Genomic DNA, 230,686 nt, shown 5'->3' on the forward strand with positions numbered 1-230,686 from the left:
GCAATCCTAGTACCTGGTGGTTTTGGTGAGCGTGGTGTCGAAGTAAAATTGCTGCGGCCAAATACGCCCGTGAAAACAAAGTGCCATACTTAGGTATTTGTTTAGGTATGCAAGTTGCCTTAATCGAATTTGCCCGCAATGTTGCTGGGCTAGAAGGCGCTCATTCAACCGAGTTTAACCCTGAAACGCCATACCCTGTGGTTGGCTTAATTAACGAGTGGTTAGACGAAGAAGGCCAAGTAGAATACCGTGATGAATCATCGGATTTAGGCGGTACTATGCGCTTAGGTTCACAATTGTGCCACCTGGTGAAAGGTACAAAGCTTGCGACGTATACGGCAGTGAAACAATTTATGAAAGACACCGCACCGTTATGAGGTAAATAATACCTTAAGAGAAAAAATAGCAAACGCTGGCTTAGTTTTCTCTGGCTTATCGTCTGATAAGAAAATTGGTTGAGATGATAGAAATTCCAGATCACCCATGGTTTATTGCCGGACAGTTCCACCCTGAGTTCAACTCAACGCCTCGCGATGGACATCCGTTATTTGAAAGTTTTGTTGCCGCTTCATTTGAGTACAGCAAACAAGAATCAAACTAAGCAAAGAACCGTAGCCCAGCTACGGTTTTTTTATTAAAAATTAAGTTAATGCCCAAGCAAGGGCGACGTGTATGAGGAAAAACAATGTCGAAAATTGCTAAGATCATTGCTCGTGAAGTGATGGACTCTCGTGGTAACCCTACCGTTGAAGCTGACGTTTATCTTGAATCTGGTGCTTGGGGTCGTGCTGCTGCGCCATCAGGTGCATCAACAGGTTCTCGTGAAGCACTAGAATTGCGCGATGGCGACAAAGCTCGCTACTTAGGTAAAGGTGTTTTAAAAGCCGTTGACGCTGCGAACAATGCAATCGCACAAGCGTTAATTGGTCAAGACGCACTCGACCAAGCAAACATTGATAAAATCATGATTGATTTAGACGGTACTGAAAACAAAGAAAAATTCGGTGCTAACGCAATTTTAGCTGTGTCATTAGCAAACGCGAAAGCTGCGGCAATGGCAAAAGGCGTACAGTTATTCGAACACATTGCTGATCTTAACGGCACACCTGGTCAATACTCTTTACCACTGCCGATGATGAACATCTTAAACGGTGGTGAGCACGCTGATAACAACGTTGATATTCAAGAATTCATGATTCAACCAGTTGGCGCGCAAAGCTTTAAAGAAGCTTTGCGTATGGGTGCTGAAATCTTCCACGCATTAAAGAAAGTACTTTCTTCAAAAGGCATGAACACAGCTGTGGGTGACGAAGGTGGTTTTGCTCCTAACCTAGAATCAAATGCAGACGCTTTAGCTGTAATCAAAGAAGCGACACAAGCGATGACATCACATTAGCATTAGACTGTGCCGCTTCTGAGTTCTACAACAAAGAAGAAGGCATTTACGACTTAGCAGGTGAAGGCAAGAAATACACGTCTAACGAATTCTCTGACTTCTTAGCGTCATTATGTGAACAATACCCAATCATCTCAATTGAAGATGGTTTAGATGAATCTGACTGGGATGGCTTTAAGTACCAAACAGATTTAATTGGCGACAAAGTTCAAATCGTTGGTGATGACTTATTCGTAACTAACACTAAGATTTTAGCCCGTGGTATGAGCAAGGTATTGGTAATCAATCTTAATTAAGTTCAACCAAATTGGCTCATTAACCGAAACATTAGCGGCAATAAAATGGCCAAGATGCCGGTTATACGGCGGTTATTTCACACCGCAGTGGTGAAACAGAAGATGCAACAATTGCTGACTTAGCCGTTGGTAAGCGGCAGGTCAAATCAAACGGGTTCATTATGTCGTTCTGATCGCGTTTCTAAGTACAACCAATTATTACGTATCGAAGAGTTCTTAGGCGACAAAGCGGTATTTAACGGTTTAAAAGAAGTTAAAGGTCAGTAATTATGAAGGGGTCAGAGTCAAATGACTCTGACCCCAAATTGTTTTACTCTGACCCCGAAACAAAAAGCCCGTAATCGATGATTACGGGCTTTTTTAATGATTTAACACCTGAGGCAGGTTAGTGCTACATATTTGGGTAGTTTGGACCACCAGCGCCTTCTGGCGTAACCCAAGTAATGTTTTGGCTTGGATCTTTAATGTCACACGTTTTACAGTGAATACAGTTTTGCGAGTTAATCACAAACTTATCACCTTCTTCCGACGGTTGGATTTCATAAACACCAGCTGGGCAATAGCGTTGCGCAGGCTCTGCGTATTTCTCTAAGTTAACCGTCATCGGAATCGTTGCATCAGCAAGCTTTAAGTGGCAACGCTGATCTTCTTCGTGGTTGGTGTTGGATAAAAATACCGAAGATAAACGATCGAAACTCAACACGCCGTCAGGCTTAGCATACTGAATAACAGGTGCTTCACTTGCTAACATCAATTGCTCATGATCAAGTGATTCATCTTTGAAATTAAATGGTAATTTACCACCAAAGAAGTTCTGATCAATCGTGTTATACGCACCACCTAAGAAAGTACCAAACTTATGCATTGCTGGGCCAAAGTTACGCGTGTTGTATAACTCGTCATATAACCAAGATGCTTTGAAGTTTTCTTCGTAAGTGGTTAATCTTTACCGCCTTCATCACCAGCAACGAGCGCATCGACAATGGTTTCAGCCGCTAACATACCGGTTTTGATCGCGGTGTGATTACCTTTGATCTTGGCAAAGTTAATCGTACCAGCATCACAACCGACCATAATAGCGCCCGGCATCGATTGTTTAGGCAATGAGTTAAAGCCGCCTTTAGCCAAGGCACGCGCGCCGTATGAAACACGCTTACACCTTTTAGATACTGACTGATGGTTGGGTGATGTTTGTAACGTTGGAATTCTTCAAACGGGCTCAAATGTGGATTTGAGTAATTTAAATCGATGATCATACCAACAAACACTTGGTTATTCTCTGCGTGGTAAAGATAACCGCACCACCAGTTTTGCTATCTAGCGGCCAACCAGCAGTATGAACAACTAAACTTCTTGGTGCAGCTCAGGATCAATGTCCAAATTTCTTTAAAACCAATACCGTAGTGCTGTGGTGATTTACCTTCATCTAGGTTGAACTTTGCAATAAGCTCTTTACCTAAGTGACCGCGACAACCTTCGGCAAAGACAGTATATTTAGCACGTAATTCCATACCTGGCATGAACGAGTCTTTTTCATTACCGTTTTCGTCAACGCCCATATCGCCGGTTAAAATACCGGCAACAGAGCCATCTTCGTTGTAAATCACTTCTTGAGCAGCAAAACCAGGGAAAATTTCAACACCCATCTCTTCTGCTTGCTCGGCCAACCAACGACAAACGTTACCCATACTGACGATATAATTACCTTCGTTGTGCATGGTTTTCGGAACAGCGAAACCCGGTAACTTGGTCGCTTTGTCTTCGCCACTAAAGAAATAAATATCATCACCTTTCACCGGTGTATTTAACGGCGCGCCTTTTTCTTTCCAATCAGGGAATAGCTCATTTAATGAGCGAGGTTCAAAGACCGCACCCGATAAAATGTGTGCACCAACTTCCGAGCCCTTTTCGACTACACACACCATTAATTCTTGCTCTTTTTCTTGTGCTAATTGCATTAAGCGACAAGCCGTAGCCAAGCCTGATGGACCTGCGCCAACGATGACGACATCAAACTCCATCGATTCGCGTTCCATAGTTCACCTCTTTTTTATAATAATAGATAAATTCAAACGGTCGTTTGAATTTAAAACACTTGTTTGATAGTATCAAGTTATTATAAATAATTTGCTGATAAATTCTATCCTGTAAATAACTATTTACTTGATATCAGTCAATTGATACTAAATGTCATTAGGTTTGGCTGAGTTAACATTGACGTAAAGGCAAAGTACAGATAGGCTCTCATGCCATATAAAAATAACCACTAACCAGAAAACACACTGGAAAGTTTTCAAACACAGTTTTATACGAAACAAGCAGAGGCGATGATGAAAGTATTAGTCCCGATTAAACGTGTGATTGACTATAACGTCAAAGTACGCGTGAAACCTGACAACTCTGACGTTGATCTTACTAACGTTAAAATGGCAATTAACCCATTTTGTGAAATTGCAGTTGAAGAAGCCGTTCGCTTGAAAGAAGCTGGCACCGCAACAGAGATCGTTGCCGTATCAATTGGCGACAAAAAATGCCAAGAACAACTTCGTACAGCATTAGCACTAGGTGCTGATCGCGCCATTCAAATAGACACAGAAGAGAGCTTAGACTCACTAAACATTGCTAAACTTCTACAAAAAGTTGTTGAAGAAGAAGCACCTGGCTTAGTGATTTTAGGTAAGCAATCTATCGATAGTGACAACAACCAAACGGGTCAAATGCTCGCGGCTCTAACCGGTATGCCACAAGGTACGTTTGCTTCAGAAGTAAAAGTAGAAGGTGACAAAGTTAACGTTACTCGCGAAGTAGATGGTGGTTTACAAACGGTTGCTTTAAACCTTCCTGCAATCGTTACTACGGATTTACGTCTTAACGAGCCACGCTACGCAAAACTGCCAGATATCATGAAAGCTAAACGCAAGCCTTTAGATGTTAAAGCGGCAGCTGATTTCGGCATCGATTTATCACCTCGTGCTACGTTATTAAAAGTAACACCTCCTGCAGAGCGTCAAGCGGGTATTGTAGTAGAGAGCGTTGATGAGTTAGTTGAAAAGTTAAAAAATGAAGCGAAGGTGATCTCATAATGGCTATTTTAGTATACGTAGAACACGACAACAGCGAATTAAAAGCTGATACCTTAAAAACTGTTGCTGCAGCTCAAGCCATTGGTGGTGACATTGATTTATTAGTTGCCGGTGAAAACTGTCAAGCTGTTGCTGATGCTGCGGCTAAAGTAAACGGCGTTCGCAAAGTATTAGTTGCTGACAATGCAGCTTACAGCCATCAGCTAGCTGAAAACGTTAGTGCTTTAGTTGTTGAGCTTGCTGGTGATTACGATCACATTTTAGCGACTGCGCTAAGCGTTGGTAAAAACTTTATGCCACGCGTTGCCGCTTTATTAGATGTTGCCCAAGTATCTGACATCATTGGTGTTGAATCGGCTGACACATTTGTTCGCCCAATATACGCTGGTAACGCAATTGCAACAGTGCAAAGTTTAGATGCGAAGAAGGTGATTACCGTTCGCGCTACAGCATTCGATGCGGTTGCAACAGATGGTAGCGCTGAAGTTGTTGCACTTTCAAACGCAACAGACGCAGGTATTTCGAGCCACGTTAGTGATGAGTTAACTGAATCAGAGCGTCCTGACTTAGGTGCGGCATCTGTGGTTATCTCTGGTGGTCGCGGTATGCAAAACGGCGAAAACTTCAAGTTACTTGAAGGTATTGCTGACAAACTAGGTGCAGCGATTGGTGCATCTCGTGCAGCAGTAGATGCTGGTTTTGTGCCTAACGACATGCAAGTTGGTCAAACAGGTAAAATTGTTGCCCCTGACCTATACATCGCCGTTGGTATTTCTGGTGCCATCCAGCATTTAGCGGGTATGAAAGACTCGAAAGTTATTGTTGCGATCAACAAAGATCCTGAAGCACCAATCTTCCAAGTTGCTGATTACGGTTTAGTTGCCGACTTATTCGACACATTACCGGAATTAGAAAGCAAACTTTAAGATTTTTATCTTAAATTTAAAAGCCACCATTACGGTGGCTTTTTTATATCCTATACTTACAACTTATCAAGGTAAAACAATCGATTAACCTAGATTATTGACAATGTCATGAAAACCCTTCAAAGTGCGTCAAATTTTTACAGGTAGCTGCTTATGCATGAAGAAAATAATTTAGTATATTCCACTGATCTTGGTCGAATAAAAGAAGAAAAAAAGCCAACGGTGACTCCTAGTGATGGCATAGCAAAAGTACGCAGAGAAACAAAAGGCCGTAAAGGCAAAGGTGTAATGACTATCTCAGGTTTAGGCCTTGAGTCCAAGGCACTTAAAGATCTAGCCAGTAAACTCAAGAAAACATGTGGTTGTGGCGGAAGTGTTGTCGGCGAAACAATTGAAATTCAAGGCGACAAACGTGAACAGATCAAGGCTGTACTTGAAAAGAGCGGCTTTAAAGTAAAGTTTATTGGCGGTTAATATGGTGTCATCAGTAGAAGGCGTATCATTGTCAGACTTATCAATTTTATTGATTGAGCCCTCTGATACTCAGCGAAAAATTATCGTTAAGCAGTTAAAAGAACAAGGGATTATTGATTTGGCTGAGGCGAAAAGTAAGACGCAAGCACTAGAAATCATGAATACCCATCCACGTGACTTAATTGCTAGCTCAATGTACTTTGAAGACGGTAGCGCCATTGATTTACTCAATGAAATTCGCAATCACGATGCCTTATCCGACACGCCATTTATGTTGGTGAGTAGTGAAATCAAGCGTGAGAGTTTAGAGGCATATAAGCAAGCCGGTGTTGTTGCGATTTTGCCTAAACCGTTTGAATCTTCTCATCTTAAAGCGGCATTAAAAAATACCGTTGATATCTTAAACGTCGAAGAAATGGATTTAGAACTATTCGATGTTAATGATATTCGCGTACTACTGGTTGATGACAGTAATCTAGCGCGCAAACACATTAAAAAAGTGCTCAACAATTTAGGCTTAATTAAAGTCACTGAAGCGGCAGATGGCCAAGAAGCGATTAATATATTAAATGATCAGATGTTCGATCTTGTGGTGACTGATTATAACATGCCAGAAGTTGATGGCAGAGAATTAGCTCAGTTCATTCGCACTAGCTCCGGACAATCTCATTTGCCAATTTTAATGGTGACAAGTGAAAGCAATGACACCCATCTAGCCAATATTAAACAAGACGGTGTAGATGCGTTGTGTGACAAACCATTTGAAACGCAATACGTTAAAAAGCTGCTGTTTCAATTACTCGATCACGATTAGCTAAAATAAATTAATTGGGGGCCAGACCTGACCAACTCTGCCCCCAACATCTACTATTGATCAATATGACTTAGTTAGCTGTCTCACCATCAATTTTTACTTGCGATAAAATTTTATCGGTAAGCTTCTCAACAGACCAAGAATCTGAGCGCTGGCTGGGCGGGTATGGGATAAAGGTTTGCAGGAATTTAGCCGTCTCTGCAAGACCTAAATAAATATATGGCGCGCGATCAATCACCCACTCCCAGTACATGTTTGAATTATCATCGGCACGTTCGTATGGATCTCTGCGTAAATTAAACACTTTAGGCAAACGCAACATGACGAACGGCTCGGACCAAACCCCCATTTGCTTACCGCGGTTTTCAGCAAAGACAATTTTCCAATCACCAACACGAACACCGACAGGTAGTGCCTCGTCGTTTAAGTAGTGAAATACTTTACGTGGACCTTGGGGTTCTTTACCGGTTAAATAAGGTAAAAAGTTATAACCATCTAAATGTAGCTTTGCAATTTTGCCTTTGTAACGACGTTTACCTTCAAGCAGGTCTTGTTTCAAGCTTGTATCACCCGTTGCCGCGACAAGTGTAGGCATCCAATCTAGATGTGACATTATTTCATTAGAAACAACACCTGCAGGGATTTTACCTGGCCATCTAACCATTGCAGGGACACGGTAAGCACCTTCCCAGTTTGAGTTTTTCTCACTTCGAAAAGGAGTTACACCAGCATCAGGCCATGTATTAAAATGAACCCCATTGTCGGTTGAATACATGACAATAGTATTGTCAGCGATTTTTAACTCATCTAGCTTGTCTAGCATACGCCCTACTAACTCGTCATGAGCAACCATCACATCGTTGTAAAAACCTTGCCCTGACTTACCTAAATGTTTTTGCGCGGGATGAGTTCTAAAATGCATTCCGGTTGTATTTAACCAAACAAAAAACGGCTTGTTGGCTTTGTTTGCTTTTTCAATAAACTTAACGGCATGGCCTTCAAATTCTTCATCTGCAGTTTCCATACGTTTTTTCGTAAGCGGACCTGTATCCTCAATTCGCCCGTCCGCAAAAGAATGAATTACGCCACGAGGCCCAAAGCGTTCACGAAAAGCTGGATCTTTCGGGTAGTCTTCATGCTCAGGCTCTTCTTCAGCATTTAAGTGATATAAGTTGCCAAAGAATTCATCAAAGCCATGATTAGTGGGTAAATGTTTATCTTGATCGCCAAAATGGTTTTTACCAAACTGACCAGTGACATAACCTTTGTCTTTGAAGATAGTCGCCATGGTGATATCGCGTTCATGAATACCCATGTCGGCACCAGGCAAGCCTACTTTAGTCAAACCAGTACGAAGACCTGATTGACCTAATAAAAATGTTGAACGACCCGCTGTACAGCTTTGATCACCATAATAATCAGTAAAGCGCATACCTTCACGTGCTATGCGATCAATATTTGGTGTTTGATATCCCATAATACCATCACTGTAGGCACTAATATTACCGATACCAATATCATCGCCCCAAATAATTAAAATATTTGGGCGCGTGGTGTCACTTGTCGCTAACGCGTTAAATGCTAGCAATGACATAGCTAAGCATAGGGTGCTTTTCACCCACGAGTTGTTTGCCATTATATATATCTCCTGTTGCAATAGTTTTTTTAATCAAAATATTACAACAGGAGATAGGAGTAGAACATGACAATTAACGTTGTTTTAATGACCCATTAATGCCAATTAATAATCATTACAAAATAGCGTCTAAAAACACACCTCATAGTTAGGGCTAGTGTTTTTAGACGAATAAATTACTTAACGATTGCATCGAGTGCATTTAATAATTTCGCTTTGATATCTTGGGTTTGCTGAGTTGAATAATGGACAATTTCACTACGCCCCCAAACGGGGTGAGGCCAATCAATATCCTGCTCGAATCGAACAATGTGGTGAACATGTAACTGAGGGCAAATATTGCCAAGTGCAGCGACATTCATTTTCTTTCCGCCAAATAACTGCATCATCACTTCAGACAACATACTTGATTCATTTAGAAACTGTTGTTGGTCTTGCCAATCCATCTGGTAAATATCGACAACGTCTTCCACGCGAGGTATCAAAATGCACCATGGGTGATTAGCATTGTTCATCAAAACTAGACGGCAAAGTGGTAAATCTTTAATAAACACCGTATCGGCTTCAAGCATTTCATGTAACTTGAATGATTCAGTAGTACTCATGACTATTTCCTTTTATTCTTTCGACCACGACCACGCGCTTTTTTACGCGCTTCACGTTCAGCTATTTTTTGAGCTTCCAATTCATCAAAATAAACGATTTCTTGCTCTACCATATCAGGGGTTTCAAAAGAGATAGCACCTAAGGTTTTATCACGAATTTCATTGATTAAGATTTCAGAAGCTTTATGAAAATCAACCATGCCACCGCTTCGCACACAGCCGCGCTTGCGACCAATCTCTTCGATGAGTTCTATTTCCCTTACTGGCATATCTTCAAGCTTGTATCGTTCAGCGAGTCGCTCTGGGTAAGCTGCTAATAAATAATCAGCGGCAAAACAGGCAATATCTTCATGATCAAATGCGGTATCTTTTACCGCACTGGTTATTGCCAATCGATAACCGCTATTTTCATTAACAATCTTAGGCCAAAGCATACCTGGGGTATCGTATAAATACAGACCTTCTTCAAGACGAATGCGTTGCTGACCTTTAGTTACCGCAGGCTCATTACCTACTTTCGCCTTGGCCTTACCAACAAGTGTATTTAACAATGTTGATTTACCAACATTTGGGATCCCCATGATAACCGCGTTAATTTGTTTTCCTGCTTCGTCCTTATGTGGTACGAGCTTTCTAATTAAGCTTGGAATAGTTTTCGCGACACTCGGGTTATCTGTTGTCAATGCAATGGCTTGAACATTATGTTGGCTTGCTAAATAGTCGAGCCATAACTTGGTAATATTCTCATCAGCTAAATCAGACTTGTTCAAAATCTTAATGAGTGGCTTATCACCTCGTATTTCAGTGATCATTGGATTTTCGCTGCTAAAAGGTAACCTAGCATCGCAAACTTCAATAACCACATCGATTTGCGGAAGTATTTCTTTAATCTCTTTCTGAGCTTTATGCATGTGCCCAGGGAACCAGTTAATCGCCATTTTAAAACTTTTTACTCATTAGGTTGATACCGAAATTTTATCAACAATCACTTAGAAAGTCCGACAAAGTTTTCAGTTAAAAAATAATTAAATAAATGCTTAAATACTATGGCAACTATATGCTATATTTGACCGATGTATAAACATCCCATATAGTTAAACATCTTATACGAATAATTTCGTTTAACTAATAATTACAGGAACGAGAAATGTCGAGAAAAAATCGAAGTCATGACGTCGAAGAATCAGACGTAGATATGACGCCAATGCTTGATATTGTATTTATCTTGCTTATTTTCTTCATCGTAACGACTTCATTCGTTAAAGAAGAAGGCTTAATGATTTCAAAGCCAGAAAAGAATAACAATCCACCTGATAACCCATCTCCAACAATCGTTGTTAAGATTTCTGATCAAGGTTTAGTTAACTTTAACGGTAAAATGGTTGACATCGAACGTTTACCTGCACGTATTGAAAACTTCCTAGCGAAAAACGAAACAAGCACAGCTGTAGTGATCCCTGGTGATAACACACAATACGAACACGTAGTAAAAGTTATTGACCAAATCAAAACATTTAATCAACTTACTATCGCAATTGGTAAGTAGATAAAAAGAAATTCAAAAAAACCCGACCTCGTCGGGTTTTTTTATACCCATTATTCAGCTAATGTAACTTGCACCTATTACATTAGCCCTCACAACGTTAAAACATCTTTTCTTATCTAGATATTAAATAGCTAATTACCCGAATTTCTGAGACTGTTAAAGCACTCTTGATAACTACCTAATGAAGTAACTAGCTAATAATCAAAGGATGAGCGATTGTAATCTCCTAGCTAGCAAATTGCGTCTTCCTCTGATGACCTCATTACCCTCTGATGAACAAAATAAGTCATCCCTAATGGTTAATTACAGGGGTTCTCCAGCCTCTTCTCAGAGTATCTTGAATTAACCTTTAAAAGCTCACGTTGAATGCAGGAGGTTTCCGCATTCGCGAGAATGACATGTTTTGGCTATTAAATTTAGGGCAAGAAAAAAGCCCTGTTATTCTCTATGGAAGGTCGTGAGTCATCCCCTGATGTTGTTACAGGGGATCTCCAGCCGCTGCTCAGCGTTACCTTGAGTTAACTTTCAAAGCTTACGTTGAATCTAGGAGATTCCCGCATACGCGAGAATGACATGTTTTGGCTATTAAATTTAGGGCTAGAAAAAAGCCCTGAAATTCACTATGGAGGGTCGTGAGTCATCCCCTGATGTTGTTAAAGGGGATCTCCAGCCGCTGCTCAGCGGTTACTTGAGTTAACTTTCAAAGCTTACGTTGAATCTAGGAGATTCCCGCATTCGCGAGAATGACATGTTTTGGATATTAAATTTAGGGCTAGAAAAAAGCCCTGATATTCTCTATGGAGGGTAGTGAGTCATCCCCTGATGTTGTTACAGGGGATCTCCAGTCGCTGCTCAGCGGTACCTTGAGTTAACTTTCAAAGCTTACGTTGAATCTAGGAGATTCCCGCATTCGCGAGAATGACATGTTTTCTTAGGTGCCTAGCAATTGGCTGACAGTGCGCAGAGCTTTCGGGCTAGATAAGGGTCAGAGTCCACAGACTCTGACCCCAAACAGCTACAAAGAATTAAAAAACATAAACGAAAAAAACCAGCCGTAGCTGGGTTCTTTCCTTTAATAGGTGTCTAGCAATAAGCCACATGGATGTGGTTAATGCCGAAAACGCATGGACGCAGTTTTCGGTGACCTACTTTATTCCGTACGTCCTGTACTCCACCCTTTGGGTCGCTTTGCGTTCTAAATTGTTCCAGACAATTTAGTCACATGGGACCTCCCACACTACCATCGGCGCAGTTGCGTTTGACGTGCATGGATGCACTAATGCCGTGGAGCCAGGGATGGCAAGGAACGGCCACTTCTGCATTTCTGAGGTATGAGCGCATGGGATCAGGTGATATCACAACACTATTGTCGCTCACCTAAAAGTTCAAATCTCAATAACGAAAAAACCCGCTCATTAAGCGGGTTTTTGGAATGGGTGTCTAGCAATTGGCTAACAGTGCGCAGAGCTTACTGTGAAAAAACGGTACAAAGACAAATTGTTGTCTTTGATAATTTCCGTTTTTCCTCTACTCGAGAGTAGGTCATGTATATTCAATGCTGTTAAACGAAAAAACCCAGCCGTAGCTGGGTCCTTTCTTTTAATAGGTGTCTAGCAATGACCTACTCTCACATGGGACCTCCCACACTACCATCGGCGCAGTTGCGTTTCACTTCTGAGTTCGGCATGGGATCAGGTGGTACCACAACGCTATTGTCGCTAGACTAAAAACGTTACAATCTGGAAATCTGATATCTAATTCTATTCAAGTTCTGAGTACGTGACTTGTCTTCATACAACATGGTGTAAAACCACTTGGGTGTTGTATGGTTAAGCCTCACGGGCAATTAGTACTGGTTAGCTCAACGCCTCACAGCGCTTCCACACCCAGCCTATCAACGTTGTAGTCTCCAACGACCCTTTAGGGAGATTAAATCTCCAGTGAGAACTCATCTTAAAGCCTGCTTCCCGCTTAGATGCTTTCAGCGGTTATCAGTTCCGAACGTAGCTACCCGGCAATGCTATTGGCATAACAACCGGAACACCAGAGGTTCGTCCACTCCGGTCCTCTCGTACTAGGAGCAGCCCTCTTCAATTCTCAAACGCCCACGGCAGATAGGGACCGAACTGTCTCACGACGTTCTAAACCCAGCTCGCGTACCACTTTAAATGGCGAACAGCCATACCCTTGGGACCGACTTCAGCCCCAGGATGTGATGAGCCGACATCGAGGTGCCAAACACCGCCGTCGATATGAACTCTTGGGCGGTATCAGCCTGTTATCCCCGGAGTACCTTTTATCCGTTGAGCGATGGCCCTTCCATACAGAACCACCGGATCACTATGACCTGCTTTCGCACCTGCTCGACGTGTCTGTCTCGCAGTTAAGCTGGCTTATGCCATTGCACTAACCGTACGATGTCCGACCGTACTTAGCCAACCTTCGTGCTCCTCCGTTACGCTTTGGGAGGAGACCGCCCCAGTCAAACTACCCACCAGACAGTGTCCCCAAGCCCGCTAAGGGCCCTAGGTTAGAACATCACGCATACAAGGGTGGTATTTCAAGGATGGCTCCACACACACTGGCGTGCATGCTTCAAAGCCTCCCACCTATCCTACACATGTAGGAGCAATGTTCACTGTCAAGCTATAGTAAAGGTTCACGGGGTCTTTCCGTCTAGCCGCGGGTATACGGCATCTTAACCGCAATTTCAATTTCACTGAGTCTCGGGTGGAGACAGTGTGGCCATGATTACGCCATTCGTGCAGGTCGGAACTTACCCGACAAGGAATTTCGCTACCTTAGGACCGTTATAGTTACGGCCGCCGTTTACCGGGGCTTCGATCATGAGCTTCGCAAATGCTAACCCAATCAATTAACCTTCCGGCACCGGGCAGGCGTCACACCGTATACGTCATCTTTCGATTTTGCACAGTGCTGTGTTTTTAATAAACAGTTCCAGCCACCTGGTTACTTCGACTCTCCTATGCTTACTGAGCAAGTCATTCACATTAGAGAGCGTACCTTCTCCCGAAGTTACGGTACTATTTTGCCTAGTTCCTTCACCCGAGTTCTCTCAAGCGCCTTAGTATTCTCTACCTAACCACCTGTGTCGGTTTGGGGTACGGTTCCTATATAACTGAAGCTTAGAAGATTTTCCTGGAAGTATGGCATCAACAACTTCTGCTCCGTAGAGCATCGTCTCGTATCTCAGCCTTAAGAACCCGGATTTGCCTAAGTTCTCAGCCTACTTACTTTCACATGGACAACCAACGCCATGCTTGCCTAGCCTGCTCCGTCCCTCCATCGCATTATATAGAAGTACAGAAATATTAATCTGTTTCCCATCGATTACACCTTTCGGTCTCACCTTAGGGGCCGACTTACCCTGCCCTGATTAACATGGGACAGGAAACCTTGGTCTTTCGGCGAGGGGGTTTTTCACCCCCTTTATCGTTACTCATGTCAGCATTCGCACTTCTGATACCTCCAGCATGCTTTACAACACACCTTCAACGGCTTACAGAACGCTCCCCTACCACTCACACATAGTGTGAATCCGCAGCTTCGGTGACTAGTTTAGCCCCGTTACATCTTCCGCGCAGGCCGACTCGACTAGTGAGCTATTACGCTTTCTTTAAAGGGTGGCTGCTTCTAAGCCAACCTCCTAGCTGTCTAAGCCTTCCCACATCGTTTCCCACTTAACTAGTACTTTGGGACCTTAGCTGGCGGTCTGGGTTGTTTCCCTCTTCACTACGGACGTTAGCACCCATAGTGTGTCTCCCGGATATCACTCACTGGTATTCGGAGTTTGCAAAGGGTTGGTAAGTCGGGATGACCCCCTAGCCTTAACAGTGCTCTACCCCCAGTGGTGTTCGTCCGAGGCTCTACCTAAATAGATTTCGGGGAGAACCAGCTATCTCCCGGCTTGATTAGCCTTTCACTCCGACCCACAAGTCATCACCGCATTTTTCAACATACGTGTGTTCGGTCCTCCAGTTGATGTTACTCAACCTTCAACCTGCCCATGGGTAGATCGCCGGGTTTCGGGTCTATACCTAGCAACTGAACGCGCAGTTAACACTCGCTTTCGCTACGGCTCCCCTAATCGGTTAACCTTGCTACTAAATATAAGTCGCTGACCCATTATACAAAAGGTACGCAGTCACCCGAAGGCTTCCACTGCTTGTACGTATGCGGTTTCAGGTTCTATTTCACTCCCCTCACAGGGGTTCTTTTCGCCTTTCCCTCACGGTACTGGTTCACTATCGGTCAGTTAGGAGTATTTAGCCTTGGAGGATGGTCCCCCCATATTCAGTCAACATTTCACGTGTGCCGACCTACTCGATTTCACTTGTGTTTGTCTTCGTGTACGGGACTATCACCCTGTATCGTTGTCCTTTCCAGAACATTCCACTAACGCCCACAAGCTTAAGGGCTAATTCGCGTTCGCTCGCCGCTACTAACGAAATCTCGGTTGATTTCTTTTCCTCGGGGTACTTAGATGTTTCAGTTCTCCCGGTTCGCCTCTTTACCCTATGTATTCAGGTAAAGATAGTGCCTTATGGCACTGGGTTTCCCCATTCAGACATTCTAGGCTATAACGGTTTTTATCACCTCACCTAGACTTATCGCAGATTAACACGTCTTTCATCGCCTCTAACTGCCAAGGCATCCACCACATACGCTTAGTCACTTAACCATACAACCCCAAGAAGTCTTAAGCGTTAGGCCATAAGGCGTTAACGTAAAACACTTAACTACACCGCGTGACAAACTTGATGTAGCGTTATCGCCTTAAAGCTTTACAGCTTTTAAGCAACAACTAAGTTGTATCTGACATTTTCACGTACTCAATAGAGTATCTTGAATTAGAATTCTTAATTAAGCGCGACACTTAATTAAGAGGTTTTAAACAATTTCTTGTTTAAGGATATATATCAGCTTTCCAAATTGTTAAAGAGCAGTGTTTCTTTAGCAGAAACTAAACATAAAAGCTTACGCTTAAGTTTTTATGTTTAGTTTCTCAACGAAGTAAGTGGTGGAGCTAAGCAGGATCGAACTGCTGACCTCCTGCGTGCAAGGCAGGCGCTCTCCCAGCTGAGCTATAGCCCCAAAGGCTTCATCTTAAACACTTTCGTTATCAATGCAATTTGTGTGAACACTCAACACGATAAACTCTTCAAGATAAGGAGGTGATCCAACCCCAGGTTCCCCTAGGGTTACCTTGTTACGACTTCACCCCAGTCATGAATCACAAAGTGGTGACCGTCCTCCCGAAGGTTAAACTAGCCACTTCTTTTGCAACCCACTCCCATGGTGTGACGGGCGGTGTGTACAAGGCCCGGGAACGTATTCACCGTGACATTCTGATTCACGATTACTAGCGATTCCGACTTCATGGAGTCGAGTTGCAGACTCCAATCCGGACTACGACGTACTTTCTGGGATTCGCTCCACCTCGCGGTCTCGCTGCCCTCTGTATACGCCATTGTAGCACGTGTGTAGCCCATCCCGTAAGGGCCATGATGACTTGACGTCGTCCCCACCTTCCTCCGGTTTATCACCGGCAGTCTCCTTAAAGTTCCCGGCATCATCCGCTGGCAAGTAAGGATAGGGGTTGCGCTCGTTGCGGGACTTAACCCAACATTTCACAACACGAGCTGACGACAGCCATGCAGCACCTGTCTCAGAGTTCCCGAAGGCACTATTCTATCTCTAGAAAATTCTCTGGATGTCAAGGGATGGTAAGGTTCTTCGCGTTGCATCGAATTAAACCACATGCTCCACCGCTTGTGCGGGCCCCCGTCAATTCATTTGAGTTTTAACCTTGCGGCCGTACTCCCCAGGCGGTCAACTTAGCGCGTTAGCTACGCTACCCACGAATCAAGTTCACAGACAGCTAGTTGACATCGTTTACGGCGTGGACTACCAGGGTATCTAATCCTGTTCGCTCCCCACGCTTTCGTGCCTCAGCGTCAGTATTTGTCCAGGTGGCCGCCTTCGCCACTGATGTTCCTTCCAATCTCTACGCATTTCACCGCTACACTGGAAATTCCACCACCCTCTACAATACTCTAGACTGCCAGTTCGAAATGCAGTTCCGAGGTTGAGCCCCGGGATTTCACATCTCGCTTAACAATCCGCCTACGCACGCTTTACGCCCAGTAATTCCGATTAACGCTCGCACCCTCCGTATTACCGCGGCTGCTGGCACGGAGTTAGCCGGTGCTTCTTCTGTCGCTAACGTCACAGATAGCCGATATTAGCGACTACCCTTTCCTCACGACTGAAAGTGCTTTACAACCCGAAGGCCTTCTTCACACACGCGGCATGGCTGCATCAGGGTTTCCCCCATTGTGCAATATTCCCCACTGCTGCCTCCCGTAGGAGTCTGGGCCGTGTCTCAGTCCCAGTGTGGCTGATCATCCTCTCAAACCAGCTAGAGATCGTCGCCATGGTAGGCCTTTACCCCACCATCTAGCTAATCTCACTTGGGCTAATCTCTAGGCGAAAGGTCCGAAGATCCCCTCCTTTGGTCCGTAGACATTATGCGGTATTAGCAGTCGTTTCCAACTGTTGTCCCCCACCTAAAGGCATATTCCCAAGCATTACTCACCCGTCCGCCGCTCGACGCCGAAGTGCAAGCACTTCTCGTTTCCGCTCGACTTGCATGTGTTAAGCCTGCCGCCAGCGTTCAATCTGAGCCATGATCAAACTCTTCAATTAAAATCGTTTGTGTATCTCTCGATACGGCTCAATGAATTCTGTTGTACATTAAAACTATGTAAGTTTTTATGTGAACATCAACATTGATAAATTTGCCTAACGAAACGTTAGGTCTTTATATGAATTTATTAATGTGAGTGCCCACACAAATTGCATGATAACTATTTGTTAAAGAACGCTACTTGCTTAAAGTAGCTAACTTAAATCGCATTCGTTTAAGCTGTATGCTTCGTGGTTAGTGCCCCGAAGCGAGATGCGCATTCTACGCGTCTCAGTTTTGATGTCAACACTTTTTGAAAACTTTTTTCGTTATTTTTAGAAAACTGTTTTCATAAGTTTTGTTGGCTATTTAATTCTTCTTATGACGAATTAAACGTATCAAAACTAGGCTTTCATTATTGAATGAAAGGATAAGCTCCATTTGTAAAGCTTATCAGATTTCTTCAGTAGGTTGCCCCGTTGAAGTGGATGCGCATTCTAGGGATTTTATTTGTCACGTCAACAGTAAAATTGAAAAAAATATAAATTCTGGTTCAACCGTTCAGAAAGCAGACAATATATGTTCATTATTTCTCATTTATGCTAAAAAGCTTCCTGCAGACCAATATAAAACCCTTGGTTGTCGTCATTTCCTACTGCGACATCAAAACGCAAATGAACTTTGTCTTTTGGCTGCAGGGCATATCTCACCCCCAAGCCTGCACTATAGTATAGACCTTCTCGGTTACTTTCTTGCGCTGTGCCACCTTGAATATTTGCCATCCCGGCAAAGCCGACGAATTTCCACTTCTCAGATATGTGATAACGATACTCAGCTTGCACCGCACTTAATCGTTGCCCTGAGATTTCACCGACATTAAAACCACGCAGTGCACTTCTTCTACCTAAATAGGATTCCCCAGAGTAAGGTGTTTCATCACTAACATACCGCCCGTAATATCCCAATGCGACAACATCTTTATCTCGGACAGTAATATAATGGCTGTATTTCAGCTCTAGTGTATTATAGTCTTCATCTGAACCTAATGATTCTAAATAGGTAAGGGTGTTTGCTTCAAAGATACTACCTTGCATTGGGTAATAGAAATTATCTCTAGTGTCATACATTGCATTGAATCCGAATCCAAACACGCGATTATCTTCTGCGCCAGTGCGCGCGAGAAAGTCTCCGCCAGCTTGGTTATTTGCCGTATAGTTATTAAACATTCCTATACCCTGAATACCGGCAAACCAATTCTCTGCAACCTCCCAACTGTGACGGTGAAACAAACCATACATCTCACTGGTGAATTCCGCACCATTAAAGTCATTGTTAATATGTAACATCCACGCCGCGCTAACAGCTCGTTGTTTACCGTCATCGAAGTGCATCATATTGCGACCACCGATAGAAAAGCTGTCGGTATCAGTATATTGTGCAAAGCCCATTAATTGTGATGTTGGGTTATGCTCATCAGTTTTATACAAATATGAACTTGTCACCCCTAACCCCGTCCCCATATTGGGGCTCGAAGAAATAATAGGCGCTATCGCAAATGCTTTTTGTTCCTCTGCTTCTTCTGCTAATAAGAATGGAGATACAAATGCCGCCGCAATTGTTATGCAGGAAAAGAAATATTTGTTCATGTTATTTTTTTAACGAGATTGAAACAGATAATTAAATCATACCTAAAAGGCGTAATGACGGATGTAATTATTTTTACAAATTAAGATATAAAATGTAAAAAGCCAGCAGTTATGCTGGCTTAAAAACAAATAGGTTAGGCACTACTTTTTGTCATTATCAAAATCAGCATCGTGATCGTCACCAACAACGTGCTCTAATCGTAACCTTTTAACAGAGCGGATCGTTGTTACTGGTCCAGACAGAGCGTATAAGATAAATATCGCCATTAACAATTCAGCAGGGCTTGACGCAACCACCACAAAAACTAGTACGATAAATAGTACAACAAGGAAGTTGACTTTGCCTTTCCAGTCCACTTCTTTGAAGCTGTTATAACGAAAGTTACTCACCATAAGTAAGCCGGTGATAATAGTAACAATCCCCATAACTAGCCCGTAATCATGACCTGAAAGTTGGTACTCAGAACCGACCCAAACAATACTTGCAATAACACCAGCCGCCGCAGGGCTCGCCAAACCTTGGAAGTATCGCTTGTCTGCAACGCCAACTTGCGTATTAAAACGCGCTAAACGAAGCGCTGCTGCAGCAACAAAAACAAAAGCCGCCAACCAACCAAACTTCCCCATCCCCGAAAGAGCCCAGTTATAAGCGACCAATCCTGGGGCTATACCAAACGACACCATATCGGCCATAGAGTCATACTCGGCGCCGAACTCACTTTGTGTGTTGGTAATACGGGCAACACGACCATCGAGGCCGTCGAAGATCATCGCAATAAAAATCGCAACGGCTGCACTTACAAAATGACCATTCATTGATGAAACAACAGCGTAAAAGCCTGAGAACAAGCCCGCTGTAGTTAATAGATTAGGTAATAAATAAATTCCACGATTTGGCGTCGAATCATTTTCAGGTTGTGTCATAAAGGTGTTCAACTTATCTAAAATTGACAGTAATTTAGCATATTAGCGTGACGAGATGTAGCGTTTATGTTGCTAAATATTTGTCAACCGTGTGTTGAATTGTTATAAGTTAAAGCGAACTTGTAAAAAACTGCAGATAAAAAGCATAAAGATGGAGAAAATAAAGCCAATGAAAAAATACGTTTTAGGATTAGTTGTTTTTTCAAGCTTTTGTTTTGGACAAAATGTTGTGGTTTATCGTTGGGTCGATGATAACAATGTGGTTCATTTCAGCCAGCATCAACCAGCACATGATAACTACACGACTATTACTATGTCTTCCCGAGCCAAGAAATCTGCGGAACCTGTGCAAAACACAACGCCAGATACACCTGTTGCAGCAAACTTTTCAGGCAATGACACAGCAGCCTCCAGTTCTGTCGTATCAATGACGATAGAGCAGCGTTGCCAAGACGCACAGAACAATATCAAAACCCTCAGTGCTTTTGATCAAGTCCAGTACACCGATAGCCAAGGTCAAGTGCACGTTTTGAGTGACGATGAAAAGCAACAACAATTATTATTGAGCCAAAAGCAAGTCGAGATTTACTGCCAATAATAGCAGTAAATCTCTCACTTAATCTTTAGACCTATTGAATAACCAACTCACCTGACTGTTGATCAATCGAGATGGTATTTCTATTTTCAAAATCACCCGCGAGTAATTTTTGTGCCAGAGGATTCTCAATACCATTTTGTATTGCACGTTTTAATGGCCGCGCACCAAACAGTGGATCAAACCCTGCTTCGGCAATTAACGATATTGCCGCATCAGTGACGTCAAGTATTAAGCCATTATCAGCTAATCGTTTTTCTAAATTGCTCAACTGAATTCTTGCAATATGTTGGATCTGCTCCGCTTGCAGTGAGTGGAACACAACAGTTTCATCAATACGGTTGATAAACTCAGGTTTAAAGTGGTTGCTAAGTTCAGCCATAACACCCGCTTTCATCGCGTCGTAATTTTCATCACCACCGAAGGTTTGGATGATTTCAGAGCCAATATTTGAGGTCATAATAATCACAGTATTCTTAAAGTCGACTGTACGCCCTTGACCATCAGTAAGGCGCCCTTCATCCAAAACTTGCAGTAAAATATTAAAGACGTCAGGATGTGCTTTTTCAACCTCATCAAGTAATACCACTGAATAAGGTTTTCTGCGCACTGCTTCGGTTAAATAACCACCTTCTTCATAGCCAACATAACCTGGAGGCGCGCCAACTAACCGTGCAACTGAGTGTTTTTCCATAAACTCAGACATATCGACGCGAATTAAAGCCTCTTCGCTATCAAACATAAATGACGCTAGCGCTTTAGTTAGCTCCGTTTTACCAACCCCCGTCGGCCCTAAAAACAGGAATGAGCCGATCGGTTGGTTCGGATCAGCAAGGCCAGCACGTGAACGTCTGATCGCATTTGATACTGAAACAACCGCTTCGTCTTGACCTACTACGCGTTGATGTAGCTCATCTTCCATACGCAGCAGCTTTTCGCGCTCTTGCTCGAGCATTTTTGATACCGGAATACCCGTTGCTCGGCTCAACACATCGGCGATTTCAACGTCTGTCACCTTGTTTTTCAGCAAGTTCATATCTTGCATTTCAGCCTGACTTGCCAAATCGAGCTGCTTTTCTAGCTCAGGGATTTTACCGTACTGCAGTTCAGACATTTTATTCAAATCACCACTACGGCTCGCCATCTCAAGCTCAATACGGGCTTGTTCTAGCTCTTCTTTGATGGTTTGCGTACCGTGAATAGCCGCTTTTTCGGTTTTCCACACCTCTTCAAGTTCGTCGTATTGCGCCTGATTTTCATCGAGCTCTTGTGTTAACGCTGACAAACGCTGTTTCGAGGCACTATCGCTTTCTTTTTCTAACGCTTTTTGCTCAAGTTTTAATTGAATAATACGACGCTCTAAGCGATCTAGATTTTCCGGCTTCGAGTCCATTTGCAATCGAATACTCGACGCAGCTTCATCAATTAAATCAATGGCTTTATCAGGTAACTGACGGTCACTGATATAACGATGGCTCAAGGTTGCAGCTGCGACAATCGCCGGATCAGTAATCTCTACATTATGGTGAAGCTCATAACGCTCTTTTAAACCACGTAAAATGGCGACTGTATCTTCAACACTCGGCTCATCAATTAACACTTTTTGGAAGCGACGCTCTAACGCAGCATCTTTTTCAATGTACTGACGATATTCATCAAGAGTAGTCGCGCCTACACAGTGCAGCTCACCTCTGGCAAGCGCTGGCTTTAACATGTTACCAGCGTCCATTGCGCCATCAGTTTTACCTGCGCCAACCATAGTATGAAGCTCGTCGATAAATAAGATAACTTGCCCTTCTTCTTTAGCAAGTTCATTGAGCACTGACTTTAAACGCTCTTCAAATTCACCGCGATATTTTGCACCGGCAACTAGTGCGCCCATATCCAATGATAAGACTTTTTTATTTTTTAAGCCTTCAGGAATTTCTCCATTGACAATACGCTGTGCTAACCCTTCGGCAATGGCCGTTTTACCAACGCCGGGTTGACCAATTAACACCGGATTATTTTTGGTTCTTCGTTGGAGCACTTGAATAGTTCTGCGAATTTCATCGTCGCGGCCAATAACAGGGTCCAACTTCCCAGCTTCAGCGCGCTCAGTTAAATTGATGGTGAACTTATCGAGTGCTTGTCTTAAATCTTCAGCGTTCTGCTCATTCACATTTTCACCCTGACGAACATGATCAATCGCATCTTTAATGCGCTTCTCTGTCGCTCCTAAATTATTTAAGGTTTGACCCAACACACCTTTGTCGTGTACTGCGGCATAAACAAAGACTTCAGATGAAATATATTTATCACCTAATTTTTGCGCGTACTTGTCGCACAAATTAAGCAAGGTGATCATATTGGTTGAAAATTGAACTTCTCCGCCAACACCTTCTACTTGCGCAAAAGATTCGAGCGTTTTTTCAAGTTTGCCTCTTAAGGCGTTTACATTAATTCCGGCACTTTTTAATACAGTAACCGTGCTACCACCTTGCTGATTCAATAAAGCGAGCATTAAGTGGGTAGGTTCGATAAATTGGTGATCTTTCCCCAATGCCAATGACTGAGCATCAGAAATTGCTAGTTGAAAGGCTTGAGTGAGTTTATCTAATCGCATTCATTTTCTCCTTACGGCCATATTACTGGTCTTACGTTGCTTATGGATAAAAATGAGGGCAGTTGTTTAGAAATTCAACTCAGGAGTTTGATTTAGATTAAAAAAACATCATTTATCTTATGCAAATAATACTAACCATACGGCCTGTTTGACGATCGCGACGATAAGAGAAAAAGCGCTGTGGCTCAAGTAATGTGCAACTCGTATCACATTTAATATCATTAACGCCGGCTTCGATTAACTGATGCTTAGCGATGGCTTGTAAGTCAGCTAAATACTTGCCGCTAGCTTTATCACTAAACGCTTGTTCTAACGCTTTATTTTGGTTAACAAATATATCTTTAACGTCTTTACCTACTTCAAAAGAGGCTTTTGAAATACAAGGCCCAAGCCAGACAGATAGCGAATCTGGTGACGCCTTCATTTGCGCCAATGTGTTAGTAATAATGTACTGACTAAGTGGCCGCCATCCGGCGTGAATTGCCGCAACTTCCTTGCCCTGTTTATCGGCAATAAGTATAGGCAAACAATCTGCGGTCATAATAGCAAGCGCGACGCCCTTTTCACGGGTTATCGCTGCATCAGCGTGTGGCGGTATAGGAGAGACAGTTTTAATCACTTCAACACGCCCACCATGTACCTGATCTAACCATTGAATGGCGCAATGTGCTGGCAAAAATTGCGCTACAACCTTTCGGTTATCAGCAACTTGCTCAGGATCATCATCAACATGTAAAGCGATATTAAAGTCGTTGAAAGGAGGGGTACTAGAGTGGATGTTATCAGGCGTTTGCCGCGTTGTTGAAAAGGCCAATACTTGAGGTATTGGCCAATCAATTGAAATCAGCGCAGAATTAGTATTCGTCTTTTGCATTGAGTTGCGTGTCTTGTTTTAGTAAATCGACAAGCTTTTGGAAATCTTCAGGGATCGGCGCATGCCATGTCATTTGCTCACCGGTTATCGGGTGGAATAACGATAACATAGTCGCGTGTAATGCTTGACGCTTAAAGCTTCGCAAATACTCTAGTAACTCCGGCGTAGCATTTTTGGGTGGACGCGGTCTACCGCCATACACCGGATCGCCAACTAATGGGTGGGTGATATGCGCCATATGCACGCGGATTTGATGGGTACGGCCAGTTTCTAGGCGCAAACGCAATCGGGTATGCAAGCGATACTTTTCCATCACGCGGTAATGGGTTACCGACGGTCGGCCAAATGGCGATATCGCCATTTGTGTTCTTTTGGTGCCATGACGACCAATCGGCTCATCAACCGTGCCTCCTGCCGTCATGATTCCGTTGGCCACAGCTTCATATTCACGCGTTATTTCACGCGCTTGGAGTGCTTCAACGAGATTGGTTTGAGCCGCAATTGTTTTCGCCACAACCATCAACCCCGTGGTATCTTTGTCAAGGCGATGGACAATACCGGCACGAGGTACAACATCGAGCTGAGGGCAATGGTGTAACAAGGCGTTTAACACAGTGCCATCAGGGTTACCTGCGCCAGGGTGAACAACTAAATCTTTCGGCTTGTTGATCACTAAAATATCATCGTCTTCGTAAACAATGTTCAATGGGATATCTTGCGGTTCAAAGCGAATATCGGCTTCTACTTCGGCGTTTATTTCAATATTTTCTCCGCCGACAACTTTCTCACGCGCTTTGGTGATCACTTTGCCATTTAGCATCACATTACCCGCTAAAATCCAATCTTTTAATCGAGAACGTGAATAATCAGGAAACATTTGAGCTAAAGTTTGGTCCAAACGCTTACCTAAGCAAGATTCTGGGACGATATTTTGGTGTTGAATTTTTTCAGCCATTAAACTCTCATTAATTAGCACTGTGCAAGGCATGATTGCTAGGTTAGAATGCTTGCTAGTATTTTACCCCCTCGAGCCGGGGTTTCATAATTTATTTTAACAAAACCGTGTAGTGATACTGAAATATATGGAAAATTTGACAATAAAAGCGATGATTGTCGCGCTAACTATTAGCTTAGCCGGCTGTTCTTCATCAGATAATAATGACGCTGACGTGGTACCAGATAAATCTGCACAAGCCCTTTTCGTTGATGCACGAGACGCTCTTGAAAGCGGTCTATTCCAAAAAGCAATTCAAATTTTATCAGCGATTGATTCGCGCTTCCCTTTTGGCCCTATTTCACATCAAGTACAACTTGATTTGATTTACGCTTATTACAAAAGCGGTGATGCTGCGCAAGGTATCGCGCTAACAGATCGTTTTTTAAAGCTAAACCCTAACCATCCACAAGTTGATTATGTTTACTACATGCGAGCATTAATCAATATTGGTACCGAGGAAAATTTATTCCAAGATTTAGCGGGTATTGATCGCGATGACAGAGATCCAACAGCCTCACGTGAAGCATTTAAAGATTTAAAACACATCCTAACCAATTACCCTGAAAGTAAGTACGCAGCTGATGCACGCAAACGCATGGTTGCAATAAAGTCGCGCTTGGCTAAATATGAACTAGCGATAGCTCGCTATTACATCAAACGCGGTGCATTTGCTTCAGCAGCTAATCGCGGCCGTTATATTGTAGAAAACTTCGCACCCAGCCCAGAGCTTGAACCAGCGTTAGAAATTATGGTGAAAAGCTACGACGAACTAGGCCTAGAAGACTTACGTGTTAATGCACTGCAAGTGTTAGCAGCCAACTATCCAAATAATAAGCTAGTAGATTAATACAGGTTAACTAAATCAAACACAAAAAAGCCGACAAATTGTCGGCTTTTTTATTATCAGGCTCTAGCTATAGTCCTTTAGACTATATAGCGTCACCGTCTTCTTCACCTGTGCGAATGCGAATAACACGTTCAACATTGGTAACAAAAATCTTGCCATCACCAATTTTGCCTGTTTGAGCGGTTGACATAATAGCATCAATACAGCGCGGCGCGGTGTCATCATCGACGACAATTTCAATTTTCACTTTCGGTAAAAAATCGACCATATACTCTGCACCACGGTATAGCTCAGTATGACCTTTTTGACGACCAAAGCCTTTTACCTCTGAAACTGTCATCCCTGTAATGCCAATTTCACCGAGGGCTTCTCGAACGTCATCCATTTTGAATGGTTTAATTATCGCTTCAATTTTTTTCATTATTCAAATTAACTCAAGGCTGTTATAAATTAATCAATATACAGTTTACCCGACAAGGGTTATTTTTGTCTGTATAAATCTCAAATTGAATTAGGTAAACTGTTCGTAACTGATACCAATTGAAATAAATATTTGACCGACTCAGAGCTACGTCAGGGAAGTTAGAATAAAACAAATTTATGCAGGTGTAGTTATTCTACATCTAGTAAATTTGTGAAATTATCACTTTTCTGACGAGCTCCCAAGGGCAAGTTTAAAAGGCTTTTATACTTCGTTACTGATTTTGATAAGGGAATAACCATTATCGGCAATCAAAGCCTTGTCTAAAAGCCTTTTAAATCCCGCTGAGTGATCAAATATTTAATTCACTTGGTAGTAACTATTTAACGCAACTTTCACAAGGTAGAGTAATGGATCGAAAAACGATCATCGAAGAAATGCAAGTTCAAAGCGAAATAAGCCCAGCGTTTGAAATTAAACGTCGAGTAGACTTTATTAAAAAGCAATTGCGCCAGTCTGGCTTAAACCATCTTGTCCTAGGCATTAGTGGCGGTGTTGACTCTTCTACCTGCGGCCGGCTTGCTCAACTTGCAGTTAACGAGTTAAATGAAGAGCACAATGGCAATTATCGCTTTATCGCGGTTCGTTTACCTTATGACGTGCAAGCAGATGAAGATGACGCACAACTAGCGCTAAATTTTATCGAGCCTTCACACGTCGTTACCACTAACATTTTTGATGGTGCCCAAGGTATTCACAATGAAACATTGCGCGCACTAGATGAGGCCAGCTTACTTGTTGCCAATGACGGGCAAATTGACTTTTCAAAAGGCAACGTAAAAGCACGTACGCGTATGGTAACTCAATACCATATAGCCGGTATTCTTGGCGGCTTAGTCTTGGGTACCGACCACTCAGCAGAAAACATTACAGGGTTCTTCACAAAATGGGGCGACGGCGCCTGTGATTTAATTCCATTATTTGGTCTGTCAAAGCGTCAAGTAAGAATGCTTGCAAAAGAGCTTGGTGCGCCTGAAAAACTCATCACTAAAGCGCCGACAGCCGATCTCGAAGAGCTAGAGCCAGGCAAAAAAGATGAAGACGCTTTGGGCTTAAGTTACGATCAACTAGATGACTTCTTAGAGGGCAAAGCCATAGATAAAGACGTTGAACAACGCATTATCGATATCTACCTTAGAACCCAACACAAGCGTCAACCGATCCCAACGATTTACGATTAAGTTCGTCAAGGCGTACTTGCTAGCAGGAGTCATTTGCCATGAATACATTAGTCAAAGGTTTTACTATTATTGAGCTCATGGTTACTGTTGCCATTATCGGTATTATCACCGCGATGGCCATGCCCAATATGACAGAATTTATTGTTAGAATGCGGGTCGATAACGAAGTTACGCAAATTCACAGTTTAACGGTACTAGCAAAAAACTACGCGGTTAACAGTGAAGAAGTAGTGACGATATGCCCGCTAGGCTCCAACAATAGTTGCGACGGTGATTGGAAAAACGAGATTACTGTCTTTATTGATGTCGATGGTGATGCGGTTTACGAAGCAGCGGATCAAGATGCCATTATTAAGGTCAAAGAAGCAATCAAGGAAGGTGACGAACTCGACTTTCCTCGTTCAAGCATTCGCTACTCGCCCACAGGAAGGTTAACTAATGTCAGTAATGGCACCTTTGAATACTGCCCCAAAGGCTATCCAGATCTCTCACGCGGAGTAACTATTTCGCGTTCAGGCAGAGCTTATTTATCAAGCGATACGAACAATGACGGCAAAGAAGAAAACCGCAATGGTACTGCTATTAGTTGTAACTAGAATGGGATCTCCTCAATATTTTATCTGACGCTTAACAGCGCTTCGGTGCCAGTATGTGACTTTACCATACCCTACTACGGAGAGCCGTCATCCCCTGACGTTTTTACAGGGGATCTCCTGCCATTTAGCAGTGCGTTTTTTCATTAATGATTAAAAGCTCGCTTTGAATTTATGAGGTTCCCGCCTCGATAATTGCTCCTGCATTATTCTACTTACTTACATCCATGTAAGCATTCGCGGGAATGACGTTTTGCTATAGTGAAAAATTGAGTTAATTGCTTTATAGCAACAATTTTATAAAAAAAACTTACTTCCGCTTTTCGCTCAGATGTGTCGTTCAGAGAGCTTCCCCGTAATCATAAAACTGTACTAATAAAAAGCAGCGTTATCAAACTCTGTCCCAAAATCTATTTAATCAAGGATTTATTAGCGCAATGTTTGGCGATCAAGTTGACGTGCGATCACGTTGTCAAACTCGTCGGTTTCTTTAACGCATTCTACAACCTGTTCTATTCGCCGATTTTTCGCTAAGCCTTTGGTAAATTTCTTACCAACTAAGTCTGTTTTTAAATAAGGTATGCGCGCTTGTAAACTGTTGATCAAATAAATGCCATCAACACCTGTTGCATCTTTGACATAACATTTCATCTCTTGCTTTTGCGCAGCAAGTGCGTTGGTCGAGCAAAATAAAGCAGTAAGACAAATGAGTGTTCTAATAACCATTGATTACTCCCAACATTTGGCAGAGGTTGCTGATTTAGCACCCGTTTCAGTGATTTGCATATTCAAGCAAACCGCATCCGCTGATGCTTGCTGACCTAAGGCTGTCGCTTTAAGCACAAAGGTATCTTTCGCCGAGTTGACGGTAGCGTCAATCGAGTAATTGCCTGATTCGGTGATAAAAGGATCTGCGCCTAAGCCTAAGTCTTTCATATCATCGGTATACGCGCGATTATCAACGTAAAACATTTCTTGTAAATTGGCGATGCGCATGAGTTCGCGCTGTGGCTCTGCACGATTAGAACGAGTAACAAAGTCAACATAAGACGGATAGGCAACACCCGCTAATATACCAATGATTGCTACTGCAACCATCAGCTCGATAAGCGTTAAACCTCGATTTAATTTTTTCACTTGTTATCCTCTTCTATATACAGGTGGGTCCGCATCGTTTCTAAGGTAAAGCCATTTAGCACATCACAATTTGATGCTTCACATAAGGTTAATGTGCCGCTACCGCTGCCACCTTTGCCGTCACTACCGGCACCTACACCAACAAACATAATTTTACCTGAGCCCGTAACCCCCTCTTCTGGTGGCGGAATCACAACCGTTGGTGTATCAGGTACTCTATCGCCGACATCGAGATAATCTCTGCCAGTACCATCAGTATTTAACCAATTATAGATACTGGTACCTTGGGCTAAATCAACAGCATAAAGCTTGCCCGACCCCGTATTTAATGTACATTGCCCACCACTTACGCTTTCAGCGGGTGTAAAGGTATTGAAATAGGCAACGCCAGCTAAGGCCGTTGCCGATGACATGCTCTTCTCACCTTCTGCAGCAAAATCAATATACCAGCCATCTTTTGCTGACACGGCAATTTCGAGCTCGGTTTGCGCGGTCGCAGATAACGACTGACCAAATGGGTCATTGGTGTAGTCATACAAGTCGGCGAGTTGAATGGGTGCCGGTGCAGGATTTTCACCAACAAATGATCGGGTAATAATATTTTTGTCTTTGATCATAAAGAACATATCAGATGTGTCGATAGACGACGGCGCAGATCTATCACCACTACCAATAAGTAATGCGTCGTAAGGCGTATCTTGTCGAGTAACTTCGATATAGTCATCACCTAACTCATTGGTTTTGGTGGTTGAAATGGTATTGGTGATCAAAGCTCGGACAATTGACGGCTCATTAAAAAAGCGGCGATCGTTGCTTGAATTAGCTTGTTCGCCACCAAGCGCTGCGATTTTAAAAGCCGTCCACGGACTTTCACTATCAAAGGGTGAAGCGCTTGGCATATCAACCCTAAATACGTTGGCACCCGTATCACCAACGTATAACCTATCGGTTAACCCATCAGAATCACTATCTAAAATAGCGATACTGGAGGGAATACTGTCAGTGAGATCGGTAAATTTAGTGTTGGTTGACGAGGTTGCGTCTGGGGTTAAACTCCACTTTAAAACACCAGTTTGTGCGTCAACCATAAATATGGCATTGCCCACGGTATCGTGCTGACCGACGCCGGCAACATCTTTAGCTGTCGAGTAACCGCCACCAAAAATCACCACAGGTTTTGGCACGCCATTGACGATATTGTTCTTTGCGTAGGTTACTTTAGGCTTAGACCAAGATTGTGCTAATCGCTCAAAACCTTCGGTTGTTTCATCAATCTTCCAAAGCATTTTTGGCGTATCAGGATCGCTAATATCAATGCCATAGTACGAGCTACCACCTCGGCGCAGACCAAAATACAACCAAGCTTTATCACCAGAGGCTTCATCAATACTGCCATCACCATTTAAATCTTGTAAATGAACAGTGGCTGAACCATCAATACCATAAATTTTATCAGAACTGGTGTAGTTAGCACGCAATGGCGCAATGTTGGGGAAGAACTCTTTAAACATAATTGCCCAAGACTCTTCAACTGTATCGCCGTTGTCATCAAACATATGCAGAACACCAGCATTGGTGCCGACAATGATACGCACATCTTGTGATGAGGCACTACCACCGTAATTAACGACTAAAGGCTTTGAATGCAGAGGATCGGCAAAGACATCTTCGCGAATATCGGTTGTCGAGTTATCACGGTCAGAATCATCCTCATCAAATCCTATGAACCAGTTAAGGTAACTCTCTAGTTCCTCTTCAGGTACATTCATATAGGTAGCTAATTCTTCATCACCGCCATAAGCATTTGACACATTCGTTTTGTTAAAGCTAACTAACGCATTATTACTGCCAATATCACTATAAAGCTTACGGACGGTTTGAGAACGCAGCATTTCAGCAACACCACCAGAGGTAACGTCTTCGCCATCAGCTACTGGGCTAGTTGACCAAAAGGTTTTGGCAGTTGATTTGATATTGCCATTTTCGTCAATCGCAACATTGCCTTCTCGATCGACCTGCTTACCATCAGTGAGTTTGAGTTTTTTGATGTTTCCTTGCCAACGAGGACCTCGATCAGGTAAAAACATCGCGTAATACACTGAATCTAGGGTTTCTGTTCTATCAAAGTTGTTTGAAGCGATAGAGGGGGAAGTAAAGCTCGCATTAACTCGCAAAATCTCTACCAATGCCGATTGTAAAGCGGCAAGTAAACCGGCGGCATCTTGGGCGGGATAATATTGACCGCCGCCTAATTTTGCCGCCTCTTTAAGAATTGGCGCGGCGTCATCGGCGCCACTACTAAACCCAATCGTATAAGTTGTCGCCGTTTGAACACCTTCGATAGCGTTATTAATATCGTTATTCTTCATCCAACCAGCAAGCGCGGGTAAATAGTTACCACTAAATTTTGAACCAACACCAGGTAGTGCGCCAATCAAACCATCGGCGGCATTATCTTTAGTCGGCTTACCGTCGGTCATCATGATCACGTAAACTTCATTGCTACAGCCTTTATAAGGTGAGGTATAGGTCTTACTGTTGCCCGAACCCGTTTCAATGCTGTAGTCCCTATCTGGTTCATCTTTAGGAGTTCCGCTAGTTCTACTCTCTTTACCGTAGAGTACCGCTTGACCACCAAAGTATCGCATCGCCTCATAAAGTGATTCACACAATGGCGTATTAGTTTGAGGTAATATGCCATTATCAATAATATCGATAAGTTCAGCTGTTGCTGAATCTGTCATATCTTGAATACCAAACACCACACGACCACCATCGTGCTCGTACTCATCATATGCGTTGAAGTTAAACACCTGTAGGCCAAAGTCCACCGACGGTGCAGACTCAATTAAGTCGGTCATTACCGCTTTGGCAATATCCATACGAGAAATAGAGACATTGGTTAATGATGAATTTTGATAGTACCGCAAGTAATTATCGCTATAGAGTGTAACGACCTCACCCGTACCAAAAGCAGTATTACTGGCATTGACGTCATTTGTGTAATAGACAGGGTTACCTTTACTACCTAAGCCATCAACAGGGTAACCATCTGGAAGAGCTTCAATACTGCCATTCTTTTTCTCTATCCCGGCGTTTTTTGGGTTTTCTTCTCTAATGTCATCCCAGCAGTCGATGACTTCAATATTTGCGCCGTTATTGTCAGGAATTTCTTGCCAACTACCAGAATTACCTGAAAAAGCATATTCTCGAATATAGCCCGTATAAAAACCAACCGTTTCAAGTCGAACTCTCGCCTCTTCACAACTGTTAATCGCATCTAAAAACCGACGAGACTCACTCGGACTATCAGGTACAGGCATGCTGGCATTATCTACACCACTGCCTTTGGTAAAATAGATAAAATTTTCGCTAAGTGAGTTCAAGCCACCGACTGCTGGGTATACAGTATTGGGATCATAGAGCGGTTTAACCGTTTCATCGGTTGACATACTTCCGGAGTTGTCAAAGATAATTAACACTTGTGGTTTATTACCTGTACGTTGGGCTGTATTACCGACATACAGTTCTATGTCCTCAGCAATCAGTGATGTTGAAACTAAGGCTAATAAGGTACTGACTATAAACTTCTTCATCATTAATTCCCTATATTTAATAGCTGTTGAGCAACACCGGATTGAACAACGATATCTTGGTGTTTTTTACGGCCATACTGTCTTGTTACTTGAACATTGAGCACGTTGCACTTAAATACTTGTACAGACGAGCCAGAGCGAGAGTGAGGGCAATCTGACTCTAAATTATTCGGGTTAGCTACCGATAACACAGCAACAGTGTCGGCTGCAGAAACAACCTTCTCTTTGGGAAACGTTTCTATTTTGTCGGTAAAAGCATTAGTACCGGAAGTTTGTGTCACTTCGTTAAAAATGACTTCATCGGTGGCACTTAAGGTTTCTTGTACGGCAGTCGTTTTATCTTCAGTTGCACCAGACATTTTCATATCTGTGGTCGTTACTTGCATTAATGCGGAGGCGACAGCCGTGAGTGCGATCAGAAAAATTAGCGAGATTAAGAGAACTACCCCGTGCTGACGCTGTTTAGTTATTACCATGAGTCAGTCCTCGTGTTGTAAAGTGTTACGGTCGAAGAGAAGAGCAAACGCCGATAGTTATCGCCTTCACCGTTAGCATTCATAAAGTCGACGCTGATATCACCTAAAGTATAGGTGTTTTTGTTTTCATAATCGAAATCTGGGTATAAGTCGCGCACTAACACATACATAGTAACGGCAAGAATTTGATTATCACCTTCGTTATCCCACAGGGCTTGCGTCATATTATCTGCTGACACAAACGCGTTCACCACGCCGTCATTATCCGTATCAACACCGTAGGTAAAACGAATCATTTCAACACCGTCAATCACAGGATCAAATAAAATAGGCGGATTATCGTTTCTCAGTAAACCTTTTACTAAAACCGGAATTTTATTACCGCCCACGGTGTCTTCGCGCACATAGTATATATAGTGTTGGTATTCCCAGATACTGCCATTATCAATCGTTGGCACTGGTTCATCGCCTGCAAATATTGCCCCCTGATTCATATTGGTCATTAGGTAATATCTGTCTTCAGAAATATCAGCAGCGGCTAGTGTTGAAGATACGACTCGTTTGAGCTGCAAAACATCACTACCTTGCACTGCGTTAGTAATGCAGCCCAGTGCATTACTGGTGTTACTCGTTTCACCCCAAATTTCACGAAAGTGGCCAACATCTTGTGGAAACGATGTATTGTTTGCCCCTTCGCCGACACAATCAGCTGCATTTTGCGCGGGTACTTGTAGTACTTTGTTAGTGGTGAGCTCACCAGATAAGTCGCCCCAAAAGCCGACTCGGATCAGATCTTCAGTTAACAGCTGAACAGCAAAACGGCCATTTTCTTGTAATGAACCAAAACTCGTTGTTTCAGTTGTTGTTGTTCTCATCGATACAAACGCCGCTAGTACGCCGGCGACAAGTACAGTACCAACAGCAAGTGAGATAAATATTTCAATTAAACTAAAACCGAATTGCTGCTTTCTCATAGAACCCCTTAGAAAATAAACGCCGAAATTTGCACCTGGCGACGTTTATCAGATGCCGTGCCACAACCAAATGCTAATGTATCATTTGAGTCAGCTGAATCTTGCGTTTGAACCCGGCCTTGCCAACTGACCACTACGGTAACCGCTTGATTATTATGTTCAATACAGCCTTGTGCTCCAACCAATCCACCGAGTGATTTACTCCCCTGACTAACGTTACTACCGATTAATTTTTGTTCCCATTCATAAAGATCATTACTCACCATTTGCAACGAATTACAGGGGGTGTCGGGGTCGTCACAGCGATTGTCGGGAGCACTCAAGTTACCTGCGCCATAGCTGCCTTGGTAGTTCTCTAAATTAAGTGGATCTGAGTCATTAGCTCGCATACGCTCAATGATGTCTTGAGCAAGCGCACTCGCCATTGAACGTTGCATAGCATCAAAACTGCCTTTTTTTGCCGACGCTTGCATCGCCACGGCACCAATAATTCCAGTTGATAAAATGACCAGAGATACTAGTACTTCAATAAATGATATCCCGCGTTGATGGCGCATTAGACAATCCTATACGTTGTTTTTGTTGCTGAGTGGATTGAGTGAATGAATCGTGAGAAAAAACAGAATAATTTGAAAAGAAAAGATTGAGATAACAAGCCGTAACTTGCCTCTCTAAAAGTTGCCGAAAAGTGTATATCAGTTAATTTTACGGCGGAAAAAATCACATAGGTGAACATCATTAACCCCCTAAACATTATCCTTTGCCTATTGGCTCATACTTGAGCGTTCAATCTTAAACCGCAAAGATCGCGGTGAAATTAAGTACGATCCTGTGTACAAAATTCCACCAATGAGATTATCGCAATTCAGCAGGTACTGCAAATACTATATTTTCTTCGCGACCAGGGTGTTCGACAACCTCTTTACCACCGTGCTCTTTAAGCTTATCGATAACTTGTCTTACCAGAATATCTGGGGCTGATGCGCCGGCCGTGACACCCACTTTTTCGACACTTTCTAGCCAACTTAATTCAATATTGTCTGCAGTATCGATTAAGTATGACGTTGTTCCCATCTTTTGTGCTAATTCGCGTAAGCGGTTCGAATTGGAGCTATTCTTAGCACCAACAACTAACAACAAATCAACTTGGCTAGCAATGGCACGCACAGCATCTTGACGATTTTGTGTTGCGTAGCAGATGTCATCTTTACGAGGACCTTCAATTTTAGGGAATTTTGCCACTAACGCATCAATCACATCTGAAGTATCATCAACCGATAATGTTGTTTGGCTACAAAAGTAAAGCTCATCTGGGTTTTTGACTTCTAATTGAGCGACATCTTCTGGTGATTCAACTAAATAAATACCGCCTTCATCACTTTCGTATTGGCCCATCGTGCCTTCAACTTCAGGGTGACCCGCATGACCAATCAATACACACTCTACGCCTTTGCGGCTCGCGCGTGAAACTTCCATGTGAACTTTCGTCACTAGTGGACAGGTCGCATCAAACACTTTCAAACCGCGATCTTTGGCTTCTTGTCGAACAGCTTTTGAAACACCATGAGCACTAAAAATCACGGTATTGTTATCAGGAATTTCGTCGAGTTCATCGACAAAAATCGCGCCGCGATCTTTTAAACCGTTAACGACAAATTTATTGTGGACCACTTCGTGACGCACATATATTGGCGCATCGAATAAATCTAAAGCGCGATCAACAATGCTGATAGCGCGGTCAACACCTGCACAAAAACCCCGAGGATTAGCTAAAATAATTTCCATCTTGCCTACCAACTTTAATTCACTATTCAACGTCGACGACATCAATAACGAAGGTTACATCTTGCCCTGCCAAAGGGTGGTTAAAATCAACCGTTACCGATGCCCCGCTCACTTCGGTGATCATGCCCGGTAATTCAACGCCACCAGGTTGTTCAAAGGTAATAATATTACCTACTTCCGCTGGCGCGTCACCAGAGAACTTGGTTCTATCCATGTGATAAATATTATCGGGATTTGATTCACCAAAGGCATCTTTAGCAACCAAGGTAAATTCTTTTGATTCACCGGCAGCCAAGCCAATTAATTGCTGCTCAAAAGCAGGCGAAATAGAGCCGTCGCCCATAATAATTTTAGCGGGCTTATTGTTTACCTTTGTGCTATCTGCAGCACTGCCATCAGATAACTTCATCGTAATATGAGCGATGATGGTTGACTGTTGGTTAATTGTTTTACTCATTAAATACTCTCAACACTATGCGTTTTTAGACGACTGTTCTGCACTTTGTTCGCCGAATGAATCAATGATCATCAAGCCGGCACCAATAAAAATCACACTATCGGCAACGTTAAAAGCAGGCCAACGATAATTAATAATGGTGAAATCGAGAAAGTCGATAACATAACCTAGCATTACGCGGTCAATTAAATTGCCCAGTGCACCGCTTAATAGCAGCGCGAAGGCGGCACAAAGCCTTTTGTTACTCGCTGGTGTTTTATATAACCAAAAGGTAAAGACAACACTTGCTATGGTTGCAATACCAGCAAAAAACCACCGCTGCCAGCCTGATTGGTCGGCAAGAAAACTAAATGCCGCCCCGAGGTTATGTACGTATGTGATATTAAAAAACGGTAGGACTTCTATCGATTGATACAAGTCCATATTATTTGCCACATAATGCTTGGTTGCTTGGTCTACCACTAAAAAGATTAGCGTTAGCCAAAGCCATTTCAAACTGCTTGCACTATTTATCATAATGACTGCTTATGCGTATTGACGCACTTCACCTTCGCCATCAACATTGGTTACACAGCGGCCACAGAGGGTTTCGTGACCTTGGTGAGTACCAACATCTTCAGTGATGTGCCAACAGCGATCACATTTAGTTCCTTGGGCAGGTGCAACCGTTAACCACAAACCTTCAACCTCGGTTTGCGTTGCTTGGGCTGGTTTGTCAGCTAGCGCAACAACCTGAGCACCTGATGTGATTAACACGAAACGCAACTCGTCACCCAGTTTTGCTAACTGGTTAGCTAACTCGTCATTGGTATATAAAGTAACGCTTGTTTCTAAGGCTTTACCGACGACTTTTTCTTTACGGGCTAACTCTAGCGCTTTGTTTACTTCGGCACGTACTTTTAGCAATTGTGCCCAGTACTCATTATTTAGCTCAGCGTCTGCAGGCATAGCAGTTAAGCCATCAAACCACACATCGGTAAACACGAATTCATCGCGCTCGCCTTGCGCTGGTGCTGGTAATGCCGTCCAAATTTCTTGTGCGGTAAACGATAAAATTGGCGCCATCCAACGCGTCATCGCTTCGGCAATCAAGTACATCGCCGTTTGACAAGAGCGACGTGCCACTGAGCTGTCTTTGGCTGTGTATTGTCTATCTTTGATAATGTCTAAGTAGAAACCACCTAATTCATTAGTACAGAAGTTCATTAACTTGTGAACAACCAAGTGGAACTCGTACTCGTCATAAGCATTAACGATTTCTGCTTGTAATTGCGCTGCTTTACCAACAACCCAACGATCAAGCGCAACCATCTCATCAAACGCTACTGAATCCGTTTTTGGATCAAAACCGTTGATATTCGCTAATAAGAAACGTGAAGTATTGCGAATACGACGATAAGCATCGGCTTGGCGTTTGAAAATTTCTTTTGATACGGTAATTTCTTGCGTGTAGTTAACTGATGCAGTCCATAAACGCAGAATATCAGCGCCGTACAAATTAGTAATTTCGCTTGGTGTGATGACATTGCCTAATGACTTAGACATTTTATGGCCTTTTTCATCAACCGTGAAACCATGAGTCAATACTTGGCTATATGGCGCTTTGCCATTCATCGCAACTGAGGTCATCATTGATGACATAAACCAACCGCGGTGTTGATCTGAGCCTTCTAAGTATAAATCAGCACGAGAATCGAATTCTTCACGCGCATCAACCACTGAGTAGTGAGTGGTTCCTGAATCAAACCATACATCTAATGTGTCTGGTACTTTAATGTATTGCTGCGCATCATCACCAATAAGCTCTTGTGGCTCTAAATCAAACCAAGCTTGAATACCTGATTTTTCGACGCGTTGTGCAACTTCTTCAATCAGTTCAACACTGCGCGGATGAAGTGCACCAGTATCCTTATCGATAAATAAGGCAATGGGTACGCCCCAAGTGCGCTGACGTGAAATACACCAGTCAGGGCGACCTTCGACCATAGATTCGATACGTGATTCGCCCCACTCTGGGATCCACTGTGTCTTTTTAATTTCAGCTAGTGAATCTTTGCGAAGATTATTTTGATCCATGCTGATAAACCACTGTGGTGTTGCACGGAAAATAATTGGCGTTTTATGGCGCCAGCAATGCGGGTAAGAGTGCTCATAAGCGTGGTGGTGCATCAACGCACCGCGCTCTTTTAATAACTCAACAATACCGTCGTTTGCTTTAAATACGTGTTGGCCTTCAACAAATGCTGTGCCTTCTAAAAAGACACCGTTAGCGCCAACGGGGTTATAAATTTCTAAATCGTATTGTTTACTGACGTTAAAATCGTCAACACCGTGACCACCAGCGGTGTGAACACAACCGGTACCTGAGTCAGTCGTTACGTGCTCACCACAAATAACAGGCACAGTAATGTCGTTAAATGGATGTTGTACTTCGACTCTATCAAGCTCGCTACCTTTAGCAAAACCTAAGGCGTGGTATTTGTTAATACCAAAACGATCCATACAGTCTTTAACTAAATCAGTCGCTAAAATTAAACGGCCTTTGCCTTGTTCGCTTTCGTATTGCACCAGTGAATATTCAACGTTTGGATGAACTGATACCGCGCGGTTCGCAGGCAATGTCCACGGTGTAGTTGTCCAAATAACAATTGCGATTTGACCTTCGCCCGGATGTCCTTCTGGAATCGAGAATTTTCCAGCAACGCTTTCGTCAACTAGGTTAAACTTAACATCGATAGCAGGTGAAACTTTGTCTTTGTATTCGACTTCAGCTTCCGCTAACGCGCTGCCACAGTCAGTACACCAATGCACCGGCTTGAAGCCTTGCTGCAAGTGACCATTTTCTGCAATTTTACCTAATGAACGGATAATATTAGCTTCGGTTTCAAAATTCATCGTTAGGTATGGGTTTTCCCAATCACCGAACACACCTAAGCGTTTGAAGTCTTCACGCTGACCATCAACCTGCTTAATTGCGTACTCACGACATTTTTCACGAAATACCGCAGCAGAAACTTTATGGCCTGGTTTACCCACTTTTTTCTCAACCATCAACTCGATTGGCAAGCCGTGACAGTCCCAACCAGGTACGTAAGGCGAGTCAAAATCAGATAATGTTTTTGCTTTAACAATCACGTCTTTTAAAATTTTGTTTACCGCGTGGCCTAAGTGGATATTGCCGTTAGCGTACGGAGGGCCATCATGTAAAATGAACGACTTTTTACCTTTTTTCGCTGCACGAATTTTGCTGTAAAGACCTCTTTCATTCCAGTCTTTGAGCATGTTAGGTTCACGATTTGCCATATTCCCTTTCATCGGGAACGGTGTATCTGGCAAATTAAGCGTATGTTTATAATCAGTCATTTACTTTAATATCCGTTGTTATTAGACAAGCGCTGAAACAAAGTCTTTTGCTTGCTCACTATCAATTTTAATCTGCTGTGTTAAGGCGTCTAATGAATCAAACTTGCGCTCGGCGCGCAGCTTTTTCAACATGATCACCTCAATGTGTTGGCCATATATCATTTGGTTGAAATCAAAGATATGCACCTCGAGTTGCTGTCTAACACCTGCTAGTGTCGGTCGACAGCCGATGTTGGCAACACCAAAATATTCTTGTTCATTGTGTTTTACTCTCACTGCATATACTCCTGAAACGGGAGATACCCTGCGCTTGAGTGACACGTTTGCGGTCGGAAAGCCAAACTTCCGACCATTTTTTTCACCGTGAAATACTTTGCCTGAGATAGCGTAATCACGGCCAAGCATGCGAGCAGCTTCTGCTAGATGATCTTGCTCTAATGCTTGGCGAATTGCCGTAGAGCTAATACGGCAGTCTTCTAATTTAAAACTTGCGGTATCTGTAACACTAAAACCTAAACGCTCACCGTACACCTTGAGCATGTTGAAGTCGCCTTGACGCTGCTTACCAAAGCGAAAATCATCACCGATAATGAGGTGCTTAACGCCTAAGCGCTTTACCAACAACTCCTCAATAAAGGTTTGTGCCGTTTGGCTAGCAAACGCTTTGCTAAAGCTAACACACATTAGTCGCTCGACACCTAACTCAGCCAGATAGCGATACTTATCTCGCAATCGCGTTAACCTCGCAGGGGCTTTGTCACCGGCGAATAACTCTTGCGGTTGTGGCTCAAACACCATCACCGTAGGTACGGCATTGTGTTGCTTAGCTTTTTCAATTAAGGCCTCGATCACCCGTTGATGACCCAAATGCACACCATCGAAGTTACCGATGGTTAATACACAACCATGATCTTCAGGTTGAATATTATTAATACCTCTTATTAATTGCATTTAACTCAAAAACCTTAATTTACTATTTTAACTGGCTGCGAAAACCTTTAGAAACTGGCATTTTTCGCCCAGCACGTGTGTTACATCATAAAAACTGACGAATTATATATCAGTCAATCTTAAGAATCAGCACTTGCAAGCAAATTCAGACAATTAATTTTGGCATTTTTTCTAATTATCATTCGCGAGTTGGACATTGCTCGTCACCTTAAAGTGGCTTACTCGAATACCGAGAACAATAATCATGGCAAAATAACAAAGTACACCAACACCAATGTAAAAGGTTAGTTGACCAATTCTGTCGACAAAACTCAAGACTAACCATTGTTCAAAAGACGGTGATAAAGCATATACCACCGCCCCCATAGTCACGGCACTGACGACCATTTTCAGCATTAACGCCACAGAGGTTGAAGAGAGTTGATAAACGCCTTGAGTTTTCAAGCCGCGATAGAGTAAATAAGCGTTTAACGTAGCAGAAAGCGTTGTTGCTAAGGCTAAACCGACATAGCCGTAAAAAGGCGCTAACGCTAAGTTAAAGGCCATATTAGCCACCATCGCAATAACGCCTATTTTGACTGGTGTTTTAGTATCTTGGCGTGAATAATACCCCGGTGCGAGGATCTTGATGAACATAAAACTCAGCAAGCCAGAAAGGTACGCAAAGAGTGCCATAGATACTTGCATCACATCGTATTCGGTAAATTCGCCACGCATAAATAACACCATGATAATAGGCTGGGCCATCACCATTAATCCTGCCAAGGCTGGTAAGCCAAATAAGCAAATAACTCGAATTCCCCAATCGAGGGTATCGGAGAACTCTTGTGCATTTTTACGCGCTGCTAGCCCTGATAAACTCGGTAGAATAACCGTCGCAATACCGATGCCAAATAGCCCAAGTGGAAACTCTAATAACCTATCGGCATAATACAGCCAGCTAATCGAACCGGTGACCAGAAAACTGGCAATCACAGTATCGAGTAATAAATTAATTTGCGTTACCGACACACCAAACAAGGCTGGCACAATTAACTTGCGAATTTTAACAACACCTGGCTCGTTCCATGCCCATTTAGGTTTCACCAAAACGCCGGCGCGATAGAGGAAAGGAATTTGAAAGAGCAATTGTAAAACGCCGCCTAAAAACACACCCCATGCCAGGGCATATGCTGGCTCTTCAAAATATGGTGACAAGAAAATAGCACAGCTGATCACGGCAACATTGAGTAATACCGGCGTAAATGCCGAGGCACCAAACTTACCTAACGTATTGAGTACTGAGCCAGCTAATGCGACAAAACTGACAAACCACAGATAGGGAAACGTGATTTTTAACAGTGAATTGGCCAACTCAAATTTATCAGCGTGAGGGCCGCCATTGAGCCAATCTAGAAACCAACCAAAACCAAAAATAGCAACGATAACGGGCGATGCGATGACCCCGACTAAGGTAACGATCGTGACGATTGTGCCTAAAGTCCCCGATACCTGAGCAATCAGCTTTTTGGTGTGAACTTTATCTAAGCCCTCTTTTTCATCGAGTGCTTCAGCTTCACTTAATACTGGGACAAAGGCCTGAGCAAAAGCGCCCTCAGCAAATAGTCGGCGCAGGAAATTAGGAATTTTATTGGCGAATAAGAACACGTCAGCTGCGGCACTCGCTCCCATGATGTAAGCGATAACACTGTCTCGAACAAGACCTAGCACACGTGAAATCAGTGTCATAAAGCTGACGATAAAACCTGATTTAATTAACTTTTTACTCAAGGAAACTGTCTCAGAAAATTGACTACTGCGCATTAACGCAAAAAATGAATACTGCGCATAACGCGAAAAATGATTCATTATGCCTGTAAAAACTTACCAGAAACAATAGAAAACTTATTGCTTGCTCGGTAGAACGCTTTATAATACGGCACCAGGTGATTCAGGCGATAAATTAATCGTTAAAAGATTTGACATTCGCCACAAAAACAGGCATATTTCGTCGCCTTAAATTTAGGCTATATTTTTTATTATTTTTAGGAGTTCACCTTGGCTAACTCAAAGCAAGCTAAGAAGCGCGCGGTACAATCTGAAAAGCGCCGTCAACACAATGCAAGCCGTCGTTCAATGATGCGCACTTTAGTTAAAAAAGTAATCGCTGCAATTGAAGCCGGTGACAAAGAACTTGCAACTAAAGAACTTGCAGCAGCAACACCGATCTTAGATCGTTACGCAACTAAAGGTCTTATTCACAAAAACAAAGCTGCTCGTAGCAAGAGCCGTTTAAACGCTGCTATCCAAGCACTTTAATCTTTTTTGTTTTTATAAAATTTCAAAAAGCCGGCTTCTGCCGGTTTTTTTATCTCTGTTTAAAAGTGTTATTGTGAAGCTACAACACTTGAAGTTCTCGTGATAATTTTCTAGTCTCTACCCGTTAAACCCTTCGGAAAACGATAAAATGAAATTAAATAAAATTGCCGCCATGCTGATTGTGGCAGGCACCGCATTAACTGGCTGCGGTCAAGCAGACAACGCAGCGCAAAAAGCGCAGTATCAAATTGTTCCTGAGTACCAAAACCGTTTAGATATCTACGAACCGGTCACACTATCGGCGGATTTATCGCATTTAACGGATAATCAAAAGCAATTAATTAGCTTACTTATTGAAGCTTCTGACATCATGGACGACCTTTTCTGGCAACAAGCCTTCGGTCAAGACAAAGACAGCTTTTTAGCAGGTATTGCTGATGAGAAATTACGTCAGTTTGCTGCGATTAACTATGGTCCTTGGGATCGTTTAAATGGCGATAAACCTTTTTTGAAAGGTTTCAAAGCTAAGTCAGCAGGCGCTGAATTTTACCCACACGATATGACCAAAAAAGAGTTTGAGTCAGCTCAGTTTGACGATAAAGACGGCTTATATTCTCTCGTTCGTCGCGATCACGAAGGTCAGTTATCAACAATTGCATACTCAGAAGCTTATAGTGACGAAATCAATCGCGCCGCCGCTATTTTAGAAAAAGCCGCAGGTTTTGCAGAAGATGAAGAATTTGCCAACTATTTGAAAATGCGTGCAACAGCCATGCGCACAGACGACTATCAAGCGTCAGATTTTGCTTGGATGGACATGAAAAACAACATGATTGATGTTGTTATTGGGCCAATCGAAACCTACGAAGATCAGCTATATGGTTACCGTGCTGGTTTCGAATCTTATGTCCTAATTAAAGACTTAGCGTGGAGTGAAAAACTCGCCAAATACGCAGCGTTTTTACCTGAACTACAAAAAGAATTACCCGTCAACAAAAAGTATAAAGCTGAAGTACCTGGCTCTGATGCTGACTTAAACGCTTACGATGTTGTTTACTATGCAGGCCACTCAAATGCCGGCGGAAAAACAATCGCGATTAACCTACCAAACGACGAAGAAGTCCAGCTAGCTAAAGGTACCCGTCGCCTACAGCTAAAAAATGCAATGCAAGCAAAGTTTGATAGCATAATGAAGCCCATTGCGGCAACTTTAATAGCGCCAGAGCAACGTGAAAATGTGACCTTCACCGCCTTTTTCGCTAATACGATGTTCCACGAAGTAGCACATGGTTTAGGTATTAAAAATACCATTAATGGCAAAGGCACTGTCCGTCAGTCATTAAAAGAGCACGCTTCAGCTCTAGAAGAAGGTAAAGCAGATATTTTAGGCCTTTACATGGTGCGTCAGCTTTTAGCTAAAGGCGCCATTACAGAAGGTCAATTAGAAGATTACTACACTACTTTCATGGCGGGAATTTTCCGTTCGGTGCGCTTTGGTGCTAGCTCGGCACACGGCAAAGCCAACATGGTTCGCTTTAACTACTTCCAAGAGCACGGTGCATTTAGCCGCTCAGAAGATGGTTTGTACAGCGTAAATATGGAAAAGATGACGCAGGCAATCGATTCACTATCTGAGTTAATTTTAACCTTACAAGGTAATGGCGATTACGATGGCGTTGCTAAGTTGGTTGAAGAATCAGGTATGATCAAAGCCGATTTAGCTGCAGACTTAGCTCGTTTAGAAGCAGCTAACATCCCAGTTGATATTACCTTCAAGCAAGGTAAGAAAGTATTAGGACTGTAGGGCTAAAAGCTGTAACGCTAGAGCGCTATAAGACCATCAAGCCTTATAGCGTTCCAGCCTTTATTTTAATACATCAACGTATAAAGTTTTCGCCTAAACTTGGTGGTTAATGGATCGCCATCTGGCAGAGCATTCATCACATCAAGTAGTTTTTTCTTTGATTCTGCGTCATCGCGCACGCTTTGTACCCGTCTAAATAATAAATTCAATGCGTCCTCATGACGATTTGCCTGACTGTACTGCGCCGCTAATTGATGCATGAGCTCAACATCCTCTGGTGATTGCACCAATGCCTGTTCAAGCGCTTTAAGCTCAGGTGAATCGGATGCTTCTAACGCCAACTCCAGTTTAGAGACAAGCGCCTGATAGGTCGCATCTTGATCAACCATTTTAACGGTTTCCAATAGCGCCTTGGCATCGTCTAATTTACCAATCAATATGCAAGCTTCAATTAACACAAACTTAATATCTGCGCGATCAACATCTAATTCATATGCCTGCTTAGCTAAAGTAAAAGCTTGGTTAGCATCTTGGTTAGCTAGTGCGTCTTGCGCTTGTTGCAAAAGACCATCTTGCGGTTTAGGTAAATGTTTATCTAAAAACGCTTGAATGGTCTGATCGGTTTGTGGCCCAGCAATACCGTCAATAGGTTGGCCGTCTTTGATAATAACCGCGGTAGGCAGGCCTTGAATGCCAAATTGAGCGGCAATTTGTTGCTGACTCTGACAGTCGATTTCCGTCATCAGCAAACTCTCGCTAAAAGCGGCTGTTGCTTGTTCTAATTTAGCTTTTAACTCAACACTTTCTGGTACTTGTTCTGCCCAAAATGCCACTAGCACAAGCTTGGCTTTAGACTCTTCTAAAATAACCTGTTGGAAATTTTCTAGGGTGATAGGTAAAGCGGGTTTGATCATTGCACACTCAAGTTTTCAAATAATATTGATTATTATTTGGGGGCAATGCCTGATTTCACAAGCATTAGCCCCAATTTTTTTAAACTATGGGTTGAGGTTAAGCGATTTCTCTGAGTAACTCGCGGGCAATAATTATGCGTTGAACTTCACTCGTACCTTCGTAAATCGAGGTGATCCTAACATCTCTTGCCATGCGCTCAACTGGGTACTCTTTAATATAACCTGCTCCACCGAGCATCTGAAGCGCGTCATAACAAGCAATATTGGCTTTCTCAGACGCAAACAGCTTAGCCATAGACGCCGCTTTAGAGAAGTTTTTACCCGCATCTTTATCACACGCGGCTTGCATCAGTAGTAAACGAGCCGCTTCTAGATCTGTGTAGCGATCTGCCATCATCCACTGCAACCCTTGGAAGTTAGATAATGGCTGACCAAACTGCTCGCGCTCAGTGATAAATTGACGAGCATAATCCATCGCTGCCATGCCAATGCCCAGTGCCAAAGAGCCGACACCAATACGACCACCCGCTAATTCACCAACGGCAATAGCAAATCCTTTATTTTCCTGGCCCATTAAGTTACTGGCAGGAATACGACAATTATCAAAGTGCACTTCTGTAGTGTGCGAAGCTTTTTGTCCCATTTTGTCTTCAAGCTTGCCAATGTTTAAGCCTGGCGTATTTGCTTCGACTAAGAAACAAGAAATCCCCTTACCTTTTGGTGCGCTCGGATCGGTTACCGCCCACACCACAAATACACCAGCGTATGTCCCCGAAGTAATGTAAATTTTACTGCCATTAAGGATGTATTCATCGCCATCTTTAATCGCAGTTGCTTTCATGCCTGCCGGATCTGATCCCGCACTTGGCTCCGTTAAACAAAAACCGCCAGCTTTGTATTCTCCACTGCATATTTTAGTTAAGTGTTTTTCTTTTTGCTCTTCCGTACCGACGGCTTGAATAACTTCTGCTACCATATTCGTTACCGAAGTCGTAACGGCTGTTGAAGCACAAGCTTTAGCCAATTCAGTGATAACTAGGCTAAAAGCGACAGTACCAGATTCAACACCACCATATTCTGCCTTAACATTCATCCCCATAAAGCCCAACTCAGCCAGTTGAGTTAAGTTAGCTAAAAATTGATCGTGCTTCTTACCTTCGTCTAATGACGCAGCAATTGGCGCAAGCTCAGTTTCAGCAAACTTCTTGGCCATATCTTGGATCATCAATTGTTCTTCTGTTAATGAAAAATCCATTATTGTTCTCTACCTGTTGTCTTGTATTGGCTCAGTATCTCATGCTCGAGTGATGTTTTCAGGCTTCAGAAAGCAAAAACGCACCAATTGGTGCGCTTATTTTGTTTCGTTATTTGTACACTTAATTTATTGGTAAACAAACCATAGTAACACGCCACCTAAAGCAAGGCGGTAAATAACAAATGGCATCATACCGATTTTGTTCACCAAGATTAAAAAGTAGTGAATACACGCATACGCACTAATAAAGGCGACAATTGCCCCCATCCCCATTGCGCTCCAGTCGACCGCTTCATTACCCATAATAAGCTTTAGTGTCATATAACCACCGGCCATAGCTATCGCAGGAATTGACATTAAAAATGAAAATCTAGCGGCATTTTCACGACTTAAGCCAAGCATTAAACCCGCGGTCATGGTAATACCTGAACGCGATGTGCCCGGAATAATAGCAAGGGCTTGAGCAAAACCAATGATCATCGCTTTTTTGAAGGTGAACTCTTCTAATGGGACATTTTGTTGCGCTTTAATATCAACAAAACCCAATAATAAACCGAATACAATCGTGGTAATCGCGATCACTAATGCCGAGCGAAGATTGGCATCAATAAAATCAGCGCCTAAATAGCCAAAAGCACCGGCGGGGATCGTGGCAAAAATAATCCACCATGCCAGCCGACCATTGAGTTTCTCTTCAGCTGTTAATCGTGCATCATCTTCTTTATTTGGCGTTAGCGTTGCGTACCATGCAACTAAAATGTCACGGATTTCCTTGCGAAAATACAAACAAACAGCCACTAATGAGCCAACGTGAACCGCGACATCAAAGCCCATCCCTTGATCAACCCAGCCGAGTAGTTGTGAGGGCAATATAAGGTGCGCTGAGCTCGATATAGGTAAGAACTCTGTTAAGCCTTGGATTAATGCTAATAAAAATACTTCTAAAGTGGTCATAAAACTTATTGCCAATTAAGTGGCACTTTCCTTAGTTGTTGTGTTGTTTTGTCGTAGCCTTGCCAAAGTTGTTGGTAACTTTGCTTGAGCACTGGGTGTATTTCATCTGGCGCGAGTTCGGCGAGAGGCCAAAGAACAAAAGCATTTTTGGTTATTTCATCTCGTGGCAATTGAACGGGCTGTTCGACGACAAGATCATCGTAAAGCAGTAGGTCAAGATCAAGCGTTCTAGGGCTGTTTTTAATCGCATTGAAATCTCTACCATGGGCATATTCTATATCGCGCAACTTTTTGGCAAGCACATCAAGCGGTAAGTGAGTACTCGCACCTATAACCATATTATAAAAAACTGGACCGTCAAAACCAATCGACTCGCTTTCAAATAACGATGATAAAGTCAACGCACCAAAGGTCTTTTTAAGCGCCTCCAACCCCTTAATCAGATTGATTTCTTTATCAATGTTAGAGCCGATAGAAATATAAATCTGTGCCATTATGTAATTGAAGCCATTGTTCTTTCTATTTCTACCCCGACACTTTGTGCGTTGTGAACCGCATGAGGTTTGTGTAGCTTCATGCGCAACCATTCAATACCGTATTTATGCATTAAATGTTCAGCGGTGCGGTGCGCTAAGGTTTCTAATAAGTCGACGGGATTTTCATTAGCAAAGCGCTCAATTTCTATTGAAATTCCTGCGTAATCTAAGGTTTTATCCAACTCATCATTTTCCGCTGCTGGCTTAATATACCAACCGAGTTCAAGATCAAACACTAATGTTTGCTTGATTTCCTTTTCCCACTGATAAAAACCTATGGTTGTTTGAATTGATAACCCTGAAATAAAAACTTTATCCATTTACCCTTCTCAATACCGTTTTATGTACGGTTAATAGATTATCTTATTAGATATCACGAAAAATTTGCATCAGTTTACCATCAAGCCCTAGAAAAACTAGTGCAGGTAAGGATAGAATGACCAAGAGATTAGCAAACCACTATATTTGGCTAAGGGAGAGATAGACTTTATATGTTACTGATAACGATTATTATGTCTGTCCTCGCCTATTTACTCGCTTCGATCTCTAGTGCCATTCTGATCTGCCAAATGCTCAACCTACCTGATCCAAGAACGACAGGTTCAGAAAACCCAGGCGCGACCAACGTACTGCGAATAAGCAATAAGCCGACTGCAGCCATGGTGCTACTGTTTGATGTCCTTAAAGGAACAATCCCTGTATGGAGCGGTTACTTTATCGGATTAGAGCCGGTTTACCTCGGCGTGATCGCTGTTGCCGCGTGTTTGGGGCATATGTACCCGATATTTTTTGATTTCAAAGGTGGTAAAGCGGTAGCTACGGCCTTTGGTGTGCTATTACCCATTGGCTACGATTTAGCAGGCTTGCTAATTTTGACATGGTTCTTTGTTGTTAAACAAACCCGTTATTCAAGTTTAGCCGCTATTGTCACAGTAACACTCGCTCCGATTTATACCTATTTACTCAAGCCCATATATGTCTACCCTGTGTTAATGATTTCTGGCCTGATTATCTTTCGCCACAAAAGTAACATTATTAGGTTGATAAAAGGCACAGAGCCGAAAGTCGATAAATCACCAAAAGACGATGATTTAGGCGCAGGTTAAAGTGTAAGCAAGTAGGAAAGTTGGAAGGTAGGAAGGTAGGAAAGTTGGAAAGTATTAAAACCTTTAAACCTTCCTACATTTAAACCTTTGAACCTTTGAACCTTTGAACCTTTAAACCTTTAAACCTTCCTACATTTAAACCGGTGGTAAGGTATCTAATGGCCAACGCGGCGTTGCTTTAAAGGTTAAATCGGCAAACACACCGGCTTTTAAACGTTGCATACCTGCATAAGCGATCATGGCACCGTTATCGGTGCAAAACTCTGGTCGCGGATAAAACACTTTACCGCCAAGTTTAGCGGTCATCTGATCAAGCTTTTCACGAAGCGAAGTATTCGCACTTACACCGCCGGCTATAACTAATCGATTTAAACCACACTGTGTAAGTGCTCGCTTACACTTTATCGCTAATGTATCAACAACAGCCTCTTGGAATGCATAGGCAATATCAGCTTTGGTTTGTTCTGTTTGCTCTTCCTTAGCGATGGTATTGGCAGCGAAGGTTTTTAAGCCAGAAAAACTAAAATCAAGGCCGGGCCTGTCAGTCATCGGACGTGGAAATTTAAACCGCCCCGGTGTACCGTTTTGTGCCATTTTAGCAAGCACTGGACCGCCAGGGTAATCCAGACCTAGCAGTTTAGCCGTTTTGTCAAACGCTTCGCCTGCTGCATCATCAACCGATTCACCGAGTAGCTCATATTCACCAATACCATCAACCCGCACTAACATGGTATGGCCGCCTGAAACCAGCAAAGCGACAAACGGAAACTCTGGCACATCATCTTCTAACATCGGCGCTAGTAAATGCCCTTCCATATGATGAACAGGTACCGCAGGTAAATCCCAACCATAGGCTAAGCTGCGGCCAATAGAACAGCCGACTAATAACGCACCAACTAAACCCGGACCAGCTGTATAAGCTACGCCATCGAGATCTTTTGATGTTAAACCAGCTTCAGCCAACACTTCTTTAACAAGCGGAATAGTTTTGCGAACGTGATCACGCGATGCTAGTTCAGGTACAACACCACCATAATCGGCGTGTACTTTGATTTGACTATACAAGCGATGAGACAAAATGCCCTGCTCTTCGTCGTAAATAGCAATACCAGTTTCGTCACATGAAGTTTCGATACCCAAAATTCGCATTAACGTTGACCTTATAAGCTTGATTAACTCTTGATTGAGGCGGATTTTACCTGTGTTAAGACAATTTAACCAGAATAAAGATGAATTAACTTTACACAGCCAGAATAACGGAATAGAATGTGCCACCCATTTTTGATAGAGCGGGTGAGTATCAGGTTAACTAACCGAAGATAGTCGCCGAATTATATAGATATATTTCTAAGGTAGAAGGCAACATGCCAGTAATTAAAGTAAGAGAAAACGAACCATTTGACGTAGCATTACGTCGTTTCAAACGTTCATGTGAAAAAGCAGGTATTCTTTCAGAAGTACGCCGTCGCGAGTCATATGAAAAACCAACTTGGGAACGCAAGCGCAAGAAAGCAGCAGCTGTTAAGCGCCATGCTAAGAAAGTTTCAAGAGAAAACGCACGTCGCGTTCGTATGTACTAATTCACCTTAGTAATATAACGTTGAGAATTGCAGATGTCTCTGCTAGATAAGCTCAAAGACGAAATGAAAGTCGCTATGCGTGCCAAAGACAAAGACCGTCTTGGCGTTATTCGCATGGCGATTTCTGCTATTAAGCAGGCTGAAATCGATAACAAAACCGAACTTGATGATAACGGCATTATTGGCGTGTTAACCAAAATGGTTAAACAACGCAAAGACTCAATTGCTATGTATCTTGATGGTGGTCGTGAAGAACTGGCAGCAAAAGAAGCTGCTGAAGTGAAAGCACTAGAAGATTTCTTACCACAACCTTTAACTGATGACGAAATCGCCACAATGATTTCTGATGCAATTGCACAATCTGGCGCTGCCTCTATGGCAGACATGGGTAAAGTAATGGGTATACTTAAACCAGCAATGCAAGGCAAAGCAGATTTAGGCGCCGTAAGCGGTAAAGTCAGAGCAGCCTTAAACAACTAAGCTTAAATAGTAGAAACTAATTAACATAAAGCCGTATTGCCCAGTGGTAATACGGCTTTATTTTTTCTCACAGATTATTCAAAATTGTGCTCACATGCTCAGATTAAATGTGTAGAATAAGCACACTTTATAGTTTCACATTCAAGGTAAAGATCTTTCTTTATGGCCGGCTTGATCCCACGACAATTTATCGATGACTTATTAGCTAGAACAGATATTGTTGAACTTGTTGATGCTCGTGTGCCACTAAAAAAAGCTGGCAAAAACTACCAAGCGTGCTGCCCGTTTCACACAGAAAAATCTCCATCATTTACCGTTAGCCAAGACAAACAGTTCTATCACTGCTTCGGTTGTGGCGCACACGGTAACGCGATTTCTTTTATCATGGAATTTGATCGCCTTGAATTTGTTGACGCGATTGAAGAGTTAGCCGCTTTTCACGCGCTAGATGTACCGCGTGAAGAATCGCACAAATCACCAGAGCAACAGCGTAAGGAAATCCAAGCAGCGCAACAGCGTAAAGACGATTACGAATTAATGGCGCAAATTAGTCGTTTTTATCAACAGCAATTAAAAGTCGCCGAAGATAAAGATGTCGCTATAGATTATTTAAAAGGCCGTGGCTTAACCGGTGAAGTCGTTAAACAATTTGGCATTGGTTATATTTCTGATCAATGGGACGGCATGATGAAAGTCTTTGGACAATCGAAATCAGCAAGCCAACAACTCGTTGATTTAGGTATGGCCATTCAAGGCGATAAACAGCGGCCATACGACCGATTTCGCGGTCGTATCATGTTCCCAATTCGCGATAAACGTGGTCGACACATCGGCTTTGGTGGCCGAGTGTTAGGCGATGGCACACCGAAATACCTCAATTCGCCAGAAACCCGAATTTACCACAAAGGCCATGAGCTTTATGGTTTATACGAAGCCAAACTGGCGAATAAAAACCTCGAAAAACTGGTGGTGGTTGAAGGTTACATGGATGTTGTTGCACTTGCACAGCATGGTGTTGACTACGCAGTCGCCTCATTAGGTACAGCAACAACGTTCGAACAACTACAAACCATGTTTCGAACGGTGAAGGAAGTTATCTGTTGTTACGACGGTGACCGCGCTGGGCGCGATGCCGCTTGGCGCGCGATGGAAAACGCCCTGCCATTAATTCGCGATGGTTACACACTCAAATTTATCTTTTTACCTGATGGAGAAGATCCCGACACTATGGTCAGGGAAAAGGGCAAAGACGCCTTTGAACAACTACTATCACAAGCAACGCCTTTATCTAAGTTTCTATTTGAGCACCTCTTATCACGGGTCGATATCAACTCCTTAGAAGGTAAATCGGCACTTGTCGAAATGTTCCAACCGTATTTTGATAAATTGCCCGAAAGTGTCTTAAAAGATTCGATGATGACTGAGTTAGCCAATAAATTTGGCGCGGGTCACGAAAAACAACTACAGCGCTTAGCAAGCGCAAATCAATCACCGGCACAACAAGTCGCGCAACAAAAACCGACGAAAGCAACCCCTACTCGCTTAGCAATTGCCATACTACTTGAACAGCCAAGCTTAGCGAGCAAGATGCCAAACCCGCATTTGTTATCGCATATCAATATGCCGGGTATTCCACTGCTTAATGAAATGATCCATTTAGCGATTGAACGCCCACAAATGACTAGCGCACAATTGATCGAATACTTTCGAGGCCGTCCAGAAGAACAACAATTGGCTAAGCTAGCCTGTTGGCAACACGGCGTAATGAGCGAAAACGCCGAAGAATTTTTTCTAGATACCGTAGAAAAATTATTTAATAGCTTTATTGAACAGCGTACCGAAGCGCTCCTCCAAAAAGCCCGAATTGGCGAAATAAACTTACAAGAAAAACAAGAACTTCAGGCTTTACTTAATCAAGGTTAATGCTAAGCTATAACGCATAACAAGAATAAATAAATCGCCATCTTTTCTAATATCAACGATAATTAAAAAAGTTATTGTACTTATTGATACTTTGGGTTGTTTTTTTCAAACACGCCCCAATATCTGTGAGCAAGAGATATTGCCGTCAGTTTTTTAATTGAGCAACAGTTAAACACTGGCATTTTTATAGTCAGCTAACTATAATATACGGCTTTATTTGTTCTCAATTTGCAGCCAACAAGGTGGACACTCGTCAATGGATCAAGCCCCACAATCTAGACTTAAAGAGTTAATTACCAAAGGTAAAGAACAAGGTTATTTAACTTTTTCTGAAGTTAACGATCACCTGCCACAAGACATTATTGACTCAGATCAGGTTGAAGATATCATCCGTATGATCAACGACATGGGTATTCAAGTATTTGAAAATGCACCGGATACCGACACGTTAATGATGTCAGAAGCAAACACTGATGAAGACGCTGCAGAAGCAGCGGCACAAGCATTAGCAACCGTAGAAAGCGAAATTGGTCGCACGACTGACCCAGTGCGTATGTACATGCGTGAAATGGGAACCGTGGAACTTCTTACCCGCAAAGGCGAAATTGTTATCGCTAAGCGTATCGAAGAAGGTATCAAAGAAGTTCAACGCAGTGTTGCAGAGTACCCACCAGCAATCAACTTCTTACTTGAGCAATGGGATAACTTCGAAGCAGAAGAAGGCCGTTTAAGCGATATTATCGTAGGCTTTTTAGATCCAGATGCAGAAGAAGATGATGTAGCAGCTGCAGCCACTCACATTGGTTCAGAACTGTCAGACGAAGAGTTAGAGGACGAAGATTCAGATTTAGAATCAGACGATGACTCTGAAGACGAAGAAGCTGAAGACACCGGCCCAGACCCAGAAGTCGCACGTGAAAAGTTCACGCTATTACGTGAAAAGTATGAAGCGGCTAACAAAATCATTTCAGACAAAGGCCGTGATCATGCTGACGCACAAACAGCAATAGATGAACTAGCCGACGTTTTTAAAGAATTCCGCATTGTGCCAAAAGTGTTTGATCGCTTAGTGAAAAACATGCGTGAAGTGATGGACCGTTTACGTGTTCAAGAACGCTTAATCATGAAGCACTGTGTGGTTGGCGCAGGTATGCCAAAAGCAACCTTTATCAAAGTTTTCCCTGGCAATGAAACCAGCTTAGCATGGTTTGAAGCACAAAAAGCCTCGGGCGAACCTTATGCTAAAAAATTATCAGATGTTGAATTAGACGTAGAGCGTTGCGTACAAAAACTTTCAATGTTAGAAAAAGAAACTTTCTTAAATGTACACGGTATTAAAGACATTAACCGTCGTATGTCGATTGGTGAAGCAAAAGCCCGCCGTGCGAAGAAAGAAATGGTTGAAGCGAACTTACGTCTAGTAATTTCAATTGCCAAAAAATACACCAATCGTGGTTTGCAATTCTTGGACTTAATCCAAGAAGGTAACATCGGCTTAATGAAAGCGGTAGATAAGTTCGAATACCGCCGTGGTTACAAGTTCTCAACTTACGCAACATGGTGGATTCGCCAAGCGATCACCCGTTCAATTGCCGACCAAGCACGTACTATTCGTATCCCAGTACACATGATTGAGACGATTAACAAGCTTAACCGTATCTCTCGTCAAATGTTACAGGAAATGGGTCGTGAACCAACGCCTGAAGAATTAGCAGAGCGCATGGTAATGCCGGAAGATAAAATCCGTAAGGTATTGAAAATTGCTAAAGAGCCGATCTCAATGGAAACGCCAATTGGTGACGATGAAGATTCGCACTTAGGTGATTTCATTCAAGATGAAAGCGGTGAATTACCTGTTGATTCAGCGACATCTGAAAACCTTAAAAACGCTACTCACGAAGTATTAGCTGGCTTAACAGCTCGTGAAGCCAAAGTATTGCGCATGCGCTTTGGTATCGATATGAATACGGACCACACGTTAGAAGAAGTGGGTAAGCAGTTTGACGTTACCCGTGAGCGTATTCGTCAAATAGAAGCTAAAGCGTTGCGTAAATTACGCCACCCTTCTCGCTCAGAGCAACTTAAGAGCTTCCTAGATGGTGAGTAAGCAATAAGCTTTTTAAAGTGAAAAAAATCCAGCTTAGGCTGGATTTTTTGTTTTTTAATCTCAGAAAAATACTGAGCGTTTTAAGAAAAAACCAAATTGGATAAGTTTTAAGCTATCAAACATTTATCTCGTGATTTTTCAGATTGAACGCGTGACAACAAAATAAAAAATGCTTATACTCCCACGCAATCACATCTAGGTGTGACTTCTATAAATGGCCCTATAGCTCAGTTGGTTAGAGCACCCGACTCATAATCGGTAGGTCCCCTGTTCAAGTCAGGGTGGGGCCACCATTTTCTCCCAAAACTTTCACGCCATTAAAGAAAAAAAGCACCCGACTCGCTTTCAATAACCCGTACCAGCTCCCCTATTAAAGTCAGGGTGGGGCCACCATTTTCTCCCAAAACTTTCACGCCATTAAAGAAAAAAGCACCCGACTCGCTTTCAATAACCCGTACCAGTTCCCCTATTCAAGTCAGGGTGGGGCCACCATTTCTCCCAAAACTTTCACGCCATTAAAGAAAAAAAGCACCCGACTCGCTTTCAATAACCCGTACCAGTTCCCCTATTCAAGTCAGGGTGGGGCCACCATTTTCTCCCAAAACTTTCACGTCATTAAAGAAAAAAGCACCCGACTCGCTTTCAATAACCCGTACCAGTTCCCCTGTTCAAGTTAGGGGGAGGCCACCATTTCTCCCAAAACTTTCACGCCATTAAAGAAAAAAAGCACCCGACTCGGTTATTTAGTAACACTCAAAGTAACACTAATCAAAAGTAAAGAGTACATCCCGTTTTCAAGTAACATTGAATTCCCAAAACTTTTGCCAGATAAACAACCATGAGTTTTTCAACTCAGACTATTTAATATATCAAGTAATCGACAAAAAAATGCCCCAATACAAGGATTGAGGCATTTGCTATTAATTTGTGCAGCTCTTGTTAGTTGTAAATTTTACTATCAACTTCTTGCCCTTTAGTTGGTCTTGGGACTATCTCAAACTTTTCATCAAACTGGGTTGATACTTGCGTTAATGTTGTTAACACTGTCTTATCCCCCGTTAAACCAGCTTGACTTGACTCAAATAACTCCTGAAGCGTTGCTTGCTTTAAAATGATTTTATTGATGTCAGATTTATTGATATGTAAGGTTGCATCAGCCTTTTTCAGCTTATCTGTTTTAATGTTATTTAAGTTACCATTAGATAATTCAACGAAATATGTTTCATTAATATCAGGTACATTAATAGACAATGTAAAGTCTTTGCCGTCAGCTTCTTTCGCGATAACTTTTACAGCCATGTAATCTAACAAGTTTTCAATTGTCATTGCCGTAAGAACATCTGCCGAAGCCGTTTTTGGGCTACCTGGACGCGTGCCAATGCGGGCTTCTTGAGCACCAGTTAAGAATATATTTCTCCAGCCTGCACCCTCTGCTTGATAACCTTGTTGCTCCCAGTTATCTGCTAGTAATTTTCTTGCTTCAACATGAGTGTCACAAGCTCGAACAATATGGTCTAACATCACACCTGAAAAGCGGTACTCGCCTTTATCAAAAAACGTTTTTGCCGTTGTATAACCATTCTCACAACCGCCATAAGCAGTAACAAAACGCTCAGCTTCTTGCGCAACCGTCATGCGATCTAAGTTTGCCGGATTCATATCAAAATAACCCAAATACATGTTGTATACAGCTCTAGCATTGTGGCTGTATGTACCATGGTAACCATTGGTGTGCCAAAGTTGTTGTAAACTTTTAGGAAGCTCATCGTTTATCGTTGCACCAATATCCTGCAATACCAAGCCATTATTAGCCAAACGCAATGTTTGATTATGAACAAAGCCATAGTTATCTCGTTGCGCTTTCATAAATTCGTTAATACCTTCATTACCCCATACAGGTGCTGAGTGAGAGCCCATAAGCACTTCAATTTCACCGCCCCAAGCGTTGATCACTTCATTGATATCTTTTGACCACTTAAGTGAATCACGTACTTTTGCACCACGTAAGGTATAAATATTGTGCATGCCTTGATACAGCATTTCACCTGCCCAAATCGTTTTATGATCTGGTAAGTAGGCAACATTGCCAGCTGGTGCTTCCGTCCCAGCTGTATCCATAAAGACAAACTTCACACCGTCAATTTCGCGTGCGTGAAACTTTTCAGTATTTCCAGACGGGAAAGTTTCATCTGGCATTACAAGAGTGACCTGATAATTTGGACCTTGCGACCAACCATTGGAAAGCGCACCATCAACAACACCAGTTGTCGAAGCAGCGCCTAGTGTTGAGCCATATTGGTATGCTGCTCGGCGAGACATCGCATTACCGGCAAGTACGTTTTCATCGACTGTTTCTTTAACAAAGCCATGTGGTGCGTAAGTTTTCACGTCTGGAAAGCGATCTTGTACTGCACGTGAACCACCAAAGTGGTCCGCATGAGAATGAGAGTAGATCATTGCAACTACGGGCTCATCGCCACCTTCAGGTACATTTTTTAAGAAAAACTCTAGTGATGCCGCCATTGCTTTATCATGCATTAAAACATCATATACAATCCAGCCTGTGTCTGATTTGATAAATGTTGTTGACGCTAAATCAGTTCCTCTAACTTGGTATATCCCCTCGGTAACCTTGTAAAGACCGTTTGCTGAGAAGTTTGCCTGACTTTGGCGCCATAATGATGGATTAACCGTTTCAGGCGATGAATCATGTAGTGCTAATCCCTTGTGAATATCGATAAAACGATTGCGCAATGTTGCGTGAGTTTTTTCGTCAAGCTCAACAATTAAGCCACGGTCGTTATCTTGGAATACTTTAGTATCTTGATAATTAAGGGTGTTGGCAAATTCATTATTAGCGGAAATTGTGTGTACTGTCGCTGATTTACCTTGCGCTCCGGTAAGCGTTTTAGCATTGATATGTGAATGGTTGTGATCGTGATTGTGGTTGTGTTCATCCGCAACCGCACCTAGTGATAATGTTGATACCGCAATAGCTAGAATTGACTTTTTCATCATTGATACCTTGTATAAATTAATTTCAAATCTTGTGAAACGCTCTGCATTTCGTTTCGATGGAATTAATGTAACAAAACAGATATCACGAATTAACAAACCTAAAGTATACCTGATATTTATTTTTATGATATCTAAAACATAGGAATAGTCATTTAGATTGCCTTGATTATCATATCGCGTAGCCAGCGATTCGCTTCATTTGCTTTCATTTTTGTCAAAGAGATCATGTAAGAGTCAAACGTACGTTTAGCAAATGGAAAAGGCAATAATACTAAGTTAAAAGTAGATTGGTATCGCTTAGCAAGTGACATAGGTACAACACCAACGGCTTCGCTGTAAGATACCGCCTCTACTAACCCCAACAGTGACTTATGCTCGCTGTAGGCTTTGCGTTTAGGCAAAACTTCATCTGTTATCAAGTCGACAAACTTTAAATCAAATCGCGTTAAATCAAACAAGGCATGTTGCTCTTTCAAGTACGCAGATTTACTCATAGTGCCTTCATTCAACCTAGGATGCCCTTTCTTAACTACGCAACAAAGATCATCTTGCCTTATAACAGTCGATGTAAATAGGCTGCCTTTTGCAGGGATGATATCAATTAACAAGTCAACTTTTTCATTGATTAAATCGTCGTAAATACGGGTTTCATCTGATGGTATTTCTATTAAGAGTATTTCAATATTTGTGTTGGCCAATAAACAATCTAAATTTTGCCGTAACTGATGATGCACTGCTTCATGACAATAAACAGTAAAGCGATGTTGTTGCACTTCATCAAATTGATACAAGCTCTCAACTAAACTTTCTAGTTCCATTAAAGGTAATCGCAACCGCTCATAGAACTCTTGGCCAAATCGAGTAGGTTTTACCCCTCGACCAGTGCGATTAAATACCTCTTGCCCTGCTTCTTCTCTAAATCGCTTGAGACTATTACTTATGGCTGATTGGGTTAGGTTTAGTTGCTCAGCGGCCTTAGAAACTGATCCCTGCTCATAAACAACAGTAAAAATTCTCAATAAATTCAGATCAAACTTTTTCGTCATAAAGCTTGTAGCACCTTAATATTGCAGACTGCGTTTACCCTATCACATAATTGAGAAAAAGTGCGAACTCGCCAATCAATTCACTCACTGAATCAAAACCAAAATATCGACTAGTTTTTGAACATTACATACTGATTTTGTTGAGTTACAACTGACACTTTCTGTATACTAAACACACACAAAGTTCACTTGGTTTACTATGCGTTTTACGTCGTCAACACTTACTTTTTATTTAGCGATTACTTCTACCTTAAGCAGTAATGCATACGCCGATATTCAGTCAAAGCAAACAAAGTTAAATTTTTCTCAGCGGGCACTGACCTCGGATGCAAATCCGGCTAATACAGCTATCGTGGTGGATCAAGATCATAGCCATGTGATGACTGGCGGCATGATAAACACCACAGTGTCGTTAGAATACGGTGAATTAGACGAAATCTTTGAGGCCTATAACAAGCTTTCAGGTAACTTTGAGCCTTCCGTACCACCTGACACGCCTACCAACCCCATTGAAAAACCACCACTTGTTGACTGGGATAAAGTATTTGAAAGATTTCCAGCGCTAGAAGATCGGATAGATATCGTAAAAGATAAGGTGGTATCAATGGCTAGCTTGCTTGCCTTGATCGCCACCGAAGGTTACGGCAAAGCTGAAGTTTATGTCGAAGCACCGTTTATCATCAATACAGACTTTCATGGCGGAACATTGTTATTCGGCGCTAGTTATACAGGTTACGCCAAAGCCCTAGGTATACTTGAACAGGTTGAGTTTAACGCTGAACAAGCGGCCTCTGAGCTCAGGAGAATTCCAGATTTCGATCCAGATGACGGCATACAAGAGCTAGACTTAAGTGGCGGCGTTAAACTGTATTACAACCCAGAAAACCAAGCGATAAAAGTTGTTGTCAGTAATGATAGTTTATTATTGGTAAAATCGGCGCGCATTAGCAAAATCAACCTTTCCTATTCTCGCAAAGAGTTTTCAACAGATTACGGCGATTTCTACTGGGGTGTAAAACCGACCTTTTACAATGTTGGCATGACCAACCTAGGCGTAAGAATTGGCGATCTAGAAGATGCAGAGTCGATATTCAAAGATATTCGCAATGGTGATTATAGCTATGAAAACGGCCTAGATTTGGATTTTGGCGTATCGTTAGTCGCAGATAATTACTTGATTGCCGGCCACTTTAAAAATGTTTTTGAAAGTAGTTATGATTTTCCAGAAATCGACCGCAGAAGGTTTAACTCCCCCTATGTTCTTGGACAACTAGATAGAAATGAAGAATTTACGCTTGAGCGCCAACTTACCCTACAAGCAGCTATATTTACCGAAGATCACAAATGGAGCTTTAGCGCTGAACTCGACGCCAACTCAACCTATGACCCTATGCTCGACAAATATCAATGGTTAAATGTTAGTGCCGGTTATGCAACAGATAGCTGGTGGCTGCCTAGTGCTCGCATCGGCTTTAGTCGCAACCTAGTCGGTTCAGAGCTCAGTTATGTAAACGCTGGCTTAACCTTTATGCGCTATGTGAATTTAGACATTGCCTCAACACTTGATACCGTAGAATTAGACGATGATGATTATGTTCGCGGGTTAAGTATTTCCCTTGGCGTACAATTTGATTATTAAAAATCACGTTATAACCTAATAGATACCAAGCAAAAAAAGAGCAGTTAGCGAATGCTAACTGCTCTTGGTATTAATATCGTTAAAAACTATTCTTGAAACAGTGCTTCTAACGATAAGTTTTGTTGTCCTAGCATGTCTCTTAGACGCTTTAATGCCTCTACTTGGATTTGGCGAACCCGCTCGCGAGTTAAACCAATTTCTGCACCAACGTCTTCAAGTGTTGCCGCTTCATAACCGAGTAAGCCAAATCGTCTTGCCAATACTTCACGTTGCTTTGAGTTCAGCTCATTTAACCAGACTACAATGTTATTCTTTAAGTCACTATTTTGTAGCTTACTTTCCGGGCCACCGCTTTTTTCGTCAGGGATAACATCGAGTAGGGCCTTATCTGAATCACCCGCAAATGGCGTATCCACTGATGTAATACGCTCATTTAGCTTGAGCATTTTACTTACGTCTTCCACCGGTTTATCTAGTTCATTTGCGATATCTTCAGCGGTTGGCTCATGGTCGAGTTTCTGTACTAACTCACGTGCGGTACGCAAGTAGATGTTTAATTCTTTTACTACGTGAATTGGCAATCGAATCGTACGTGTTTGATTCATAATCGCACGTTCTATTGTTTGTCGAATCCACCAAGTTGCATAGGTTGAAAATCTAAACCCTCGTTCTGGGTCAAACTTTTCTACGGCTCTGATTAAGCCAAGGTTACCTTCTTCGATTAGATCTAATAATGGTAAGCCGCGATTGTTGTATCGACGTGCTATTTTAACAACGAGTCTGAGGTTACTTTCGATCATGCGCTTACGCGCTGCTTCATCACCCTTTAGGGCTAGGCGGGAAAAATAGACTTCTTCTTCAGCGCTTAACAATGGTGAAAAACCAATTTCCCCTAAATAAAGCTGAGTAGCGTCTAAGTTTGAAGATGTTTCTTCTTTCTCAATCTTTTTTTTCTTTTTACTTACTGGTTCAACAACAACATTATCTAAATCTTTATTAATGCCCATGCCACTTCTCCTACTTGCAAGTATTATTATTGGTATTAACTACACAATTGCTCTCCATTTATCATTATTATTTATTATTAGTTTTCTATGTGACGTAGCTATTTTTTCGGCAAATACTTCTGCGGATTGACCGACTTACCACGAAAGCGAACTTCAAAATGAAGCATGACTCTTTGGGCGTCAGTGTCTCCCATTTTGGCGATTACATCACCAGCGTTGATTTGTTGCTGCTCTTTAACCAATATACGGTCATTATGGGCATACGCACTGAGATAATCATCATTGTGTTTAATTATGACTAAATTGCCATAACCCCTTAGCGCGTTACCTGCATATACAACTACACCCGACGCCGCAGCTTTGATGTTATCTCCTTTGCGGCCGGCAATATCAATGCCTTTATTTCCTTGTGGTTTTGTCGAAAAAGTTCGAATAACTTTTCCGTTATGTGGCCACAGCCATCGGTGGATTTTCTGTGAAAAAGTGCTTTGTTTTTTAGCGCTTTTCGTGTCGATTTTTTGTCCACCTTGAGTACCACCATACTCCTGATTTTTTTTCTGATCAACAGCTTTTTTTACATTTTTTTCACTTTCAGAAGTTGAGTATTTATTCGACTGAGATGGAGTTTTTACACTAGAATTCTGCCTCGACTTTGTTTCCTTAAGAGATAGCTTCTGGCCAGGGTAGATATGATAAGGTGCGGAGATACTATTGATTGAAGCAAGTTGTTCAACACTGACATTAGCGCGCCAAGCGATGGCGTATAAAGTCTCACCTTTTTTGACTATATATTCACTTTGTTTAAGTGTGTTTTTCGACTGTTCAGTGATCGGTACGTGACCTTGAATATCAACAACAGGAGCAGGCTTATGTGGCTTAGATGAGCACCCTGCCAACAACAATAAACAAAATAAAAATGCACCTTTATACAAACTTTCCCCCTAACTGTTAACTCGTTTGGGTGTGGTATAAATAAATAGCAACAATCAAGAAAACAACCGCCCAACCGATAATATCAATCCATCGACGAATTTTGTTTTCCATTTCCGCCCCGCCAAGTTTAATCAAGCCAGCAACTAAGAAAAATCGCATACCGCGACCAATGGTCGATGCGATTAAAAACGGGATAAAGGCCAAACTCAAAAAGCCGGCGCTAACGGTAAATAATTTATAAGGGATTGGCGAAAAGCCAGCAATAAAGACAACCCATACCCCCCATTGTTCAAACCACACCAGTACTTGTTCGAGTTTATGCTGCCAACCTAGTTGGTTTATCGCCGGTTCGATAATTGGCTCAAACATCCACGCACCTAATAAGTAACCTAAAGCGCCGCCAAGGACAGATGAAACCGTAGCTATCGTTGCAAAATTCCAAGCTTTCTCTGGTTTCGATAGCACCATAGGCGCGAGTAAAACATCGGGTGGAATAGGGAAAAATATCGATTCAATAAAGGTTAAAAACGCTAAAGCACGAGGCGCGAACTTATGCTCTGCCCACTGCATAGTCCACTCATATAATCGTGAAAAAATCTTCAAATGACTGCTCCGGGAACTAAAGGTACAAACTTGACTGCTTCAACAAGTTGCTCGTGAAATTGCTCGCCATGTTTGGTAATAATTTTTAATACTTGGGTTTGGTCGCCAACGGGGATCACTAATTTTCCGCCATCAGCTAGTTGTTCAAGCAATGCTTCTGGCACAGAAGTTGGCGCGGCGGTAACAATGATTGCTTGAAAAGGCGCTTTAGATTGCCAGCCTTTCCAACCGTCGCCATGTTTCATTGATACGTTGTGTAAATCCATTGCTTGAAGGCGGCGCTTAGCCTGAAACTGCAGTGCTTTAATGCGTTCAACACTAAACACTTTTGGAATAAGTTGAGCTAAAATCGAGGTTTGATAGCCCGAGCCCGTCCCAATTTCTAGGACATTTTCAGGAACGCCATGCTCGAGCAATAACTCTGACATTTTTGCGACAATATAAGGCTGAGAAATCGTTTGCCCCTGCCCTATTGGCAAGGCGTTATTCTCATAGGCTTTATGCGCTAGGATCTCAGGCACAAAAATATGCCTTGGAGACCGCGCTATAGCCTGAAGCACTCGCTGATTTTTGATCCCTTCATTGGCAAGCTGCTGAGCTAAAACTTCACCGCTTCTGCTCGACTTACCACCTATCCTACTACCAACGAGTCGACTCATAATTTAACTTCACTTATCCAATCTTGCATATTATTTAAACTGTTATGTGCTGTCATATCAACTGTTAACGGCGTAACCGACGCATAACCGTTAGCAACCGCGTGGAAATCCGTCCCCTCACCGGCATCCAGCTCTGCACCTAACGAGCCATACCAATAGATATCGCGATTCCATGGATCTTTCATCTTCTTCATGGTTTCAGCTTTATGGCGATGACCTAATCGGGTTGCTTTAATGCCCTTTAATTCACTTAATGGAATATCTGGTACATTGATATTTAAAATTTGATCTGACTTTAACGGGTGCGCTTTTAAGCGCTCAATCACTTTTACCGCAACTTGTGCTGCCGTTTCATAATGTTTTTCAGCTTTACCAACCAATGACACCGCAATTGCCGGCATGCCCATATGTCGCCCCTCAGTCGCAGCCGCAACAGTACCTGAATAGAGCACATCGTCACCTAAATTGGCGCCGTGATTGATGCCAGCAACCACTAAATCAGGTGGTGTCTCACATAACTGACTAATTGCCAAGTGCACACAATCGGTTGGCGTACCATTAACGCTAATAAAGCCGTTATCTAATACTTGGGTGCGCAAAGGGTTGATCAAGGTTAACGAGTTACTGGCGCCACTGCAGTTTCTATCAGGGCCAACCACCATGGTTTCACCAATCTGTGCTAGAGCATCAGCAAGAACTTTCATCCCCGGCGCATTAACGCCATCATCATTACTCACTAAGATTTTCATGTTACATCCTTATGCTAGGGCTTTCTATACCCTCACCGTCATATCTTGATACTTGATTAGCTCTCTTAATACCGTGGTAGCAAAACAACCTGATGGCAAAAAGAAACTCACTGTCACGGCTTGGCCATTGATTGAAATTTTTGGTTGGGTGATATTAAGACGAATACGGCGTCGTTCTTGTTTTAAGCCAAACTTAGCTAAGCCTTTGGCAAAATCAGTATGCTCATCTGCAACTGACTGCTCAAGTGCCGCGACATCGCCAGTTGTCATCAACTCGCCAGCGCCCCACATTGACGCCGTAATATCAATGTCTTTTTCTAGTAGGCGATTTTCGAGTGTTTGATCAATCGAGTCGGCTAAAAAGACGGATTGCGTACCCGCTAACATACAAACATCACCAGCTTGTAATTGGTGGTAGGTATTAGTATTAATCCGTTTAGCGATAATTTCGTTGAAGATAAGTGAACGCGCGGTAGATAAATAAATACTGCGCTTCTTTTTGTCTTTCACTTTATTGCCAGCAAATAAACTGTGTGCTCGCTCAATATTGCCACCATCTATACCAAAGCGCTGCTCACCAAAGTAGTTCGGCACGCCCGTTTGACAGATTTGTTGCCAGCGTTGTTCAACAGCTGCCATATCGCTAACATCAGCTAAGGTGATTTCAAAGCGATTGCCGATGAGCGCGCCGGTTTTGAGCTTTTTATTGTGGCGTTGCCAACTTAAGACCTCAACGCCTTCAATCTCGAGATCAGACAAATCATAGCTCTGTTTGCCCGGTAAATGGACGCCAAACGACTGCTCACAAACCGCGAATCGGTCTTTTAAACCAGCGTAAGTCACTAATTTTTCCGACACTTTAAAATATTTTGCCAACTCTCTGGCCACATAAACGGTATTGGCGCCAGTTTTACGCACGTGAATAATTAAATGTTCACCTTCACCACAAGGCTCAAATGGCAAAATTTCAAACACTTTGAAGTCGCTCATCTGACTGCGCAGTTTACCTGTGACTTGTGGCTCACCGTAAAGATACGGCACAGGTTTTAGCTGGCTCATTTTAACCGCTCCAACAAAACCACAGCGTGTACTGCTATCCCTTCTTGTCGACCGACATAACCTAACTTTTCAGTGGTCGTTGCTTTGACATTAACTTGTTCGATATCCGCTTGTAAATCTTGTGCTAAACAAGTGCGCATCGCCAATAAATGCGGTGCCATTTTCGGCGCTTGTGCAGCAATGGTGATGTCAGCATTACCAAGTTTGTAGCCTTTTTCTGTCATTAAGCCGACAACGTGGCGCAATAGAATTCGGCTAGAAATATTTTCATATTGCTCACTGGTATCGGGAAAGTGATTGCCAATATCACCGAGCGCTAGCGCGCCTAAAATTGCATCACATAAGGCGTGAATGGCGACATCACCGTCTGAATGCGCGATGAAACCCTGTGGGTAGTCAATCTCAACACCGGCAAGTACGATCGGCCCTTGACCGCCAAATTTATGTACGTCAAAACCGTGACCTATTCGCATATTGTTTCCTGATTTGATAACTGTTGATTCGATAAAATAAATTTCGCTAACGCTAAATCTTCTGGACGGGTGATTTTGATATTATCACTGGCGCCTTCAATTAGCTGGCTCGGCTCATTAGCAAGTTCCATAGCCGATGATTCATCAGTAATCACCTTGTTTTGCGCAAGCCCTGCTACAATCGCGTCAATTAATTTTACTGTTGGGTACATCTGTGGCGTTAAGGCGTGCCATAAGACACTGCGTTCAACGGTTTCGGCAACCGAGCCATCGCTAGATGAACGTTTAATCGTATCTTTGGCAGGATAAGCTAACAAACCACCTTGATTGGCAGATAGACAGTGGTTAATTAACTGGTCAATATCTGAAGTTTTAACGCAAGGTCTGGCGGCATCGTGAACCAATACCCAGTCATAACCTATCGCTTGTACGCGATACAGCCCAGCTAACACAGAGTCGACTCGCTCTTGGCCTCCAATAACCGTTTCGACATTGGGGTGATTAACTAATGATGTATCGGCAAAATAGCCGTCATTTTCACCTAAGGCGATGATAACTTTGTCGATACTTTGATGTGATAACAATCGCTCAACCGTATGCTCTAGCACGGTTTTATGATTAATCGTTAAATATTGTTTAGGACAAGCAGACTGCATCCGTTTGCCAACACCCGCTGCCGGAACAACGACAGCCAAGTTTGGCGATTCTTGCTTATTCAATGATGATTTCCTTGGCTTGATTATCTAACGCTTCTTCTTTGTGGGTTGGGATCACGCGAAAAAACACTTCATCTTCTTTAATTAAGCCAAGTTCATTTCTCGCGCGCTCTTCAATGGCTTCAACCCCTGACTTTAAATCGTCAATTTCGGCATAAAGAATTTTGTTGCGCTGTTTAAGTTTCTCATTATCGGCTGCTTGGCGGGTAACTTCATCTTTGAGCGCCAAATAATCCGGCACTGAATTTTTACCGAACCAGAGTCGATACTGAAGTAGCAGTAAAAATGTTATCAGGATTATTGAAACCACACGCATGGCGCTGAGTAAACTTATATTGATATGTCTTACTAGGTATTATAAAAGGGTGATCAGTTAAGTAAATTAAAATTATTATAAATTACTGTTAATACCACTATCTCAAAGGTGGAGCAGGCTTTCGTAAGTTTTTCCAATTTATTGTGCAAGAGAGTAATAATTCACGCAACGACAGCCGCTTAGGTTGTGTTTTTTGTTGATTGACCCAACGATGGCCAGCACAGGCAAGCATCAAAGCGCGCTTGCTTGGCTTGATCACCTGCCAACCTTTTTCTGCCATAGTATCTGCTCGCTCATCTCGATAATAAAACCAACCGTGGGTATTGGTTCGATAACGACCATTGGCAAGATCAATGCGATCAATCGAATCTAGGGTGAAACCTTGCTGTGTTTGAATGGGAATAACTAACCCTACAGTTAACGGCTTCGCACTATACCATTGTTTGATCGCGTCAATATCACTGGCGTAATCTGACATTTTAGCGCTTTGCTTTAATGACCAACTGCCGTTTTGCACATCAAGCGTCATCGGCGTTTCACATAAGGTCATGTAATCAGCCGTGCGTTTGATGTAATAAGGTAAGCTTTTTAATCTCGCCTGCAGCCCTTGGACACTCAACTGTGAAGAATTGGCAAGCGTAGCTAACTCTCGTTCATACAACGCATTACATAATTTGGCATAATCGTCATTATGCGCAACATCATTTTGCCAAAGTAGTGCTTGGGTCATTTGAATAAAAAACAGCTCAATATTGCTTACAGTTTAAGCAAAATAGTCAATTAACAAAAGGACTATTTCCCAAGTAACTGAATAAAAAGGTAAAGTTAGCTATCGATAAAGTGCTGTTTCAACACCGACAATACTTTTTTGACTCGCTCAGGGCGATTCAAGTCTTGCGGGTAAAGTAAGTAAACATCGCGACTCTCACCATCAAAATCAGATAACACCGATACGAGTTGACCATTGGCAAGCTCTTGTTCAATTAAGTATTTTGGCAATCTGGTGATCCCCAATGAAGCGAGTGCGGCTTGCTTTAACAACAAGTTATCTGAAAACTGATAGTGCGGTTCAATTGATATTTCCTCGTATTTCCCAGCCTTGCTAAACGCCCAGTTGCGCCAATAAGCTAACGTAATACAGCGAAAATTCGCTAGCGCTTGCGGTGAACTCGGCACGCCACAGCGTTTAAGGTATTTCGGGCTGGCACAACAAATATAATCAGAGGTCATGAGTTTGATTGCCACCATGTCTTGTGGTGGCGTATTGGTGATGCGGATGGCAAAATCGTATGGTTCACTAACCAAATTATGGGTTTGATTGCCCGTTTCGCAAAGTAACTCGATTGCCGGAAAATGCTGATGAAGGTGCTCAATAACACCAAAAAGCTTAGTCTGCATTAAGCCCGTTGGCGCTGTATATCGCACTAGCCCTTCTAACTCATCTTCTTGGTGTTTAATTAACTGTTTTGTTTCCTGCCAAAACGAGGTCAACGTTTGCACCCGTTGATTTAGCGTTTCACCCGCGGGCGTTAGCCTCATTGAACGGGTATTCCTCACTAGCAATTGACAATGTAAATTTTGTTCAAGCACTTTAATTTGTTTGGATACATAAGCCTTTGATACACCAAGGGCATCAGCAGTTTTAGTATAACTGCCATAATTGACTAACTCAGCAAATAGCCTAAGTTGCTCTAAATGCATCTACTTTCCCCTACTGACACCTAATAAATCACGCAAATGTAAATATTAGCGCTATTGTTTACATTGGGAAACAGTGATTTTCTCATCTGCTATTTTTTAATCGTGCCTTAGCAGTAACAATGAATTCGCTAAACTTGGCTTAGAAAAATTAGAACGCGCAGAGTAAAAATAAAATGATAAAAACACTTTGGAACATTCCACTAGTCATTGCGGCTTTATGGTTAAGTGGTTGTGGTGATGAACAAACTAAAAACAACGAGCAAGCAACTATGTCTGTATACCAGCCTAAACCTTATGTTGAGATCACTCATCCGCAATGGACAAAAAACGCTACTATTTACGAAGTTAATATTCGACAATTTACCCCTGAAGGTACGTTTAATGCTTTTGCCGAGCACCTGCCGCGACTCAAAGAAATGGGTGTCGATATTTTATGGCTAATGCCTATTCACCCAATTGGCGAGAAAAATCGCAAAGGTGAAAAAGGCAGCTACTACGCGGTTAAAGACTATATGGCCGTAAACCCAGAATTCGGTAGTCTTGCCGATCTAAAAGCACTTGTTGCCAAGGCTCACAGCATGGGGATGTACGTGATTTTAGACTGGGTTGCCAACCACAGCGCGTGGGATAACCCATTAACGGTGAGTAACCCAGAATGGTACACCAAAGATCACAATGGCAATTTTCAACCAACGCCATGGTGGGACTGGAGCGACATTATCGACTTTGACTTTCAAAACCCTCAGATGCGTGAGTACATGACCAATGCATTAAAATACTGGGTCAAAGAAGCAGATATCGATGGCTACCGCGCCGATGTCGCAGGCTTTATTCCACTTGATTTTTGGGATAATGTTCGCACTGAGCTCGATGCTATTAAGCCAGTTTTCATGTTAGCTGAATGGGACTCGCGTGATTTACACAAGAAAGCTTTTGATATGAGCTATGCATGGAAACTCCACGATACCCTGGAAGATGTTAACAAAGGGCATAAAGACGCCTCCGGTGTCTACCACTACTTTGCCCACACACTCAATGCTTGGCCGGATAACGCGATAAAAATGAACTTTGTCGATAACCATGACAAAAATTCATGGGAAAAAAGTATGTTCGATCGCATGGGGCCATATTTAGAGGCAAGTATCGTGCTTACTGTTACCGCTGAAGGTATGCCGCTTATCTATAGTGGTCAAGAAGCGGGGCTGGATCGCCCATTGGCATTTTTCGACAAAGATGAAATCAACTGGCAACCTCACCCAATCGGCGATTTATACAAAACCTTATTCAAGCTCAAACACGATAATCAAGCACTGTGGAATAGTCATTGGGGCGGTAAAATGATCCCAGTCCCTAACTCTGTGCCGACACAAGTGTTCTCATTTGCTCGGGTTAAAAATGACGACAAAGTATTTGTTGCGATTAATTTTTCCGGCGAGCCAGCACAAGTAACATTTAACGAAAATATTCAACTGGGCAAATACCAAGAATACTTTTCACAACAAATCATCAGCATAACAACAGATACTGAATTAACGATACCCGCCTATGGCTATCAAGTATTTGTTAAGTGACCCCTATGATTTGGCGGTACAAGCCGCCTGCGTTTTAAAAGGCTATTTATGAAAATTCCAGCAATGGGCTTTGGCACCTTTCGTCTCGAAGGCGATGTTGCCTATCAATCCGTGTTAACCGCATTACGCGCCGGCTATCGCCATATTGATACCGCGCAAATTTATGGCAATGAAGTAGAAGTCGGTAAAGCCATTGCCGATAGTGGTATAGCTCGAAGTGAGATATTTCTTACCACCAAAGTATGGAACGATAATCTTTCACAAGAAAAGTTTGTCACTAGTGTTAAAACGAGCTTAAACAAACTAGCATCCGATTATGTTGATTTGCTTTTAATCCACTGGCCTGCACCACCCAAAGGTACGAGTCTTTTAGATGCTACTCAATCACTCGTCAAAGCAAAAGAACAAGGCTTAACCCGTGCAATTGGTGTATCTAATTTTACTATCGCGCAACTTGAAGCAATTAAACCGGCGTTAACTGACACGCCCCTGTTAACTAACCAAGTTGAAGTGCACCCTTATTTAACTAATTTAAAGCTCAGAGCGTATTGCCAACAGCACAATATTACCGTTACTGGTTACATGCCTTTTGCTGTCGGTAAAGTGCTCAAAGATCCTGTGGTTACAAGTATTGCCAAAGCGCACAATTGCACCCCTGCACAGGCAATTATTGCGTGGACTCAAGCAAATCATTTGATCACGATTCCATCGTCAACTAAAGCGAAAAATATTGAAGCAAATTTAGCCGGATTATCAATTAAGTTAACCAGTACACAACTTGCAGCAATCGATCAACTTAACTGCAACGAGCGAATTGCAACGCCAGACTTTTCTCCTGAATGGGATTAAGACCAACCGATAATAGTACGCCTAGTACCATCAATTAGGCGCCTTTATCCCTGATTTTCCAGCCACTAGACACCAGCTAAATACCAGGCAAGATATTCACAACATCTATTTTAAAAATAAACAACAGTGATACCAATTAGACTAAATGCTTTAATCACAGGTCTGACAAGGTGCAGCTTTACACTGTCAAGTTTCACAAAATATTAACACTACATTTTAGCGGTTTGTTTAGAGTTTCTACACTATTGAATTGTTTGACAAGCCCATTTTTCCTCGTCAAATTTAAAAATGCACAAATTATAATCAATAAAAAGTATAAGGCGTTTACGCCAAGTAAATTACCTAAAAATAATAAATGGGCAGTAATTGAGTTTTTCCGCGTAAGTATATGTCACGAAAAAAAGTCACGATAAAACGCGTCATGGAAAATTAATTAGATGTCGCCTGTACACGAGGGGAGAGCTCAATGAAGAATAACCAATCCTTTACGCCGAGCAAAATAGCACTAAGTGTTGCGGCGATCTTAAGTTTTAATTCTCTAGCAAGTTACGCACAAGAAACACCTAATGCGGATGAAGAAAAAGGTTTAGAAACCATTACTGTTACCGCCCAAAAAAGGATCCAAAACTTACAGGAAGTCCCAATTGCCGTATCAGCTTTTTCTGGTGATGAAATGTCTGAATCGGTCATAAAAGACGTATATGATTTACAAACCAGTGTCCCTGCCCTCGGTGCTTTTCAAAGCCAAAGCGCAACGAACTCAAGCTTTTCAATTCGCGGGGTCGGCACCTCTTCACAAAACTTTGGTTTGGAATCGTCAGTCGGTTTGTATGTTGATGGTGTCTATCGCGCTCGACAAAACTCGATGATTAATAATTTAGTTGATGTCGAGGCAGTTGAAGTTTTACGTGGTCCGCAAGGAACATTATTTGGTAAAAATACACCGTCAGGTGCAATTTTAGTGAGAACAATTAAACCGAGCCATGATGGTGAAGACGGTTTTGTTGAAGCAACTGTCGGTAACTATGGTTTAGTTAACTTTTCTGGTGCCACTTCAATTTCTGCGATTGAAGATCTACTGGCTTTTCGCATCACCGCGTTTGGCAGTCAACGCGATGGTATTGTTAATGATATTAACTTAGGCGACAACAAACTCAACGACAGAGATCGCTGGGGCACTCGATTACAGGCACTTTATACACCGTCGGATGCGCTAGAAATTCGCTTTATTGCTGATTATTCAGAAATAGATGAAATTTGTTGCGCCGCTCCCGTCCAATTAAGTAACTTACAAGCGAAGGAAATACCAGGTAAATTTGGTAGTGATGCTGTATTACCGGCATTAGGCGGTACCGTATTTGCTGGTGGTGATGCCTTTTACGATAGAGAAGTCGCGCTGTCATTTTTACCCATTTCAACGATGGAAGACAAAGGACTATCGATGGAAATCAATTATGAAATCGATAGCAATTACGCAATCACGGCCATTTCTGCCTGGCGCAGCTTTGAGTCGTTTGACGACACCGATACCGACTTCACCGATGCTAATTTATTTGGCACAAAAAACGATGCCAAACAAAGCTCGTTTTCACAGGAAATTCGCCTCGATTATACCAGTGCAAACTTGAACTATATTCTTGGTCTTTATTACTTCCAGCAAGATTTAGACTTAGATTACAGCTTATACACCGACACCTTGTTCAACCCATTCTTTATGTCAAACTTCCAAGGTGCGTTAGATCCTTTACTAGCCGGTATCGATGGTATTAGTGCTTTAACCGGTGGCCTTATCGCACCTTCTGCCGATGCTGCGCCATTTGGTACTGGCTTTGATCACATTGCCAAGCAAGATCATGAAAGCTATGCAGTTTTCGGGCAGTTTGATTACAAGCTAACTGATGCCTTAACCCTTACAGCGGGTATTCGCTACACCGATGAAACCAAGGACTTATCAACAATATTTAGTGAAAACTTGCCCGGTGGCACGCCTTTTCCAACCTTTTTCTCATCGATTGGTGACCCGAGTGCGCCAGTACCAGGTACCTTAATATACGGCGCGGGCTTAGCAGGTGCACTACTGACAGCGGTAGGTGCCGGACAAATGAGTCCGTTAGACCCTACATTTTTAGCAGCCATTCAGCCATTTCAAACTCCGGGCTGGGGCTTTCAAGCATTAGGGGCAACAACAGCTAGCCGACCAGATATCAACGAAACATTAGAAGATGACCAAGTCACTGGTACGGTGAAACTCAGTTATCAAGTCGATCGCGATACCATGGTTTACGCTTCATATGGCACGGGCTACAAATCTGGTGGTACTAATACCGACCGTATTAGAGAAGGTTTTGAACCCATTTTTGATGCCGAAACATCATCGTCATTTGAGGTGGGTTTCAAGAAAGACTTTATCGAGCAGAATTTACGTATCAATGCTGCAGCTCATTACACCACAGTTGATGATTTCCAAGCTAACACCTTTACAGGGAACGGCTTTAATTTACAAAACGCAGGTGACTACGAAATATCAGGTTTTGAAATAGAATCTGCTTGGTACCCAACCGATAGTATCGAGGTAAACTTTGCCTACGCCTACGTTAACGCTGAATACAAGAGCTTTGAACGGGGTAATTGTTGGGTAGCTTACACATGGCATACCGGTATAATTGATCCGGGGCAAGAAAGCACAGATCCAGCTAATCCGAACCCTTACTGTAACCGCTCGGGCGATAGACCTGCGGGCGAACCAGAAAATCAATTAATGTTAAAGCTTAAAAAAGAGTTTTACATGAGTGATACCATTTTCTCTTACGTGCAAGTTGATTACAGCTACACCGGCGATATGGTGCTTGATGGCAGTAATGATCCTTATGCGATACAAGATAGCTACAACTTAGTGAATTTGCGTTGGTTCATGAACTTTGAAGAGTACGATACTGATGTGATCTTATGGGGTCGTAACGTATTTGATGAGGAGTACATCAATCGCACTAACTTCAATACGCCATTACAAGAAGGTAAGTTAAATGCTTATGTGTCAGAGCCTGTCACTTACGGCATCACCTTTAAAAAGCGGTTTTAGTCAGTAAAATCATATAATTAAACCACTGGTTTAGTTATCGACTTCAGGCATACTAACTAACCTGAACTCAAGTTAAGCAAACTAAAAACAAGACAATAGCTTCTCCAAGCTATTGTCTTTTTAACTCAATGGGAATTTACATGTCATTACAACAACTCTTATCCGAGCGTTTTTCAACTCGTGCGTTTACCGAGCAAGCCGTTGAGCAAGCAACACTCGAATCTATCTTTGAGCACGCTCAGCTTTCTCCGTCAAACTGTAATGTTCAACCATGGCAAGTTTATGTTGTTTCAGGCGAGAAGAAAGAGCAACTAAAACAAGCTTTCATGAAAGCACTAATGAGTGGTGCAAAACCAAGCCCAGAATTTGATTGGACACCTCAATACCAAGGCGTTCATCGCGAACGTCAGTTTGGTTCGGCCAATGCCCTTTACACATCAATGGGCATTGCACGCGAAGATAAACAAGCGCGACAAATGGCGATGGTTCGAAACTGGCAATTTTTCGATGCGCCACATGTTGCCTTTTTCACCATGGAAAAATACCTCAATATAATGGGCGCGGTCGATTTAGGGATTTATGCCCAAACGCTATCATTACTAATGCAAGAGCAAGGCATTGCTAGCTGTATGCAAGGTGCGCTAGGACAGTTTCCTGAGCCCGTAAAAACTTTACTCAATATTCCAGAGGAGCGCGGTATCTTATTTGGTATGTCTTTTGGCTATGCAGCCAAAGATGCACCGGCAAATAGAACGAGAACCGAGAGAGAATCATTAGCTAACGCTGTCTCGTTTTTTGACTAAATCACAAGAAAAGTGGGCGCTTATTACGCGTTCGAATACAGGTAAATTGATTAAGGAAAAGCATGACTTTTACCCACCAACACGTACACATCGACGATGTTGATATTCACTTTGTTGAAGCAGGCGAACAACATCAACAAACAATGGTATTCTTGCATGGTTTTCCCGAAAGCTGGCACACCTGGCAAAAACAACTTGATTACTTTTCAACGCAATACCGTGTTATTGCGCCTGATTTACCCGGTTATAATCAAAGTGATAAGCCCAGTAATATCAATTTCTACCAAATTCCTAACCTGATCAGTTTTTTTGCTAAATTCATCAATGCTATTAACCGACAACGAGAAGTGATCCTAGTCGCTCACGATTGGGGGGGCGCGATCGCATGGCCATTAGTCGCATTCTATCCTCAGCTCTTTTCTCAATTAGTCATTTTGAATGCCGCCCATCCAAGTACCTTCACCCGGGAAATGATCAACAACCCTACTCAACAACTCAAAAGCGAGTATATCCATCAACTCATCGCTAAAAATGCAGTAAAAAAACTCAGCGCGAATAACTTCGAATTTTTATTCAACAAGATCCTTTCCAGTATGCAGTCAAACGCGTTAACCGATGACCTTAAAGCGCAATATTTAGCCGTTTGGCAACAAGATGGTGCGATAAACGGCATGCTCCAATATTATCGGGCAATGCCACAACTAGCGCCATCAAGTCAGCAACAAGTGGCTAATGGCGGACCTGTGATGTCGACTAAAGAAATGAATATTCCCAAAATTAATATTCAGCGCCCTACTCTAGTGCTCTGGGGCGTACAAGACCAAGCGTTTGTCCCAGAATGTGTAGATGGCTTGGATGCATATATCGACGAGCTAACCTTAGTTAAATTTGACCAAGCCTCTCATTGGCTTCATCACGAACAAAGTGATGCCGTTAATCAAGCAATCGAGAATTTTTTGTCTTAAGCCGTCACTACTGGTGCGTATTAAAATCACAACTTAAGAGACAAACCAATATACTAAGTTGTGATGTCATGATTTTTTACATTTTTAAAATCAAGCAAGCTATAGCGTTCTTAATACATTGTTTTTTATATGAATCATACTTTCGGTCTAGTTTATGCACAAGCATTCTAGCGGCAGATGACTGCGGCAAGACTAAGCGAGGTGATTATGATAAAGACAATGATTAAGAAAGCTTCAAAGTATTTAGCAACATGCTCATTGATGACGTTATTGTCATTTAATGCCAATGCAGGACTAATGGCTATTGGTGACGTTGATGCCATGAACACGGGTTTTAGACAAGATAATTTCAACTTATTAGATGCTGCCAGATTTGGTGGTGACAATATCGCTTGGCTCGATGGTGGCACTAACTATGTGTTTGATTCAAGACATACTAATTTGCAAAACCAGTGGAGCAATAACGGTATTTCAATCACCTATGACCAAACTAATGATATCAGTACCAGTCTCATTGATAGAGATCTTGTGATTGTTTCTTTGCGTTATTTTACCGATGCAGGTTTCTCACAACTGGGTAGAGACAAACTTGCTGACTATTTATCAGCAGGTGGCAATATGCTTTATGTCAGTCAACCCGGTGGCAATTATATTTCACATAATGACTTTCTAGCTGATATCGGATCTGCGATTAGGTACACGGGCTCATTTGTAGGCTCAGGAACTTTTAACGTACAAGCCGGTTCTAGCTACGATCCAGCAGGAAACTATCTATTTGAGTTAGGTGGCGTTAATGAGTTAACAGGTGGTACCGTATTGGTGTCTGATGGTTTAGGTAAAGCCGGCGTAGTTTGTGAAAACTGTAATAACATCCAAGTACCAGAGCCGAGCACGCTCAGCTTGTTTGCAATATTTATTTCTCTGTTAAGTTATAGAAAATTTAAAATGCAATAATATGTATGAAAACCACACTATGCCATTAGTGTGGTTTTTTATAGTTACCTTCTCTGCGTTTGTAAATTGCTTTTCTCTCATCTATTTAAAAGATAATTGATCAAACATTAGCGATCTATTTGATTTAATATCCCGATAAAAGCAAACATGGTCGCTACAGGAATTACCATACCGGCATCGTAAGTTAGGGTAACAGGCGTTGCGACAAGCTTACCTACTGTTGCGACACCTGACTCAGGCGTTTGCACTAGAACATAGTGGTCTTTAGTCAGTTTTTGCAACGGAATTTCCCCTTCCAATTGGTAAACTTTTCCTTGCAGTGCAACTTCTATCACCATGTTCTTGTATTTATTTTCAAAAAAGCCCATAGCTCTTAGCTTTTCTTTGTCGGGGTTGCCACGGGCAATTAACTGAAACTGACCGGTTACCTGATTATTTTCATCAATTTTAAAATCGGTGTAATACGGATCAAAAGCAGTATTGCGGCTTTCATTGATCACAGCGATAACTTGTTCAGTTGCATCAAAAATGTAGCTATATTTTTGACCTTCAACAATCAGCTTTTTATCTTGTTTTGCGCCGTAATAACCGAGAATTTTTTCTTCGAATGTTGGTGCTTGCCACATTTGCGTGGTACATGCACTCATCAATAATGTGAGAAATAAAGCGCCTAATCTAAACATGCTGTGTTCCTTAACGGTGAAATCCAATACAAAAGAAAAAGGTGCACAGTGCACCTTTTTTAACAATTATTCATGACTTGTAAGATTCTGTCTATAGCTTAACCATTAATTTACCTTGGTTACCGCCGGTAAAAAACATATTCAATCCACTGATCGCACTTTCTAAACCTTCTAACACATGCGCGCGATATTTAATTTTTCCGGCACTGACATAAGGCGTTAATTTAGCAAGTAACTCAGGAATATCACCAAAGTGATCGGGCATGGCAAAACCTTGAACCGTTAAGCGTTTTTTGATCATCGGGATCCAGTTCGGTCCTGGGCTTGGCACTGCTTTGGCGTAATCAGCAATCATGCCACAAACCACCACTCTGCCATGAGTATTCATCTTATTAAATACTAGATTTTGAATCTCACCACCGGTGTTCTCAAAATAGACATCAACGCCGTTAGGTGCCAAATCATCTAGCTTAGCGACTAAATCATCGGTCTTATAATTAATCGCGCCGTCAAAGCCTAATTCATTAACGATCCAATCGGCTTTTGCCTCGCTACCAACCACGCCAATCACATTCAAGCCATCCGCTTTAGCTAACTGCCCAACTATCGAACCAACCGAGCCTGCTGCGCCAGTAACGACGATAGTTTCACCGGCTTTAGGCTTGCCAATACCATATAAACCTTGCGTTGCAGTTAATCCCGGTAAGGCAAATACACTTAGCACCATTTCATCGGAAACACCCGGTGGTACTTTATTCATTCCTTTGCCATCAGTTAATAAGTATTCTTGCCAACCAAACATCCCCATGACGTGATCGCCTACCTTAAATCCAGGGTGTTTACTTTCAACCACTTCGCCAACACCTGAGCTGCGCATCACTTCACCTAGCGCGACAGGTGGAATATAACTATTGGTATCAGGGCTCATCCAGCCAAACATTGCAGGATCGAGCGACATATAGGTTTGCTTGATCAAAACCTGACCATCTTGTACTTGTGGCAAAGGCTTTTCTACCACGTCAAACAATTCAGGCCCGATTGGCCCCCCCGATGGTCGAGCAATTAAATTAATCGCCTTGTAGGTTGTCATATTCCCTCCCGTTATTTTTTATCAGTTAACTTTTTATCAATTAACCAAGCAATGCCTGCATCGGTTTAATTTTATTTAATGCTTGTTGCTCCACAAACTGATCAAAATCCTCTGCTAAGTATTCACTGGCAGCTAAAATATCTTGCCAATAGTTCAAGCGTTGCTGGGTTTCCATCTCAACAAAATCACTTCGGTCAGATATTTTTTGATAAGGCAAGGTCGCGACATACTTCGCCGATGGGCAAATCACCACGGTATTATCGTAGTGTTTTGAGCGCACTTTGCGCTTGAGGTTTTTGTCAAACCAGCCGGCTTTTAGCGTTGAACTAAAATGAGGATAAAGCGTTAGTCCTTGATTTTGAATGGCAAAATCAAAGTGGTAATCAATGATCCCGCCATCGCGATACATCCCCGGCTCACACTCTGGAATATCTTTAATGCCTTTCATTACCAAGGGAATGGCGCCAGAGGCAATTAACGCTTGCTTAATGTTGTTATGGTTTAACGCTTTGTTGATGGTCGTGAAACCGTCTTCATCAACTAGCTGTAAGTCACTACTTGCTTGGCTAAACACGTAGCGTTGATATTGTTTGGTCAAGCGCTTTCTATCAAGCGCATTATTGACAAAACTTTTAGATAAACCAGCGATTTGCTTAACTTTGTGCTCACTGGCCACTAAGCCTTGGCATTTGGCAACGAGAAAGTGTGCCCGAAAAATATCATTATTTATGATTTCATCGATGCCAGTCTCGCCAAATAAATCGTCGAGAATATCAATCACGCTTTGAGTGATTTCACTAGCATCAGGTTTTTCACTGTAGGTGGTTTCACTGTAGTGCTTGGCAAAGCGCTTGGTGGCCGCAACCGGATCTTTTTGGGCAAAACAAGCACTGCGAAAAGCGCCAGCACTCGAGCCAACAATATTAAGGGGCGCTGTTCTGCCATTAAAAAATTCGCCAAACAAATATTTGTCTAGGCCGAATAAGGTAAACCATTTGGGGCCTCCACTGGCCCCTAAAAAAGAGGTGAATAAGTCTGCACTAAAGCCGTTTTGTTCAATCGTTTTGCGAGCAGACTCACCCGCATATATCTCAAGCATTAAATTAACTTGCCTCTGCTAAATCTCTTAGCTCCTTACGCAGAATTTTACCGACATTACTCTTGGGTAAATCATCAGAAAACTCAATTAGTTTGGGAACTTTATAATTCGTTAAATGTTGACGACAATGGGCGATCACTGATTCAGCGGTGACACTGTCATTGTCCTTGACCAGATAGATCTTAATTTTCTCACCCGTCACCTCACACGGCACGCCGATAGCGGCGACTTCAACAACGCCGTCATGCATCATGATCACTTCTTCAACTTCGTTAGGGTACACATTAAAACCAGAGACAATAATCATGTCCTTTTTGCGATCTACAATACGCAAAAAGCCATTTTCATCCATGGTGGCAATATCGCCAGTAGCAAACCAACCATCGTTCATCACTTCAGCGGTTGCCTCTGGTCGATTGTAATAGCCTTGCATCACTTGTGGGCCTTTGACCCATAACTCACCCGGTTCACCTAGTGCCACGGTATTACCTTCATCGTCTACCAATTTGATATCGGTTGACGCCGCCGGCAGACCTATCGAGCCATTGAATTCGGTTTGATTATACGGTGAGCTCGACACCATAGGGCAACACTCTGTCAAGCCGTAGCCTTCGAGCATATGGTTACCCGTCACCGCTTTCCATTTGTTTGCGACGGCTTCTTGCACTGCCATACCGCCACCAAATGAAATTTTTAACTTGCTAAAGTCAAGTTTATCAAAGCCCGGTGTGTGTAATAAGCCATTAAATAAGGTATTAACACCTGTTATCGCGGTAATTTGATAGTTCGACAACTCTTTAACAAAGTTAGGTAAATCACGTGGATTAGTGATCAATAAGTTTTGGCCGCCATGGCAAATGTAACTCAGGCAGTTCGAGTTAAGTGCGAAGATATGATAGAGCGGTAAAGCCGTCACCATAAACTCTTTACCTACTTCAAAAATAGGGCTGGTCATCGCTTTCGATTGTTCAATATTGGCAACCATATTGCGATGCGAGAGCATTACGCCTTTCGACACACCAGTTGTGCCACCGGTATATTGCAAAAACGCGAGATCATCACCGTTAACATCAACCGCTTGAAAGTTCAGTTTTTCACCTTTTGCTAACGCATCGTTGAATTTAACTGCGTTAGGTAAGTGATATTTAGGTACCATCTTTTTGATATAGCGCACTACGCTATTGACCAATAAGCCTTTTAAGCCACCAAGTCGATCGCCTAGTGCGGTGAGGATCACGTGTTCAACATCGGTTTGCTCGATGACCTGCTCCAAAGTATGAGCAAAGTTTTCGATGATCAAAATCGCTTTAGCACCAGAGTCTTTAAGTTGGTGCTGTAATTCACGTGCCGTGTAGAGTGGATTGACATTAACAATCGTTAAACCCGCCATTAAACCGCCAAATAGCGCAATCGGGTACTGCAAAGTATTAGGCATCATGATGGCGAATTTATCGCCTTTTTTTAAGCTTAAATCTTGCTGTAGATATGCGGCAAAAGCCGTTGCTTGTTGATGAACTTCTTTATAGGTGAGGCTTTTACCCATATTGATAAAAGCTGTGTTATCAGCATATTGCGTTAAATACTTATTAATAATTTCAACTAAAGAGCTGTATTTTTCTGGATCAATCTCAAAAGGCACGCCCGGTGGGTAACTTTTCTCTAACCAAAACTTTTCCATCTAACTTTCCCCGCTTGTAAACGATTGTCTCGTTAATTTATTGTAATTGTTATTCGATTATTAACGTAACTGACTAGTGTCAAATTTACTATTGTTTTGCTTATATTTTTATTAACAGCAGACTACATTGCCGCCATTGCTTTCATGACAAACTTTTCTGATTGTTTAACGCCTGCCTCAAGCGCCGTATGATCATGAGTATCAGTTAACTGCTGCCAATGCTCGCGCACAGCCTCTGGTGTTTGCTCGGCAACAGATAAAAAGATCCCTTCGGTCTCAAACATTTGTGCGCTTGCATAACCACCAGCACCGGCACATAAAATTGTCCGATTTGGCGCATCGTCATCACACAAAGTAATCAAGCCAGCGGTAACAGCCTCTGGCGATAGTATTTTTGCCACTTGCTCAGGCATTAAATCTTCAGTCATCCTTGTGCCTGCTGTTGGCGCGAGTGAATTAACTTTAATATTGTGTTTTGCGCCTTCTAACACGAGCGTATTCATCAAGCCCACTAACGCCATTTTCGCTGCGCCGTAATTAGCCTGACCAAAGTTGCCATACATACCGCTTGATGAAGTGGTCATAACAATGCGGCCGTAATTTTGCTCCTTCATTAAATCCCACACTGCTTTGGTGCAATTAACACTGCCCATGAGATGAACGTCCATCACCAACTTAAAGTCATCTAATGACATTTTGCTAAATGATTTATCGCGTAAAATACCTGCGTTATTCACTAAAATATCGACTTTTCCCCAACGAGCAACTGCGCTATCGACCATATCTTGCACTTCGTCAAAATTAGCGACATTAGCGCCGTGACTTATCGCATCACCACCATTAGCTTTAATTACTGCGACAACTTCTTCACTGGCTTGTGATGATTGACCGCTGCCATCGCGCGCGCCACCTAAATCGTTTACTACCACTTTGGCGCCACGTGCTGCTAACTCAAGGGCATGAGAGCGGCCAAGGCCGTTACCAGCCCCTGTTACAATAGCGACTTTGTTATCAAATCTGATTGTCATGTTAATCTTCCTTTACCAGTTGAATCGAAATCCACTCAGCGATCAGCGCAGGTGTTTCGTTGCCTTCAATCTCAATGCTCACTTGGGTTTTAAAGCGAAATTGCCCGGGTTTAGTTTCTTCAATCGACAAGGTTGTCGCGTGGGCGCGAATTTTACTGTCGACGTTGACCGGCTGTAAAAACCGCACTTTATCGAACCCTGAATTTATTCCCATGTAAAAACCGTCAATGATCAAAGCAAACTCTTCGGCAAAATGTGACAGTAATGACAAAGACAAAAAGCCATGTGCGATGGTGCTGCCAAACGGCGTAGCCTTGGCTTTTTCAGGGTCAACGTGAATAAACTGATGATCTAAAGTGCAATCGGCAAACTGATCAATTTGAGCTTGATTAACTTGATGCCAGTTTGTCGGCGGCGCTTGGTAATCAATATACTGAGCGATATCGGCTTTATTAATTATTTTACTCATTATCACTTCCGTTATTATTTTTGTTTAAAACCACTGTGGATTCATTTCATACGTTGTCTCATCAAGCGAGTTTAGCGTTGCTGCCCACAAGTCAATTTGCGGTAATTCATAGCGGAAAAAATACTTTGTTGCTTGGAGTTTGCCGCGATAAAAAGCCTGCTCTTCTTGGTGTAACTCACTTGTGAGTGCTGCACTTGCTATGCTAGCTTGCTTTAACCATAACCAACCGATAATCACGTGACCAAACATCGATAAATACTGGACAGAATTCGCTAACACCAGGTCGATATTTTTCGTCGCCATCGATTGTAGCAAGTGCATCGTGGTGTTATTCAGGGTTACTAGCGCACTGCCCAATTGGTCGGCATATTCACTTACCGCTGGGGTTTGAATGGTTTGGTCGATGGTCTTTTCAATCTCAACGATCACCGCTCTGTAGCCAGCTTGTTTATCCATCACTAGTTTTCGGCCGAGCAAATCGAGTGATTGAATACCGGTTGTACCTTCGTGAATCGGGTTTAACCGGTTATCTCGATAAAACATTTCCACGGGATGCTCATTGATATAACCATGGCCACCAAGTACTTGGATCGCTAAATCGTTAGCTTTTGGCCCGTATTCTGACGGCCAGGTTTTAATAATTGGCGTGAGAAAATCGAGGAGCAAATGAGCGTGCGCTCGTTGCTCTGGGCTTGGCGCTGTTTTTTCATCATCGGCAAGTTGAGCGCCATACAGTACTAATGCCATTGCGCCTTCAGCATAAGCTTTTTGCGCTAATAGCATACGGCGAACATCAGCGTGCTCAATTATATTAACCATGGGCGAGAGCGGATCTTTAGACGATGGCAATCGGCCTTGCGGGCGATTTTTCGCGTAATCTAAAGCGTATTGATAACCTGCATTAGCAATAACAGCAGCGCCAGTGCCGACTAAAATACGCGCTTCATTCATCATGTGAAACATGTATTGAAGGCCTTTGTTTTCTTCACCAACTAAATAGCCAATAGCACCCTTGTGTTCGCCAAAGCTCAAGGCAGTTGAGGTATGGGCACGACCGCCCATTTTGTGAAATAACCCAGAGAGTGCAACTTCATTGTGCTCACCAATCGAGCCATCGTCGTTAACCAGATACTTAGGGACAACAAACAGCGAAATACCTTTAACGCCTTTAGGCGCGCCTTTTACTCGTGCGAGTACGAGGTGAACGATATTTTCCGTAAGGTTGTGATCACCGCCCGAAATAAAGATTTTACTGCCCGTGATGCGATAATTGCCGGCTTCATCTTTCACTGCAGAAGTCGCCAAGTCGGCTAGCCCTGAGCCGCAATCTGGCTCAGTCATTGCCATGGTGCCAGCGTATCGCCCTTCGCGCAGTGGCTTAACCCATTTTTCAATCAGCTCATCACTGCCATGAGCGGCTAATAAATTTGCATTGGCTGTGGTGAGCATGCTGTAACCTAAGGCATTGCCACCGGCAATTGATAGATAAGCCCCGGCGATACTCGCCACAATCGGAGGTAGTTGCATACCGTTATATTCGTAATCGGCGCAAGCAGACGGCAAGCCAGATTCGTTGACGGCATCAAAGGCTGGCTTCATTTCTTCAATTAGTGTGACTTTTTTGCCGTCAAAGGTCGGCTGAAAAACATCTAACTTTTGACGAATCGGTAAAAAGTATTTTTCAGCAATGGTTTTTGCCGTACTGATGACTTCAGAAAAGGTTTGTTTATCGTGATCTTGATAGCGCTCGCGTTGACATAAACTTTCGGTGTCAAACAGCTCATACAAATAAAAAGCTAAGTCGCGCTCGTTGAGCATAGGTGCAGACATGGCCCTCTCCTTGAAACGAATTAAATTGCCGAAACGCCGCCATCAACAGCGATACACTGGCCGGTTAAATAGGTATTACCCGGCGACAACATTAACAACATGGTGTTGACCACTTCTTGTGGCTCGGCTAGGCGGCCAATTGGCGCGCGTCGACCTAAGTTTTGCTGGAGCTCTTCATCGGCAATATTGGTTACCATAGGTGTTAAGGTAAAAAACGGGCAAATAGCGTTTACCCGAATATTTTTCTTGGCATATTCAACCGCGGCAGTTTTGGTTAAACCGATAACCGCATGCTTTGCTGCAGCATAAGCGCCAGCTAATGGCGCGCCGCCAAGGCCAGCCATCGAGCTGACATTTAAAATACTGCCACCACCGTGTTGTAACATCTGGCTAAGTTGGTATTTCATGCCTAGTTGAACGCCTTTGACATTAACGGCAAACTGCTGATCCATGACTGCTTCGTCAATCTCGTGAATCGTGCCAAAGTGATGGGCGATACCAGCGTTATTGACCGCAATATCTAACTTGCCAAACACTTCAACGGCTTTGTCGACCATCGCCTTACAATCGTCGGCTTTGGCAACATTACAACTCATTGCGTAAACCTGAGCGCCGGTTGCGGCAATTTCATCGCCAACAGCTTGTACTTGGTCAGCTTTAATATCGCCAATCACTAGCTTGGCACCGCGTTTCGCTAGCTCGATTGAAAGCAGCTTACCAAAACCTTGAGCTGCGCCTGTTACCAGCACGACCTTGTCGCTAAAATCTAACAATGAGTCCATCGTTCTTCCTTCCTAACCTGTTGTCTATATTTGTTATTTTATTTTTTGCTTTGCGCTATCACTTCTAGCGCCATTAACGCTAGCGGTTCAACAAAGGCACCGACTTTGGCGGCGTTACTATTTGAGGCATTGCCTTGTGAGGCCCGCTTTGCGACACCTTGAACAATCGCGGCTAACCTAAAAAAGCTAAACGCGAGATAGAATGTCCAGTTGTCGATTTTGTCGATGCCCATGCGTTGGCAGTACAAATCAACGTATGCTTGCTCACTGGGAATACCGAGGGATTCTCTATCAATGCCTTTTAAGCCATCAGGGCCGCCAAGCCCTTGTGGCATGCGCAATTGCATACATTGATAGGCTAAGTCGGCATAGGGGTGACCAAGCGTTGAGAGTTCCCAATCTAGGACGGCGATAATCTCGTGACTGGTTTTATCGAACATCATGTTATCGAGGCGAAAATCCCCGTGAACTAAACAAACTTTGCCGTCATCTTCTGGCAATGCTTGTTCTAAATAGCTAATTAGCTGCTCCATAGCATCGATAGTTTTGAGCTCTGATGCGCGATATTGGGTCAGCCAGCGGCTCAGTTGACGCTCAAAATAATTACCCGGTTTACCGTAATCTGCTAAACCAACTTTGTTGATATCGACTTGGTGCAGGGCAACTAAGGTTTGATTCATTTGATCGTAAATTTTACTGCGCACGGCATTGTCGTTGATATCTTTTAACGGTGCATCCCAATAGACGTTGCCATCACAGTATTCCATCAGATAAAACATCGACCCAATCACTTCTGGGTCTTCACACAGGTGATACACTTTAGCGACAGGCACTGGCGTATCGGCAAGCGCCGCTAACACGCGATATTCGCGATCCACCGCATGGGCTGATTTTAATAACTTACCCGGTGGCTGACGACGCAGCACATAAACACCTGAACTGGCGGTTAGCTTGTACGTTGGATTTGATTGGCCACCGGCAAATTTTTCTAAGGTGATAGGGCCACTAAAGCCCTCGATATGACGCGCTAAATAGTCAGTTAGCACATCGAGATTAATCTCTAGTTGTTTGCTCATAAGATCCTCTGCGCCTTACTCGAAGCGTTTTGCTAAATCGCGACCAAGTTGCATCATATGCACTTGATCAGGACCATCAGCCAATCGCAACGTGCGCTGGCCAGCATACATGTGGGCTAAGAAGGTATCTTGCGAAACACCAACCGCGCCGTGCATTTGGATCGCTCTATCTAGCACATCGAGCGCCATATTAGGGGCAACGATTTTGATCATCGCGATCAACTCTTTCGCCGCTTTATTGCCATCGGTATCCATTTTTTGCGCGGCTTTTAAGGTCATTAATCGCGCTTGCTCGATTTGGCAGGCAGAGATTGCGATATCTTCGCGCACCGATTGTTGCTTGATCATCGGGCGGCCAAAAACCACGCGTTCATTAACGCGTTTGCACATCATATCTAAAGCGCGCTGCGCAGCGCCGATCGAGCGCATACAATGATGGATCCGGCCTGGGCCTAAGCGCCCTTGCGCAATTTCAAAGCCGCGACCTTCACCTAAAATAATGTTATCTACTGGTACGCGAACATTGTCGAAAACGATTTCCGCGTGACCCTCTGGTGCATCTTGATAGCCAAACACCGTCATTGGCCGGATCACTTTGACTCCCGGCGTGTTCATTGGCACGAGGATTTGCGATTGTTGAATATAACGATTGGCGTTATTTGGGTCGGTTTTCCCCATCACGATCATGATTTCACATTGTTTGCGACAGGCACCACTGATGTAAAACTTGCGACCATTGATCACGTATTCATCGCCATCGCGTTCAATGCGAGTTTCAATATTGGTGGCATCGCTTGAGGCAACTTCTGGCTCGGTCATGGCAAATGCTGAGCGAATTTCACCGGCTAATAACGGCTCTAGCCATTGTTTTTTCTGAGCGTCATTGCCGTATTTTGCCAATACTTCCATATTGCCGGTATCCGGTGCCGCACAGTTAAAAACTTCTGGCGCCCAAAACACTTTGCCCATCTCTTCAGCTAACGGGGCGTATTCTAAATTAGTTAAACCGGCACTGTACTCGCCATAGCTCACCGGTAAAAACAAATTCCACAAACCTTGGGCTTTGGCTTTTGCTTTTAGCGTTTCCATCAAAGGTGGTGTCGACCAAGGATCTTGTTCAACTTGCTCGTGCATTAACGCTTCATTTGGGTAAACGTGTTCATCCATAAACGCTTTAACTTGCGTTAATAGTGCCTTTACCTTATCGCTATATTCAAAATTCATCATCTCGCCCCTTATCCATTCACTGTGATTGATATTAGCTCAAGCTACCGAGTGCCTTCTTATTAAACGGTAAGATATCGTCGAGTTGATTATCTTTAATTTTGTTAACCCACTGCGGATCGACCAGTAATGCACGGCCAATGGCAACTAAATCAAACTCTTCTTTTTCAATGCGCTCAATTAAGCCATCGATTCCCGTAGGGTTAGAGGTGCCACCAAGATCTGTCATGCCTTCACCGATAAAGTCGGTATCTAAGCCAACACTGCCAACGGTGATCACTGGTTTATTGGTGAGTTTTTTCGTCCATCCAGCAAGGTTAAGATCTGAGCCTTCAAATTCAGGCACCCAGAAACGACGAGTACTGGCGTGGAAAATATCAACGCCGGCATCAGATAAAATCGTTAAAAAGCGTGCTAACTCTTCAGGTGTGTTGGCTAATCGCGCATCGTAATCTTGCTGTTTCCATTGTGAAAAACGCAAAATAATCGGGAAGTCGTCACCGACTTTTGCGCGGATCGCTTGAATAATTTCAACGGCGAATTGGCAACGTTTTTCAAGGCTACCACCGTATTTGTCATCGCGTTGGTTAGTGCCTTCCCAGAAGAATTGATCGACTAAATAGCCATGGGCACCGTGTACTTCAACACCGTCAAAGCCAACATTTTTTGCATCTAGCGCTGCTTGGGCAAACGCCTCAACGACCTCGTCAATATCGGCTTGGCTCATCGCTACGCCATTTTCAGCGCCCGGCTTGTATAAACCTGACGGACTATAGGCTGGTGCTTCTTTATTAGGCCCTGTGCCTGGTTTTCTAACCGCACCAACGTGCCATAACTGAGGAACAATTTTCCCGCCAGCGGCATGTACTTCATCAACTACGTGCTTCCAACCTGCCATTGCTTTTTCACCGTAAATATTCGGCACGCGATCATAACCGTGGGCACCAGCGTGATTAATACAAGTACCTTCGGTAATAATTAGGCCTACATTGCCTTCGGCGCGGCGACGATAATACGCAGCAACATCTGGCGTTGGGATATTATCTGGCGAAAACGTACGCGTCATTGGCGCCATTACCGTGCGGTTTTTCAGGCTTAAATTTCCTAAGGTGACGCTTTCAAATAGTTTATTTGTCTTCATTGTTTTTCCTTTAAATTTTTATCTGTTGGGCGACTTAACCTAATAGGTAACCACCATCAACGTTAATGCAGCTTCCTGTGGTATAAGAAGCTGCATCAGAAACGAGGTACAAGACAGTGCCAGCCATTTCTTCAGGCTGTGCAACACGACGCATTGGTACATGGGCCATGGCTTGCTCTAATATTTTTGGATTTTTCACTAAAGCGGCGGCAAATTTAGTATCGGTTGCGCCCGGTAACAGTGCGTTAACTCGGATATTAAATTGCGCGCATTCTTTGGCAAATGCTTTAGTCATCGAAATAACTGCGGCTTTGGTAATTGAGTAAATCCCTTGTAAGTCACCGGGGATAACACCATTAACTGACGCGACGTTAACAATCGAGCCACCGCCTTGCGCTTTCATTAACTGGCCACCGAGCTTAGACATAAAGAAATAGCCGCGAATATTTACATCTACGGTTTTCTGATACGCCAATAAATCTGTTTCTAAAATATGACCAAAATACGGGTTAGCGGCTGCGTTATTAACGAGAATGTCTAACCGACCATAATCTTGCTCAATACGAGTAAACAAAGCTTGAATTTCGTCCATTTCCCCTATGTGACAAGGTATCGCTGTTGCTTTGCCGCCTTCGGCTGTAATTTGATCGACCACGGCTTGGCAACCTTCGAGCTTGCGGCTTGAAACCAAGACATGCGCACCGCTTTTGGCCAAAGTTTTGGCAATGTGCTCGCCAATGCCGCGACTTGCTCCGGTCACTAAGGCAATTTTTCCCGTTAAATCAAATAGCGCTTGGTTACTCATAAAATCCTCTCTGGCTCGGTCTTACCGAAAGCTAATAAGTTCAGCATCGTGCTGAGTTAAGTGACTATAATTGTTATAAAAATCGACACTAATTCGCTGTTCATCAAACAGTAACTTAGTGACGGAGGTATTGCGTAATTGCTGATTTAGGGCAAAGCCTTGCGCGCGATTTAGCCCCAAAACATGACTTAAAATCACGGTAATTGGCCCTGCAGAGGTAAATACCGCAATTTCTTGCGCAGCGTTACCGGTTGTTTGTTTTAGGTGATTTTGTTGTTTGATCAAATCATTAAGTGCTTGAACACAGCGGCGCTTAAAGCTCGGCCACGATTCTTTATATTGGTCGTCGTATTCACCTGATAACCAGCGCTCAACAGCTTGTTCAAAGGCATCGGCAAGTGCTTTTTTAGGCTCGTCAAATTGATCAAAATGGGCGGTCATATCATTAAATCGTCGCCATTTAGGTTGGTACTTGATCAGGATATCTTGGTGATCAAACTCATTAAAACCACTGTGACTGATGCAATGAGGTAACGCTTGGTTAAGCCCATGATAAAAGTGTTGTTTGGTTTGCTCGTGCCTCAGTAAACTACCGGTATAACAAAAAGTGGGGACTTGCTGACGCGACCAACTTTGGCCTAGAACAAACGCTTGTTGCTGACCTTTTTCAGACAATAGATCGTAATCGGCTTGGCCGAATGATGCTTGTCCGTGTCTAATTAAATAAAGTGCTGCCATCAACAATAAATATGGGTAAAAAATATCTTGCAATCATCCTATTATCGTCATACAAATTTAACAAATGAATAATCTGCATAACCAACTATTCATTATACGAATAGTTAAACAACCATTATGAAAATTGATTTAAATTTATTTCGAGTATTTGAAGCGATCTATTGTGAAGGCAATATTTCAAAAGCAGCAGCGGCGTTGAATCTCTCTCAACCAGCGGTGAGTCATTCATTAGCGAAGCTTCGCAGCCATTATGATGATCAATTATTTGTCCGCCAAGGTAATGAGATGCGACCAACCGCGTTGACTAAAAAAGTGATTATTGAAGTGCGAGATGCGCTACAAAAGCTTGAGATATCGTTAGTGCAATCACGGGCATTTGAACCAGCATCATCGAAAAAGCAATGCGCGATATCTCTGCACAGTTCACTTGAAGCTTATTATTTACCGCCTTTAATAAAACAACTCAGTGTTGAGGCGCCGTTATTATCGCTGGCAACGAACCGAACTAAACGCAGTGAACTAGAGCTGAAATTAGCCAGCGGCGATCTCGATATGGCGATTGATATTTTACTGCCAGTTAGCGATAACATTCTTCATACCCAGCTCGAATCAGATCAGTTGGTGGTGATCGCCCGTAAAAACCATCCAATATTGCAAAGCGCATTAACCTTAGAAGATTATTTATCAATCAGCCATATTTTGGTGTCATCTCGTACCTCAGGCCCCGGTATTGAAGATTTTGAACTTGGCCGTTTGGGACTGCAGCGCAAAATATCATTGAGATGTCAGCACTTACTATCGGCCTGCCGCGTTGTTGTCCATAGCGATTTGATTTTGACCCTGCCGCGCAATGCCGCAAAGCTCTATCAAAAGGTTTTTGATATTGCGATTTTTGAATTACCGGTGTCATTACCCGCGATTGATGTTCACCTATATTGGCATCGAAATGTTGATAAAGATCCCGCCAATCAATGGCTGCGCAATAAAATGATTTTATCAACGACTGAAGGGAGTTAACCACACAGCATCAGAAAGTGATTAAAAAATGATCCCTTCATTGAATTACCCGCGTAATGAGCTTTGCAAATCTAACAATACAACAAGGTAAAACAATGAATAGGATCATTAAGAGTATAGTACCAATGGCGATGGCTGCTGTCATCATGGGATGTGGATCAGACAATGACGATGTTCGCGATATCGTTGTACCCGAACCACCAGTGCCTGAATTAGGCACATCATATGTCCGTGTTATTCACGGTTCAGCAGATGCGCCCCTCGTTAATATTAAAGCCGGCGATGACATTATCGAAGGGCTTGGCGGTGTCGATTATGGTGTTGGCTCTGGCTTTTTAGAGCTGCCTGAGGGCACTTATCCATTGAGCGTTGAGGGGATTTTACCTGACGATAGCACAATTCCCGTTCTTGATTTAGGTGATGTCGCTTTGTCTCCTGATGTCGAATATACCGTGATAGCGCATGGTTATGTGATGGAAGATGACGACACGTCGAATGATTTAGCTGCCGCTGTCATCACTAATGATAAAACAGATGTTGGCGAAGGTAATATTCGCGTACAAGTATTACACGCTGCCCCAAATGCACCAACTGTAGACTTGCACGTAACCGGTGCGACAGATGAATTAACCACTGCGTTAGCGACCTTAGCTTATGGTGATGCGACTGACCAAGTAGAAGTCCCTGCGGGTGTTTATCGCGTGCGTTTAGTGATCCCTGCTGGTATGGCAGGAGAAGGCACCGTAGCCTATGACGTTGTTTTACCTGACCTAGCTGCGGGTGCCGACCTCTTCGTTGCAGCCGTTCCCAATACTGAAGTGATGACATCACCCGTAAAATTATTGGTAAACGACGGTATGGGTACATCAACCATCTACGACGATAGAACGACTGCGCAAGTGCGTGTGATCCACGCGGCAGCAGATGTACCAAATGTTGATATTTTCGTTGACGATACCAAAGTTGATTCACTTTCTAACGCGCCATTTGGGGGTGTGACTGGCTACGCTGCATTACCAGAAGGCACTTACACTGTCGATGCGCGGTTAACTTCTGATAACTCAGTAACCGGCATTACAGATGACTTAATGGTAATGAACAACAATAAGTACACGGTTAACGCAGTAGGTACACTGGATGCCATGGACAGTGCCGATCTTGAGTATTACGTGCTAACCGATAATGTTCGTGCCGTAGCGACTGAAAGCAAAGTACGTATAACGCATGCTCACCCAAGTGTTGGCAACGTCGATATTTACGTAACGGCTGACGGTATGATTGACGATGTTGAGCCAGCATTTAGCGATGTGCCATTTAAAGCAACGACTGATTTTGTCACGCTAAGCCCAGGTGAATACAACGTAAAAGTAACCGCAACGGGCACTAAAACAGTGGCTATTGATACTGGCATGCTAGATTTAATGGGTGGCAAAGTGTACTCAGCAACTGCCGTTGATGCGCCAATGGCAACGCCTGCTAATTTAATATTGTCAGATGACTTTATTGAATAAGTCCTAAACCCTAGCGCAATATCAAAAGGAGAGCTTGGGCTCTCCTTTTCAATTTAACTCCCAGTAATTACGTCTGCTCCGTCCGAATTCTTTCAACCGCATCAAGCCAACTGTGATAACGCTTATTCGCATCTGCTTGTGAAATTTGCGGTGAAAACGCCGCTTTGGCTTGCCATAAACTTTGGATATGTGAAAGCGATTGAAAAACGCCAGCTTGTAAACCAGCTAAAAACGCAACACCGAGTGCGGTAGTTTCGGCAGATACAGGTTGGGTAACCTCAACTTGTAGGCAATTGGCTAGGTATTGTAACAACCACTGATTATTGGTCATGCCACCGTCTACTTTTAACGATTTAATATCGATGCCATCTTTTTCCATCGCCATCAGTAAGTCTTTGGTTTGAAAGCAAACAGATTGCAATGCCGCATTGACTATTTCTTTAATACCCGTATCTCGGGTGATACCTAAAATTGCGCCACGAGCATCGGCATCCCAATACGGTGCACCTAAGCCAGTGAAGGCAGGAATAAGTGTTAATCCATGATCTTGATTTGCCTCCATAGCCAAGCGCTCCGAGTCGCTAGCTTTAGAAATTAATTCTAAACCATCTCTAAGCCACTGAATAACCGCACCAGCAACAAAGATACTGCCTTCAAGTGCATAAGTAACTTGGCCATTGATGCGATATGCAACCGTCGATAACAGTTTATTATTAGATTTGAGCGCTTTATCACCCGTATTGACCATGACAAAGCACCCTGTGCCATAGGTACTTTTCACGCTACCTGTTTCAAAACAGGCTTGGCCAAAAAGCGCTGCCTGTTGATCGCCAGCGATGCCTTGTATTGGAATATCAAAGCCAAAGTGTTGCTCAGATGTACAACCAAAATCCGCGGCACTGTCTAATACTTGAGGTAGCATACTGGCGGGAATATCAAATAACTCGAGCAGCTCTTGATCCCAAGCTTGTTGATGAATATTAAACAACATAGTGCGCGATGCATTGGTGGCGTCGGTATAATGAGACTTTCCTTGGGTTAACTGCCACAAGATAAATGAATCAACCGTACCAAAGGCAAGTTGCCCCGCTTCAGCTTTTGCTCTTGCACCATCAACGTTATCTAATAGCCATTTTAGCTTGGTTGCCGAAAAATAGGGGTCGATCACTAATCCTGTTTTTTGCTGGATAGTTTCGGCCCAGCCTTGCTCAACGAGTTGCTGGCAATAGCTACTCGTGCGCCTGTCTTGCCAAACAATGGCGTTATAAATCGGCTTATGGGTGGTTTTATCCCAAACGATCGTAGTTTCTCGCTGATTTGTAATACCCAGTGATTTAATTTGGCCGGCTTGAATATGCTGTTTAGCGAGCAATTTACGGCAAGTTGATAACACTGAAGCGATAATTTCCTCTGGCGTGTGCTCGACCCAACCATTGTCAGGATAATATTGCGGGAACTCTTGCTGTTCACTATCAACGACATTGCCCAAGCAATCAAATAACATCGCCCTTGAGCTCGTAGTGCCTTGATCTATCGCTAAAATATAAGATTTCATTGGTATCAACCTAAATTTTTATTCTTGTACATTGGCTAAACTATCACGGTTTATTGTATCGTTCTGTATTTTCAAACAACTTGGCTAGCATAATAGCCTTCAACAAAAACATCACGACTAACACTTAACGAATGTTTAACCTTATGGCAATATAGAGCGTCGATAAACAGTGACTTTATCTATGCCTAGAGATGTTTCCTACCGCAAGATTTCATAAGCTATTGAATTTATGAACTTCCGAATCAATATCTGCTTGCTACTAAGTTGTTAAAGCATGACTTTTTAAAACAATTAAGCGACTACTCAAGATAAACTCACTAATACAGCGTTAATTAATCAATAAAATAAAGCATAAAAAAAGAAACAATTTCAGAGACAACTATGGAAAACCTAGCCCCTTTATCACCACAAAACCACAGTGCACTTTTCTTAAAAGAAGGTGTTGATTTCCCAGCGATTAAAGCAAAGCGCAATGCCATGGTTATGGTCAGTGAATTTGCTGTCGCCTCAACCAGTTACCCATTGTTTTTCATCAACAATACGGCAACCAATCAACTCGAAGCGATTGCGTTAATGGCACTTGATAGCCACAACGTCTTTTTCCCACAGGAAAATGCCTTAAACATCGCTTATTTACCAAAGAGCTTATCGTTATTACCGTTCCAAGTTGTTGCCGATCCAAACAACCCGAATCGCGTTGTGCCGCTCATTGATACCAATTCAAGTTTATTGTCGATGCAAGAGCAAGAACAAAGTGCAAAATTGTTTAATGACGACGGTAGCCCAACAAACACCATTACTTCAAAACAAGAAGCGATGCGTGAGTTGTACCAGCACGAAATTACCACGATTGAGTTTATCAATCAGTTAACACGCTTAAACCTACTTAAAGAGCTCGACTTAGAAGTGACTTTTTCAGGTGGCGAGAAAACAACGATCAAAGGCTTATTCACCATCAAAGAAGAAGCATTGGCGAACTTAACGGCTGAAGACAAAACACTGTTCGAGCAGCGCGGTTACATGCCAGCGATTTATGCGATGTTAGCATCACTGAGCCAAATGAACCGCATGCTACAACTTCACAACCATCAGCAACCAGCGAATTTAATTGAAAACTTACAGTTTAAGTTAGCAAGTAATTAGTCAGCCAATGATTAGCCGTGCCCACTATTATCACTAGGATGAGCGCGGCTTAATTATTACAACCAACGGCGCACTGTCGCCATATAAGTTTGATACTCTTGGCCAAATATTTTGCCCAGTGCCTGCTCTTCAGCGCTAATTTGAAACTTGTTCATGTAGAGCATAAAGGCAGGAATAAATAACATTAAAAAGGTATGCCCTAGGTACGTTGCCCAGCATATTAAGATAAACACAAAACCAACATACATCGGGTTTCTCGATAAACGGTAAACGCCGGTATTGACCAACTGAGAGCTCGATTCAGGCGACATCGGATTAACCGTGGTTTGCGCTTTTCTAAACGCCAGTACGCCAGCCAAACAAAAATAGCAGGCTAATAACAAGGTAACACCAATACCTACTGCTCGATACAAGGTTAATTCAAGACTACCACCTGCCAGAGCACTGGCGATAAACATCAAGACAGCAAAGATAACCACTAATGCTAGTGGTGGAATTTTCAAGGTAAGTGGATGTGATTTCAAAAGTGCTCCTTATTGCACAAAGATCATTATTAATAGATTATTGCGTCATCGCAACATAGCCATCAAGTGCTTCAATACGCTTAAACCAGTTAAGCATATTGGGGTAATTGGTTAAATTAAACCCCCCTTGATGAGCGACATGGCTATAGGCGTAAAGTGTGATATCTGCCACGCTGCACTCGTTACCAATAAGGTATGGCGTTTTAGCCAATTGCGCCTCCATCACACCAAGTGCTTTATAGCCACCTTGGTGTTTAGCTTTATACTCTGCAACTTTGTCGTCTGGTAATCCGAGATAAAGTTGAATATAGCGAGCTACGGCGATATAAGGCTCGTGCGAGTATTGCTCAAAGAACTGCCATTGCTGCACTTTAGCTAATAGCTTGACGTCACTCGGTAAGAATTTAGAGTCCTTTGCTAGATAATTTAAAATCGCATTAGATTCAGATAAACACCAGCCAGTAGAGTCAACTAGTAGCGGAATTTTACCATTGGGATTCATCGCCAAAAACTCAGGGGTATGAGTCTCATTAGCTAAAATATCAACGTTATGCCACTGATGCTCAATGTTTAACAGGTGGCATAGCAACTCAATTTTGTAGCAATTACCCGATCTTTTATCTCCATATATATCGAACATGAACATTCATCCCTTTTACTCTTTTATTGTGCTAAAACAAAGCGCTATTGAATGACACCGCGATGCACGTACAATAGCGATACCTATACCAAGTGAATTAAATATTTAATCACTCAGCGAGATTTAAAAGGCTTTTAGGCACAGGTTGTAAGTTCCAGACACAACCTAAGTACCTACATCCATGTAGGCAAGGCTTTGATTGCCGATAATGGTTATTCCCTTATCAAAATCAGTAACGAAGCATAAAAGTCTTTTAAACTCGCCCTTGGGAGCTCGTCAGAAAAGTGATAATTTCGCAAATTTATTTGATGGAGAATGCTACATCTGCATAAATTTCCTTTATTCTAACTTCCCTGACGCAGCTCTGAGTTGGTCAAATATTTATTTCAATTGGTATCACCTTTTTACCACAGACGATGGCAAAACCGAATAAAAAAGCCCCGCAAAAGTCTGTCGATATTTATTGTCAAAAGTGCCGAGCGCAACTTTTTCAGTACAAAAAAGGCGGTAAAGGGGCGCTAATAAAGTGCTTTAAAGAGCGTATTACCAAAGACTTTACTGAGGTTGAAGGCGTTTGCCCAAACTGCCAAAGCCAATTCGCCCGTTCAGGTTTGGTAAGGGGCACACCGGCGTTAAAAATTATCGGCAATAAAGCGTTTGCTAGGTAATCTATATGCTAACATCTAATCAATCGAATCAAAGTTAAGGAACACTTATGGCCATTCACGAAATTAATCACCCCTTGGTTAAACACAAAATCAGTTTAATGCGTGCAGATAGCCTGAGTACTCGTGATTTTCGTCAACTCGCCGCTGAAGTTGGTAGCTTACTGACTTATGAAGCAACCAAAGGATTGGCGCTTGAAGAGTACACCTTTAAAGGTTGGAATGGCGATATTACAGGTCAACGGATCAAAGGGAAAAAAGTAACGGTTGTACCTATTTTACGCGCAGGTATTGGCATGCTAGATGGCGTGTTAGAGCTGATTCCAAGCGCACGTGTGAGTGTGGTGGGTTTATATCGCGATGAGGAAACCTTAGAGCCCGTCACCTACTTTAAAAAGTTAACCTCAAGTATCGACGATCGCTTAGCCCTTGTTGTTGACCCCATGCTAGCCACAGGTGGTTCAATGGTTGCAACAATTGATATTTTAAAAGAGGCTGGCTGTAAAAATATTAAAGCATTGGTTTTAGTGGCTGCGCCTGAAGGCTTGAAAAAGATGCAGGCAGCGCATCCTGATGTTGACATTTATACGGCGGCAATTGATAGCCACTTAAATGAAAATGGCTACATTATGCCGGGTTTGGGTGACGCGGGCGATAAAATTTTCGGCACTCAATAAAAGAGGCAAAGTGCCTAAAGCGCTGTTATTACACCAATTGAATTACTTGGTACTTGATAGCGCGCGTTCTAGCTCTATTTGAAAATCATCACAGTATAGTGCTTCACTGAGCTGTTCTTGCTCAATGTAGCTCATCGCGTCGTCGAGTATTTGATGAATCTCTCGATACTCTTGCTCGCTATAAGTGTTATTGACAAATTTAACGATCAGCTCATACAAACGCTTGTAAGTTGCTACGTTCATAAAGCCTCCAACAAATGAAAAGCGTCTTATGAGTGTAGTTCAATTACCAAGGTTCAGCGATTAAATGAATTTTTCCCTATTGAGTCGTAACTGTTATTTTCTTAGCTAACGACATTGCTAGGTTATTATCATAGTAGGCCGCTTCATTGATAAAATGCGGGTAAGCCTCGTAGTCACCTTGATAGCAAACTTCACCACCATCAAACAAGGTAAAGATAGGGTCACCCTTCACTAGCGGTTTAAAATCTTGATCTTGAACATTTTTGTGAACCATACCAATGCGCTCACCGTTTTCATCTTCTGGCAGCTTTAAACTTTCAATGTAACGATAAGCGGTATAAGTTTCTGGCAAATCGTTAACTGCTTGCTGATTAAATAACACAACAAAGTCTAAAATGTGTTGAGTCATATTTTCCATGTGATCTAAAACGTCTTGGCGAATAACCGATTGCGGCTGAGGGCCTATTTCAACAATTACCCCTTGCGGCGCAACAGATGCTAAAAAGTAATGTTCTTCAAGGCTAATTTGATCTTCAAAAACAATCACCGCTTCAGGCATTTTTGCTAAAACATAAGCGCCGAGCTGACGGTTAAACAAATCTGATTGTAGTAAAATAAGGGTTGGCCCCATATTCGAGGTGGTATTGTGCAGGTCGATAATAAAATCAGATTTCGCATTACCTTTTGGCCCTAATTGGCCATTGAGCACTTTTGCTCGACTTTGCTCGTAGTTAGTCAGAGAGTTGTCAGCCAGATCACGAGCGATAAACTGTCGGTTAAGATCACAATCGATATAGCGTTTATTCTCTTGGTGAGCCTTGGTATTCGCAAAAACAGTTTCTATTTGCAGGCCATGACGAGCGAGTAATTCAGGGCGTTTTTGCCACTTTTTCAACAAATAAATACCACTAAACTCATTGCCATGCGTGCCGCCTACTACCGCCACTTGCTCAATTTTTGCCATTACTCAACCTTACCTCTACATAGTTCACTACTGTGTAGTTTACGTAAATCTTGGCAGTTAACTAGTATTAGTTGTTATAAGCTAGAAAAAACATCAGTAAATACTTTTTTGGGGTCAGAGTTTGCTAACTCTGACCCCCGAATAGCAATATTACCCTTACCTTTTACAGATTAGTAACTAATTGAATTATTGTTTATTTCTGGTAGTTTCGTGAGATAGTCGTGGGCGGGTATTAGTGAACCGTCCACATAATGTACGTTAGGTGAATTATGTTAAAACTAGTATTTACAACTATTTTAATCTTATTTTGTTATGAAACTCATGCTGTTTGCTTTGATCCTAAAACATGGATTTCTGGTTATAAAATACCCTTGGAACAAGAAATTGAAGAGAGCAAAGCTATCATTATAGGGGAAGTAATCAAAGAAGAACGCATTCATGACATACCGAATGATCCAGAATTTTACTCAGCCATTCATTTCACTATTCGGGTAGAACAAACATTAAAAGGCGATATAGAAGATGAGATTATGATCAAAGAAACGCTTGATAGTAGTCGTTATGGATTATCGTTAAATGAAAAACATATCTTGTTTTTATATCCCGACAAATACGATGAAAATTTTGATTACTCTGTAACTAGTTGTGGTAACTCCTCCTTATTACCTGAAGGAGAAGGTGTTGTAAATTCCATTTTGACGCATCTTAAAAGTAAATAATGCTCAACAATCATGAAGTTCACCTAGCAAGAGAATAAATAGTGATTCACTAATTGATAAATGGTCATCTCATAGATGGACATCTATGGCTGTGTAAGTCTGTTTGATGAGCCCATTAAGTGAAAATACTGCTATCAACTTGCTCGGTTCCATCTATCGCTAAAAGCATAACCAATCCCTGTATGAGCGCATTGGTAAATTTAATTATGGCTAAATCACTTAATTAGTTCTAAAATAAGCCCTAAATTTAGTACTTAATTGGTGATTATTATGAGGCAAGTTCTAGCCGATTGTTCAGCGAGTATTTCTGAACTAAAAAAAAATCCGACAGCTTTACTTAATGAAGCCGATGGTGCTGCGATCGCAATATTAAATCACAATAAGCCTGCGGCATATTTAGTCCCTGCAGAAACCTATGAGTGGCTTATGGAGGTTGTTGATGATTATGAGTTAGCAAAAGTAGTAGAAGAACGCCGCCAAGACCTATCGGATGCCATTGAAGTTAATTTAGATGACTTATAAATTAAAGTTTATACCTGCGGCTAAAAAGGAGTGGGACAAACTAGCTGAACCACTTAAAACACAGTTTAAAAAGAAACTAGCAGATAGGTTAGAAAATCCACACGTTCCATCGGCCAAACTGAGAGGCTATGAGTCCGTTTATAAAATTAAACTACGCACCGCTGGTTATAGATTAGCTTACGAAGTCATTAATAATGAAATCGTAGTTTACGTTTTAGCTGTTGGTAAACGTGATAAAAACGCCATTTATAAAAAGTTAGCGTCAAGATCAATATAGTCGCGATATAGTAAGGAGCTAACGCCGACAATTACTCATTGTCATGGTTTAGGCAAAAAAAAGCGGTAATAAATTACCGCTTAAACATGAACCCACAAGTGATCAGTGTGGGGTTTTCTCAAGGGAGAGAACTTTAGGCTGCTTGTTTTAACGCAACCGATTGGCGCGTTAATTGAGCAGGCTTAGGCTTGGTTAGCCAGTCATAACCAAAGCCGAGTAAGAAGATCGCGAGCAATAAATAAAGTGCCGTATAATCTTGCTCGATTTCTTGGCTTTGCACTTGCTCTTCAAGTTTTTGACCCGTTACTTGTTGAGAAGATTGCTGTGCCTCAGTAGCCTGTGGATTAACCGCTGCATTAGCCATAGCATTAGCTAGCGCTTGTGAAAGTGGCGTCATACCAAAACCAGCCGCAGTGGCATCCATATATTGATTGAATTTTTCGTTTTGCGAGGCAACATCAAACTGGGCAGCAATCTCGGTATAAGTTTCAACCATTTTCTGCACCGTTTGCTCATCGGCTTGCCAATAGCCCTTGCGAACTGCTTCTAACATGCGCTCTAAAATTTGCGCAAGTGATTCAGGATTAGCTTGTTCGAAAAACTCACGCATATCCATTTGGTATTTGTCTTCAACGTAAACTTCAAAGAACTCTTGCCATTGGTCGTCGCGAATCGCCTCTGGTGTCATCACTTCCCAACCCCACATGTTATTCATACGATCGAGAATGGCGGTGGCACCGGCGTAACCTGAATCTTGCATCGCTTTTATCCAACGCGGGTGGAAATAGCGAGAGCGCATTTCTTGGTTAACAAACTCATCAAGTGTTTGGCTTTTGAGCTGATCTTTTTTACGTAAATTTGATACGTACATCTCAGGTGTTTGACCATCTAAATAGCGCACGGCAAGGCCAATGCCACCAAAATATTGGAATGGATCATCGTTTGTCATCAACGCATAAAGATTGGTTGAGCGCGAGAAAATCACACCATCAGTGCCAGATAGCACTTTGTTGTATAAGCCCTCGCCGTCACCAAAGGTATCACCAACATTTTCCGACCAACGCTTTTCATCGTAACCAAACGCGTAGCCCATGCGATCGAGATATAAGTTAGCGAGTTTGTCGTCTGACTCCCATGTATCCGATGCCAACGAGCTTGCCGCTAACCCCGTACCATAGTTACCGGTTTCATTTGAAAAGATGCGAATTGACGATAGGTAATTGGCGTCTTCTTCTGACTTTCCTTTATCTAGTAACTCTTGTTTTAACGCATTGGCGTGGCGATAAACAAAGTTGTTGTCTTCTTTCATTTTCGCCACTTTATCTATCGCTTTAGCCAGCCATAACATGACATTAGGAAAGGCATCTCGATAAAGCCCTGTTGCCGAAATTACCACGTCGATACGCGGGCGATTTAACTCATTCATCGGTATAACTTCGGTGTCAATAACATTGCCTTGATTATTCCACTTTGGCTTTAAGCCTAACGCGTGAAGAATTTGCGCTTCAAGCGCGCCTTGATGGCGCATGGTTTCTAACGACCACAATGAAAATGCCAGTTTTTCAGGGTACTTGCCGTGTTTTTCTCGGTAGGCATCAATGGTTTGATTCATTAATGTAACGCCGGCTTGATAGGCTTCTTTTGATGGCACTTTCGCAGGATTAAAACCAATTAAGTTGCGGCCTGTCGGCGCAGCTTCTGGGTTGCGGATCGGATCGCCACCGTAGCTCACTGGAATGTAATTTCCCTCTAGCGCTAAAAGTAAGTTTTTGATTTCGCTAATATCTTGAAAGTTATCCCAATAGGTTTTAGCTAGCGCTAGATCTTGACTCAACTGTTCATCAAGTGAAGTTAACGACTCAGGGTTGGTAATGTAGCGATTTAACAATTGAAAACCGTCTAACGCTTCAAGGTTTTTGACATTACGCTCATCAAATTGCTCAGCTTCAAGTACTGCTAAACCGTGTTCTATCTCATAAGTTTTTGCACGAGCAGTAAAGTCATCACCAAGCATTTGCAACATCGTTGAGTATAAATGCGCTTCAACCGGCAGCTCGCCAAAGGTGTGAATACCTAATGGCTGACTCATTTGAGCCAAGGCGTTGAGGTGATCTTGAAGGCGGGCAACTTGATTATCAAAATCGTTAACTAGCTCGCTTTCACTAATAGATAAATCGTTGAGCATATTGAGCTTGACTGCCATCGCGACAATTTCTTGTTGCGTGTTGGCTTTGGTTTGACCTTGATCAAGCATCATATAATTATTAATTTTCTCACTTAAATCGGCAACTTCAACATATAACCCAGCCTTGGCAAAGCCCGGTGTTAAATGGCTGATCATGGTTGCGCGGCCACGGCGTTTAGCCTGCATCGCCTCGCCAACGTTATCAATAATATAAGGATAAAATACTGGCTTGTTGCCAATCGCTAAACTCGGCGCATCATACACTGATAAACCACGCTCTTTGCCGGTTAACCATTCTTGCGAACCATGGGTGCCAAGGTGAATAAAAGCATCGGTACCAAACACTTCACGAGCGAATAAATAAATCGCCAAATAGCTGTGGTTAATCGGTGTTTTGGTTGAGTGATATAACGAAGTGTGCTCTTTTTGCGTTTCGCCACGCACACCTTGAGGTAGCACAATCATATTGCCTAAGTTCATCCGCGGAATTACAAACGCTGGCACTGTTTCACCGTTGATTTGAGCATCTCTCAGCATAGCGCTTTCTTCAGGCTTTCCCCAGCGCTCAACAATTGGCGCGGTTACGTTTTCTGGCAAACTATTAAACCAAGTTAAGTAGGTTTGTAAGGGTAAATACTGTGCTAAGTCTTGTGCAATTAACGCTTCGGCATCTTCACCGCGATAGTACGGGCGAAGTAATTTACCTGCAGATTCAATGAGATATTCACTGGTTTTAACATCGATGTTATAGCCTTGTGCTTTCATTGCCACGGCAATTTGTTCTATTGAAGAAGGTACATCTAAAAACGCTGCGCCGATGTTTTTCTCACCCGGTGGGTAATTCCAAATAAAGGTCGCAATCTTTTTATCTTGATTAGCAATATGTGTGAGGTTTGCGTGACTAAAGGCACGTTCAACCAAGGCATTTAATTGGTAGTCAATCGCCACTTTTTCGCCATTTTGATTGGCGGCAATAATGGTTGGATCAGCGCTACCAGTATCTTCAGGCATGACTAAAAAGAATGGCGTTAACGATGGCGATACACCGGCGTGATCAGCTTCAAATTGTGCCTGGTCGCCCTCGGTATAATTTAATGCATGTAATACCGGCACGCCGAGCTTTTCAAATTCGGCTCTGCGCTTTTCCACATAATGCAGTGAGCGATAGTTGATCAGTAAATTAGCCCTTGGCTCACCGTTATCTGTCATCAATAAGTCAGTGTAATTAAGTGCGACATCATTACCTTCAAAGAAGAAACCAAACGCTTTGCCACCTTTGTTTTCAATACCTTTGATGAGCTGGTCGACAATTTGCTGTTGTTCATAATCAACCACACTGCGGTGCATGCCTATGGCGATCACCACTTGATTTGGTTGCGAGTTTAAAAAGTTAAAAAACGCTGACTCGTCTGCCGTTACTTGGCCGTCAAATTCACTGTGATACAAGCCAACATCAGGGACGATAAATGGTGCTTTTGCATCAAATTCAGCCAGTGATAACACATCATCAGCAATAAAGTACATCATCTGTTGATAATTATAACGACCAGCGTTTTTGTAATACTGTCCTAGCTGATTGTGATGCTCCGCGCTTAAGCCTTGATTCATTTTTTCATTGGTTAAATCGCCCAATGAAATTACCGGCACATTTGGAAACTGGCTAAGCATAGGTTGATGTTTTGCAAACATAAACTGACTAAGCGCGGGGTTAATACCATCAAGTAAAATAAGGGCGGCGTTTTGCCAGTCGTTCGCGATATCTTCATCGCTTTTTCCCTTCGTTGAATAAACAACAAACTCAAATGGCTGCTCTGCCGCTAAGCTTTTTAACAATTCGCCTTTTGGCTTTGACGCATGCGATGACATCATTAACAACACTTGCGGTTTACCATTACCGTTAACTTCTTGGGCTTGGGCATAATTAACGATTAGCATCGCCCAAAACGTTGCTAATACAAGCGCTAGGCTTGACAGTACCGTAACTAAATAGGGCATCGCATTGACCAATGCGGTTGATAATTTTTCTTTTATCGCCTTAAACATGGTTATTTCCCTTCACCTGATTGTTGTTCTGCACTTTCTGCACTTTCATCACCTTCAGGCACATAAACAAAGCTGCCATCTGCCATTTTGTAGGCAACGCCGGCTCTCATGCCCTCTCCCGAGCCAATTTCACCGGTTGATTTATACTGTTTGATTTCTTTACCTTTTTTCACGATAACCTCCATGTTTGGCTTACCGGCATTTTTAACCACGGTGACATCGTCATCGTTAAATACATTGAGCGGATTTTGCGCCAGTGCAATCATTAAGGCGGCGATAATTACCAAAAATACGTCAACTAGGTTAACCGCGCTGACAATTGGGTTTAATTCTTCGTCATCATCTAAAAAGCGCACAATTAAGCCTCTTTAAGTTTGCGAATATTAATTAACTCATTGGCACACCAGCGTTTTTTAACCGATGCTGGCCAAAAGGTAATGGACGAAATCACTAAGCCCCAAATAACCGCAGCAAAGGCGATGATCAAGTTTTCACTGATACCTTGAATGTTACCGTCGGCTAATGCTTGTAGTGCTGGCCCCATCGGGATCATGGTGGCAATAAGCCCTAACATTGGCGCAACACGCGTAACAATGCGCAAGGTTTCAAGCTCTTTAAGCGCAACAACTTCAAGTTCGTCTTCGCTAGCATTTGGATTGTTCATATAGTAATTGTGAATTGGATAGCCTTGTAAACTACTCGCCTCTAATGAACTGATTTGGCGAATATAAGTAAGTTTGTTTTTGCGGCGAATAATTAGCTGAGCAATAAATCTACCCGCGCTAAACAAGGCATAAATCATTAGCAAAACAATCAGGATCAATACCGGTGTCATCAACAGGGTTGAAACCTGAGACATGCTTAATTCAATCATTTCAATGGTCATTTTTGTTGTTATCTCCAAACACTAAAAAACTAAGTTGGTGTAATTCACTTGTCGGCATTCTATAGAAAGTAAAAAACAATTACAACAAATAATAATTATTCTCATTTGTATTTACATTAAGTTTTTGATCGGATATGTTGTAAAAAGACGTTAACAAAGCGCTTACCAAATTAGCGTTTTCCAATTTTGTATATTGATAGGATTTAAAGACTCATGGTTAAGCACCATTTATCAGTAATTAGTGTGGCAATTGCCGCATCATTAGCCACTGGTTATGCAACCGCAGACGAAGTACCAGCCGTTGTATTAGACGACATGGAAACCATTACGGTTTCTAGTAAACGTGTTGATAAGCCTCTAAAAGATGTAGCGGGTAGTGTCTCAGTGTTAAGTGCACAAGACATTGAAAAACAAGTCGTTACTGATATGAGTCAACTGTTTAAATACGATCCTAGCGTTGAAGTGACGGGCAACGCTGGCCAGGCCCAAAATATCATTGTTCGTGGTATGGGAGGTGATCGTATTTTACTTATTAAAGACGGTATGCGGATGAATGAAGGCTATGGTGCTAACGGCTTAAATGACATTGTTGGCCGCGGTTTCATCGATACTGATACCGTTAAACAAGTAGAAGTTGCCAAAGGTGCTGCATCATCTTTATACGGCTCAGACGCCTTAGGTGGCATCGTTGTATTTACCACCAAAGATGCGAGTGACTACTTAGCTGAGGGCGAAGATTTTGGTGGTAAAGTAAAATTTGGTTATAACGCTATTAGCCAGCAATACACTGGTGGCGCATCATTAGCCCTTCGCACAGGCCAATTCGAACACTTACTTCACTTGACTAAACGCCAAGGCGAAGAGCAACAGAACTACTACGAAACTGAGCCTGCACTTGATATTGATTCACAATCACTGCTCTACAAAGGCAAATACCACCTTAACGATACTGACTATATTAGTTTCACTGCCGATTTGTGGAATCAAGAGGTAAAAGGTGATTATGCTTATGGTTTACTTGAGTATTTTCGTGATTTAGCTGGCTATACTGTGATTGAAGAGAACAGCACAAGTGAGCAAGACAATAAATCATTCCAGCTGCGCTATTTCTCTGAAACAGCCACGCCAATTTATGATGTATTAAGCGTTTCACTCTACCAAAACGACACGAAACAAACCGATATTGAATACGGCCAACTTGATATAAACGCTAACTTTGGCTTCCCTGTGGTTGAAATTCGCGACATGTGGAAAACCTCGGTTTACAGCCAAGATACGGTGGGCTTTTTATCGAACGCTAGCCTTAAAATAAACGATAGCCATACCCTAGGTTATGGTTTAGATATTGAAAATTCAGCATCAACCCGTACTGAAGTTAAGCTCTATGAAGTAGCCGGTGTAGCGAAACCGGGTTATCCGCAAAACACCGATAAATTCCCTAAAACCGAAGTTAAGCGCGCTGGTTTTTTCATCAACGATGAAATTAGCTTACTAGATGGCAAATTAACCGTTACCCCAGGTGCGCGATTCGACCAATACGAGATGACTGCTAACGGCGCACTAAAAGCAGATGGCAGTGCCTACAAAGATTTTGACGAAAGTAATGTCTCGTTAAATATCGGTGCACTATACAAGTTCACAGATACCATCGCCGCGTTTGCCCAGTATGGTCAGGGCTTTAAAGTACCGGCATACGACTTAGCTTATCTCGATCACGACAATTCCATCTACGGCTATAGAATTGTCCCGAGTGATGATTTATCACCTGAAGAAAGCGATACCTTTGAAATTGGCGTTCGTGGCCATCAAGGTGATTTATTTTTCAGCGCAGCCGTTTATTACAGTAAATACGACAACTTCTTATCGACCGAATTAGTTGATATTGAAAGCAGTATTAACCCATGGACCGGCCAACCATCAGATGTATTAGTATATCAATACCGCAATATTGACGCGGTTACTATCAAAGGTATTGAAGCATCGGTACGCTACCACTTAAACGATGAATTAGCAGTTTATGCTAACGCCGCCTATAACGATGGCAAAGACGACACCACAGGCGACTACTTATCAACCTTAACACCGTTATCAGGGGTTGTTGGTTTAAGTTATGCGCTAGACAGTGTCACTACTGATGTTGTTATCAACTGGGCTGATGATATGAAAAAAACCAACGAAGGGGAATTTGCAGCTGCCGGTTATGGCACAGTTGATGTGATGGTCAGTTATGACGTCAATCAAGATTGGCGCTTCAATGTCGCTGTTAATAACTTATTCGACAAAACATACATTAGGCAAATTGGCTTAAATGGCCACGCTAGCGATGCTAATTTAGAGAGCTTAACCGAAGCCGGCAGAACCATTGCAGCCAATGTTAGCTATCAGTTCTAACTATTAATTTAACCCTCTCCAAGCAGGTTCAGTTTGTAAGAGTAACCAGGCAAATCCAGGCACGCCTGCGTTATTGAGTCCTTACAAACTGAACCACCCCCTAACAATTTAACCCAAGTTCAGGTTATTTAATCAAATAACGATTAATATGGTAGAATGCGACCAATCCCCTTGATGTAACAAAGGATTTATGGAAGCGATATTAAATACCTATTTAGTTGGTGGTGCAGTGCGCGATGAATTACTTGGCCGCAAAGTCATTGAACGCGACTACGTTGTGGTTGGCGCAACCACGCAGCAAATGCTCGAACTTGGTTTTTCCCCCGTAGGTAAAGACTTCCCTGTTTTTTTACATCCTCAAACCAAAGAAGAATACGCATTAGCGCGGACAGAAAAAAAGCAAGGTGTAGGCTATCAAGGGTTTGTTTGTTATGCCTCCCCCGATGTTAGCCTAGAAGACGATTTAAAGCGCCGTGATCTCACCGTCAATGCCATGGCAAAATCTTCATCAGGTGACATTATTGATCCATTTAATGGCCAGCAAGATCTTGAAAACAGAGTGCTACGCCACGTCAGTGATGCCTTTGTTGAAGATCCACTGCGCGTACTTAGAGTCGCCCGCTTTGCCGCTCGCTATTTTGACTATGGCTTTAGTGTTGCCCGTGAAACCATGGCATTAATGGCTGAAATAGTAAATCGAGGTGAGCTTGAGCACCTTTCCGCTGAGCGCGTATTCAAAGAGTTTGATCGCTCACTTGCCGAAGATCATCCAGAAGTATTTATTCAAGTGCTCAAAGACTGCGGTGCACTTAAAGCGATTTGGCCAAGCTTAAATAAATTGTGGGGGATCCCAAACCCAGCCAAATGGCACCCTGAAATTTGTTCCGGCATTCACACCATGATGGTGCTGCAACGCGCTGTCGCATTATGCGCAAAGCCAGCCGTTAGATTTGCTGCGCTGTGTCATGATTTAGGTAAAGGACTAACCGACGAAGCGAAATGGCCGAGCCATCACGGCCACGAAAGCGCCGGCCTGCCATTAGTAAAAGAGATATGCCAAAAACTCAAAGTGCCAAAAAGCTATGAGTTACTCGCCTTGCAAGTGTGTCAATTTCATTTGCACTGCCACAAAGCGTTTGAGTTAAACCCCAAAACCATTTTAAAGATGTTCAATAGCCTCGATGTTTGGCGAAAGCCCGAGAATTTTGACGATTTTTTAATTGCCAACAAAGCAGATTTTCAAGGCCGAACCGGCTTTGAAGATCGCGACTACCCACAAGCCGATTACTTAAAAGCCTGTTTTGACGCTTGCCAAAAAATCACAGCTAAACCATTTGTTGAACAAGGCTTAAAAGGCAAAGAGATCAAAGATGCGATGAATGCTGAGAAAATTCGCGTGTTAACTCAATTAAAAGCCCAGCAGAAAAATTAAACCAAGTAATAACAATTGTTTACCCTCTAAAATAGCTAGAGGTAAAATATTTTTAAACGAATTATTTGATCTTGGTTAATTCTTGAACTAATTTTTTAGTCATCCAATATTCAAAGGAATGAATATGACTTTATTTAGGCAGGAAGCTATTGCTCATCAAAGTGAACGGTTAACGGGTGAAATTTCACTTGCCCAACCGCTATCTATCAAGCTTACCGTTGCATTACTCGTTGCTACCGCGATTGTCATTGTATGCTTTCTTTTTAACGCTCAGTATGCGCGCAAAGAAACCGTACGCGGTTTTCTAATGCCAAATAAGGGCGTGATCAAAAGCTTTGCCGGCCAAGGTGGCACAGTAGAAAAACTCTGGGTGAGCGAAGGTACGCACATTGAGAAAGGCCAACCAATTGCGACACTGATTTTACACAAAAATAGTAAAAATGGCGTTTCATTAAGCACCGAAATAATCGCCCAGTTAACTGAACAACGCACGCTAATTGATGATGAAATTAATCAATATAGCTTGCTTGAAGCGACTGAAAAACAAAACCTAACCACCCGAAAAACCGCACTATCGTTAGAAAAACAAGCACTAGAGCAACAACAGCTACTGGCTAACCAAAAACTAACACTACTTATCGAGCAATTAGCCGATATCGAATCACTCAAGCAAAAGGGCTATGTTGCCAAATTAGATGCCGAGCGCCATAAACAAGCATTGATCGACGCTCAGCAAGAAAAACAACAAGTCGATCGCTTGTTATTAAAACACGATAATCAATTGCGCCAAATAGACTTTGAATTGGCAAACTTACCCAGAGAATACACGCTAAGAGTTAATAACTTACGCCGACAAAAAGCCGATATTGAAAACCAATTAAGTCAAGTTAAAAGCAACTATCAGTATACGGTTACCGCAAGCCACGCCGGCACAATAACCGGTATTCAAGTCGTGGAAGGTGAAACCCTATCGCCATCTAAAGCCCAATCAAAACCCTTATTACATATCTTGCCAGAAGGCTCAGAGCTAGTTGCTGAGATTTTATTGCCAACGCGCTCAGCCGGGTTTATCGAGTTAGGCCAAGATACACGCCTGCGTTTTGATGCCTTTCCTTACCAACGCTTTGGCTTTATTGAAAGTGAAATCACCCGCATTGATCGGGCACTGATAGCCCCTAATGAAGTGCAACTACCAATTGCCCTGCAAGAGCCGGTATATCGATTGCGGGCGACATTAAATCAACAGCAAATAAGCGCTTATGGCAAAGCCTTTAACCTAAAAAGTGGCATGTTATTTCAGGCCGATATCATGTTAGAAAAACGCTCATTAATAGAATGGCTCTTTGAACCCATCTATAGTTTAAAAGGCAGGATCAGTTAAGTAATACGAAAAGGATTTCGGGTTTTGCTCTTCCAACCAATGAGCAAAATCTGGAAAAGGAGTGATTAGGCGTGCTAATCACACAATCGCTAACTCAATGACGAGTTAGTTATTCAAACCCGATATGAATATCGGATACAAGGAGAAAATATTATGCGTGAATTGAGCGTAAATGAAGTAGAAGCAGTAAATGGTGGTAATGATGAAAGCAAAGAGAAATCAAGTAAACCCAAAAGTAAATTAGCAAAGATAATTGCTGTAGGTGAAGTTATATATGATGAGCTTTCAAGTATTGATTGGGGAGACTCTATGGATGATCCTGATACAAATTTAGCGCCTTAGCTATAGATTAAAGCACTATCATCCTGATTGATAGTGCTTTCCATAAATTCAAATTAACTATAAATACTACATTTAAACTAAAATCCTAAAATGACGTAAAAATGAGAAATAAAGAAAATATAAACTGGAGTATTACGGAAACATTTTGGTTAGGCATTGGTATTGTTATAATGTCTACTATATTTGATGTAATCGCATTCAAAACATTAAACTCTATATCGATTAAAGTTGAAAATGCTAAGATAATAATGCAGATATTACATCAGTTATTTATTATTTTTTTACTGATCTTTTTAAAAACATGTAAAACCAAAGATAGTTTATTAAAGTACTTCGAGTTTAATAAAACACTCAAAATAAAGGATGTATGCAAATATTTCACAGCTTATTTTCTATTACTTGTCATCGAGTATTTTATAAGTAATTTAAACGCCGGTAGTTTTAATGACCTTTCTAAAGATACTACCTATTACACAAATGCTATTCCTTATTTTTTATTGATCGTATTAATAGCACCTATAGCAGAAGAGCTTTTTTTTAGAGGGTTCCTTTATAAAGGTTGGTGTGAAAATGCAAAAAACAAATACATTGGATATATTTCGATAAGCTTTTTATTTACTCTACTACATTGGCAAACATATGACCTTTTGGCACTAGCTTGGATTTTTCTTTTTTCTGTGTTCTTATGTCATATTAGAAATCACTCACAAACAATAACTGCCCCCATATTAATTCATAGCCTCAACAATTTAATTGGCTTTTTATCTTTATACATAAATTTTGAGTTTTAATCTGGTAAATTTATGTCTGAGCTACTATCATTTTCTCTAAGAAAAAAATTTCCTCCCCTAATCCTCCAAACTGAAGTCGCAGAATGCGGCCTAGCCTCATTGGCGATGATATTGTGCTACTACGGTCACGAAGTTGACTTACCCGCAATGCGCAAGCGGTTTTCTGCTGATTTAAAAGGCATGAACCTCCAGCAACTTATAGAACTAGCCGACTCATTAAATCTAGCAAGTCGCGCCTTGCAATGCCCTATTGATGAAGTCTATAAGCTTCAAACACCGTGCATTTTACATTGGGATATGAATCATTTTGTCGTCTTAACTAAAGTCAATGGTAAAGGCGCTAACGCGAAGTTTTCTGTTAACGATCCCGCCGTCGGCAAGAGAACGCTAAAACATGAAGAATTTAGCAAGCATTTTACGGGTATCTGTTTAGAGCTAACGCCAACCAATAAATTTGAGAAGAAAAAAGAAAGCGCTCAAATGAAGTTGTCACAGCTTTGGAGCTCAATGAGCGGTTTAAAAACAGGCTTGTTAAAACTCATTGGTTTATCTTTGGTACTTCAACTTTTCGCATTAATGTCGCCTTATTATATGCAGTGGGTGGTCGATGAGGTCTTAGTGAGTTTTGATCACTCACTGCTGACCATATTAGCACTTGGTTTTGCCTTGATTGCCATCATTTCAACGATTACCACAACCGTGCGTAGCTGGCTTATTTTACGGTTATCGAGTTTACTCAATATGCAAATGGGGGTGAATTTACTACGTCACTTGTTTCGTTTGCCAATGAGCTATTTTGAATCGCGCCATGTCGGCGATGTGGTTTCAAGGTTTGGTTCACTCGATCAGATTCGAGAGCGCATTACCACAGGTTTTGTTGAAACCTTAGTCGATGGAGTCATGGCGATTACCGTGCTAGTAATGATGGCACTGTACTCAATAAAATTAACCGCCGTTGTACTGGCTGCCATCGCCTTATATACCATAGTTCGTTTGGCGTTATATCGCCCGTTACATCAAGCTACCGAAGAAATGATCCAAAGCTCCGCTAAGGAGCAGTCAAATTTTTTAGAGAATATTCGCGGTATTCAAACCATCAAACTGTTTGCCAATGAGCCTCAACGCCAAGGTATTTGGCAAAATCGCTATGCCGAAGTGATCAACAATGAAATACGTTTAGGCCGGCTTAACATCAGTTTTGACGCCTTTAATAAATTGCTGTTTGGCTTAGAAAATGTGCTGGTGATTTACCTCGCTGCGACCATGGTGATGGCCAATAGTTTAACCGTAGGTATGGTACTGGCGTTTATCGCCTATAAAAATCAATTAACCTCGCGCTTTGCCAGTTTAATTGAACAAATTATTCAATTTAAAATGATGCGCTTACACCTTGATCGTATTGCCGATATCGCCCTCACACCAGAAGAATCTCATCGCGATGGCCAGCACATAACACAAGACTTTAAAGGCCAATTAAGCTTGGAAAACATCAGTTTTCGTTATAGTGACGACCAGCCAACAATTTTAGAAAATATCAATCTAACTCTATCTGTTGGTGATTCTATTGCAATCACCGGCCCATCGGGCGCAGGAAAAACTACTTTAATGAAAATCATGCTCGGGCTACTACAACCAAGCTCGGGTAAAGTGTTGTTAGATGGTAAAGATATCAACCATATTGGGCTAACGAACTATCGCAAAAATATTGCTGCCGTGATGCAAAACGACACCCTACTCGCCGGCTCTATCGCTGACAACATCTGCTTTTTTGACCCTCAACCTAATTATTTAAAAATAGAGCAATGTGCTCACTTAGCTGCGATCCATGAAGATATTGAACAAATGACTATGGGCTACAATTCACTCGTTGGCGATATGGGATCAAACCTCTCCGGTGGTCAGATTCAGCGACTATTATTAGCTCGCGCTTTATATCAATCACCTTGCGTATTGTTTATGGATGAAGCCACTAGCCACCTAGACAAATCGAATGAGGCCAAAATCAGTGAACAAATCAAACACCTCACGATGACCCGCGTTATGATAGCCCATCGCCAAGAAACAATTAGCATGGCAGATAGCGTATTGGTTTTACAAAATAAACAACTGATCGAGTTGACATCCCCTGACAAAAAAACCGCAATTTAATTAACCAACAACAAGTGGTTAATAAGCAAAGAAAAGGTGCGTTTTATTAACAAAAAATTAACCATAAAACAATTGTGGTTAACTTGGATTTATCAATTTTTGTACTAGGCTCAAATAACTAAAAGTGCTGGCTGAACAAGCTGGACTATCAGTCAATGCCAAATAACCTAGCATTCATAGGAATTGAGTATGAACTTGTTAAAAAAAATAATACCTTGCTGTTTTAAGGTTATCCTACTCTTAAGTTCACTATTTTTGATAACTAGCTGTTCAGATAGTGGTAATGATGTCAACGACATTGTCGTTCCCGAACCCCCTGCGCCACCTGAGCCACCTCAGCCCCCTGAACCAGACCCAGTATCGTTTTCAGGCGGCGGTGTTAAAGGTCCCATGGCCTTAGCTGAAGTCAATGTCTATCAAATAGACCCTAGTGCAGATGGCTTTAAAGGAGAATTAGTTGGCAGTGCAGCGACCAATGCACAAGCACAAATAGAAAATCTAGCCCTCACTCCCCCACTCTCCCCACCTTATTTACTCGAAATTACGGCAGTTGAAGGCACGATAGACATAACCACAGGGTTAAGCCCGGTAATCACGCAAGTTAATACATTATTAACCCAGCAAATGATCGATGAAGAACTTGCGATCTATGCGACACCACTTACCGACATGACGGTCGCACTCATCTTTAAAAATGCCGATAGCAACGTTGCGCCATACACAGGTAACAACGATGGTGAAACGACGCTAGAAGAAATAATCGCAGCAATGCCGGCAGCCCAAAGCCAAGTAAAATCAACCTTAGGTTTTGGTTTAACTGACGACATCGATATTTTTACCACGCCGCCATTGATCGATGACTCAACAGATAGTCTTGAAGAGCAAACGTCAACCACTGCTTACCGTAGCGCAGTAGAAGCATTAACCGCCGTAGTCTACGAGATGCAACAACTCTCCGGCGATGGCGAAGCTACAACCGATGATATTATTGATGATATGGCTGCCGATTTATCAGATGGCATGATCGACGGTCAAGCCGACGGCGAGAGCACTGCGAGCTATCCTGAGCAAGCACTCGATGTGTTAGCGCAAGACCCTGCAACATTACCCATTCCAAATGATCCCTCTGGCCGTAAGGTATCAGACGTAAAAGACGTAGTGGTTGGTGAAACTCAGCAAACAGGCCAAGAGGATACCGACACTTCTGAATTTGAAGAATCGGAAGAGGTGATAGTTGTTAAGCCAGCAAAAACCTCACCGGATATCGACGGCGATGGTGTGCTTAACGACAAAGATGCCTTCCCTGAATCAGCTGCTGCTGATAAAGATACCGACAAAGACGGCACGCCAGACGTCAGTTACATTGTTGTTGACGGCGTTCGTACTGAAGAAATCGATGAGGCGAACTCAGATCCTGATGATGATAACGACGGTGTTAAAGATGTAAATGATGCCTTCCCACTCGATAAAAATGAATTTAGAGATACCGATGAAGATGGTATCGGTAACAATGCCGATGACGATGACGATGGCGACGGCGTACTAGATGTTGATGATGACTTCCCACTCGATGGTACTCGTTCAGATGCTGTCGATCAAGACAGTGATGGCTGGCCACAAGGGCAAGATAGCGACGATAGTGACGACAGTGTGCCAGAGCAAGATTTTGTCGATACCGACGGTGATGGTTTAGCTGATAACGGTGGCATTGCGCCAGACTCAGATGATGATAACGACGGTGTCTCTGACGACGACGACGCTTTTCCACTCGATGCCACAGAATCAAGTGACCAAGATAACGATGGCATTGGCGATAACACAGATACAGATATTGACGGTGACAACGTACCGAATAACCAAGATTTATTCCCGCGTAATCCTAAAGAATCAGTAGATACCGATCGTGACGGTATTGGTAATAACAAAGATAAAGACGACGATGGCGATGGCTTAGATGACGAACGCGAAGCTTTGCTTGGCACCGATCCTCTTGATATCGACACTGATAACGATGGCGCACTAGACGGCAAAGATGCCTTCCCATTAAATCCGTTAGAGCGTTTTGACAGCGACAAAGATTCAATCGGCAATGAAACCGATAACTGTCCATTAGTTGCCAATACCGGCCAAATAGATACCGACCAAGATGGCTTTGGTGATTTATGTGACAAAGATGATGACAACGACGGTGTACCAGATGTTGAAGATGACTTCCCACTTGACGGTACCAGAAGTGAATCAAGCGACGCTGATAGCGACGGTTGGCCAAGTGATCAAGATCCTGACGACAATGATGCTAATAATCCAGGTACCGATTTTATCGATACTGATGGCGACGGTATAGGCAACACAACGGATACCGATGATGATGGCGATGGCTTTGCCGACGACCAAGATCAATTCCCATTAGATATCAATGAATGGCGTGATAGCGACCAAGATGGCATCGGTAATAACGCCGATACGGATGACGATAATGATCAGTACTTAGATAGCGATGAAATTGCTGCCGGCTCAGATCCATTAGACGGGCAAGATTTACCCGCCGATTTTGACGGAGATTTCATTCCTGACGTTAATGATGGCGACATCGATGGTGATGGTGTAGCTAATGGCGATGACGCCTTCGACTTCAACCCTGAAGAATCAGTTGACTCAGACGAAGATGGTGTTGGCGACAACAGCGATGCCTTCCCTAACGATCCAACTGAAACTGTAGATACAGATCAAGATTTAATCGGCGATAATAGCGATAACTGCCCATTAATTGAAAACCCTGACCAAATCGACGTTGACCAAAACGGTGTTGGCGATGCATGTGATCAATACAGCTTTGATTTAACGGGTACTTGGTTAGCATCCGAAGTCATTAGCTTTGATCAGAACGATCCAAAATGCAGCGTGCATGAAAACGACACTTGGTTATTATCAATTGAAATGAACCAAGGCGAACTCTTCATCAAAGATGCTGATGATGAGCACGATGATGACGGTGCCGTGGGAACAGTCGATTTCGCGGGTAACATCACATTAATGACAATGGATGAAGATGATGACTTTATCGCCCAAGAAGCTTTCTATGATAAAGACACAGGAGTTATCACCATTGCATACAGCCAAACGTTTGATAAAGACACGGCAACAGAGTGTGCCGTAACCGGTACATTAACCGCCACCCAATTTGAGCCTACCAATGAGCAAGTAGCCTTTACTGATGGCATTGCGTGGTTTGAAAGTGACATGGACTACACTAGCGCTGGTACTATTGAATTATTCTATGAATATGGTGTGATTTCACAAAGTGGCCCAGAATCTATTTTCTACTTCGATAGCGAAACTAACGCTTGGGTTGTAGCTAATGATGAAGACAATGATGACTACGTGTTAACACCAGAAGGTATTCGTGTTGACCCAGATATTTTTGAAGTTGAAAGCTTTGGTGAAAACGGTGAAACAGCCATTATTTCGACAGGCGCGATTGACGAGCAAATCGAATTACTTGCTACGCCAATTAACGGCATTATGCAGCTTGCCCTGCTCGAAGATGAATTTTATGGCACGATAGCCAAAGATGCCGTCTTCAGCGAAGGCGCAATCGCCTACATTCCAATTGTTGAAGGGCTAAACGATACCTTTAGCTTCTGGTGTGATAACGATTTTATTAGCGATATCAACCCTGAGCTCGTCTGTAGCAACGGCATCGTATTGTCTTGGAACGAGGGTGATTTTAACTTAGCTCAGACAATCGACGATCTAGTTAATGTTTCTGGCTCTCCTGTTGATCAAATGCAAGGTTCAATCTGGTTAGGCGCTGGCAACGGGTATGATGTCCAAGCATTCTTTGTATCAGACAATGGCCAAGCCGATGGTGCAAACTTAACAGCCAATATCTATAAGTTCAGTTACGACGGTACTATGCCAGAGCTCTATGAGTCTGTTGCTATCACCATGGATATGGTTGGTTCGACAGCTGCATATAGCTTTATGGTCCCAGCCGCCCTGCAGGCAGCTTTAGATATTGATATCGAAGATGCTGTTCCTATGGTATTTGAAGATAGCCAGTTAGAAGGACAAACTATTGTTCGCCAAGGCCACAAGCAGCTAGCAGGTGTCCGAGAGGATACAGGTATCGTCTTTAACTCCATCGCATTAGCCGACATCCTTGAAAGTTTTGACTTTGTTGATACTGACAATGACGGCCTGCCTGATCCATTAGATGAGGATAAAGATAACGACGGCATTAAAAATGAAGACGACGCCTTCCCGCTAGATGATTCAGAGACAACGGATACCGATCTAGATGGTATTGGTGATAATACCGACACCGATATCGATGGCGACGGTGTACTCAACGAAGATGACTTAGATCCTTTTGACGACAGCGTATCGCAAGCGCTGAGCTTTACCGCCAGCGATTTGATTGATGCTTACGTACTTATTCTTGATGGCGCGCTTGACGAGCCAACAATGAGATTAGGATTCAACGACGGTGAGCGTTACGATTTCAACGACGGTTTTATGACCAAAAGCACAACCTTTGGCAGTGATTTTGCCGACTTTGCCTTCGAAGAAAACACCTTAAATCTTTACTTTGATAGTCTTGCTAGCTCGAGCTTTATGACCATTGAGCAAATGCTTGATATCGGCATGATTTCACAGCAACGCGCTGACGATTTCATCGCCGTGCATGGCAATTATCAAGTGGAAGTTATTATCACCACTGGCTTAACCAAGTGGCAACGGCTCGAGAGCAGTGCGCCGAACTACAGATTTTGGCAAGTTCAAGAGCAGCAATACTTAATTGCCCCTGAATGGGAGCGAGAACAGTTAACTGGCTCAACGGCAGAAGTACCTTATGTGACAGAAACAGATGGTAGTTTACTTGAATTAACCGATTACAGTTCAATAGAGACAATCGCTTGGAGCGCTGAAGAAGTCATGATGCAATGGGCAATGCCGGTAAACATTGACTTTTTCCACGAAAACCAATGGGATCGCAAGCAGTTTGATATTGTTGACTTTGGCGACAATAACACAGCCGTTTCAGCTATCTTTGGCATTCAAATGAACTGGTCGATTAACAATGACGGTATTCTTGTTATTGATTTAGGTGAAAATGTCCAAATCACGGTACAAAAAATCAATGATTTTACCACTGGTGTTGGCGCTTTAGTGCAAGCCAGTGATGGTCAAAACACCATTTCGTCATACGAGTTACTCGTGCCACAAAGCTCAGACATCAATGTTGAGCCTCTGTTAAATAGCTATTTACAAAATAGTTTTAGCCTGACAAATCCAGATGCCTACAACGACGAAGGCATGCTCAATAGTGATGCCTACTTTGGCTATCGCTTAGAGACGGGTGGTGATCGCGCTACGCGAATTTACAGTGGCGATTTCAACTTTTACAACGAGCGCGATGGTTGGGACCGTTGGTATTGGTCACTAGAGGAAAATAACGACATTAAGCTCAATGCTCTATGGCACAGCTATGACGGCGTTTATGCTTCTTGTTTCTATCAAGAAGACGACGACTGCAACCGTTGGCGAATCAGAACGTGGCGACCGCTACAAGTAGTCGGCAACAGACTCTATGTACTGGAGTGGGAAGAGCGCAATAACTTTGCCTTCTCGGTACCTTCTCAAGAAGAAGAGCTCTATATTGCAATAGCGCCGCGAGTAAACTTCTATGAAGTACTCGACATCGATAGCGATAAAGACCGCATCCTTGACAGCATCGACCCAGATGACGACAACGATGGCGTTAACGACCTAGATGATGAATTCCCGTTTGATCCATCAGAGAGTATGGACAGCGACGGCGATCTAATTGGTGATAACGCTGATATGGATGACGACAACGATGGCGTGTATGACAAAGACGACGCCTTCCCGCTAGATCCTTTGGAAACAGCGGATACTGACATGGATGGCGTTGGTGATAACAGTGACCCAGACATTGATGGTGACGGTGCGCTAAATGAAGAGGATGTTGCTCCTTACAATCAAGATGTTGGTGCTGCGATGGCATTTAGCAGTGACGACTTACTGATGAAATACGTCCATATATCAGAAGGTGCACTCGATGAACCTGATATTGTTTTAGGCTTTAGCAATGGTGAAACTTATAGCTTTTCCAATAACGTTTCCCTAAAACAAAGTGCGAGTAAATCACTACCTGGCAGCTATGTCTTAGCTAACGATATACTCACTATCGATTACGACAATGCCGATTCATTCACCCAGTACTATCAAGTAATGGATCTGGTTGAGTTCGGTATTGTTGATCAAGCTACAGCGGAATCTTTTATCGAAGTAATGGGTGATTACTACATGGAAGTGGTAATCGAAACACAAGGCGTGAGTTGGCAATTACTCGAAATGAATGGCGATACTCATGTCTTCTGGCAGCTTGCCTCACAAACACTTTATGTGGTCGACGACTATTACCGAGAGTTTTTATTCGGCTCAATGGAAGCGCCAGCTCAAAGCTTTATTGGTGAAGGCCAGATAGTCAGCTTGATGGATTTTGACGCACTCACCTTTACGCCATGGACAGCACAAGAGTTAAACAGTGACTGGGCTATGCCGATAAAACTTGATTTTGCGATGGCAGAGCTTCCTCAACCACTCAGTGCTGATATTGTTAATTTTGCCGAAAATAACACAGGTACTACGGCTATCTTTGGCTTGAATTTTACTTGGTTAATTGACGCCGACGGCGTATTAGTCATTACGCTTGATTCAGGCGAGATTATCACGCTAGCGAAAGAAGCTGTTTACGATACCGGGGTAGGTGTATTTGCGACTTATACCGTAGGTGAGACAACTTACACTAACTACAGCTTAGTGGTTGCACAAAACCAAATTGGCGACCTTAGCCAATACACTGACTTGTTCCTGCAAAATAGTTTCAGCTTAACCGACCCTGGAGCTTATGATGAAGACGGGATGTTACGTGACGATCGCGTATTTGGTTGGCGATTAGAAAACAACGATAATCTCGTCACACGTATTACCAACGGCGATTTTGATCTATCTGAAATGTTCAGCGGCTGGGATCGTTGGTTCTGGGAGTTCACTGTCGATGGTCAAGTGAAAATGACCAGTTTACGCAGTGAATACGGCTCATTTGCTGACTGTGATCCAGAGAGTGATGATTACTGTGCATACTGGCGAATCAGATACTGGCAACCACTAGCAACCATAGGTGATAGGATCTATGTCCTTGAGTGGGAGGAAATAAATGATAACGCTTACAGCTTCCCAGCAGAACCACCGGTATGGCGAATTAATATTCCACCGAGAGTACAATTCTATCAAGTGATGGATATCGACTCTGACGGCGATGGTATTACCGATGCGCTTGATCCTGATAACGACAACGATGGTGTTAACGATCAAGATGACGAATTCCCATTTGATTCATCAGAGAGTATGGACAGCGATGGCGATTCAATTGGTAATAATGCCGATAAGGATGATGACAACGACGGCGTTTATGACGAAGACGACGCCTTCCCGCTAGATCCTTTGGAAACAGCAGATACTGATATGGATGGGATTGGTGATAACAGTGACCCAGACATTGATGGTGACGGTGCGCTAAATGAAGAGGATGTAGCACCATACGATGCTCAAGCTGGTAGCTCGGTCGCTTTTAGCACTGACGACTTATTATCAGGTTATGTCCGGATTACCGAAAGTGCGTTGGCAAACCCTGCGGTTCGATTAGGTGTGCTAGACGGCACACAGTACCTCTTTGACCAAGGCGTTGCGACCAAAAGTGATAGTTTTGGCAGTCAGTCGGCAGACTATTTATTAGAAAATGATGTACTGACTATCTACTTTCAAGGAGTCGAAAGTTCAAGCTATGAGAATGTCTCTAGTTTAATCAACAGAGGAATGATTACGCCGGAATTAGGCGAGGCATTTATTGAACAACACGGTGACTATCAAGTGTTAGTATCAATTACGACAAGCACGGCAACGTGGCAACAGCTAGAAAGCTCGGCACCCAACTATCGATTTTGGCAAACACAACTTCAGGCGTATCTCATCGTAGATGACTGGGAGCGTGAGCAGTTAACAGGCTCTTTAGATCAGGTACCTTTTGAGATGGAATCAGCACAGCTCGTTGAGCTCATTGATTTAGCTTCGCTGCCATCAATTGCTTGGGTCGCTGAAGATTTAACTGACAATTGGACGATACCGGTTAATATTGACTTTGCCAATGAAGTGGATTTCAACCGCAAACAAATGGACATCGTATCGTTTAATGAAAACGGCACGGCACTCTCAGATATATTCACTATTTCAATGGATTGGACTATTGATGAGAACGGGATATTAATGCTTTCATTAGCTGATAATATTACGGTTAGCATCGAAAAAGTTGAACAATTTGATACCGGTGTTGCTGCTATTGTCATTGCTACTGATGGCATGAATACTATGTCATCTTATGAATTCCTCGTGCCGGCTGCGAGTAATATCGATATCTCACCGGTACTAAATAGCTATTTAATGGGCAGTTTCACGCTAACGAACCCAGACGCATACGACAACGGTATGATCCAAGATGATGCCTTCTTTGGTTATCGCTTAGAGACGGGTGGAGATAGAGCCACTCGAATTCTCAATGGCAATTTCGACTTCAATAACGAACGAGATGGTTGGGATCGTTGGTTGTGGTCATTAAATGAAAATAATGACATCGTCCTAAATGCGCTTTGGCAAAGTGACTTTGGTGTCTATCAAGAATGTGACTGGGTCTTTGATGACAACTGCAACCGCTGGCGAATCAGAACATGGCGTCCGCTGCAATTGGTCGGTAATAGACTCTATGTCCTCGAGTGGGAAGAGCGCAATAACTTTGCCTTCGACATACCATCAATGGCAGAAGAGCTAACCATGGCCATTGCGCCAAGAATTAACTTTTATGAAGTTTATGATATTGATTCTGACAAGGATGGCATATTAGATAGCGTCGATCCTGATGACGACAACGACGGCATCGATGATGAAAACGACGCTTATCCATTTGATATACACATGAATTAGATTGATTTTAGCGTAGCGTAAAAGACCTGAACCTAGTTCAGGTCTTTTTTATTTCTATATGTCCAAACCATGCTAAAGTATTTAAAAAATTAACAAGGAAACCGTTATGGCAACAATCTTGGGCGTTCCTGCCTCACCATTTGTTCGTAAAGCAATGCTAGCTCATCTTATTAAAGGCATACCATTTGAGATAAAAATGGTACCACCAGGCAGTGATGACGAAACCTTTAGACAAGCTAGCCCGTTAGGCAAGATCCCAGCTTATCAATCAGACCAAGGCACACTGTTTTCAGACTCTTCAGTGATCATCGCGTATCTAGAAAAATCGCAACCAAGCACACCGCTCTACCCTAATGACGCTGAAAATTTTGCCAAAGCATTATGGTTAGAGGAATACGCCGATACAAAAATGGCTGAAGCAACAAATGCTTTATACTTCCAACGCGTTGTTGGTCCTGCTTTTTTCGAGCACACCACCGATGAAGCTCGAGTAACCGAAATACTCAACCAATTAATTCCACCCGTATTGAATTTCTTAGAAGACAAGTTATCAGCTCAATACTTTGTTGGCGATGAACTTTCAGTAGCAGATATTGCCGTTGGCAGTAATTTAATGAGCTTAACTAGAGCGAACTATGAAATAGACCAAACACAATGGCCGAAACTCGCTGAGTTTTACCGCCAATTTCTAGCCTTAGATGCGGTAAAACAGCAATTAGCAACTGAAGATAAAATATTTAACCGCTAGTTATTTAATCGCCAGTAGTTGACGTACTTAGCACATCGTTTTGAAAACAATGTGCTAAGTGTGGATAGTGTTTGGCAAAGTTTTGCTGAATAAATTTAACAGGCATCTCAGCAAAAGTACCGTGATCGACTAAATATTCCATGTGTTTATCACCTTCACCGGTAAACTCGTGGAAAATAGAGTCTGCTAAACCATCAAACTCAAGCGGGCTGATGTTATGTCGGGCGCACAAGTTTTTGTCGAATGCAGGCGTTGCTTTAACCCATTTACCCGCTAAAAACAAATCGACATAACCGTGCATTGAAAAGACATCGGTTTTCAGTTGTTCGAGGAGTTTTGGATTTGCTAGATGATTTTTCACATCGGCTAAACCTATTCTTGCAGGTATCCCAACCTTTCGGCACAAGGCGATCATTAAAGCACTCTTGGGCAAACAATAGCCTTGGTGCTGGTTAAAGCAAAATTCAGCGGTTAAAGTCGGTGCACCATCAAACGCCCCTGTTGTGTCGTAGGCAAAATCATCGCGCACAGCATAGTAAATCGCTATCGCATTTTCGATAGCCGAAACATTTGAACAGATAGGTAAGCTATCAAAGTAATCGACAACTTTTTGGTCTTTATAATTAAAATAAGGTGTTGCCTGTAAGTATTCGTTCATAACCACGTATAACCAAGATCTAGCCAATTTTATTGATTATGCCTTAACCAATAGGCAACAACATGACAGTTACATACAAATCACTGAGCTTTACTATCATGCTGGCTTGCTCTTTGCGGATTTTCTCGATATTGACTCGGGGTAACGCCAAACCACTTCTTAAAGTTTCGATAAAATACGCTCACTTCAGAAAAGCCTAATTGCGCTGAAATTTGTTGATTAGTTAACTTGGTTTTGACCAAATAATAAGAGGCTTTTTGCTTGCGGACTTTTTCACGAATATCTTTAAAGCGAGTGCCCTCTTGCTTTAAGCCGCGAATTAAACTTTGCTCACTGCAAAAGAAATGCTCAGCGGCATGAGGTAAATTGGTTTCACCGATGTATTGGGCATCTTCCAAGTATTCTTGCACTTTTTTCGTCAAACTCATGCTTGATTGATAATGCGACATTAAACACTGCGGCGCGTTAATTAAAAAGGTCTGCAAGCTATCAGGTGTTTGCTTAACTGGCATATCAAGTAAGCTATTATCAAAGTAAATAGCGCTTTCTTCTCGCTCAAAGTGCACTTGAGTTTTAAACAAGCCAGGAAGATAAGAGCTAGCATAAGCAGGCGAAAAATTAAGTGTAAGCTGCGACAACTCGATTGGCTTATCAATCATCCAGCTCAACCAGCGCCAAATAATACAACTGGTAAATATAATAAAATAATTATGACTCGCACCTGTTGTGCCCGCTAAATTAGTGTCGAACACCAGCTTAGATTGTTGCTCACCGATATCGAGTCGCCAGTTAATCTGCTTACTCAAAAGGCGGTAAAAATTACACGTGCGATGAATCGCTTGTTTGAGTGTTTGGCAGGTAATACAGGCATAGGTCATCATGCGAAAGCTGCCAACAGGTAAGCTGGTACTAATACCACCAAAAGACTCATCGTCAATGGCGACGACACTTTGCTTGATCATTTCGGCAAAGCCATCGGCACTTACATCCTTGCCCTCACTGGTAAAAACCGTTTCAGGTACCGAAAATTGCTGACAAATTTGTTCAATCGAGTAGCCTCTTTTTTGGAAGTCACGAAAGTGCCAACGAACAAATGGATTGGGGATGAGAGCTTGAGTCATAACAACGTCAAAATATAAAACATTGCCGGTAGCTTATCATAGCTTTAATTTTGGCTAACAAACTATTTAACTGTATAAAAATTCAGTATATGATAGAGCAATTGATAAAAAGTAACGTGTTATTGTGAATTTATATATTGCCGAAAAGCCCAGTTTAGCAAAAGCAATTGTTGCTGCCCTACCTAAGCCTCATAAAAAACAAAACGGCTATATTGAGGTTGGCAATGGCGATATTGTGAGTTGGTGTATCGGCCATATATTAGAGCAAGCTGAACCACAAGTTTACGATAGTAAATATCAAAAATGGCATTTCGAGCATTTACCGATAGAGCCGCAAACCTGGCAATTAGTACCGAAAAAAACCAGTAAAACACAGCTGACAATTTTAACTCGGCTAATAAAAAAAGCTTCAGCTATTATTCACGCCGGCGACCCAGATCGAGAAGGCCAATTGCTAGTTGATGAAGTGATTAATTACGTCAATATTCCGGACGATAAAAAACGCTCAGTTCAGCGCCTGCTGATCAACGATTTAAACTTACAAGCAGTAAAAAAAGCACTGCAAAACCTCAAATCTAACCAAGATTTTATGCCGTTATCGGTTTCGGCACTTGCTCGTTCACGAGCCGACTGGCTTTATGGTATAAATCTTACACGAGCGTTAACGATCAGAGGACAAAAGTCAGGATTTAATGCGGTGTTATCGGTGGGGCGAGTACAAACACCGGTGCTTGGTTTAGTCGTTGAGCGAGATCAACAGATCGCGGATTTTACGCCCCACGATTATTACGAGGTCTTGGCAAAGCTTGCAACCTCCAAAGGTGAGCAATTTTCGGCTAAATGGCAACCGAGTCAGGCGTGTGAGCCTCATATGGACAGCGAGCAGCGCATTATCAATAAAGCACTGGCTGAACACGTAATTACCCGCATAACCGACCAGCAAGCGCTAGTCACCAAAGCAGAAAATAAAGACAAAAAGCAAGCACCGCCACTGCCGTATAATTTATCGGCATTACAAATCGATGCCGCCAAACGATTTTCGATGAATGCAAAACTGGTATTGGATATTTGCCAAGTGCTGTATGAAAAACACCAACTGATCACTTATCCAAGATCAGATTGTCGCTTCTTGCCAACCAGCCAATTTGGCGAAGCGAAACAAATTATCGCTATGCTCAGCCAAGCAGAAGAGCCTCTAGCAAAAGCTGCTAGCCAAGCCGATGCCAGCATAAAAAGCAAAGCTTGGAACAATGCCAAAGTAAGTGCTCACCATGCGATTATTCCAACCTTAAAGTCGGTGAATTCAGCTAGCCTTAACAACTTTGAGAAAAATGTCTACCAACTGATTTGTCGTCAGTATTTGGCTCAGTTCTACCCTCACTTTCAATTTAATGAAATCGCACTTGAGCTCGACATAGCGGGTGGATTATTTTCAGCTAAAAGTACGAAAACACAAAACTTGGGGTGGAAGCAGTTATTTAATGCTAACAATGAAGAAAAAGAGCAACTACCATTATTAAATAAAGGTGATGTACTTCATTGTGGAACCGGTGAACTGATCACCAAAGCCACACAACCACCCAAACCATTTACTGATGCAACCTTACTAGGGGCAATGACCAATATCGCTAGATTTGTTCAAAACCCAGAGATCAAAAAGCAATTAAAAGAAACCGACGGTTTAGGCACAGAAGCGACACGCGCAGGCATTATCGATTTGCTCTTCAAACGCCAGTACTTGAAACGGCAAGGGAAAAGTATTCACGCATCAGATCTTGGTCGTGGCTTTGTTCAAGCACTGCCTAAAGAAACGACCTTGCCAGATATGACCGCACATTGGGAGTCGTCACTCAATTTGATGACGCAAAAGCAGTGCAGTTATCAAGCATTTATGTCAGGTTTAAGCCAACAACTTCACCAGTTAATTGATCAAGCCTCAACGATTCGATTTACCGACTTGCCGAAGATCGATAAACCTAGCTTTAAAAAACGAAAACGCCATAAAGCCACAACGAACAAAAAAGCTAAAACGATGACCTAAACTTGACGAAGCTAAGCTAATATTTCACAGTAACGCCACTTGGAATAACTCATACCAAGTGAATTAAATATTTGGTATCACTGTAATTATGATTCATTGGCTAGTTACCTTAGTTTTACTTCCTGTCTTTCTTGTTCAGGGCAAGTATGTTCGCAAAAATACGCCAAAGCTTGCTGAAGCATCAGGCCCGCGTATTATTTCAAATGCGCCTGGCAACACTTCATCTACGGATAAACTCACTGTACTGGTACTTGGCGATTCGGCGGCAGCGGGTGTTGGTGTATCAAACCAAAGCGATGCTTTATTAGGTCAACTATCAACAACACTTTGCCAATCGCTGGGCGATAAAGATATTTCATTAACGCTAATGGCAAGTACAGGTACAACGACACAAATGGCGTTATCTCGGATTCAGGCATTGGCAGCCGAAAACTTTGACGTAGTGGTTATTTCGCTTGGCGTCAATGATGTCACCAAGGGGATCTCACGAGATAAATTTAGCTCACTTCAACATCAATTAATGAATTTGCTGATCAACAAATTTTCAGCGTCGGTGATCATTGCCACGCAAATCCCACCCATGCATCAATTTCCTGCGCTGCCCAACCCGTTGCGCTGGTATTTAGGTAACAGGGCCAAACAATTGAATAAAGATTTGACCCAAATATGCCAAGCTTATAAGCAAACACATACGCTCACAATTGAACTGCCGAATGACCCTTCGCTAATGGCTAGCGATGGCTTTCATCCTGGCCAACCGGTTTATCAACAATGGGCAATATTGGCGAGTGAACACATCGTTGAAAAAATTAACTAATCGCTTTGTAAGCTAATAATAGAGTCAAGCTGTGAATTACTATCGACTGAAACGATCACAATAATCAGCTCGATTTAACCTCTGAAGCCCCCCATAAAGCGCTCAAAAAGCCATCAAATATGCGCATTAGTTACATTTCGATTACCTTGGTCACAACCTCCCTACTTAAAAAAACACTTTGCTACAACCTTTAGCAAATCGCTCGGGTACATTCTAGCAATGCTTGAATAAGAGCTAGTCAAAAGCATAACAGTAGTAAACATTAGAGAGATCCCAATGAATTTAAGTAAATTAAATAAAGCGGTTAAAAGCGCTATTTTCTTAGGTGTTGCCTCAACACCATTTGCCACAACACAAGTATTGGCTCAATCACCAACACAACAAATTGAAAAAGAAGTAGAGCGTATCCAAGTAACAGGTTCACGTATCAACCGTACTGATATGGAATCTTCGAGCCCAATTACCGTTATTGATTCAGGTTTTATTGCCGACAGCGGCTTCCAATCAGTTGAAGAAATCCTTAACTCACAACCAATCATCGCCGGTATGAACATTGGCTCTACAACGAATAACGGGTCTGGCGGTAGTGCAACAGTTAACCTGCGCGGTATGGGTGCTCAACGCACTTTAGTTTTATTAAATGGTCGACGTATGGTTGCATCAGGTACAGGTGCTGACGCTTCAGTCGATTTAAATACGATTCCTGTTGCCATGATCAAGAACATTGAAATCTTAAAAGATGGCGCCTCTGCGGTATATGGCTCAGATGCGATTGCTGGCGTAATTAACATCATCACCAAAAATGATTTTGAAGGCACAGAAATGACCGTTGAAGGCAGCATTACTGGCCAAGGCGATGGTGAAACGGGCGGTTTTAACATTTTACACGGCACTGAACTTGCCGGCGGTAACTTAGTTGTCGGTTTACAATACTCAGATCGCGGTAGCATCATTCAATCAGATCGCGATTTCGTTGATGCCGGCGCATCTTCTTCTATTGTCGGTGGCTCATTAGGTGGTCAGGTTCATGTTGGCGATGGTGTATATCGCGACCTCGAACAAGATGATCTATACGACTACACAACAGATAGCTATGCTCAAACCCCAAATACACTGACCAGTGTATTCTCTAGCTTCAACAAAGAAATCGCCGGTGACACTGAATTATCTGTCGATTTTATGTATACACGTCGTGAGTCTAAGCAGCAAATGGCGCCTCAACCAGCGGTTATCGATTTAAAAACAGATCAGCTTGATAGCAAATATACTGATCACTTTAGAAAAGATGGTGTTCTACCTGAAGAGTTAGAATATCGTCGCCGTATGACGGACGCAGGCCCGCGTATTTATGAGCAAGAAACTGACACTTACCGCGCATCAGCGGGGTTAATTGGTTACTTAGATAATGGCGCACAGTGGGATATCTCTGCAACTTATGGTCGTAACGACTCAAAAGATCGCGTGCATAACTCAATTCACGCCGGCAACATGGAGCAAAGTATCTACAACAACCAAGATTTATGGTTTAGCCGTGACGAACTCGACCGCGCCTTCTTAGTGAGCGAAGATGTTATTTACACCGAAGAAAACAAAGGTGGTAACGAGCAATTTATCTTAGCAGCTGGCTATAGCGGTACTACAGAAAGTGACATTGGTTATGCGATGGGTGTTGAAAGCCGTTACGAGTCGGGTTACTACACACCCGATGAAATAACGCAAGCGGGCGAAAGTACAGCAGCACAGCAAGACCCAACATCAGGTAATTACTCTGTTCAGTCAGTTTACGGTGAAGTTGCCGTGCCTGTAACTGATGCATTTAACGTTGAAGCGGCGCTGCGTTACGATAATTACTCAACATTTGGTGGTGCAACGACCTGGAAATTAGGTGCTACATACCAAGTAACTAATGAGTTCATGTTACGCACCGTAGCGGCAACAGGCTTCCGCGCACCGAATGTATCTGAATTATACGGCGGTAACTCAGGTTCATACGATTACCTAAGTAATCCGTGGGATGACAACCAAATCGATCCACAAATTTTAGTTAACTACACTTCAGATGAAAACCTAAAAGCTGAAGAAAGTGAGTCATTTACCTTTGGCGCCGTGTGGGAAATCAAACAAGGTTTATCAACGACACTAGATTACTGGAAGTTTGATGTAACAAACGCCATTACACGTGTTAACGTACAGGCAGCAATGAACAACTGTTTCGAAGGCGACACCGCGGCGTGTGATGTGATCAATATTACACCAGAAGGTGACCTAAGAAACCTTTCTTCACCATTAACGAATGTCGGTAGTTTAGAAACATCAGGTATTGACTGGAATGTCACTTACGTTGGTGACATTTTCAGAGTAACTTTTGATACAACGTACTTAATTGACTACACAGAAGATGGCATTGACTACACAGGACGTATTGATGGCAACATGGGTGGCTTCTCTGAGTTTAGATCTAACTTAAATGTTCAAGCTAATATTACAGATGACTTAAGCGTTCTATACACAGCACAATACATCCATGGTATGGAAGGTGAGTTCTACGGCGACGAGTTTAGAACGAGCTCAGTAACTTACCACAACATTTCAGCATCGTATAATATCAACGATCAATGGAGAGTTAACGGCGGTATCAAAAACCTACTAGATCAAGATCCTAAATCAGTTCTAGGAGGTAATGACATGGGCACAGTGCCATCGATTTATGATGTTGTCGGTAGAACATTCTTTGTTAGCACAAGCTACAAGTTCTAATAGTTATCTCCTTGCAAAAAACGCTAGCAATGCTAGCGTTTTTTTATACCTTTTTAAAACCTATTCAAACCGAAAGGCATTCATTCGACTATCGAAAACCAGCCCTTGAGTAAACTCACCTCTTTCGCCATTTAAAACACGAGTGAAGAAGGATTTAACCACATCATTCGTTGGCTGATAGAAGACGCCATGCGTTTTTCCTACACCGGGACCATCAGTAAAGTCAAAATAAAGCGCATTGCTCGCATTTAAATGTTTGGCGCTGCGACCCAAACGATCTTTTTGAAAATTTACATCCGACCATTTCAATACCCAATCGTTTTCATTAATCGTGATATAAACTTTTTTGCCTGATTCAATTTGATCAACCCAGTGAGCATGCCCCGCATTATCAACATCGGCTTGGCACAAAATCACATTGTGGAAAATGCGGGTCTCTTCCTCATAGCTTGCGTTGTTAACATAGTTTTGGAACAAGTAATTACCTAGGCTATAAGTCATGAACGATATTTTGACATTACAACTTTCTAGTGCTTCTTTATTAAATGGCTCTTTTAAATAACTACCAAACTTCTCAAGTGTGGCATCTAACGCCCCAACCGAAGCCACAGCGTTGCGCTTGGCTACGCGATATTCTTTCGTTTTAAAACCACCAGGGTTTGACGGCCATGAAAAAGCAACCACTTCAACGTTGTGAACCTGCTGCATTTTGTACGCTTTTTCTAAATTTTTTTCAAAACTTTGATTAAAGCCATGAACGAAAAAAACACAGTTTTTGCCACTGTGCCTAAGTTTATCTCTTAATTCGTTAAATGCTTTTCTCGACGGGATATTATTGGCGGTAATTTTTGACGGCTCAGACATTAACCTCACCTGCCATTTGCCATTAACTTTTTCTGCGTGAGCAATACGAGTTTCGTTCGGGCCTTTAACATTGGGCTCGTCACCAAAAGCGTTGTGATCACCAACACCGTTGATAAAGTTTGATTTGTTAATTTTTCGATTGGTAATAACTAGCATAAAACACTCCTTTGCTTGTCGTTGTTATGTTTAATTGATGTGATACGAATCATCACATCAGTGCTCGGTAAACAACAATCCACCAACACACTCCTTTACTTTAAGGTAAAGAAATCATTTGTCAGCAGATGGCTAAACCCTAGTACACAATCATCATTTTTCAAGTAATGCTCGACGCACAAATAAAAAATGCCAGCAAAGGTGCTGGCATGTAAAGTTACTCAATATAACCGATGTGATTAGTTCAGCGCTCTGTTATTACTTGGCTTTGATACCAAGGGTTGATTGTATTTTACTTTAACCACACTTGCTAAAGGCTTCAGTGGTGAAAGGTCAACATTACTCATAGTTAATGACAAGCGAGAGCCAAAATAATTATTCCAATCTGAGCTAACTCTTGTTGCCGGAGAGCCATCATTCGTCGATAGCTTTGCCAGATAATCGTTATATGATGAAATCCCCTGATAACCATAGATGCCGATTCTAAAATTAACCGTATCGATTAAACTTTCAACCGTGCTGTCTGGAATAAAAGCGTTAGTATCTAAGTTTTCAATCGACGGCAGCTGACCTGAAGTTGGCGCGCGCATATACCAATCAAATAATCGACCATTTGCCGATCTTGCCGAAACCGTCATCGAAATAAAATCAAACCCACTGTAGTGTGATAAATCATAATTGGGTTGGTCGCCATTTAATAGCTGAGCTAACTCCATGTAGTCAATAGCTGTTAGTGGTAAATCAAAGGTTTGATTGATGTCTTCTGAATTCATTGCGTTGAGATAAAAGACGTCGGCGCGATCGACGCCCTCAATACCGTAAATATCTTCAAAGTTGTATGCCGTAACGCGATAGTAATCAGCATCATCGTGATCAAAAGCATAAAGTGGCGTATCGTCATAGCCAAAGGCATAGTTTCTAAAGTGACTATCTCGCCCTGTATAGGTAGCTGCTTGTTTTGAATTCGCCTCATCAGTATTGATGCTAACTTGACTACCCACTAATGTTTGATCAACCACAAAATAGTCAGTAGAGGCAGACGGCATAAAAGCACCAAACGCCTCATCGGGATTGTCAAAACTGATCATCGAACTAATCGCACCATAGTTACCACTAATCGGCTTACACTGCGAAACCTGTGTATAGTTATATTGGCCAAGGTTCGAGCTACTGCTGTACCCATCGACCCCACCTAGCGCACCAAATATCGGATAATCACTGGCTCGTGCACTAGCAACAGCGTCAAAATTAAGTGTTCTACATTCACATTGGGAGCTGTCACTCGTGTAATAGCGAATTTTACCCGCATCTACCATTGGTTGCTCTAAGGTTGTTACAACCTCAATAGGATTGACCCCAGCTACCTCAATAATATCAGGCATGACAATTGATACATCACGTGTTGAAGCACTTGTAGAATATGTCATCACACCATTTGCATTCGCGCTAATGATTTGCTCATTGCTAAAATCGCTGCCATGAATGATCAATGATGCCTGTGTAACAGGTGATTCATTGCCACAACTGTCCTCATACACCGCTTGGATCCTAAAGGTTTTATTGTTAGACGATTGACCTGAGTTATTATTATTGTTCGTAGTTGACGATGAGGACGACCCGCCACCACACGAAAACAACGCGACAGCCGAGGCTAGCGCGATAAAAGATGTTTTAAGTCTCATTTGCAATCCTTTGAGGTTTATAATTTTGCCCATGCAATCTAGCAAATTGTTAAAGCAATGTTAACAAAAATATAACCAACTGGTAAAAACTCGTATAAACTAATGAAAAATAAACCTTAAAACTAAATAATATCAACAGTTATCGTCCTCCAATAAAAACTCACGTGTTGAGTTTGTATCGTTTTGATGTAATAGTTTTAACTTTCAAATGACTGATCATTACGCGTGAAAAGAAATTCAGCCACTAAATCACTATGCCCTATTCATTCAAGTGAACGCGTATTTGATATTTATCAACAGCTAAGTAAGCACCAACCGGTTAGTTTTTTTAATAGTTGGCCTTGGTTTTCAACATGGCTAGCTTGTTTACCTGATGACATAGACGTCAAATTCGTTGTTCACTATGAGGGAAAAGAGCCAATGAGTTGCTTTTTTCTCGGTATAAATCGGCAGCGTCAGAATAAACTGACTAAACAGCGTGGCTATTTAAATTGCACCGGAATAGAAGCGCTTGATGAATTAACGATAGAATACAATGACATTATTTCAGCTTCACCAAAACACAGTGAACAACTGATCAGCGCCTTTCTCGATCTTGACGATATAGAAGAGCTTAGGATTGCGCACAGCCAACAACTCGACTTCACCAATATTGATAAATTTTATATCAGAAAAACCACCAAACCGGCGTTTTGTGTTGCCCTAAATAATTTTAACTCTCTTGATGATTACCAGCGCTCTCTGAGTAAAAACACCCGGAAACAAATAAAACAATCATTTAATGCCTACCAAGGAAAGTTTGGCGAGCTATCGCTTACATTAGCGCACAATACAGAACAAGCGCTTGCTTATTTAACCGAGCTAAAAGAACTACACCAAAACTACTGGCAAGCTAAAGGTAAAAAAGGTGCTTTCGCTTCGGCTTTTTTTTGTCAATTTCATCAAAAGCTCATCGAAGATTATTTCGAACAAGGGCTCATTCAGCTAATAAAAGTTTCTAGCAAAGCACATACGCTCGGCTATTTATATAACTTCATCCATAACGAAGAGGTTTTATTCTATCAAAGCGGCTTTAACTACCTAGCGGATAACAAATTTAGACCAGGTTTAGTGGCTCACAATCTAGCGATAGACTGGGCGTTAAATAATGGGATGAGTAACTATAATTTTCTCGCCAGCAATGCCAAATACAAAAAGCGATTGGCCAATAAACACGATATGTTAACTACGTGGGTGTTATCTAAAAAGACTTTAAAAGGACATGTAGAGCATCTGCTGAGAAAACTCTATTAGTCACTCCCTGTCTGCGCTACCACAAGTACAGTGCTCAGGTAAATAATAAAACCGTTACCCAAATTTGTACTCACCTAGCAGTTCATCGTCAGTCTATTGCATGAGTTTAAGCGGTCGATTAGACCTTCAAAGTTTCAAATTTTTACACTGCGATTGCCTTAAACTTTTCTGTCTTCCATACTGATATTAGTATGACTTATTAAATAGTTAAGAATACAAGGAATAACATGAGTAATATTGCCAAGCTTCGAGATCAGTACATTGAGGTAAACTTTGAGGGCCAACCGTCCTTAGAAAAGAGGATTCAACAAATCCGAAAAATAATAAACATCGTGATACACACTCGAAAAATGCATTTACTTATTAATATGAAAGGAGGCTCGGGGATATTCAATAACGAGGATACGCGTAAAGTTATCGATTTTATTCACAAAGAGGATTGGTCATTAAGAAATAGGCGAACTTTTATTAAAGTGGCTGTTTACTCGACAGAAATTCCAGTAGAAGAGTTCGATTTACACATGAAAATCCTCAAAGCCAAAGACATACAAAATGTTCATTTTTTTGGTTCCAGACAGGCTGCACTAGACTGGCTAGATATAAAAACATCGCTCGATGATGTAACGGCTTTTTACCAACCTATCGTCAAATTGACAACGGGTGAAATTATTGGCTATGAAGCGTTGGCTAGGAAAATTAAAGATAACAACACCATGCCAACAAAAGCATGGCTACCAAAAGTATTAAACGAAAAAGACGGCCCCCTGATGTTAACAGAAAAAATGTTAGCATTAGCATCTAAACAAGTGAGAAACCTTAATGACAAGCAATTCATTTCCGTTAACTTTGAAGCTGACAATTTCAATTGCAAAGACTTAACTAGGTTACTGACCCCGTATGTTAAATCCCCCTTTAAAAAACATTTAGTCGTCGAGATTTGTGAGTCTGGACAATTAAACAACAACTGCTTAAAAGAATTAGAGGGCACACCAATTCCTGATATTAGGTTGAGTTTGGATGATATTGGCAGCGGAGCATCGCGCTTTCTTATAATGGCAGAAGCCCGTCCATACGCGATCAAGCTCGATCAAGTTGTTAGCGAGCAACTATCAAATCAAGATGTCTTTGAATTTGTGTGCTATTTTACCAAATGGGCACATCAAACGGGAACAATGATTGTTGCAGAAGGCGTTGAGAACCAGGAAATAGCAGACAGATGTATTGCTGCAGGAATTGATTACGCACAAGGCATACATTTTTATGAGCCCGCCAAAAAACTCATCAGTAAACAAGAAAAGTAAACTTCCTTTACCTACACATCTAGTTGCCTATTGAGAAAAACCAAAAGCCAACGGGCAAAACTCCACCTGTTGGCTTTTCGTGATAAGACAACCTTTTTACAGGCATTCTTTTGGCGAACTCCCATCACGCCATAGCGTTGTCCCATCATTAGGGTTTAACGGCAAGAAGGTCATGTTGTCTGTCATAGAGCGGTCTGGCATTTCAGTTTCCAACAAATATAAGCCCATCGGGATTTTCGTCGAGTAGTTAGCTAAATCAATTTGCTGATTTGCTAAGTCACTATAATACAAGCCATACATATCAAAATAAGGGCGCCAATCTTGATTGGCCAGTTTACTCAGAGTAATCACCATAAAATCATTACCGGGTATATGGCTAACGGTTTTTCCGCCATAACTCGCATGTTCAGCATACGGAAATTGGCTAAAGCCTAATCGTTCACGCATACTCAACCAATCAGTTTCACTATCGGCATACTTACCAAATATTCGGCTGTGTTGATACAGCAATGTGTATACACTAAAGCCATTTGCCAGTAGTTGTCCTTGAATATTTTGTTTATCAAAATGCAACGCCATTTGAATGTAAAACGACATGCGATAACTGTTATATGCAGCATAATCATTACTGCGCCAAGGCGCGACATATCGGCTCTCACCATCAGGCATTAGCTTGCACTGACGATCAAAAATCACTCGCTCATTATTGTCATTTGTCAGTTGCAATGCATCCGACATAAAAACATTAAAGACATCCTTGTGGTTAGTATGACCATCAGTTAATGGTTGGCTATTCCCATGGCTAATGTAATGGCTATGCCACTTAACAAAATAAGGAAAAATATTGTTCGAGTTTTCACCCGCGCGACTTGAATAATCCACATAATTATTGCGATTTTCAGATGCCACGTAAGCAACATTCAGTCGATTAGTCTGCAAATTATGGCCTAGTTCATGATTGTCTAGCCAGCCAGATGGACTGATATTACCACTTGAATCCCAAGGATTACCTGAACACCCGCTACCACAATGTGCATTTTGGTCATAGTTTGCATGCTGTATGTTGCGACGAATATGCAACTGCTCATCTAAACAATCAGGCAATGAAGACATTTCACCACAGATAAGCTGTACATCCTTAGGCAGAGATTGCGCCAAAGCTAAGCCGTCGACTTTAAACCCTGCCAAGGTATATACCGCATTAATGTGTTCTTCTTGGATAGCCTTGAGTAATGCTTTAACGCTTGGATATTCTTCATTGATCGCACCTAAAAAGCGATCGCGACGTAGGTGTTGCTCTGCGCCAAAAGCTTTTAAGTCAACATGCGGTAATTCTGTGTTGGCTAAGGTTTTCTCAAATAATGCGATTTGAGTATCGTCGTTAAAGTTGGTTACTGTAGGGTGTTTGGCAACGTTTTGCGCACTTACATCGACGGCAAGTTCTGAATCATTACTAGCAATATTGAAATACAACGGCCCACCATAGGGTGATGAAAAACTCAACGAGTCGCCTGCAGTTAACGATAATCGCTGTTGTGATAACTCAAGTGGCCCGCGATAGACCTGATGTTTGAAGGCTCGATTGGTATTACTGCGGTGATAATTGAGCTTGATCTGCAAACTTGCTGGATTATTATCATGGCGAGTTAGCGTGATTTTCTGGCCGGGTTGCACGTACCAACCTGTTGTTGTCCATTGTCCGCTATAAGGCACTGATATGGTTTGGCGTTCACTAACCGTGTTAACACGTTTGTAGTTGGCGTTGTCATTTAGCACCACGAGATTTTTATCAATCACGTATTCGCCTAAGTCTGGTTGTGCCAAATTATTCTCTCGTGAATAGTTAACAACCCAATCTGCAAACATGGCTCGCTGCCATAGACTTGCCTGGTCAAACTCAATCGGATAGTCGATCGCTTGGCGATATTTATCAGCCAATAGCACACCCGCTTTTAATAGCGCCCAAGTATCGTGTTCAAAAGGATTGATACCCGCGTTATCAAGGTTAATTGCCGACTCGCGAAACCAATCAGCACCCGTTTTGAACGCCTGTTCAAATTCATCAGTCTTACAGTAAATAAAATTACCTGTACACCCCGCTAATACCGAGTTATCAAAGCTATCGCTTCGCAAATTCTCAAGTAACTGGTTAACTTGTGTAAAGTCGCTTTTTTTCATGTCATTGACGTCAGCGCCAATGACATGGTGTTTACTCCAATAGTTATTGCTGCCGCTTAACCCCATATATCGATATAAAGGTGCAAGAAATTCACTAGGGCCTCGTCGGTAATTGCTGATCAATACTGGAATATTTTGCGCTTTAGCGTATTCAATAGCCTGTTCAATTGCACGATACCCCTGTGCTTGGCGATCTATATCGCTGATCAGTAGGATATCTGGCTGTTGCCGCTCTAAACAACCTAATAGTTCCTCACCATCACAACTATTTTCATCGTTGATGGTATAGTTGTCCGAGTAGTTTTGACTAAGCCACTCACGAATCTTTTCATTGTGTGGAAAATACCAACTATCGGCCTTTGACGGTACGTGGGCAGTGACGATATTTAGCTGCCTTTTTGCATTTTGATCACCCACTAACCAAGCGAATAATGATCGTGTAAAACGAATCGTTGACTCTGAAACATCTACGGCGAGCAAGTTGGCAGCCATCGCCGCATAACGATGTGCTCGTTGCTCGCCTACCATCACTAAACCAACCTCAGAGGGACTGCCATTATGGTGATGTGTCGATGAAAGTGCAGGAAAAGTATGCTCGGGTAAGTAAGCACTGAAAAATGCACTGTCGTGAGTCGGATGCCAAGAGATTTGATCAGTATCATCATACAACTGTTCAATGATCGTAAATTTAGTTTGGTCAATAGCTTGTGTTTGCGCCAAGCTAAAATCAATGAGCTCATCAGCAGTAGCTAAACTGTGATCTTCGCGCTCGATTGCTAACTTCGCGTTTTCGTCAACAGGCTTATATATTGGTGGCTCAACAGGCACTGGAGGCTCAATAGGCGCTGGAGGTTCGGGACTAGTCTCATTATCTGAACTCGAACCACCACAGCTTGCCAGTAATAAAACGGCGAAAATTGGCGCCAACTTATTAAACATCATCATTCCTCAGCCATCATAATAGCCAAAGTCACAGTACTGAGATGACACATCAATATGACTGACTATTTTTTAATACAACATTGCAATAGCTAGCATCCTGATACTATTACGCTAGTCTACAGGGTACTGTATTTTGTGTTGTTTGTACGTAATGAATAACCAAGGTTTTGTAATACTATGTATCACTGCAAGCTAGGTTCAGTTTCTGATATCACGCCCTATGAACGCCAATTATTGAAAAAATCCCCCTCGGGCATATTGAAGGCGTAGTAAAAATAGTAAAGCTATACAACTAGATATAATTGTCTAATTGACGGTTCAGCAAACTTTTAATTCACAACAGAAAAGTAAAAATATCACTCGAGTTGTTAGTAACAGACACAGGTTACACCTATGTAAGAATCGTCTTCTATTTCAATAAGTTATTGATATAAAGATAGGTAAGGGGTACTAAAACAGCAAAAGGCTAAAAATAATTAACAGGTAATATGGTACCGGAGGACGGACTTGAACCGTCACGCTCGAAAGCAACGGATTTTGAATCCGTCGTGTCTACCAATTCCACCACTCCGGCAATGAAAGGACAAACAAACGTTTGATGGCTGGCATTATACGACAAACACATCGCTAAGCAACTGTTTTATCTTTAGCTATTCTCTAAGTGCTCATGTTTTAATCAACAGTTTGAATAAAACTCCCTAGCCAAGCTTGGGCTTGGTCTTTATCGTCAAAAAACTGATGCTTGATATCACAACTTGTATAAATCCTAGCGCACAAATCTTTAGTGACAAATTTGGTATCACATTCAGATAAATTAATTGCTACCACTTTAACTTTGCTTTGCATTAGAAATGCAGTGTGCTTGGTAACGCCATTAACCGTTGCAATGGCCTCACCTTTAGGTTGTAAATATACACCAAAATTATTTTGATCTACCAAGCCTCTCGTCGCCATCAGTTTTTGATGCAGAATTTCAAAATATTCTTCATTCCAAGGCCCGAATGCGTCGATATAAATAATATTATCGGCTACCTCTATTTCACAATAACCGTGAGCGCTAAACTGCTTATTCAATATCAAATCCCTTAAATCAATTTGGTATTACCCTTGTGCTAATTTTAACTTTAGCAAACATTTAATCGCTTAACCTTTATATGTTGCTTTGTTAGACTAGCGTCAAATTATTCTTAGGTTTTTTTATGTCTTCACCAGAGCTCTTTCCTCGCGCAGGATTTCGTCGACGTTTCGGCAGCTGGATTTATGATTTTTTGGTCGCCGTCGCCATATACATGGTTACAACAATGATTGTATCTGCGATTTTTAATACGCTGTTCGCTTTTGAACTTATTGGTGCTAACACCGAACAAACCGCGAGCGACTATTTTGCCACCTCTATATTGTTTAAAGTTATTTTAAATTGTGCGGGTTTACTAGCGATTATTTACTTCTTTATTTTTTTCTGGGCGAAAAGTGGCCAAACAATTGGCATGAAAGCATGGCGCTTGCGTGTTCAAAATCAAGATGGCAGTTTAATGTCTAAAAAAACGGGCATAAAGCGCCTACTGCCAACCTTGTTGGGCTTAGGTAATTTACTGGTAATTTTTGATCGAAAAAACAAACTTAGCCTGCAAGATAGGCTAACCAACACTGAAGTTGTCGTGCTAACGTTAGAAGCCAACAGACCAAAATAACTAAGGCAAAGCGCGCTGATTACGCGCGCTTATTCATGTAGAAGGTTGCCGCACCAACAAAAATAATTGACGGTAGAATGGCCCCTAAAATAGGTGGTAATTGATAAACCAAACTAATCGAGCCGGCGACTTGGTTAACTAGATAGAATACAATACCCGTAGCAACACCCATCACAATTCTCGCCCCCATCGACATCGAACGCAGCGGCCCGAAAATAAACGACAAAGCCAACAGTAACATCACACCAACGGTGAATGGCTGAATGATTTTTCGCCACAACGCCAATTCATAACGACTCGGATCTTGTTCATTGTTTTTTAGGTATTCCAAGTATTCGAGTAAGCCTTGAATTGATAATGCTTCTGGGTTGACAATCACTACCCCCAACTTCTCCGGCGTTAGTGATGACTGCCAAATTTGCGTTTCAGCGATTTCTGTAGTGTATGACATGTCATAAATTTTGGTATTTTTAACGTCATGTAACAACCAAGAATCCTGTTGATAAGTTGCTTTATTGGCTGCCGACCAACTCTCGAGCTTTAGGTTGTCATCAAAGCGGTATATTTGAATTTGCTTTAACGTGCCAGTATTTTCTACTTCGCTAATGTGTACAAAATAGTCGCCATCTTTGGCCCAAATGCCTGTTTTAGAGGAAATCAAACTACCTCCTGAGATCGCCTGTGCACGAATTTCCCTTGCCGCAGCCTCACCTTTTGGTGCCAGCCACTCACCTACGGCCATACTGAGCAACACTAAAATAGCTGCCGCTTTCATTACCGACTTGATAATATCTAGGCGCGATAAACCTGCTGCCTGCATGACGATAAGCTCACTGTGACTAGCTAACATACCGATACCGATCAAGCCACCAATGAGTGCCGACATAGGAAAGAAAATTTCAATATCGCGAGGCGTTGAATACAAAACGTAAAGCGCCGCGTGTGATAAATCGTAATTACCGCGACCAACAGCTCGAATTTGTTCAACAAACTTGATAATCCCACTAATACTAACAAATACCGTTAACGTCATTAATGTCGTCGAAGCAATAACGCGACCGATATACCAATCTAAAATCTTCATGATGCGTTACGCCCCCTTAACTGCATTTTTGGCAATTTAGCTTTAATTTTTCGACCACTAGTTCGGCTTTGAACAATCAAGCTAACACCAAGAATCAATGCACACAAATGGACAGGCCACAAGCCGATAAAGGGTGGAACAGATTCACTTTCCATGGCACTGCGAATTGACGTGAGTAACAAGAAATAGGTTAAAAACAACAAGAGTGCCGGAACGAGTTTACCAAATTTACCCTGACGAGGATTAACAACAGATAATGGCACTGCAATCAAGGTTAAAATCAAACATGAAATAGGAAATGCAATACGCCATTGAATTGCAGCTCGAGCCTCAGGCTCTTCTACACCAAAGAGTTCTGCTGTTGGCGTAGCGGTCACCTTTCTGCGCTTGTGTTCCACTTCTTTATCTTGAATATCGAAAGAATACTTGCCAAAACTCACGGCTCTTAGTTCTTGGCTTTCAGCATCTTTGTTATAGCGAACACCATCGGTTAAAACTAACTTTTGTGCGCCATTATCCTCTTCAACAACTTGTCCTGACTGAGCATAAACCAAGCTTAGATTAATAATCTCCATATAACTGGTATTTTCTTCAGGAAGCTGAGCGACAAAAACCCGATCTAAGCGCGTGCCTTCGCGATCTTTATTGTGTACAAACATCACTGCATTATCGTTGCTCGTTCTTTGGAAACGACCAGCTACTATTGAACTAATGCCTGAATCCGCAGCCAACTCTTCTTTGACTTGATATTCATATTCAGCAGCCATAGGCGATAAGTACATGGTAAAAATACCCGTAACAATTGCCGTTACAAGACCTAATACCAAAGTCACTCTAACCACGTACCACTCACTAACACCACAGGCGTGTAGTACCGTCATTTCACTTTCAACATAAATCCGGCCATAGGCTAGCAGAATGCCAAGAAACAAACTTAACGGTAACAAGGTACCCGCTAAATCTGGCACATTTAAGCCAATAAACACCATAACTAGGTGCCCTGGTATACCGCCTTCAGAGGCGTCATCTAAAATACGGACAAACTTTTGGCTGATGAAGATGGTCATCAAGATAAAAAATACGGCAAACTGAGTCTTGGCTACTTCTGATAATAAATAACGAAAAATAATCACGAATAAGCCCCTAAAAACTTAGTTTTTTTCTGACATTTGGAAGAATTTTGAGTAAACTTGTCATTTTTATATATAAATAATTTTTGAGTCGCATAGGTAAATGTTGCGAGTGTGGCTATAATTATAGCCTTTAGCGAGCTAAAAATAATAGTAAGCTTATCTATTATTAGGTAATTTAGGCAAGTTTAATCGTATTTTTATCGAAATATTGCAGACATAAAAGGTAAATAGGAGAACCCATGGAGTTCAGTGTAAAAAGTGGCAGTCCTGAAAAACAACGCAGTGCGTGTATCGTCGTAGGTGTTTTTGAACCTCGACGCCTTTCGGCTATCGCTGAACAACTTGATGAAATCAGTGAAGGTTACATCAGTAACTTATTGCGCCGTGGCGACTTAGAAGGCAAGTCAGGCCAAATGTTACTGTTACACCATGTCCCTAATATTCTCAGCGAGCGCGTATTACTCGTCGGTTGTGGTAAAGAGCGCGAACTAGACGAACGTCAATACCGTCAAATTATCAGTAAAACAATTAACACATTAAACGAAACAGGCTCAATGGAAGCCGTTTGTTTCTTATCTGAATTACATGTTAAAGGCCGAGATACCTACTGGAAAGTACGTCAAGCCATTGAGGCAACTCATGATTGTTTATATAGCTTTAACAGTTTAAAAACACGCAAAGAAGAGCCGCGTCGTCCACTGCGAAAAATGGTATTTAACGTACCTACGCGACGTGAACTCGCCATTGGTGAGCGCGCCATAGCACATGGTTTAGCCGTTTCAGAAGGGATAACCACCTGTAAAAACGTCGCCAACATGCCACCAAATATTTGTAATCCAGCTTACCTTGCTGAGCAGGCAAAGATTCTAGCAAACGACTACCCAACCATTACGACTGAAATTATCGGTGAAAAGCAAATGGAAGAGCTAGGTATGCACTCATACTTAGCGGTAGGTCGTGGCAGTGAAAACGAATCAGTGATGAGTATCATCAAATACGCTGGCACAACTGATGAATCTAAGCCTATCGTGCTTGTTGGTAAAGGTTTAACCTTTGACTCAGGTGGTATTTCAATTAAACCAAGCGATGGCATGGATGAAATGAAGTACGACATGGGTGGTGCTGCTGGGGTTTTAGGTGCAATGCATGCATTGGCAGAAATGAATCTGCCAATTAATGTCATTGGTGTGCTAGCCGGTTGTGAAAACATGCCAGGTGGCAATGCTTATCGCCCAGGTGACGTCTTAACAACCATGTCTGGTCAAACCGTTGAAGTGCTAAATACTGACGCGGAAGGTCGTTTGGTATTATGTGATGCGTTAACTTACGTCGAGCGTTTTGAGCCAGAATCAGTCATTGACGTAGCAACCTTAACTGGCGCTTGTGTTATCGCATTAGGCAAACACGCAACGGGGTTATTGAGTAACCACAACCCATTAGCTCATGAACTACTAAACGCATCAGATCAAAGTGGTGACCGCGCATGGCGCTTACCATTATGGGATGAATACCAAGAACAATTAGAAAGCCCGTTTGCTGACTTTACTAACTTAGGCGGTCGCCCTGCTGGTACGATAACCGCAGCCGCGTTTTTATCTCGTTTTGCCAAAAAATATCACTGGGCACACCTTGATATTGCAGGTACAGCTTGGCGCAGTGGCGGTAAAGACAAGGGCTCAACAGGTCGCCCAGTGGCGATGTTAAGCCAGTTCTTACTCAATCGCTCTGGTGAAGAGCAAGGCGAGTAAAACTAATGCAAACACAGGTAGAGTTTTTCGTATTACCTGACACTGAAGCAGAGAGTAATAACTACCTGCTTCAAGCCTGTGTGCACGCCGCTAATTTATATCGTCAAAATATTCGAGCCTATATTTACACTGAGGATCTCGAACAAGCACATCACATCGATGAATTGCTCTGGTCTTTTGATCCTCAAGCATTTGTTCCTCACAACCTCGTTGGTGAGGGTCCTAAACAAGGCGCGGCGATTGAAATTGGCCACCAGCCACCACAAAATCGCCGCCCGGTACTGATCAACTTAACGACTCAAGTACCCAACTTTGTTAATCAATATCAACAAATTATCGACTTTGTTCCTGCCGAAAACCAATTAAAGCAACACGCTCGCGAACGTTTCAAACAATACCGCGCTATGGGGTTTGCTATTAATACGCACCAGGCAAAAAAAGAACAAGCGATCACAGAAAATTAAGTAAATCTGATGGAAAAAACATTTAACCCAGCTGACATTGAAAGCTCCCTATACCAATCATGGGAAGAAAAAGGTTACTTTAGCCCAACAGGCGAAGGTGATGGTTACTGTATTGCGATTCCACCACCCAATGTGACCGGTAGCCTACATATGGGCCATGCTTTCCAACAAACTATTATGGACACCCTTATTCGCTACCAACGCATGCAGGGTAAAAACACCTTGTGGCAGTCTGGTACTGACCACGCGGGTATTGCCACGCAAATGGTGGTAGAGCGCAAAATAGCCGCTGAAGAAGGCAAAACACGCCACGATTATGGTCGCGATGCATTTATCGACAAAATCTGGGAATGGAAAGCAGAATCAGGTGGTAACATCGGTAAGCAAATGCGCCGTTTAGGTAACTCGATTGATTGGACGCGTGAACGCTTCACCATGGATGAAGGCTTAAGTGACGCCGTTCAAGAAGTTTTCGTTCGCTTGTACCAAGACGATCTTATCTACCGTGGTAAACGCCTAGTAAACTGGGATCCTAAATTACACACTGCCATTTCAGATCTCGAAGTTGAAAACAAAGACAAAAAAGGCCACATGTGGCACCTTCGCTACCCATTAGCAAATGGCGCAAAAACTGCCGAAGGTAAAGATTACTTAGTCGTTGCTACAACGCGTCCTGAAACCATGTTGGGCGATACAGGTGTTGCCGTTAACCCAGAAGATCCTCGTTACAAAGACTTAATTGGTCAGCACATTGAACTCCCCCTTGTTGGTCGTTTAATTCCAATTGTTGGCGATGAACACGCTGATATGGAAAAAGGCACGGGTTGTGTGAAAATCACCCCAGCGCATGACTTCAACGATAACGAAGTCGGTAAGCGTTGTGGTTTAGCAATGATCAACGTGTTAGATAAGAACGCGGCTATCCTAGCTACTGCCGAAGTTTACAACACTAATGGCGAGCCAAGCACTGAGTTTGATAGCGCGTTGCCAAGCGAATTCGCAGGCCTAGATCGCTTTGACGCACGCAAAGCTATTGTTGCCAAATTTGACGAGCTTGGTTTATTAGAGCAAGTGAAAGATCACGATTTAGTGGCGCCATATGGTGACCGCTCGGGTGTTATCATCGAGCCGCTATTAACAGACCAATGGTACGTTCGTGTTGAACCGCTTGCAAAACCTGCGATTGAAGCAGTTGAGAATGGCGATATAGAGTTCGTGCCAAAACAGTACGAAAACATGTATTTTGCCTGGATGCGCGACATTCAAGATTGGTGTATTTCTCGCCAGTTGTGGTGGGGTCACAGAATTCCAGCATGGTACGACGAATCAGGCAAAGTTTACGTTGGTCGCTCAGAGCAAGAAGTTCGTGAGAACAACAAGCTTGCTGACGATGTAATCTTAAAGCAAGACGACGATGTACTTGATACTTGGTTCTCTTCAGCGCTTTGGACGTTCTCAACCTTAGGTTGGCCAAACGAAGAAGAAATGCTTAAGAAGTTCCACTCAACCGACGTACTTGTTACTGGTTTTGATATCATCTTCTTCTGGGTTGCCCGTATGATCATGATGACCATGCACTTCATCAAAGATGAAAATGGCAAGCCACAAGTACCGTTCAAACAAGTCTATGTGACGGGGCTAATTCGCGATGAAAGTGGCGATAAGATGTCAAAGTCAAAAGGTAATGTTATCGATCCGTTAGATATGATTGACGGTATTTCGCTAGACGACTTACTTGAAAAACGCACTGGCAATATGATGCAACCTCAACTTGCACAAAAAATTGCCAAGGCAACGAAGAAAGAATTCCCTGACGGGATTGAAGCTCATGGTACCGATGCCCTGCGTTTTACCCTTTCTGCATTAGCGTCTACTGGGCGTGATATCAACTGGGATATGAAGCGCTTAGACGGTTACCGCAACTTCTGTAACAAATTATGGAATGCCAGCCGTTACGTATTAATGAATACTGAAGAGCATGACTGTGGTAAAGCAGTTGACGGTACACAAGGCGAAATGACCTTCTCGTTGGCTGACCGTTGGATCCAAAGCCAGTTCCAACAAACGGTGAAAACAGTGCATGAAGCGTTCGCGACCTTCCGTTTCGATTTAGCCTCGCAAGCGCTTTATGAATTTACCTGGAATCAATTCTGTGACTGGTACTTAGAGCTAACTAAACCGGTATTGTTCAAAGGTGATGAGGCAGCTCAACGCGGTACGCGTTATACCCTAGTGACTGTTTTAGAAGGCTTATTGCGTTTAATGCACCCAATTATGCCATTTATCACAGAAACGATATGGCAGCGAGTTGTACCGTTAACAAACTTTGAAAGCCAAGGCGAAAGCATTATGGTTCAAAGCTTCCCACAAGTTGACGACAGCCTAATTGATGAGCAAGCGGTAACCGATGTTGAGTGGTTAAAACAATTCATCGTCGCGATTCGAAACATTCGTGGGGAAATGGACATTGCACCGAGTAAACCATTACCTGTGCTACTTAAAAACGTGGGTAGTGAAGACCAACGCCGTTTAGCAGAAAACGAGCAGTTCTTGAGTGCACTGGCTAAGCTTGAATCAATTCAAGTGTTAGCAGATGGCGAAGAAGGCCCGGCATCAGCGACCGCGGTAATCGGTGATTTATCAGTACTTATCCCAATGGCAGGTTTAATTGATAAAGAAGCTGAACTAGCGCGTTTAACAAAAGCTATCGATAAGCTAGAAAAAGACGTTGCGCGCACACAAGGTAAACTCAGCAATGACAACTTCGTGTCAAAAGCACCTGAAGCCGTTATCAACAAGGAAAAAGAAAAACTAGCAGAAGCTGAGTCGGCACTGGCTAAATTAGTTGAGCAAAAAACACAAATCGCTGCACTATAATGTGGCATTTTTGTTAATAACTCACCTGTTTTATTGACCAAAAAGTCAGCTTAGGCTGGCTTTTTTTGTTTTTAGTAAATAGTTCATGACATTGTCATAAAAAGAAGGTACATTGCGTCATGTATGAGAGTGCACCCCTTATGTTATAAGGATGTAAATTCATATTCGCGTTGAGTTTTTGCGTTCGGATGAAGGTTCTTAATCAAATATAGATGTATTGATTCACCTGACGCGCTAGTGTTATTGGCTATACCTTCCTCTGTCTGTACTTTTGGGTAGAGGGCATTTACTCCGTGACATGGTTGTCATACCAAATTGGTAGAACACCTTTTTAATTTAAATTTTAGTACTACGGGAAATGTAAGTATGTCTGATACAGTAACTGGCAAAGTTAAATTTTTTAATGAATCAAAAGGCTTCGGCTTTATCGAGCAAGAAAACGGCCCTGACGTTTTCGTTCACTTCTCTAACATCACAGGTTCGGGTTTCCGCACTTTAACTGATGGTCAAGCAGTATCTTTTAGCGTAAAACAAGGTCAAAAAGGCCCTGAAGCTGAAAACGTAACTGCTTTATAATTAATGCGTAAGCATTAAAAAAGGAGCATATAGCTCCTTTTTTTGTACCCTAAATTTAGACCTAATCAAAGGCTCAGTAGCCATTAATGATCGTTATTCCTGCGGTCTCTTAGGCGAGAATCTCCTGCAGTAATAGCTATGAGATCCCCTATAACAACATTAGGGGATGACGGTGTGATAGTTAGGGGATGACAATATGGTAGTCAGTGCATGACGTCATTAAAGTCGTCATTCCCGCGTTCTCTTAGGCGGGAATCTCCTGCAGTAATAGCTATGAGATCCCCTATAACAACATTAGGGGATGACGGTGTGATAGTTAGGGGATGACAATATGGTAGTCAGTGCATGACGTCATTAAAGTCGTCATTCCCGCGTTCTCTTAGGCGGGAATCTCCTGCAGTAATGGCCATGAGATCCTCTATAACAACATTAGGGGATGACGGTGTGGTGGCAAAGGGGCTCAGAGTCAGTTGATTCTGACCCCAAAATGTTAAAACTAAGGTCTAATAGTATAAGGCTTTATCATATCCACTATCGCCTCAATGTGATCGTCTCTGTCATTTAAGCACGGAATATAGTGATAGGTTTCGCCACCAGCGTCGATAAACACTTCTTTGTTTTCTTCCACTAGCTCTTCAAGTGTTTCCAAGCAATCAGCGCTAAATGCAGGGCTCATTATCGCGACATGTTTGACACCCGATTGCGCTAACTCCTCGAGCGTAACATCTGTGTAGGGTTTTAGCCATTCGGCTTTACCAAAGCGCGACTGAAAGGTCATCACAAAGTCATCTTCAGCTAAGCCTAACTCTTTTGCTAGCGCACGCGTGGTCAGCGCACAAAAACAATAATAAGGATCACCTTGAGTGTGAAACAACTTAGGCATACCGTGATAAGACAACACCAGCTTTTCAGGCTTACCATGAGCCGAGATATGCTCTTTAACACTCGCCGCTAACGCCTTGATGTATTTTTCGTTCTGATGATAACTACCGACAAAATGCAGTGATGGTATCCAACGCCAAGGTTTAATGGTATCTACCACCGCATCAAAGACCGACCCTGTTGTTGGTCCAGCGTATTGCGGATACAAAGGCATCACGACAATGTTGTCAATGCCTTGCTGTTGAAACTCATTCAACGCATTACTAATTGAAGGTTGGCCATATCGCATGGCTAAAGCAACATCTATTGGCTGATCACAGTCTTGCGCCAGCTTTTGTGCAACTTTGTCTTTTTGCTGCTGGCTGATCACCATTAACGGTGAGCCTTGCTCTGTCCAAATACTTTCGTATAGTTTTGCTGATTTTGCTGGACGAACCCGTAAAATAATACCGTGAAGAATGATCATCCAAATCAAGCGCGGTATTTCTACTACCCGAGGGTCTGATAAAAACTCGCGAAGATATTTGCGCAATGCTCCGGCAGTAGGTGCTTCAGGTGTACCTAAATTAACAAGTAGCACACCTGTTCGTGGCTTTTTGTCATGTAGTGATTTATCTCGTCCAGCAAATCTCGACATACAGCTATCTTGTCCTTATTGCGTTAATGCTTGGTTTAATGCCTGCACAAACTCTTCGTCAGTTGGTGAGACCCGTGAATTAAAGTGGCGTACTTTACTGCCGTTGTCTGTCACTAGGTATTTGTAGAAATTCCACTTAGGTGACGTTGTTTGTTCACCTAGGTGAGCAAATACAGGATTGGCATCATCACCACGGACACTTGATGTTTCCATCATCGGGAAAGTGACACCATAGTTAACAAAACATACTTCAGCAGTGTCTTTTTCATCGTCTTCTTCTTGGAAAAAGTCATCTGACGGGAAGCCAACAATCATTAAGCCCTTGTCTTTGTGTTGCTTGTAAAGCGCTTCTAAGCCTTTGAACTGCGGCGTAAAGCCACAATTACTCGCGGTATTAACAAACAGTACCGTTTTACCTTGGGTAAGCTCACATAAATTGACGGTTTTGCTCGAATGCAACATTCGCATCGTCTGATTTAAATAAGCTGGGCACGCACTTTGGCTTGGGTTGACTTGCTCAGTGCTAGCCTTGGCTGTCATTGGCAGTTGGACAAAACTAGCAAAAACGCCAGCAATTAGTACCTTATTCAACAAAGAGGTTTTCATATCGACTTCCTAGTAAATGATTATTCAACGCTATCCGTAACTTTCTCATCAATGACAACATCTAGCGGTTTACTGTCGGCAACAATAATATCGCGCACAACCGCTTGATAATCTCCTGGCTTCACACCTGGCGTCCCGTCTTGTGAAATAACAGCAAACACATGAACGCGCTCGAACATGCTTAACTTCATTTGCGGCATCATCGCCTGAGAGTCATTAAGCACGATCGTTGCAGGTAGGTCACTGGCAAGTACTTTAACCGCCGCGATTGGCATTTTTGGTCCGTCACTTGCGATAGCGTAAATGAATACGTTTTTGTCTTCTTGCTGGATCAACTCGGCCATGGCACTATCGCCAATGGATACGTTTAGGCTTAGCTGCGAACCAGTAACGGCTTGTTCAGATTCAATTTCTTGTGCTTGGCCAGTTAACGCCAATCGGTTTTTCGCTTCATTGACCGCTTCTTGCAGTGCTTGTGCATTGACATTACTACGACCACTATCGATCACGGGTTGCCAATATTGAATCGCTTTGGCGTAATCTTGGTGCATAAAACTATGCATACCCAACAAAATATTAGTGGAAGGGTCAAGTGGATCTATAGCTAACGCCTTATCAATTAACGTTTGTACTTCTGGCGTGATTTCTTGGTTTTCACGATAATACGTGGCTTGTGCCATCGCACCATAAATATCGGCGTGCGGACCATCAATTTCTTCAACTTTGGCAAAGGCAGATATCGCCCCATTAAAATCACCGACGCCAACGAGTGCTTGACCTAACGAGTACCAAGTATCTGCATCATTAGGCTGTTGAGCTAATTGTTCACGCAGCTGAGCAATGCGAGTGAGTGTTTCTTGTTGACGAGCCCTTTCAGCTTCAGCCATTTGATCTTGTTGAGCTATTTGTTGTGGCATCGAGAGCTGCTCAAAAGCACCTATTTTGTCATACAAGGCAAAACTAAATACAAGCACGAACAAGCTAATACCAACGGGCCAAATAATCGACAGAGACTTTTGCTCAAAGACTTCTTTGTGTTGTTGGTTTTCTTGAACATCTTGCAATAGACTTTTGTCGAGCTCTTGTCTCAAATAGTCATAGTTTTCTTGATCGATTTTACCTTGAGCAAAATCGGCTTCAATTTCAGCCTTGTGTTCGTGATATAAATTGACATTGGTATCATCTCGCACGTTTTGATCAAAACCGCCAACTTGTTGCTGTCTGAAAAAGTGTAGCCAAACAATTACCAAGACAAGTAAAAGTAAGACGACAAGGGTAATTACTGTACTCATAACTGATTATTCTTCTTTTAAAATGTCTGCTAATTGTTGTTTTTGTGCTTCACTCATTGGCTTATCTGCCTGTGGCGGCGCTTTTTTTCGCACTATCATGACCACAACGATAGCGCCAATCAGCAGTAATACCGCTGGACCAAACCACAGGATGTAAGTCATTTCGTTAACTTTAGGTCGGTACAGAACGAAATCACCATAACGCGCCACCATGTAATCAACAATTTCCTTATCAGATTTACCCTCGTTGATCATGACATAAACTTGCTCGCGCAAATCAACCGCAATTTGAGAATTTGAATCGGCTAAATTTTGGTTTTGACATTTAGGGCAACGCAGCTCTTTTACCAAAGCTTGATAGCGCGTTTTATCGACTTCATTTTTGAATTGATAGGTATCGATTGGGCTCGCTTGGGCACTTGCTAACCACAGTAAAGCAATAATTAAGCTAATAAATCTCATCATTATCCCTTAGCTCGTTCAGCTTCTAATTGACGAATTAATGGTTCGAACTCATCTTGCCACACCTTTGCATCTATCGGGCCGGCAAAGCGTTTGCGAATAATGCCGTTGTGATCGATAACAAAAGTTTCTGGCGCGGCATAAACACCTAAATCAAGACCTAAGCGCCCCATGTCATCAAAGATTGAAAACTCATACGGGTCTCCTAGCTGATTTAACCATGTAATGGCTAAGTCACGCTCGTCTTTGTAATTAAGACCGTATAGCTTAACTCGATCACTTTTGGCTAAATCAAGTAAATAAGGGTGTTCATAACGACATGACGGACACCAAGTCGCCCAGACATTAAGCAGCACAATATCGCCCGTTAAGTCTTGTGCCGATAGCGTCGTGTTAGCGTCTTTTAATTGGCTCAAGGTAAATGCCGGTACGGGTTTACCAATTAACGCCGATGGCAGTTTTTCTGGATTTAAACTCAAGCCGCGATATAACACCACCGCTAACAATACGAATAAAATTAATGGGATAAATCGAATGACTTTATTCATTATGCATTCCCTGAATCTGTCGCTGGCGTGGCCATGGGTTTATTTGACGGCGTTAATTTGATTGCTTTTGCCTCAGGCAGTTTTTTACGGCGATAACGCTTATCAAGGATCGCAAATAGTCCGCCTAAGCCCATAAAAATAGCCCCTAACCAAATCCATCGAACAAAGGGTTTAATATGAACGCGTATTGCCCACGCACCGCCTGATAATGGATCGCCAAGTGCAACGTAAACGTCGGTGAAAAAGCCAGGGTCAATACCCGCTTCCGTCATTCCCATGGTTTGTACTAAATAAGTTCTACGCTCAGGTTTTAATAAACTTAAAAATTTGCCGTCTTTTGATATTTCTAACTGGCCCTGCTCTGCGCTGTAGTTTGGCCCTTTTACCGGAATAACGCCATTAAATGTGACATCAAAACCAGCAACGTTGACGGTTTCACCTTGTTCCATCCGAACGTTAACTTCCGTTTCATAGCTCGATACCAGGGTTACGCCAACAACGGTGATCGCGATACCTAAATGAGCCGTTGTCATCCCCAACTGACTCAAACTAATTTTATTGCGGCTTTGTAATTGATTATAAAAATCTTTCAATACAACCAAGGCGACCCACATCGCTAATGCCATGCCCATCGCGACCAAGGCGTCAAACTCACCACCGTAAAGCACGGGGAATGCCAAACCAAAGACAACAGAAACAATTGACTGGACAGTAATATGCTTTCTCAATTCGCCTTTTTTCGCACGCTTCCAGCGAATCAATGGTCCAATCCCCATAACAATAAATAGGAGTGCCATTAACGGCACAAATACGGCGTTAAAATAAGGAGGGCCTACCGAAATTTTGCCAAGGCCAAGTGCATCGATAAACAGCGGATATAGCGTACCAAGTAAAACAGTAACTGCAGAGGTGACCAAGATGATATTACCGATTAACAATGCCGTTTCGCGTGAGTAAAACGAAAATCGGCTGTAACTTTGCACGTTACTCGCTCTAAAGGCATACAGCATCAAAGAGCCACCCATTGCGATAGCCAACAACATCAAAATAAAGGCACCGCGCGTTGGGTCAGCAGCGAATGAATGGACCGAAGTAATAACGCCTGAGCGCACTAAAAACGTCCCCAACAAGCTCAAGCTAAAAGCAAATATTGCTAACAATACTGTCCAGTTTCTAAATGTGCCGCGCTTTTCTGTTACCGCTAGTGAGTGAATCAATGCCGTACCCACCAGCCACGGCATAAATGATGCGTTTTCAACTGGATCCCAGAACCACCAGCCACCCCAGCCAAGTTCGTAATATGCCCACCACGAGCCTAGTGCAATCCCTAGGGTTAGGAAAATCCACGCGCCAACCGTCCATGGGCGAGACCAACGAGCCCAAGCGGCATCTAATTTACCGCACCAAAGTGCTGCTACGGCAAAAGCAAACGCGACACTAAATCCAACATACCCCATGTAGAGCATTGGCGGGTGAATAATCAAGCCGATATCTTGTAATAATGGATTGAGATCGCGTCCTTCACTTGGTACAACGGGCCATAATCGCTCAAACGGATTTGAGGTTAGTAAGGTAAAAATCATGAAGCCTAGTGAGACTAAACCCAGCACGACTAGCACCCTAGCGATAAAGCCTTCGTCAATCCCTTTGCTAAATTTTGCCACCGCCATTGTCCACGCGGTTAACGAAAATACCCATAACAATAATGAACCTTCATGGCCGCCCCACACCGCGCTAATTTTAAAGTAATAAGGCAACAAACTATTTGAGTGGCCAGCGATATACTTCACCGAAAAATCATCGAGCACAAAGCTGTAACCGAGAATGAACAAGCTAATTGCGGTGAAAATGAACATGCCAAATGTCAACGGTTTAGCATATGCAGTGAGCTTGTCGTGGTGAGTGAAAATTCCAATGGTAGGAACAATACTCAAGCAAAGTGCAAATGCCGTAGCAATGATCAGTGAAAAGTGACCTAATTCAGGTAACATCTATAACTCCAAGCAATACGAATGCGATTATTGTTATACCAAGTTCATTGAATATTAGGTCATTCAGCGAGAATTAAATGGCTTATAGGCAAGGCTTTGATTGCCGGTAATGGTTATTCCCTTAGCAAAATCAGTAACGAAGCATATAAGCCATTTAAACTCGACCTTGGTAGCTCGTCAGAAAAGTGATAACTGCACAAATTGCTTTGATGGAGACGGCTACACCTGCATCAATTTGCTTTGTTCTAACTTCCCTGACGTAGCTCTGAATGGTTAAATATTTAATGGACTTGGTATTATACGTATAAAAAATACATTTCGTCGATTATAAAGACTTTATTATCGGGTGAATAGTGAAACGCTTGATTTGAAACAAAATGTAATAATTTAATTTCAACGTTAATTCGCAAGCCATAAATGTGTTTTTATTTGACATGTTTTGTTGCATAAAAAGGCCATGAATCGGTTGGTGTCTTAGTGTATGATAACGACCATCAATGTAATTTTTGGCTTGTTTAACGAAATAAACACTCAACTTAGATAAGCTCGTTATTGTTAGAGATCACCTTGTCAAATTCGAACGCTTTATTAAAAGCAGAAAATTTAACCTGCATTCGCGAAGATCGCATTTTATTTGAAGAACTTAGTTGTCAGTTCAAGGCTGGCGATATTGTCCAAATAGCGGGCCCTAATGGCGCAGGAAAGACGAGCTTATTAAGAATTTTAGCTGGCCTGTCTCAACCCTATGAAGGCAATGTTTTTTATCAAAATACTGCGTTAACGAGTAATATTGAACTCTACAACCAAAATCTTACCTATATCGGCCACCTTGCTGGTGTTAAAGGCGAGATGACCGCGCAAGAAAATCTTGAGTTTTATTTGGCAATGCACGGCCAACACCCCAGTGCCGCCGAACAAACGCTTGAGCACGTGAACTTACTCGGTTTTGAAGACGCATTAGCTTCGCACCTCAGTGCTGGCCAACATCGCCGAATCGCTTTAGCAAGATTATGGCAATGCCCAAAACCGATTTGGATTTTAGACGAGCCATTTACCGCTATCGACAAGCAAGGGGTTAAAAACCTAGAAAACCTCTTCCTCGAACATGCAGACAAGGGGGGGTGTGTGATTTTAACGACACACCAAGATCTCGCGATAGATCCTCAGCGGTTAAAAACCATCGAACTGTCTTATCAACTGGTGTAATTATGAGCAGTAAAGTTCCATCTTACCGTCAAGCATTTATGCTCATGCTCAAGCGTGACTTAACCATTGCACTGCGTCATAAAGACGATATTTTCAATCCGATTTTATTTTTTATCATTGTTGTTACGCTATTCCCATTAGGTATAGGCCCTGAGGCAAATACGTTAAGTCGAATAGCCCCAGGGATTATTTGGGTAGCTGCATTACTGGCCACTTTATTATCGCTCGATAGATTATTTAAAGCCGATCACGCCGATGGCTCGTTAGAGCAAATGATGTTATTGCCCCAACCACTCTTTATTATCGTCTTGGCGAAAATCATCGCCCATTGGCTGATCACCGGCTTGCCGTTAATTTTTATTGCCCCGCTACTGGCCGTACTACTGCATTTAAACGAAAACAGTTACGGCGCATTAATTATTACCTTGTTAATTGGCACGCCAATATTGAGCTTTATTGGCGCGATTGGCGTAGCATTAACGGTTGGCATTAAAAAAGGCGGTGTTTTGTTGAGCTTGATCGTGCTGCCTCTGTATATCCCCGTGTTAATATTTGCCACTAGTGCAATTGACACTGCGGCGATGAACTTACCCTATTCAGGGCAAGTTGCTATAATCGGCGCATTATTTTTTACATCGTTCACCCTTGCGCCCTTTGCCGTGAGCGCAGCTTTAAAAGTGAGTACTAACTAAAATGTGGAAATGGTTACATCCATACGCGAATCCTGAGATCACTTACCACTTTACCGGTAAGTTAACGCCATGGTTTACTTGGTTAAGTGTTATTCTGCTATCAATTGGTTTAACTTGGGCGTTATTATTTGCCCCTGCCGATTATCAACAAGGCGAAAGCTTTCGCATCTTTTACATTCACGTGCCGTCAGCTATTTTATCGATGAGTATTTATATGGGTATGGCAATTGCCGCATTTTGTGGTTTAGTCTGGCAACTCAAATTAGCTGACGCAACTACCGCAGCTTTAGCGCCAATTGGCGCTGTATTTACAGCTATAGCACTAATTACAGGCGCTTCTTGGGGTAAACCTATGTGGGGAACGTGGTGGATTTGGGACGCCCGCTTAACCTCTGAACTGATTCTATTGTTCTTATATCTAGGTGTAATTGCCTTACACAACGCCTTTGAAGATAAAGCGTTAGCCGGTAAAGCAGCCGGTATTTTAGCGATTGTTGGCGTAATTAATATTCCAATTATTAAATACTCTGTCGAGTGGTGGAACACCCTACATCAGGGCGCAACAGTTTCTCGTTTAGATGCGCCAGCGATGAGCATGGATATGTACTGGCCATTTGTTTTATGCTTTTTTGGTTTTGCTTTTTTCGTTGCTGCAGTTACTTGCGTGCGCTTTAAAACCGAAATTTTAAGCCGTAATGCCATGAGACCTTGGGTTAAGCAATTAGTCAAAGAGGAGGCTAACTAATGCAGTTTTCGTCATTCGCTGATTTTTTCGCCATGGGCGGTTATGGCTTTTACGTATGGTTGTCTTTTGGTGCCGCCTTTGTATTGCTTTTAGGTCTAGTGCTTAACAGCTTACTGAGCCACAAACAGGTAAAACAGCGTATTGCTCAGCAACACATCCGTCAAGAAAAGTTAAAACGCGCAGCCAAGCAACAAAAAACGCTGTCGCAATCTACATAGTTAGTCAAAGGTAAAGAAATGAACCCGAGAAGAAAAAAACGTTTAACCATTGTTTTATCGGTATTAATTGGTTTAAGTGTAGTAGCCGGTTTAGTGCTGTATGCGTTAAGCCAAAACATCGATTTGTTCTTCAAGCCATCTGAAATTCACCAAGGCAAAGAAGATACCGGTATGAAAGCACAAATAGGCCAGCGCATTCGCATTGGTGGCTTAGTCGTGCCAGGCAGCGTTAAGCGCGATGAAGACAGCTTAAAAGTTAGCTTTAAATTAGCCGATATGCGCATGCCAATTGCTTTTTCGGACACAGATCCTATGGTTACAGTAAAATACGACGGTATCTTGCCAGACTTATTTCGCGAAGGCCAAGGCATTGTTGCCAATGGTACCCTAGCAGAAGGCTTTGTTATTAATGCTAGCGAAGTACTCGCCAAGCACGATGAAAACTACATGCCTAAAGAGTTGGCTGAAGAAGCGGGTATCAAACATAGCAAGCCGAGTTACTAAAAATTTGGGGTCAGAGTTAAATGACTCTGACCCCATTTATTTTTTAGTTTCAAGTTATTTTTGGCTGATCTGCCAAATACTAACACTACCACTAATTTCATTACCTATTATCAACAGCGCTTCATCTGTCGGGCTATTATCGGCGTGAATAAAAGCCATGCCTTCTGGCGCTAAATCACCTGTAATTTCCTGATCTTCATTTAATCCACGATTGATAAAGTAATCAACAAAATTCACGTTATACGGGTTAGTGATATCGTAAACCATCACGCCGCCCATACGCTCTAAGCCGATAAAGGCATAGCGTTTATCACCTATTTCGCCAATAGCGAGTGCTTCTGGCTCTGGGCCCTTAGCGTCTGAACGAGTGTCACCTTGGTTCTCATCTTCATCATTATTAAAGCTAGCACCGTGAATTGATGCGGTAATTCGTTCCATATCATCACCAGAATCAAACACTAAGTTGCCATTCTGATCAAAGATTGAAAAAGAACGAGCACCGTAAGTATATAACGACTCATAAATACCATCGTTATCGTCATCACCCATCGGCTCAATAACTTTTAATCGGCCTAAATCACTATCATCATTGTTGATACCATCAAACGCCGTACCTAGTGTCAGATCTTCTGCGCGAACTTCATCGATGTAAGACAAGCAACCGTCATCTTCGTCAAATGCTAAGCCACCATCAGCTAAACAACTCGCTTCATCGTCAGCATCGAAGAAATATTCTCGGCCATCACCTTCGTTCGCTGTGACAACAAAAGCTGCCCCCTGCCAAGTAAAACTAGCCACTGTATCAGGCTGGTATAAGCCCTTCAAATTTGGATAAGTGCGAATATTTACGCCACCGTCTTTGTCTGACGCATCAAGGCCATAAACGCTCCAATCTTTAAAACCAAGACCTTTGATGTCAACACGATGAGTTTCAAGGTCAACAATCGCTATACCATTGTTTTCCTGTAAGCTAACAAAAGCCGTTTTATTGTCTTTTGAGATAGCAACATATTCAGGTTCTAAATCCATCGCTACGGTGATGTCTAGTAATTGACCTTTAATTGTCCTGCCCGTTGGATTGGTAAATTTCATCCCTTGTGCTTCGAGCTCAGTCTGTGAGTTATTGAATGCTTCAAAGGTGATCGATGATGCAGTGTCAGCAATAACGCCATTTTCATCCAAATCGATAATTGAAATACTACCTTCAGGATCGATCGTATAATCTCCCGAGGGTTCACCTTCATTAGCAACCACTAACTTACGACCATTTGGTGAAAAAGCTAGCGCATCAGGCAAATAGCCGACCTCAACGTTTTTGATAAAAACAGGCTGTGCGCCAGCAATATCATAAAAGGCCACCATGCCTTTAGTACCAGTTTCATCAGCCGCCATGGCAACTGCTAACACCTCAAAGCTGTTGTTAACAGCGATACTATTAGCGTCCCCTGGCGTATTAGCCGATACATCTAAGGTAATTGCCGTCGCCAAGTTAGTGTTAGTAATGACACCGTCACCGTCTGCGCTTAGCTCATTGGCGTCGACATCCGTTAAGTCGATAATATTAACGGTTGGCGAGGCAGTTGAGCTGTTAATCGCATACAACCAATTTTTGGAAATTTGGTAACTGACTATTTCAGCTGCTCCTTCGGCATCTTCAGCGTTTAACACCGCTCGTCCGATCATCGAAATATCGATACCAACAGGCGCATTATCGCCTGGAATTCCTTGCTCGCCTTGTGGTCCTTGAGGTCCCGCCGCGCCGTTTGCGCCGTCATTACCGTCAGCGAAACAGCCGCCAAGCGCAAGCGCTGCAGAAAGCATTAACGCAATTTTTGTTTTTTTCATTTTATTGTCCAAATTAAAGAAATCGGACAAATCTTATGGCGTCAATATGAAGTTTTAGTGACTTGAAATAGAAGGTTTTTTGACGACTAGATGACGTTTATTTGAAACCGTTAAAACAGTTGGAGTCAGAGTAAAAATTTGGGGTCAGAGTCGATTGACTCTGCCCCCAAAACTACTGGCCTCAAATTAATGCGCTAGGCTGGCGCTTGAATAATCACTGAGCCGGCTTTTTTCGTGTAGTGCTCCATTTTGTGGAAGTTGAGATAGCGATACGTATCGGCGGCGGTTGCATCAATCGTTTTCGCATACTCCATATACTCTGCTGGCGTTGGTAATTTACCCATAATAGCGCCAGCTGCGGCTAGCTCTGCTGACGTTAAGTAAACATTCGCGCCTGTGCCTAAACGATTCGGGAAGTTACGCGTGGAGGTAGAAAGTACCGTCGATTTTTCAGCAACGCGTGCTTGGTTACCCATACACAATGAACAACCAGGAGTTTCTATGCGCACCCCCGCTTTACCAAAGGTAAAGTAGTAGCCTTCCTCGGTGAGTTGGTCACGATCCATCTTGGTTGGCGGAGCAACCCACATCCGTGTTTTTAATACACCACCGTAGTTTTCTAATAACTTGCCCGCCGCTCGGAAGTGACCAATATTGGTCATACACGAACCAATAAAGACTTCATCAACACTATCGCCAGCAACTTCTGATAACAAACGCGCATCATCGGGATCATTTGGGCAACACACAATTGGCTCTTTGATTTCATTTAAATCAATTTCGAGTACGTGAGCATATTCAGCGTCTTTATCAGCTGTCATTAGTGACGGATTGGCCAACCAATTTTCCATTGCTTTTATACGGCGTTCAATCGTGCGGACATCACCATAGCCCTCGCTAATCATCCACTTAAGCATTACAATGTTAGATGCTAGGTATTCTTTAACCGCATCTTCTTCCAGTTTAATGGTACAACCGGCAGCACTGCGCTCAGCTGAGGCATCTGACAGCTCAAATGCTTGCTCTACCGTTAAGCCTGTTAGCCCTTCAATTTCGAGAATGCGACCCGAGAATTCATTGATTTTCCCCGCTTTTTCAACCGTTAAAATACCGGCTTTAATCCCGTAGTATGGGATAGCGTGCACAAGGTCACGCAAAGTAATACCCGGTTGCATCTCACCTTTAAAACGCACTAATACCGACTCAGGCATATCAAGCGGCATAACACCTGTTGCTGCGGCAAAGGCAACTAAGCCCGAGCCTGCTGGAAATGAAATACCTAATGGAAAACGAGTATGCGAGTCACCGCCTGTACCAACGGTATCAGGTAACAACATCCGATTTAACCAAGAGTGAATAACCCCATCACCTGGGCGCAACGAAACACCACCGCGGTTCATCATAAAATCAGGTAAAGTATGATGAGTATGAACATCAACTGGCTTTGGATATGCCGATGTGTGACAAAATGATTGCATAGTTAAATCAGCTGAAAAACCTAAACACGCTAAATCTTTTAGCTCGTCACGCGTCATTGGGCCAGTGGTATCTTGTGAGCCAACCGTGGTCATTTTGGGTTCACAATATTGACCTGGTCGAACACCGTCAACACCACACGCTTTGCCAACCATTTTCTGAGCAAGCGTATACCCTTTGCCGGAATCCGTTGCATCAACAGGCTTAGCAAATAAATCAGTTTCACCTAAGCCAAGCGCTTCGCGTGCACGGCCTGTTAAGCCTCGACCAATGATCAGCGGAATACGGCCACCCGCTCGTACTTCATCAAGTAACACTGGGCTTAAGGTAAATTGTGAAATGACTTCATCACCTTTTTTAACCACACCTTGATAGGGGTAGATATCAATCACATCACCCATATGCATTTTCTGGACATCAAGCTCAATTGGCAATGCACCTGAGTCTTCCATCGTGTTGTAAAAAATCGGCGCGATTTTACCGCCTAAACACACGCCACCGGTGCGCTTATTTGGAATATAAGGAATGTCTTCACCCATAAACCACAACACGGAGTTAGTCGCTGATTTACGGCTTGAACCTGTACCGACAACATCACCTACGTACGCTAATGGAATGCCATCGGCTTGTAGTGCTTCAATTTGCTTTAACGGACCAACCACGCCTGGCTCGTCTGGCATAATGCCATCTCGTTCCATTTTAAGCATGGCTTTGGCATGAACGGGGATATCAGGGCGTGACCAAGCATCTGGTGCCGGCGATAAATCATCGGTATTGGTTTCACCGGTCACTTTAAAGACTTTAACGGTAATTTTTTCTGCGACTTTTTCTCGGTTTGTGAACCACTCGGCATTGGCCCATGACGCCATCACCTCTTTGGCCGCTGAGTTACCAGCGTCAGCTTTCTCTTTAACATCATAGAATGCATCGAACATCAGCAATGTCTTTTTCAGTCCTTGCGCGGCGATAGTTGATAACTCGGGATGGTCGAGTAAATCAATCATAGGTTCAATGTTATAACCACCGAGCATAGTACCGAGTAACTCAGTTGCCCGTGCGGCGGTAAGTATTGGCGAGCTTGTTTCACCTTTAGCTACAGCAGCTAAAAAACCTGCTTTAACATATGCCGCGTCATCGACACCCGGCGGGACACGATTTACCAATAAATTTAAAATATATTCTTCTTCACCTGTTGGTGGGTTCTTGACTAATTCGACTAATTGAGCGACTTGTTCAGCATCTAGTGGTTTTGGCACTAAACCTTCAGCAGCTCGCTCTTCAACGTGTTTGCGATACTCTTGAAGCATGTTTTTACCCTTTTATAAACGTAACTGTTCAACATTAATAATTGTATAAATAACCTGAATTAGGGTTATAGAGATTATAAGCAACAAACCAAATGACTTATCATTTGCTTAACGTTTTCTTATTTTGTCACACGCCTCGGCGTGATTTATGGCGTTAACTATACAATAGAAGAACCGCATTTAAGTTTATTTTGATCAATATAAAAAATTATTTTTCAAAGCTAAACGCTACTTTAGTACAAATAAATGAACATCAAATTGTAGAGAAAGTAACGCTTGGTCAAATAACCAAACTGGTATAACCATTATCACTACAACTTCTACCAGCGATAAACATTATGAATAGTGCTTATTTCGTCAAATGATTACTCGTCAACAAAAAATAAGGTAGAATATGCGCCATAATTCATACTACTAACACCCGTCCGTTAGTAGTTTTTAGTAAAAGAGAGCATCGAATGAGTCTTTATTCAGATTATTTAGCGGAAATTAAAAACCGCAAAGAAGAGCTTGGTTTAGCACCAAAGCCAATTGATAGCGCTGATTTATTAGCTGAAATTATTGAGCAGATCAAAGATCTTGAGAATGAGCACCGCGAAGATTCTTTGAACTTCTTCATTTACAACACGCTTCCAGGTACAACGAGTGCAGCTGGCGTTAAAGCAAAATTCTTAAAAGAAATTATTTTAGGTGAGCAAACAGTCGCTGAAATCTCAGTCGAATTTGCCTTTGAATTACTTTCACACATGAAAGGTGGCCCTTCAATCGAAGTACTGCTTGATTTAGCGTTAGGTGATGATGCATCTGTATCAGGGCCAGCGGCTGAAGTGTTGAAAACTCAGGTATTCTTGTACGACGCTGATACGAGCCGTTTAGCCGAAGCATACAAAGCTGGCAATGCCGTTGCTAAAGACATTTTAGCAAGCTACGCAAATGCTGAGTTTTTCACTAAATTACCTGACGTACCAGAGAAAATTGACGTAGTAACTTACGTTGCTGGTGTTGGTGATATCTCTACTGACTTATTATCGCCAGGTCACCAATCTCACTCACGTGCCGACCGTGAATTACACGGCCAATGTATGATTACCCCTGAAGCACAACAAGAGATTGTTGCCCTTCAAAAAGCTCACCCTGGCAAAAAAGTGATGCTAGTGGCTGAAAAAGGCACTATGGGTGTAGGTTCATCACGTATGTCTGGTGTTAACAACGTTGCATTATGGGCTGGTGAGCAAGCGTCGCCTTACGTACCATTTGTTAATATCGCACCTGTTGTAGCGGGTACTAACGGTATCGCACCAATCTTTTTAACAACAGTTGACGTTACTGGCGGTATTGGCCTTGACCTTAAAAACTGGGTCAAGAAAGTAGACGCTAACGGCAACACAGTAACCGACGAAAATGGCGACCCAGTATTAGAAGAAGCGTACTCAGTAGCAACGGGCACAGTATTAACTATCGATACTAAAGCCAAGAAGTTATACAACGGTGATCAAGAGCTAGTTGACGTATCTTCAGCATTTACGCCACAAAAAGTAGAGTTCATGAAAGCGGGTGGTTCTTACGCTGTCGTATTTGGTAAGAAGTTACAAACGTTCGCGGCTGAAACACTAGGTGTTGATGCGCCAGCGGTATACGCACCAGCAAAAGAAATTTCAATTGAGAATCAAGGATTAACGGCTGTTGAGAAAATCTTCAACCGCAATGCAGTAGGCGTTAAATCAACTACACCACTGCACGCTGGCTCTAACGTTCGCGTAAGAGTAAACATCGTTGGTTCTCAAGATACAACTGGCCCAATGACATGTCAGGAATTAGAAGCAATGGCTGCTTCTACGATCTCGCCACTAGTTGATGGTGCTTTCCAATCAGGTTGTCACACGGCATCAGTATGGGACAGCAAAGCCAAAGCCAACACGCCTAAGCTAATGGCTTTCATGAACGCCTTTGGTGTTATCACTGCGCGTGACCCTAAGGGTAAATACCACGCAATGACTGACGTTATTCACAAAGTGCTTAACGACATCACAGTAGATGACCGTGCGATTATCATCGGTGGTGACTCACACACGCGTATGTCTAAAGGTGTCGCCTTCGGTGCTGACTCAGGTACAGTTGCATTAGCATTGGCAACAGGCGAATCTGCAATGCCAATCCCAGAATCAGTAAAAGTTACCTTTAAAGGTAAAATGGCTGATCACATGGACTTCCGTGATATCGTTCACGCAACGCAAGCACAAATGCTTAAGCAGTTTGAAGGTGAAAACGTATTCCAAGGCCGCGTAATTGAAGTACACATTGGTACTTTATTAGCAGACCAAGCGTTTACATTTACTGACTGGACAGCAGAAATGAAAGCGAAAGCGTCTGTATGTATCTCAAACAACGAAACGTTAATTGAGTCTATCGAGCTAGCGAAATCTCGTATCCAAATCATGATCGACAAAGGTATGGATAACCAAGCGCAAACATTAGCAGGTTTAATTAAGTTAGCTGATGAGCGCATTGCTGGTATTAAATCTGGTGAAACACCAGCATTAGCACCAGATGAAAATGCTAAGTACTACGCTGAAGTCGTTGTTGATTTAGATTCAATTGTTGAACCAATGATCGCTGACCCAGACGTAAACAACGAAGACGTTTCTAAGCGTTACACGCACGATGTTATTCGCCCTGTGTCATACTACGACGGTAAGCCAGTAGATTTAGGTTTCGTTGGTTCATGTATGGTACACAAAGGTGATATGCAAATTATCGCGCAAATGTTCCGCAACCTTGAAAAACAAAACGGCAGCATTGAATTTAAAGCGCCATTAGTTGTTGCGCCACCAACGTACAACATTGTTGATGAGTTAAAAGCTGAAGGCGATTGGGACATCTTAGCCAAGTACTCTGGCTTCGTATTTGATGACGCTAACCCGAAAGGTGAAGCACGTACTAAGTACGAAAACATCTTATACCTTGAGCGCCCAGGCTGTAACCTATGTATGGGTAACCAAGAAAAAGCTGAACCAGGTGATACCGTAATCGCAACATCGACACGTTTATTCCAAGGCCGTGTTGTTGCAGACAGTTCAGAGAAGAAAGGTGAATCGTTGCTAGGTTCAACGCCGTTAGTTGTGCTTTCAACTATCTTAGGTCGCTTCCCAACAATGGCTGAATACACAGCTGCGGTTGAAGGCATCGACTTAACGCGCTTTGCTCCACCAACAGAGGCGATGACTACACCAGCGTCACAAGCTGTTGCAGTTAAGATTGCTGATCCGAGCTAAACACCCGTTAGATTAAGATACCGGCCTACGCCGGTATGACGTAAAGGGCTACCCATGGGTAGCCCTTTTTATTTGTGATAACAATCAATTTAGTTAATTAGTTGATAGTCATTTTATTCAATCAATCACCTTGCTTAGGGCATTCTAAATTCGCCGCAAGCGAGCTAAAAATCTTATTGGCATTCGCCTTTCTATCGGTAAAAGACTCGACTCCAGCTAGCACTTCAAGCTTGAAGCCGTAACTATTACACACTTCTAGCGAACGTCTAATCAAAAACGTCGATAATTGCTCAAACCTAACTTTTGAATTGGGGATCACGACAATATGGTAAGTATTCTCTGATATCTTCGTTTGTTTAAATTGCACCTTGTGATCGAAATCCCATTGAGATTGTCCATTCGACGATTCAGGTGTTTGCGAGCAAGCAGTTAATAAACCGCAAGCCACACCTAAAACAAGTTTTTTCATTTTTTATATCCTTAAAAAAAAGAAAGCCAGCAAAACGCTGGCTTTAAGTATAGGAAGTTAACCTATTAGAATCCACATTTGTTAGTAAACCAATCTAACATCTCACCGTAGAATTCTTTTTTGTGATCATAAAATAAGGTATCAGAGAAATGATCGGCATCTTGTAGCTCTACATATTTGTGATCTTTATTGAGTCGTTTAAGCTCGTCAACAAACTCTCGGCTATGGATCACCGGAACACGTTCATCAATGTCACCATGAACCACTAAAATAGGGATATTGACTTTCTCTACTTGGTCGATTGGTGAAACACCTTCAATTGTAGGTTTTTGCAACTCTCTTAAGAAGCGGCTTTCGTTTAGCGTTGAGTTAATGCGATCTAAATTACTCACCCCTGCACCAGCAATTGAACATTGATAAATATTATTTTCACGCATTGAGGCAGCAAATGCTGAGTAACCACCATAACTCCAACCAAACATACCTAACTTGTTTTTATCGGCTAAACCTTTTTTCACTAGGTATAGGGCTGAGTCGTCCATGTCATCTTGCATGATCAACCCCCATTGCTTGTCGCCGTCTTTCCAATGCTTCATGCCGTAACCTGTTGACCCTCTAAATTGAGGCTGAACAACCATGTAACCTTGACTTGCCAATAATTGTGTCCACGGATCGTAAATATTAACATCGCGAGCCCAAGGGCCACCATGCGGCATCACAACGGTTGGGTATGGGGCTTTGCCTTTAGTTGGTAGTGTTACATAAGCTTTCTGTTTTAATCCATCACGAGTTTTATATGAGATATATTTAACCTCAGATAACATGTCTGGCTTAATTTGTGGAGAAACGTCGCCAATCTTGTTTAACGTCTGCTTATAACTCAATAAGTAATAAGTACCTGGATTTTTCGCAGAGCTTGTACGAATAACAATTTGGTTGTAGTCGTCAGAGTAACTTGATAACGAAACAAACTCGCCCGGAAATAAAGCTTCTATACCTTGATATAACGATTGCATTTCAAGATCTAAGAAATAACGCTTCGGTTGTTTGGTTGTATAGGTAAAACCTAAGCTCTTACCAAAGCGATCAAACATAACGCCGTCAACATCAACATTCTCTAGACCAAATAAACGCTCAGAATATTTTTTGGTTTCAAGGTTGTAGAGATAAATGCCCGTCGTGTTTTGACCTCTATTGGCATTTACCCAAATTTCATTCGGATTTTCATCATTGAATCCTAAGAAATCAAAATTTGATCGATCACTTGGTGAATTCTGAAAGACTAATTGCCAATCATCGTCCCCTTGCTTGCGGGCAAAAATATCGATTGTATCTTCTGACGCGTTCCAACCCGTTGCCGCGCGAATTTCACCGTCTGCATCTGGCGTAAAGCCACCACTGCGTTTTGTATTCCCCCTAAGCACCATTTTAGTGCGACCTGTTTTAACGTTCATACGTACAACATCAGGGATATAATTGGCATTGATATCCACTTCAACCAAGACCTCATTGGGATCATTCGGTAGTGGATCAATTATTTGGTAACCGCGGATATTTTTTTTACTTTGAAACGGAACTAGCCAGTCACCTTTACCATCGGCATCGGTGATGGCGAATTGGCCAACCCAATAACTGCTAGCGCCATCTCTTAAAATTTGTCTGAAAGAAACTGCGATCTTTTCATTGTTTAACCAACTCACACCCGACACTAGCATCTTGCTAGCACCAAGTTTTACAGGGTCTTTAGTTAAATCTTTGGTTTGTCTTATTTCAATGTAGTAATCGCCGTTTTTGGTACTTGCTCTAACGATTGCGATCTGTTTTCCATCTGGGGAAACCGACACGCTGCGTATCATGGGCAAAATAGAAAATGCTTCGACAGCGTCAGCAGCTGAAGTCGCCTCTGCCTTAAGTGATGTGCCACACAATAGAGCGGCAGTTAAAATAAAATGAAAAACCTTTCTCATAACCTGTTTCACTTTTGTTAAAAAATATATAAATGGCCTCTATTGAGGCCATTTATCCCTTTTTAAGCTAATGCTTAAAATACCGCCGAGAAGTTAATAAACGGCGTACGACCAAACGTGTCATAACCAACGCCTAACGGAATGTTAGTGTTAGAGAATGAACCACTTGGGTCAACTAATGGTGGCGCTTCATTGAATACGTTACGTACACCAACCGCTACGCGGAAGTCATCTGTTGAGTAGCTAACAGACATATTGTGTAAGAAGTAATCTTCAGTAGCACCTACAGGGCGACAATCCAATGGTACCGTTTGAGCTGCGTCAGAGTAGAAGCCGTCACAACCTACTTCAAATGCGTTAAAGCCGCCATCTTCGTCGTTGTAGTAGTCTTCTTTACCTTTACCAATGAATTGTGTGAACCAGTTAAAGCGCCAGTCATCATACTCAAATGATAACTGTGCTGTTGCACGCCACTCTGGGAAGTCAGGTTCACCAACGTTGTCATCAACTGAACCAAAGATATCAACAACTGCTTCATCCATTTTGGTCGCTTGAAGGTCTAGTGAAACATTCAAGTTTTGCTCGCCAACTAAGAAGTCTTGAGCGTAGTAAAGGTTGTAATCCATACCTTTAGATGTTTCTAAACCGATGTTGATAAAACTTGCATCAACAAAGTTGATTTGTCCGTCGCTGTTACGAGATAAACGCGAACAGAAAGCATCGTTACCATCAGCTGAGTAACACTGGCTTACACTGTAAGCAGCTGTCGGCTCGGCAATTGAGTTAGTGATTTCAATATCGAATTTAGTCACAGAGAATGTTAAGTCAAACTCTTCACTAAACGGTTGCTCGAAGATAAAACCGTATGTTTTGGCAACTGATGTTTCTTCAGATAACTGAGTAGAACCACCTGAAACGATTTCAGTGCTGTTAGTTGGGGTAAACTTCTCAGTACCGTTTTGACCTAAACCTAGTAAAGTTGGATCAACACCGTCAGCGTTACACGCTTGTAATACCGTAGGATCACGTGTATCACGAGTTGGATCATAAGCATCTGGAGCCGTTGGGTCTAAGGCATCAGAAATACGAGCATCTGATGGTACAACACAAGGGTCAGTAACTGAGTTAAAGCCCGTTGTACCCGCTAAGAAGCGCTCACGTAAGTTTGGTGCACGGTATGACGTACCTTTAGTACCACGTAAAGTGAACCACTCAACAGGACGGTAAACACCCTTCAAGCTGTAAGTTGTTGCAGCGTCATAGTAGCTCTCATCTGTCCAACGACCAGACATTGTGAAGGTAAACTCTTCGACACCTGGACGACCTGAAACAAGTGGTAACTCAATTTCAGTGAAGAATTCTTTAAAGCTGCGGTCACCGTTAGCACCTTTATCAGAGAACCAACCCCATAACAAACCGTCAGTCGCTACGTCGTTGTTATTGGTTTTGATTTCTTCTTTACGGTACTCAGCACCAAAAATTGCGTTTACTGGGTTGCCGTTCCAAGGTAGTTTACCTAACTCACCACCAACGAAACCGACAGTAACGAACTGCTCAATTTCTGTATCTGCGATACGATCAGACATCAAGTAGTCATACTCAGCAGCAGTTAATGTACCACCACCGGTTTGGTATATGTTGTCAGCAAATAAGTTAACCGGTACACAGCCATCAGAACCGTCACCACAAGTCACTGAACCATCAGCATTTAATACTGACGTGTTCAACGAGTGAATTAAATTAGCTTCGTTGATACCGCGCGTAATGTATTCACCTGATGACGCACTAAATGACGCGTAAACATCATAGTACCAGTTATCTAAACCAACTGACTCTAAACCAGTTAGGTTACCTGTAACACCACCAACTAAACGGTATTGTGATACATCAACTTTATGCGTATCACGGTCACCGTGAATATTGATAATTGGCATAGCACGCAATGGACCTGCGTTACCAAAACCTAAAACACCAAAACAGTCAATACCGTTGATACCATTCGGGTTACACGGGTTGAATGGGTTGTCTGCTTCTACCATTTGGAAAAGCTGGGCACCTGGTGAGAACTGATCTGAGTTACGTTGAGCGTATAATGCATCAAAGTAAATCGTTGTATCGTTCTCGTCTTGGAAGTTGTATTCACCGTTGGCAACAACTGAGATACGCTCGTTCTTACCTAAGTAGTCACCTGATTTGTAGTAATCAGATTGTTGGAAAGCATAGCGTGGGTCTTGGAAATCAAAATCGCGTAGACCGTCGCCATTACCGTCAGGGAAAGCCACATCATGGATGCCGTCGCCATTTGAATCACCAGTAATCCAAGTCGGTAATAAGCCCGCATATTGGAAAGGAACAGTTGATTCACTCCAGTTTGGAATACCCGTATTGGTGAAACCAGGTGTATTGTACACTGAGCCCCAGAAACCGTTTTCAATAAACATACGGTTTGTTAGTGGGAAGATATCACAAGAGTCTTCACCGTTAACTGTTGGGCCAATACCGCCGTAACGCTTAACAATATCGCCATTTTCTGTTTCAAAAATGCGCTCTTCACAGCCTCTTACAAATGGGTTATCAGCTAGTGATTGCGCCTTGCGGTCGTAATATTCAGCACCAATGGCAATGTAACCATTATCTGATGTTTTACCCCACATAGCAGATAAAACAGTTTCTTCACCACCGTCGCCTTTTGGTTGGTTAGCAGAACCTTGGATTTCAAAACCTTCGAAATCTTGACGTAACATCACGTTTGCTACACCGGCGATAGCATCAGAACCGTATACTGTTGATGCACCATCGTATAAGTTTTCGATGCGCTCAATCATTACCGCTGGGATCAAGTTCAAATCTGGTGTTGTTGGCGCGCCACCAACACCGGCCGGAGCCATACGGCGACCGTTGATCATAACTAAGGTACGATCTGCACCTAAGCCACGGAAACCAATTGATGCTGAACCAGGGCCGTTATCTAAAACATAACCACCAAAGGTATTATCGATTTGGGCACCAGCGGCTTGGTTTGTTCTTTGCAACATTTGCGTTGCGTCAAATAAACCTAGCTCACGTGAAATTTCACCACTGATGACTTGTACTGGAGAAGCAGTATCAAATTCACTACGACGAATACGAGAACCAGTAACGACGATGCGCTCTTCTGTTTCTTCTTCTAGTAATGGATCTGTTTGAACTTCGTTTGCGGCGGCTTGTACTGCAATAGCTTGCTCTTGAGCATCTTGAGCATAGGCATTGACACTACATGCAGCACCAAGCATAAGCGCTAATTTAATACCTTTAGCGACATTATTAAGCTTGTTCATATAGTTATTACTCCCTGAACGTTTTTATTATTTTGTACAGACCTTGCATCTGTACGGTGATCGATTTATATCGATTTATGGCTTTAACAACTTGTATAAATTAATTGTTAAAGCTCAATTTTGACACAAATGTTAAAATTTTGTAACTTTTATTTACATGTTAATTTAAAGTTATTTTTGTGTTAATGACAATAGCAAATGTAATGATATTTACACAAAAAACAATCGATTTTTGAACTAGTCGCGCCAAAGCATTGATTATCAAGGAGTACAGGAAGATAGGGTGTTTAAAACAGTTGAATATATTTCATGTAAAAAAAAGAGGTCAGCGCAGTTACTGCGTTGACCTCTTTTTTACAATTGACGAAAAATTGTAAATATTTTTTTATCAGGGCTATCCTTGCCCTCACCACAGGGGTTGCCTGCGGCAATGAAAAGTAAGTCCCACTTACTTTTTCTTCTTAACGGCTTTTGCGTTTGGTAAATCGGTAATTGAACCTTCAAATACCTCAGCTGCTAAGCCGATTGATTCATTTAATGTTGGGTGAGCGTGGATGGTTAAACCTACGTCTTCAGCATCAGCACCCATTTCAACTGCTAGGCCAATTTCACCTAACATTTCACCAGCGTTGATACCAACAATTGCACCACCTAATACGCGACCAGATTCTTTGTCGAAGATTAACTTGGTTTTACCTTCAGTACGCGCTGATGCAATCGCACGGCCAGATGCTGACCATGGGAAGTTAGCCACTTCAATGTTTAAACCTTGCTCTTTTGCTTCGCGCTCAGTAACACCAACCCATGCAATTTCAGGATCTGTGTAAGCAATTGAAGGGATACAACGCGGGTCAAACTCGTGCTTCTTACCTGAAATAACTTCGGCAGCAACGTGTGCTTCGTGTACCGCTTTGTGAGCAAGCATAGGTTGACCAACAACATCACCAATAGCAAAGATATGAGGCACGTTGGTACGCATCTCTTTAGATACGTTAATGAAACCACGCTCGTCTACGTTTACGCCAGCTTTGTCAGCGTCAACTAAGTGACCGTTTGGCTTACGACCAACAGCAACTAAGATCTTATCGTAACGCACTTGACCTTCTGGTGCGTTCTTACCTTCGAAAGTTACGTATAAACCGTCTTCTTTCGCATCAACAGCTACAACCTTAGTTGAAAGCATGATTGATTCGAAACGCGGCTTGTTGTACTTAGTGTAAATTTTAACAACGTCAGCATCTGCAGCAGGTACTAATTGGTCAGCAAATTCTACCACTGAAACTTTAGCGCCTAACGAGCTGTATACCGTACCCATCTCTAGGCCGATGATACCACCACCAAGGACTAACATTTCACCTGGAACGTCTTTAAGCTCTAGAGCGCCAGTTGAGTCGATAATACGGTCGTCTTCAGGAATGAAAGGTAAGTTAACAACTGAAGAACCACAAGCGATAATCGCGTTGTCGAATGTTACTGTTGTTTTGCCATCAGCGCCTTCAACTTCAATTGTTTTGTCTGAAGTGAATTTACCGTAACCTGTTACCGTTTTAACTTTACGCATTTTCGCCATACCAGCGATACCTTGCGTAAGCTTGCCAACAACGTCTTTATCTTTCCATTGGCGGATTTTTTCTAAATCGATCTCAGGCTGACCAAATGTCACACCGTGTGATGCCATATCTTTTGCATCATCAAGCACTTTAGCAACGTGTAATAACGCTTTAGATGGGATACAACCAACGTTTAAACAAACACCACCTAAATTGCTGTACTTTTCTACTAATACTACGTCTAAACCTAAGTCTGCTGCACGAAATGCTGCAGAATAACCACCAGGACCTGAACCTAAAACTACGACTTGAGTTTTAATCTCGTTGCTCATGCTAACCTCAATATTTTTTTGTTTAACTGTTACCTGCTTGATTTTTTGAGTAACAATTCATCATTTGCTGGCGAGCAGTTTACTGAAACTCGAGCCTGTTCGCCATCTTTTAATCAATTTAAGTCGGTAAAAATAGAAGTTAACTGTAAACTTTTCTTCTTACCGACAACTTTTGATTTATAACACTAATTTTCTGATATCTGCCATCACAGATGATAAGTGGACAATAAAGCGCGCAGCCACGGCACCGTCGATCACGCGGTGATCATAAGACAATGATAATGGCAACATTAAGCGGGGCTCAAAGTCCTTGCCGTTCCACTTAGGTTTCATTTCAGATTTTGATACACCTAAAATCGCGACATCTGGCGCATTTACGATTGGGGTAAATGCAGTACCGCCAATACCACCAAGGCTTGAGATACTAAAACAGCTACCTTGCATGTCAGCAGCTTTTAGCTTGCCATCGCGTGCTTTAGCACTAATTTCTAATAACTCTTTTGATAGCTGGTAAATACCTTTTTGGTCGACATCGCGCACAACAGGTACCACTAAACCATTTGGTGTATCTACCGCTACGCCGATATGACAGTATTTTTTCATGATCAAGCTTTCGCCATCATCACTTAAACTTGAGTTAAATACTGGGTATGCGCGAAGCGCGTCAGCAACGGCTTTCATAATGAACACAAGTGGTGTGATCTTAAAGCCCATTTTTTGCTTTTCACAAACCACATTTTGCTCTTTGCGGAAGGCTTCAACGTTAGTAATGTCGGCTTCATCAAACTGGGTAACATGTGGAATTGTAACCCAGTTGCGATGTAAGTTCGGGCCAGAAATTTTCTGAATACGCGTTAATGGTACTTCTTCAATTTCACCAAACTTAGAAAAATCAACTTTGCGACCTTCGATAACTTGTAAGCCACCTGAACCACCAGCCACTGAGGTACCGGCGTTAGCTTTCGGGCGAGATAGTTCGTATTTAACGTATGATTGTACGTCTTCTTTTAAAATACGACCTTTGCGTCCGGTGCCCTTAACTAAGCTTAGGTCTACGCCAAACTCACGCGCTAAACGGCGAATCGACGGCGAGGTAAAGATACTGCCACTGCCCTTTGTTTCACCGGCATGAGGATGATGTGGTACTGGTGCAGATTTAGGTGCTTCAGCTTTTGGTGCAGCTGCTGGGGTTGGTGCAACTTCGGCTTTCGGCGCTTCTGCCTGTGCTGGCGCAGCTTCAACTGGCGCACCGCCTGCTGTTTCAAGTTTAATAACAAGTGAGCCTTGTTTAACTTTATCACCAACAGCAACTAACACTTCTTTTACTGTACCGGCATGCGTTGATGGTACATCCATGGTTGCTTTATCAGTTTCTAAGGTAATTAAACCGTCTTCTTCGGCGATTTCATCACCAACAGCTACGATAACGTCAATGACGTCAACTTCGCCATCTTCACCGATATCTGGCACTGCGATTGTAATAACTTCACTTGCACCACTTGTTACTGGTACGGGAGTTTCAGTTGCTGCTGGCGCTTGTTCAACGGCTGGCGCTTCAACTGGTGCAGGCTCTTCAGCCACTTCAGGTTCAGCTGCCGGCGCGCTTGCACCTTCAGCTTTCATTTCACCAATTTTGTCGCCTTCTTTGATTTTATCACCAACACTCACACTCAATGACACTAACTGACCTGCAATGGGTGCAGGAATGTCCATTGATGCTTTATCGGTTTCAACGGTAACAATACCTTCATCGGCTTCTAGTGTGTCGCCCACAGCAACACAGATTTCGATAATTTCAACTTCTTCGCCACCAACGTCTGGGACTAGAATTTCTTGAATATCTGACATTATTTGATCCTCTAGCCTTATGCGTAAAGTGGGTTCACTTTAGCTACGTCAATGTTGAATTTAGCAATCGCTTCAGTCACAACTTTATATTCAACTTCACCTCGGTTTGCTAACTCGTATAACGCCGCGACAACAATGTAGCCGGCATTGACTTCAAAGTGCGTACGCAAGTTTGCTCGGCTGTCTGAGCGACCAAAACCATCAGTACCTAAACAGCGGTAGTCGGTGTCGATAAAGGCGCGAACTTGATCTGAGTAGGCTTTAACGTAGTCAGTTGCTGCAATTGCAGGACCTTTATCTGCCGTGATCACTTTACCAATGTATGGCACTTGTTTTTCAGCTTCTGGGTTAAGCATGTTTTGACGAACAACCTCTTGACCTTCACGGGCTAATTCATTGAATGAGGTAACCGAGTAAACATCAGATGAAATGTTGTAGTCTTTTGCTAGGATTTGCGCGGCTTCTCTTACTTGCAACAAGATAGTACCTGAGCCCATAAGCTGAACATTAGCGGCTGCTTTCTTGGCAGCAACACTTTCAAGCTTGTAAATACCCTTGATAATTTGATCTTCAATATCTTTATCTTCAGGCATTGCTGGGTGTTGGTAGTTCTCGTTCATTAACGTTAAGTAATAGAAAATATTTTCGTTATTTTCATACATACGACGTAAACCATCGCGAACGATAACTGCAACTTCATAACCGTAAGTTGGATCGTATGTTACACAGTTAGGAATTAAACCCGCTTGAACATGCGAGTGACCGTCTTGATGCTGTAAGCCTTCACCGTTAAGTGTTGTACGACCGGCCGTTGCACCTAATAGGAAACCACGCGCCTGGCTATCACCTGCTGCCCATGCTAAGTCACCAACGCGTTGGAAACCAAACATTGAGTAGTAGATGTAAAATGGAATTGTCGTTGCATTACACGTTGAATAAGAAGTACCTGAGGCAACCCACGATGCCATTGCACCTAGTTCGTTAATACCCTCTTGTAATACCTGACCTTTTTTATCTTCACGGTAGTATGCAACTTGGTCTGCATCTTGTGGTACGTATTTTTGACCTTCGTTGGCGTAAATACCGACTTGACGGAATAGGCCTTCCATACCAAAAGTACGTGCTTCATCAGGAATAATAGGCACGATGCGTTTACCAATTTTCTTATCTTTTAATAAACTATTTAAAACGCGCACGAACGTCATGGTTGAAGAAACTTCGCGATCGCCACTACCTTTTGTAATCGCTTCAAATGCCTTCATTGAAGGAATTTCTAACTCTTCATCTGCTTGTTCACGACGTGCAGGTAAAGAGCCGCCAAGTGCTTCACGGCGAGCCTTCATGTATTGGTATTCAGGGCTATCTTCAGGGAACTTGAAGAATGGTAAGTCTTCAATTTGATCGTCTGAAATAGGCATATTGAAACGGTCGCGGTATTGCTTGATAGACTCTACGTCCATCTTCTTGACGTTGTGGGCAACGTTTTGCGCTTCACCTGACTGGCCTAAACCAAAACCTTTAACGGTTTTCGCTAAGATAACCGTTGGGCGACCTTTAGTGTTTACTGCTTTATCATAGGCTGCGTAAACTTTCACAGGATCGTGACCGCCACGGTTTAAGCGCCAGATGTCTTCGTCAGACATATTAGCCACCATCGCTGCTGTTTCTGGGTATTTACCAAACCACTTTTCACGCGTGTATTTGCCGCCTTTGGCTTTACAGTTTTGGTATTCACCGTCAACGGTTTCATTCATTAACTGTAGTAATTTACCTGATGTATCACGGGCTAATAATGGATCCCAGTATGAACCCCAAATCACTTTGATCACTTCCCAGCCAGCGCCGCGGAAAGTACCTTCTAGCTCTTGAATGATTTTGCCGTTACCGCGAACAGGACCGTCGAGACGCTGTAAATTACAGTTAATGATAAAGGTTAAGTTATCTAAGCCTTCGCGCGACGCTAGGCCGATAGCACCTAATGATTCTGGCTCATCACATTCACCATCACCTAAGAAACAGTATACGCGTTGTGCTGAACAGTCTTTAATACCGCGGTTGGTTAAGTATTTTAAGAAACGAGCAGTGTAAATCGCTTGTAGTGGACCTAAGCCCATTGAAACCGTTGGGAACTGCCAGAAATCTTGCATTAAGTGAGGGTGTGGGTATGAAGATAAACCCTTGCCGTCGCATTCTTGGCGGAAGTTATCCATTTGCTCTTCGGTTAAACGACCTTCTAAAAAGGCGCGACCGTAAATACCCGGAGAGATATGACCCTGAGCAAAAATAAAGTCGCCACCGTGCTCTGGTGTCGCCGCTTTAAAGAAGTGATTGAAACCAACATCGTATAACATCGCAGACGAAGCAAAACTACCAATGTGACCACCTAATTCTAAATTCTTCTTAGATGCACGAAGTACTAACGCCATCGCATTCCAACGAATTGCCGCACGAATGCGCGCTTCAATGGTTTGATCAGCTGGCATGTGTGGCTCTTGCCCTGGAGGGATAGTATTTACATATGCAGTTGTTGCATCAAAAGGTAAGTGCGTACCACCACGACGGGCACGGTCGATCAATTTCTCCAGTAGAAAATGAGCACGCTCTGCGCCTTCGTTTTCTAATACAGCTTCGATTGACTCAAGCCATTCTTGCGTTTCTGCTGCATCTATATCGTGTTTAGGGAGCTCAGACATAATTTTACTTAGTCTCCGTTAGTTTATGTATTCGTGATAAATAGTTTAAAGATAGACAATTTTTCTCAAGCCATCTTTTTTCTTCATCATGTTTTTAATATCTTTGCATGCGGCGCATTGAGCGCTCCATGCGGCTTTGCTCTTGAGTGAGCTTTAACAATACTTCTTCGATGAATGCTAGGTGGCGGTGACTAGCCCCCCACGCTTTCTGTGGCTGACCGCTAACAATCGCCTCTAATAAGCGTTTGCGATAGTCGGCGATCCGCTCAAAGGTATCGGGTCTTTTCGATAAAATCGTCAAGTTTTTCGCGATGTTATCAATTAATAGTGGCGCCATTGATTTTGCCATTTGCAAAATAATGGCATTGTGCGATGCCGCGCAAATTGCGACATAAAAATCGAACACCGCAGAGGCTTCTGCGCGATAATCGTTTTCAATCTGCGCATCACCAATAGCTAAATGCTTTTTTTCAATTTCTTTAAAGTCGGCTTGCGTACCGCGCATTGCGGCATAATAAGCTGCCATTCCTTCAATACCATGTCGAAACTCAAGTAAATCAAACTGTGATTCAGGGTTTTTCGACATTAAATCAAACAAGGGATCAGACAAGCCGCTTAAAATATTATTCGCGACAAACGTACCGCCGCCTTGCTTACGGGTAACTAAACCTTTAGCTTCTAGCTTTTGAATAGCTTCGCGCAAAGAAGGGCGTGACACTTCAAACTGAGCCGCTAACTCGCGCTCTGGCGGTAGCTTTTGACCGGCTTCTAAACTACCTTCAATGATCATTGCTTCAAGCTTTTCTTGAATCACGTCTGATAATTTAGCTTGCTTAAGTGACATACACCTACTCTTAAATAACCTTATATGTTTAATTGAATAACCAAGTTAACATTCAATCAAACCTACCTAAAAAAAAATGGTAAATTGGTCTTACCATTAAAATCCTTCAATAAAAAAGAGGCTTAAAAAGCCGAAAATTTTTGCTAATCTACCTTAAGTCAGCAATAAAGCCAACGACTTTTTTAGAGTATTTATGCGAAATACTCTAATTTAGCTAAAATCACCGAGCGTTAAAGAAAGGTCTGACCATTAATAAAAACGTTTCAATGTGGGAATGTGGGAATGTAAAAGCATAGCGTCATTCCGGCGGTGTTTTAGGCCGGAATCTCCTTACTTATAAACTTGATGCAGTCTATGAGATACCCGACGGCTCGGGTATGACGATGGTAAGTATAAAAACCTTCCAACTTAAATGTTGGAATGTGGGAATGTGGGAATGTAAAAGCATAGCGTCATTCCGGCGGTGTTTTAGGCCGGAATCTCCTTACTTATAAACTTGATATAGTCTATGAGATACCCGACGTCTCGGGTATGACGATGGTAAGCCTAAAAACCTTCCAACTTAAATGTTGAAATGTGGGAATGTAAAAGCATAGCGTCATTCCGGCGGTGTTTTAGGCCGGAATCTCCTTACTTATAAACTTGATTCAGCCTATGAGATACCCGACGTCTCGGGTATGACGATGGTAAGTATAAAAGCTTTCAAGCCTTACCGCCTTCTAACCTTCTAACCTTCTAACCTTCTAACCTTCTAACCTTCTAACCTTCTGACTTTCCAGCCTTCCAACCTTTAGTTGATCACCCCGGTAATGGTTAACACCGCAACGATAGATAAGATGAGTAGCAAAGTACGTTTTGCTAGCTTAACCAATAAACAAGGCTCGGCGACACAATCTTCTTCATCAACCATGAAGTCCTCTGATTGTTTAGCAACATTGCTCAACACGCGGTGTGCTGGCACATCAAAGTCGAAAAAGTTTTCCAAATATGTAGGCACAGCTTTCGAGAAGTGGCCCACCAACATATAAGCAAAAGAAACGATACGGACCAATGGCCAATCGATAATCGCAAACAGTCTTGCAATAACAGCTTGCCCTTGCTCATTAATATAATATGCATCCGACGCTTCACGCTGTGTTAATTCGCCTAAAGTCACCAATAACCGATAAGCTAATGCGGCCGTTGCACCGAAGGTAACAAAGATCAGCATGGGCGCAATAAAATAGCGATAATTTAACCACACCATGGTTTCACCAAACGGCATGCGCGGTAAGTTCTTATCTTCTTGTAACTGCAATAAGGTTAATTCACAGGTCGTAGGCTCATCGCGGTTTGCTGCCTGTAAGAAGCTTTTGTATGCCTCACGAGTTTTTATACAGCCGAATACCACAATAAGTAATAAGGTTGACGCAACTAAATACAAAATCGTATCGTCAATTAAGTCGAGCACGAAATAACAAATAACAACAGGAATAACCACAAGTAGCAGCGCGCTAAAATCAGATAAGCGCTTATTGGCAGGGTTAATCAAGCCAAATTTTTCAAATAACTTAATAAGGTGGTTAAAGTGAAAGCTAAACTGCCAAACTTTGGCGGACAGGCTTTTTTGTGCCGATAAAGCAATCAGTAAACTAATTAAATTCATAGCGAGGTTCCATTACCTATAACTGTTATTCTAGCGTTAAACCGATAAAAGTTGATAAAACTTTTGCCAATCAAATGCTTCACCGGGATCTGTTTTGCGCTCTGGGGCAATATCACAATGACCAACAATACCTTCTTTAACTATTGGGTAAACTTGTTGTAAAGCATTTGTAATATTTGCAAGCTGTTGATATTGTTCGAAAGTATAAGGAATATCATCGGCACCCTCAAGTTCGATACCAATTGAAAAATCGTTACATTTGTCTCGTCCGTTAAAATGTGAGACGCCAGCGTGCCAAGCTTTGTCTTCAAAAGAGACATATTGAATGATCTGACCGTCGCGACGAATTAAGCAATGAGCAGAAACTTGTAATTGATAAATCGATTCGAAATAAGGATCAGCTGTTGGATCGAGTCGCCCGAGAAATAAATCAGTAATATATGATCCACCAAATTGCTTAGGTGGTAGAGATATATTGTGAACAACGAGTAAATTAATCTCCTCGTTGTGTTCTCTCGACGTAAAATGCGGAGAAGGTTGATGCTCAACCCCCTCTAGCCAACCATTATTGATATTGAGATTTGTCATCGTTTAACGTAAGCGTTTGAAGTAAATACAGACCAGCGAAGAATATATTATGGATCAACAGCCTGATACAAACAAAATCGGACGAACATTTACTTGGTTAAGCTGGATAGTGGGGCTTGGGCTTGTCGTATTATTATTTGATGAGTTATTGGGCTATCAATACAACCCCAATCAGGACCTTAAAAGTGAACGTTCCTCGCGCGGCCAAGTAAGTGTCACACTCTTACAAAATCGTTATGGTCACTACGTGCTCAACGGCGAAATTAACCAACAACAAGTGACGTTTTTACTTGATACTGGCGCGACTTCCGTTTCAATACCTGAACATATCGCCAAGCAATTGTACCTTGAGCCTCAAGGCAGCTACTTAGTGAATACGGCCAATGGCAGAATAAAAGTTTATCGAACCACCTTGTCTACCCTACGCATCGGCGAGATAACGCTGTATAATGTCGCCGCCAACATCAACCCAGCAATGGATTCAGACGAAATCCTGCTGGGCATGAGCGCATTAAAACAAGTTGAATTTAGCCAAACAGGCAACCAATTAATTATACGAGAGCAAAGATAAATGCAAACTCCAGCGTTACAACAAGACATTGCAACCACAGTTACATGGGCACTAAAGGAAGACTTAGGCGGCAGTGTTGACGCCAATGCTGATATTACCGCTAGTTTAATTCCTCAGGATAATCAAACCAATGCTAAGGTTATCACCCGTGAAGATTGTATTGTTTGTGGCGTAGACTGGGTCAACGAAGTATTTAGACAACTCGATGAATCGATTGGCAGCAAAACAGAAATTACTTGGTATGTAAACGACGGTGAAGCCGTTAAAGCCAACACCACACTGTTTGAACTAACGGGCAATGCTCGGCTGATTTTGACCGGTGAGCGAACGGCACTTAATTTTCTTCAAACACTTTCGGGCACGGCAACGGTTGTTAGCCAATACGTCGAGCAATTACAAGGTAGCGTCACCAAGCTACTTGATACCCGAAAAACATTACCGGGCTTGAGAAGCGCACAAAAGTATGCGGTAAAATGTGGCGGTGGCGTTAATCACAGAATTGGCTTATTCGACGCTTTTTTGATCAAAGAAAATCACATTGCCGCCTGTGGTGGTATTGATAACGCCGTAGCGACGGCAAAGCATAATCACCCAACAAAGAAAGTGGAAGTTGAAGTAGAGTCAATCGAAGAACTCAACCAAGCATTAACTGCCGGTGCCGATATTATTATGCTAGATAATTTTACACCAAAAATGATTGAGCAGGCCGTAGCGTTAACTCGCGGCAAGGCACAATTAGAAGTCTCGGGTAATATGACATTGGAAAAATTAAAAGCATACACCCAAGCAGGGGTTGATTTTGTTTCGGTTGGCGCGCTAACCAAACACGTTCAGGCCATCGACTTGTCTATGCGCTTTAACTAATGGCTTTAGTTAAGCCACTTTATCGCTAGGCTAATGACGGCTAATAGGCAAACAAAATTAGAGTAAAAATCCTAAAAATCAATAAAATGCTACTATTTCAGGCAAAGTTTTCGGGGAAATTGCAAAAATCTAAAAAAAATGCGTAACAATATTTTACATTTAAAAATTTTTGTATCACTATAACGAAAGCCCCCGTAATGAATAATGGAAGTACTATTATGAAAAACTTAATGAAAGCCAAAAACAACAAGGGTTTCACTCTTATTGAATTAATGATTGTTGTTGCAATCATCGGTATCTTAGCCGCAGTGGCTATTCCGCAGTACACACAGTACACGCGTAGCGCTGATGCTCAGTCGACAATGTCAGAAGCTTCTCCATACAAAACAGCTGTAGCTGTTTGTATTCAGACTAATGGTGGTAACTTAGCACCTTGTAACGCTGGCGCTGAAGGCATTCCAGCGGTAGCAGGCGCTGTCACAGCAGTTGCAGCAAGTATAATTACAGTAAACTTTGGTGACGTAGACGGCAACGGTGTTGCTGAAACAGGTACTCTTACTCCTGCAATCGTTGGCGGTCAAGTTCAATGGACTTACGCTTCAACAGGCGGCACTAACGTATGTACAGATTGGGTTGAGTGTTAATAGACACTCAATTTTATTAAAAAAGCAGCTTCGGCTGCTTTTTTTGTGTCTAAATATCGTCTAATGACCATTTTTGTGTCACAATAAAATTTAAATCTTTCAAAGATCAATAACTAAAAAATGAAAGGACTTCATCAACAATCAAGTTTGCTATCGGCACTTGCTAAGCATCAGCTGGTGTCAGACGAACAACTAGACGAGATCAGCTCTGGTTTTATTAGCCAGAACAAACCTTTTGTCCGCTATTTAGTCGAAGACAAACACCTCAATGCCAGTAAAGTAGCCAGTATTTTTTCCCAAAGTTTCGGCTACCCTTATATCGATCTAGATGCCTTTGATACAAGCCTTATACCCGAGGGTATTCGCAACGAAAAGCTGATCCGTAAACACAGCGCATTGCCAATTTACCTGCGCGGTAAAGTATTATTTGTGGCCATGTCGGATCCAACTAACTTAGATGCGTTGGAAGAAATCCAGTTTAATACCGGTTATACCACTGAGCTTATTCTTGCCAATGAAAATAGCTTGTCTACCGCGATAGAGCGGATTTTAGAAGAAGATACTGATGCGCTCGATATTTCTGACATGGATACCGAAGAGCTCGCCGGTATCGATGTCGAAGAAGAGCGCAAAGATGATACCAACGAAGAGGGTAAAGATGATGCCCCAATTGTTGTTTACATCAATAAAATCCTGCTCGATGCCATCAGAAAAGGCGCCTCGGATTTACACTTTGAGCCCTATGAGAAAGCTTATCGCATTCGCTTTCGTATCGACGGCATTTTAACTGAAATAGCGCGTCCGCCAGTGACCTTATCATCTAGGATGGCAGCGCGTTTGAAAGTTATGTCAAAACTCGATATTGCTGAGCGCCGTGTGCCGCAAGATGGTCGAATCAAACTTGCGTTATCGAAAAAGAAATCAATCGACTTTCGCGTCAGTACCCTGCCCACCATGTGGGGCGAAAAAATTGTAATGCGTATTCTCGATAGCTCAAGTGCCATGTTAGGCATTGACATGTTAGGCTATGAGCCAGAGCAAAAGAAAATCTACATGGACGCATTAGCTCAACCGCAAGGCATGATTCTGGTGACCGGCCCAACGGGTTCTGGTAAAACCGTATCGCTTTATACGGGTTTAAACATTCTCAATACCGAGCAGCGCAATATATCGACAGCAGAAGATCCCGTTGAAATTAACCTAGAAGGTATCAACCAAGTACAAATCAATACCAGAGCTGGGTTAACTTTCCCAAGCGCTTTGCGCTCATTTTTACGTCAAGATCCCGATATTGTCATGGTGGGTGAAATTCGAGATTTAGAAACGGCGGAAATCGCAATAAAAGCGGCGCAAACAGGTCACTTAGTGTTATCGACACTACACACTAACTCGGCAGCAGAAACGCTTACCCGTTTATTAAATATGGGCGTGCCCTCGTATAACGTCGCAAGCTCAGTCAGTATTATTATTGCTCAGCGATTAGCGCGACGCCTATGTATGGCTTGTAAAGAGCCTGAGCACGTTCCAGATGAAGAGCTGATCAAGCAAGGTTTTACCCATGAACAATTGCCAAACGTAAAGCTATTTAAAGCAGTCGGCTGTGATCAATGTACTGGCGGCTATAAAGGCCGAGTCGGTATTTACGAAGTGATCAAGATAGGTGAAAAGCTTTCTTCAATTATTATGGAAGGGGGCAATTCACTCGATATTGCCGAGCAATGTCAAAAGGAAGGTTTCAACAACTTGAGGCAATCAGGCTTAATCAAAGCAATGCAAGGTGTCACTAGCCTGGAAGAAGTCAACCGAGTTACTAGCGGTTAAATTAATACCAATTCACTACATTCATTGGTATAACAAGAAATAGAATAGAACATGCATTAGGTATTTATATGGCTGTTGCTAAATCAAAAAGTGCAAAACCCCTCGATGTCTTTCAATGGCAAGGCGTTAACCGCAAGGGCAAAAAAATTAGCGGTGAGCTCTCAGCTGGCAGTATTATGGAGCTCAAAGCCCAACTGCGAAAGCAAGGTGTCACCCCAGGCCGTATTAAGAAAAAAGCCAAACCTTTGTTTGGTGGCGATAAAAAGCTTACTTCAGCTGATATAACGACGATAACTAGACAAATTGCAACCATGCTAGGTGCTGGTGTGCCATTGGTACAAACTATCGAGATGATTGGTAAAGGCCATAATAACGGCAATATGCAAAAACTGCTGGGTGATATCGGCACTAAATTGCAAGCTGGCTCTCCGTTATCTGAGTGTCTTAGAGAGCACCCAATTCATTTTGATGATTTATATTGCGACTTAGTCCACTCGGGAGAGCAATCTGGTGCCTTAGAAACGATTTTTGATCGTATCGCCACCTATAAAGAAAAAGCCGAAGCACTCAAAGCAAAAATTAAGAAAGCATTAACTTACCCTATTGCCGTTATCGTGATTGCCATTATCGTAACGTCTATTTTACTTATCTTTGTTGTGCCGACCTTTAAAGAGATTTTTGATAGTTTTGGTGCAGAGCTTCCAGCTTTTACTATGTTAGTAATCAAGATATCAGAAGTAATGCAGTCTACTTGGTATTTGGTACTCGGAGGGCTCTTTGCTTTTAGTTGGGCTTTTAAAAACGCTCATCGTAAAAATAAAAACCTGCGTGACACTGTTGATAAAAACATTCTCAAGTTACCTGTAGTTGGCGATATCCTGCACAAGGCCGCCATTGCGCGATATGCGCGAACATTAGCAACTACCTTTGCTGCTGGCGTCCCTTTAATTGATGCTTTAGAGTCTGCTGCCGGTGCCTCTGGCAATGCGGTATTTCGCGATGCTATTTTAGATATTCGCTCGGAAGTTTCATCAGGTATGCAGATGAACTTGGCGATGCGCAACAGTAATATCTTCCCTGACATGGTCATTCAAATGGTTGCCATCGGTGAAGAGTCGGGTGCCGTTGATGATATGCTTGCGAAAGTCGCTACCGTCTATGAGCAAGAGGTTGATAATGCGGTTGACAACCTAACCGCGCTATTAGAGCCGATGATCATGGCCGTACTCGGTATTGTTATCGGTGGTTTAATCGTTGCTATGTACTTACCTATTTTCCAAATAGGTCAAGTTGTTTAGATGATGTCATCCCGCAATCGGTTTATTGCGGGATTTCAATATTACCCCTTGCTTGTTAACACTACACTAGCCCATCTTGAATGATGCTATGATAACCCCTGACACCTGAAGAGTATTTCAATGTTTGCAGACATTTTCGCCCTTTTTGAACAATCACCAAGTTACTTTTACACCACCGTATTTATCTTCTCTCTTATGGTTGGTAGTTTTTTAAATGTGGTTATTTATCGCTTTCCTAAAATGCTAGAGCGCGAATGGTACCGCGATTGCAGAGAATTCTTAGCTGATGAAGTTAAGGATATACCCGAAAAGCAATTTGACACACTGACCTTGTCAAAGCCAGCGTCAAGTTGTCCTAAATGTCATCACAAAATTCGCTTCTACGAGAATATTCCTGTTATTAGCTGGCTGTTGCTCAAAGGTAAATGTAGCCAATGCCAAACTGCAATTTCTGCGCGTTACCCCATCATAGAACTTAGTACGGCAATACTTAGTGTCGCTGTGGCCTGTTTTTTCGGACCTACGATGACCACCCTTTGGGTTATTTTACTGACGTGGTTTTTGATCTGTTTAACTATGATTGACTTTGACCACATGTTACTGCCGGATCAGTTAGTTTATCCGATGCTGTGGCTTGGTTTACTGGTTAATATTAACGGTCAATTTGCTACCTTGTCAGACGCCGTAATTGGTGCTGTAGCTGGCTATATGAGCCTTTATTCTGTGTTTTGGTTATTCAAATTATTAACCGGTAAAGAAGGTATGGGACATGGCGATTTCAAACTCGTTGCCATGTTTGGCGCTTGGTTTGGTTGGCAACTTTTACCCCTTCACATCCTTATGGCCTCTGTCGTTGCAGCAATTGTTGGCATCAGTCTGATTGCCTTTAAACAACACAACCGAGAAAACCCGATTCCATTTGGCCCATATCTCGCTGTAGCCGGCTGGATTTGCCTGTTATGGGGTAACGACATTTGGCGATGGTACTTAGGTTATATAATGGCTTAACAGCGCATAATTAGCAGGAAAATGCATGAGTAATAAATACATTGTTGGCTTAACGGGTGGTATAGGTAGCGGTAAAACAACGATCGCCAATCGCTTTATCGAAAAAGGCATCGATGTTGTCGATGCAGATGAAGTTGCTCGCCAAGTGGTTGAGCCCGGTCGCCCTGCCCTGACAGCTATCGCAAATCACTTTGGTCAAGACTTTATTCAAGCAAATGGCAGTTTAAATCGCACTAAGTTGCGGGAAAAAGTATTTGCCGATGAACAAGCTAAACTCTGGCTAAATCAATTACTCCACCCTGCTATTAGACAAGAGATGCTAGCACAGTTGGCTAATAGTAACAGTGATTATTGCTTATTGGTCGCACCTTTATTATTAGAAAACAAGCTTGAACAATATGTTGATACCGTATTAGTCATTGATGTTGATGAAGCAACTCAACTGGCAAGAACTGCCAATCGAGATGGTTCATCCGAAAAAACGATAAAAAGTATCATCGCGAGTCAAATTAGTCGCAAAGACAGGTTGGCGCGTGCCGATCACGTTATAGATAATCAACACACTGACGCTAAAGCCCTTGCTACACAAATTGACAAACTCGATCACTTATTTACCCAACAAGCCGCAATAAAGCGCGCTAGAGTGTTAAACTAGCTCGAATTGTTGTTTTGTTTTATTGGGGTAAAATAAACATTAGCGATTTTATTCGTTAATGGTTAATATAACTTCAGTCTTTTTATTAACACCTTGTTATGGCACGAATTTTATATGAGCACCCGCTAAATGAGCGGATCAGAAACTACCTTAAGCTAGAGCATCTCTTTGGCCAAGTAGAAAGTGCTCAAAAAATTGGCCTACAACAAGGCTATTCCGTTTTATTTACCTCTTTGTTTGCCATTCTAGATAGCTTAGAGCGCAACGACATTCGTGGTGATTTAATTAAAGACCTAGAAAAACTAGAGCAAAACCTAGTGATTTGGTCGCAGCGAAGTGATGTTGACACATCGGCATTAGAAGAAAACTTACGCGCCACTGTCGCACTAGTTAACCAATTGCGCAGTACTAAATTGCCGTGGTGGCAATTAAAAGAAGATAAGTTTTTATCTGGCGTCAAGCAACGTTTTGCGATCCAAGGGGGTAGTGCAAGCTTCGACTTACCGCAACTGCAATTTTTTCTTCATCAGAGTGCTAGTGTTACCAATCATACCATTGAAACCTGGCTTTCAACGTTAACTCAGATCAAAGATGCGATCGCACTTGTGCTCGTTTTTATTAGACAACGCAGTGATTTTGAGTGTATAGAAACCGAGAGTGGTTTTTTCCAAGACAGTGGTGAAGGATTATTGCTATTGCGCATTGAAGTTGATGAAGCGGCGCAATATTACCCGACGGTCAGTGGCAATCGCTTTAGATATTCAATTCGCTTTATGTTGCCATGCGAGCAAAGTGGTCGCCGCTACGCTAATAACGCGACCAAATTTTATTTAGCTAAATGCTAACCCTAACCTAGCGATTATTTGGCATAACTCCCCAATGCGCTATAATCGCAGGATAAATTAATACCAACTAGGAATCCGTAATGGCTTTGATCGTAGACTGCCCAACCTGTAAAGCCAAAGTTGAATGGCAGACTGACAATGAATATCGTCCTTTTTGCTCAAAGCGCTGCCAACTTATCGACTTAGGCGAATGGGCTGATGAAAGCAATAAAATTTCCCAACCAATTACGCCTGAAGTGGTAATGAGTGAAGAAATGCTAGATGCATTAGAGGGTGAGTTTTTACAAAATAATAAATTTTTTGTAGAGCCAGAGTAAGTAATAGTGCTTTAAGGCTGTAACGTGGTATGGCTGTAACGCTTTAACGCAATATCTGTCCATCTACGTCAAGCCTTATCGCTTTCAAGCCCCTCAGCCTTATAGCTTTTCAATCGCTGCCAATATCTCAACATTAGCTTTCGGGAAGTCTAACTCAAGCATTTCTGAGTAACTAAACCATCCCTGCTCTTGCCCTTCTTGTGCCTGAGGCTCATTGGCGAAGTTATCGACGATAAAGACTTCTAATTTCACCTGTTTATCGCCGTAATCGTGCTCGATGGTGACCAACGGAATACAACTCAAGACATCAATAGCAATTTCCTCTTCAAGCTCTCTGTGAAGCGCTTGGTAAACACTTTCTCCTGCTTCGACCTTACCACCAGGAAACTCCCATTTACCGCCTTGGTGGGTATTAGCAAGCCTTCTGGTTAGAAAGTAACTTTCACCGCTCTTGATAACACCAACGGCGACATGAACTAATGACATAATATACTCCAAACAAAAAAGGGGTCAGAGTCAATCGACTCTGACCCCAGCTGTTTAGCTTAACCTTTAGGTTAACTTACCGTGACACTGCTTGTACTTTTTACCAGAGCCACACGGACAAGGATCGTTTCGACCAACTCGTGGTTGACGTTGCTGAACGGTAGCTTGTTCAGCTTGTTGGTGGTTGTATTCTTTCGGTGTCTCTTCCGCTTTGCGATGCTGCTCTTCAACAGCTTCAACATCAGATTCTTCCCTAATTTGCACTTTCGATAGAATACCAACGACATCGTACTTAAGGTTTTCTAGCATTTCTGAGAATAAATCAAACGATTCACGCTTGTACTCTTGCTTAGGGTTCTTTTGTGCGTAACCACGTAAATGGATACCTTGACGCAAGTGATCCATCGCCGCTAAGTGCTCTTTCCAATGAGAGTCTAAGCTTTGTAACATCACTGCTTTTTCAAACTGACGTAAGACATCAGCACCAACAGCTTTTTCTTTCTCAGCGTATTGTTCGTCGGCAATTTGGATAATCTTTTCACGCAGGGTTTCCTCGTGAAGTTTCTTATCTTCTTCTAGCCACTTACCAATCGGTAAATCGAGTGCTAGTTCACCTTTTAATCGTTCTTCTAAGCCTGGTACGTCCCACATTTCCTCGAGTGATTGAGGTGGAATATGTTGGCTAATAATGCCGTCTAATACGTCATGGCGAATCGACTCAATAACATCTTGGATTGATTCTTCATCCATTAAGCCATTGCGTTGCTCGTAAATAACTTTACGTTGATCGTTTGATACATCATCAAATTCAAGTAATTGTTTACGAATATCAAAGTTACGGCCTTCTACTTTGCGCTGCGCATTTTCGATAGAGCGAGTCACCCAAGGGTGCTCAATAGCTTCGCCGCGCTCCATACCTAATTTACGCATCATATTGGCGATACGCTCAGAGGCAAATATACGCATTAAGCCATCTTCCATCGATAAATAGAAACGCGTTGAACCCGGGTCACCTTGACGACCAGAACGACCACGTAACTGATTATCGATGCGACGTGACTCGTGACGTTCAGTCGCAACAATGTGCAAACCACCTAGCTCAAGTACTTTATCGTGTTGCTCTTGCCATTCAGCCTTCACTTTTTCAATTTGCTCTGGTGTTGGGTTTTGTAACTTATCGATCATCGCGTCTAAGTTACCGCCTAACACGATATCGGTACCACGGCCGGCCATGTTAGTCGCTATAGTTACGGCACCTACTTTACCTGCGTCGGCAACAATTTCAGCTTCTTGGGCGTGGAATTTAGCGTTAAGTACTTTGTGCTTAATTTTCGCTTTCTTTAAGAAACTCGATAAGAATTCAGAGGTTTCAATACTAATCGTACCGACAAGCACCGGTTGTCCGCGTTCTACACAGTCTTTGATATCTTCTAAAATCGCTTCGAATTTTTCTTCTTGTGTTAAGTAGATTAAGTCGGCGCGATCATCGCGAATCATCGGCTTGTTGGTTGGGATAATAACGGTTTCTAAGCCATAAATATGGTTAAATTCGAACGCTTCGGTATCAGCTGTACCTGTCATCCCCGCTAACTTATCGTAAATGCGGAAGAAGTTTTGGAAGGTAATTGACGCTAATGTTTGATTTTCATTTTGAATGTTTACACCTTCTTTTGCTTCAACGGCTTGGTGTAAACCTTCTGACCAACGGCGACCTTCCATTGTACGACCGGTGTGTTCGTCAACAATAACGATTTCATTATCTTTAACAATGTAATCAACGTCTTTAGTAAATAGTTTGTGGGCGCGCAACGCCGCCATTACGTGATGTAAAATTGAAATATTCGAGGCAGCGTAAAGCGATTCGCCTTCTTGGATCAAACCAAGCTTTTGCATCATTTCCTCAACGCGTACTTGGCCGCGCTCAGTTAAGTATACTTGTTTTGACTTTTCATCAACGGTGAAATCACCTTCAACGAAGTCTTCCGACTGACCCGTTTCTTCGTCTTTGTCTTCTTCACTTTGTTGCTCAAGTTCAGGGACAATCGCATTGATTTTTCGGTATAGCTCAGAGCTATCTTCTGCAGCACCAGAGATAATTAATGGTGTACGTGCTTCATCGATTAAGATTGAGTCAACCTCATCGACAATCGCAAAATTAAGTGGTCTTTGAACGCGCTCGCTCGGTGAGAATGCCATGTTATCGCGCAAGTAATCGAAACCAAACTCATTGTTGGTACCATAAGTAATATCAGCTTGATAAGCCGCTTGCTTTTCCTGGCCCATCATACCGGGAATATTACAACCAACGGTCAAACCTAAGAATTCAAATAACGGACGTGACCAATCAGCGTCACGCTTAGCAAGGTAGTCATTTACGGTAACAACATGGACACCTTTGCCTGATAAAGCATTTAGGTAGGCTGGTAGTGTCGCGGTTAATGTTTTACCTTCACCAGTGCGCATCTCTGCGATTTTGCCTTGGTTAAGTACCATACCACCAATCATTTGCACGTCGAAGTGGCGCATACCGAATACGCGCTTACTCGCTTCGCGAACGACAGCAAAAGCTTCCGGCAAAATAGCCTCTAAACTTTCGCCATTTTTTACTCGCTCTTGGAACTCAGCAGTTTTAGCTTTTAACTCCTCATCACTGAGTGCTTCAAACTCAGGCTCTAGCGCATTTATTTTTTTTACTTCTTTACGCATTTGTTTGATAAGTCGGTCATTACGACTACCAAAAATTTTTGTTGCTAACTTTAAAAACATCTTGTCAAACCATGTTGTGAAGAGGAATCTCTACAATTTGCCTTCATTAAAATGAAAATTAAAAATAAAAATGATCGGTAAAAACCGATCACATAATTTCGTCTATGTAATCGCTATTTAGCTTTGCGATATACGTATTTTATTGGGTTTATCTGCTTATTATTTCGCAAGATTTCATAATGTACGTGAGGCCCTGTTGAGCGCCCTGTACTCCCCATTTTCGCGATAACATCGCCTTTATTAACGACATCACCGACCGCTACTAGCAGCGTTTTGTTATGGCCGTAACGGGTTTTCATACCATTACCGTGGTTAATTTCGATTAAATTGCCATAGCCATATCGCTCACCTGACCAACTTACCACGCCTGAAGCAGTAGCAATTACCGGTGCGCCTTCTTTCCCCGCAAAGTCAATGCCCTTGTGGTGCGCAGGCATGCCGGTAAATGGATCTTTTCTCGTACCGAAATACGATGATAGCCAACCTTTTTTAATTGGACGGCCCGATAAATAACTCGTACTAGTTATATGGTGACCCAATGTTAAAGATTCAAGCATTTTAAGTTGTTTTTCTTCATGATCAAGCTCAGTTTGCAACTCGGTTAACTCACCGAGTAATTGAGCAAGTGATTTACCTTCGGCGAGCGAGGCGAGTAAAGGACCACCGCTTGGAGGTGGCGTTTGAAAATTAAACTCTTCTTCGGGAATATTGTTTTCGTCGGCAAGGCGATCGCCTAACGCATTTAAACGAAGTACCTGACTTTGTAATTCAGCTAACTTCATTGTCAAAGCCGTAATTTGAGCTTGATCTTCACTACTAAGCGCAACTGGCTCACCTACCTGTTCGGCCAACACTGGAAGTACGGCGTCTTTTGGCTCGTCATTAGAAGTGATAACTAAATGCAGGACACTGCCGGAAATAAGGGCAAAAGCCATCAACGCAGATAACCAATGCAATTTATTTAACTTAACGTTAAATCTTACGTTTTTTCCACGATATAGTAGTGTTAAACTCATAAAATAACTTTCTTACTTCTTAAGCAATGTACCGAAAAACAAAGCAACCTATCGATTTATCATCTTTGTTTGATGCTTCAAAGGGCACTTTGGCACATATTGCTACAAAAACCAACTCTTTAGCCAGTTTATCTGACACCGTTAAAGAGATTTGCCCTGACATTCCCGACGATGCTTGGCACCTTGGTAATATTAAAGGCGATACCATCGTAATTGAAGTAAAATCTTCTGTTTGGTCACAACGGTTTCAATTTGAACGCTTTAGTCTCGCCCAAGCGTTTAATCAACAAACTAATGGCGCAATCAGCCGTATCGATATTTCTGTTATGCCGTTTCTCAACAAAGCCGAAATTAAACAGCCCGTTTTAGATAAACCGAAAAAGCAAATGTCGGTGCAATCTGCTTCAGAACTCATCGAGGTTGCGAAAAACGCACCTGAGGGATTACGCCAAAAGCTCGAAAAATTAGCCAGCCACGCCAATAAAACTAAATAGTTAGGCATTTCTGAAACAAAAAAACCGCATTAAAGCGGTTTTTTAATAAATTCTTAATTAAACAGCGGAAGGATTAATCTCTTGGTATGCAATAGGTGACGGCACGTTTTCTTCATACGTTACCCACTCCCAAGCATCTGTTTGCTTGAACACTTCACGCAATAAAATATTATTTAAGGCATGGCCTGATTTAAATGCATTTAGCTGACCTAAAATACTCACGCCACCCATGTATAAATCACCGATTGCATCGAGGATTTTGTGTTTAACGAATTCGTCATCGTAACGCAATTCATCAGGGTTTAACATGCGGTATTCATCAAGCACTATCGCGTTTTCTAAGCTACCACCTAACGCTAGGTTGTGTGAACGTAAAAACTCGATGTCTTTCATAAAGCCAAAGGTTCTTGCGCGAGAGATCTCTTTAACAAACGAACAGCTTGATAAGTCCATCGTCATGCTTTGTGTAGTGTTGGCAATTACCGGGTGATCAAAATCAATAGCAAAGTTAACTTTAAAACCTTCATAAGGCTCTAACTCTGCCCACTTGTCACCTTCTTCTACGCGAATTGGCTTAGTGATTTTCAAGAAACGCTTAGGCGCGTTTAGTGTTTCAATACCGACTGACTGGATCAGATATACAAAAGGTAATGAACTGCCATCCATAATTGGAATTTCAGGTGAATCAACATCAACAATTAAGTTGTCGAGCCCCATCGCAGAAACAGCAGCAAGCAAATGTTCAACGGTAGAAATTTGAACACCTTGCTCATTAACCAAACAGGTACACAACGTTGTTTCACCCACAGCTTCTGGGGTGGCTTTAATATCAACAACAGGATCAAGATCAACACGACGAAATACAATACCCGTATTCGCAGGAGCAGGACGGAGAGTGATCTGCACCTTCTCGCCTTTGTGTAATCCTACGCCGATTGTTGAAACGCTATCTTTTAAAGTACGTTGTTTTGTCATTTGTTACCTTTTCGCTTCAAAAGCTTTACAAAAAAGTTAAGCAATTACCCCGCCAAAATTCAGCGGTCGCATAATATAACAGATCCAACCAGTAAGATCAAAAGATCACTAATTTTATTATTATTTAGTCTGCCTGCTTACGCAAAAATGCAGGAATATCTAAATAATTATCTAACTCTTGTGCTGTCACTTTTTGTGGTTGCACTTGCGCATTTGGCTCTGCCATTGTCACTGGTGCAGCTTCAGGTTGTGGCGCTGGCACATAATCACCACCGACAGCGACAGGCTCAACTGCTGGCGTTGGGTTTACTAATGTAATGTCAGGCTTGCGCTCTGCACCAATACCCGTTGCAACAACAGTTACGCGTAATTCTTCGCTCATTTCTGGGTCAATAACTGCACCAACAACAACTGTTGCGTTTTCAGAAGCGAACGCTTTCACCGCGTTACCTACCGTTTCAAACTCATCAATTGAAATATCCATACCTGCAGTAATATTGACTAAGATACCGCGCGCACCGGCTAAATCAACATCTTCTAACAGTGGGCTTGAAATTGCAGCTTCAGCTGCTTCTTCGGCGCGATCTTCACCCGATGCGATACCAGATCCCATCATCGCGGTCCCCATTTCAGACATTACGGTTCTAACATCGGCGAAGTCAACGTTAATTAGACCCGGGCGGGTAATAAGTTCTGCAATACCTTGAACCGCACCTAATAGTACATTGTTTGCTGCTTTAAATGCGTCAAGTAATGACGTACCTGGGCCTAATACTTTCAATAGTTTTTCGTTAGGAATCGTAATTAACGAGTCAACGTTTTTCGCTAAGAACTCAATGCCTTGATCGGCGTAGTTCATGCGCTTTTTACCTTCAAATGGGAAAGGTTTAGTGACAACGGCAACCGTTAAAATCCCCATTTCTTTGGCAACTTCAGCAACTACTGGCGCAGCACCGGTACCCGTACCACCACCCATACCAGCAGCGATAAAGATCATATCGGCACCTTCGAGGGTTTGCTTAATCGTTTCGCGATCTTCTTCAGCTGCGCGACGACCAATTTCAGGGTTGGCACCAGCTCCTAGCCCTTTTGTTACGTCACTGCCCATTTGCAAGGTCACATTAGCTGAAGAATTTCTCAGCGCCTGTGAATCTGTATTTGCCGTAATAAATTCAACACCTTCGATGGTTTGACTGACCATGTGCTCAACAGCGTTACCGCCACCGCCACCAACACCGATGACTTTAATTACTGCTTCTTCGTTATGTTCTTCCATTAATTCAAACATATTTACTCTCTCCGTTTTTTACAACGTTTCTACCAAAATCAAAATTATTCTTATGTACTTGTGTACTTAAGCACTCACGTGCTTATTTAAACTCGGTTTAAAATTCTCCCTTAAACCAAGCGGTGATGCGTGACCACAACCCTGTCACGCCATCAGAAACTTTTGTCTCTTTGCTTTCTTGCTCTGCAGCTAGCACGCCATAATGCAATAATCCAACGACCGTAGAGTAAGTTGGGTCATTAACATACTCTTTCAATCCAACCACTTCAGTTGGCTGGGCTAGTCGCACTGGCATTTGAAATATCTCTTCTGCAAATTCAATCACACCTTGCATTTTTGAGGCTCCACCCGTTAAGACAAAGCCTGCAGCTATTTGTTCTTCTAAGCCAGCTTCTCTGAGTTCTTCGTGGATAAGCTCAAACAGTTCTTGATAACGCGGCTCAACCACTTCAGCTAACGTGTGACGCGACATTGAACGCGCAGGGCGACCACCGACACTTGGCACTTCGATGTTTTCTTCCATCGAGACTAAATTTCTCAAGGCACAAGCATATTTCACTTTAATATCTTCAGCATGGCTTAACGGCGTTCTGAAGATTTTTGCAATATCACTGGTCACTTGATTGCCAGCAACAGGGATGACGGCAGTATGACGCAATGCGCCACCGGTAAATACCGAAATATCCATGGTGCCTGCACCGATATCAACGACACAAATCCCTAACTCTTTTTCATCTTCCGTTACCACGGCGTAGCTTGATGCTAGCGCTGAGAAAATTAGCTGATCGACATTTAACTCACAACGCTCAACACACTTGACTAAGTTTTTCGCCATATCGTTGGCACAGGTAATAATGTGAACCTTGGCCTCCATGCGAACACCAGACATACCAATAGGGCTCTTAATACCGTCTTGTACATCAATGCTGTACTCTTGTGGCAAAACATGAAGTAAACGGCGCTCAGCGGAAATTGGTACTGAACGGGCAGTGTGGATCACGTTATCAACGTCTTCCTGGGTGACTTCTTTGTCGTTAATTGGCACCATGCCATTTTCGTTTTGACAACTAATGTGCTTACCTGAGATCCCTAAATACACTGAGCTAATATGGCAATCTGCCATCAATTCAGCTTCGTTTATTGCACGTTTAATTGACTGAATAACGAGATTTAAATCGTTAACACCACCTTTGTCCATGCCACGCGATGGCTGATTACCGACACCGACAATACTCAAGCGATTGTCTGGCGTGATTTCACCGACCGCGACAGAAATTTTTGAAGTGCCAATATCAAGGCCAACAACCAAATTTCTTTCTGTTACTTTTGCCATTTGTTAAGCTCTTTGTTTATTTTTATCAAGCACAGTTTTGTAGCCAACGGCTAACCCTGTGTCATATCTTAAATCTACATAATCAACGTTTTGATTTTCTTGTTTTTGCTCAATTATTTGAGGGTAAACATCAACAAAACGTTGGATTCTTTCAATGCGGTTTTCCCTACCTAAATTCAGGCTAACACCATCATTGAGTGTTAGTTGCCATGAAAAGCGCTCTGTGAGCACGAGTTCATCTATAGCTAAGTCACTAAATGCCAGTAACTTATTAAAGTTGCGATAATTAGCTAACGCCGTTTGTTCACTACCCTCTGGGCCAAAAAATGCCGGTAACTTGCGCGTTAGTCGCGCACTATCGGCCTGAAATGCTTGACCGTATTGGTTTATTAAAAAGTCAGCGTTCCACAATGCAACAGGCGTTTGATCAACCACGTAGATATTGAGCGCATTCGGCCATTGCTTGCGCACTGACACTGAATAAACCCATGGCAATTTAGCTATCACTTGTTGCACGTGATTAACGTCTAAGTTAATAAAGTTACTCAAGTTTACGGCATCTAAAGCCTGCTCAATATCGGCGTGTTGGGTATATGGCATTTCACCTTCAACCTTAATGCTGGTGACCGGCACTTTTTCATCTTGTGACATTTCGTTAAAGAAATAGACACTAAAGCTAATCAAGCCAACAACAACCGCGATAAAAAAGCCAAAGCCTAGCCAAAACGACCAGTGCACTGCTTTTTTTTGCTCGGCTGCCTTACTCATAGTTACTCACTTAGCTCAACGATACGGGTAACCAATTGACTAAAGCTCAAGCCCTGAACCTTAGCCGCCTTCGGTACTAGTGATGTTTCTGTCATGCCTGGTACCGTATTAATTTCTAAAATCTGCCATTGCCCTTGCTGATTGCGCATAAAATCAACTCGCCCCCAACCTTTGGTGCCAATCGCTTTAAAAGCCTTTTCTGCTAATAAGCGAATTTCAGCTTCGTCTTGTTCGCTCAAACCCGCAGGGCAGTGATACTGAGTCGTTGTTGATTGATACTTGGCCTGATAATCGTAAAACGCATTCGGCGTTTGCATGTGGATTGGCGGTAAGGCTTGTTCACCTAAAATGGCAACGGTGTACTCCAAACCATCAATCCAAGCCTCGACTAAAATCGCATCATCAAAATCAAAGGCATGCGCTAACGCTTTATTTAGCTCTTGAGCGTTTGTCGCGATCGCCATGCCGATACTCGAACCTTCACATGATGGCTTGACCATCACTTTACCGCCTAAATCAGCGATAATTTGCTCAGCTTGCTCGGTGACATAACTCGCTTTATCAACAATGACAAACGCAGCCGTTGGCAAACCAACTGACTGAATAATTTGCTTGGTTTTGATCTTATCCATTGCCAAGGCTGAGCCTAAAACACCAGAGCCCGTGTAAGGAATACCTAAGTATTCAAGTGCGCCTTGCAATGTACCGTCTTCACCACCACGACCGTGTAGGGCAATAAAAACGCGATCGACACCCATTTCCACTAATTTGTGTAAATCAAAACCTTTGGTATCGACCAAAGCGACATCAGTAAAGCCCGCTTGCTCGAGACCTTTTGCCACGGCTTTACCTGATGCTAAAGAGACTTCGCGCTCGGCTGAACTGCCGCCATATAGCACCGCTAGTTTTTGATTGAAGAGGCTAGTCATTATTTGCCTTCCTCCAAATTAAAACGTGCATCTTTTACTAAGCTACGAGCTACTGCACCAATATTGCCGGCACCTTGGGTGATCACCATGTCATCAGCCGTTAATTGATTATCCAATAACTCAGCTAGCTCATTGACATCTGAAACGTAAATAGGCTCTACTTGGCCGCGCTGACGAATACTGCGGGCAAGCGATTTACTGTCTGCACCAGCGATTGGCGTTTCGCCTGCACTGTAGACATCTAATAGCAATAAACCGTCAACCTTTGATAACACTTCGACAAATTCTTCATATAAATCACGTGTACGAGAATAACGATGCGGCTGAAAAATCATGGTCAGACGCTTTTCTGGCCAACCTTTGCGCATCGCGTCAATGGTGACTTCAACTTCTCTCGGGTGATGACCGTAATCATCAACCAAGGTAATTTCACCGACCTTAGTTTGTAATTGTGCGAGTTGTTCAAAGCGGCGCCCAATACCTTGGAACTGGCTTAGCGCGCTAATGATTGACTCATCATCAACACCTTCATCGGTTGCCACAGCAATACTGGCCAATGCGTTTAATACATTGTGTTGGCCCGGTAAATTGAGTGATACCGTTAGGTTTTCTTTACCTTCTCTAACCACTTCAAAGCGCGTGACATCAGCAGCTTGCTGATAATTAATTGCGCGAACATCGGCATCTTCACTAAATCCGTAGGTGATCACCTGACGGCTAATTCGCGGTAACAATTCACGCACTACGGGATTATCAATACACACCACAGCTAAACCATAGAACGGCAAGTTGTGCAGAAACTCGATATAGGTATCTTTTAATTTTTCAAAGTCACCTTGGTAGGTTTCCATGTGGTCTTCATCGATATTAGTCACCACGGCAACCATAGGTTGCAAATGAAGGAATGACGCATCACTTTCATCAGCTTCAGCAATTAAATAACGACTTGTACCTAATCGAGCATTCGTACCCGCACTATTTAACAAACCGCCAATCACAAACGTCGGGTCTAAATTGGCTTGCGCAAAAATACTCGCGGTTAAACTGGTGGTTGTCGTTTTACCATGGGTACCAGCAATGGCAACACCGTGTCTAAAGCGCATTAATTCGGCAAGCATTTCTGCGCGTCGAACAATTGGAATGCGCTGTGCTTGCGCGGCAGTAATTTCAGGATTATTGGTATCAATAGCTGTTGAAACAACAACCACACTAGCCTTATCAACATTGCTTGCTTGATGGCCAATCTTCACTTGAGCACCTAATTGAGTCAGGCGCTCAACGACCGCATTTCGTGCGATATCTGAACCCGAAATTTGGTAACCTTCATTAAGTAATACCTCAGCAATACCGCCCATACCGGCACCACCAATACCGACAAAGTGAATGCGTTTTACACGACGCATTTCAGGCACTTTAATCGGGGCGTTTTTATTCATTTGTTTACTCATTCTTTATAAAATCCTGCGCAAATATCCGCGACTCGTGTTGTTGCATCAGCATGCGCTGCATCGTGAGCAGCTTTCGACATACTGGCAATCACTTTGTCGGAAACAAATAGACTATTTAGCATTTGCGCTAATTGTGTACTGGTGAGATCTTTTTGCGCCAACAACTTCGCCGCGCCGCGATCAACCAAATACATGGCATTCTTGGTTTGATGATCATCAACGGCATGTGGCAACGGGACAAATATCGCTGGCGTCGCCGCCATTGCCAATTCGGAGACAGTTAATGCGCCTGCGCGGCAGATTACAACATCAGCCCACTGATACGCTGCCGCCATATCATCAATAAATTCTGTAACTTTAATATTGGCTGCTGGCAGACCAGTATTTTCATACGCCTGCTCGACAGCCGCTAAGTGCCCTTTACCACTTTGATGCCAAACCTGAATATTTTGCACCTTAATTTGGCTGAGTGATTGCGGCACGGTGTCATTTAAAATTTTCGCGCCTAAACTGCCGCCCACCACGAGCACCTTTTTGGTTTCACTGGCTTGTTCTGGAATACTTGGCTCAAGTTCGACAATCGCTTTGCGCAGCGGGTTACCAACCACTAATGCGTTTTTCATACCGGCAAAAGCACCGGGAAATGCCGCCAATACCTTTGAAGCCATTCTAGCTAGGTAGCGATTTGTCATGCCGGCAACGGCATTTTGTTCGTGTAAAACCAAGGGTTTACTCATTAGCCATGCAGCAACACCACCAGGTGCACTTGCATAGCCGCCCATGCCGAGTACCACATCGGGTTGAACCTTTTTGATCACTTTGCATGACTGAATCACAGACTGCATAATTTTAAACGGTGCTTTAAGCAATTGCTGCCAACTCTTATTGCGAACCCCAGCGATATTAATAAATGAAATATCAAAACCATGAGCTGGCACTATGTCAGCTTCCATGCGATCTGCTGTGCCAAGCCAATGCACTTGCCAGCCTTTTTCTTGTAATGCTTGTGCGACGGCGATCCCCGGAAAAATATGTCCGCCAGTGCCGCCTGCCATAATTAAAATAGTTGGACGTTTTGCCACTACTTACGCCCTCCTTTACTGGTTGCTTGAATACGCTGCAACCTAATTTCATGATCGATGCGAATGAGTACGACAAAGGCTAAGGTCATGATGATCATCGAACTACCACCATAACTAATTAACGGCATGGTTAAGCCTTTGGTAGGCACTATGCCGGCACTCGCACCAATGTTTACCGCCGTTTGGAAACTCATCCAAATACCAATAGCAAAGGCAAAAAAGCCTTCGAAATATTTTTCTTTACTGACCGCTTTGCGCCCTAAATACAACGCTTTAAAAACTAGCCATAAACTCAAACACAAGACGATAGCAACACCGATAAAGCCAAATTCCTCGGCAAGTACGGCCATAACAAAATCGGTATGCGCTTCTGGTAAGTACTCTAATTTTTGAATACTGTTGCCCAACCCCTGACCCGTTAATTCACCGCGGCCATAAGCCATTAGCGATTGAGTCAGCTGATAACCACTGCCGAATGGATCTTGCCACGGATCTAAGAAACTGGTGATACGACGCCAGCGATATTCTTCAAACACCGCTAATGCAGTAATAGCGATTACGCCCATGCCGGCAATGGCGATAAACTGCCAGAGCTTAGCGCCAGCCAAAAACAACAAGCCAAAAGTCGTGACAAACATCACGATGACGGTACCTAAATCTGGCTGCATCAGTAATAAGAAAGCGAGTAAGCCGAAAACAACTAACGGTTTAAAAAAGCCTTTGACGTTTTCCATCACTTCTTCACGACGTCTAACCAAGTAAGCCGCTAAATAGGCAAAGAAGAACAGTTTGGCAGGTTCAGCAGCTTGCACCGTGATCGGCCCCAGTACAATCCAACGCTGAGAACCGTTAACGGTTCGGCCAATAATTAACACTAAAACTAACAAACCAATGGCAGCTAGCAGTAAATAACCACTTTGTTTTTGCCACTGTGACATTGGAATAAACAACGCTGCTGCGCCAATCATGATACTTAAGACGATATAAACGCCATGCCTAATGACGAAATGGAATGGGTTATCAAACAAGCGCTCTGCCACCGGCATCGATGAACTCGCCACCATAATCAATCCTATGGTGTACATTGCAACCGCTAATAAAATATAGTGGCGATCAAATGTGACCGTGCTAGCGCTTTGCGCCAACCATTTGGGCAACGTTGGCATATTCATCGCAGAAACTAAGCTGTGCATGAGCTCACCTCCTGCGCCAATCTAGCGAAAGCATTACCACGCGCTATGTAGTTAGTAAACATATCTAAGCTGGCACACGCTGGTGAAAATAAAATGGTATCGCCACGCTCTGTGCTTTGATTAGCAATGCAAACAGCATCGTTTAACGAACCAACTTGTTCGACAGCTACATTCGTTGGCGCAATCGACGCTAGTAGCGCTTTATCTTGACCAAAAACGATCAATTTATTCACGTGTTTCGCCAACACTTTAGTCAACGGTGAAAAATCTGCGCCTTTGCCTTGGCCACCAGCGATTAACACCAGTTGCTTGTCTGGGCTTGTAAGTCCTTCAATCGCCGCAATGGTCGCACCGACATTGGTTGCTTTTGAATCATTAATCCAGATTTTTTGATCGGTTGTTTCAACACGCTGACAGCGATGAGCCAAGCCTTCAAAACTGCCAAGCGCTGCCACCATTTTATCAATCGGCCAATTTGCACCGTAACCCAAGGCTAGTGCTGCTAAACAGTTAATCGCATTATGGATACCCGTTAGTGGCAAAGTTTCAACAGCAATGAGTGGGGTTTCACCGAACATCAGCTGTAATTTATCATCCACGGTTGCTAGGCCAAAGTTACCGCTAGTTGGCGCCGACAAGCCGAAACTAATTTGTCGTTTATCGCCTTGATATGCGCTTGCTTGATCGTCACGATTGACTACAACACAATCAGTTTGTTGGTAAATTCGCTGTTTGATTGCGCGATAGTTAGCCAGCGTTTTATGACGATCTAAGTGATCGTCACACAGGTTTAACAAGGTTGCCGATACCGCTTGCATACTGCTTAAGGTTTCAAGCTGAAAGCTCGATAGTTCAAGAGCGAGGAAGTCGATATCAGCATCGATAACATCGAGTGGTGGTACACCAATATTACCTGCTAGCTGAGTGTTATAACCTAAACACTTACCGAGATGCGCCACTAAGCTAACAACGGTTGATTTGCCGTTTGAGCCGGTGATCGCAATAATCGGCGTTTGCTTTAATCGGCAATAGAGCTCAACATCACCGTACATCTGACACGTTGGTGATAAGTGTGTTTGTATTTCAGCAATACTCGTATCAATACCTGGCGAGACCAAAATGATATCAGCGTTAGCGATTAATTCACTGTCCCAGCGACCTAAGGATAAGCCCGCTGTTGGAAAATCTTGGCTAAATTGGTTCGGGTCAATAGCGTTGGCTCTTGAGTCATTTAAGTCAAAAGCAAGTTGTTGTTTAGTTAGAAAACGCGCACAAGACAGTCCTGAGAGGCCGGCTCCCAGAACTAAAATTCGTTTGTCTTGTAAAAATGCAATATCTAACATCGTTTTTCTTTGCCTAACGCAGTTTCAATGTTGCTAAGCCAACCAAGACCAGCATCAATGAGACAATCCAAAAGCGCACGATAACTCGCGGCTCTGGCCATCCCTTTAATTCGTAATGGTGGTGTATAGGTGCCATCCTAAAAATACGTTGGCCACGCAGTTTGTATGAACCCACCTGTAAAATCACCGAGAGCGTTTCAATAACAAACACACCGCCCATAATAAATAACACCAACTCTTGGCGAACCAAGACCGCAATCACGCCCAATGTCGCGCCAAGTGCAAGTGAGCCAACATCGCCCATAAACACTTGAGCCGGATACGTGTTGAACCACAAAAAGCCTAAGCCCGCACCAACAATCGCAGTACAGACAACCACCAATTCAGAAGTCAGAGGAATATAAGGAATGTTCAAGTAAGCTGAAAAGTTAACGTTACCCGTTACATAAGCAAATACAGCAAAGGCACCTGCGACCAGTACAACAGGGACAATCGCTAAACCATCTAAGCCGTCGGTTAAGTTCACTGCATTACTCGTGCCGACAATGACAAAGTAAGTGAGTAGAATATAAAGCATGCCCAACTGGGGCATAACATCTTTAATAAATGGCAATAACAAGGCGGTTTCATTCGGATCTTGGGCCATCGCATACAAGAAAATCGCGGTGCCTAAACCGATAACGGTCTGCCAGAAGTACTTCCAACGAGCAATCAACCCCTTAGCATCTTTTCGAATGACTTTGCGGTAGTCGTCAACAAAGCCAATAACACCGAAGCTTACAACGACAAACAGCACGGTTAGTACGTAATAATTGCTTAAGTCGCCCCACAATAAAACGCTAAAGACAATGGCACCTAAAATCAGCAAGCCACCCATGGTTGGTGTACCCGATTTTGACAAGTGGCTTTCAGGGCCATCATCGCGTACGGTTTGGCCAATTTGCATTTTTTGTAATGCGCGAATCAATTTGGGGCCAAAATACAGCGATACAGTTAACGCGGTTAACGTTGAAACGATCGCGCGAAACGTCAAATACGAGAAGACGTTAAAGCCCGAAAAGTATTGTGTTAAGTATTCACCTAGCCAAAGTAGCATTAGACGTGCTCCTTCGAAGTTGATGCTTGCCACTCAAGTACGTCTTGTACAACTAATTCCATGCGCGCACTGCGTGAACCTTTAACTAACACAGAAATACTTTGCTCCTCGTTTGATAAATATTGTTTTAATGACGCCATTAGCGACGCTCGATCATTAAAGTGAAAACCGTTGTCACCAAATGCTTGGCTTGCTGATTGACTTAACACCCCTAAGGTAAATAAGCCGTCGATAGCCAATGATTTAGCAAAGGCACCTACTTCGTGGTGATATTGCCTTGCCTCTTGCCCCAGTTCTCCCATATCGCCTAATACCAGCACGCGTTTGCCCGGTAGATTAGCCAAGAGTTGGGTCGCCGCTTTTACCGATTCGACATTGGCGTTATAGCTATCATCAATTAACTTGAAGCCTTTAGCTGGCGTGTGGACATTTAACCGGCCCTTTGCAGGCACCATATCGATCAAGCCTAAACGAATGTCATCGACACTCGCGCCAAATTGCAGTGCAATTGCCGCCGCCATTAGCGCGTTACAAACATTGTGCTTACCCGGAATTGGCAATTCGATATAGCTTGCCCCTGTTGGTGTGTGTAATTTGAAGCTGGCACAGCCGTTATCATCGAGCACAACATCACTTGGATAAAAATCAGCAACGTCATTACATGAAACTTTTAAGACGTTTTTATCGGTTAAACGCCACTGCCATTTACCGGCGTATGGCGTGTCTTGGTTATAAATTGCGATACCGCCTTCTTCTAAACCATCAAAAATTTCGCCTTTAGCTCGAGCAACACCACATAAATCACCAAATCCCTCTAAATGCGCAGCGGCGATATTGTTGATCACGGCGACATCTGGCTTGGTCAAATTTGTGGTGTAGGCGATTTCACCTAAATGATTTGCCCCTAACTCGATGACCGCATAATCATGGCTAGGGTCTAAGCGCATCAAGGTCAGCGGCACACCAATATCGTTATTAAAATTGCCGTTAGTCGCTAACACATTGCCAAGACGAGATAAAATGGCATAGACCATTTCTTTAACCGTGGTTTTTCCGCTGCTACCGGTAATAGCGACAGTTTTAGGGGCGACTTGTGCTTTGATGTAAGCACCTATTTTGCCAAGCGCGATGCGGGTATCTTCAACTACAACTTGAGCGATATCGATTGCTTGCTCTTCGCTGACGATTACCGCTTGGCAACCTTTTTCTAAAGCTTGCTGACAAAATTTGTGGCCATCAAAGTTTGGCCCTTTTAAGGCTAAAAAGACGTCGTCTTGAGCAAGCTCACGAGAATCGGTAACAATCGAATTAATCGTCGCTAGTTGGCAATCTTTATTCGCCGCGATTACCCGACCTTCAGTAATTTGCCCAAGGGTGGCTAAAGATAATGGGATCATAAATTAGCTCCAATAATCGTGTTACTATTTGTGTAGTAACTACTGACTAGCTGACGTTCGTTGTAATCAATTTTTTGCTCGCCAATAATGATGTAATCTTCATGGCCTTTACCTGCCAACAACACCATATCACCTTCGCTTGCATGGCTAATTACTGTGTTAACGGCTTGTTTTCTATCAAGCACGACTCTGGCTTTTTCAGGTTGTTGTAAACCTTGTAAGATATCAGCGACGATCATCTCTGGCGCTTCTGTTCTCGGGTTATCATTGGTGATGATGAGGCAATCTGCGTTTTGCTCTGCCACTCGCCCCATTTCAGGACGCTTACCTTTATCGCGATCACCACCACAACCAAACACCACATGCAATTTACCCTGACAATGGGCACGACAAGCAACTAACGCTTTCTCTAATGCATCAGGTGTATGGGCGTAATCAACCACCGCAGAGGGCTTACCAACTTGAGCAAACAACTCCATGCGGCCATCGATTGGCTGAATTTTTTCAACGGCTCCGATAATGGTTGGCAAGTCAAAACCAAGTGCTTGAGCACTCGCCATCGCCGCTAATAAGTTCTCGATATTAAATCGACCGATAAGCGGTGAATTAATTTGATGACGCTCAGTGGGTGTATGCAGCTCAAAACGCGTACCGGCATCATGACATCTAATATTGGTTGCGTAGAAATAATCGCGATGTTGCGTTATCTCAATGCCACAACCATAAACAATCACTGGCTGTGTTAGCGCTTCACTGAGCCACTCTTTGATAAACTCATCATCGCCATTTACCACGGCGGTTTGCTTTTCATCGCCGCTAAATATCGCGAGTTTTGCCGCGCCGTAAGCTGCCATCGTTTGGTGATAATCTAAGTGATCTCGTGATAAATTGGTGAATACGGCAACGTCAAATAAATCGTTTTTAACCCGTTTTTGTTCAAGTGCGTGTGATGAGACTTCCATCGCAACATGGCTTAATGACTGATGCGCAAACTTAGCTAACAGCCCCATCAATTCTGTAGCACCGGGCGTAGTATTTAAAATCGGTGAAAGTGTTGGTAATACGCCAGCGCCGTTGGTGCCAATAACTGCACAGGCTGACGTTTGCTGACACAAATCGATGAGTTGCGCGAGAATTTGGCTAGTGCTGGTTTTGCCATTAGTACCGGTAATACCAACAATCTTTAACGACTGTTGTGGCATTTGATAATAGTGTTGGCAAAGCTCAAATAACTGCTCGTTCAATTGATAAAACTGCACCACTAAGGTGCTTTTCCCTGCAACTGTTTTTGCTAACACTTGGCCGTGTAATTGTTGACTTTGACACTCAGCAATCACTAATTTAGCGCCCAACTCAATGGCATTATCAATGTATTGGCGGCCATCTAAAGTACTACCAATAACCGCGCAGAATACGTCGTTTTCGTTAAGCACGCGAGTATCATTCACTAGTGCATTGGTTTGGCCTATATTTTCCAGTTCAGTCGCTTCAATACCAAAACTAGCTAGCGTTTGGCTAATGTTATAAACAGGGTTAAGCATTGCCACCTCCCCTGATTTGTTTTGCCTGTTTGGCTTCAACAATACGGGTGTGAGCATCAGGCTCAACATTTAATACTTGTAATGCACCTTTCATTACACGAGAAAATACTGGGGCAGCAATTTCGCCGCCGTGGTACAAATCACCACCGGGTTCGTTAATGACGACAACAACAGCAAGTTCTGGATTTGAAATCGGCGCAACCCCAGCAAATAAGCCAACATAATCGTTACCATAACCACCTGGTACAGCCTTAATCGCCGTCCCCGTTTTTCCGCCTACGCGATAACCATCGACTGCCGCTCGGCTTGCACCACCTTCGGTCACAACGCCTTCAAGTAGCGACACGATATATTTTGCTTGTGCTTCACCAAAAATGCGCTGACCTTGTGGCACTTCATCTGACTTTAAGATCCGCAGTGGAATTTTCACCCCGCCATTGGCTAACGTCGCGTAAAAGCGCGCGAGCTGTAATGGACTAATCGCAAGGCCGTAGCCCCACGATAACGTTGCTAATTCGTACTGAGACCAACGCGAGCGAGATGACATCATCCCCATCGTTTCACCGACCAATCCAGTACCTGTATCTTCGGCAAAGCCGGCATCAAAAAAGCGGTCTAATAAAAACTCTTTGGGTACCGACAAAGCTAACTTTGTGGTACCCATGTTTGATGATGTGACTAAGATGTCTTGGAGCGAGAGTTTGCCCCGATTTATCGGGTCGCTGACTCGTCTACCACCTAGCCTCATCCATCCGGGGCTGGTATCTATCACCGTGGATTGTTCCGCAGTACCAAACTCTAGTGCGGTGAGCATCGAAAGTGGCTTCATGGTGGAGCCGGGCTCATAAACATCGGTGATCGCCCGATTTCTAAATCGGTGGATCGCGGTATTCTTGCGATTATTTGGGTTAAACGAAGGGCTATTGGCCAATGCTAAAATTTCACCGGAATGAACATTAACCACCACAACAGAGCCAGAGGTTGCTTTAAATGCGCGCACTGCACCTTTTAATTCTTTGTAGGCGAGTGCTTGAATACGTTGATCAATACTCAACTCAACATTTTGCGGTGGCGTCGCTTCTTCAACCGATAAAATTTCAACTTTACGACCTTTGGCATCTTTGCGAAAACGCTTAGAACCGCTAGTGCCGGTTAATTTGTCGTCGTATAAACGCTCAATCCCCTCAATACCTTTATCATCAACATTGGTAAAACCGACAATATGGGCACTGATCTCGCCAGCCGGATAAAAGCGTTTTGATTCTTTGCGCAGGTGAATACCCGGAATTTTCAGCTGTTTGATGTAATCAGCCATTGCCGGAGAAACTTGACGTTCAACATATAAGAAGCGCTTGTTTGGATTTTTGCCAATGCGAGCGGTTAACTCTTTGACATCTTTACCTAGCACATCAGCTAATGCTTGCCAGTGTTTTTCCATCGCAAAAGCGTTATTTTCCATCACGATTTTAGGATCGGCCCACACCGTTTCAACCGGCACACTTACCGCTAATTCATCACCATTGCGATCAACAATTGAACCGCGCTGAACATCTAATTCGGCGATGCGTTTAGAGCGACGGTCACCTTGTTTTTTTAGCATGTCAGGTTCAATCACCTGAATATAGGCACTGCGAGCAGCTAAAACCAAATAAACGAGCAAAATAACAGCCGCCACAACGTAAAAACGCCATGGAGCCGTATTGGGTTTAAGCTGCTTATTCTTTTTAGCTACCTTATTCATGGTAATCTTATAATGACTTCCGATGCGGCACTTGGCCTTTTCATATTTAGTAATTTCGACGCTTTACTCTCAATTGCACTGTGCTCTGCCAGTGAATTTTGCTCTAACAACAAGTTGCGCCATTCAATATCTAATTCGTCTCGCTCAGTGAGCAATATTTCTAGTTCACTCGTGGTTAAGCGATTTAGGTGCGTGGTATAAATCACCGAAAACGCCGACAACACAACCAAAAGTAATAAAGCATAAGTAAAAATATGGTGTTGAATGTCTTGCCAAATATCATTGACAAGCACCACCTTTTTACCCGCCATAACTAATCGGCTAACCTTTTAGCAACACGTAATACTGAGCTACGCGAGCGAACATTGTTTTCTACTTCAGCCTTGCTTGGCTTAGCTTTACGGCCAACGAGCTCAAGCTTTTTCCCTTTTTGTAACTCCGCCTCCAAAATAGGCATACCGCGCGGGGCTTGCTTGCCTTGCGAATGTTTTTTCATAAACTGCTTAACTAGGCGATCCTCTAATGAGTGAAAGCTGATCACTACTAATCGACCATTTTCCGCTAATACTGCTAGCGAGGCATTGAGCACGTTTTCAATTTGCTCTAATTCAGAGTTGATATACATGCGAATCGCTTGAAAACTGCGGGTTGCAGGGTGTTTTTTAATTTCTTTTTGCGGCGCCGCTGTGGCGATAATTTTGGCTAGCTGCCCCGTACGCGTAATCGGCGCTTCTTCACGAGCTTCAACAATTGCGTTAGCGATCCGCCAACCGAGCTTTTCTTCACCAAAGGTTTTTAACACCCAGCTGATATCTTCAACATCGGCTTTTGCCAACCACTCTTCGGCCGTTTGCCCTTTCGAGGTATCCATGCGCATATCAAGCGGACCATCTTTCATGAAACTAAAGCCGCGCTCAGGATCGTCAAGTTGAGGTGATGAAACACCTAAATCAAGTAATACGCCGTCAATCTTTTTGGTGATATCGTGCTTTTGCGCGATCACTTCTAGCGCAGAAAAGCCTTCATGCTCAATGGTAAAACGCGAATCGTCAGCAAACTTTTTCGCTGCTTCAATCGCTGTTGGGTCTCGATCAATAGCAATCAAACGACCATTTTCGCCTAGGCGAGATAAAATTAGGCCAGAATGTCCGCCTCGACCAAAAGTACAGTCGATATAGCAACCATCAGGTTTGATCGCTAGCGCGTCTACCGCTTCATCTAGAAGTACGGATATGTGTTTATATTCTGTCGACATAAGCCTAATTTACAGTGATAAATCGAGTAAGCGTTCAGTGAGTTCAATTTCACCTGATTGGATCTTGCTAATGCCTTCTTGCATTTGTGCTTGCCAAGCAGACTCACTCCAAATTTCAAATTTCTTTAACTGACCAACTAACATCACGCTTTTTTCTAAACTCGCGTGTTTGCGCAACGGACCATTGATTAACAAACGCCCGTTTTTATCCATCTCGCAATCCGAAGCATTACCTAACAACACCTGTTGAAGTAATCTTTCCTGTGGATTCATGCTTGATAAGTTGCACAGTTTTAATTCTATTTCTTCCCATTCAGGAAGTGGATAAAGCAGTAAACACGGATGCTGAATATCGACGGTACACACCATTTTTCCTTGGCAATCAGCCACAAGCTCTTCGCGATACTTGGTTGGTATCGTGATCCTGCTTTTGCTGTCGAGCGTTATCGCGCTAGTGCCTCTAAACATAATGATGATTTTTTGTTCGATCTATTAAGATCCACATTTTTCCACTTTTTCCCACATTGATACAGTTTAGTGAGATAAGCAAAGCTATGTCAAGCAAAGATTTGGGAAAAAATACTTAATGATCTTCAGCAAAATTAAGGGATTCAAGGAAGTTTATGAATTTGTGGAGTTTTGTGGATCATATTGCCAAAACATCGAAATAATTAACCATAAAACTTAAGGTGAAAACAGCAATGTGGCACAACCAATAACAAGACAAACTCACCTTAGCCACATATGTGTCTATAAACATTCGCGCTTATTTGCTCAAAAATAGCGCACTGGGAAGAGTCACTACTAGCGGTTATTTTACTACGTTTAGGATAAGGTATCAGCAGTTATTTTTACTGCGTAAAACTGAAAAAACAAAAAATCACGATGCATCATCTGCATCGTGACTTTACCATTAAAAAGCGAGCTAATGGTCTAATGACCTGGCTCAACCACAATCCGCAACCCCATAGTGTAATTGGTCTTGTGATCGTTAAACTCTGCACCAACACCAAATTGGACACCGAATTTATCCGACAACTCGTAATGGACTTGCGGCATGATCAACAATGACCATTTATCGCGATCATGCCACGCTAAGTCATTCTCCAAACCTAGCGTCATGCGATCATTAACTTGATAAAACAAGGTGTAGTTGATAATCGCTTCCAATGATTGCTCAGCGTCGTCGCCAGTGCTATAACGCGCACCTGTCATCATCATTGCCGAGTAATTTTTATCGTAGACGAAACCGCTCAAATAAAGCGCCGTCCATTCAGTAAGATCTTCGTGGCGAAATTCCTCAGCAATAAACTGCCAACCATCAATGTAATTTGAAGCATCGCCAAATAATGGATTTTCAAAAGTGTACTGTACCGCAAACTTATAGGCTTCCAGCTTGCGACCTTCAAACGGCAATTCAAATTCGACAGCCAAGCCATCAACAACGGCTATTTCAACCTCTGGCGCCCACTCTACGTCACGATCAGACGTATTGTTTAAGGCAAATTCGCCTAACGTATTGATTTCAAATTCACCTTGTTTGGCACCTAGACCTCGAACCAAATCAAAAACCATAGGTTCTGGGATCGGTAGCGCTTCACGTGCTGATACTGAAAAGCTCGTACTAAGCGCACATGATAGAAATGCAGTAGCCATGATGGCAGATCTAGACGTTGAAAAAGTAAGGACGTTTTTCATCTTTGTTTTAATTAAAGTATGGTGAGTTTGGATTAATTATAACAAGCATCATAGAAAGCACGATGTAAAAGCTGGTAGTTTTTAAGTTTAAAAATGTAACCATTTGCGATACCCGAACAACGCAAAAACGCTAAAAACCGATAATTACCGATTTTTATACTGTCCTTAGCAATGACTTTACTGAAACAAAATATAGTCGTGTGGCAAAATATTGAGTTGTACTCGTTGGCCGACACTAAATGCTTGGTCACTATAGACGCTTAATTGATAGTTGTGCTCAGATGACTGCGGTGTTACTAAGTAATGATAGCCTTGCTCGGTGACATTGATATGATGAATCACCGATTCGCCGTGCTCATCAGCATCGATTTCAAGGTGTTGTGGCTTCACCAATAACTGCATTTTATTGCTATTGCCTAGCTCCTTGCCATTAACAGACAGTAAACCTATTGGTGTGTCTAATTGATCTTGATACAAGGTCGTTGTTAACCAAGAGCCGAGTTGCAAAAAGTCAGCGACTTGCCATGAATTAGGTTGTTGGCAAACCGCGAGCGGCTGACCAAACTGCAAAATATTGCCTTGATGCATCACGGCAATTTTATCGGCAAAAGTAAACACTTCATCTTTGTTATGGGTAACAAATATCGCGGTCATGTTGAGCGACTTGAGCAATTGACGTAACTCAATCATTAATTCATTGCGCAGGCGAGCATCAATATTTGAAAACGGCTCATCGAGTAACAATAGTTTAGGCTCAGGTGCTAGTGCTCGAGCTATCGCTACCCGTTGTTGTTGTCCGCCAGATAACTGATGCGGGAATCGCTGTTCAAACCCGTCAAGTTTTAGCAATTGCACTAGCTTAGTTACTTTTTCATTTTGCGTCACTTGACTAAACCGACCAATGCCATAAGCAATATTCTGTGCCACTGTCATGTGCGGAAACAAAGCGTAATCTTGGAAAATCACACCAATATGGCGCTTTTCAGGTGCTAGCATGGCAGAAGAACTCATCACGGGTAACTCTTCAATAGCAATTTGCCCTTTACTTGGTGTAATGAAACCCGCTAGTGTATTTAACAGGGTTGTTTTACCGCAGCCGCTTGGCCCGACTAAACCTAAAATCTCACCAGCATGCAGTGAAAAAGCCACCTGATTTAAAATTTTCTTGTTGCCTAATTCAACGTCCAATGCGTCTACGACAATAATAGGTTGCGATTGCACCGTTACACCTCTTGCTTACGGTTAAGCCAAATAATGGGGATTAGCCCAAATACCACAATTAAAATAGCACCCATGGCACCTTGCTCCAGCTGTTCATCAGAGATTAGCTGATAAATAAAGGTACTTAAGGTCTCAAAATTAAACGGGCGCAATAATAACACAGCGGGTAATTCTTTCATTGATTCAACAAACACTAACAGCCATGCGACAAATATAGAAGACTTTAACAACGGCAAGTGCACACGCCTAACCATAGTCGAGGGTTTACTACCTAAACTGCGAGCCGCTTTAGATAGGTTATCGGGTACTTGTTCCAAGCCACTGGTAATAGTGCCATTGGCGATCGCCATAAAGCGAACGACAAAGGCAAAGACAATCGCAAAAACAGTACCTGACAGCACGAGGCCTGGGCGCCCATAGCCGATAGCGTCAGCGAGATCATTTAACCAAAAATCAATCGGGCCAAACGTTGATAACAATGCCATTGCAAGCACAGTACCAGGAATGGCATAACCTAAACCGGAAAAGGAAACTGGGATAAATGCTAACTTATGCTTGGCAAACTTCTGATAAAAGCTAAACAGTAATGCTAATACTAATGCAACCGTTGCTGCCATTGCTGAGACATAAATCGAATTGCCACCAATCGTCAGTAACTGGGTTAACTGCTCAATGCTACTGTACTGCCAAGCCATAACTAACAATAGTGATAACGGCAAAACAAAACCTGCGATGACCAGTAACCAACAAAAACTAGTCGCCAAGGCGATAAGCGGTTTGCTAGTGGTAAATAGTGATTGTGACATCGCAAGGTTTTGACTTTGATTATTCAATGATGCTCGACTGCGTTGCTCTAATACCACCACCATAAAGACCAAAAGCAATAAAATACTGGCTAATGCATTAGCCGTAGCCAAATCACTGTAGCCTAACCACGTATCGTAAATAGCGGTCGTTAGTGTATTAACGGCAAAATATTGCACCGTGGCAAAGTCTGCTAAGGTTTCCATCAAGACCAAAGTAGCAGCAACAGCCAAAGTTGGTCGAATTAATGGCAGTATAATTCGCTTGATGCCATGCCAGGGTGTTTGCCCTAAACTTTGATTAGCTTGCAATAGTTTTGGGTCGATATTCTCTAATGCTGTGCGCGTTAACATATAAACGTAAGGAAACAAGACTAGGGCAATAATCACCGAGGCACCACCGAGCGTGCGCAAGTCAAAAAACCAGTAATCATTGGGTGATTGCCAACCAAACACAGTGCGTAAAAATCGCTGGACAGGTCCTGCGTAGTCGAATAGATCAGTATATAAATAGGCGATGAGATAAGCTGGCATCGCTAGCGGTAATAGCAATAACCACCGCAAATACCGACTGCCCTTAATCGGCAAAAAATGAAGGGCTAAGGCACTTACGCCACCAAAGAGTAAAGAGAGTACGACAACATTAAAGCCCAGTAATAAGGTATTAGACAGGTACTGAGGAAGAACCGTTTGCCATAGGTGGATAAAAAGTGAAAAAGGCGCAAAAGCACCTTGATAAAACATCACTAACACTGGCGTTAATAATGCCAGCGTTAAGAGACAAACAACAATAAATAAACTTATCGTTTTGGCGCGCATTGGCACGCCAAATAAGGGGGTCATCACAGATCGAATTGCACTTTATCTAATAACATTAATGCCGCTTTTCGATGTTTTGCAATTTTGGTGAGTGATAAGTTATCCGCTTTGAAATCGCCCCATGAAGCAACTAACTCAGAGCGTTTTACGCCAGCGCGCACTGGGTATTCCATGTTTACCTCAGCGTACATTTGTTGAGCTTGTTCAGACACTAAAAACTCCATTAGCGCTAAAGCGTTCTTTTGGTTAGGCGCGTATTTAGCCATCGCCATACCAGAAACATTGATATGAGCGCCGCGGTTCGCTTGGTTAGGGAAGTTAATGTTTACAGCATCCGCCCAAACCTTTTGCTTGTTATCGTTTAACATTTTGCCAAAGTAGTAACTGTTACCAATGGCTAAATCACACAAATCTTGGTGAATAGCTTGTACTTGACCGCGGTCATTACCTTGTGGTTTGCGCGCTAAGTTTGCTTTTACACCTTCTAACCAAGTTTGCGTTTTTGCTTCACCGTGGTGAGCAATCATTGAAGCAACCAATGCAACATTATATGGATGCTTACCTGAACGCGTACAAATACGACCTTTATATTTTGGTAGTGCTAAGTCTTCATAACTCAGTGCAACATCACCTAAGCGCTTTGCTGAATAGATGTTTCTAACGCGCGTTGTTAGTGAGAACCAGCGACTTTTGTCATCGCGCAAGTTTGCAGGAATCGCACTATTAATAATTTTAGAGTCAACCACCTGCAGTAATTGCTTGTCTTGTAATTCAACTAAACGTGAAATATCAGTAGTTAAAAGCACGTCAGCAGGGCTGTACTGACCTTCTCTGGCTAAACGCTCAGCCATACCGTCTTTAGCAAAAACAACGTTTACTTTTATACCGGTTTGCTCAGTAAATTTATTAAACATTGGCTCAACCAAGAATGGTTGACGATACGAATAAACATTAACTTCTTGTGCTGCATTGGCAACGCTTGATAAAGCGGCGACAAGCATCGAGGCTGCAATAATTAATTTTTTTAACATGATAGTTCCACAATTAATACGAAGTAGAGATGTTTGGTGAAATTTTTCTCATAACTTCACTCAGTTAGGCGCAAGAGTAAAGGAGCAAACAAACGGTGTCAAGCTTTTTGAGAATAGTTCTCATTTAGCCTCCTGAGACACCAACAGCGCCGATAACCATTAACCAAAACGCAAAAAATATTTTCAAGCGTTTAGCTGATAATTTTGCGACAATCGCCTTGGCTAACACGCCACCAAAGATAGCGCCAGGGCCGGCAAATAACACCACCTGCCAGTATACGTTAAAATCAACTAAGGTGTGTTGCCAGATTGCCGACCAGACAGTTAGTGCCGAAACAATCACGGCAACGGCAACCGCCATATTGACATCGAACCGGCGGATAATTAAATAAATCGCTAATAGCTCACCAATCCCGACACTCAACCAAGCTGTGACCGCTCCGCCGAACAGTGAAATAACACAGATCATCAACCAATCAATCGGTTGTACAGTTTGATGTAAAGGCTGAGGCTTTAATACCAAGGCGATAAAGATAATGCCAATACCTAATAGTAATGAAAACCAACTAAAGCTGTAATGCAAACTCGATGGCGGGGCTAAATCTAGGCCATAAACTGCCCACAAGCCAATAATTGAAGCAATAGCCGACACTTTAATGACGGGAAAAAAACTTGGCCAAAGCCCTGATGGTTCGCGCTCTAATTTATAGTGATAAAACCATGTTAATGCACCTGCCGTCATACCAAAACACTGGATGGCAAAGCTCGTTGCTATTGCTTGGCTCTCGGTAAAACCCAGTTTATTAAACATGGGAATAAAAACGACACCACCGCCCGCACCCGTTGAATTTGCAAAAATAGCACCTAAAACACCGAGTAAACTAAACACCGTATAATCAATTAAATTAGTTAAGGTATCTGGCGCAAAGGCAATTAAAATCCCCCAAAATGTGACCAAAAACAGTAAGAACTTTGGGTTAGAAATACGCATCGGATTTTTTAAAGCCGGTGAAATCGCCTCTACTGGCTGATTTGGCGTTTCGAGCATTGAATACTATCTCTTTCTATTTGTCTTGTTTTAAGCCTTGGCTGTTAATAAACGCAACCACTTCATCACTCAGCGCTGATTTAGATAAGTAATGGCGCATCGCTCCTTGGTTAAAAATATAACCTTGAGATGATTGTTCTACGCTCGATATTTCAGACCAGTTTAATTGCTGATTAATATAGGCTGAATTAATCGCAATGCCTTGCTCGTCGATAGTTAATTCAACGGGGTTATTCGCTGCTTTAGACATAAGCTGTCGCCATAGCCACCAGGTTTTAGCAAAGCGCACGCTCAAGGCTTCAACCACACCTAAGCCAACAATAAAGTAGCTCAAGTGAATTAACTTAGCGTTAGTGGCAAAGGCTGAAACGAACAAACCAAACAAAAACAACACAATGGCTTTTTTATAAGCTTGCCAACCCGTTTTTTTGATTGCTGTTTGCTCGTATACTTCAGTGTAATACTGTCTATCGAGAATAAATTGGTGTTGATACTTCACAAAATTTCTATCGGTATATAAACGCTTTTCGCTAGTCTAACCGATCATACCTCAGAAATAAGTAAATTTTTATCGTCTTGCGCGACTTTAAAAATCGGTTTATTAACCTGAGCTTTGGACAAGCGGTTAGCTAACCAAATAAAAGCAAACGCTTGCAACCACGATTAACAAATTCACAAAATTTTTAGTTAGTAATTAACCCGCATTAGCGCGACAATAACAGCTAACTCATGAACTTATGGCGATATTTATGCTTAATATTGATGACCCAAATAACCAACCTACCACAGCGGCCATTTGGCAACTCGGCTTTAGACCGTTTTTTCTCTTTGGTGCGTTATTTGCGGCTTTAGCCATCCCCGCTTGGCTTGTTACCTTATACCTACCTGAATATGCTTGGGTCAACGTTCCACCGCTTTGGTGGCACCCGCATGAGTTAATATTCGGTTTTGCTATGGCAATCATCGCAGGTTTTTTACTCACTGCGGTGAAAAACTGGACAGGTCAACATACCTATAGCGGTTGGCAATTAGCGATCGTTTTTGGCTGTTGGGCAATGGCTCGCGTGCTGTTATTTGTTCCCTCTTCTATCCCATTAGAATTCGCCGCATTGTTTGATTTTATTTTTATGGCGGCGGTTATCTCAAAAATATTTCAATGCATAGTTAAAGCAAAACAGTGGCGTAATATCGCAATCCCTATTGGCTTGAGCTTTGCCCTATTGATAAACGGTATCAGCTATTGGGCATTAGCGACTCAAGACTATTTCTTAGCGAGCAATACTTGGCTTGCCATGATGTTTATGATCGCTCTGCTGATCAGTTTTATTGGCGGTCGGGTGATCCCATTCTTCACTTCAGCCAAATTAAACATTGAGCGCAAAAACCCCATTGTATGGTTGGATTTACTGGCCTTTAGCAGCTTAGCGATACTGGTTGTTGTTACTTTGCTCAATGCATTAAATACACCTTTTGCGCAAGCGTGTTTATTGATCGCTTCTGCAGCTACCTTTGGCAGGATGTCGCGTTGGCAATTTAAAGCGTCATTGCAAGAGCCGATGCTTTGGTCACTCCAATTGAGCTATATGTGTTTGCCAATAACACTGCTCGTCATGGCAATTTTAACGCCAACGCCATTTGTCGTAAAAAACATCATGCACTTCTTTGCTATTGGGACAATCGCTGGCGTTTGTTTGTCGATGATCACTCGGGTGTCACTTGGCCATACCGGCAGAGATATTTATCAAGGTCCGAATATGACAGGGCCATTTATTTATATGCTCTTCGCCGCATTTAGCCGTGGCGTAATGCCCTTAATTCAACCGGAGTTTATGGCGGAATGGCACCTGTTGTCAGGCTTGCTGTGGACAGCTGCATTCGGTCACTTTGTTTTCCACTTTAGTAAGATTTTATTTAGCTACCGACCTGACGGTCGGCCGGGCTAATGCGTATGCTTAGCCCTGATTTACTTAACTTTAGTTACTTATCTCTAGTTATTTAGCCATGTTGAACAAGCGCAATAGCTTGTTCAACAATTTGCGCTTTACTTGGCAAAACGTGGTAAGCCGCGCTACCTAAAGGAATAAAGCTATCTTGAGCGCACAATCGAGATACATGTGCCATGTTGTAACCTTGCTCAGCAATTAAGGTAAACAAGGCTTCAGAAATAGAGCCTGTTTGACGACATTCATCAACTATCAATACCCGCTGACAGGCGTTTACTTGCGCTAAAATGCCAGCTTCATCAAGTGGCGCTAAGTAACGCAAATCAACCACGCGAGCATCAATACCTTGCTCAGCAAGTGTTTGCTGTGCCTGACGCGATAAATAATAGCCATTGCCATAACTTAATATACAGAGATCTTTGCCGCTACCGTGCGTATTAATGGTCAGCTGGCTTGAGGCGTTGGCTTGGTTATCGGCATGGTTATCGGCTTGAATCGACGAATAGTCAAACGTCCACAAACCATCGTTTTCAGTGTGTAAATCTTTGGTCATATAGAGCGCGATAGGCTCTAAAAATATCACGACGCGCTGCTCTTCATGGGCAAGGCGAACACAGTTCCTCAATAACTTAACGCCGTCTTCACCATTGGACGGACAAGCAATAATAACGCCCGGTATATCACGAAATACGGCAAACGAATTGTCGTTGTGGAAATGCCCACCAAAGCCGCGTTGATAGGCTAAGCCGGCCACTCGAATCACCATAGGATTAGTACATTGGCCATTAGAGAAAAACGACAGTGTTGCCGCTTCTCCGCGAATTTGATCTTCAGCATTGTGAACATAAGCCAAAAATTGAATTTCAGGTATCGGTAATAGCCCATTATGTGCTAAACCTATCGCGCCACCGAGAATGGTTTGTTCATCGAGCGGCGTATTCACCACGCGATTTGAGCCGTATAAATCATACAGCTTGTGGGTCACATTATAGACACCGCCTTTTTTGCCGATATCTTCACCACACATAACAATTGAGGGATATTGCGCCATTAAATCAATCAACGTCCAGTTTAATAGCTTGGCTAGGTGCTGTTTTTTGGCCAAGTTATGTCGTTCATGAACAAACAGTTGACTGCGAATATCCTGCTCAACGGCTTTGGGTAGTTGCTTATCTGATTTAGGCGGAATAATACTGGCCATAACCTCATCGGCATTGGCTAGCTTGGGCCTTTCAACCGCTATTTTCGCCGTCTTTTCAACTAACTCAGCAACGTGCTGATATTTTTCAATCAGCTGCGCTTTGGTCATTAATTTCGATTCAAGTAACATGCGAGCACTGTGTAATAACGGATCTTGAAATTCAGTTGCTTCAATATCTTCAAGGCGACGATAAACAAATTCGGAATCAGAGCCAGCATGACCTAATAGCCGAATCAATTTTACGTGCAAAAAGACGGGTTTTTGGTGCTCTCTGGCGTAATCAACGGCTTGTTTGGTGACTTTATAAGTATCGAGCAAGCTCAGACCATCACAGCTAAAATAAGTTAATCCACAGCGATTTTTATAATTTGCCTCTATCCACCCTGCTGGTGTTGCCGTAGAAATCCCAATGCCATTATCTTCGCAAATAAAGACTAACGGCAAAGGCACCGACTGAAATGCAATCCACGCTGCTGTATTTAACGCGCCTTGGGCGGTTGAGTGGTTGGCAGAGGCATCGCCAAAATTACACAACACCACGCTTGAGCTCGATAGTTCGCCGGCTTGCTCAATGCGCCTAGCTAAAGGGATGCTAAATGCAGTGCCGACGGCTTTTGGTAAATGAGAGGCAATGGTACTGGTTTGCGGCGGAATATTTAGGGCTTTACTCCCAAGTACCTTGTGGCGACCACCAGAGATAGGATCATCACTTGATGCGGCAAACGACAGCAACATATCGTAAATGACATCAATACCCGCATTTTTCGCTCTTTGCACCATGAAAGCGCCACTGCGATAGTGTAAAAATGCCATGTCATCTTGACGAAACGCAAGACCATAAGCAGCATTAGCCTCATGGCCTGCACTGCCAATGGTATAAAAGCTTTGCTGATTTTTTTGCATCACCCGCGAGTGTAAGTCAAGGTGTCGACTAATGAGTTGACTGTCAAATAAATCAAGTACTTGCTCATTGCTCAAATCCGACTCTTCAATGGTAGTTGAGCTCAGTGGCTCAGGTAAATTATCGGCTTTAACCAAGCGTATAAAATTATCTTTGACCAACTGATTTCTATCTGACATAACAACCCTTATGGCGAACTTAGCGCACTTTTATTTATCGTTGATTTTGCAAATATTTACTTAGAAAAAAGCCTGAAGCCCAGTTTGCGCACGACCCAAAATCAGGGCGTGAACGTCGTGGGTACCTTCATAGGTATTAACCGCTTCTAAATTCATGACATGACGAATCACGTGAAACTCATCACTGATGCCATTGCCACCATGCATGTCGCGAGCTTGTCGTGCAATATCTAATGCTTTGCCACAGGAGTTGCGCTTGATTAAAGAAATTGCTTCAGGTGCTAACAGTCCTTGGTCGAGCATACGCCCAGCCTGTAAACAAGCCATTAAACCGGTTGTTATTTCTGTTTGCATATCGGCTAATTTCTTTTGCATTAATTGGGTTGCCGCTAAAGGTCGACCAAATTGCTCTCGATCAAGGCTATATTGACGCGCCGCATGCCAACAAAACTCAGCCGCCCCCAATGCTCCCCATGCAATGCCATATCGGGCTTTATTCAAACAGCCAAATGGCCCTGATAAACCTTTGGCATTGGGTAAGATGTTTTCATTAGGCACAAAGACGTTATCCATTACGATTTCACCAGTAATTGATGCGCGCAATGAGAATTTGCCCTCTATTTTCGGCGCAGATAAACCACTCATGCCTTTTTCTAAAATGAAGCCGCGAATGACATCATCGAGCTTTGCCCAAACCACAAACACATCGGCGATCGGCGAATTGGTGATCCACATTTTTGTGCCGGTAAGTGAGTAACCACCATCAACAGCTACAGCTTTAGTGCTCATACTTGCCGGATCAGAACCAGAATTTGGTTCGGTCAAACCAAAACAACCAACCCATTCTCCACTGGCAAGTTTAGGTAAGTATTTATCTTTTTGTGCGTCACTACCATAGGCGTGAATCGGGTGCATCACCAGTGACGATTGAACACTCATCGCACTGCGATAACCACTGTCAACGCGCTCAACTTCTCTGGCAATTAAGCCATAAGCCACGTGATTGACATTGGCACAACCATATTTTTCTGGCAGCGTTGCACCGAGCAGTCCCATCTCGCCCATTTCCTGCATGATCTCAACATCAAAGTGCTCGTTGCGGTTTGCCGTTAATACGCGAGACATCAGCTTTTCTTGACAATAATCTCGCGCGCTATCGCGAATAATCCGCTCTTCTTCCGTTAGTACCTGATCTAATAGTAATGGGTCTTGCCAGTTAAACGCAGGTCGTTGCTTATTAGCCGTCATAGTGATACTCATAAAATAATCAAATTAACTTGATAATAATGAAATTATCGATCAAGCGGTAATATATATTTTCTTTATTTGCTATAGTTTTATCCTATAACAAATAACGTGAATATCAGATGGATTTAAAAGCCTTACAATATTTTATCGCTGTGTACGAACAGAAAAGTTTAACGAAAGCAGCTAAGATCTGCTTTGTTGCTCAGCCGTCGATTTCATCAGCCATCATGCAACTAGAGCAGAGCCTAAACACTGAGCTGTTTAGCCGGCATCCAAGAGGTGTCGTGCCTTTAGTTAGCGCCAATCAATTATACCCGCTAGCTAAGCAACTGCTTGGGCAAGCCGATGCAGTGAAAAACCTTTTTAGCCAAGCTAAACAGCATATTGAATTTAAGCTCGGGGTCACACGAGGTTTAGGGGTTCAGCGGATGAGCGCCTTACTCAAAGACTTTACTGCAATATCAGACAATATCGCGCTGAGTTTAGTTGCCCCAGAGCAAAGCTGTAATGCGCGGATCATCACAACCGATGAGCTTAGCCCACATGAGCAAAGCGTCAACCTTTGGCAAGAAAGTTATTTACTGGCATTGCCTTACAATCACGTATTGGCCTTACAGCCGAGTTTGCAATTGCGTGACTTAGATCAGCTTACCTTTATTGCGCGCTCTCCCTGTAATGCCGGTGATGCGTTAGCTAAACTGTGTCATGAAAAGCAAATAAGCCTTGATGTAAGGGCAAAGATTCGAACAATTGATTACGCTTTAGGGCTTGTCAGTGCTGGCTTAGGTGCAGCATTAGTGCCCGCATACCCAGAAGTTTTAGAGAAAACCGATATCGTCTTCAAAACGATTGAAGAATTTAATTTCAAACGCCAAGTGGTGTTCGCTTACGATAAATTATCGCCAACGCTTAAACCCTTTATTGAGGTAGTTAAACGCCACCGTTAATACATTATACCAATCTGGATAAATAAATGGTCGCTCAGCTTGAGTTAAAAGATTGTAATACGCGGCACTTGTTTTTAGATATGGTTATTCCATTTCAAAAACCAGTAACAATATATTAAAGCCTTTTAGCCAAGCCCTCAGGAGCTCATCAGTCACCCGATTACTGCCCTAAATTTTCTAGATATAGAATAACTATATTTAGAAAATTTAGATTGTACTCGAATGACTGATGTAGCTCTGAGCTGACCATATTATTATCGAGATTGGTATTACAAAAAAGCCCTTGCTGAAAAATCAACAAGGGCTTTATGTGCTAATAACTAAATACAATTAAAAGTGAATTTCTGCGCCAGCGTAAACACCTTTAAAGTTGATATCAGCGTATAGATCATCAACGTCTTCAATATCTAGAGAAACCTGGCGATAGCCTAGGAAAATATTGACATCGACAGCAATATTATCAACCAGTTCATAGGCGATACCAGCTTGTGCATCGTAGAAAGTGTGATCATCAAATGCCAGTAGGTTAGCTTCACCGTATAGACTTAAACCTGTAAAAGGTAAGCCGACTTTAGCCGCGCCGTATAGCATAGGTACGATACCCGAGAAATCTTCTTCAGCACTTTCCGATAATGTAGCTATTGTACCAACAACACCGGCAAAACCGTCAACATCACGACCTGTTAAACCAAGATCTAAGCTAACTAAGCCGTTGTCTAAAATTTCATAATACAAGGTGTAATCGACAAAACTTAAATCAAAGGTGGCATCAACCGTTGTGCCTGCCGGAAAGCTTACGCCTTGAAAGTCAAAATCTTCATCTAAGACGGTTTGACCACTAGTATCAAGATCTGAAGTGGCAATTTTTACATTTGGAATTAACGGGATCGGGTGCTCAAAAGCAATGTAATAACTGCCCTTCTTTTTGTTGGTAAAGTTAAAGTCAACTAAATTATTTTGCTCACCAAATTCACCCGATGATTTTTGATCCCAAACCGAACCACCAATATAAATGCCTAAAACATCAGCTTGAGCACTTGTTGATAACAGTGCCGCGCAACTTGCTGCGATGAGTGCTTTTTTCATTGTTACTACCCTTGACTAAGTAAAGTGTTAAGATCGATCAGCGCTGCATTGGCGCGTGATATATAATTTGCCATGACCAGTGAGTGATTGGCTAACATACCAAAACCATCACCGTTTAATATCATTGGACTCCAGACAGGTTGTTGGCTAGCTTCAAGTTCGCGAATGATTTGCTGAACGCTCACTTTTGCATTTTTTTTCTCTAACACGTCATTAAAGTCAACTTCAATGGCTTTTAAAAAGTGCAGTAAAGCCCAACTTGCGCCACGTGCTTCATAAAAAACATCGTCTATTTTCCACCAGCTAGTTTTAACTTGCATTGATGGCTCGCCATAAGTTGACTGCTGCGCAACACTATCACCTGCTAGATCAATATTCAATTGATCTCTGCCAACACTTGCACTTAGACGCTGTGAATAACTACCTAGGCGTTTTTCAACTTCTTTTAGCCAGTCTCTTAAGTTGTCTGCACGGGCATAAAACTGTGCCGATGGCGTTCGATTGTCGGCTAGGGCTTTTCGGTACAAGTATAGCTCTTTAATCGCTTTACCGTATTCACTTTCCGCACTCGGAAACGCCCAGCTACGGTGATCAATATTAAAACGCGGTTGTGCTTTTTGTAGATAAGGGTTTTCTGTCGACTGAGATTGTGAACGGCTAAACTCTTGGCGCATCACTAAAGACATATCGCGCACCATCTCTAGCACACCAAATTCCCACGAAGGAATATTGTCTAAAAACACCGATGGCGGCATGGCATCGTTCGCCAAATACCCGCCCGGTTTATTCAATAGGGTTTCAGCAACGCGAATTAACGATGTCGTTGTTGTATAACCTACAACTAGCTTAACCTGCTCTTTTTGAGCATCGGCAATAGCTTCTTGCTTAATGTCTATCTGATTTGGCTCGAAACTCCAATAAACACCAATAAAATAATTGATAAGTAAGATAGCGCCAAGCACTGTGGCAATTGTTTTAGGGGAGAATTTATCTGTCATAACACTTCCTTAATGGTGTTGATGAGTATTTACGTGTTTGATACTTTTTATCGGCAAATCCACAACGATTGGTGGGTGCTCTTCAAACAACAAGGTTAAGCTTTCGCTTTGTCCATGCTTTAACGACTGTTGAATATCAAACGCCATGATATGCAATCCGGCTGGCTCAAGCGTTACCGTTTGATGAGCAGGAATAATGATTTTATCGACCTGCCCCATGCGCATCATGCCGTTGACCATTGTGTGTTCGTGTAGCTCGATTCTTGGGCTAAAGCTCGCTTTGGCCGCTACCAAAATAATCTCAACAGCGTGGTGATTAGTAATGCGCATATAGCTAGATGTGACATTCGTTCCCGGAATCAGCTCTCGCATATATTGACCAGACACCTCAACTTCACCAGCTATAGCTTTTGCAAACGGCGCTAACAAAAGACAAAGCGCTATTGGCATAATAAAAGTCATTACTTTGTTCATTTTTATCCTATACATCCTGTAGTAAAACAACTAACTTACCTCTATCTATTGTATATAAGCTTTTAATAAAATGAATGATTTAATTCTTAGTACGACAAATAATCATGTACTTACCATCACCCTGAATCGCCTTGATAAACAAAACGCCCTGTTAAACGACATGTATATCAAGCTAAGTTCATTGCTCGATGAAGCAGAATCTAACGATGATATTCGCGTGGTTATAATTCAAGGTAGCGATAGCTGCTTCAGTGCTGGCAATGATTTAAACGATTTCCTCAATGGTACCGGTTCATTAGATGAACGTGGCGGTTATCAATTTATTCAAAAGCTCGGTCAATTTAAGAAACCTCTGATCGCTGCCGTTGCTGGCAATGCCGTTGGTATCGGTACGACACTCCTACTACATTGTGATATGGCAATCGCTGCGACCAATGCCAAATTCATGCTGCCATTTGCCCAACTTGGTTTGTGCCCAGAGGCGGCTTCAAGTTACTTATTACCCAAACTCGTTGGCCGCGTTAAAGCTTTTGAGTTACTGGTGTTAGGCGATAAATTTGATGCCCACACGGCACTGCAGCTCGGTATGGTCAATCAAGTTGTCGAGCCAGAGCAACTACTTGAATCGGCTCAATTACTCGCCGCGCGTCTAGTAAAACTTCCTCCTCAGGCACTACAAATATCGCGTGAGCTCATTGCGAAGGGTTGCCAACAGGCGGTTAGCGACATTATGTACGAAGAAATTTTAGCGTTTGAAAAACTGCTTAAAACACCTGAAAGCAAAGCTATTTTGCAGCATTTAGCGAAATAACCAGAATTATATAAAAACAGGATTTAGCCAACTATTAACTAAACAACGCCAAGTTGCTTTCGCACACTTGGCGTTGTCATTTATGAATAGTACTCTTGCGTGGTTGGCTTTTTCTCTCTTGCTAACAAATATATAGCTAATGCGACCAACAACACCGGCCAGAAAATACCAATTATCGCCATTGCTATACTACCTAATACCATCACTGCAA

Annotated in this window: 188 protein-coding genes, 3 tRNA genes, 3 rRNA genes and 3 pseudogenes (1 of these 197 cut by a window edge); 74 read left to right on the forward strand and 123 right to left on the reverse strand. The window is 42.6% G+C overall.

What is annotated here, in order from left to right; translation table 11 throughout:
• Nucleotides 1-3: 3 nt before the first annotated feature.
• From LP316_RS00005 to LP316_RS16165, 5 genes and pseudogenes are all read left to right on the forward strand, one after another.
• Nucleotides 4-601: pseudogene (locus LP316_RS00005) on the forward strand (glutamine amidotransferase-related protein); the annotation flags it as partial.
• Nucleotides 602-685: 84 nt separating this feature from the next.
• Nucleotides 686-1,396 carry a phosphopyruvate hydratase gene (gene eno / locus LP316_RS16150; protein ID WP_413470661.1) on the forward strand — a complete coding sequence of 237 codons (711 nt, stop codon included), beginning with the start codon at nt 686-688 and terminating at the stop codon, nt 1,394-1,396.
• Nucleotides 1,397-1,440: 44 nt separating this feature from the next.
• Nucleotides 1,441-1,692 (forward strand): hypothetical protein, encoded by a 252-nt coding sequence (locus LP316_RS16155; RefSeq protein ID WP_413470679.1) that lies wholly within the window; start codon nt 1,441-1,443, stop codon nt 1,690-1,692.
• 40 nt (nt 1,693-1,732) lie between these two features.
• A pseudogene (locus tag LP316_RS16160) lies at nt 1,733-1,865 on the forward strand (hypothetical protein).
• Nucleotides 1,819-1,959: a hypothetical protein gene (locus LP316_RS16165; protein WP_413470662.1), complete on the forward strand. Its 141-nt coding sequence runs from the start codon at nt 1,819-1,821 to the stop codon at nt 1,957-1,959. The pseudogene LP316_RS16160 and the gene LP316_RS16165 overlap by 47 nt, the downstream one beginning before the upstream one ends.
• Nucleotides 1,960-2,083: 124 nt before the next feature.
• Here LP316_RS16165 and LP316_RS00015 read toward each other — a convergent pair.
• A pseudogene (locus tag LP316_RS00015) lies at nt 2,084-3,728 on the reverse strand (electron transfer flavoprotein-ubiquinone oxidoreductase).
• Nucleotides 3,729-4,022: 294 nt separating this feature from the next.
• Between LP316_RS00015 and LP316_RS00020 the strand changes: the two are divergent.
• The 4 genes from LP316_RS00020 to LP316_RS00035 all read left to right on the forward strand — a co-directional run bounded on the left by LP316_RS00020 (nt 4,023) and on the right by LP316_RS00035 (nt 6,989).
• Nucleotides 4,023-4,775 (forward strand): electron transfer flavoprotein subunit beta/FixA family protein, encoded by a 753-nt coding sequence (locus LP316_RS00020; RefSeq protein ID WP_193023760.1) that lies wholly within the window; start codon nt 4,023-4,025, stop codon nt 4,773-4,775.
• Entirely contained in the window at nt 4,775-5,701 is a 927-nt protein-coding gene (locus tag LP316_RS00025) for an electron transfer flavoprotein subunit alpha/FixB family protein (RefSeq protein ID WP_193022084.1), read from the forward strand. The genes LP316_RS00020 and LP316_RS00025 overlap by 1 nt, the downstream gene beginning before the upstream one ends.
• Nucleotides 5,702-5,854: 153 nt before the next feature.
• Nucleotides 5,855-6,175 (forward strand): stress response translation initiation inhibitor YciH, encoded by a 321-nt coding sequence (locus tag LP316_RS00030; RefSeq protein WP_193022085.1) that lies wholly within the window; start codon nt 5,855-5,857, stop codon nt 6,173-6,175.
• 1 nt (nt 6,176) lies between these two features.
• Nucleotides 6,177-6,989: a response regulator gene (locus tag LP316_RS00035; RefSeq protein WP_193022086.1), complete on the forward strand. Its 813-nt coding sequence runs from the start codon at nt 6,177-6,179 to the stop codon at nt 6,987-6,989.
• A 70-nt stretch (nt 6,990-7,059) separates the two neighbouring features.
• Here the strand turns inward: LP316_RS00035 and LP316_RS00040 are convergent, their stop codons facing one another.
• The 3 genes from LP316_RS00040 to ylqF form a co-directional block, all read right to left on the reverse strand.
• A complete protein-coding gene (locus tag LP316_RS00040) occupies nt 7,060-8,625 on the reverse strand; it encodes an arylsulfatase (RefSeq protein ID WP_193022088.1) in 1,566 nt (521 codons plus the stop codon).
• A 176-nt stretch (nt 8,626-8,801) separates the two neighbouring features.
• Nucleotides 8,802-9,230, reverse strand: coding sequence for an HIT domain-containing protein (locus LP316_RS00045; RefSeq protein ID WP_193022089.1), 429 nt, complete (start codon nt 9,228-9,230; stop codon nt 8,802-8,804).
• Between the two features lie 2 nt (nt 9,231-9,232).
• A complete protein-coding gene (gene ylqF / locus LP316_RS00050; RefSeq protein ID WP_193022090.1) occupies nt 9,233-10,168 on the reverse strand; it encodes a ribosome biogenesis GTPase YlqF in 936 nt (311 codons plus the stop codon).
• A 209-nt stretch (nt 10,169-10,377) separates the two neighbouring features.
• Here ylqF and LP316_RS00055 point away from each other — a divergent pair, with 209 nt between their 5' ends.
• Complete coding sequence (locus LP316_RS00055; RefSeq protein WP_193022091.1) at nt 10,378-10,776, forward strand: ExbD/TolR family protein; 399 nt, start codon at nt 10,378-10,380, stop codon at nt 10,774-10,776.
• Nucleotides 10,777-12,384: 1,608 nt separating this feature from the next.
• Here LP316_RS00055 and rrf read toward each other — a convergent pair.
• The 6 genes from rrf to pssA form a co-directional block, all read right to left on the reverse strand.
• Nucleotides 12,385-12,499, reverse strand: a 5S ribosomal RNA gene (gene rrf, locus LP316_RS00060).
• 102 nt (nt 12,500-12,601) lie between these two features.
• A 23S ribosomal RNA gene (locus LP316_RS00065) occupies nt 12,602-15,478 on the reverse strand.
• A gap of 337 nt (nt 15,479-15,815) precedes the next feature.
• Nucleotides 15,816-15,891: transfer RNA gene (locus LP316_RS00070), tRNA-Ala, on the reverse strand.
• A gap of 73 nt (nt 15,892-15,964) precedes the next feature.
• Nucleotides 15,965-17,505 (reverse strand): 16S ribosomal RNA (locus LP316_RS00075).
• The 16S, 23S and 5S rRNA genes sit together here with 1 tRNA gene alongside, the layout of an rRNA operon.
• A gap of 582 nt (nt 17,506-18,087) precedes the next feature.
• Entirely contained in the window at nt 18,088-19,131 is a 1,044-nt protein-coding gene (locus LP316_RS00080; RefSeq protein WP_193022092.1) for a BamA/TamA family outer membrane protein, read from the reverse strand.
• A 141-nt stretch (nt 19,132-19,272) separates the two neighbouring features.
• Nucleotides 19,273-20,055, reverse strand: a complete 783-nt coding sequence (gene pssA / locus LP316_RS00085) for a CDP-diacylglycerol--serine O-phosphatidyltransferase (protein ID WP_193022093.1) — start codon at nt 20,053-20,055, stop codon at nt 19,273-19,275.
• Between the two features lie 169 nt (nt 20,056-20,224).
• Here pssA and LP316_RS00090 point away from each other — a divergent pair, with 169 nt between their 5' ends.
• Complete coding sequence (locus tag LP316_RS00090) at nt 20,225-20,653, forward strand: DUF4124 domain-containing protein (RefSeq protein WP_193022094.1); 429 nt, start codon at nt 20,225-20,227, stop codon at nt 20,651-20,653.
• 31 nt (nt 20,654-20,684) lie between these two features.
• Here the strand turns inward: LP316_RS00090 and clpB are convergent, their stop codons facing one another.
• The 3 genes from clpB to rluD all read right to left on the reverse strand — a co-directional run bounded on the left by clpB (nt 20,685) and on the right by rluD (nt 25,084).
• On the reverse strand, nt 20,685-23,255 hold the full coding sequence (clpB, locus tag LP316_RS00095; RefSeq protein ID WP_193022095.1) for an ATP-dependent chaperone ClpB: 2,571 nt from the start codon (nt 23,253-23,255) through the stop codon (nt 20,685-20,687).
• 112 nt (nt 23,256-23,367) lie between these two features.
• Entirely contained in the window at nt 23,368-24,129 is a 762-nt protein-coding gene (gene pgeF / locus LP316_RS00100; protein WP_193022096.1) for a peptidoglycan editing factor PgeF, read from the reverse strand.
• On the reverse strand, nt 24,110-25,084 hold the full coding sequence (gene rluD, locus LP316_RS00105; RefSeq protein WP_193022097.1) for a 23S rRNA pseudouridine(1911/1915/1917) synthase RluD: 975 nt from the start codon (nt 25,082-25,084) through the stop codon (nt 24,110-24,112). The genes pgeF and rluD overlap by 20 nt, the downstream gene beginning before the upstream one ends.
• 127 nt (nt 25,085-25,211) lie before the next feature.
• Here rluD and LP316_RS00110 point away from each other — a divergent pair, with 127 nt between their 5' ends.
• The gene (locus LP316_RS00110; RefSeq protein ID WP_193022098.1) at nt 25,212-25,973 is read left to right on the forward strand and encodes an outer membrane protein assembly factor BamD; all 762 of its coding nucleotides are present in this window, start codon (nt 25,212-25,214) and stop codon (nt 25,971-25,973) included.
• A gap of 82 nt (nt 25,974-26,055) precedes the next feature.
• On the opposite strand, the gene glnB is transcribed toward LP316_RS00110, so the two are convergent.
• Entirely contained in the window at nt 26,056-26,394 is a 339-nt protein-coding gene (gene glnB, locus LP316_RS00115; RefSeq protein ID WP_193022099.1) for a nitrogen regulatory protein P-II, read from the reverse strand.
• 410 nt (nt 26,395-26,804) lie between these two features.
• Between glnB and nadE the strand changes: the two genes are divergently transcribed.
• Both nadE and LP316_RS00125 read left to right on the forward strand, forming a co-directional pair.
• Entirely contained in the window at nt 26,805-27,635 is an 831-nt protein-coding gene (gene nadE / locus LP316_RS00120) for an ammonia-dependent NAD(+) synthetase (RefSeq protein WP_193022100.1), read from the forward strand.
• A gap of 38 nt (nt 27,636-27,673) precedes the next feature.
• On the forward strand, nt 27,674-28,231 hold the full coding sequence (locus LP316_RS00125; RefSeq protein WP_193022101.1) for a GspH/FimT family pseudopilin: 558 nt from the start codon (nt 27,674-27,676) through the stop codon (nt 28,229-28,231).
• Nucleotides 28,232-28,657: 426 nt separating this feature from the next.
• On the opposite strand, the gene LP316_RS00130 is transcribed toward LP316_RS00125, so the two are convergent.
• From LP316_RS00130 to murJ, 12 genes are all read right to left on the reverse strand, one after another.
• A complete protein-coding gene (locus tag LP316_RS00130) occupies nt 28,658-28,954 on the reverse strand; it encodes a TapY2 family type IVa secretion system protein (protein WP_193022102.1) in 297 nt (98 codons plus the stop codon).
• 3 nt (nt 28,955-28,957) lie between these two features.
• On the reverse strand, nt 28,958-29,365 hold the full coding sequence (locus tag LP316_RS00135; RefSeq protein WP_193022103.1) for a type IV pilin protein: 408 nt from the start codon (nt 29,363-29,365) through the stop codon (nt 28,958-28,960).
• Nucleotides 29,362-32,961: a pilus assembly protein gene (locus LP316_RS00140; protein ID WP_193022104.1), complete on the reverse strand. Its 3,600-nt coding sequence runs from the start codon at nt 32,959-32,961 to the stop codon at nt 29,362-29,364. The genes LP316_RS00135 and LP316_RS00140 overlap by 4 nt, the downstream gene beginning before the upstream one ends.
• Nucleotides 32,962-32,963: 2 nt before the next feature.
• Nucleotides 32,964-33,437 carry a PilX N-terminal domain-containing pilus assembly protein gene (locus LP316_RS00145; protein WP_193022105.1) on the reverse strand — a complete coding sequence of 158 codons (474 nt, stop codon included), beginning with the start codon at nt 33,435-33,437 and terminating at the stop codon, nt 32,964-32,966.
• Nucleotides 33,431-34,411, reverse strand: coding sequence for a PilW family protein (locus LP316_RS00150; RefSeq protein ID WP_193022106.1), 981 nt, complete (start codon nt 34,409-34,411; stop codon nt 33,431-33,433). Before LP316_RS00150 ends, LP316_RS00145 begins: the two co-directional genes overlap by 7 nt.
• Nucleotides 34,412-34,419: 8 nt before the next feature.
• Nucleotides 34,420-34,968 carry a type IV pilus modification protein PilV gene (gene pilV / locus LP316_RS00155; RefSeq protein ID WP_193022107.1) on the reverse strand — a complete coding sequence of 183 codons (549 nt, stop codon included), beginning with the start codon at nt 34,966-34,968 and terminating at the stop codon, nt 34,420-34,422.
• 298 nt (nt 34,969-35,266) lie between these two features.
• Nucleotides 35,267-36,196: a 4-hydroxy-3-methylbut-2-enyl diphosphate reductase gene (gene ispH / locus LP316_RS00160; RefSeq protein ID WP_193022108.1), complete on the reverse strand. Its 930-nt coding sequence runs from the start codon at nt 36,194-36,196 to the stop codon at nt 35,267-35,269.
• A 22-nt stretch (nt 36,197-36,218) separates the two neighbouring features.
• Nucleotides 36,219-36,653 (reverse strand): FKBP-type peptidyl-prolyl cis-trans isomerase, encoded by a 435-nt coding sequence (gene fkpB, locus LP316_RS00165; protein ID WP_193022109.1) that lies wholly within the window; start codon nt 36,651-36,653, stop codon nt 36,219-36,221.
• A gap of 15 nt (nt 36,654-36,668) precedes the next feature.
• Nucleotides 36,669-37,169, reverse strand: coding sequence for a signal peptidase II (gene lspA, locus LP316_RS00170; protein ID WP_193022110.1), 501 nt, complete (start codon nt 37,167-37,169; stop codon nt 36,669-36,671).
• Nucleotides 37,170-37,178: 9 nt separating this feature from the next.
• Nucleotides 37,179-40,016 (reverse strand): isoleucine--tRNA ligase, encoded by a 2,838-nt coding sequence (gene ileS / locus LP316_RS00175; protein WP_193022111.1) that lies wholly within the window; start codon nt 40,014-40,016, stop codon nt 37,179-37,181.
• 21 nt (nt 40,017-40,037) lie between these two features.
• Nucleotides 40,038-40,967 carry a bifunctional riboflavin kinase/FAD synthetase gene (gene ribF, locus LP316_RS00180; protein WP_193022112.1) on the reverse strand — a complete coding sequence of 310 codons (930 nt, stop codon included), beginning with the start codon at nt 40,965-40,967 and terminating at the stop codon, nt 40,038-40,040.
• 171 nt (nt 40,968-41,138) lie between these two features.
• Entirely contained in the window at nt 41,139-42,737 is a 1,599-nt protein-coding gene (gene murJ / locus LP316_RS00185) for a murein biosynthesis integral membrane protein MurJ (protein WP_226960830.1), read from the reverse strand.
• A 267-nt stretch (nt 42,738-43,004) separates the two neighbouring features.
• On the opposite strand from murJ, the gene rpsT reads away from it, so the two are divergent.
• Complete coding sequence (gene rpsT / locus LP316_RS00190) at nt 43,005-43,265, forward strand: 30S ribosomal protein S20 (RefSeq protein WP_193022114.1); 261 nt, start codon at nt 43,005-43,007, stop codon at nt 43,263-43,265.
• Between the two features lie 148 nt (nt 43,266-43,413).
• Nucleotides 43,414-45,069: a dipeptidyl-peptidase 3 family protein gene (locus LP316_RS00195; protein WP_193022115.1), complete on the forward strand. Its 1,656-nt coding sequence runs from the start codon at nt 43,414-43,416 to the stop codon at nt 45,067-45,069.
• Between the two features lie 65 nt (nt 45,070-45,134).
• Here LP316_RS00195 and LP316_RS00200 read toward each other — a convergent pair whose 3' ends face one another.
• From LP316_RS00200 to folB, 5 genes are all read right to left on the reverse strand, one after another.
• On the reverse strand, nt 45,135-45,983 hold the full coding sequence (locus tag LP316_RS00200; RefSeq protein WP_193022116.1) for a tetratricopeptide repeat protein: 849 nt from the start codon (nt 45,981-45,983) through the stop codon (nt 45,135-45,137).
• 97 nt (nt 45,984-46,080) lie between these two features.
• Nucleotides 46,081-47,238: an acyl-CoA dehydrogenase family protein gene (locus LP316_RS00205; protein WP_193022117.1), complete on the reverse strand. Its 1,158-nt coding sequence runs from the start codon at nt 47,236-47,238 to the stop codon at nt 46,081-46,083.
• A gap of 126 nt (nt 47,239-47,364) precedes the next feature.
• On the reverse strand, nt 47,365-48,192 hold the full coding sequence (locus LP316_RS00210) for an undecaprenyl-diphosphate phosphatase (RefSeq protein ID WP_193022118.1): 828 nt from the start codon (nt 48,190-48,192) through the stop codon (nt 47,365-47,367).
• 5 nt (nt 48,193-48,197) lie between these two features.
• Complete coding sequence (folK, locus tag LP316_RS00215; protein WP_193022119.1) at nt 48,198-48,686, reverse strand: 2-amino-4-hydroxy-6-hydroxymethyldihydropteridine diphosphokinase; 489 nt, start codon at nt 48,684-48,686, stop codon at nt 48,198-48,200.
• On the reverse strand, nt 48,686-49,048 hold the full coding sequence (gene folB / locus LP316_RS00220; RefSeq protein WP_193022120.1) for a dihydroneopterin aldolase: 363 nt from the start codon (nt 49,046-49,048) through the stop codon (nt 48,686-48,688). The genes folK and folB overlap by 1 nt, the downstream gene beginning before the upstream one ends.
• 177 nt (nt 49,049-49,225) lie before the next feature.
• Between folB and plsY the strand changes: the two genes are divergently transcribed.
• Nucleotides 49,226-49,834 (forward strand): glycerol-3-phosphate 1-O-acyltransferase PlsY, encoded by a 609-nt coding sequence (gene plsY, locus LP316_RS00225; protein ID WP_193023761.1) that lies wholly within the window; start codon nt 49,226-49,228, stop codon nt 49,832-49,834.
• Between the two features lie 135 nt (nt 49,835-49,969).
• Here the strand turns inward: plsY and tsaD are convergent, their stop codons facing one another.
• Nucleotides 49,970-50,983 (reverse strand): tRNA (adenosine(37)-N6)-threonylcarbamoyltransferase complex transferase subunit TsaD, encoded by a 1,014-nt coding sequence (gene tsaD / locus LP316_RS00230; RefSeq protein WP_193022121.1) that lies wholly within the window; start codon nt 50,981-50,983, stop codon nt 49,970-49,972.
• A gap of 215 nt (nt 50,984-51,198) precedes the next feature.
• On the opposite strand from tsaD, the gene rpsU reads away from it, so the two are divergent.
• The 5 genes from rpsU (at nt 51,199) to LP316_RS00255 (ending at nt 56,217) form a co-directional block, all read left to right on the forward strand.
• Nucleotides 51,199-51,414 (forward strand): 30S ribosomal protein S21, encoded by a 216-nt coding sequence (gene rpsU / locus LP316_RS00235; protein ID WP_193022122.1) that lies wholly within the window; start codon nt 51,199-51,201, stop codon nt 51,412-51,414.
• A 33-nt stretch (nt 51,415-51,447) separates the two neighbouring features.
• Nucleotides 51,448-51,894, forward strand: a complete 447-nt coding sequence (locus tag LP316_RS00240; protein ID WP_193022123.1) for a GatB/YqeY domain-containing protein — start codon at nt 51,448-51,450, stop codon at nt 51,892-51,894.
• 162 nt (nt 51,895-52,056) lie between these two features.
• Nucleotides 52,057-53,817, forward strand: a complete 1,761-nt coding sequence (gene dnaG, locus LP316_RS00245; RefSeq protein ID WP_193022124.1) for a DNA primase — start codon at nt 52,057-52,059, stop codon at nt 53,815-53,817.
• Nucleotides 53,818-54,043: 226 nt separating this feature from the next.
• Nucleotides 54,044-55,924: an RNA polymerase sigma factor RpoD gene (gene rpoD, locus LP316_RS00250; protein WP_264298970.1), complete on the forward strand. Its 1,881-nt coding sequence runs from the start codon at nt 54,044-54,046 to the stop codon at nt 55,922-55,924.
• Between the two features lie 216 nt (nt 55,925-56,140).
• Nucleotides 56,141-56,217: transfer RNA gene (locus LP316_RS00255), tRNA-Ile, on the forward strand.
• Between the two features lie 646 nt (nt 56,218-56,863).
• Here LP316_RS00255 and LP316_RS00260 read toward each other — a convergent pair.
• Nucleotides 56,864-58,939, reverse strand: coding sequence for an alkyl/aryl-sulfatase (locus tag LP316_RS00260; RefSeq protein WP_193022126.1), 2,076 nt, complete (start codon nt 58,937-58,939; stop codon nt 56,864-56,866).
• Between the two features lie 155 nt (nt 58,940-59,094).
• Nucleotides 59,095-59,988 carry a LysR family transcriptional regulator gene (locus LP316_RS00265; RefSeq protein WP_193022127.1) on the reverse strand — a complete coding sequence of 298 codons (894 nt, stop codon included), beginning with the start codon at nt 59,986-59,988 and terminating at the stop codon, nt 59,095-59,097.
• A 199-nt stretch (nt 59,989-60,187) separates the two neighbouring features.
• Here LP316_RS00265 and traF point away from each other — a divergent pair, with 199 nt between their 5' ends.
• Nucleotides 60,188-61,627 (forward strand): conjugal transfer protein TraF, encoded by a 1,440-nt coding sequence (gene traF / locus LP316_RS00270; protein ID WP_193022128.1) that lies wholly within the window; start codon nt 60,188-60,190, stop codon nt 61,625-61,627.
• 86 nt (nt 61,628-61,713) lie between these two features.
• On the opposite strand, the gene rpoS is transcribed toward traF, so the two are convergent.
• The 11 genes from rpoS to LP316_RS00325 form a co-directional block, all read right to left on the reverse strand.
• Complete coding sequence (rpoS, locus tag LP316_RS00275) at nt 61,714-62,634, reverse strand: RNA polymerase sigma factor RpoS (protein ID WP_193022129.1); 921 nt, start codon at nt 62,632-62,634, stop codon at nt 61,714-61,716.
• A 98-nt stretch (nt 62,635-62,732) separates the two neighbouring features.
• Nucleotides 62,733-63,566 carry a peptidoglycan DD-metalloendopeptidase family protein gene (locus LP316_RS00280; protein WP_193022130.1) on the reverse strand — a complete coding sequence of 278 codons (834 nt, stop codon included), beginning with the start codon at nt 63,564-63,566 and terminating at the stop codon, nt 62,733-62,735.
• Between the two features lie 16 nt (nt 63,567-63,582).
• Nucleotides 63,583-64,170 carry a YqaA family protein gene (locus LP316_RS00285; protein WP_193022131.1) on the reverse strand — a complete coding sequence of 196 codons (588 nt, stop codon included), beginning with the start codon at nt 64,168-64,170 and terminating at the stop codon, nt 63,583-63,585.
• Nucleotides 64,167-64,829, reverse strand: a complete 663-nt coding sequence (locus LP316_RS00290; RefSeq protein ID WP_193022132.1) for a protein-L-isoaspartate(D-aspartate) O-methyltransferase — start codon at nt 64,827-64,829, stop codon at nt 64,167-64,169. Before LP316_RS00290 ends, LP316_RS00285 begins: the two co-directional genes overlap by 4 nt.
• Nucleotides 64,826-65,578: a 5'/3'-nucleotidase SurE gene (gene surE / locus LP316_RS00295; RefSeq protein ID WP_193022133.1), complete on the reverse strand. Its 753-nt coding sequence runs from the start codon at nt 65,576-65,578 to the stop codon at nt 64,826-64,828. Before surE ends, LP316_RS00290 begins: the two co-directional genes overlap by 4 nt.
• Before the next feature lie 24 nt (nt 65,579-65,602).
• Nucleotides 65,603-66,637 (reverse strand): tRNA pseudouridine(13) synthase TruD, encoded by a 1,035-nt coding sequence (gene truD, locus LP316_RS00300; protein ID WP_193022134.1) that lies wholly within the window; start codon nt 66,635-66,637, stop codon nt 65,603-65,605.
• The gene (gene ispF, locus LP316_RS00305; protein WP_193022135.1) at nt 66,634-67,110 is read right to left on the reverse strand and encodes a 2-C-methyl-D-erythritol 2,4-cyclodiphosphate synthase; all 477 of its coding nucleotides are present in this window, start codon (nt 67,108-67,110) and stop codon (nt 66,634-66,636) included. The genes truD and ispF overlap by 4 nt, the downstream gene beginning before the upstream one ends.
• Entirely contained in the window at nt 67,101-67,829 is a 729-nt protein-coding gene (gene ispD, locus LP316_RS00310) for a 2-C-methyl-D-erythritol 4-phosphate cytidylyltransferase (protein WP_193022136.1), read from the reverse strand. Before ispD ends, ispF begins: the two co-directional genes overlap by 10 nt.
• Nucleotides 67,822-68,142, reverse strand: coding sequence for a cell division protein FtsB (ftsB, locus tag LP316_RS00315; protein ID WP_193022137.1), 321 nt, complete (start codon nt 68,140-68,142; stop codon nt 67,822-67,824). The genes ispD and ftsB overlap by 8 nt, the downstream gene beginning before the upstream one ends.
• Before the next feature lie 97 nt (nt 68,143-68,239).
• Nucleotides 68,240-68,872: a hypothetical protein gene (locus LP316_RS00320; RefSeq protein WP_193022138.1), complete on the reverse strand. Its 633-nt coding sequence runs from the start codon at nt 68,870-68,872 to the stop codon at nt 68,240-68,242.
• A gap of 95 nt (nt 68,873-68,967) precedes the next feature.
• Nucleotides 68,968-69,843 carry a LysR family transcriptional regulator gene (locus tag LP316_RS00325; protein WP_193022139.1) on the reverse strand — a complete coding sequence of 292 codons (876 nt, stop codon included), beginning with the start codon at nt 69,841-69,843 and terminating at the stop codon, nt 68,968-68,970.
• Between the two features lie 173 nt (nt 69,844-70,016).
• On the opposite strand from LP316_RS00325, the gene LP316_RS00330 reads away from it, so the two are divergent.
• The 6 genes from LP316_RS00330 (at nt 70,017) to LP316_RS00355 (ending at nt 78,064) form a co-directional block, all read left to right on the forward strand.
• Nucleotides 70,017-71,414 carry an alpha-amylase family glycosyl hydrolase gene (locus LP316_RS00330; protein ID WP_226960767.1) on the forward strand — a complete coding sequence of 466 codons (1,398 nt, stop codon included), beginning with the start codon at nt 70,017-70,019 and terminating at the stop codon, nt 71,412-71,414.
• A gap of 48 nt (nt 71,415-71,462) precedes the next feature.
• Entirely contained in the window at nt 71,463-72,263 is an 801-nt protein-coding gene (gene dkgB, locus LP316_RS00335; protein ID WP_193022140.1) for a 2,5-didehydrogluconate reductase DkgB, read from the forward strand.
• Between the two features lie 466 nt (nt 72,264-72,729).
• On the forward strand, nt 72,730-75,342 hold the full coding sequence (locus LP316_RS00340) for a TonB-dependent receptor (protein ID WP_193022141.1): 2,613 nt from the start codon (nt 72,730-72,732) through the stop codon (nt 75,340-75,342).
• Between the two features lie 140 nt (nt 75,343-75,482).
• Nucleotides 75,483-76,145, forward strand: coding sequence for a nitroreductase family protein (locus tag LP316_RS00345; protein ID WP_193022142.1), 663 nt, complete (start codon nt 75,483-75,485; stop codon nt 76,143-76,145).
• Nucleotides 76,146-76,207: 62 nt separating this feature from the next.
• A complete protein-coding gene (locus LP316_RS00350; RefSeq protein ID WP_193022143.1) occupies nt 76,208-77,110 on the forward strand; it encodes an alpha/beta fold hydrolase in 903 nt (300 codons plus the stop codon).
• A gap of 219 nt (nt 77,111-77,329) precedes the next feature.
• Nucleotides 77,330-78,064, forward strand: coding sequence for a PEP-CTERM sorting domain-containing protein (locus LP316_RS00355; RefSeq protein WP_193022144.1), 735 nt, complete (start codon nt 77,330-77,332; stop codon nt 78,062-78,064).
• 107 nt (nt 78,065-78,171) lie between these two features.
• On the opposite strand, the gene LP316_RS00360 is transcribed toward LP316_RS00355, so the two are convergent.
• The 13 genes from LP316_RS00360 to LP316_RS00420 form a co-directional block, all read right to left on the reverse strand.
• Nucleotides 78,172-78,747, reverse strand: a complete 576-nt coding sequence (locus tag LP316_RS00360; protein ID WP_193022145.1) for a hypothetical protein — start codon at nt 78,745-78,747, stop codon at nt 78,172-78,174.
• Between the two features lie 91 nt (nt 78,748-78,838).
• Nucleotides 78,839-79,837, reverse strand: coding sequence for an NADP-dependent oxidoreductase (locus LP316_RS00365; protein WP_193022146.1), 999 nt, complete (start codon nt 79,835-79,837; stop codon nt 78,839-78,841).
• A 40-nt stretch (nt 79,838-79,877) separates the two neighbouring features.
• Entirely contained in the window at nt 79,878-80,936 is a 1,059-nt protein-coding gene (locus LP316_RS00370; RefSeq protein ID WP_193022147.1) for a patatin-like phospholipase family protein, read from the reverse strand.
• Between the two features lie 4 nt (nt 80,937-80,940).
• Nucleotides 80,941-82,614, reverse strand: a complete 1,674-nt coding sequence (fadD, locus tag LP316_RS00375) for a long-chain-fatty-acid--CoA ligase FadD (RefSeq protein WP_193022148.1) — start codon at nt 82,612-82,614, stop codon at nt 80,941-80,943.
• Nucleotides 82,615-82,736: 122 nt separating this feature from the next.
• Nucleotides 82,737-83,642, reverse strand: coding sequence for an SDR family NAD(P)-dependent oxidoreductase (locus LP316_RS00380; RefSeq protein WP_193022149.1), 906 nt, complete (start codon nt 83,640-83,642; stop codon nt 82,737-82,739).
• A gap of 1 nt (nt 83,643) precedes the next feature.
• Nucleotides 83,644-84,111 (reverse strand): MaoC family dehydratase, encoded by a 468-nt coding sequence (locus LP316_RS00385; protein WP_193022150.1) that lies wholly within the window; start codon nt 84,109-84,111, stop codon nt 83,644-83,646.
• Between the two features lie 24 nt (nt 84,112-84,135).
• Nucleotides 84,136-85,941 (reverse strand): acyl-CoA dehydrogenase, encoded by a 1,806-nt coding sequence (locus LP316_RS00390; protein WP_193022151.1) that lies wholly within the window; start codon nt 85,939-85,941, stop codon nt 84,136-84,138.
• Nucleotides 85,942-85,961: 20 nt separating this feature from the next.
• Nucleotides 85,962-86,723, reverse strand: a complete 762-nt coding sequence (locus LP316_RS00395; RefSeq protein ID WP_193022152.1) for an SDR family NAD(P)-dependent oxidoreductase — start codon at nt 86,721-86,723, stop codon at nt 85,962-85,964.
• Nucleotides 86,724-86,761: 38 nt separating this feature from the next.
• Nucleotides 86,762-87,799 (reverse strand): phosphotransferase family protein, encoded by a 1,038-nt coding sequence (locus LP316_RS00400; protein WP_193022153.1) that lies wholly within the window; start codon nt 87,797-87,799, stop codon nt 86,762-86,764.
• A 15-nt stretch (nt 87,800-87,814) separates the two neighbouring features.
• Nucleotides 87,815-89,023, reverse strand: a complete 1,209-nt coding sequence (locus LP316_RS00405; RefSeq protein ID WP_193023763.1) for an acyl-CoA dehydrogenase family protein — start codon at nt 89,021-89,023, stop codon at nt 87,815-87,817.
• A gap of 34 nt (nt 89,024-89,057) precedes the next feature.
• Complete coding sequence (locus tag LP316_RS00410; protein WP_193022154.1) at nt 89,058-90,164, reverse strand: NADH:flavin oxidoreductase; 1,107 nt, start codon at nt 90,162-90,164, stop codon at nt 89,058-89,060.
• A gap of 34 nt (nt 90,165-90,198) precedes the next feature.
• On the reverse strand, nt 90,199-90,969 hold the full coding sequence (locus LP316_RS00415; RefSeq protein ID WP_193022155.1) for an SDR family oxidoreductase: 771 nt from the start codon (nt 90,967-90,969) through the stop codon (nt 90,199-90,201).
• A 21-nt stretch (nt 90,970-90,990) separates the two neighbouring features.
• Nucleotides 90,991-91,740, reverse strand: a complete 750-nt coding sequence (locus LP316_RS00420) for a histidine phosphatase family protein (RefSeq protein WP_193022156.1) — start codon at nt 91,738-91,740, stop codon at nt 90,991-90,993.
• Between the two features lie 84 nt (nt 91,741-91,824).
• Between LP316_RS00420 and LP316_RS00425 the strand changes: the two genes are divergently transcribed.
• Nucleotides 91,825-92,724: a LysR family transcriptional regulator gene (locus tag LP316_RS00425; protein WP_193022157.1), complete on the forward strand. Its 900-nt coding sequence runs from the start codon at nt 91,825-91,827 to the stop codon at nt 92,722-92,724.
• Between the two features lie 95 nt (nt 92,725-92,819).
• On the forward strand, nt 92,820-94,235 hold the full coding sequence (locus LP316_RS00430) for a DUF4397 domain-containing protein (protein ID WP_193022158.1): 1,416 nt from the start codon (nt 92,820-92,822) through the stop codon (nt 94,233-94,235).
• A gap of 67 nt (nt 94,236-94,302) precedes the next feature.
• On the opposite strand, the gene glpK is transcribed toward LP316_RS00430, so the two are convergent.
• The gene (gene glpK, locus LP316_RS00435) at nt 94,303-95,790 is read right to left on the reverse strand and encodes a glycerol kinase GlpK (RefSeq protein ID WP_193022159.1); all 1,488 of its coding nucleotides are present in this window, start codon (nt 95,788-95,790) and stop codon (nt 94,303-94,305) included.
• 381 nt (nt 95,791-96,171) lie between these two features.
• Here glpK and LP316_RS00440 point away from each other — a divergent pair, with 381 nt between their 5' ends.
• On the forward strand, nt 96,172-96,933 hold the full coding sequence (locus LP316_RS00440; RefSeq protein ID WP_193022160.1) for a SapC family protein: 762 nt from the start codon (nt 96,172-96,174) through the stop codon (nt 96,931-96,933).
• Between the two features lie 56 nt (nt 96,934-96,989).
• On the opposite strand, the gene LP316_RS00445 is transcribed toward LP316_RS00440, so the two are convergent.
• Both LP316_RS00445 and LP316_RS00450 read right to left on the reverse strand, forming a co-directional pair.
• Nucleotides 96,990-97,457 carry a methyltransferase family protein gene (locus tag LP316_RS00445; protein ID WP_193022161.1) on the reverse strand — a complete coding sequence of 156 codons (468 nt, stop codon included), beginning with the start codon at nt 97,455-97,457 and terminating at the stop codon, nt 96,990-96,992.
• Between the two features lie 37 nt (nt 97,458-97,494).
• Nucleotides 97,495-98,097 carry a glutathione S-transferase family protein gene (locus LP316_RS00450; RefSeq protein WP_193022162.1) on the reverse strand — a complete coding sequence of 201 codons (603 nt, stop codon included), beginning with the start codon at nt 98,095-98,097 and terminating at the stop codon, nt 97,495-97,497.
• A gap of 416 nt (nt 98,098-98,513) precedes the next feature.
• Between LP316_RS00450 and LP316_RS00455 the strand changes: the two genes are divergently transcribed.
• Entirely contained in the window at nt 98,514-98,765 is a 252-nt protein-coding gene (locus tag LP316_RS00455; RefSeq protein WP_193022163.1) for a hypothetical protein, read from the forward strand.
• A 47-nt stretch (nt 98,766-98,812) separates the two neighbouring features.
• Nucleotides 98,813-99,439, forward strand: coding sequence for a uracil phosphoribosyltransferase (upp, locus tag LP316_RS00460; RefSeq protein ID WP_193022164.1), 627 nt, complete (start codon nt 98,813-98,815; stop codon nt 99,437-99,439).
• A 42-nt stretch (nt 99,440-99,481) separates the two neighbouring features.
• Here the strand turns inward: upp and LP316_RS00465 are convergent, their stop codons facing one another.
• Entirely contained in the window at nt 99,482-99,682 is a 201-nt protein-coding gene (locus tag LP316_RS00465) for a hypothetical protein (RefSeq protein WP_193022165.1), read from the reverse strand.
• A gap of 76 nt (nt 99,683-99,758) precedes the next feature.
• On the reverse strand, nt 99,759-100,646 hold the full coding sequence (locus LP316_RS00470) for an aspartoacylase (protein ID WP_193022166.1): 888 nt from the start codon (nt 100,644-100,646) through the stop codon (nt 99,759-99,761).
• A 269-nt stretch (nt 100,647-100,915) separates the two neighbouring features.
• Between LP316_RS00470 and LP316_RS00475 the strand changes: the two genes are divergently transcribed.
• The 3 genes from LP316_RS00475 to LP316_RS00485 all read left to right on the forward strand — a co-directional run bounded on the left by LP316_RS00475 (nt 100,916) and on the right by LP316_RS00485 (nt 102,164).
• On the forward strand, nt 100,916-101,365 hold the full coding sequence (locus LP316_RS00475) for a hypothetical protein (protein WP_193022167.1): 450 nt from the start codon (nt 100,916-100,918) through the stop codon (nt 101,363-101,365).
• A 270-nt stretch (nt 101,366-101,635) separates the two neighbouring features.
• Nucleotides 101,636-101,887 (forward strand): type II toxin-antitoxin system Phd/YefM family antitoxin, encoded by a 252-nt coding sequence (locus LP316_RS00480; RefSeq protein WP_193022168.1) that lies wholly within the window; start codon nt 101,636-101,638, stop codon nt 101,885-101,887.
• Nucleotides 101,877-102,164 carry a type II toxin-antitoxin system RelE family toxin gene (locus LP316_RS00485; protein WP_193022169.1) on the forward strand — a complete coding sequence of 96 codons (288 nt, stop codon included), beginning with the start codon at nt 101,877-101,879 and terminating at the stop codon, nt 102,162-102,164. Before LP316_RS00480 ends, LP316_RS00485 begins: the two co-directional genes overlap by 11 nt.
• 133 nt (nt 102,165-102,297) lie before the next feature.
• On the opposite strand, the gene LP316_RS00490 is transcribed toward LP316_RS00485, so the two are convergent.
• The 3 genes from LP316_RS00490 to LP316_RS00500 are packed head-to-tail and all read right to left on the reverse strand — an operon-like array spanning nt 102,298 to nt 107,278.
• The gene (locus tag LP316_RS00490; RefSeq protein ID WP_226960768.1) at nt 102,298-106,392 is read right to left on the reverse strand and encodes a cobaltochelatase subunit CobN; all 4,095 of its coding nucleotides are present in this window, start codon (nt 106,390-106,392) and stop codon (nt 102,298-102,300) included.
• A 2-nt stretch (nt 106,393-106,394) separates the two neighbouring features.
• A complete protein-coding gene (locus tag LP316_RS00495; protein ID WP_193022170.1) occupies nt 106,395-106,748 on the reverse strand; it encodes a DUF2149 domain-containing protein in 354 nt (117 codons plus the stop codon).
• Between the two features lie 2 nt (nt 106,749-106,750).
• On the reverse strand, nt 106,751-107,278 hold the full coding sequence (locus LP316_RS00500; RefSeq protein WP_193022171.1) for a MotA/TolQ/ExbB proton channel family protein: 528 nt from the start codon (nt 107,276-107,278) through the stop codon (nt 106,751-106,753).
• Between the two features lie 213 nt (nt 107,279-107,491).
• Here LP316_RS00500 and LP316_RS00505 point away from each other — a divergent pair, with 213 nt between their 5' ends.
• From LP316_RS00505 to LP316_RS00560, 8 genes are all read left to right on the forward strand, one after another.
• Nucleotides 107,492-109,669, forward strand: a complete 2,178-nt coding sequence (locus LP316_RS00505; protein ID WP_193022172.1) for a TonB-dependent hemoglobin/transferrin/lactoferrin family receptor — start codon at nt 107,492-107,494, stop codon at nt 109,667-109,669.
• A 190-nt stretch (nt 109,670-109,859) separates the two neighbouring features.
• The gene (locus tag LP316_RS00510) at nt 109,860-111,101 is read left to right on the forward strand and encodes a multifunctional CCA addition/repair protein (protein WP_193022173.1); all 1,242 of its coding nucleotides are present in this window, start codon (nt 109,860-109,862) and stop codon (nt 111,099-111,101) included.
• Between the two features lie 124 nt (nt 111,102-111,225).
• Entirely contained in the window at nt 111,226-112,482 is a 1,257-nt protein-coding gene (locus LP316_RS00515; protein ID WP_193022174.1) for an HlyD family efflux transporter periplasmic adaptor subunit, read from the forward strand.
• Between the two features lie 153 nt (nt 112,483-112,635).
• The gene (locus LP316_RS00520; RefSeq protein ID WP_193022175.1) at nt 112,636-112,824 is read left to right on the forward strand and encodes a hypothetical protein; all 189 of its coding nucleotides are present in this window, start codon (nt 112,636-112,638) and stop codon (nt 112,822-112,824) included.
• Between the two features lie 101 nt (nt 112,825-112,925).
• Nucleotides 112,926-113,615 carry a CPBP family intramembrane glutamic endopeptidase gene (locus LP316_RS00525; protein WP_193022176.1) on the forward strand — a complete coding sequence of 230 codons (690 nt, stop codon included), beginning with the start codon at nt 112,926-112,928 and terminating at the stop codon, nt 113,613-113,615.
• 12 nt (nt 113,616-113,627) lie between these two features.
• The gene (locus LP316_RS00530) at nt 113,628-115,763 is read left to right on the forward strand and encodes a peptidase domain-containing ABC transporter (RefSeq protein ID WP_193022177.1); all 2,136 of its coding nucleotides are present in this window, start codon (nt 113,628-113,630) and stop codon (nt 115,761-115,763) included.
• A 189-nt stretch (nt 115,764-115,952) separates the two neighbouring features.
• On the forward strand, nt 115,953-124,826 hold the full coding sequence (locus tag LP316_RS15955) for a thrombospondin type 3 repeat-containing protein (protein WP_226960769.1): 8,874 nt from the start codon (nt 115,953-115,955) through the stop codon (nt 124,824-124,826).
• Between the two features lie 106 nt (nt 124,827-124,932).
• A complete protein-coding gene (locus LP316_RS00560) occupies nt 124,933-125,574 on the forward strand; it encodes a glutathione S-transferase family protein (protein WP_193022178.1) in 642 nt (213 codons plus the stop codon).
• 4 nt (nt 125,575-125,578) lie between these two features.
• On the opposite strand, the gene LP316_RS00565 is transcribed toward LP316_RS00560, so the two are convergent.
• Nucleotides 125,579-126,232 (reverse strand): transglutaminase-like domain-containing protein, encoded by a 654-nt coding sequence (locus tag LP316_RS00565; RefSeq protein ID WP_193022179.1) that lies wholly within the window; start codon nt 126,230-126,232, stop codon nt 125,579-125,581.
• An 80-nt stretch (nt 126,233-126,312) separates the two neighbouring features.
• Nucleotides 126,313-127,353 (reverse strand): AraC family transcriptional regulator, encoded by a 1,041-nt coding sequence (locus LP316_RS00570; RefSeq protein WP_193022180.1) that lies wholly within the window; start codon nt 127,351-127,353, stop codon nt 126,313-126,315.
• A 124-nt stretch (nt 127,354-127,477) separates the two neighbouring features.
• Here LP316_RS00570 and LP316_RS00575 point away from each other — a divergent pair, with 124 nt between their 5' ends.
• The 3 genes from LP316_RS00575 (at nt 127,478) to LP316_RS00585 (ending at nt 132,968) form a co-directional block, all read left to right on the forward strand.
• Nucleotides 127,478-129,394, forward strand: coding sequence for a DNA topoisomerase III (locus tag LP316_RS00575; protein ID WP_193022181.1), 1,917 nt, complete (start codon nt 127,478-127,480; stop codon nt 129,392-129,394).
• An 88-nt stretch (nt 129,395-129,482) separates the two neighbouring features.
• Nucleotides 129,483-130,211, forward strand: coding sequence for an SGNH/GDSL hydrolase family protein (locus LP316_RS00580; RefSeq protein WP_193022182.1), 729 nt, complete (start codon nt 129,483-129,485; stop codon nt 130,209-130,211).
• A gap of 276 nt (nt 130,212-130,487) precedes the next feature.
• Nucleotides 130,488-132,968, forward strand: coding sequence for a TonB-dependent receptor (locus LP316_RS00585; protein WP_193022183.1), 2,481 nt, complete (start codon nt 130,488-130,490; stop codon nt 132,966-132,968).
• Nucleotides 132,969-133,028: 60 nt separating this feature from the next.
• Here the strand turns inward: LP316_RS00585 and LP316_RS00590 are convergent, their stop codons facing one another.
• Together LP316_RS00590 and LP316_RS00595 are read right to left on the reverse strand one after the other, a co-directional pair.
• Nucleotides 133,029-133,988, reverse strand: a complete 960-nt coding sequence (locus LP316_RS00590) for an alpha/beta hydrolase (RefSeq protein WP_193022184.1) — start codon at nt 133,986-133,988, stop codon at nt 133,029-133,031.
• A gap of 239 nt (nt 133,989-134,227) precedes the next feature.
• Entirely contained in the window at nt 134,228-135,670 is a 1,443-nt protein-coding gene (locus LP316_RS00595; protein WP_193022185.1) for a hypothetical protein, read from the reverse strand.
• A gap of 225 nt (nt 135,671-135,895) precedes the next feature.
• Between LP316_RS00595 and LP316_RS00600 the strand changes: the two genes are divergently transcribed.
• On the forward strand, nt 135,896-136,963 hold the full coding sequence (locus LP316_RS00600; protein WP_193022186.1) for a GNAT family N-acetyltransferase: 1,068 nt from the start codon (nt 135,896-135,898) through the stop codon (nt 136,961-136,963).
• 227 nt (nt 136,964-137,190) lie between these two features.
• On the forward strand, nt 137,191-138,264 hold the full coding sequence (locus LP316_RS00605; protein WP_193022187.1) for an EAL domain-containing protein: 1,074 nt from the start codon (nt 137,191-137,193) through the stop codon (nt 138,262-138,264).
• 96 nt (nt 138,265-138,360) lie between these two features.
• Here LP316_RS00605 and LP316_RS00610 read toward each other — a convergent pair whose 3' ends face one another.
• The 3 genes from LP316_RS00610 to LP316_RS00620 form a co-directional block, all read right to left on the reverse strand.
• Nucleotides 138,361-141,381 (reverse strand): ImpA family metalloprotease, encoded by a 3,021-nt coding sequence (locus LP316_RS00610; RefSeq protein ID WP_193022188.1) that lies wholly within the window; start codon nt 141,379-141,381, stop codon nt 138,361-138,363.
• Between the two features lie 492 nt (nt 141,382-141,873).
• Nucleotides 141,874-141,958 (reverse strand) — tRNA-Leu (locus LP316_RS00615).
• Nucleotides 141,959-142,056: 98 nt separating this feature from the next.
• A complete protein-coding gene (locus LP316_RS00620; RefSeq protein WP_193022189.1) occupies nt 142,057-142,458 on the reverse strand; it encodes a hypothetical protein in 402 nt (133 codons plus the stop codon).
• A 125-nt stretch (nt 142,459-142,583) separates the two neighbouring features.
• On the opposite strand from LP316_RS00620, the gene LP316_RS00625 reads away from it, so the two are divergent.
• Nucleotides 142,584-143,075, forward strand: a complete 492-nt coding sequence (locus LP316_RS00625) for an RDD family protein (protein WP_193022190.1) — start codon at nt 142,584-142,586, stop codon at nt 143,073-143,075.
• Between the two features lie 19 nt (nt 143,076-143,094).
• On the opposite strand, the gene lptG is transcribed toward LP316_RS00625, so the two are convergent.
• Nucleotides 143,095-144,162 carry an LPS export ABC transporter permease LptG gene (gene lptG, locus LP316_RS00630; protein ID WP_193023766.1) on the reverse strand — a complete coding sequence of 356 codons (1,068 nt, stop codon included), beginning with the start codon at nt 144,160-144,162 and terminating at the stop codon, nt 143,095-143,097.
• A complete protein-coding gene (gene lptF / locus LP316_RS00635; RefSeq protein ID WP_193022191.1) occupies nt 144,156-145,292 on the reverse strand; it encodes an LPS export ABC transporter permease LptF in 1,137 nt (378 codons plus the stop codon). The genes lptG and lptF overlap by 7 nt, the downstream gene beginning before the upstream one ends.
• Nucleotides 145,293-145,531: 239 nt before the next feature.
• Between lptF and pepA the strand changes: the two genes are divergently transcribed.
• The 4 genes from pepA to LP316_RS00655 all read left to right on the forward strand — a co-directional run bounded on the left by pepA (nt 145,532) and on the right by LP316_RS00655 (nt 150,957).
• Nucleotides 145,532-147,040, forward strand: a complete 1,509-nt coding sequence (gene pepA, locus LP316_RS00640; RefSeq protein ID WP_193022192.1) for a leucyl aminopeptidase — start codon at nt 145,532-145,534, stop codon at nt 147,038-147,040.
• 5 nt (nt 147,041-147,045) lie between these two features.
• The gene (locus tag LP316_RS00645; RefSeq protein ID WP_193022193.1) at nt 147,046-147,504 is read left to right on the forward strand and encodes a DNA polymerase III subunit chi; all 459 of its coding nucleotides are present in this window, start codon (nt 147,046-147,048) and stop codon (nt 147,502-147,504) included.
• Nucleotides 147,505-147,513: 9 nt separating this feature from the next.
• Complete coding sequence (locus tag LP316_RS00650; protein WP_193022194.1) at nt 147,514-150,381, forward strand: valine--tRNA ligase; 2,868 nt, start codon at nt 147,514-147,516, stop codon at nt 150,379-150,381.
• 366 nt (nt 150,382-150,747) lie between these two features.
• The gene (locus LP316_RS00655; protein WP_193022195.1) at nt 150,748-150,957 is read left to right on the forward strand and encodes a cold-shock protein; all 210 of its coding nucleotides are present in this window, start codon (nt 150,748-150,750) and stop codon (nt 150,955-150,957) included.
• Nucleotides 150,958-151,453: 496 nt separating this feature from the next.
• Here LP316_RS00655 and hemH read toward each other — a convergent pair whose 3' ends face one another.
• From hemH to LP316_RS00685, 6 genes are read right to left on the reverse strand one after another with little or no spacing between them, the layout of a single operon-like run.
• The gene (gene hemH, locus LP316_RS00660) at nt 151,454-152,476 is read right to left on the reverse strand and encodes a ferrochelatase (RefSeq protein ID WP_193022196.1); all 1,023 of its coding nucleotides are present in this window, start codon (nt 152,474-152,476) and stop codon (nt 151,454-151,456) included.
• 15 nt (nt 152,477-152,491) lie between these two features.
• A complete protein-coding gene (locus LP316_RS00665) occupies nt 152,492-153,082 on the reverse strand; it encodes a glutathione peroxidase (RefSeq protein WP_413470663.1) in 591 nt (196 codons plus the stop codon).
• A 20-nt stretch (nt 153,083-153,102) separates the two neighbouring features.
• Complete coding sequence (ccmI, locus tag LP316_RS00670) at nt 153,103-154,374, reverse strand: c-type cytochrome biogenesis protein CcmI (RefSeq protein ID WP_193022197.1); 1,272 nt, start codon at nt 154,372-154,374, stop codon at nt 153,103-153,105.
• Nucleotides 154,375-154,380: 6 nt separating this feature from the next.
• Nucleotides 154,381-154,836, reverse strand: coding sequence for a cytochrome c-type biogenesis protein CcmH (locus LP316_RS00675; RefSeq protein ID WP_193022198.1), 456 nt, complete (start codon nt 154,834-154,836; stop codon nt 154,381-154,383).
• 2 nt (nt 154,837-154,838) lie between these two features.
• On the reverse strand, nt 154,839-155,384 hold the full coding sequence (locus tag LP316_RS00680; protein ID WP_193022199.1) for a DsbE family thiol:disulfide interchange protein: 546 nt from the start codon (nt 155,382-155,384) through the stop codon (nt 154,839-154,841).
• Nucleotides 155,384-157,375 carry a heme lyase CcmF/NrfE family subunit gene (locus LP316_RS00685; RefSeq protein WP_193022200.1) on the reverse strand — a complete coding sequence of 664 codons (1,992 nt, stop codon included), beginning with the start codon at nt 157,373-157,375 and terminating at the stop codon, nt 155,384-155,386. Before LP316_RS00685 ends, LP316_RS00680 begins: the two co-directional genes overlap by 1 nt.
• Before the next feature lie 561 nt (nt 157,376-157,936).
• On the opposite strand from LP316_RS00685, the gene ccmA reads away from it, so the two are divergent.
• From ccmA to ccmE, 5 genes are read left to right on the forward strand one after another with little or no spacing between them, the layout of a single operon-like run.
• Nucleotides 157,937-158,581, forward strand: a complete 645-nt coding sequence (ccmA, locus tag LP316_RS00690; protein ID WP_193023768.1) for a cytochrome c biogenesis heme-transporting ATPase CcmA — start codon at nt 157,937-157,939, stop codon at nt 158,579-158,581.
• A 2-nt stretch (nt 158,582-158,583) separates the two neighbouring features.
• Nucleotides 158,584-159,273 carry a heme exporter protein CcmB gene (gene ccmB, locus LP316_RS00695; RefSeq protein WP_193022201.1) on the forward strand — a complete coding sequence of 230 codons (690 nt, stop codon included), beginning with the start codon at nt 158,584-158,586 and terminating at the stop codon, nt 159,271-159,273.
• 1 nt (nt 159,274) lies between these two features.
• Nucleotides 159,275-160,018: a heme ABC transporter permease gene (locus tag LP316_RS00700; RefSeq protein ID WP_193022202.1), complete on the forward strand. Its 744-nt coding sequence runs from the start codon at nt 159,275-159,277 to the stop codon at nt 160,016-160,018.
• Nucleotides 160,018-160,236, forward strand: a complete 219-nt coding sequence (ccmD, locus tag LP316_RS00705; RefSeq protein WP_193022203.1) for a heme exporter protein CcmD — start codon at nt 160,018-160,020, stop codon at nt 160,234-160,236. Before LP316_RS00700 ends, ccmD begins: the two co-directional genes overlap by 1 nt.
• 18 nt (nt 160,237-160,254) lie before the next feature.
• Nucleotides 160,255-160,740 carry a cytochrome c maturation protein CcmE gene (ccmE, locus tag LP316_RS00710; RefSeq protein ID WP_193022204.1) on the forward strand — a complete coding sequence of 162 codons (486 nt, stop codon included), beginning with the start codon at nt 160,255-160,257 and terminating at the stop codon, nt 160,738-160,740.
• A 54-nt stretch (nt 160,741-160,794) separates the two neighbouring features.
• Here ccmE and LP316_RS00715 read toward each other — a convergent pair whose 3' ends face one another.
• Together LP316_RS00715 and acnB are read right to left on the reverse strand one after the other, a co-directional pair.
• Nucleotides 160,795-162,585 (reverse strand): choice-of-anchor I family protein, encoded by a 1,791-nt coding sequence (locus tag LP316_RS00715; protein ID WP_193022205.1) that lies wholly within the window; start codon nt 162,583-162,585, stop codon nt 160,795-160,797.
• A gap of 194 nt (nt 162,586-162,779) precedes the next feature.
• Nucleotides 162,780-165,368 (reverse strand): bifunctional aconitate hydratase 2/2-methylisocitrate dehydratase, encoded by a 2,589-nt coding sequence (gene acnB, locus LP316_RS00720; protein WP_193022206.1) that lies wholly within the window; start codon nt 165,366-165,368, stop codon nt 162,780-162,782.
• Nucleotides 165,369-165,826: 458 nt separating this feature from the next.
• On the opposite strand from acnB, the gene LP316_RS00725 reads away from it, so the two are divergent.
• Nucleotides 165,827-168,640: a bifunctional aconitate hydratase 2/2-methylisocitrate dehydratase gene (locus LP316_RS00725; protein ID WP_193022207.1), complete on the forward strand. Its 2,814-nt coding sequence runs from the start codon at nt 165,827-165,829 to the stop codon at nt 168,638-168,640.
• A gap of 121 nt (nt 168,641-168,761) precedes the next feature.
• Here the strand turns inward: LP316_RS00725 and LP316_RS00730 are convergent, their stop codons facing one another.
• The 9 genes from LP316_RS00730 to ampD all read right to left on the reverse strand — a co-directional run bounded on the left by LP316_RS00730 (nt 168,762) and on the right by ampD (nt 183,893).
• Complete coding sequence (locus LP316_RS00730; RefSeq protein WP_193022208.1) at nt 168,762-169,109, reverse strand: hypothetical protein; 348 nt, start codon at nt 169,107-169,109, stop codon at nt 168,762-168,764.
• Between the two features lie 65 nt (nt 169,110-169,174).
• Complete coding sequence (locus tag LP316_RS00735) at nt 169,175-171,076, reverse strand: alpha/beta hydrolase family protein (protein ID WP_193022209.1); 1,902 nt, start codon at nt 171,074-171,076, stop codon at nt 169,175-169,177.
• Nucleotides 171,077-171,150: 74 nt separating this feature from the next.
• Nucleotides 171,151-174,393, reverse strand: coding sequence for a TonB-dependent receptor (locus LP316_RS00740; RefSeq protein WP_193022210.1), 3,243 nt, complete (start codon nt 174,391-174,393; stop codon nt 171,151-171,153).
• 448 nt (nt 174,394-174,841) lie between these two features.
• Nucleotides 174,842-176,275, reverse strand: a complete 1,434-nt coding sequence (gene lpdA / locus LP316_RS00745; RefSeq protein ID WP_193022211.1) for a dihydrolipoyl dehydrogenase — start codon at nt 176,273-176,275, stop codon at nt 174,842-174,844.
• Between the two features lie 177 nt (nt 176,276-176,452).
• Complete coding sequence (gene aceF, locus LP316_RS00750) at nt 176,453-178,123, reverse strand: dihydrolipoyllysine-residue acetyltransferase (RefSeq protein ID WP_193022212.1); 1,671 nt, start codon at nt 178,121-178,123, stop codon at nt 176,453-176,455.
• Nucleotides 178,124-178,140: 17 nt separating this feature from the next.
• Entirely contained in the window at nt 178,141-180,816 is a 2,676-nt protein-coding gene (gene aceE / locus LP316_RS00755; RefSeq protein ID WP_193022213.1) for a pyruvate dehydrogenase (acetyl-transferring), homodimeric type, read from the reverse strand.
• A 94-nt stretch (nt 180,817-180,910) separates the two neighbouring features.
• Complete coding sequence (gene pdhR, locus LP316_RS00760; RefSeq protein ID WP_193022214.1) at nt 180,911-181,660, reverse strand: pyruvate dehydrogenase complex transcriptional repressor PdhR; 750 nt, start codon at nt 181,658-181,660, stop codon at nt 180,911-180,913.
• A 790-nt stretch (nt 181,661-182,450) separates the two neighbouring features.
• Nucleotides 182,451-183,305, reverse strand: a complete 855-nt coding sequence (gene ampE / locus LP316_RS00765) for a regulatory signaling modulator protein AmpE (RefSeq protein ID WP_193022215.1) — start codon at nt 183,303-183,305, stop codon at nt 182,451-182,453.
• A 36-nt stretch (nt 183,306-183,341) separates the two neighbouring features.
• Entirely contained in the window at nt 183,342-183,893 is a 552-nt protein-coding gene (ampD, locus tag LP316_RS00770) for a 1,6-anhydro-N-acetylmuramyl-L-alanine amidase AmpD (protein ID WP_193022216.1), read from the reverse strand.
• 49 nt (nt 183,894-183,942) lie between these two features.
• On the opposite strand from ampD, the gene LP316_RS00775 reads away from it, so the two are divergent.
• The 9 genes from LP316_RS00775 to yacG all read left to right on the forward strand — a co-directional run bounded on the left by LP316_RS00775 (nt 183,943) and on the right by yacG (nt 191,916).
• The gene (locus LP316_RS00775) at nt 183,943-184,464 is read left to right on the forward strand and encodes a TIGR02281 family clan AA aspartic protease (RefSeq protein ID WP_193022217.1); all 522 of its coding nucleotides are present in this window, start codon (nt 183,943-183,945) and stop codon (nt 184,462-184,464) included.
• On the forward strand, nt 184,465-185,328 hold the full coding sequence (nadC, locus tag LP316_RS00780) for a carboxylating nicotinate-nucleotide diphosphorylase (protein WP_193022218.1): 864 nt from the start codon (nt 184,465-184,467) through the stop codon (nt 185,326-185,328).
• 218 nt (nt 185,329-185,546) lie between these two features.
• Complete coding sequence (locus tag LP316_RS16100) at nt 185,547-185,972, forward strand: pilin (RefSeq protein WP_413470664.1); 426 nt, start codon at nt 185,547-185,549, stop codon at nt 185,970-185,972.
• A 120-nt stretch (nt 185,973-186,092) separates the two neighbouring features.
• Nucleotides 186,093-187,793 carry a type IV-A pilus assembly ATPase PilB gene (pilB, locus tag LP316_RS00790; RefSeq protein WP_193022219.1) on the forward strand — a complete coding sequence of 567 codons (1,701 nt, stop codon included), beginning with the start codon at nt 186,093-186,095 and terminating at the stop codon, nt 187,791-187,793.
• Between the two features lie 68 nt (nt 187,794-187,861).
• Nucleotides 187,862-189,091 (forward strand): type II secretion system F family protein, encoded by a 1,230-nt coding sequence (locus LP316_RS00795; RefSeq protein ID WP_193022220.1) that lies wholly within the window; start codon nt 187,862-187,864, stop codon nt 189,089-189,091.
• A gap of 120 nt (nt 189,092-189,211) precedes the next feature.
• A complete protein-coding gene (locus tag LP316_RS00800; protein ID WP_193022221.1) occupies nt 189,212-190,099 on the forward strand; it encodes a prepilin peptidase in 888 nt (295 codons plus the stop codon).
• A 25-nt stretch (nt 190,100-190,124) separates the two neighbouring features.
• Nucleotides 190,125-190,754: a dephospho-CoA kinase gene (gene coaE, locus LP316_RS00805; protein WP_193022222.1), complete on the forward strand. Its 630-nt coding sequence runs from the start codon at nt 190,125-190,127 to the stop codon at nt 190,752-190,754.
• A 98-nt stretch (nt 190,755-190,852) separates the two neighbouring features.
• Nucleotides 190,853-191,599, forward strand: a complete 747-nt coding sequence (gene zapD, locus LP316_RS00810; protein WP_193022223.1) for a cell division protein ZapD — start codon at nt 190,853-190,855, stop codon at nt 191,597-191,599.
• Between the two features lie 80 nt (nt 191,600-191,679).
• A complete protein-coding gene (gene yacG / locus LP316_RS00815; protein WP_193022224.1) occupies nt 191,680-191,916 on the forward strand; it encodes a DNA gyrase inhibitor YacG in 237 nt (78 codons plus the stop codon).
• 99 nt (nt 191,917-192,015) lie between these two features.
• On the opposite strand, the gene mutT is transcribed toward yacG, so the two are convergent.
• From mutT to LP316_RS00830, 3 genes are all read right to left on the reverse strand, one after another.
• The gene (gene mutT, locus LP316_RS00820; RefSeq protein WP_193022225.1) at nt 192,016-192,402 is read right to left on the reverse strand and encodes an 8-oxo-dGTP diphosphatase MutT; all 387 of its coding nucleotides are present in this window, start codon (nt 192,400-192,402) and stop codon (nt 192,016-192,018) included.
• Between the two features lie 66 nt (nt 192,403-192,468).
• Nucleotides 192,469-195,168, reverse strand: a complete 2,700-nt coding sequence (gene secA / locus LP316_RS00825) for a preprotein translocase subunit SecA (RefSeq protein WP_193022226.1) — start codon at nt 195,166-195,168, stop codon at nt 192,469-192,471.
• Nucleotides 195,169-195,281: 113 nt separating this feature from the next.
• Complete coding sequence (locus tag LP316_RS00830) at nt 195,282-196,184, reverse strand: M23 family metallopeptidase (protein WP_193022227.1); 903 nt, start codon at nt 196,182-196,184, stop codon at nt 195,282-195,284.
• An 89-nt stretch (nt 196,185-196,273) separates the two neighbouring features.
• Between LP316_RS00830 and LP316_RS00835 the strand changes: the two genes are divergently transcribed.
• Nucleotides 196,274-196,678 (forward strand): DUF721 domain-containing protein, encoded by a 405-nt coding sequence (locus LP316_RS00835; protein ID WP_226960770.1) that lies wholly within the window; start codon nt 196,274-196,276, stop codon nt 196,676-196,678.
• Between the two features lie 57 nt (nt 196,679-196,735).
• Here LP316_RS00835 and lpxC read toward each other — a convergent pair whose 3' ends face one another.
• The 22 genes from lpxC to LP316_RS00945 all read right to left on the reverse strand — a co-directional run bounded on the left by lpxC (nt 196,736) and on the right by LP316_RS00945 (nt 221,186).
• A complete protein-coding gene (gene lpxC, locus LP316_RS00840; protein WP_193022229.1) occupies nt 196,736-197,653 on the reverse strand; it encodes a UDP-3-O-acyl-N-acetylglucosamine deacetylase in 918 nt (305 codons plus the stop codon).
• Between the two features lie 124 nt (nt 197,654-197,777).
• Nucleotides 197,778-198,941 (reverse strand): cell division protein FtsZ, encoded by a 1,164-nt coding sequence (ftsZ, locus tag LP316_RS00845; RefSeq protein ID WP_193022230.1) that lies wholly within the window; start codon nt 198,939-198,941, stop codon nt 197,778-197,780.
• A 97-nt stretch (nt 198,942-199,038) separates the two neighbouring features.
• Nucleotides 199,039-200,274, reverse strand: coding sequence for a cell division protein FtsA (gene ftsA, locus LP316_RS00850; RefSeq protein WP_193022231.1), 1,236 nt, complete (start codon nt 200,272-200,274; stop codon nt 199,039-199,041).
• A 3-nt stretch (nt 200,275-200,277) separates the two neighbouring features.
• Nucleotides 200,278-201,042 carry a cell division protein FtsQ/DivIB gene (locus LP316_RS00855; protein WP_193022232.1) on the reverse strand — a complete coding sequence of 255 codons (765 nt, stop codon included), beginning with the start codon at nt 201,040-201,042 and terminating at the stop codon, nt 200,278-200,280.
• A 2-nt stretch (nt 201,043-201,044) separates the two neighbouring features.
• The gene (locus LP316_RS00860; RefSeq protein ID WP_193022233.1) at nt 201,045-201,971 is read right to left on the reverse strand and encodes a D-alanine--D-alanine ligase; all 927 of its coding nucleotides are present in this window, start codon (nt 201,969-201,971) and stop codon (nt 201,045-201,047) included.
• Complete coding sequence (gene murC / locus LP316_RS00865) at nt 201,971-203,419, reverse strand: UDP-N-acetylmuramate--L-alanine ligase (RefSeq protein ID WP_193022234.1); 1,449 nt, start codon at nt 203,417-203,419, stop codon at nt 201,971-201,973. The genes LP316_RS00860 and murC overlap by 1 nt, the downstream gene beginning before the upstream one ends.
• Nucleotides 203,416-204,501, reverse strand: a complete 1,086-nt coding sequence (gene murG, locus LP316_RS00870; protein ID WP_226960771.1) for an undecaprenyldiphospho-muramoylpentapeptide beta-N-acetylglucosaminyltransferase — start codon at nt 204,499-204,501, stop codon at nt 203,416-203,418. Before murG ends, murC begins: the two co-directional genes overlap by 4 nt.
• Nucleotides 204,501-205,673 (reverse strand): cell division protein FtsW, encoded by a 1,173-nt coding sequence (gene ftsW, locus LP316_RS00875; protein WP_226960831.1) that lies wholly within the window; start codon nt 205,671-205,673, stop codon nt 204,501-204,503. The genes murG and ftsW overlap by 1 nt, the downstream gene beginning before the upstream one ends.
• A gap of 8 nt (nt 205,674-205,681) precedes the next feature.
• Entirely contained in the window at nt 205,682-207,037 is a 1,356-nt protein-coding gene (gene murD / locus LP316_RS00880; RefSeq protein WP_193022236.1) for a UDP-N-acetylmuramoyl-L-alanine--D-glutamate ligase, read from the reverse strand.
• 13 nt (nt 207,038-207,050) lie between these two features.
• Nucleotides 207,051-208,133 carry a phospho-N-acetylmuramoyl-pentapeptide-transferase gene (gene mraY / locus LP316_RS00885; protein ID WP_193022237.1) on the reverse strand — a complete coding sequence of 361 codons (1,083 nt, stop codon included), beginning with the start codon at nt 208,131-208,133 and terminating at the stop codon, nt 207,051-207,053.
• On the reverse strand, nt 208,133-209,530 hold the full coding sequence (locus LP316_RS00890) for a UDP-N-acetylmuramoyl-tripeptide--D-alanyl-D-alanine ligase (protein ID WP_193022238.1): 1,398 nt from the start codon (nt 209,528-209,530) through the stop codon (nt 208,133-208,135). The genes mraY and LP316_RS00890 overlap by 1 nt, the downstream gene beginning before the upstream one ends.
• Nucleotides 209,527-211,071: a UDP-N-acetylmuramoyl-L-alanyl-D-glutamate--2,6-diaminopimelate ligase gene (locus LP316_RS00895; protein ID WP_193022239.1), complete on the reverse strand. Its 1,545-nt coding sequence runs from the start codon at nt 211,069-211,071 to the stop codon at nt 209,527-209,529. The genes LP316_RS00890 and LP316_RS00895 overlap by 4 nt, the downstream gene beginning before the upstream one ends.
• Nucleotides 211,064-212,812, reverse strand: coding sequence for a peptidoglycan D,D-transpeptidase FtsI family protein (locus LP316_RS00900; protein ID WP_193022240.1), 1,749 nt, complete (start codon nt 212,810-212,812; stop codon nt 211,064-211,066). Before LP316_RS00900 ends, LP316_RS00895 begins: the two co-directional genes overlap by 8 nt.
• On the reverse strand, nt 212,809-213,123 hold the full coding sequence (gene ftsL, locus LP316_RS00905) for a cell division protein FtsL (RefSeq protein WP_193022241.1): 315 nt from the start codon (nt 213,121-213,123) through the stop codon (nt 212,809-212,811). Before ftsL ends, LP316_RS00900 begins: the two co-directional genes overlap by 4 nt.
• Before the next feature lie 2 nt (nt 213,124-213,125).
• Nucleotides 213,126-214,067: a 16S rRNA (cytosine(1402)-N(4))-methyltransferase RsmH gene (gene rsmH / locus LP316_RS00910; protein WP_193022242.1), complete on the reverse strand. Its 942-nt coding sequence runs from the start codon at nt 214,065-214,067 to the stop codon at nt 213,126-213,128.
• A 9-nt stretch (nt 214,068-214,076) separates the two neighbouring features.
• A complete protein-coding gene (gene mraZ / locus LP316_RS00915; RefSeq protein ID WP_193022243.1) occupies nt 214,077-214,535 on the reverse strand; it encodes a division/cell wall cluster transcriptional repressor MraZ in 459 nt (152 codons plus the stop codon).
• Nucleotides 214,536-215,000: 465 nt separating this feature from the next.
• Nucleotides 215,001-215,723, reverse strand: a complete 723-nt coding sequence (locus LP316_RS00920) for a hypothetical protein (RefSeq protein WP_193022244.1) — start codon at nt 215,721-215,723, stop codon at nt 215,001-215,003.
• Nucleotides 215,724-215,942: 219 nt separating this feature from the next.
• Nucleotides 215,943-216,986 carry an ABC transporter ATP-binding protein gene (locus tag LP316_RS00925; protein ID WP_193022245.1) on the reverse strand — a complete coding sequence of 348 codons (1,044 nt, stop codon included), beginning with the start codon at nt 216,984-216,986 and terminating at the stop codon, nt 215,943-215,945.
• Nucleotides 216,987-216,988: 2 nt separating this feature from the next.
• Entirely contained in the window at nt 216,989-218,632 is a 1,644-nt protein-coding gene (locus tag LP316_RS00930) for an ABC transporter permease (protein WP_226960832.1), read from the reverse strand.
• The gene (locus LP316_RS00935; RefSeq protein ID WP_193022246.1) at nt 218,632-219,639 is read right to left on the reverse strand and encodes a Fe(3+) ABC transporter substrate-binding protein; all 1,008 of its coding nucleotides are present in this window, start codon (nt 219,637-219,639) and stop codon (nt 218,632-218,634) included. The genes LP316_RS00930 and LP316_RS00935 overlap by 1 nt, the downstream gene beginning before the upstream one ends.
• 124 nt (nt 219,640-219,763) lie before the next feature.
• Nucleotides 219,764-220,687, reverse strand: a complete 924-nt coding sequence (locus LP316_RS00940) for a sulfite exporter TauE/SafE family protein (protein WP_226960772.1) — start codon at nt 220,685-220,687, stop codon at nt 219,764-219,766.
• 16 nt (nt 220,688-220,703) lie between these two features.
• Nucleotides 220,704-221,186 (reverse strand): YcxB family protein, encoded by a 483-nt coding sequence (locus LP316_RS00945; protein WP_193022247.1) that lies wholly within the window; start codon nt 221,184-221,186, stop codon nt 220,704-220,706.
• Between the two features lie 250 nt (nt 221,187-221,436).
• On the opposite strand from LP316_RS00945, the gene LP316_RS00950 reads away from it, so the two are divergent.
• Complete coding sequence (locus LP316_RS00950; protein ID WP_193022248.1) at nt 221,437-222,630, forward strand: NnrS family protein; 1,194 nt, start codon at nt 221,437-221,439, stop codon at nt 222,628-222,630.
• A 52-nt stretch (nt 222,631-222,682) separates the two neighbouring features.
• On the opposite strand, the gene LP316_RS00955 is transcribed toward LP316_RS00950, so the two are convergent.
• The gene (locus tag LP316_RS00955; RefSeq protein WP_193022249.1) at nt 222,683-224,911 is read right to left on the reverse strand and encodes a dehydrogenase E1 component subunit alpha/beta; all 2,229 of its coding nucleotides are present in this window, start codon (nt 224,909-224,911) and stop codon (nt 222,683-222,685) included.
• Between the two features lie 60 nt (nt 224,912-224,971).
• The gene (locus tag LP316_RS00960; RefSeq protein ID WP_193022250.1) at nt 224,972-226,159 is read right to left on the reverse strand and encodes an acyl-CoA dehydrogenase; all 1,188 of its coding nucleotides are present in this window, start codon (nt 226,157-226,159) and stop codon (nt 224,972-224,974) included.
• Nucleotides 226,160-226,278: 119 nt separating this feature from the next.
• On the opposite strand from LP316_RS00960, the gene LP316_RS00965 reads away from it, so the two are divergent.
• Nucleotides 226,279-227,106 carry a LysR family transcriptional regulator gene (locus LP316_RS00965; protein WP_193022251.1) on the forward strand — a complete coding sequence of 276 codons (828 nt, stop codon included), beginning with the start codon at nt 226,279-226,281 and terminating at the stop codon, nt 227,104-227,106.
• A 330-nt stretch (nt 227,107-227,436) separates the two neighbouring features.
• Here LP316_RS00965 and LP316_RS00970 read toward each other — a convergent pair whose 3' ends face one another.
• Genes LP316_RS00970 through LP316_RS00980 form a run of 3 tightly spaced genes read right to left on the reverse strand, consistent with a single transcriptional unit; the run spans nt 227,437 to nt 229,664 of the window.
• Nucleotides 227,437-228,192 carry a TIGR04219 family outer membrane beta-barrel protein gene (locus tag LP316_RS00970; RefSeq protein ID WP_193022252.1) on the reverse strand — a complete coding sequence of 252 codons (756 nt, stop codon included), beginning with the start codon at nt 228,190-228,192 and terminating at the stop codon, nt 227,437-227,439.
• Between the two features lie 5 nt (nt 228,193-228,197).
• On the reverse strand, nt 228,198-229,190 hold the full coding sequence (locus LP316_RS00975) for a DUF2333 family protein (protein WP_193022253.1): 993 nt from the start codon (nt 229,188-229,190) through the stop codon (nt 228,198-228,200).
• Between the two features lie 9 nt (nt 229,191-229,199).
• Nucleotides 229,200-229,664, reverse strand: a complete 465-nt coding sequence (locus LP316_RS00980) for a copper chaperone PCu(A)C (protein WP_193022254.1) — start codon at nt 229,662-229,664, stop codon at nt 229,200-229,202.
• A 70-nt stretch (nt 229,665-229,734) separates the two neighbouring features.
• Between LP316_RS00980 and LP316_RS00985 the strand changes: the two genes are divergently transcribed.
• Complete coding sequence (locus LP316_RS00985; RefSeq protein ID WP_193022255.1) at nt 229,735-230,475, forward strand: enoyl-CoA hydratase; 741 nt, start codon at nt 229,735-229,737, stop codon at nt 230,473-230,475.
• Between the two features lie 80 nt (nt 230,476-230,555).
• Here LP316_RS00985 and LP316_RS00990 read toward each other — a convergent pair whose 3' ends face one another.
• Nucleotides 230,556-230,686, reverse strand: the final stretch of a protein-coding gene (locus tag LP316_RS00990) for a hypothetical protein (RefSeq protein ID WP_193022256.1). It continues 220 nt past the right edge of the window; only the last 131 of its 351 coding nucleotides appear in the window; its start codon lies beyond the right edge, outside the window; the stop codon is at nt 230,556-230,558.

Origin of the sequence: Thalassotalea sp. LPB0316, assembly GCF_014898095.1 — a bacterium.
Taxonomy (GTDB): domain Bacteria; phylum Pseudomonadota; class Gammaproteobacteria; order Enterobacterales; family Alteromonadaceae; genus Thalassotalea_G.

Excerpts from the sequence above, each read along its gene's own strand:
- eno (WP_413470661.1), top strand. The coding sequence starts at position 686 with ATGTCGAAAATTGCTAAGATCATTGCTCGTGAAGTGATGGACTCTCGT.
- LP316_RS00020 (WP_193023760.1), top strand. The coding sequence starts at position 4,023 with ATGAAAGTATTAGTCCCGATTAAACGTGTGATTGACTATAACGTCAAA.
- LP316_RS00025 (WP_193022084.1), top strand. The coding sequence starts at position 4,775 with ATGGCTATTTTAGTATACGTAGAACACGACAACAGCGAATTAAAAGCT.
- LP316_RS00030 (WP_193022085.1), top strand. The coding sequence starts at position 5,855 with ATGCATGAAGAAAATAATTTAGTATATTCCACTGATCTTGGTCGAATA.
- LP316_RS00035 (WP_193022086.1), top strand. The coding sequence starts at position 6,177 with ATGGTGTCATCAGTAGAAGGCGTATCATTGTCAGACTTATCAATTTTA.
- LP316_RS00040 (WP_193022088.1), bottom strand. The coding sequence starts at position 8,625 with ATGGCAAACAACTCGTGGGTGAAAAGCACCCTATGCTTAGCTATGTCA.
- LP316_RS00045 (WP_193022089.1), bottom strand. The coding sequence starts at position 9,230 with ATGAGTACTACTGAATCATTCAAGTTACATGAAATGCTTGAAGCCGAT.
- ylqF (WP_193022090.1), bottom strand. The coding sequence starts at position 10,168 with ATGGCGATTAACTGGTTCCCTGGGCACATGCATAAAGCTCAGAAAGAG.
- LP316_RS00055 (WP_193022091.1), top strand. The coding sequence starts at position 10,378 with ATGTCGAGAAAAAATCGAAGTCATGACGTCGAAGAATCAGACGTAGAT.
- LP316_RS00080 (WP_193022092.1), bottom strand. The coding sequence starts at position 19,131 with ATGAACAAATATTTCTTTTCCTGCATAACAATTGCGGCGGCATTTGTA.
- pssA (WP_193022093.1), bottom strand. The coding sequence starts at position 20,055 with ATGACACAACCTGAAAATGATTCGACGCCAAATCGTGGAATTTATTTA.
- LP316_RS00090 (WP_193022094.1), top strand. The coding sequence starts at position 20,225 with ATGAAAAAATACGTTTTAGGATTAGTTGTTTTTTCAAGCTTTTGTTTT.
- clpB (WP_193022095.1), bottom strand. The coding sequence starts at position 23,255 with ATGCGATTAGATAAACTCACTCAAGCCTTTCAACTAGCAATTTCTGAT.
- pgeF (WP_193022096.1), bottom strand. The coding sequence starts at position 24,129 with ATGCAAAAGACGAATACTAATTCTGCGCTGATTTCAATTGATTGGCCA.
- rluD (WP_193022097.1), bottom strand. The coding sequence starts at position 25,084 with ATGGCTGAAAAAATTCAACACCAAAATATCGTCCCAGAATCTTGCTTA.
- LP316_RS00110 (WP_193022098.1), top strand. The coding sequence starts at position 25,212 with ATGGAAAATTTGACAATAAAAGCGATGATTGTCGCGCTAACTATTAGC.
- glnB (WP_193022099.1), bottom strand. The coding sequence starts at position 26,394 with ATGAAAAAAATTGAAGCGATAATTAAACCATTCAAAATGGATGACGTT.
- nadE (WP_193022100.1), top strand. The coding sequence starts at position 26,805 with ATGGATCGAAAAACGATCATCGAAGAAATGCAAGTTCAAAGCGAAATA.
- LP316_RS00125 (WP_193022101.1), top strand. The coding sequence starts at position 27,674 with ATGAATACATTAGTCAAAGGTTTTACTATTATTGAGCTCATGGTTACT.
- LP316_RS00130 (WP_193022102.1), bottom strand. The coding sequence starts at position 28,954 with ATGGTTATTAGAACACTCATTTGTCTTACTGCTTTATTTTGCTCGACC.
- LP316_RS00140 (WP_193022104.1), bottom strand. The coding sequence starts at position 32,961 with ATGAAGAAGTTTATAGTCAGTACCTTATTAGCCTTAGTTTCAACATCA.
- LP316_RS00145 (WP_193022105.1), bottom strand. The coding sequence starts at position 33,437 with ATGGTAATAACTAAACAGCGTCAGCACGGGGTAGTTCTCTTAATCTCG.
- LP316_RS00150 (WP_193022106.1), bottom strand. The coding sequence starts at position 34,411 with ATGAGAAAGCAGCAATTCGGTTTTAGTTTAATTGAAATATTTATCTCA.
- pilV (WP_193022107.1), bottom strand. The coding sequence starts at position 34,968 with ATGCGCCATCAACGCGGGATATCATTTATTGAAGTACTAGTATCTCTG.
- ispH (WP_193022108.1), bottom strand. The coding sequence starts at position 36,196 with ATGGAAATTATTTTAGCTAATCCTCGGGGTTTTTGTGCAGGTGTTGAC.
- fkpB (WP_193022109.1), bottom strand. The coding sequence starts at position 36,653 with ATGAGTAAAACAATTAACCAACAGTCAACCATCATCGCTCATATTACG.
- lspA (WP_193022110.1), bottom strand. The coding sequence starts at position 37,169 with ATGATAAATAGTGCAAGCAGTTTGAAATGGCTTTGGCTAACGCTAATC.
- ileS (WP_193022111.1), bottom strand. The coding sequence starts at position 40,016 with ATGACTGATTATAAACATACGCTTAATTTGCCAGATACACCGTTCCCG.
- ribF (WP_193022112.1), bottom strand. The coding sequence starts at position 40,967 with ATGCAATTAATAAGAGGTATTAATAATATTCAACCTGAAGATCATGGT.
- LP316_RS00195 (WP_193022115.1), top strand. The coding sequence starts at position 43,414 with ATGAAATTAAATAAAATTGCCGCCATGCTGATTGTGGCAGGCACCGCA.
- LP316_RS00200 (WP_193022116.1), bottom strand. The coding sequence starts at position 45,983 with ATGATCAAACCCGCTTTACCTATCACCCTAGAAAATTTCCAACAGGTT.
- LP316_RS00205 (WP_193022117.1), bottom strand. The coding sequence starts at position 47,238 with ATGGATTTTTCATTAACAGAAGAACAATTGATGATCCAAGATATGGCC.
- LP316_RS00210 (WP_193022118.1), bottom strand. The coding sequence starts at position 48,192 with ATGACCACTTTAGAAGTATTTTTATTAGCATTAATCCAAGGCTTAACA.
- folK (WP_193022119.1), bottom strand. The coding sequence starts at position 48,686 with ATGGCACAGATTTATATTTCTATCGGCTCTAACATTGATAAAGAAATC.
- folB (WP_193022120.1), bottom strand. The coding sequence starts at position 49,048 with ATGGATAAAGTTTTTATTTCAGGGTTATCAATTCAAACAACCATAGGT.
- tsaD (WP_193022121.1), bottom strand. The coding sequence starts at position 50,983 with ATGCGAATTTTGGGTATCGAAACTTCATGTGACGAAACTGGTATTGCT.
- rpsU (WP_193022122.1), top strand. The coding sequence starts at position 51,199 with ATGCCAGTAATTAAAGTAAGAGAAAACGAACCATTTGACGTAGCATTA.
- LP316_RS00240 (WP_193022123.1), top strand. The coding sequence starts at position 51,448 with ATGTCTCTGCTAGATAAGCTCAAAGACGAAATGAAAGTCGCTATGCGT.
- dnaG (WP_193022124.1), top strand. The coding sequence starts at position 52,057 with ATGGCCGGCTTGATCCCACGACAATTTATCGATGACTTATTAGCTAGA.
- LP316_RS00260 (WP_193022126.1), bottom strand. The coding sequence starts at position 58,939 with ATGAAAAAGTCAATTCTAGCTATTGCGGTATCAACATTATCACTAGGT.
- LP316_RS00265 (WP_193022127.1), bottom strand. The coding sequence starts at position 59,988 with ATGACGAAAAAGTTTGATCTGAATTTATTGAGAATTTTTACTGTTGTT.
- traF (WP_193022128.1), top strand. The coding sequence starts at position 60,188 with ATGCGTTTTACGTCGTCAACACTTACTTTTTATTTAGCGATTACTTCT.
- rpoS (WP_193022129.1), bottom strand. The coding sequence starts at position 62,634 with ATGGGCATTAATAAAGATTTAGATAATGTTGTTGTTGAACCAGTAAGT.
- LP316_RS00290 (WP_193022132.1), bottom strand. The coding sequence starts at position 64,829 with ATGAGTCGACTCGTTGGTAGTAGGATAGGTGGTAAGTCGAGCAGAAGC.
- surE (WP_193022133.1), bottom strand. The coding sequence starts at position 65,578 with ATGAAAATCTTAGTGAGTAATGATGATGGCGTTAATGCGCCGGGGATG.
- truD (WP_193022134.1), bottom strand. The coding sequence starts at position 66,637 with ATGAGCCAGCTAAAACCTGTGCCGTATCTTTACGGTGAGCCACAAGTC.
- ispF (WP_193022135.1), bottom strand. The coding sequence starts at position 67,110 with ATGCGAATAGGTCACGGTTTTGACGTACATAAATTTGGCGGTCAAGGG.
- ftsB (WP_193022137.1), bottom strand. The coding sequence starts at position 68,142 with ATGCGTGTGGTTTCAATAATCCTGATAACATTTTTACTGCTACTTCAG.
- LP316_RS00320 (WP_193022138.1), bottom strand. The coding sequence starts at position 68,872 with ATGACCCAAGCACTACTTTGGCAAAATGATGTTGCGCATAATGACGAT.
- LP316_RS00325 (WP_193022139.1), bottom strand. The coding sequence starts at position 69,843 with ATGCATTTAGAGCAACTTAGGCTATTTGCTGAGTTAGTCAATTATGGC.
- LP316_RS00330 (WP_226960767.1), top strand. The coding sequence starts at position 70,017 with ATGATAAAAACACTTTGGAACATTCCACTAGTCATTGCGGCTTTATGG.
- dkgB (WP_193022140.1), top strand. The coding sequence starts at position 71,463 with ATGAAAATTCCAGCAATGGGCTTTGGCACCTTTCGTCTCGAAGGCGAT.
- LP316_RS00340 (WP_193022141.1), top strand. The coding sequence starts at position 72,730 with ATGAAGAATAACCAATCCTTTACGCCGAGCAAAATAGCACTAAGTGTT.
- LP316_RS00345 (WP_193022142.1), top strand. The coding sequence starts at position 75,483 with ATGTCATTACAACAACTCTTATCCGAGCGTTTTTCAACTCGTGCGTTT.
- LP316_RS00350 (WP_193022143.1), top strand. The coding sequence starts at position 76,208 with ATGACTTTTACCCACCAACACGTACACATCGACGATGTTGATATTCAC.
- LP316_RS00355 (WP_193022144.1), top strand. The coding sequence starts at position 77,330 with ATGATTAAGAAAGCTTCAAAGTATTTAGCAACATGCTCATTGATGACG.
- LP316_RS00360 (WP_193022145.1), bottom strand. The coding sequence starts at position 78,747 with ATGTTTAGATTAGGCGCTTTATTTCTCACATTATTGATGAGTGCATGT.
- LP316_RS00365 (WP_193022146.1), bottom strand. The coding sequence starts at position 79,837 with ATGACAACCTACAAGGCGATTAATTTAATTGCTCGACCATCGGGGGGG.
- LP316_RS00370 (WP_193022147.1), bottom strand. The coding sequence starts at position 80,936 with ATGCTTGAGATATATGCGGGTGAGTCTGCTCGCAAAACGATTGAACAA.
- fadD (WP_193022148.1), bottom strand. The coding sequence starts at position 82,614 with ATGGAAAAGTTTTGGTTAGAGAAAAGTTACCCACCGGGCGTGCCTTTT.
- LP316_RS00380 (WP_193022149.1), bottom strand. The coding sequence starts at position 83,642 with ATGACAATCAGATTTGATAACAAAGTCGCTATTGTAACAGGGGCTGGT.
- LP316_RS00385 (WP_193022150.1), bottom strand. The coding sequence starts at position 84,111 with ATGAGTAAAATAATTAATAAAGCCGATATCGCTCAGTATATTGATTAC.
- LP316_RS00390 (WP_193022151.1), bottom strand. The coding sequence starts at position 85,941 with ATGTCTGCACCTATGCTCAACGAGCGCGACTTAGCTTTTTATTTGTAT.
- LP316_RS00395 (WP_193022152.1), bottom strand. The coding sequence starts at position 86,723 with ATGGACTCATTGTTAGATTTTAGCGACAAGGTCGTGCTGGTAACAGGC.
- LP316_RS00400 (WP_193022153.1), bottom strand. The coding sequence starts at position 87,799 with ATGAGCAAACAACTAGAGATTAATCTCGATGTGCTAACTGACTATTTA.
- LP316_RS00405 (WP_193023763.1), bottom strand. The coding sequence starts at position 89,023 with ATGAATTTTGAATATAGCGATAAGGTAAAGGCACTATTAACGCAAGTT.
- LP316_RS00410 (WP_193022154.1), bottom strand. The coding sequence starts at position 90,164 with ATGAAGACAAATAAACTATTTGAAAGCGTCACCTTAGGAAATTTAAGC.
- LP316_RS00415 (WP_193022155.1), bottom strand. The coding sequence starts at position 90,969 with ATGAGTAACCAAGCGCTATTTGATTTAACGGGAAAAATTGCCTTAGTG.
- LP316_RS00425 (WP_193022157.1), top strand. The coding sequence starts at position 91,825 with ATGAAAATTGATTTAAATTTATTTCGAGTATTTGAAGCGATCTATTGT.
- LP316_RS00430 (WP_193022158.1), top strand. The coding sequence starts at position 92,820 with ATGAATAGGATCATTAAGAGTATAGTACCAATGGCGATGGCTGCTGTC.
- glpK (WP_193022159.1), bottom strand. The coding sequence starts at position 95,790 with ATGAAATCTTATATTTTAGCGATAGATCAAGGCACTACGAGCTCAAGG.
- LP316_RS00440 (WP_193022160.1), top strand. The coding sequence starts at position 96,172 with ATGGAAAACCTAGCCCCTTTATCACCACAAAACCACAGTGCACTTTTC.
- LP316_RS00450 (WP_193022162.1), bottom strand. The coding sequence starts at position 98,097 with ATGTTCGATATATATGGAGATAAAAGATCGGGTAATTGCTACAAAATT.
- LP316_RS00455 (WP_193022163.1), top strand. The coding sequence starts at position 98,514 with ATGGCAAAACCGAATAAAAAAGCCCCGCAAAAGTCTGTCGATATTTAT.
- upp (WP_193022164.1), top strand. The coding sequence starts at position 98,813 with ATGGCCATTCACGAAATTAATCACCCCTTGGTTAAACACAAAATCAGT.
- LP316_RS00465 (WP_193022165.1), bottom strand. The coding sequence starts at position 99,682 with ATGAACGTAGCAACTTACAAGCGTTTGTATGAGCTGATCGTTAAATTT.
- LP316_RS00470 (WP_193022166.1), bottom strand. The coding sequence starts at position 100,646 with ATGGCAAAAATTGAGCAAGTGGCGGTAGTAGGCGGCACGCATGGCAAT.
- LP316_RS00475 (WP_193022167.1), top strand. The coding sequence starts at position 100,916 with ATGTTAAAACTAGTATTTACAACTATTTTAATCTTATTTTGTTATGAA.
- LP316_RS00480 (WP_193022168.1), top strand. The coding sequence starts at position 101,636 with ATGAGGCAAGTTCTAGCCGATTGTTCAGCGAGTATTTCTGAACTAAAA.
- LP316_RS00485 (WP_193022169.1), top strand. The coding sequence starts at position 101,877 with ATGACTTATAAATTAAAGTTTATACCTGCGGCTAAAAAGGAGTGGGAC.
- LP316_RS00490 (WP_226960768.1), bottom strand. The coding sequence starts at position 106,392 with ATGTTTAAGGCGATAAAAGAAAAATTATCAACCGCATTGGTCAATGCG.
- LP316_RS00500 (WP_193022171.1), bottom strand. The coding sequence starts at position 107,278 with ATGACCATTGAAATGATTGAATTAAGCATGTCTCAGGTTTCAACCCTG.
- LP316_RS00505 (WP_193022172.1), top strand. The coding sequence starts at position 107,492 with ATGGTTAAGCACCATTTATCAGTAATTAGTGTGGCAATTGCCGCATCA.
- LP316_RS00510 (WP_193022173.1), top strand. The coding sequence starts at position 109,860 with ATGGAAGCGATATTAAATACCTATTTAGTTGGTGGTGCAGTGCGCGAT.
- LP316_RS00515 (WP_193022174.1), top strand. The coding sequence starts at position 111,226 with ATGACTTTATTTAGGCAGGAAGCTATTGCTCATCAAAGTGAACGGTTA.
- LP316_RS00520 (WP_193022175.1), top strand. The coding sequence starts at position 112,636 with ATGCGTGAATTGAGCGTAAATGAAGTAGAAGCAGTAAATGGTGGTAAT.
- LP316_RS00525 (WP_193022176.1), top strand. The coding sequence starts at position 112,926 with ATGAGAAATAAAGAAAATATAAACTGGAGTATTACGGAAACATTTTGG.
- LP316_RS00530 (WP_193022177.1), top strand. The coding sequence starts at position 113,628 with ATGTCTGAGCTACTATCATTTTCTCTAAGAAAAAAATTTCCTCCCCTA.
- LP316_RS15955 (WP_226960769.1), top strand. The coding sequence starts at position 115,953 with ATGAACTTGTTAAAAAAAATAATACCTTGCTGTTTTAAGGTTATCCTA.
- LP316_RS00560 (WP_193022178.1), top strand. The coding sequence starts at position 124,933 with ATGGCAACAATCTTGGGCGTTCCTGCCTCACCATTTGTTCGTAAAGCA.
- LP316_RS00565 (WP_193022179.1), bottom strand. The coding sequence starts at position 126,232 with ATGAACGAATACTTACAGGCAACACCTTATTTTAATTATAAAGACCAA.
- LP316_RS00570 (WP_193022180.1), bottom strand. The coding sequence starts at position 127,353 with ATGACTCAAGCTCTCATCCCCAATCCATTTGTTCGTTGGCACTTTCGT.
- LP316_RS00580 (WP_193022182.1), top strand. The coding sequence starts at position 129,483 with ATGATTCATTGGCTAGTTACCTTAGTTTTACTTCCTGTCTTTCTTGTT.
- LP316_RS00585 (WP_193022183.1), top strand. The coding sequence starts at position 130,488 with ATGAATTTAAGTAAATTAAATAAAGCGGTTAAAAGCGCTATTTTCTTA.
- LP316_RS00590 (WP_193022184.1), bottom strand. The coding sequence starts at position 133,988 with ATGCTAGTTATTACCAATCGAAAAATTAACAAATCAAACTTTATCAAC.
- LP316_RS00595 (WP_193022185.1), bottom strand. The coding sequence starts at position 135,670 with ATGAGACTTAAAACATCTTTTATCGCGCTAGCCTCGGCTGTCGCGTTG.
- LP316_RS00605 (WP_193022187.1), top strand. The coding sequence starts at position 137,191 with ATGAGTAATATTGCCAAGCTTCGAGATCAGTACATTGAGGTAAACTTT.
- LP316_RS00610 (WP_193022188.1), bottom strand. The coding sequence starts at position 141,381 with ATGTTTAATAAGTTGGCGCCAATTTTCGCCGTTTTATTACTGGCAAGC.
- LP316_RS00625 (WP_193022190.1), top strand. The coding sequence starts at position 142,584 with ATGTCTTCACCAGAGCTCTTTCCTCGCGCAGGATTTCGTCGACGTTTC.
- pepA (WP_193022192.1), top strand. The coding sequence starts at position 145,532 with ATGGAGTTCAGTGTAAAAAGTGGCAGTCCTGAAAAACAACGCAGTGCG.
- LP316_RS00645 (WP_193022193.1), top strand. The coding sequence starts at position 147,046 with ATGCAAACACAGGTAGAGTTTTTCGTATTACCTGACACTGAAGCAGAG.
- LP316_RS00650 (WP_193022194.1), top strand. The coding sequence starts at position 147,514 with ATGGAAAAAACATTTAACCCAGCTGACATTGAAAGCTCCCTATACCAA.
- LP316_RS00655 (WP_193022195.1), top strand. The coding sequence starts at position 150,748 with ATGTCTGATACAGTAACTGGCAAAGTTAAATTTTTTAATGAATCAAAA.
- hemH (WP_193022196.1), bottom strand. The coding sequence starts at position 152,476 with ATGTCGAGATTTGCTGGACGAGATAAATCACTACATGACAAAAAGCCA.
- LP316_RS00665 (WP_413470663.1), bottom strand. The coding sequence starts at position 153,082 with ATGAAAACCTCTTTGTTGAATAAGGTACTAATTGCTGGCGTTTTTGCT.
- ccmI (WP_193022197.1), bottom strand. The coding sequence starts at position 154,374 with ATGAGTACAGTAATTACCCTTGTCGTCTTACTTTTACTTGTCTTGGTA.
- LP316_RS00675 (WP_193022198.1), bottom strand. The coding sequence starts at position 154,836 with ATGAGATTTATTAGCTTAATTATTGCTTTACTGTGGTTAGCAAGTGCC.
- LP316_RS00680 (WP_193022199.1), bottom strand. The coding sequence starts at position 155,384 with ATGAATAAAGTCATTCGATTTATCCCATTAATTTTATTCGTATTGTTA.
- LP316_RS00685 (WP_193022200.1), bottom strand. The coding sequence starts at position 157,375 with ATGTTACCTGAATTAGGTCACTTTTCACTGATCATTGCTACGGCATTT.
- ccmB (WP_193022201.1), top strand. The coding sequence starts at position 158,584 with ATGAGCAGTAAAGTTCCATCTTACCGTCAAGCATTTATGCTCATGCTC.
- LP316_RS00700 (WP_193022202.1), top strand. The coding sequence starts at position 159,275 with ATGTGGAAATGGTTACATCCATACGCGAATCCTGAGATCACTTACCAC.
- ccmD (WP_193022203.1), top strand. The coding sequence starts at position 160,018 with ATGCAGTTTTCGTCATTCGCTGATTTTTTCGCCATGGGCGGTTATGGC.
- ccmE (WP_193022204.1), top strand. The coding sequence starts at position 160,255 with ATGAACCCGAGAAGAAAAAAACGTTTAACCATTGTTTTATCGGTATTA.
- LP316_RS00715 (WP_193022205.1), bottom strand. The coding sequence starts at position 162,585 with ATGAAAAAAACAAAAATTGCGTTAATGCTTTCTGCAGCGCTTGCGCTT.
- acnB (WP_193022206.1), bottom strand. The coding sequence starts at position 165,368 with ATGCTTCAAGAGTATCGCAAACACGTTGAAGAGCGAGCTGCTGAAGGT.
- LP316_RS00725 (WP_193022207.1), top strand. The coding sequence starts at position 165,827 with ATGAGTCTTTATTCAGATTATTTAGCGGAAATTAAAAACCGCAAAGAA.
- LP316_RS00730 (WP_193022208.1), bottom strand. The coding sequence starts at position 169,109 with ATGAAAAAACTTGTTTTAGGTGTGGCTTGCGGTTTATTAACTGCTTGC.
- LP316_RS00735 (WP_193022209.1), bottom strand. The coding sequence starts at position 171,076 with ATGAGAAAGGTTTTTCATTTTATTTTAACTGCCGCTCTATTGTGTGGC.
- LP316_RS00740 (WP_193022210.1), bottom strand. The coding sequence starts at position 174,393 with ATGAACAAGCTTAATAATGTCGCTAAAGGTATTAAATTAGCGCTTATG.
- lpdA (WP_193022211.1), bottom strand. The coding sequence starts at position 176,275 with ATGAGCAACGAGATTAAAACTCAAGTCGTAGTTTTAGGTTCAGGTCCT.
- aceF (WP_193022212.1), bottom strand. The coding sequence starts at position 178,123 with ATGTCAGATATTCAAGAAATTCTAGTCCCAGACGTTGGTGGCGAAGAA.
- aceE (WP_193022213.1), bottom strand. The coding sequence starts at position 180,816 with ATGTCTGAGCTCCCTAAACACGATATAGATGCAGCAGAAACGCAAGAA.
- pdhR (WP_193022214.1), bottom strand. The coding sequence starts at position 181,660 with ATGTCACTTAAGCAAGCTAAATTATCAGACGTGATTCAAGAAAAGCTT.
- ampE (WP_193022215.1), bottom strand. The coding sequence starts at position 183,305 with ATGAATTTAATTAGTTTACTGATTGCTTTATCGGCACAAAAAAGCCTG.
- ampD (WP_193022216.1), bottom strand. The coding sequence starts at position 183,893 with ATGACAAATCTCAATATCAATAATGGTTGGCTAGAGGGGGTTGAGCAT.
- LP316_RS00775 (WP_193022217.1), top strand. The coding sequence starts at position 183,943 with ATGGATCAACAGCCTGATACAAACAAAATCGGACGAACATTTACTTGG.
- nadC (WP_193022218.1), top strand. The coding sequence starts at position 184,465 with ATGCAAACTCCAGCGTTACAACAAGACATTGCAACCACAGTTACATGG.
- LP316_RS16100 (WP_413470664.1), top strand. The coding sequence starts at position 185,547 with ATGAAAAACTTAATGAAAGCCAAAAACAACAAGGGTTTCACTCTTATT.
- pilB (WP_193022219.1), top strand. The coding sequence starts at position 186,093 with ATGAAAGGACTTCATCAACAATCAAGTTTGCTATCGGCACTTGCTAAG.
- LP316_RS00795 (WP_193022220.1), top strand. The coding sequence starts at position 187,862 with ATGGCTGTTGCTAAATCAAAAAGTGCAAAACCCCTCGATGTCTTTCAA.
- LP316_RS00800 (WP_193022221.1), top strand. The coding sequence starts at position 189,212 with ATGTTTGCAGACATTTTCGCCCTTTTTGAACAATCACCAAGTTACTTT.
- coaE (WP_193022222.1), top strand. The coding sequence starts at position 190,125 with ATGAGTAATAAATACATTGTTGGCTTAACGGGTGGTATAGGTAGCGGT.
- zapD (WP_193022223.1), top strand. The coding sequence starts at position 190,853 with ATGGCACGAATTTTATATGAGCACCCGCTAAATGAGCGGATCAGAAAC.
- yacG (WP_193022224.1), top strand. The coding sequence starts at position 191,680 with ATGGCTTTGATCGTAGACTGCCCAACCTGTAAAGCCAAAGTTGAATGG.
- mutT (WP_193022225.1), bottom strand. The coding sequence starts at position 192,402 with ATGTCATTAGTTCATGTCGCCGTTGGTGTTATCAAGAGCGGTGAAAGT.
- secA (WP_193022226.1), bottom strand. The coding sequence starts at position 195,168 with ATGTTTTTAAAGTTAGCAACAAAAATTTTTGGTAGTCGTAATGACCGA.
- LP316_RS00830 (WP_193022227.1), bottom strand. The coding sequence starts at position 196,184 with ATGAGTTTAACACTACTATATCGTGGAAAAAACGTAAGATTTAACGTT.
- lpxC (WP_193022229.1), bottom strand. The coding sequence starts at position 197,653 with ATGACAAAACAACGTACTTTAAAAGATAGCGTTTCAACAATCGGCGTA.
- ftsZ (WP_193022230.1), bottom strand. The coding sequence starts at position 198,941 with ATGTTTGAATTAATGGAAGAACATAACGAAGAAGCAGTAATTAAAGTC.
- ftsA (WP_193022231.1), bottom strand. The coding sequence starts at position 200,274 with ATGGCAAAAGTAACAGAAAGAAATTTGGTTGTTGGCCTTGATATTGGC.
- LP316_RS00855 (WP_193022232.1), bottom strand. The coding sequence starts at position 201,042 with ATGAGTAAGGCAGCCGAGCAAAAAAAAGCAGTGCACTGGTCGTTTTGG.
- LP316_RS00860 (WP_193022233.1), bottom strand. The coding sequence starts at position 201,971 with ATGACTAGCCTCTTCAATCAAAAACTAGCGGTGCTATATGGCGGCAGT.
- murC (WP_193022234.1), bottom strand. The coding sequence starts at position 203,419 with ATGAGTAAACAAATGAATAAAAACGCCCCGATTAAAGTGCCTGAAATG.
- ftsW (WP_226960831.1), bottom strand. The coding sequence starts at position 205,673 with ATGAATATGCCAACGTTGCCCAAATGGTTGGCGCAAAGCGCTAGCACG.
- murD (WP_193022236.1), bottom strand. The coding sequence starts at position 207,037 with ATGTTAGATATTGCATTTTTACAAGACAAACGAATTTTAGTTCTGGGA.
- mraY (WP_193022237.1), bottom strand. The coding sequence starts at position 208,133 with ATGCTACTTTGGCTAGGTGAATACTTAACACAATACTTTTCGGGCTTT.
- LP316_RS00890 (WP_193022238.1), bottom strand. The coding sequence starts at position 209,530 with ATGATCCCATTATCTTTAGCCACCCTTGGGCAAATTACTGAAGGTCGG.
- LP316_RS00895 (WP_193022239.1), bottom strand. The coding sequence starts at position 211,071 with ATGCTTAACCCTGTTTATAACATTAGCCAAACGCTAGCTAGTTTTGGT.
- LP316_RS00900 (WP_193022240.1), bottom strand. The coding sequence starts at position 212,812 with ATGAATAAGGTAGCTAAAAAGAATAAGCAGCTTAAACCCAATACGGCT.
- ftsL (WP_193022241.1), bottom strand. The coding sequence starts at position 213,123 with ATGGCGGGTAAAAAGGTGGTGCTTGTCAATGATATTTGGCAAGACATT.
- rsmH (WP_193022242.1), bottom strand. The coding sequence starts at position 214,067 with ATGTCGACAGAATATAAACACATATCCGTACTTCTAGATGAAGCGGTA.
- mraZ (WP_193022243.1), bottom strand. The coding sequence starts at position 214,535 with ATGTTTAGAGGCACTAGCGCGATAACGCTCGACAGCAAAAGCAGGATC.
- LP316_RS00920 (WP_193022244.1), bottom strand. The coding sequence starts at position 215,723 with ATGGCTACTGCATTTCTATCATGTGCGCTTAGTACGAGCTTTTCAGTA.
- LP316_RS00930 (WP_226960832.1), bottom strand. The coding sequence starts at position 218,632 with ATGACCCCCTTATTTGGCGTGCCAATGCGCGCCAAAACGATAAGTTTA.
- LP316_RS00935 (WP_193022246.1), bottom strand. The coding sequence starts at position 219,639 with ATGTTAAAAAAATTAATTATTGCAGCCTCGATGCTTGTCGCCGCTTTA.
- LP316_RS00940 (WP_226960772.1), bottom strand. The coding sequence starts at position 220,687 with ATGCTCGAAACGCCAAATCAGCCAGTAGAGGCGATTTCACCGGCTTTA.
- LP316_RS00950 (WP_193022248.1), top strand. The coding sequence starts at position 221,437 with ATGCTTAATATTGATGACCCAAATAACCAACCTACCACAGCGGCCATT.
- LP316_RS00955 (WP_193022249.1), bottom strand. The coding sequence starts at position 224,911 with ATGTCAGATAGAAATCAGTTGGTCAAAGATAATTTTATACGCTTGGTT.
- LP316_RS00960 (WP_193022250.1), bottom strand. The coding sequence starts at position 226,159 with ATGACGGCTAATAAGCAACGACCTGCGTTTAACTGGCAAGACCCATTA.
- LP316_RS00965 (WP_193022251.1), top strand. The coding sequence starts at position 226,279 with ATGGATTTAAAAGCCTTACAATATTTTATCGCTGTGTACGAACAGAAA.
- LP316_RS00970 (WP_193022252.1), bottom strand. The coding sequence starts at position 228,192 with ATGAAAAAAGCACTCATCGCAGCAAGTTGCGCGGCACTGTTATCAACA.
- LP316_RS00975 (WP_193022253.1), bottom strand. The coding sequence starts at position 229,190 with ATGACAGATAAATTCTCCCCTAAAACAATTGCCACAGTGCTTGGCGCT.
- LP316_RS00980 (WP_193022254.1), bottom strand. The coding sequence starts at position 229,664 with ATGAACAAAGTAATGACTTTTATTATGCCAATAGCGCTTTGTCTTTTG.
- LP316_RS00985 (WP_193022255.1), top strand. The coding sequence starts at position 229,735 with ATGAATGATTTAATTCTTAGTACGACAAATAATCATGTACTTACCATC.